We start from the raw sequence: 225339 nt of genomic DNA on the forward strand, positions 1-225339 counted from the left end.
CGTCTGCTCGCCCTTCATGCTGACGACGCCCACCATCGGCCTGGCGATCGCGGCGTCGTCGAGCCCCATCGCGCGCATGAACGCGCGGTGCGGGGCCCGGTCGAGGCCGTCTGTCGTGACTCGTGATCGCAACTTCTTCATACGTGCATCTTCTTCGTGCCTCGTCCCGGATTACCCGGGGACGCCGCGAGCACTGGTTCGGATCATCCGCCTGGCCGCCTATTGCAGCGGCGCGACGATCGTCGGATGCTTGAACTGCGCGACATCCAGTTTCGGCAGCATTCCGGTCTCAGCGTAGATGTCCAGCATCTTCTGGATCGCCGGGAAGTTCGGCGCCGCACCTGGATCACGGCCGAAATCGTTGTCCTTGAGCAGGTAGGTCTCGAGCACCGGGATGGGCGCCTTCAGCACTTCGTTGACGACCTTGAGAGTCTCCTCGCGGTTCGCCAGAGCCTTCTTCATGCCAGAGGTAATATCGCGGACATAGGCCTTGACCAATTCCGGGTTCTTGTCGACGAAATCGGCGCGGCAGGCTTCCAGGATGTGCACGATGTTCGGCATGGCCTGGGACAGCGAGAAGAGCTTCCTTGTACCGCCCTTTGCCTCCGCCCGCGCGGCGAACGGCTGGTTCATATTGACCGCATCGACGCGGCCCTGACGCAGCGCATCCTCGGACACGGCGAAGCCGACCTCGACCAGCTTGATATCCTTGGCTGGATCGACGCCATTCTGCTTCAGGAGCAGGTTGAACGGGCCTTGCGTGCCGCCGCCGATCACGGAGATGCCGACCGTCTTGCCCTTGAGATCAGCGATCGTCTTGATGGGCGAGTCATTCATGACGGCCCAGTAGACCGAGAAGCCACCGGGCTTCTCGAACACGTGCTGGGCTACGATGTAGGCCTTGAGATTGCCGCCGACCACACCATTGGCGAGCGACAGCGGCGCCTGCGTCGCGCAGTCCAGCGCGCCGGCTGCCAAGGCTTGCGTCATCGGCGCAGTGCCCTGGAATTGGGTCCATTCGATATTGTAGGCCTTGCCGATATTGGGGAATTCGGCCGGCCTGCGCATCATCCAGTACTTGGATTCCTCGGCCGGGATCGTCCAGCCGACGCGGATCGTCTGCTGCGCCCTTGACGGGCTTGCCCCGGCGCTCACCGCCGCCACCGCCCCCAAAGCCAGGATCCATCTCGAAACGGTTCGCATCGTGCCCACTCCGCTGCTCCGGCGCCGACAGGCGCCACCCAACCCCGACCAGGCCCAAATCTTTCATGGTTCAAACAATCAGGCAAGCCATGCAGCCCAGCGGTTTTGCCGTCCGATGCGCAATGTATGGTAAAGCGGCGTCGCGCTGCGACAGAAGGAGGCAACCTATGGCTGATGCGAGCAAGACAAACCCGCAAGACGTCGAGAGACTCGGCTATCTCGGCCTTGGCCTGATGGGAACGCCGATGACGCGACGCCTGCTCAAGGCCGGCTATCAGGTCAGTGTCTGGAACCGTTCGGAGGGCAAGGTGGCTCCGCTCGCCGAGGCCGGAGCCAGGCGCGCAGCCACGCCTCGTGATCTCCTGACGAACGTCGATATCGCCTTCATGTGTGTGACGGATGCCGCGGCCGTCGAGGAGGTGATCTTCGGGCCTGAGGGGCTGGCAGCGGCGCCCGGCGCAGGCAAGCTTGTCGTCGACTTCTCGTCGATACATCCCGACGCCGCGCGCGATCTGGCAAAGCGACTGAAAGCCGCCAATGGCGCCGGCTGGATCGATGCGCCGGTTTCCGGCGGAACGAAGGGCGCCGAGGAAGGCACCCTTGCGATCATGGCCGGCGGAGAAGCAGTCGAGATCGAGAGGGTACGCCCCTACGTGCTGGCCATGGCGCGCAGGTTCACCCACATGGGCCCGATCGGCGCCGGCCAGACCACGAAACTCTGCAATCAGGTGATCGTGGGATGCGCGATGGCCGTGCTGGCAGAGGCCACGCGCCTGGCCGTCAACGCGGGTATTGACGCCAATCGCCTGCCCGAAGCGCTCGCCGGCGGCTTCGCGGACTCGATCCCGCTTCAGCTTTTCGTGCCGAGAATGGTGCAAGGCATCCATTCGCCCCCGCTCGGTCACATTGCCACGATGCTCAAGGATCTCGATACGGTCGCCGACGTCGCGCAGGCGACATCGACGCCGGTGCCGATGGCCTCGCTAGCGGGGCAGCTTTTCAGGCTGGCCAAGGTCGCACGCGGCGCGGAAGCGGACGCGCTGGAGATTTACAAGCTTTCGGTGGCGGAGCGCTAAGCTATCGAGCGCGATCCGGGGCATGTCAAGGTGACGTCTTGCGCTCGTCATCTGCGAGGAAGCGGCCGAACGTCCCTCGCGCGAAGAGCAGCGGCTCCTTCGCACCGTAGGTATAGGCCTCGACCGCGCCGAGGAAGATCACGTGGTCGCCGCCATAGTAGCGATTCACGGAGCGGCATTGAAAATTCGCGACGCTCTCCGCAAGCACCGGCGCTCCGCCGAGGCCCGGCGTCCAGTCCACACCCGTGAACTTATCGTCCGACGACTTGGCAAATTTCGTCGCAAGCGCCTGTTGCGAAGCTCCAAGCACGTTGACAGTGAAATGGCTGGCATTCTGGAAGATGGTGAGACTCGAGGAATAGACGACCAGGCTCCACAGGACCAGCGGAGGGTTCAGCGATACGGAGGCGAACGAATTGCAAGTCAGTCCGTAGGGCTTGCCGTCAGGCGCTGCGGCCGTGATGATCGTCACGCCCGTTGCATAGGTTCCGAGCGCGTTGCGAAAGTCGCGAGGATCGATCGAAGAGCTGTCGCTCGCGAACTCGTTGGCGGGATCGGGAGCGCCGGGCTGCTGCGGCAGGTCATTCATCGGCCAGCCCTCACAGCGTGAGATTCTCGGACGGCAGGCCCAGCGCCACCCGTCCATAGTTCGTGCCTGCCGCATCGAAGTTGAATGCGAGATGCGAGTTGATCGCGTGCGCATCGCGGAATTGCCGCTGCAACACGCCGGTCGTGAACAGACCGCGCGCGCCACTCGCGGCAAACAGCATCGAGACCGCGTCCGTGCACAAATTCACCGAAAAAGATCCGTCGCGCCGATAACGGGTCTTGGTCGCCATGTCAGGGATGTGACCGCGCCGCGCTTCCTCCATGGCGTCGAGGCAGGCCGATCGCATGATCAGGCGCGCGGCGTCAATCTTCGCAGAGGCCTCCGCGATCTTGATCTGGGTGCTCTGGAAATCGCTGAGCTTGGCGCGATTGTAGGTCGAAATACGGTGACGTGCGACCTCCGTGTAATCGTCGAGGCAAGCCTGCGCATTCCCCAGCGCGACACCGGAGAGGACGTATGGGAACAGCGAGAACACGGGCAGCGCATATAGCGGATTTGGATTGACCGTGCTTCCCGGCGTCGGGCCGCCTGAGAGGTCACCGACGGCGACCGTCATGTGGTCAGCCACGAAGGCATCCCTGACCTCCACGTCGCAAGACCCCGTCCCGCGCAGTCCCGCGACATTCCAGGTGTCCAGCACCTTGTAATCGACCTTGGGCAGCAGAAAAATCCGATACTCGATACCGTCCGCCTCGTCGTCGGAGTAGACCACGCTTGCAAGCATGTTCCATTCGCAGGAGGCGACGCCGGAGGAGAACGGCCAGCTGCCGTGCAATTGGTATCCGCCCTCGACTCGCGTGGCGCGTCCGGCGGGAAAAATGAACGAGGATGCGATCAGCGCGTCCGGATCACGACCCCAGACCAGATCCTGCGCCCGCTGCTTGAACATGCCGAGCATCCAGTGATGGCTCGCCAGATTGGCGAGATTCCAGGCTACAGACGCATCCGCCTGTCCGAGCAGCTCAGCGCAGTCGACAAGAGCGACATAGTCAAGTTCGGCGCCGCCAATCCGTGCCGGTTGGAGCATCCGGAACAGGCCGGCTTCATGGAGATCCATCTCGGTTTCCGACGGAAGATGCCGCAACTCCTCCGTTCGCACCGCCCGCTCTCGTAGTCGCGGCAGGAGGGCCCGGGCTTTTGCGATCATTGCCGCATAGGCGCTTTCGCCGGCTTCCGGCCCGGTGGGCTGACCCATGCTCGGCGTTCGACGAGGCGCCATTCGTGTCCCTCACTTTCGCGTATTTATGCGGCCGGCCCTTCACCAAATCAAGCCAATGCGGCCCGCATCACAAAGCATCGATTCCCATGCCGCGCGATGCCTGTTGCCGGGGGATCGACCGCGCCTAGACCGGCGTCGAGGGCTTACCCGAGCCAAAGACGCCCTTTCGGGTAAACTCCGTGATCCGACACTCGTCATAACCGAGCATGCTGCGCAAGACGTCCTCGGTATGCTCGCCCAACAGAGGGGCCGCGACGGGATCGACCGCGCCCGTCAGGCTCATGGCAATCGGCGGCTCGATGTTCGGCACCCATTCCGCTGTACGGTGCGGAATGCGGCTCAAGCGATGTCGCTCGCGGGCCTCTGGCGCATTGAACCCCTCCTCGACCGTCCGGAGGTAACCGACCGGAATATTGGCCTGCTTCATCTTCGCCATCCAGTTCTCGAGCGTATCGCTGGCAAAGACCTCTGCAATGGCTGCGCGCAAAAGCTCCTTGTTCTCGGAACGAGCCTTGCGCGTGGCAAACTGCGGATCGGTGATGAGATCAGGCCGGTTCAGCACCTCGACCACCAGCCGGCGATACAGCCGATCGTTCGCGCAGGCCATGTAGAGCGGCCCATCGGAGGCCTCATAGACGCCGACGGTGGGAGACCCGCTCGGTGAATTGCCGAACCGGCCGGGGTTTTCGCCGTTGATGAGATACGCCATGCCGTAGAAGCCGGTCATCCCCATCGCAACGTCGAACAAGGCGACTTCAACGCGCTGCCCGCGGCCGAGCCGGTCCCGCGCCAACAGCGCCAGCAGGATGGCGTTACAGGCAGACATCCCCGTCGCTATGTCCACGATGGGTGGGCCGGTACGAACCGCCGGGCCGTCGGCAAATCCATTGAGCGACATGAAGCCGCTCTCGGCCTGCGTGATGGGATCGAAGCCGGGGCGCGAGGCGAACGGCCCGGAGCGCCCGTAGGCGGAGATCGAGCAATAGACCAGGCGGGGATTGAGCGGGGCGACAGCCTCATAGTCGAGCCCGAACTTCTTCATGACGCCGCTCGAGAAATTCTCCACGACCACATCCGCCTTGCGGATCAGATCCAGCGCGATCTCGCGGGCCTCCGGTACGGCAAGATCGAGCGCAATACCGCGCTTGTTGCGGTTCAGGCTGAGATAGGCGGCGCTTTCGCCGCCAATTTCTGCGTGCTCGTAGGCGCGGGTGTCGTCACCGCCATCGGGATTTTCGATCTTGATGACGTGCGCGCCAAAATCCGCGAGCGTCTGCGTGCAGGCCGGGCCGGCGACGACACGCGTGAAATCGATGACCAGCAGACCGTCGAGCGCACTCGGCCCTTCCGTCGCTCGCGACGAACGTTCCGGCAATTGAGGCTTGGTCGGCATCTCTAGCGCTCCCTTACATCGGCTTGTGGCCGCCGAATTTCCTGCAAGAGCAAACTTAAAGCCCGGCGCCGCCAACTTCGCAAGGGTCTCGCTCGCTCCGCCTGAAACGCAAAAACGGCCCGGCAGCTGCCGAGCTGCCGGGCCGTTAGTATTTGAGCGTATGGAGGCTGCGCGCATCTTGCGCAGCCACTCTCGTCTGAGAAAGTCACGTCAGTCTGAGAAGGTTACGTTCCGCATCACGGGAAACCACTCCTATTGCTCAACGCAGCCACTTTCGCCAGTAAAGCGTATGCGACCAGGCCCAGGGGGCTTCAGGCTCGTACAGCCGATAACCCGCATGGATGAAATTATTGGCAGATACCGGATTGTCCGTCGTATCCGAGACGATGCTGTCCCATCCGAGACGCCGCCCTCGCGCCTCGATCGCTCGCATCAGCCTGAGCTGAAGTCCCCGCCCCCAATGCCGCTGCAAGACCCCGACCCGGCAAAAATATCCGCTGTTTCGCGCATGCGTCGACGGCACGACGCCGGCGAAGGCCACCGCATCATCATCGTGGTAGGCGAGCCACCACGTACCCGATTCGAACTGCGGCAGGGACGCCCCGCCGAAGAATGTCAGCCGGTGTAGATCGCCGAGAATTTCGGCAGTCTCATCGTCGTCCGCATCGGCGATACGAATTCTGTACATGGAATACCTATTGGCGGGCGTAATCGGGAGTGAGTGACCTGCGATTCCGTTGCGCCGAGGCTCACTTGCCCAGCACGACCTTGACGCCGAGCCAGACCGCCCCCATCAGACCGGTCGCAATCTTGTCGCTGAAGAGCCTGAAGCCGTGACCAAGGCGCAGGCTCGCGATCTTGCCTTCGATCAGCCGCTTGGAGGATTGCGCCAGCGAACGCTGCGCCTCGCGGATGCAGACCGCGAGCGTGCCGCGCTCGGCCTGGCAGGTCTCGACCAGGAGCTCGCCGAAGAAATGCGATTTGCCCGAGCCGCGTCCGCCGTAAACCCCCTTGTAGCGCGCAGGCTTCAGCAGCGGCTCGAAGATCTTCGCCGTCGGAATTTTCAGAATGGACAATGGCTACGCTCGCTCGCCCTTAGGGCAGGCCAGTGCGCCTGCGCCACATCGCGGACCAGTCTTCGGTCGCGGCCCTATGAAAGAGCTAGGAGCAGCAAGCGAATCCCGGCCCTCGGCACCAAACGAAATCGAGACGACCTCAGATCGGGATATCCCGCATCTCAGGCTTTCGGACCGGCATCGCCCTCGACGGCGTCTTCCGGACGCACGATGACGCGCTCGACCCGGTGGATCAATTCCGGCGCGCTGTCTTCGCCGTTCTCGATCGGCTGCGCGGCCTTGCCCCATCCGCGATCGAGGATGGCGTTGGCTGCCGAGAGGCGCACGGCCGGCGTGGCTTCGTCGCTGCGCATGATGCCGACGAGAACCCTGAGAGCCGTCCTGGTGTGGCCGCGCGCCAGCGAGCGGATCTCGGTCAGGGTTCGTGCCCTCGACGTCTTCCTGGCCGCGGGCTGGGGGGACCGCTCGCTCGCGAGCCCGCATTCGACTTGCTCGTTCACGACAGCGTCTCCCACAGCACGATTGCGATCAGGCCCGCGACCGCGAGCGATAACAGATAGGCGGTCATCATCCCCTCCATGCGAAGAAAATGCGCGGCAGATCGCGCCAGGCGAGGCGCGATCGTTTCGGGCGCGAACCCTATCTCCGTGTCTTCCGGAGACCGCAGCGGCGGGGGCAGCGGGCCCTGCGCCGCGGGCCGGCACGTTCGCGCGTGCACGGCCAGCAATGGTTCGGACGGCGGCGCGCCGATCGGCGCTCCAGGTTTGACGAGTGCGTGGCCGTAATGCGCCGCCGCCGTCCGATTCTGAAATCGAGACGAAAAAACCCGCGGCGGATGTGCTCCGCGCGGGTGAACCAAACTCGTCTCGATGATGTCATTCTGCCGGTGTTTTGCCCGACGTGTCAAAGCCCCGTTGAAGTCAAAGCCCGTTGAAGTCAAAGCCCCGTTGAAATGAAACAGCCCGCCGCGGATATTCTCCGCGCGGGCTGAACCAAACTTCTTTCGATGATGTCATTCTGCCAGTGTTTTGCCCGACGAGTCAAACGAACTTACCGGCCCGGAGATCGTTAGCCGATCAGGAGGATCGGTTTGATGACATTCGAGAAGACCTCAGCAGAGACATCGCAAGAATTGCCTGGAGCCAAGCCGCGCATCGACAGGAAGCGCGAGACGCGAGAGGCGATCATCGAAGACGCCGGCGCGACAAAGGACGGGGATCGCGATCTCGTGCACGGCGATGGCGGCACCATCGACATTCCCGCCAAACCCGGCGATTTGTCGAAGGACGATTAGAGGATCGGTGCGCGGCGCGCACGTCGATGACGCCGGCCTCTCGCCCGAGGTCTCCGACATCCGTTCACGCGGCCGGGGCTTTGCGGGAACTTACCCGATGAGGGCTGCGTTGATAGCTTTGTCAGAAGGAACGTTCCGGCGATGAGCCACACTGTCCTGGTTGTTGACGACGATCCCGCCGTCCTCGACGTGCTCGTGGCCATGCTGGAAGATCTCGGTTGCAAACCGATCAGCGCCCAAAGCGGCCGGGATGCACTCGACCGGCTCGAGCAAAATCAGGACATCTCCATCCTCATCACGGATATCAACATGCCCGGCATGGATGGTCATGAACTGGCCGAGCTGGCCAAGCGCATCCGGCCGGAGTTGAAGATGCTGCAATTGTCGGGTCGCGAGCCCCGGCGCGGCGGCCTTCCCATGATCCGAAAGCCGTTTTCGTTCGAAGAGCTTGCCGACGTCATGCGGCGGACCACCGGCGTCTGCTGACCGTCCAATGCCGCAAAACAAAACCCGCCGCAGATTGCTCCGCGCGGGCTGAACCGACGTCTTTCGATGATGCCATCATGCCGGTGTTTTGCCCGACGTGTCAACGTGGCGAACGCGGAAGAGCAAGCCCCTCCTTCCAACTCGATATGTGGTGCGCAACGGGCTTGCTTCAAGTCCCCGCCTCTGCCGTAGAACCCCCGACCCAGGAAATATCCAAAGCAACCAGCCGAGGGGTCACGACATGCCTGTACTGCTTCCGACGTCCCGTTCACACCGCCGGCCACATGCGGCCGGCGCGGGCAACCAGATGCCGCTTCACCATGCCGTGGTGATCGCCGGCGGCGGCCCGACCGGACTGATGCTGGCCGCGGAGCTCGCGCTCGCCAAGATCGATGTCGCCATCCTCGAGCGGCGCGCGAGCCAGGATCTCGTCGGCACGCGCGCCGGCGGGTTGCATGCCCGCAGCATCGAGATCCTCGATCAGCGCGGCGTTGCCGATCGCTTCCTGTGCGAAGGACAGATCGTCCAGCTCGCGGGCTTTGCCTGGACGCGGCTCGACATCAGCGACCTCCCCACGAGGCACGCTTACGGGCTGGCGCTGCGGCAGAGCCACATCGAGCGCATCCTGGCGGACTGGGTCGAAGAGCTCGGAGTGCCGATCTATCGCAACGTCGAGTTCACGCGCTTCGAACAAGACGAAACCGGCATCGACGTGACGCTCGCCAGCGGCGCGACCTTGCGCGCAGACTATCTCGTCGGCTGCGACGGCGGTCGCAGCCTGGTGCGCAAGGCCGCCGGCATCGATTTCCCCGGCACCTCACCAACGCTGAACAACCTGATGGCCGAGGTCGAGATGCGCGAAGCGCCGGCATGGGGCCTGCGCCATGACGCGCTCGGCTTTCACGGCCTCAGCAAAGCCGAGAGCGGTCGCGTGCTGGTCGTCGTGACGGAAGCAACCCTCGCGCGCACCGGCGAGCCCTCCTTGCGCGATCTCAGCGATGCGCTCGTCGCAGTCTACGGCACCGACTTCGGTGTAAAGAATCCCGCCTGGATCTCCCGCTTCACCGATGCGGCACGGCAGGCCGCGACGTATCGCAAGGGGCGCGTGCTGCTCGCCGGCGATGCCGCGCATATCCATCACTCCGTCGGCGGGCAAGGCCTCAATTTGGGTGTGCAGGACGCCGTCAATCTCGGCTGGAAGCTGGCGCAGGTGGTCAAAGGCAGCTCGCCCGACAGCCTGCTCGACAGCTATCACGCCGAGCGCCATCCCGTCGGCGCGCGCGTGCTGAAGAACACCATGGCGCAGATCGCCCTGCTCCGACGCGGCGACGACGGCCGCAAGGCTGCGCGCGAGGTGATCTCCGACCTGCTCGCCATGGACGAGCCGCGCCAGCACGTCGGCGCGATGATGAGCGGGCTCGATATCGCTTACGATCTCGGCGAAGGCCACGCTTTGCTGGGGCGGCGCATGCCTGATCTCGATCTGACGGTCGAAGGACAAGCGCTAAGACTGTTCACGCTGCTGCACGGCGCGCGGGGCGTGCTGGTCAATTTCAGCAAGCGAGGCAACATCGACGCGGGACCGTGGGTCAACCGCGTTGATGTCGTCGATGCCGCATACGATGGCGTGTGGGAGCTTCCGGTCATCGGACGGGTCGCAGCGCCGGGGGCGGTGCTGGTGCGGCCTGACGGGCACGTGGGCTGGGTGGGAGATGTGAGCCAACAGGGTCTCAAGGATGCATTGATCCGCTGGTTTGGGCCGAGCCTGGCTTAAGGAAACGTGGACTTTCGACGCGGATGCATCGAATGTCCGCTTCTACCTCAACAGGAGCCTAAAGAGCGGACATCGTTGAGGTCGCCGAAGGGCCAGAAGCGGAAAAGCGGCAAATTGGCTCAGTTATCCGCGGGCCTCGTCGATCTTTTGTAGGATCGAACGAAAGCACCCCGCGATGCTGTTCCCGAAGACGCTCGCGATGGCGAGGCCAACGAACGCTCCGATGCCAAGGCCACCAAAGCCGAAAAATACGAGAAGAGTGACAATAAGCGCTTGAGCCCAATTAGCACTCGAAGAAGCCTGGAGGACAGCGAGAAAGAACAGCGATGGGATATTGGCGAAAATCGCGAGACCCCACGCCAACACTGGATGATTGCGAGCCAGAAGTGGAAATGCGAGAGCAGCAACCGGAAATGCAATTGCGTTGCAAACAATGATGTACCACATCGTCACTTCGGCCGCGCTTGTTGACACTTGGAATAGTGCGCCGCAATCGTAGTCACGAAGTAAATATTTCCCTTCGATTTCGAAGGCAATCCGTTCGGGGCGTTGTGGCTCGTATAACCGGGATTTGCTAACGCCGCACCAAGCCCAACCTGACAAACGTCTGCAACGGGTCACCAGCTGATATGCTCTGGTCCATAGAAGATGTCCCCTCGCCCCCCAGCAGCCGACATCGGCTGCCAAAAGCCCGGGGTATCCCGCGGGCTTTAAGCTTCAAAGTTGGGTACGCGGGTCAATACCCGAATATTCCGTCGATCATCGATTACGGGTGAGAACGCTTCGGCCGGCGAGTCGACCACAGCAGCGGGACTCTCAGGCTTGTAAGCAAGCGCCTCCGCGATCCAGCGCGGCCAGCGAGACAAATCCAAGTCCCTTGCCTCAGTGGGGACGGGGAAGCCCGCCCGAGCGACGGGTGATTTCGACATCATCGTAAAATCTCCTCCCGAGGCGAAATGGTCTGCGACATTCTGAGATCCCCCACGTTGTTAACCTGATTGGCAATCGCTTGAGGCTGGTTGGGATGCACGATGACGCGTTCGATCTTTTGCACAAATTCGACCGGGCCGGCGTCAGTGGCCAATTGCTGCACCGGCCTCCCCCAGCCTCGATCAAGAAGCTCTTTGGCGGCGGCCACGCGGGCAAACGCATTCGCCGTCTCTCGATTCATGATTGCCGCAAGTACGAGGAGCGCCGCTTCGGTCTTGTCTCTTGCTAGCGATTGGATATCCGACAACGTGGTAATTTTTGGATTTTCGCTGGGCACATGTTGAGGGACGGGAAGCCCGAACTCCGTCCGTCTTCTAAACTTAGTCATTCTGAAATCCTTTGAAACCAACTCAGTTCAAAACAAAAATGCCCGCGCGGATTGCTCCGCACGGGCTAACCAACCTTCTTTCGATCGTACTATTCTCCCGGTGTTTTGCCCGACCGAGTCAAACTCAAACGCGGTGCGCTTGCGTTGATTGCAAAGGGACAGGCCGGCCGCTGGTGAGCCTTTGACATAGCTCTTTTCCACAGCCACAGCGGGCGGTAGCGATCCACCCTCCCGAACCACTAGGGATCGACAATTTGCCAAGACCGCTGGCACATGGCCCTTATCTTTCGATGTCCACAAAGTCGCGCGAATACCTGTTCGGCACCCAGATCAAGATGTCCGCTGAGCGCGCCAAGGAGGCGCGCAAGGAAGCCGACAAACTGGCCTGCGAGGCGTGGAACTATCGTATGCTTGGCTATAAGGGTCCGGCACAGCCGTCGCCAACGATCGGAGATGCAATCAACGGCGGATACCTCTACCTGGAGGTCCGCTGTCTCGGCTGCGACACCAATCAATCTGTAGCGCTCGATATAATTCGTCGCTCCAAGACAACGCCCGTTCACGAACTCGAACGCTACATGCGCTGTAAGGACTGTTCGCAAGTGCGGGGCTATCCCTATAAACGAAGCAAGCTGGTCGCGCTGAGACCAACAAAGATTTCAGCTAATCACCCGCCCACCACCTGGTGGCCGGGCGAGCGCTAAAGGACCGTCTCCTTCATGTGCAATCTCTATTCGATCACCACCAATCAGGCTGCCATCGCCGAGCTCTTTCGCGTCGTTCGCCGCTACGAGGGTAATTTGCCGCCGATGCCCGGCGTGTTTCCGGACTATCCCGCGCCCGTCATACGCGACGCAGCCGGCGAGCGAGAATTGGCGATGATGCGCTGGGGCATGCCGCCACCGCCGCGTACCGGCGGCCCGCCTGTGACGAATATCCGCAACACCTCCTCGCCGCACTGGCGCACCTGGCTCAAGCCGGAGCATCGCTGCCTCGTGCCCGTCAACAGTTTTGCGGAATACGCGCCGGAGCCGAATCCAGAGACGAAGAAAAAAGACATCGTGTGGTTTGCGCTCGCGGAGTCGCGGCCGCTTTTCGCGTTCGCCGGTATCTGGACAACGTTCAACGGCGATCGCGGGACGAAGTCGAAACCTATTCCGGGGCCGCATCAGGTTTATGGATTTCTCACGACGACGCCAAACGCCGTCGTCGAGCCGATTCACCCTAAAGCCATGCCTGTCATCCTGACATCAGACGAAGAGCGGGACGTATGGTTGCGGGCGCCTTGGGACGAAGCTAAGGCGCTTCAGCGACCGCTATCAGATGAACAGCTTGGGATTGTTGCTCGAGGGACTGAGAAAGAAGATATTGCATCGAGACCAGTGTGACTCACGAAGGCATCCTTGAGATGATGCAGCCCGAGGACGGCGACGACCCGTACAAATGAAAGAGGCCGCCAACTGAGGCGGCCTTAATCCTTCGGAGGGGGCTCTAGCTTGCTAGCAAGCAGCAGCCATGCCGCAGCCGAGTTTTGGAGCCTAGTCTTTTGGCGGCCAATGTTGCGCTCAGCCTGCTCTAGTTGGTCGGCGGCCTTCTGTCTGCATTCGTCTGGTGTGAAATCCATGCCGCAACTAGATCGACTTCGGCGCGGCTTGTCTGGTCAAAACCGGACACCTATTCGGGAGGTCTTAGGCCAGGAGAGGTAAGCCACTCGCTCATGTGAGAGCCGGTCTCGGCTTGCCGGGCTCTGCGTAGGGTTTCTTCGCGTGCAGGTCCGTGGGGGAGGAGTTTGGCTTCCTCGCGAAGTCGTCGGGCTTCTTCAGCAAGGCGCTCTTCCAGGGACGTGGTTTGCTTGAATCGTCGGCGCTTCTGCATGGCGCTACCTCGGGTCCTAACCGTGGGGTTTGAACTTCCGATTCTTAATATGCCAATGAGCAGCCTTCAGTTCCGGATTGAATATTTCGAGCGAGGTCACTCCCAAAATCAAACTAGGCCACTGCGCTCGGAAACCGACCAGCACCTGCCCATCTTTTAGAACAAACCAAGAACCAGGCGAGCGCCTTCAACCAATTCCTGCACCTTGCGCTTCGCGCCTGAGCCGGCGCGCGGGCGCCGGCACCCAGCGCGTCGGCCGGCATCCGCGTCCCGTCCCTGCTCTTTCACAAGCGTTGCTTGAGACAAAGCCTTGAGACGACGCCCAGACGAGGTGTCGTTAAACGCCCTCCGGGGTCGGCCTTGATTCAAAGTGAACTCAGAAATCGTTCGCACTCAAATTGAGTAATTTGCCTAAAAGGCTCGGTCTCCCGCGCGAAATTTAATCTTCACACATATCAAAAGATACAGACTCCCGGCCGCGGCAGGTCTAGCCTTCATGTATCATTGCAAAGTGCGTCGCATCGGTGGGTGATGAGAACGCCAGTTGCGCTCGCGCTTTTCTGCAGCGAAGGGAGCACGCCATGATGAAGCGGCGTCGTTTCAAACAGAACACGACACTCAAAGAAAGACTCTTAGAGGAAGCCGAGCGCTGTCGCGAGGAAGCGCGCGCGCTCTCGCCGGGGCGCCGCCGCGAGATGCTGCTGCGCCGGGCGCGGCAGGACGAAACGGCCATGCAGATCGAGGCCTGGCTGCGCTCCCCCGGCCTGAGGGCGCCGACATGATGCAGCAATATCGCGCTTATCTCGTCGGGGAGGACGGCATCTTCCGCTCGGCCGAAGCGTTCGAGGCCCTGTCGGACGAGTCCGCCGTCAGCTTCGCGCAGCAGTTCACGAGGCACGGCAAGGTGGAGGTGTGGCAGCTCGGCCGCAAGATCGCCGTGCTCGATTCGGAGCGGTCTCCGCCACCACCGCCGCCCGCGCGATCCGGACCGATACTGACCCGTCAATGATCGCGTGAGTGCGATTGCGGCGCGAGGCTGTCGATCTCGACGCAGAACTTCACCTGCAAGACAGGCCCGCTGGTGTCGCGAACGTCGATCACCATCTGTTGCCTGCCGCCATTGGGCGCGGAAAACACGGCATCGCGCGCCATGTCGGCAACCGATTTGGCGGCTTCGGCCCGGGCGGCGCGCGGGCTCGACAATTCCAGCCCCTCCTCGTCCAGCGCAATTCCCTTGTCGTCGCGAAGATCGAAGTAATATCGGGGCATGTTCGTATCCTTTGCCATAATTAGGCGCGGGACGAGCAAAGGTTTCCCACGGGCGGAGAAATTCTGTTGGAGTCCAATGAGTTCCGGGAGCGCAGCGAAGGGATTGATCCGGCATGGCCTGAATTGCGCATGCCTGCGCAGCAGCTCCTACTCCTCCGCGAGCTTGTTCTCGATATAGGCATCCACCGTCTCGGCGAACGAGCGCTGCACGCCGACCGCGACATCGTGCTGGTCCAGCGCGTCGCGCTGGAGCACGCGCAGGCCGCGCCCGCGGGCGCTGAGCGGCGCCGTGTTCAGATACTGATCGATGGCGCCTTTGGCGAGCGGGATGGCCTTGGATCGCCCCTGGCGATCAGGAGCCTGAGCAGGCTCTGGCATTCGGCCAAACCTGGCATGGGCTCAGCCTCCTTAGCTGTGCTGCGATTTCGGCTTCGGCCGCTTCACCGGCTGGGTGTGGGTGCCGAACAGCGCCAGCAGGAACGCGACTTCTTCCTTCGAACCGATCTGGATCATGAGTTCTCTCCTCTTCGCTCCGTTGGTCGGAACCGGGCGCGAGGCAGTTCAGGACAATCGGGTTTCAGCTCTGTTTCAGCCGTGTTTCGTCGCGCCGAAACGGTGATGACCAGCCTGCCTGTGTGCACAATTGAACTTGAGCGCACCCGGTCGCGGCGGCCCTCCCCGCTTCGCTGTTCTTTAACCGCTGCGCCCTAACGTCCGCATGTTTGAGGGCTGCAGGAGTTTGACGAGATGGGCGTGAAGTGCGCGGGATGTGCCGACGGGACGGAACTGCCGTTCGCATTCAAGATGGCATTCCAGCCCATCGTCGATGTCACCGGGAACAGGATCTGGGGCTATGAAGCGCTGGTGCGCGGCCCGAACGGCGAGAGCGCCCACAGCGTGCTCAGCCAGCTCACCGACGATCAGCTCTACCGCTTCGACCAGGCCGCCCGCGTCATGGCGATCGAGACCGCCGGCAAGCTGTTCGCCGATCCGCGCGCCCGCCTCTCGATCAATTTCATGCCGAATGCGGTGTACGAGCCGCGCGCCTGCATCCAGAAATCGCTCGAGGCCGCGCGTCGCGCGAATTTTCCTCCGTCCAATCTGATGTTCGAATTCACCGAGAACGAGCGGATGAGCGATCCCGCGCATGTCGAAAACATCGTGCGCGCCTACAAGGCCCTCGGCTTCTGGACCGCGCTGGACGATTTCGACGCCGGTTATGCCGGCCTCGGCCTGCTCGCCCGGCTGCAGCCGAATCTCATCAAGATCGACATGGAGCTGCTGCGCGACATCCATCTCAGCCATGCCAGGCAGGTCATCGTATCGGGCGTGGCGGCCATGGCGCGCGAGCTCGACATCACGGTTTTGGCCGAGGGCGTCGAGAACGAGGCCGAACTCACGGTTCTCAGGGCCGCCGGCATCGCGCTGTTCCAGGGTTATCATTTTGCCAAGCCCGGCTTCATGTCGTTGCCGGCGGTGCGGGGATTTCAGCAGATCAACGTGTCGCTCGCCGGCTGAGGCAAGGCCGGCCCTTCCACGTTTTCCGTAAGAGCGATTCATAGCCAAAAGCCCGTGCGGATTGCGCCACGCGGGCCTCTCGCGCAGCGTTCCGCGACAGCTCGGCAATGTGGGTCTCCGAAGCCGATTGGACCTGTCTTCTCCGGACATCGAAATATTGCCGCTTATTCCCGGTCTGGCCCGAACCAAGTCGCGCCGCCTGCGTTGATGCGCACAACGGAGGCTTCGATGCTGGATTTGAGACTTGTGGCGACTTCGCTGGCTATGCTGATTGCACTGCTGTCCGTGGCACTGGCCGATCCCGCCAGGGAGCAGGTCCGGCCCGCGGTTCAAGGCGCCACTGACGCGCGCCCGATCCGCGTCATCCTTCCCGCACCCTGGGAGCCCGCCACGACGCAGGCCGAAGCACACTCGACGAAGTGACGTGCCGGCATGAAGGCAAGCTCGGAGGAAGACGGCCCTCTATTGCTTGCCGCGCTTCTGCGTAACAAGCTTCAAGCCGATCCCGTGCTGCCAGGCGCGCGCCCTCACGGCCGCCCGCTGCGATTGAGCTCGAGCGCAATCTCGTCGGGCCCCCGGCCGCTTCGGCCAAGGCCGCTCGTGGTCTTGCACCGTCCATTTCTTCAACAGCGGGTCGCGGGATTGCATGGTGGGAGTCGTCTCGCCTGCGCGGCGCGTTGGATTCGGCGCCCCCAATCAGCATCAGCCGCAGAGCGCCGCTAAACGGGACAAACCGGCAAACGTTCCTAAAACTGATCTCGATGCACGCGGCATTCGCGCAAGAAGCGCTGCGGCACTCGGAAGCTACGAACTCAAAGCAACCAATTCGAATCTCACTTGTTGTCGCCGGCACATTCACTGCCGGAGGACAAAAAATGCGACGTCTCACTCTACTTGCCACGACCATGTTGCTGCTCGCAGCGGTGCCCGCAAGCGCACAGTCTCAGCCTGCCCAGAGCGGGCCGGGCAACAACGCCGTCAACAGCGCGGACCAGAACAACTCGAACAAGCCTGTCGCCGGCCGCAACAGCTTCACCGAGGGCCAGGCGAAATCGAAGATCGAAGAGGCGGGATATTCCAATGTCTCCGGCCTGAAGAAGGATGACCAGGGCGTCTGGCGCGGCAAGGCCGACAAGGCCGGCACCAAGGCTGACGTCAGCCTGGACTTCCAGGGCAACGTCAATCCCGCCAAGTAACGCGCCAAGTAACGCGCCAAATAGCGCGCAAAGCAATCAGGAGACCTGACACATGACCACCACCATCTCTCGCCTTTACGACACTTACGCCGACGCCGAGAGCGCCGTAACCCGGCTCGAAGCCGCCGGCGTGCCGCATTCCGACATCAGCATCGTCGCCAACAACTCCGACAATTGGTATGGCTCGCGCTCCGGCAAGGTCGACCGCGATCGCGACGGCGTCGATGATCGTGCCGAAGGCGCCGGGACCGGAGCCGGTATCGGTGCGGGCCTCGGCGGCGCGGCCGGCCTGCTCGCGGGCCTCGGCCTGCTGGCGATCCCCGGTCTCGGACCGGTCGTCGCAGCGGGTTGGCTCGCCGCGGCCGCAGTCGGCGCAGCTGCCGGTGCGGCCACGGGCGGCATTGTCGGTGCCCTGACGGAAGCCGGCGTCTCCAAGGAAGAAGCCTCGCGTTACGCCGAGGGCGTTCGCCGCGGCGGCACGCTGGTGACCGCTCGGGTGCCCGACCAGGATCGCGCCCGTCTCGATGCTCTGTTGCACGAGCGCGCCGTGAACCTGCAGGAGCGCAGCGCGGCCTGGCAGAAGTCCGGCTGGAACGACTTCGATGCCGCGAGCCCGCCGCTTTCGCCGGAAGATATCGGCCGCGAGCGTCAGCTCTACGGCACGAGCGCGCGTCGCTAAGCGTTCTCGGATTGCACGACCAGGGCCCCGCGGTGCGGGGCCCTTTCTCATGGGCGAATGCGCCGTCAGCCGAGTGCCAAATCGTCCCGATGCTCTCATCGTCCGATGCCTTGCCCGGCGGATCAAAACTTTATCTCAAATGCAACATAGCGGATTTGGCGAAATGCAATCTCTTCGCGCCATGCTGGGACATGTGCTTGCGCGAATGCAATCGGGACAACGTCGGAGAAATCGCCCATGTACTACGTCGCCGCTGCATTGCTGGTGCTGTCGGGACTGTTCTATTCCGCGAGCCATCACGAGATCGGCTCGCTCGGCGTCACCATGTGCAGCTATGGTGGCGCATTCTGCGATAACCCGCTGATCGTCTTTTCCGGCGCGGCGCTGGCCGCCGCCTGGGGCATGTTCGTCAGCATCAAGTAGCGCGGCGGCGCAGGCTATCATCCCTGGCCCTCGACATCCCCGTCACCTGGCGCGGGCAAGCCTCACGGACCCCGGCGGTGAGCCGACGCAAACTCTGGGATGATCGCAATCTACTCCCGTTTTGCCCGACAGTCAAGCTGACTTAGGCTTAACCGAAATATTGGATCGCCCGCGCGGTGAGGAACTTTCGTTCCCTCGTCAGCATTTGCTATGAAAGTAGCCGCGCCCCGACGAGGTCCGCTCATGAGCGACAGCGCTCTCACGCCGACGAAATCCGCGCCGACGCTGTTGCAAAGGCTGGGGCCGGGACTGATCACGGGAGCTGCCGACGACGATCCCTCGGGCATCGCCACCTATTCGCAGGCCGGGGCGCAATTCGGCTACGGTCTGCTGTGGACCGTGTTTCTCACCACACCGTTCATGATCGCCATCCAGCTCGTCAGCGCCCAGATCGGCCGCGTCACCGGCAAGGGGCTCGCCGCCAACGTCATGCGGCTCGCGCCGCGCTGGGCGGTGCTGGGCCTCGTCGCCATGCTGGTTGCCGCGAACACGTTCAACATCGCCGCCGACATCGCCGCGATGGCCGAGGCGCTCTCGCTCGTGATCGGCGGGCTCAACCACGAGCACGCGCTGATCTTCGCGGCGGGCTCGACCCTGCTCCAGGTGTTCCTGCCCTATCGCCGCTATTCGCCGGTGCTGAAATTCCTCACCCTGGCGTTGTTCGCCTATGTCGCGACCGCCTTCACCGTCAAGATCCCGTGGAGTACGGCACTGCTCGCCGCGGTGTGGCCGAAGGCCAATGTCAGCACCGAGTATTTCATGATGGTGGTCGCCGTGCTCGGCACCACGATCAGCCCGTATCTGTTCTTCTGGCAGGCCTCGCAGGAGGTCGAGGAGATGAACCAGGGCCGGCGCGACAAGCCGCTCCGCGAGCTCAAGCGCGGCGGCAACCACGAACTCGACCGCATCAAGACCGACACCCTCGCCGGCATGCTGCTCTCCAACGGAATTGCCTTCTTCATCATCCTGACCACGGCTTCCGTGCTGCATGCGCATGGCATCACCAAGATCAATTCGGCGACGGAGGCGGCCGAAGCGCTGCGGCCGCTGGCCGGCGATTTCACCTTCGCTCTGTTCGCGCTCGGCATCATCGGCACGGGCCTGCTCGCGATCCCGGTGCTGGCGGGCTCGGCCGCCTATGGCGTCGCGGAGATCTTCGGCTGGCGGGCGACGCTGGAGGCCAAGCCCGACGAAGCGGTCGGCTTCTACACCATCATCGCCGCGGCAACCATCATCGGCTTCGGCCTCGGCTTCACCGGGATCGACTCCATCCACATGCTGGTGTGGAGCGCGGTGCTCAACGGTATCGTCGCCGTGCCCATCATGGCGATGATGATGCTGATCGTCTCGAGCCGCGCGATCATGGGCCGCTTCAGGGCCCGCTCATGGCTGATCGCGCTGGGCTGGCTCGGCACCGCGCTGATGGCGCTGGCCGTGCTCGCTCTGCTCGGCTCGTCGGTATTGGGCTGACGAAGCTACGGCGTCACGGGATTGACGGTCGGGGACGTCTTGGGCCCGGGCCGCGAGGGCTCGATCGGCGATCTCGGGCTGGTCGGGAGCACCGCGGCGCCGGCGGCCCGTGCCGCTTCTCCGGTCGTTGCATACATCGCAACATGGGCCGGCTGCGTCTTGGCGCGGTTCCATGGACCGTGGTCGACGATCAGCATGGCTGCAATCGTGACACCCGCCACGATGAGCGCGATCACGCCGGGGTGGCGTAGGGCGGTAGATATGGAGCTCGCGAAACGACCATTTGTCATCGAAGTATCCGCTATTTTCCCATCGCAGGTTAATTCAGAGCCGCCCCTCTCGGTTCCCCGCTCCCGTCAGGCGGGTCCAACAGTGCACAACCCGGACCCGCGTGGTCGCCCTCCCGCCCATGTTCAGTCAGGAGGATGCAAGGCTTCAAATCAGCCAGTCATGGGGCGCAGGTCCAACGCCGTGATGCGGATCGGTAATGCCGTGGCTGGCGGCGTGCTCGTCGAGTGAACCAGGAACAATCTCGGCGATCATCTGGGGGGTATCTCTCTGACCGGGGGTAACGTGGGGATTGCCATGCTCTTTGGACTCGACGACCGCGACGCGCGTGGAAGGAGCCACGTCGTCATCGAAGCGGAACACTGGTTCTTGATCTGCGCTTCCAAGCTTGAATGCCGCTTTCGCCGGCACAGCTTCCGATGGGTTTGCACCGGCATGTGCAGCCTGCTGCGCGTTGCCATGATCCGTGTTGCCGTGAGTTGCGACGCTCTCGCCTGGGTCCGCTGCTTTGGCTGATGTTGAGCTGGAATTCGTGTGTGCCGCGCTGCCGGATTCGGCCGTCCTCGCTGCTCCTGGCGAACCGTCCAAAGCCTGAGAATGGCCTTCTTTGCCATCACTGACGCCGTTGCCGGGTTTGGGCTCCGCCCCGGCCATCTCCACGGCCACCACCTTGATCGGGCCCCGCTCCGCAACCTTCTGTGAGTGGCCGTGCTCCGTCTGCCCGGGCGTTTCGGCGCTCTCGCCCGCTTCCGCTCCTTTGGCGGAAGCCGATTGGCTCGAGTTGCCGTGCGCGGCACCGCCTGGCTCTGCCGTCTTCGCTGCTCCTTGCATACTGTCCGGCGCCTGGGAATGGTGGTCATTGCCAAGACCGACGCCCTTGCCGGGTTTGGACTCAGTTTCGGCCTTTTCCGTCGCCTTTTCCGAACCTGGTTCCGGACTGTGCTCAGAGTTACTGTGGCCGGTCCTGTCGGCGGTGTTGAAGTCCGGCTGGACCATCTCGCTCTGCTTGGTCGACGCAGCCCCGGTATTCGGGTGAGTCGGCTCATTCTTCCAGGAGAGGTTTTCCACCGTCGGAGGCGACGCACCCTGACCAGGCGCGATTGATGATCCGTAAGCCGGCACACCGGACGCACCCGCATTCTCGTCTGCTGCATCCGCAGAATCGCTGCTGTAGGTGCCGGACTTGGCCGCCGTCCCGGAGCCGGTTCGAACGTGCGCGAATTGAAAGCTCAAGCCGTCATCGGCCGAAGCGCTCCAAACGCCGGCCTCCCCGAGCGGCTCCTCACTCGCGTGGCTGCTGCTCATACTGGAAGCCGTCTCATCGGTTGCGGACGCCAGGATCAGCGCCTGTTCGAGTTGCTCAAGGGTAACCGCGACAGCGGCGCCCCCCGATTGCTGAACGACATCCGACTCCGCAACGGAGACAATTCCCTGCATATGGATTTCGAGCAGGCCGCGGTCTCCGACATCGAGGATGTGGTCGGTTGGATTCACATAGACGATCGTTTGATTGCTTGCGGGGTCATAGATCCAGGCGAGGGTATGTGGCGGGATGGATTTGGCTGCCGCCGTCAGATGCAGCCAGGCGAGTGCCCCGAAAGCCGCAAGATTGAGCCGGCCCGGCCCGGATGCGTCATCCATGACGGAATCGGAAGAGGCAGACTTGGCGCCGGTCGGAGAGCGATCAACACCATTCTCGCCGTTACCCCCCAACAGCTGATCGCCGCTGTGTCCGCGCGGGCGGAGATCGTGACCCGGGTCCACTACGCCGACTAGTGTTTGGAGGTTGTGAGCCGCGGCGTCCGGGCCGTCTTCGCCCCGAACGCGCTCTTGCGCGATGTTGTTCGCAGTGGTCACCGAGGCAGAATGCGGACCGAAATCGTGTGAAAGGAAATGAGGTGCTGCGTTGTCTGCGGGATTGGCATCGACATGCGTGATCGCGGCCAGTTTGGTGGCATTGTCCCCGATGCCAGCCAGGAAGCTGTCGATGGAAGCCTGATCCAGTTCATGCGACTGCGCGGCGTGCTGGACATCGCTCAGTTCGTAGATCAATGCCCCGGCGAGAGCGGCGAAGGTGCCATAGGCACCGTGAATCGACATCGGATTGGAAGCAAGCCGCGGAAGGTGATCTTCCCCTGTACGGTCACCTCCGCTCAGAGCGTCATTGGTCCCTCGCAGCAAGAGCGCCGGCAGACTTGGCGTGCCCGATCCTGCCACGACATCCTTCCAGGGTTTCGAGCCCAGGAGTTGCTCCGCTGCGCGCAGCGCTTCCATTGCCGCGGACGGGCTCGCGGCTTGGCTTGCTTTGGCAAGCAGGTCCCTCTCCGTGAATGGTGGCGTGTCGCCGGATTTCGAGACGATGAGATGCTGGAGAATGGCTTTCTTGCAGACCTCATATTCGGCGTGCTCGCCTTTCTGACCGTGGCCATCATCATGCGCAAATATGTCGTTGGCTTCCGACGCCTTGAGCTCGTCCGCAATTGCGAATGCCAGAATGCCCAGCGCGAGCACGCTGAAACCAGAGGTGCGTTGCAGCAATGAGAGGGTCGCGAGCACCGTTCTATTGGTGATCTCGAGCTTCTGAAAGATATTATGCAGATGGACTTTGACCGTCCCTTGGGAAACGTCGAGCTGGCGAGCGATCTCCTTGTTCGACATGCCTTCCGAGACCAACCGAACGATCTGATGTTCCCGGGGCGTCAACAGCTCGAGCATCTTTTCGATCTTGCTGCCGCCACCCGCTTCCCTGCCGGCGGGCGAGAGATCGGAGGGCTCCAGCGAGACACCGCTTTTTCCCATCAGCCGCAGTGATTGCAGCATGGTGCCGGGAGCGGCATCTTTGGAAATTGCGCTGCAAGAGCCGGCAGCGATCGCTGCGGTCAGATCGTGATTGCCGCCGGCTTCGGTAAAGAACACCAGGCGCGTGGAAAGCTTCTCGACTTTCGCAATCGCCAGGATGTCGGATGCGGTCAGGTCCGGCAGGGTGTCGGCAATGAGTGCGACGTCGGGCGACAAACTCCTGATAGCTTCGAGGCAGCTTGTCCCGTCGCTGGCCGAGGCGACGATATCGAAATCCTGCTGTGTCCCGAGGACCGACTTCAGCCCCTGCAGGACGATCGGTTGCCGATCAACGATCGCAAGCCGGATGGGTTTGAGTATCCGGTGCTTGGCGGACGCGTCCAACATCGACTTTGCCTCGGCCCGGTCCTCTATGTCCTTCGGCATATGGCCGTGGCCGGGTGGCTTATTAAAATATGACGAGTGGATTTGGTTCCCTTGGCGGAAATCAGTTTGGACGGCAGCAAGTGACAAATAGCTCTTTTGACCCAATGGCCGTGGCCGTGGACTGGCTTGATGCCTGCCGCGCTGGCGATATCGAAGCGATCTTGGAGCTTCATGCAGACGATGCCGTAGTGCACTGCGGCTGCAGCGGCGTCCAGACGATCACCGGCCGCGAAGCCCTTCGTGCCTATTGGATCCAGCACCTCCAAAAATATCCCGCGGGCACGCTGGACGATCTCAACCCTTCAGACCGGGGAACCGTGATTTCGTACGTCACCAGTAAGGGCGTCATGAGCGCGAATTTGGCGTTTGACGCCGCCGGGAGGATCAAGGTTCTAGACTGCGGGCGCTTGCACTAGAGCGGCCCGGACCGGCCGTCCGCGGCGTGTCGGCAACTAATTCCCAAACGTCGTCCGCAAGGCGGTTACGATGACCGCCGAGATGAGAAACGAAATCGCGAGCAGCGTCCAACTCGGACTTGTGCTCCCGCGAACTACGCGCGCGACGAACATTTTAATGGTGGTCAACATTCGTCTCTGGGAAGCCGGCACAGGTAGGCTATCCCGAAGCTGGCGAGTTCTTCGGCATCACTCTCGCGCTCTTCCCTTCTCCTGAGCAAATGGCGTTCCAGCAGGCATCGCCGGTTGTCGAACAGGTCGACCTCGGGATGACGCGCCCGGTACACCGTCCACGCCGTTTCGGCGGCATTCTTCAAGACGGCGTCGTCCACGATGATGCTCTCCAGACACCTGTATCCATGCTGCCAACTCACGGCATCATCTATATTTCCACTTTTTCCCGATTAACTTTGGTCGAACGACCAGATCGTCCGCCAAGGCGCCGGCCGTGATGGCGGCCCCGCCGGATACGATGTGCCGCATCGACGGAGCGGCGGCTCCACCACGACCACCTCGTGGTACGGCAACGGCATCATCGCCATTGGCGAGCGCTCGCTCCACACCTCAAAGGCCGAGCTGCAATAAACGTGGCTTTTTCCTATGAGGCGAGACGTTTCGCTAAGTTCGCGGGGTCGGCTGTGACGGCGTAGCAGGTTGCTGCGGAGATGCAGCGGGCGACTTGGGCGGCTCTGCCGGAGCAACAGACTCGCCCCCGCCGTGGGGCACACAGGTGCCGACGTTGCTTAGCAGTCTTTTCGCCTCGAGCTCGCGCGCCTTCTTGTAGTCGCTACGCCGGTCGATTCTTGCAGCGGCCAGCCGGTCCCAGGCATCGAACGCATCGGAGTAATGCTGTCGCATTTGCGCCTCGGCGGACAGGCAGTCGCTGAACTTGTCGAAGACGAGATCGGTGTTGACGGGCGCGACGCCACCCACGAGGACCACGAGCATCCATTTCATGGTGTCCGCCTATTCACGTCTGCATTGGCAAAATGCGGCCGCGTCGCCGCTGGGGTTCCAGAAAAAAAGGCCCCAGCTCGCGGGTATATTGGGGGGCATTGGAGCTGGGGCCATGCGGGGTCCCCATTGGGGAAGGGCATCGGGAAAACTTGGCAATTGCGAGAATGTTCCCCCGCGCAGCTTAAAGTCTCGCGGAACTCTGAGAAAGCCCCCTTGCCGGCAGAGCTGCAGTCCGCCATCGATACGGCCCTGTCGCAACTGCCGGGTGACAAGCTGCGCCCCATCTAGCAGATGGGCGTTCGTAGCCTTCGTCAGCCGCCGCTTCACTCGCCCGGAGCGATCGCGTTGCTCGGTGTCGGCCGGTCGGTGATCTGCTGGCCGAACAGGCTGCCGATCAGCTCGACGGCGGTGCGCGCCGTCCGGCCACGCTCGTCCAGGAAGGGATTGAGCTCGACGATGTCGACCGATCCCACCACGCCGGAATCGTGCAGCAGCTCCATGATCAGGTGTGCTTCGCGATAGGTCGCGCCACCCGGCACCGTGGTGCCGACGCCCGGCGCCACGCTGGGATCGAGGAAATCGACGTCGAAACTGACATGCAGCACGCCGTTGCTGGCCTTCACCCGCTCGATGACGCGCCGGGTCAGGACGGCGACGCCGAACTCGTCGATCTGGCGCATGTCGACAACCCTGATCCGGCGGGCCCGCATCAGCTCTTTTTCGAGCTTGTCGATCGAACGCGCGCCGAATAGATCGAGCCTGCCAGGGGTGATCGAAGCGCGCGGATCGTCGCCGAGCAGGCCGTCCAGGCCGGGCTCGCCGCACAGAAACGCGGCCGACATGCCATGCATGTTCGCGGTAATCGTCGTCTCCGGCGTGTTGTAGTCGGCGTGGGCATCGAGCCAAAGCACGAACAGCTCGCGTCCCCGCTCCTGCCAATGGCGCGCCATGGCGTTGACCGATCCCATCGAGAGCGTGTGATCGCCGCCGAGGAAGATCGGCAGCGCGCCGGTTTGCGCGATCTCATGGCCTCGTTGGCTCAGAATGCGGGTCCAGCGCTGGATCTCGCGGTAGTGATTGGCCCTTTCCGGCGGCCTGTCGGTGAGGTCCCCGACTTCGGCCACGGAAAGATCGCCATAGTCGACGACCTCGAAATCCAGGCTTTCGAGCAATGTCGCAAGGCCCGCGGTACGCAGCGCCGCAGGGCCCATCAAGGTGCCGCGCTGCGACGCCCCCATGTCGATGGGAGCACCGAGTAAAGCGATGCGCCGGGCTCGATCCGTCATGGTTCGATCGGTCACGGCTGTCTCCTGACGTCAACGAGGTCGAGCCAGCCTAACAGAGATTCGCCCCCGTCGTTTCCCGGGCACAAACGCCTCATCCGACAACTCATTCGGAACAAAGGCCCGCGCGCTGAATTGCTCATCCAAGGCCGGCACCCGCCGTGGACTACGGGCGCCTCTCGCGAAGAGCAAAAGGTCGTCAGACCCGCTGTTCAAAACGAGCGCTCGCGCGGATAGCCAAAGGTGTCAGCCTCCATTCTCACGCTTGGAGATCGCGCTTGAGCACCGAGATACCGCAGTCAGATCACCAACCCGGCATGGCCGAGCGCGCCATCGATACAGCGGCGGACGTCTCCCGCACGATTGGTGAAGTGGCCGGAGGCCTGCATTCAGCAGTCGGTCGCCTGACTTCTGCCGTCGAGGAATCGCGGAAACCTGGTGGGACTCTCGCGACAGTCGCAGCCATCACGCGCGAAGCGCCGCTTGCCAGCCTGTTCGTCGCTTTCCTCTTCGGGGTCGCGGTCGCCCGGCGGCGATAGACAGCGAGGCCACCTGGCTCAGGCGGCACTGACCGCGTCGAGCTCCGGCGCCAGGAATTGCTTTTCAAACGCCTGCGCAGGCATCGGACGGCCGAAGAAATATCCCTGACCTTCTTCACATCCCATGCTGACCAGGAAGTCGGCGGTTGCACGATCCTCGATGCCTTCCGCCACCACGGTGAGACCGAGCTGCTTGCTGAGGCCGATGGTCGAACCGACGATCGCCGCGTCGTCGGAATTCGAGAGCAGACCGGACACGAACGACCGGTCGATCTTGAGCCCGTCGAGCGGAAACTTCTTCAGATAGCTCAGGCTCGCGTAACCAGTACCGAAATCGTCGAACAGGATGCGAACGCCGAGTTGCTGAATGCGCTTGAACATGTCGAGCACGCGGCCTTCGTCATTGAGCAGGATGTCTTCGGTCACCTCGATTTCGAGCAGCGACGGTGTAAGCCCCGTCAATTCCAGCAATGTCGCAACCGAATGCGCGAGATCGCCGGAGTGGAGCTGCGACGGCGACAGGTTGATCGCGACGCGCACGCCGCTTCCGGACAGCTCCCAGCCGCGCGCCTGACGGCAGGCGGTTTCCATCACCCAGTTCGCGATCCGCTCGGACAAGGCCGAGGTGTTGACCACCGGCATGAACTCTCCGGGCGAGACGTAGCCGCGCACGGGGTGCCGCCAACGGATGAGCGCTTCGGCGCCGACAAGGCTGCCGTCGGTCAGACGAACCTGGGGCTGGTAGAACAGCTCGAACTCGCCGCGATCCGCGGCGAGCGCCAACTCGCTCTCCAGCGTCAGCCGGCTCTCCAGTTCCTGCCTGATCGCAGCCTCGAAGATCACATGGCTGCCGCGGCGCGTCATCTTTGCCTTGCTCAGCGCCAGATGACCATTGCTGAGAAGTTCGTCGGCGCCCTGTCCGCCTTCGCCATAAACCGCGACGCCGATGCTGATCCTGACGCGATGCTGGCGCGTGCCCGTCGCGAGCGGCGTTTCGAATGCACGCGCGATCCGCTCGGCGAATTTCACGATCGGCTCACTGCCGTCTGCTGCTTCGCGCGCAATGGCGAATTCATCTCCGCCGAGCCGCGCGACGATCGCCCCATCTCCGGCCTGACCCTCCAGGCGAATGGCGACCGCCTGCAGCACGAGGTCTCCCGCCGAATGCCCCAGCATGTCGTTGATGCTCTGGAAGCCGTCGAGCCCGATGACGAGCAACGCGACCTCGCGAGGCTTTCGCTCCGCATTCGCTATCATGCCGACCAGGCGGGCGTGCAGCGTGTTGCGGTTGGCAAGGCCGGTCAGCGCGTCATGTTCGGCAAGATATTTGACGCGTTCGGCTTCGCGCTTGCGGACCGAGATGTCGCGCAGGATCGCGCCGTACTGGAAACCCTCCGTTCCCTGCCAGCCCGAAAAGCTCGCCTCGACGGGGAAGGTTTCACCATTCTTGCGCCGGCCCTCGAACTCGACGACGACCGCGCCGCCCGGAACCAGGAGCGCCTGGCGCGCGGCGTCATGCATGGACGGCCTTGCATCACCGTCCGCCGGCACGACGCACAGCGTTTCGAACGGACGGCCGATCATCTCCGCCGGCGCGTAGCCGAAGATCGCGCTCGCGCCGGGATTCCAGACCGTGATCCGATGATCCTCGTCGGTGCAGACGAGACCGTCACCAAGCGACATCGCGATGCGGTGAAAGCGGCTCTCGGCGATGCGTCCCAGGAGACCACGGAAATCGATCTCGTCCAGCGCAATCGCGGTCAGATAAGCGACGATCGCGATGTGGAACAGCGACGTGTCGATGACGAGGGACCATCTTGCCTGCACGAGGGCTGCGACGAGTTCGACAACCGCCCCGGCGGCGACCAGGACCGCGACGCGAATTCCCGGCGCGAGGCGGCGCCACGAATACATCATGAGCAGGCAGATCACGCCCAGGCCCAGGATCATGCCGATATCGGACGTCCAGCGCAGCATCCGATTCTGGAGGATCGATTCTGCGGCCAGCGCCTGGAGGACCGGCCCCGAGACGATCTTGCCGTTGGGAACACTGAAGCGGTCGCCGAGCTCGAGCGCAGTGGCGCCGACGATGATCTTCTTGCCTCTCAGCCTGTCGAGAGCAGCGGTATCGCCGCGCAGCACGTCGACATAGGAGACGCTGGGAATGGAGGCTGCACGAATGCTGAAATCGATCAGGAAGGGCGGCCGCCGGTTGGCGTCCTGCCCGGCCAGCACGACGGCCATCGACGGCATCACGGCATCGCCAAGCTTCTCGCCGAACGGATAGCGGCGAACGAGTCCGTCGGATTCGACTGCGACGTTGACGACCGCCGGCCACGACTGGTTGCTGAACGATTTCAGGGGACGGTTGATGTGGGCCGCACCGCCATTCGGCGTCGGCTGCTTGAAGGACGCCAGGATCGTCGAGCCGCCGGCTTCGCGAAGGGCCTGGACGAAGGCCTCGTCCGAAGCCGGATCCGAGGGTGTGCTGAAATCGACGTCGAAGGCGATATCCCCCGCTCCCGCCGCCACGAGCCTGTGCAACAGCTCCGCGTGGAGCCGGCGCCGCCAGGGCCACACCCCGATCCGATCGATGGACGGCGCGTCGATAGCCACCACGACGACATTGCCGCTGGCCGCACGCGATTGCCAGCTGAACCGTAGGTCGGTGAGCGCGTTGCGAAGCGCACCATGCCATCCCGTGGACAGCACGATCGCAAGCGCGATCGCGACGAGAATATGCGGCCGATAGCGTTTCACCCGATCCTCCCGCGCACCCGCTTCTGCAGGTGCGTCCCTCATCCCCTAGTAAACCGCCTCAGCGCCTGCCATAGGCGTGGCCATGGCCGTTGCTGCCGTTACCGCCGCCGTTCCCATTGCCGTTGCCGTTGTTGCCCCTGCCGTTGCCGGTGGCACCGTTATTGCCATTCCCGTTACCGTTGTTGCCGTTACCGCTATTGCCGTTGCCGTTGTTGCCGCCGGAGTTTCCGGGGCTGTCGCTGGATGCACCTGCTGCCGCTGCCGCGATCGCCGCACTCGCAGCCGATGCGCTGCTGCCAGCAGTTGCCGCACCGCTCGTCGTTGCCGCAGTCTGGACGGAGCTGTTGGATGCCGGGGCATTCGATTTGCCGTCGCTCCAGACCGTCTCAGAACCGGTGTTGGCGTTCGCGTTGCGCACCTGTCCGGGAGCAACCGCGCCGCGGGCGAGCCCATTGGTGACCTTGTGGACATTCAGCTTGACCTCGCCGAGCGAGCTTGAAATGCGCACGACGCCGGCCTTGGAAACATGACCTCCGGCCGCCTGATGCGATGCCTTCGGCACGCCTGCCGCCTTGGTCCCCTTGTCGATCGGACCGAGCGCATGGATCACATGGCCGCTCGCGGCATTGCGCGGCGCTGACAGGCCCGATTTCGGCACGGGGACACGCTCGATCGTCGAGGCGCGCGGCTTGCCGTGCTCGATCGGATTGAACGTGCCTGCACCGCTCAGGCTGAGACCGGGCTTGCCGCGCTCAAAGACCGTGGCCGCTTGCCCCGGCATGACCTGGGCGATCTGTCCCGTCTTGAAGTCGGAGACTTCGACCTGGCCGCGGAGCACGCCGACCTTGGTGCTGCCAGCTCCCACCGTGACGCTGAACTGCGTTCCTTTCACCACGGCGGCGAGATAGGGCGTCTCGACCTCGAAATGCTTGACGTTGCGCTTCTCGACCTCGAGCAGGATCGATCCCGCCTGCTGGATGATGGTGGTCGAAAGCCCATCCTTCTTCTCGGCCGGCAAGCCGACCACGGAGTTCGGAGAGATCAGAATGGTTTCCTCGCCGCGGACGAGCAGCACCCGGCCATTGCGTCCGGTGCGGATGGTATTGCCGGGCTTGAGCGTCGCTTCCTGGTTCAGCGACACCTGTTGCACGCCGTCGGTCGCGACCCATACTTCGCCGGTGGCCTTACTGACCGACCAGACGCCGTCCTCCGCGGCGAATGCACCGGAAGCCGTTCCCAGGGTCAGCGCCACCACGAAGGCCCACCGCATTCCAATTCTGCCAAGCATGACGATCCTCAGTCCGCGTTACAGCCGGATCTGAGGAGTATCCGAAATCACTCAAGAGAGGATTAGCGGCAAGCGGCCAGCCAAGAGGGTGCCTTAACCAATCATTGACCATAAAAAACTATGAAAAATCATGCGGCTAACGAAGCCTTACCGTTCCATCAGAGAATCTCCGTCAAACTACGGGGACAGGTTCGCTGCACGGGCTGAGAAGCGGCATGTCCTTACCACGTTGGTGTTGATGGCACCAATTTTTGCGGGTATTCCGCAGGCCTTCGCCCAACAGGCGAACCAGCCAGGCTTCGATCCGCGCCAGCCCGAGAAATATTTCGATAACCAAACCGAGCGGGAATCGCTGAGCCGGCCTCCGGTTCAGCTTCCGAGCGTCGGGCAACCGAACACCGGCGGGGATACCAAGCCGCAATTCGTGCTGCGCGGCGTCGCCGTCAGCGGCGCCCACGCTGTCTCCCAGGATCGTATCGCCACGGTCTATCAGCCCTATCTCGGCAAGCAGGTTTCGCAGGCGGATCTCGCTGCGATCGCCGGCGCGATCAGCGACCTCTACCGCGCCGACGGATTCCATCTGAGCCGGGCCATCGTGCCGCCGCAGAACATTGCCGATGGCCGCGTCCGGATCCAGGTGATCGAAGGCGCCATCGTGCAGGCCGAGCTGAAAGGCGACGGCGCCGAGCAGTTCGGCGTAAGGCCGATGCTTGGGCCGATTCTAGCCGAGCAGCCGTCGCGCCTGCCGACACTCGAACGTCAGCTCTTCCTCATCAACGGCAGGCCGGGCGTGCGGATCACCGATACCGCGCTGGAGGAGATCGGTGGTGCGACCGGCCGCTTCCGCCTCATCGTCTTCTTGAAGACCTGGCACGTCTTCTCCTCGTTCGGCTTGGACAATCTCGGATCGTCATCGGTCGGCCCGTGGCAGACCTATGCGACCGGCGCCTTCAACTCCTACCTCACGCCTGGAGACACGCTGGCAGTCAACCTGTCGACGATTGCCAACGACCCGCGCCAGCTCGGCTTCACCCGATTGTCCTACGACGCGCCGGTCGGCATCGACGGCCTGCGCCTCGGCGGGTCGGTGCTGTACAGCGCGGTCAGGCCGGGCGATGCCCGCCGCCTCGACAGCGACATCACCACGACCGAGGCGTTCGAGCTGCGGGTCAGCATCGTCCCGCTCCAGTCGCAATCCTCCACGCTCACGTTGACTGCGGCGACGACCTTCAGCAACGTGTCCGAGCACGACCGTTACGGTCCCTGGTACAACGACCATATCAGGACCGCGAGCCTGACCGCCGATTACCGGCTGCAGGATCGCTTCGGCGGCGCCAATCTTGCGACGCTGACCTACCGCCACGGCCTCGACATCTTCGGCGCCTCGCATTTCGACGACGACCTGTTGTCGCGCGACGGCGCCTCCTCCAACTTCTCGGTGCTGAACCTCTGGTTCACGCGCTACCAGACGCTCAGCGATGCCTGGTCGCTCAAGCTCTCCGCGGCGAGCCAGACGGCATTGCGGCCGCTGTTCACCTCGCAGCAATTCTATCTCGGCGGCGCGGCCTTCGGCCGGGGCTATGGCGCGGCCGAGATCAGCGGCGACAATGGCCTTGCCGGCTCGCTCGAACTGCGCTTCGACCAGAAGCTCAATTTCCGCTACTGGACCGGCTATCAGCTCTACGCCTTTGGCGACGCTGGCGCAGTCTGGAACGACGGTTACCACCTGAGCGACGGCCTGTCGCTGACGTCGGCCGGAGCCGGTGTGCGCTTCTTCATGCCAGACGATCTCCAGGCCGATCTCGCCGTGGCCGTGCCTCTGAGCTACCGGGCGCCGGACAACCAGCGCCGCAGCCCGCGCTTCCTGCTCACCCTGTCGAGCGCATTCCGGCTCTGCCCCGAACGCGGCAAGTCCGGCTGTCTCTAGTTGGCCTGCGGTTCGCGCGGCGGCGCGACATGCGGCCCTTTTGCGGCCTTGCTCACAGACTTGCCTAAATTTAATCCAGTAACCTGCTCACGGTCGCTCGATCCGGGAGTTACCAATGGCCATGTCTAGCGGAACGTGATTTGAGACGAGACGAATGAAGCGAGTTTTTGCAGTCCTGGCGTTTCTCTGCGTCCTCGGCGTCGGGGAATATTTCGTCGTCAGCCGGTTCGCGATCCGCCACGAAACTTTGGCCCTGTATGACGCGGCGCGGCAGCGGCCGATCTCAGTCGAGGTGGCGGTGCGGCGCGATTACGAGACCAAGGCCAATCTCGGCCTCTGGAAACTCCCGCTCGCCATCATCAGCAACGGCAACACCGTCAAGGCCACCGAATATTCCTTCCTCGCCAACGTGCTCGCCGCGCGCGGCTATATGGTTGCCAGCATTCAGCAGGACCTGCCGAGCGATCCGCCGTTGATGACCCATGTCGGTCAGCCATATGTCGGCCGGCGCGAGGTCTATATCCGCTGCGAAGCCAACATTCTTTTCGTGCTGGACAAGCTGAGGAGGCAGCAGGAGAACGTCGACTACGACCACATCACCCTCGTCGGCCATTCCAACGGCGGCGATGTCTCCATGTATGTGGCCCATCAACACCCGGAGCTGGTGTCGAAGGTGATCACGCTCGACAATCTGCGGGTACCTTTCGTGCTCAGCGACGGCCTGAAGATCCTGTCCTTCCGGTCGAAGGACCCGCATTTCGTGACCGATCCCGGCGTGCTGCCGACACCGGAAGAGGCCAAGGCGCGCGGTATCGACATCGTCCATACCGGCGCGCAGCACACGGAAATGAGCGATCGTGGGCCCAATGCGGTCAAGGAGAAGATTCAGGAGACGCTCGACCGCTTCCTGCGTGACAGCGCCAGCAGCGCGCTCGCGCCGGCCGATACAAAAAGCCCGATGATCATGAATCCGGGCGACTATTAGCCGGGAACGCCTTGCGGCAGATCAAGGCGGCTCCGAGGCACGAGGCTAAAAAAGGTGATATGGCCCCGGAGAGACACGTGTCGAACTATATCGAAAGTCTTGAAGCGAAAGGTCTCGATACGAGAAGTCTCGTTACAAAGAGCCTTGGCCTGCCCGCGGCGAGAATGCCGGCCTTCGCAAGGCATCTCTATCGTCCCGTCCGCAAGCTGCTGCGGTCGATCATCGGCCGCATTGATCTCTCGCAATTTCCGGGATCGTGCTGCGGATAGCATCGCGGTCGCCAACGAATTCATGAAGGTTGCTCTATGCGTCAGCATTTGAGACGAATTTACCTGCTGCTAGCCGTAACCTCGAGCTTCGGCACGTCGTCCGCTCTCGCAGCCGATCCCGATCACGGTGCCGACCTCGCCAAGCGCTGGTGCGCAAGCTGCCATGTCGTCGCGAACGGCCAGACCCAGGCGAGCGCCGACGTCCCCTCCTTTGTCTCCATTGCGCGCAGACCGGACTTCAGTCCGGAGAGGCTCGCCTTCTTCCTGCTCGATCCGCACCCGAAGATGCCGAATTTCCCCCTAAGCCGAACCGAAGCTGGCGACATCGCGGCCTACATCGCATCGCTGCGCTAAGGCGACTTCTTTAGGTTGAATCGATCCCTGCGGCTCGTTCACCGTTCGCGGGAGAGGGAGCGCACCTCCGTCATTGCGGCAATCGGGGCTCATCTCGTTACGACGCAGAACACGACGCTTGCCACAAATGCAAATCCCTGCCGGCGGTCCGACAGGGATCAGCAGAACGGATGACGGACGGCAACGAGGCCGTTCGGTGGCCCGTCATCGGTCTTGGGTGCGCACGCAGAGAATCAGGACTTCCCCTTGCCCGGCTGCATGAGACTGCCGGTCATCTGGCGCATGTGATCTCCGGCGCTGGTGAACTGGCTGCGCAGGAAGTCGGACTGGATTCGCATCGCTTCCTGGAGGTCGGTGGCATGAACCAGCTTGCGCGCATGCTCGAAGGCCGACTTCATGTTCTGTTCGGTGAAAACCAGCGCCTGCTTCGACACCTCCGTCCCCGCTCCTGGAACGGACGACATCGATTTGGTGGCGGCTTCGAAAAACATGCCGAATGCTTTTTCCGCCTGATCAATTGTCTTCTCGGCCAGGTCGCGCAGTTCGGCCGGAACTTCGAGCTTCGGTTCGATCATGGTCGCACTCCCTTCGTTTTCCCGATTGAATACCACACTTGCCGGATCGCCTTCCAGCGGCCAGGCTCGGGGACACCAGGTTTGGGGACGTCGCCGGCGGTCCGGCTCCGGCGCGGAAACGAACGGGAAAATGAAAGTGGAGGCGGAAAGCCGGCGCGCGGCCGGCTCAGGACAAGGGGTGCTCGGGAAGAGCCTCTTCGGTGGCGAGGTCTTCGACCAGCTTGATGACCTCGAAACGCTGTCGCGGCGCGAGCTTCAGAAACGCGCGGAGCAAGCGCAGGCTTTCGACGGTGCCGCTCGCGGGCGCACCGACCTTGAGGTGCAGTTCAGCCGCGAAATTGAGGTTTTTCATCTCGCACCTATTCACAAGCACCGGCTTCGTGAGCCACTCGAGAACCGAACGCCATAACAAGACGCCATAACAGGACACGCCATAACGTGCCCCCTGGCGACGAACTCCCGGCCGGGTGGCCCGGCGGGTTGGCACGCCGAACGATATGTCCAAACGGACGGCTCAACCAGAGGGTTGCAATTATGCCAAGGAACAACCCCTCCGGCAAGCCCGACAATGGCTGTAGCGATGCTTCGTCTGCATCGCACCACGGCAATTCCGGATAACAGGTATATCGACCGCCGTCACCCACCTGCGTCAAGAAGCGGCATCAATCACGCCCACAGTCCGGATCGCTGTCAATCGGGACAAACGTTTCTGCTTGTTTCCGACATGAACGGACATTGGCGACGAATTGGCGCTTCTCCAGCGCATACACGTAATTGTTGAGTCTCGCCCTGGCGGTTGTACCAGCACAAAACGAAGGTCGATCCGGCAGCCGATCTCCGACGTCCTGACCCCGGCGCGGCTGCCGCCTCGGGAATTCATCCGGGTTGGATATGCCTCCACCCGTGAACCGTTGTCCGTGACCGAACGACCAAGGCGTTGCGACACGGCCACGCAGACAACGGGCGCCTTGGCTGAAAACTCTTCGATTCGGGCGCGCCTCAGCACCAAAGGACGACGGCATGCTTTCTCGCTGCGATCTCATCAAGGGCGCCGCGGTCGCGCTTTTTACCCTTTCGATACAAGGCGCATGGGCGCAGGAGACCAGGATGAACCTGTTCAAGATCGTCACCATCAAGGACGAAATCGTCGTCGGGTTGTCGGCGGAGGAGCTTCAGGCGCTCGGCGGCAATGATGCGAGCGCGGTTGCGCACGCGCTGGCGCAAAAGGGCGATCTCACGGTCTGGCAATATAACGTACATCGCGGCCCGAACGGTGAGTTGCAGCAGGCGCCGACAGCCAGGATCGGGCTATTGGCCAACGCCTCGCTCCGCGTCGAGCCCTATACGACGCCTTATCAGATTGTGCCGCATCCGTGAGCGGCCGACTGGCACGCCCGCGGCACAGACCGCAGGCGTGCCGTTGTCATCTGCGCCGCCTTGCGTGCTGTGCCCCCGTTTCCGTCGCAAAGCCGTAGATCAGCGCCAGCCGGTCCAGGCACTCGCGAAAGCGTCGCGCGAAATAGTCGTTCCAGCGCTGCGTACGGACGGCACGACGCTGCCCGATCTGATCCATGGTCAGGCCCAGCACCAGCACGTCGTGCACCAGCGCCGCGCCGTCGGTCCCGAGTTCGCGCTCGATCTGGTTCAGCCGCAGCACCGCCTGGCGCTGGCTCTCGGTGACCGGCTCGCGCGTGCGCGCGCCATCGACATATTCGCGGGTCGGGTCCATCGCCTGGGGGCCCCGCTCCGCTCTCTCCCAATCGTTCTGGAAAGCGCGCCCGCCGAGGTATTGCGCCTCGTCGATTTGGTGGTGTGCGTGCAGCCGTCCCAGCGGATCGCCACGGATCGACCGGATCGCCACGATCTTCTCGCCGGCATCGAGCGCCAGCGGATTGTCGACCTCGACCTCCGCCACTTCGGCATTGAACGGCACGTCGCGGGACCGCCGGTCGTAGATCTGCGCCAATTTGTAGGACTTGTTGCGTCGGACGCGAGCCACCTGGATACTCCTTGCGAGATTGACCATGGAAAGACTGAGAGCTTAGGCCGCGACGACCAGCTTCAGCACGACGGGACCGGGGACACGGGCGGACGCAGCCCCGGAGCGACGCGTCAGGCCCGCATGCGGCGCGCAATAGCTGGAGCCCGGCTGGCGCGGATGGCCGCAGAAGGCGATCTCCTCCCCCTCCTTGTCGCCGCCATAGGAATAGCGGCAGTCGGCCGGCTCGAGTTCGACCAGCTGGATCAAGCGCGGCTGGACGCCGACGCAGCGCAGCTTCAGCGGCGCCGCGGGCTTCATTGCGGACTTCGGCGGCACGTTCAGGTTCGGTAGCACCGCGCGTCGCGGCGAAACCGGAGCCTCACCCGGCAAATATGGCGCGAGTGATGGGCTCACGATCCATTCCGGAATGACGAGCCCGAGCCGCTTGGCGCGGCCGATCACCGCATTGCGCGTGTAAGCCGTTCCAAACCTTGCGTTAATCTGCCTTCCGACCTCCGCATAAGACATGCCCTTGAGAAAATAGTCGCGAAGCGCGTCGGAGTGCTCCGACGGCCAATGGCCCGGTTCCATGCTGCTGTCCTGTGATGCGCCCCTCCGATCGCACGACCGGGGGCGACACAGACATTCCGGTATTCCGAAGCCTAAGTCAAGCGATAATTCTGATATTCATAATTGCAATAATTCCGAATTTCGGATTACAAGAGCGGGACGATGGGTAATCGAGGGAATCACCATGTTGGACGTTGCAATGATCGAGCGGGGCCTGGAGAAGACGGGCAAGAGCAAAGGCGGCCTCGCGGCGGCCATGGGCGTGCGACCCGGCGCGGTCTCGGAGATCCTGGGCGGCGAACGCCTGGTGAAGGCCTCGGAGATCGTTCCGATCATGGAATATCTCGAGCTCAATCTCGCGCCGATCATGGGCCGCGTCGGCGCCGGCGCTGTGATCGAGCCGGATTACGAGCAGGTCCCCCCGGAGGGTCTCGGCGATGTCGCGCTGCCCTTCCCGATCATGGAAGAGACCGTCGCCTTCGAGATCGTGGGCGATTCGATGCTGCCTAAATACGAGAGCGGCGACGTGATCGTGGCCTACAAGGACCAGCGCCATCCGCTGTCCTCCTTCTACGGCGAAGAGGCCGTGGTCCGGCTCAAGACCGGCGAGCGCTATTTGAAGACGATCGAGCGGGGAAAAAGCCCCTCCGTCGTCAATCTCACCAGCTTCAATGCCAAGCCGATCGTCGGCGTCAAACTCGAGTGGGTCGGTGAGATCTGCCTGTCCATGCCCAAAGGCCAGCTCGAGCGGATGCGCGCCAAGTCGGCGCGCCCCCGCAAGAAGGGCAAGTAAGGCTTCGCACGGCCAGCGGCTTCGATTTTTTAGAAATCGCCCTTGACTTGCTTCCGTTTTTCGGAAATAATCTGCCGCGTGCCCGCAACGGGGGCGCGGCAGAGTCGTTTTGATGCAGTATTTCGTCGTGATGATCGACTATGGACGGCGGGGCCGCGAGGCGGTCGTCGACCCTGAAATCACGAGGCGCGAGGTCATCTCCCGCATCGCCTCGGGCGAATACCGGAATGTCTCGTTCATCCACGAGATCGCCGGTAGTTCGATCGAGGACGTCACCGAGGCCATCCTGACCGAGGCCGCCCTGCCCCAGATCCCGCCAGAGGATATCGACCTGCAGGCAATTCGCCTCGATCACGCCCGCGATCTGCGCAAACACGAACGGACGTGAGGCAGGCCCGAAGTCCCGTTCCGATGGAATCGGAACGGGACTCCGGGTTCTTGTCTTGACGCGTTTTCTTTACGCGAACCGGTAGCCAATTCGCTCGAAAACGCTCTGGCGAGCCTGCGTCACCGTCCGGACGGACATCACACCAGGAGGACGGTCGATCCCGTGGTCTTGCGGGCGGCGAGATCGGCATGCGCCTTGGCAGCGTCCTTCAACGGATAGGTCTGGTGCACCTCGATCTTGACTGCGCCGGACTTGACGACGTCGAACAACTCGTTCGCCATCGCGACCAGATTTTCGCGCTTGGCGGCGTAGGTGAACAGCGTCGGCCGGGTGACGTAGAGCGAGCCTTTCTGCGCCAGCAGGCCGAGATTCAGCGGCTCGACCGCGCCGGAGGATTGGCCGAACAGCGCGGCAACGCCGAGCGGAGCGAGGCAATCCAGCGATTTCAGGAACGTGTCCTTGCCGACGGAATCGTAGACCACGGGGACCTTCTTGCCACCGGTAATCTCGTCGACCCGCTTCACGAAATCCTCGCGGGTGTAGATGATGACATGGTCGCAGCCGTGCGCCTTGGCAAGCTTGGCCTTCTCGTCGTTGCTGACGGTGCCGATCACGGTCGCACCGAGGTGCTTGGCCCACTGGCTCAGGATCAGACCGACCCCGCCCGCCGCCGCATGCAGCAGGATGGTATCGCCGGCCTTCACCCGATAGGTCTGCCGGATCAGATATTGCGTGGTGAGACCCTTCAGCATCATCGCCGCCGCGGTCCTGTCGTCGACGCCGTCAGGCAGCTTCAGCAGGCGGTCCGCAGGGATCACGCGCGCCTCGGAATAGGCACCGAGGGGCGAGGCGCCATAAGCGACACGATCGCCCGGCTTCAGATCGGACACACCGGGCCCGATTTCCTCGACGATCCCGGCCGCCTCGCTGCCGAGCCCGCTCGGCAGTTGCGCCGGATACAGGCCGGAGCGGTTGTAGATGTCGACGAAGTTGAGACCGACGGCGGTGTGGCGGATGCGTGCCTCGCCCGGGCCGGGCTTGCCGACGCTGACCTCCTCCCAGACCAGGACTTCCGGACCGCCAGTCTTGTGAAAACGAATGGCATGCGTCATGGGCGCTGCTCCCTTATCGTTGGTTGAGGATCCGAAAAAACCGGATTGGCCGCAGATAGGCATTCGGTCCGCCCGTTACAGTACAGGCACGTAACAAGAATGTCACAGCGCGCGACAAACGTCTCCCGTTCCATCTCCGTTCGAAAGAGTTGATGACGCGCCTGGAGCGACCGGCAGTAGCTTCTGCGCGGGGTTTGGTTGTCGCCTGCGAAGGAGACCGAGATGCCAGCTTATGTACAGCATCATCAGGACATCGAGATCGCGCCTGTGAATTGCCCGACATGCATGGGGTTCCTGCCGATGTATGTGCGCGAGGTCGAACCGCATTGGAGCCTCGCCAAGATCGACTTCGTCTATGAATGCGCCGATTGCGGCGCCGAGGTCAGACAGACGATCCGCAAGCCGGAGCTGCTGCGGCACTGATCCCGCGCAAATATCCGCGACGAGACGTATTTGCGTCGAACGGAAATAGCGCCGTCCGTGCGGGTCTGGTCCTTCCCAAACGAGGCTTGTTCTTTGCCGGGAACGCAGGCAGAACAAGCCTCAAGCAAGACCTTTGGGAGCGCCCTTTCGTGGCTGATCAGAAGGCCTCGACCTCGATCGAGGCAGTGCAGAGCGGCCTCGCCGCGCAGGGCTATATCGCGAGCCGGCAGATCGCGACCGCCGTTTATTTGTCGCAACAGATCGAGAAGCCGATCCTGGTCGAGGGCCCCGCGGGCGTCGGCAAGACCGAGCTTGCCAAGGCGATCGCCGCCTGGCGCGGCATGAAGATGATCCGTCTGCAATGCTACGAGGGTCTCGACGAGGCCAAGGCGCTCTACGAGTGGAAATACGCCAAGCAGCTTCTCTATACGCAGATCCTCAAGGACAAGCTCGGCGAAGTCCTGGGCGGCGCGCAGACGCTGGACGCCGCGCTCGAGCAGCTCCACGATTTCGGCGACGTGTTCTTCTCCAAGGAATTTGTCGAGCCGCGCCCCCTGCTCCAGGCGCTGGAGCAGCCCGGCGGCTGCGTGCTGCTGATCGACGAGATCGACAAGTCGGACGCCGAATTCGAATCGCTGCTGCTGGAGATCCTCTCCGATTTCCAGGTCACGATCCCCGAGCTAGGCACCGTCTCCGCGATCACGCCGCCGACCGTGATCCTCACCTCCAACAGCGAGCGCGATCTCGGCGATGCCCTGAAGCGGCGCTGCCTGCATCTGCATATCGGCTTCCCCGAGCAGCGGCTCGAGGAGCGCATCGTCGAGAGCCGGGTGCCCGGCATCTCGCAGGCGCTGCGCCGGCAGATGGTCGGCTTTATCCACGAAATCCGCTCGCTGGATCTGAAGAAGCTGCCCTCGGTCAGCGAGACCATCGATTGGGCTCGCGTGCTGGTGCTGCTCCAGGCCACGGAGCTCGACACCGAGATGGTCAAGGACACGCTCAACGTGCTCCTGAAATACGAAGCCGACATCGAGGCTGCATCGCCGCAGGTGACGACCTTCATTGCCAAGGCGGCACGGTCGAACGTCTTCGGTTGACGCCGATGCGCGAGAATCTCCATCGTTTCTTTCGGGCGGCTCGCGGCGCCGGCGTCCACGTTTCGCCCGCCGAAAGCATCGATGCGATGCGCGCGGTCGCGCAGGTCGGCATCTCCGACCGCGCCGTCCTGCGCGATGCACTGCTCCTGACCCTTGCCAAATCGCAGGACGAGAAGCTCGCGCTCGGCGACTGCTTCGACCTGTTCTTCAGCCAGCCGGAGCCGCGGCAGGATCAGACCGAAGCCAATAGCGAGGAGAACGCCTCGCAGGATCCGGATCAGTCGCCCTCCTCCGGCACAGCCAGCGAAGCGGACGAAAGCCAGCCTCCCGAGGGCTTGGGTCCGCTCGCGCAAATGCTGCTGTCGCAGGACCGCAACGCGATCGCAGCCGCCATCGCCAGCGGCTCCGGCGCGGCCTCTTTGTCAGATATCCGCTATTCCACCCAGCGCGGCATCTTTTCCAGCCGCATCCTCGATGCCATGGGTCTCCAGCGCCTGCGCGACGATCTCGACGTGCTGACCGCGACCAATCCGGCACTGGCGGAGCGTCTGCGCGCCGCGCTCGACGCGCTGCGCGAGGCCGTGCGCGATACCGTCTCGCAGGGGCTTGCGCTCTACGCCCGCGAGGAGGCCGAAAACCTCCGCAACGAGATCCTGCGCAACGCGCCGCTCGCGCGCATCGAGCGGCGCCAGGTCGCAGAGATGCGAGTCCTGATCCGCCAGATCGCGCGCCGCCTGCGCGAGCGCTACTCGAAACCGCGCAAGCGCCAGCGCCGCGGCCATCTCGATGTCCGTCGCACGCTCCGGCGCAACGCCGCCTGGGGCGGAATTCCCTTCCTCACCGCATGGAAGCGCAAGCATCGCGACCGGCCGAAGATCGTGGCGCTTTGCGACGTCTCCGGGTCGGTCGCGCAAGTCTCCGATTTCTTTCTGCTCCTGATCCACTCGCTGCACGAGGTGGTCGACGACGTCCGCTCCTTTGCCTTCTCCTCGCACATGATCGAGGTCAGCGAGATCCTGGAAAAGAAGTCGCCCGAAGAGGCGATGGCCGAGATCATGTCCAAGGTCGGCTTCGGTTCGTCCGACTACGGTTCTTCGCTGGTCGATTTCGAAAAGGACTTCATGAGCACGCTGACGCCGCGGACCACTGTGATCGTGCTCGGCGATTCCCGCAGCAACAATCTCGACCCGCGCGCCGACATCCTGCGCCGCATCTCCGAACGCTCGAAGCGACTGGTCTGGCTCAATCCCGAAGGACGGCTCGCCTGGGGCTTTGGTGATTCCGAGATGCCGCGCTACGCGACCTTCTGTACGGTCGTACGCCAATGCGCCACCGCGCAGCAGCTCGAGCGCGCGGTGTCCGACATCGTGGCGACTTATCAATAGACGCTCTCGGCGCGGCCAGCGTCAGTTTCGCGCAAGCTCCACTTGGCCGACGTTACACTCCCGAAAGTGATAGGCAATTTCGTCGAGCGCGCGCTGCTCCCATTCCTCGGCTTGCGCGAGCCAGAAAATCCGGCGATCAAAATCGCGCGCCGCACGCTCCCGGCACAGGGATTCCTGACTGCGAATTTCGACCAGCCTGTTCATGCACTCCACTCCTGCACCGTGAAGTCATTCCCCGGGAAACACAGTAACAGAGTCCTCGACCTTTCGCCTCACAATTTCTGTGCATATCGCGACGCAGAATGGGACAGCAGCGCTTCCCGTGCATCGCAGCAACTTGCTGTGCACATCAAACCGACATCATCAATATGTGATCGAAGCTCGGGACGATATTCGCAATCCAGCGATCTTTACTCTTGTGGCGCAATGGAGTGCGGCAATTCGTGAAGAGACGTTCTAAACAGCGCACCGAATTCCCGACTCATTGTCGTCGCATGGTCTTCACGCAGCGCCGCTAACAGAGGCGCGAATGGCACTATCGTTTGAGGCAGCATGAGCAACGACATCGACTTCGATCTTTCGCCGGACCAATGGGAGGCGCTGCGCACGCTTCGCAATCCGGTGTCGAGCGGTCGCCTCTCGAAGGCCTATCTCGTCGAAGGCCTCGTCGAACTCGGTCTTGTTGTCGTCAATGACGGCGTGCCTGCGATCACGCCGGCCGGTCGCAAGGTGCTCGTGCGCGGATCGTGCCGGCTGCTGGATCTCGTTGCCTGAGCGGCAGTTCACCGAGCGGATCAGTCGTTCCATTGGAGGAGCGGCGTTCCATACGCCCTCCTCCAGACCGACAGGAAGCGTGGAAACCAGGAATGGGCCACGGCGCCCTTGTAGGCCCAGGTGCGGTACTTCAGCCCCTGTTCCGAGATCAGCTCCTGATATCCGCCGTGGAGTTCGGTCGCGGTGCGAATGTCCTTCAATATCCCTTGCGCGCAGGCCCGGTAGTTGTCGCCGCCGGAGGCCTCGTCGTAGTCGAGCATCCGGTCCGCGAACTCGACGTTGAACGTCGGCCAGGACGAACGCCCCTGATAGGCGGGAGCCGCAATCTTGTGGATCAATTTGTTCCGGGGATTATCCGCGGACACCAGGAAGTGGAACGTAGAGGGTATGCGGAAGCGCGGCTCCGCGATGATCAGATCCGCCGTGGCCGCGAACAGCGCCCGCTCGCTGGCATCGTTCATATCCCAGAAACCGCGATGCACGCTGACGAAATCCAGCGCGACCGCGGACACCGGCGGGCCCTTCGGGCCATCCAGGGAATGCCTGATGTAGCCGTCTTTGCCGAACAGACGGAGCAGGTCCTTCTTGTACTGCGCGAGATCGCGTCCGAGCAGCCGCTTCAGCTCGTTCTCGTTGATGATGCCGAGCTGCACGCTCCACAGGAAGGTCGTGTAGACGCAGGCATTGGTGACAAACCGCCTGCGTTCCGCACGGGTATCCGTTGCAGCCGAGCGAGGGCCACGGGCATCACACAACAGATATTTGGTGCCGTCATCGTCGAACGGCTCGAGCTCGCTTGCGAGCTGCAGGATCGCACGCTTCAGGTCACCGCCATATTCCTCCTGCAGCAGCCGGCCCGCGTGCGCGCATTGTGCCATCGCCAGATAGGACGGCGCCCTCTGATCCGCCGAGATCATCTGCTGCAGGCCGGCGAGAATGCCGAGCAGCGTGTCCGAAGGCCGCGAGAAATAATTCACGCCGAGATACCGGCCGCGCCCGGCCGGGACGATGGTCGTCGTGACGACGTCGGCACGAACCGCCTCCAGCAACAAACGGACACTCTTGTCGAGCAGGTGCGCTCGCCGCACCGCGTCCTGCGCATCCATGACGGTCTCGGGGTCGAGCACATCAGGATAGAACCAGGCGAAGTCGCGGGGGTAATAGGCGGATGCGTGCGGCGCGCCCGTGACGAGGAAGGCCTCGGTCACCGAAAAGGCGCTGTCTATCGAGTGCCGGTAAAGGTCCTCGATCCCAGACAACGAATGGTGCGATTTTCTCAGGAATCGATCACCGAGAAAATTGACCGCCTGGAGGGCGTTGGCGAAGAAGGTCGCGGCAACGCCTTGGTAAAATCGGTTTCCGCGATCTGAGGGCAACGAGATATCGCTATTCATATGTGGCCAAGTGACTCCGGTGGTGCGGCCACCATCCGAAGCATGGCTGATTCGTATTTCCTCCAGATGACGTGCCGGCTTCCGGCCGGGGCTTATCCGACCCGCCCGGACTAGCCTCCCCGTGGCCTGAAATTCTCGATCACCCGCAGCAGCACCCGCGCACCGGCGTCGGCATCGGCGAGCTCCACATGCTCGTCCGGGTGGTGGCTGATGCCGCCGCGGCAGCGGACGAAGACCATCCCGACATCGGCGATGTCGATCATGGCCATGCCGTCGTGCCCTGCTCCGCTCGGAAGCTCGAACACGGGGAAGCCCTCCGCTCCGATCGCCTGCGCGATCTGCTCCTTGAGCCACGGCGCGCAAGGCGCGGTGCGGTTCTCGTGGGTGACGTCGAGCTGGAGGGCCAGGTGCCGGCGCGTAGCGATCGCCTCGATCTGGCGGACGATATCGGCGACCGCGCGCTTGCGGTGCATGTCGGTCGGCGCCCGCATGTCGATGGTGAAGGACACCTCGCCCGGAATGACATTGGTCGCGCCGGGCCGCGCCTGGATGTAGCCGACAGTGCCGACTAGCCCACTCTCGTCGGTGCGGCAAAACTGCTCGATCGCCCCGATGCATTCGGCCGCTCCCGTGAGCGCATCACGCCGAAGCGCCATCGGCACGGTACCGGCATGCCCGGCCATGCCGGTCAGCCGCGCGGCAAGCCGCGTGGCACCGGCAATCGCGGTGACGACGCCAACAGGCAGGTCCTGCGCTTCCAGCACCGGCCCCTGCTCGATGTGCAATTCGAGATAGGCAAGCAGCTCGCGCCGAGTCCGCGCGGCCGCTCCGATATGATCGGGGTCGAGGCCGAACTGCACGAGCGCGTCGCGCATCGACACACCGTCGCGGTCGCGCACATTCAAGACACTCTGATCGAAGGTGCCGGCCACCGCACGGCTGCCGAGCAAGGTCGAGGCGAAGCGCACGCCCTCCTCGTCGGCGAAGCCGATGATCTCGATCGCGAACGGCAGGCGTTTGCCGCGACGATTGAGATCGGCAACGCAGGCAACGGCCGTGATCACGCCTAACGGCCCGTCCCATTTGCCGGCGTCCCGTACGGTGTCGTAGTGCGAGCCGAGCATCAGGCAAGGCGCACCCGGCCGCTCGCCTTCGTAGCGACCGCAGACATTGCCGATCGCATCAAGATGCGCGCTCATGCCGGCATCGCGCATCCAGCTCAGGAGGAGGTCCGCCGCCTCGCGCAATTGCCTGGTGAGATAGATGCGGGTGAGGTTCTCGCTACTTTCCGAGATCGCAGCCAGATCGTTGATCCGACGCACGATCTCTTCGCCGAGCGATGTATCTTGAACGGCGTTGACGGCACCCATCTCGACGAGCTCTCTCTTCTCTGGACCGCGGCAGCGGCCGTCCTGGCGACAATCGGTAGAACTTCGGCGGCCAATCACGCACCGGCGCGGCTCAACACCGATAATTTCGTTCTTATCAGGGCCGGGACGGGCCGTATAATCAATATTTTCAATCAATTATCCCGAAATCCATTCAACGATCACGGGCGGCTGATGCAGAGGGTCCACTGCGAATTCGTGTATGAAAGGCGGACCAGCGAAGCCGATCTCGCCACGATCGTCTGGCGCATGGCGGCACCGACCGGGAGGATCAATGGACGGCGCATCGAAACGTGACGAGCAATTTCTGCGTTTGTCCTTCGCGGTCGCGCAGCGCTCCCTCACCCATGGCAACCACCCGTTCGGCTGCATCGTCGTCGGTGCGGACGGCAAGGTGCTGATCGAGACCGAGAACGGCTACATGCCGGATCATGACGGCACCGCGCATGCCGAACGTCTCGCAGCCAGCCAGGCCTGCCGCACACTCGGCCGCGAGGTGCTGGCAACAGCAACGCTCTATTCTTCGGCAGAGCCCTGCGCGATGTGCGCCGGCGCGATCTACTGGGCCGGCATCGGCCGCGTCGTCTACGGCCTCAGCGAGCATCGCCTGCGCGGCGTCACCGGCAACCATCCTGACAACCCGACCCTCGACCTGCCGTGCCGCGAGGTCTTTGCCAGCGGCCAGCGGCCGACCGAAATCGTTGGTCCGCTGCTCGAGGACGAAGCCGAAGCGCTGCACGACGGCGTGTGGACGAAGTAGGCGTTACCACAAGCTCGGATCCGTAGGATGGGCAAAGGCGCCCTTGCGCCGTGCCCACCATCGGACTGCTACGGAAGCAGAAGTAGTGGGCACGCGAAGCGTGCCCATCCTACAGACCGCCTAGCGTCAGGCAGCTAGAACTTCACGGTGATACCCGAGTAGAGCGAGGACTCCGTGCACGAACCGGTGCTCACCGTCCGGCCACCGACCGTTGTGGTACAGCCGACGGCAAGGTTGTGATCGAGACCGAACTTGTTCTGCCAGTAGCGGTAAGCCACCCAGACATCCACGAAATGGGAGTACTTGTCGCCCCAGGCGGCCTTCGAGGCATCGAAGGTCAGGCGGATCGGCTCCGAGTTCAACTCGACCGCCGTGTTGTAGACGCCGTTCGCCGGGCTGTAGGGAAGTGGTTCGGTGTCGGTGCCCTTCTTGCCATACCAGCCGGCGCGGCCGCTGATCGAGAAATACTGCATGTTTGCCGGCAGGAAGCCGAGATCCATGTAGTAATTGACCTCGACGGCCCAGGTCGGCTTGAACGAGGTGTTGCCGTCCGCAAGGCAGGTCACGCCGGGAACGCCCGGACCGAACAGTCCGCACTGGCTGAATGAGTTGTGATTGGCGAACTCCCAGTACACCAGCGGCGCGACGTTGATGTAACCCTTGTAGGGCAGATCGAACGCAAACTGCAGACCGCCGACGACGTCGCGCTTGGCGGCGCCGAAATATCTGTTCTCGGTATTGGCATCCATGCCGACCTCGAACGAGATGTTGTGAAGCGGCCCCGCGGTGAAGGCCTCGGTCTCGAACAGCTCATTCCAGCCGAACGTCGAGCGGAATAGCCCGTAGATCTCCGTTGCACCGGCGCACGTTGCCGGCGCGCCGAAGATCGTGCCCGCGTTGGTGCAGGGCCCGGCCGGGTCGTTGTGATCGGACTTGAACATCGAGATGGTGAAGAAGTTAGTGCCGTATGCCCAGGCGTCGAAATGCGTGAACGAGTAGACCTGCTTGGTGGTCTTGCTGTCGATCGACCCATCCGGCCGGAACGACCATGCACCGGGCTGCGAGGCGTCGAAGATGTACGAGAAGGTGACGCGGTTATCGATCACCAGGAAAAACGGAAGGTCCGACGCTTTCTTGGCAGCCTTGACCGGCAGATCCGCGGCCTGAGTCAGGCTTCCGGTGGCGAGCGTGGCAAGAGACAGCGCCGCAGCTGCAATTGCCCTGAGACGAAACGACATCCTGAATACCCCCAAGTTGGACACGTCGATGAACGGCCCTTGGGTGCGAGACTTGCGCCGATCTCCCGGAGGGAGAAGCCTCAACTTTTTTCAAGGCATGCTGCTTGTTTTGGCAAGGAGCGGCGTTCCTCCGTGAGATTTAGTCGTTTTCTTGCAGCGAAGTACGCGGCCGGCAAGGCCGGCTATTGCCGGACATTGCCGTTTGATTTCGCTCTTCTTTCATGTCGAGCGGCTGTTTGGAGTACGGACGGTCAGGAGCCAATGTCGCGTTGATCCGCGTTGCATAATCGCGATGGCGCAACTCTGCTCACTGCGACGTCAGGTCTGCATAGCAGGTTCCGATTTGGCTTGGACCGTCACCAATCTGCAACAAGCGCCGCGGGAGCCGCACCCAAGTGTTTGAGCAGGGTCTTACGTCCCGGCCAACGCGGGCGCGGTGCCTGCCGAAGCGTTGAGCAAGGGATGACGCATTTTCACACCTTACGCCGCGGGGCAAACTGGCCCACAATCGGATCATTTCTCCATGCAAGCGCACCAGCGAATGTTGGATTCGACACCTGACGGCCTGAATTCCGGCGAGCCGCCGCTGCTGCGGACGATCGGACTCACCAAACGCTATGGCGATTTCCTCGCCAACGATTCCATCGACATCGATATCCGGCCGAGCGAAATCCATGCGCTGCTCGGCGAGAACGGTGCCGGCAAGTCGACGCTGGTCAAGGCGATCTATGGGTTGATCCAGCCCAGCGCCGGCGAGATTCGCTGGCAGGGCCAGCCGGTCGTGCTGTCCGGTCCTTCCGAAGCACGCAGCCTCGGCATCGGCATGGTGTTCCAGCACTTCTCGCTGTTCGACAATCTCACCGTCGCCGAGAACGTCGCGCTCGGCCTCGACGGGAAAGAATCCTTCAAGGACACGTCGGCGCGACTGGAGCAGGTGTCGAAGCTATACGGCCTTCCGCTCGATCCCAGACGCGAGGTCTGGCAATTGTCGGTCGGCGAGCGCCAGCGCATCGAGATCGTCCGCGCGCTGATGCAGGATCCGAAATTCCTGATCCTGGACGAGCCCACCGCCGTCCTGACGCCGCAGGAAGCCGATCAGCTTTTCATCGTGCTGGAGCGGCTCAAGGCCGAAGGCCGCGCGATCCTCTATATCAGCCACAAGCTCGAGGAGGTGAAGCGGCTCTGCGACACCGCCACGATCCTGCGCGGCGGCAGGAAGGTCGAGACCTGCAATCCCCGGCGCGAGACCGCCGCTTCGCTGGCCCGCATGATGGTCGGCGGCGAGATCAAGGAGGTGAAGGCGGCATCCGGCCGGAAGACCACCGTCCCGCGGCTCGTCGTCAACGATCTCTCGCTCGTGCCAGCCGAGGCGCATGGCGTGCGGCTCGAGCACATCTCGTTCGAGCTGAAGGGCGGCGAGATCCTTGGCATCGCCGGCGTCGCGGGCAACGGGCAGGACGAATTGTTCGCCGCGCTATCCGGCGAGCGTCTCTCGAAGGATCCCGGCACGGTGGTGATCGAAGGCATTGCCGCCGGCCATCTCTCGATCACGCAGCGACGCAAGCTGGGAGCAGCCTTCGTTCCCGAAGAGCGGCTCGGCCACGGCACCGCGCCGCGTATGAGGCTGTCGGAGAACGCTCTGCTCACCGGGCACGCGGCCAGCGGCATGGTCCATCACGGCTTCATCGACACCGCCGCCACGCTGAAGACGGTGGACCGCGCGACCGAAACATTTGATGTTCGCAAGGCCAAGCGGGATCCCGAGGCTGCCAGCCTCTCCGGCGGCAATCTGCAGAAGTTCATCGTGGGACGCGAGATCCTGCGCAACCCCGCGGTGCTGGTGGTGAGCCAGCCGACCTGGGGCGTCGATGCCGGCGCCGCCGCCGTCATTCGCCAGGCGCTGCTCGATCTCGCAACCGCGGGCGCCGCCGTGCTCGTGACCAGCCAAGATCTGGACGAACTCGCTGAGATCGCCGACCGCATCGCCGTGATGTTCCACGGCAAGCTGTCGGTACCGCTCGCTACCCGCGAGGCCAGCCGCGAAAAGCTCGGCCTGCTCATGGGCGGCAGCAGCCTCGAGCCGAAGGAGGCCGCGCATGCAGCTGGTACTTGAGAAGCGCGCCGAACGCTCTGGCGCGATCGCGTTGGTCTCGCCGCTGATCGCAATCGGCCTCACCATCGTGACCATGGTCATCCTGTTCGCGATCCTCGGCAAGAATCCGCTGCTCGCACTGCATGCCTATTTCATCGCGCCCTTGACCGATGGCTATTCTCTGCAGGAGATCGCGGTCAAGGCGACGCCGCTGGTGATGATCGCGATCGGGCTGTCGCTCTGCTATCTCGCCAATGCCTGGAACATCGGCGCTGAGGGACAATTCCTGATCGGCGCGGTTGCCGGAAGCTGGATCGCGGTGAAGACGCAAGGCACCGACGCCGGCGCCTGGGTGCTGCCGGCCATGCTGGTGCTCGCCGCCGCGGCAGGTGCGCTCTATGCGCTGATCCCGGCGATCTGCAAGGTGAAGTTCGGCGCCAGCGAGATCCTGACCAGCCTGATGCTGGTCTATGTCGCCGACCTCTTCCTCGACTATCTCGTGCGCGGGCCCTGGCGCGACCCCAACGGCTTCAATTTCCCGACCACGGCCGAGTTCGATCCGGTGGCGACCGTTCCATTGCTGATCGAGGGCGGCCGGCTGCATCTCGGCTCGATCATCGCGCTTCTTGTCGTCGCCGCAGCCGCAATCCTGCTCGGGCGCACCATCAAGGGGTTCGAGATCCGCGTCGTCGGCGCAGCGCCCCGCGCGGCACGGTTCGGCGGCTTCAATGCCAACCACCTGATCATCCTGACCTTCGCGGTGTCAGGCGCGCTCGCAGGGCTTGCCGGCATCATCGAGGTGGCAGGACCCGTCGGGCATCTCCAACCCGGCATTTCTCCAGGCTACGGTTTTACTGCGATCATCGTCGCCTTCCTCGGCCGGCTGAACCCGCTTGGAATATTAATTGCAGGCCTTTTCCTTGCACTGACCTTTATCGGCGGCGAGCAGGCGCAGATCGCGATGAAGATTCCATTGGATGTCACCAAGGTCTTTCAGGGCATTCTTTTGTTCTACGTGCTCGCCTGCGATTCCCTGATCCTCTACCGCTTCAAGCTGAGCTTCCCGAACCGCCAGGTGGCCCGTGGAACTCATTGAAGCCATCGTCCTGGCCGTGCTCGCCGCGTCCACGCCGCTCCTGATCGCCGCGACCGGGGAGCTCGTGACCGAGCGCTCCGGCGTGCTCAATCTCGGCGTCGAGGGCATGATGATCGTTGGCGCGGCCTGCGGCTTTGCCGGCGCCTGGCTCACTGGATCGGTCTTCGTCGGCGCGCTGTTCGGCATCGTCGCGGGCACGATGATGTCGCTGATCTTCGCGCTGATGACGCTCGGGCTCGCCGTCAACCAGGTGGCAACGGGTCTCGCGCTGACCATCCTCGGCGTCGGACTGTCCGGACTGATCGGCGCCGGCTTCGTCGGCGAGCGCATCACGCCGGCAGTCCATCTTGCCATTCCCGGCCTTACCGACATCCCGCTGGTCGGGCGCGTGCTGTTCGGCGAGGATGGCTTCGTCTATGTCTCCATTGCCCTCGTCATTGGCGTCTGGTGGTTCCTATACCGCACGCGGGCGGGATTGATCCTGCGCGCCTGCGGCGACAATCACGTCTCCGCGCATGCGCTCGGCTATCCCGTGCTGCGCATCCGGACCTTCGCCGTGATGTTCGGCGGTGCCTGTGCAGGCCTTGCCGGCGCTTATCTGCCGCTCGCTTACACGCCGTTCTTCATTCCCGGCATGACCGCGGGCCGCGGCTGGATCGCGCTGGCGCTGGTGGTGTTCTCGTCCTGGCGGCCGGGCCGCCTCGTGATCGGCGCCTATCTCTTCGGCGCAGTGACGATCCTGCAGTTGCACGCGCAGGGCTGGGGCATCGGCATTCCCTCGCAATTCATGTCGGCGCTGCCTTATCTCGCGACCGTCATCGTGCTGGTCCTGCTCTCCCGCGCGCGCAGCGGCGGCTCGACCGCACCGGCCGCGCTCGGCACCGTGTTCGTGCCGGACCGCTGAATTTCATTTCCGCAACGGGCGCGATGGGGCGCGCGCGTTGCGAATCGTGACTTTCCCCTGATGTCTGGAGATCGATGATGAGGAAATCATTTCTTGCGCTGGCCACCGGGCTCTTGCTTGCCGGCAGCGTCAGTGCAGCCTCCGCCGCCGACAAGCTCAAGGTCGGCTTCATCTATCTGGGCCCGATCGGAGACCTCGGCTGGACCTATCAGCACGATCTCGCACGCCAGGCGCTGGTCAAGGAACTGGGCGACCAGATCGAGACCACCTATCTGGAGAACGTGCCCGAAGGCCCCGACGCCGAGCGCTCCATCGAGCAGCTCGTCCGCGCCGGCAACAAGCTGATCTTCACGACGTCGTTCGGTTACATGGATCCAACGCTGAAGGTCGCGAAAAAATATCCGAACGTGCATTTCGAGCACGCCACCGGCTACAAGCGCAATCCGAACATGTCGACCTACTCGGCCAAATGGTGGCAGGGCCGTTACGTTCAGGGCCTGATCGCGGCCAAGATGTCGAAGTCCGGCGTGCTCGGCTACATCGGCTCGTTCCCGATTCCGGAGGTCGTCTCCGGCATCAACGCGACGATGCTGGCGGCGCAAACCATCAACCCGAACATCAAGGTCAAGATCATCTGGGCCAACACCTGGTTCGACCCGGGCAAGGAGGCCGACGCCGCCAAGGCCCTGATCGACCAGGGCGCCGACGTGATCATGCAGCACACGGATTCGCCAGCCGCGATGCAGATCGCCAGCGAACGCGGCAAGCTCGCCTTCGGCCAGGACTCCGAGATGATCAAGTTCGGGCCCAAGACCCAGCTGACCTCGATCCTCGACACCTGGGGCCCCTATTACATCGAGCGGGTCAAGGCCGAGCTCGCCGGCACCTGGAAGTCGGAGGACAGCTGGGGCGGCCTCGACAGTCACATGTTCGCGATGGCGCCCTACACCAACATGCCTGACGACGTGAAAAAATTGGCTGAGGATGCCCAGGCCGCGATCATCGCGGGCAAGCTGCATCCGTTCAAGTGCCCGATCGTTGGGCAGGACGGCAAGACGGTCGAGTGCAAAGGCGGCGATCACCTCGACGACGGCCAGATTCTAGGTATGAATTTCTACGTGAAGGGCATCGACGACAAGCTGCCCGGCAAGTAGCACGCTTCTTGCTTTACCCAAATCACCTGCTCCTCCCGGAGGAGGTTCGGAGGGGGTGGCCAGAAGCACCCGGCACTTGTGGTCGCCCCCTCTTTCATCCCATCCGCATGGCCTGCGCCGCCGAACTGTGGCGACGGATGAGGCTCTCCACGTCGAGACCCGGGACGGCGCCATCGATCACGGCCCATCTTCCCGCCACCATCACCCGGTCGGCCCGATGGGCTCCGCACAGCACCAGTGCGGCCAAGGGGTCGCCATGGCCGGAGAAGCGCAGCTCGTCGAGCCTGAACAGCGCAAGGTCCGCAGCCTTGCCGACCGCGATCTCGCCGAGTTCCGGACGGCCGACGCAGGCCGCCGAGCCCTTGGTGGCCCAGCGCAGCGCATCCTTGTGGCTGACTTTCCCTACGCCGTAGCGCGCCCGTTGCAGCAGGAAGGCGGCACGGACCTCCTGCATCAGGTTCGAGCCGTCGTTCGAGGCCGAGCCATCGACACCAAGCCCGATGCCGACACCGGCCTCCTCCATCTCACAGACCGGGCAGCAGCCGGACGCCAGCAGCTGATTGCTGCACGCGCAATGGCTGATGCTCGTCTTCGCCTTACCGAGCCGCTTCATCTCGTCGGCGTTGAAAAATATGCCGTGGGCGAGCCAGGTTCGCGCGTCGAGCCAGCCGCATTGTTCGAGATAGTCGAGCGGACGACAGCCGTACATCTGCTGGCAGAATCTGTTTTCGTCTTCGGTCTCGGCGAGATGGGTGTGCAGGCGCACGTCGAGCTTGCCGGCGAGATCGGCGGTGGCGCGCATCAGCGACGTCGTCACCGAGAACGGCGAGCACGGCGCCAGCGCGATCTGCACCATCGCATCCGCACCGCGCTGATGATGCCTTGCCACCACGCGCGCGCTGTCGGCAAGGATCGTGTCCTCGTCCTGCACCACGCTGTCAGGCGGCAGACCGCCGTCGCGCTGCGACAGATTCATCGAACCGCGCGTGAGCAGCACCCGCACGCCGAGACGCTTCGCCACGGCGACCTCGATATCGACGGCGTCCTCGAGGCCCGCAGGGAAGACGTAATGATGGTCCGTCGTGGTGGTGCAGCCCGAGAGCAGCAATTCGGACATCGCCACGGTGACGCCGAGCTCGAGCGCCTCGGGCGTCAGCCTCGCCCACACCGGATAGAGCGCCTTGAGCCAGGGGAACAGCTCGCGATCCATCGCCGCCGGCAGCGCTCGCGTCAGCGTCTGGTAGAAGTGATGGTGGGTGTTGATCAGGCCCGGCAGCACGACGTGTTCGCTGGCATCGAACATTGCGGCGTCAGCGGTCGCAGGCGCGGCGCCGGCCGGCACCAGCTCGACGATCCGGCCATCCTTCACCACGATCCCGCGCGCGGCGCCATCGGCGAGGATGGCCAGCGGATCCCGGATCCAGATCGGCGTTGCATCGTTCATGATCCTGCTTCTCCCTTACATCCGCTGACAGACCTGCCGGGTAAAGGCCGGCCCGGTCACCTTCGCGCGACCACTTGTTTGTTGCGACTTGGCTCCGGTCTTGCAAGACTCATCTGCAAGACTCATCGGCACGATTCACCGGCGGAAGCTTTGGCGCAGCCATGGATTTGAATACCATAACGACAGTGGCCCATCCGCAAACACGGGCACAATTGCCGGCCTGGACGGCCGGCGATGCCTGGCTCGCAGGCGGGACCTGGCTGTTCTCGGAACCACAAGCGCACCTCGTACGGTTGATCGATCTCACCGATCTGAAATGGCCGGCGCTGACGATCAGCCAAAGCCATCTCTCCATCGCCGCCACTTGCACGGTCGCGCAACTCGACGGACTTGCCTGCCCGTCCGATTGGCTCGCCGCGCCGCTGATCAACCAATGCTGCCGCGCATTCCTTGCGTCCTTCAAGATCTGGAAGACCGCAACCATCGGCGGCAATCTCTGCATGTCGCTGCCGGCGGGACCGATGATCTCGCTGACCGCGGCGCTCGACGGCGTCTGCACCATCTGGAAAGCCGGCGGCGGCGAGCAGCGGATTCCCGTCGCTGAGTTTGTCACCGGCAACCAGCGCAACCGCTTGACGCCGGGCGACCTGCTCCGGCAGATCGATATTCCAATTGCCAAGCTGAAACGCCGCACGGCCTTCCGCCAAATCTCGCTCGCGCCGGTCGGCCGGTCGGCGGCCCTTCTGATCGGCAGACACGATGCCGATGGCCCGCTGACTCTGACGGTCACGGCCTCCACGGTGCGGCCGATCCAATTGTCGTTCGCCAAGCCGCCCGATGCGGGCGCGCTTCGCGATGCGATCATCCAGCAGATCACGGACGACCTGTACCACTCCGATATCCACGGCCAGCCGCTCTGGCGCAAGCACATGACGCTGCGGCTCGCCGAGGAAATTCGCCGCGAGCTCTTGGGGGCAATGCCGTCATGAGTTTCGAGGTCAACGGCAAGCCGTTTGCGCAGGAGCCGCGCGCAGGCCAGTGCCTGCGCACGTTCCTGCGCGAGCTCGGCCATTTCGGCGTGAAGAAAGGCTGCGACGCCGGCGACTGCGGCGCCTGCACCGTGCTGCTCGACGGCGAGCCGGTACACAGCTGCCTGATCCCGGCGTTCCGGGCCGAGGGACGCAGCGTGACCACGATCGAAGGTCTGGGCGGAGACCACGGCACGCATCCGATGCAGCAGGCCTTCCTCGATGCGCAGGGCTTTCAATGCGGCTTCTGCACCGCCGGCATGATCCTGACCTGCGCCTCGCTGAACCAGGCGCAGCGCACCGATCTCGGCGCGGCGCTGAAGGGCAATATCTGCCGCTGCACCGGCTATCGCGCGATCGAGGATGCATTGCTGGGCAAGACCAATGTCGAGGCCAGCGTCGAGGCCGGCGCTGCGTTCGGCCGCAGCCTGCCGGCACCCGCAGGCCCCGATATCGTGCGCGGCAATGCGCGCTACACCTTCGACACCGCCATCGATGGCCTGCTTCACGTCAAGCTGGTGCGTTCGCCTCATGCGCACGCCAGGATCGTCGCGATCGACAAGACGGATGCGCTGCGCGTTGCCGGCGTGCACGCGGTGCTGACGCATGAAGACGCACCTTCGATGCTGATCTCGACCGCGCGGCACGAGATGGACTGGATGGACCCCGAGGACACCCGCGTTCTCGACGACGTCGTCCGCTTCATCGGCCAGAGAGTTGCCGCAATCGTCGCCGAGAGCGAAGCCGCCGCCGAGGAGGCGTGCCGGCGGATCGAGGTCGACTATGAGATCCTGCCTGCGCTGATCGATCCGGAGCAGGCGATGTCGCCGGGTGCGCCCGTCATTCATCCCGACCGCACCACCGCGAACCGCATCGCCGACGCTCAGCGTAACCTCGCCGCGGAGACGCATGGCGAGTACGGCAATGTCGCTGCGGCGCTCGCAACGTCTGCCGTCACCTACGAGGGCACCTTCCACAGTCATCGCGTCCAGCACGCGGCGCTGGAGACCCATGGCGGCCTCGCCTGGCTCGATGAAGCGGGCGTGCTCAATGTCCGCACCTCGACCCAGGTGCCGTTCCTGACCCGGCGCGCGCTGGCGGATATCTTCGAGCTTGCTCCCGACAAGGTCCGCGTGTTCTGCGAGCGTGTCGGCGGCGGGTTTGGCGGCAAGCAGGAGATGTTCGTCGAGGACATCCTGGCGCTCGCTGCGCTCAAGACGGGACGTCCGGTGAAGCTGGAGCTCACCCGTGAGGAGCAATTCATCGCGACCTCGACGCGGCACCCGATGCGGGTCCACATCAAGGCCGGAGCGGATGCCGACGGCAAACTCACCGCGCTCCAGCTCGACGTGCTCTCCAACACCGGCGCCTACGGCAATCACGCCGGCCCGGTGATGTTCCATTCGCTGTCCGAGTCCATCGCCGTCTACAATTGCCCGAACAAGCGGGTCGACGGTTACGCCGTCTACACCAACACGGTGCCGGCGGGCGCGTTTCGCGGCTATGGCCTGCCGCAGACGCTGATCGCGATCGAGGCCGCGATCGACGAGCTGGGCAAGCAACTCGGCATCAACCCCTTCGAGATGCGCCGGCGCAACATCGTCAGGGACGGCGATCCCATGCTGTCGCCGCCGCCGTCCGAATTTCACGACGTGCTCTACGGCTCCTACGGGCTCGACCAGTGCCTCGACCTCGTCGAACGCGCGATGCAGGCTGATGGCCCGCAGCCGGACCTGTCGCCGGACTGGCTGATCGGCGACGGTGTCGCGCTGACCATGATCGACACCGTGCCGCCGGCGGGCCACCTCGCCGACGCGACGATCGCGCTTCGCAACGACGGAGGTTTCGATCTCACCGTCGGCACCGCTGAATTCGGCAACGGCACCAGTACCGTGCACCGGCAGATCGCCGCGACCACGCTGGCGACCACGGTCGACAGGATCCGCCTGCGCCAGTCCGACACGGCCCATGGCGGCCACGACACCGGAGCCTATGGCAGCGCGGGCATGTTCGTCGCCGGCAAGGCGACGCATGCGGCAGCCGTGCAGCTTGCGACCGAATTGAAGGCGGCCGCCGCCGGCGCGTGGCTGTGTGACGTCGGGAGTTGCGTGCTCGAGGACAATGCCGTCGTCAGCGGCGTCCGGCGCATGCCGTTTGCGGAGCTGGTGAAGCTCGCGCGCGAGCGCGGTCAGCCGTTCGCAGGCAGCGGCAACTCCGCGGGCACGCCGCGTTCGGTCGGCTTCAACGTCCAGGGTTTTCGTATCGCCGTGAACAAGGCCACCGGCGAGCTCAGGATACTCCGGAGCGTCCACGCCGCGGACGCTGGCGTCGTCGCCAATCCCATGCAGTGCCGCGGCCAGGTCGAAGGCGGCGTCGCGCAGGCACTCGGTGCTGCGCTCTACGAGGAGATGGTGATCGACGCCGAGGGGCGGGTCACCAACCCGAAATTCCGCGACTACCACCTGCCCTCCTTCGCCGACGTGCCGCGCACCGACGTGTTCTTCGCCGAGACGTCCGACACGATCGGGCCGCTAGGGGCGAAGTCGATGAGCGAGAGTCCGTACAATCCGGTCGCGGCCGCGCTCGGCAACGCGATCGCGAATGCCACCGGCATCCGCTTCACCGCGCCGCCGTTCAAGCCGGACCGGCTGTTTCCGGCGCTGCACGCGAAGTTCGCGGACTAGAGCATTTTCCAACCTGTCGGAATCGGTAGGGGATTCCCTTGCGAGGCAAATTGTGATTCACCCTGAGGGCTGGTGATGGAGGCCAGCCCCCATGGCTAAACCGCTGTCGCCGGACCTTCGCATTCGTATTATTCGGGCTGTGGAAGATGAAGGCATGAGCCGTCGGGGCGCCGCTGTTCGGTTCGGCGTGGCGCCCTCGACAGCGATCGAACTGGTTGGCGAGTGGCGAAGGACCGGCGCCTGTGAGGCGGGAACGCAGGGCGGAGACCGGCGTTCAGCTCGGATCGAGGGTCACGCTGCGGAGATCCTCTCCCTGGTCAAGGTTACGCCTGACATGACGCTGGCCGAGATCGCTGACCATCTCTTCAAAGTCCACGGCGAGCGTTTCGTGCCGAGCGTGATCTGGCGATTCTTCGATCGTCGCAACATCACGTTCAAAAAAAACATCGCACGCCAGCGAGCAGGATCGGCCGGACGTGGCCGCTGAACGCGCAGCGTGGAAGGCGTCTCAGCCTGAGATCGGCATCCATCGGTTGGTGTTCATCGACGAGACGGGGGCTTCGACCAAAATGGCGCGGCGCTACGGCCGTTCGCCGTACGGCCAGCGCTGTGTCGCCACGATCCCGCATGGTCATTGGAAGACGACGACCTTCGTCGGCGCGCTTAGAGCGACCGGTATGACCGCGCCGATGGTCCTCGACGGCCCCATGGATGGTCCGGCGTTCGAGGCTTACGTGACGCAAGTCCTGGTACCGACACTCAAGCCCGGCGACATCGTGGTGATGGACAATCTCGCAGCACACAAGCGGACCGAGATCGCCATCGCAATCGACGCGGCGGGCGCTCAGCTCCTCTATCTCCCGCCTTATTCGCCCGACCTCAATCCGATCGAAATGGCCTTCGCAAAGCTCAAAGCCGCCCTGCGAAAGGCCGCCGCCAGATCAATCCAGGCTTTGGACAATGCTATCGCCCTCACCACAGCCGCCTTCACCGCCCAAGAGTGCCTGAACTTCTTCGCCGCGGCAGGTTATGATCGCGCCTGATCAGAATCTGCTCTAGGTGCCGCGATAGGTCGAATAGCTCCAGGGCGTGACCAATAGCGGCACGTGGTAGTGCCCCTCCGGCTCGCTGACGGCGAAGCGCAGCGGGATCTCGTCGAGGAATGGCGGGTCCGTGAGCTGCACGTTGCGCTCGGCGTAGTACTTGGCAACGCTGAATTTGAGCTCGTAGCGGCCGATCGGAAGCGGACGACCACCGATCAACGGCTGATCGGTGCGACCGTCGGCGTTGGTGACTGCGCGCGCGATCACACGGCTCTCACCGAGGCTTGCGAGCTCAACGAGCTCAATCGGAATCCCTGGCGCCGGTTTGCCAATCTGATTGTCCAGCACATGGGTCGAGAGCCGGCCGTGCACCTTCAGCCTGTCGTCGGCCATGACGAGCTGATCCAGCCGCAGCGCGGAGATGCGGCCGATCTCCTCGATCGCACGCCGCGTCTCGGTCTTGGCGATATTGCGCAACCGGATCTCGAAATCGTGCAGCACGGAATCCCTGGTGTGACGCCGCACGCAAACGATATAGGGGAAGCCGAATTTTTCGCGGTAGGCGTTGTTGACGCGCTCGAATGCGGCGTATTCGGCCTCCGACAGCCGGTCGAGGCCGGCGCTGTTCTGCTCCTCGGTCGATTCCTCGGTGAGGCCCGCCGCACGCTGGGTCTTGTTGGCGAGATCGGGATGCGCCCGGAGCAGCGCCAGTTGCGCGTCGGGTTCGGCGCTCTGGATCGCCGCCATCAGCGCGGCGTGCAGCTGGTTGACGCCGGCGAACGGCCGCTTGCCGGCGAGCTGCTCGGCGATCCACGGGGAATATTCGACGACATTGGCGAGCACCGCGACGAAGTCGGCCTTGGCGGCGGCGTTGAGGTCAGACAGCGAAATTTGCGACATCGTGCCTCAACCGATCTCGAATGCGTTGGCGGCAAGATGCGCGTGCCTGGCGTGCCAGTGCTGCGCGATCTGCAGCCGCGTCGGCACCCAGACGCGCTCGTGCTTGCCGATGTAATCCAGGAAGCGCATCAGGCCCGCGGCGCGGCCGGGCCGGCCGGCGAGACGGCAGTGCAGGCCGACCGACATCATCTTCGGCGCGATCTCGCCTTCGGCGTAGAGCACGTCGAAGGCGTCCTTCAGATAGGTGAAGAACTGCTCGCCCTCGGCAAAGCCTTGCGGGTTGATGAAGCGCATGTCGTTGGCGTCAAGCGTGTAGGGAATGACGAGTTGCTTGCCACCCGCGCCCTTGACCCAATAGGGCAGATCGTCGGCATAGGAGTCGCAGAGATAGAGGAAGCCGCCCTCCTCCATCAGGAGGCGGTTGGTGTTGATCGAGGAGCGCCCGGTGTACCAGCCGAGCGGCCGCGATCCGGTGGCCTCGGTGTGGACGCGGATCGACTCGGCGATCTCGGCGCGCTCCTGCGCCTCGGTCATGTCCTTGTGCTCGATCCATTTCAGGCTGTGGCTGGCGATGTCCCAGCCCGCCTCCTTCATGGCGGCGACGATTTCGGGATTGCGCTTCAGCGCGGTGGCGACACCGAACACGGTGGTCGGCCAGTTGCGCGCGGTGAACATCCGCCACAACCGCCAGAAGCCGGCGCGCGAACCATATTCGAACATGGATTCGATGTTGGCGTGGCGCTGGCCGGACCAGGGCTGCGCGCCGAGCACGTCGGACAGGAACGCTTCCGAGGCGCGATCGCCGTGCAGGATGTTGTTCTCGCCGCCTTCCTCGAAATTGACCACGAACTGCACCGCGACCCGTGCATGGCCGGGCCACTCGGGATGCGGCGGGTTGCGGCCGTAACCGCGGAGATCGCGCGGGTAGCGTGCGTCAGCCACTCAGACTTCCTCGAAGCGGATCGGCAGCGCGCCCTTCCACAGCACGCTCTTGCCCAGCGTCGCCAGATTCTCCAGGCCCGAGGTCAGCGTGATGAAATGGTTGCCGGCGAGCTGGCCCATCTTGCTGGCGAAGTGCACGCCGCCATAGGCCAGCAGGATCTCGGTCTCGCTGATGCCGCCGGGATAGAGGATGATCTGGCCCGGCGCGGGATAGCTGGTGTGGTTCTCGTAGCCGACGCCGAAATCGAGATCGCCGAGCGGCATCCACACGCCCTCGCCGCTCCAGCGCACATGGATGATGTGGCTTTCGAACGGCAGTGCCTTGCGGAAGGCGGCGACGGTCTTGGGTGCCGCTTGCTCCTCGAAGCGGGCATCGAAGGTGAAATCGCCGGCACGGATAACGAGTTTGCTCATCTCATCTCTCTGGATCGGGGCCGGTGGCCCCACGGGTCATTTTCAAGCAAAGAGCATTCCCGACAGTTTCGCGCAAGTGGCGCGGACGCATCACCTGCGGTCGTAGGACCAGCCGAAAATGCCGCTCCGCCGCGTCTCCGGTTCTGGCTCGACGGCCGGCGGCGGTGCTTGCTTCAATTCCGCCTGCGGCGGCGGGGGCGGCGCCGGCAGGTTCTCGCATTTCATGGAGTAGACCAGCTTGCCGTCCGCGGTACGCCCGATCGGCGCGCAGGGATCGGGATGTCCGGCCGCGGTCTTCGGCGCCAACTTGACTTGCGCCGCCGCCGGCGAGGCCAGCAGCATCAGGACCAGCAGATATCTCGACATCGTTGTCGCCTGAAGCTCGATTGGCCCATTGAACCGGATTGCGGCGGCCAAGTCCATCGGCGCCAAAGGGCGAGCGTGCCGAATATTTAGCCGGCGTCCTTGCAGCTCAGGATGACGGGGATCGCCTTTTTCAACTTTCAGCGCATTCAACTTACAGACACGCCTTCGCGTTCTCGCGGCGCAATTCGCCCGAGCTTTGCCTGGTCTCGCCACCCTCTGATCCAAGAGGGCGCAGGGAAGGCCGGGTGCCGGCTGGCACCCGCGGTCCGCTGCGCGAAAGGCACGCGCAAAAAAGACCGCACAGCAGCATACAGGTGTCGCCGATCACTCGGCCTTCCCTGCGCGATGGCTGGACGGCTTATGCCGTGATCTCCCGGGAGCCGACCATTCCTTCTGGCCTCCCTCGCCGTTCGAATTGACGATGCCGTCCACCCGGTTGGGCTCGCGCACATCTTCGAACAGCTTGACCGTGGCAACGACGGCCAGGACCACACGGTTTTGCCGTACGCACGGCCCGCCATGTCGCCGCAGTATTCCCGGGCCCCGTCGACGAAGCCGGAAACTTACGAGCGAGACGGAGCCTAGCAGCGCCGTCGTCCGCACGCGGTTACGGACTCACAGGGACTACCCGCCCTGCCCGCACCTCTCGTGCCGACGCTGCCGCGTCCACCGCAACCCCGGCTCGCGAACATGACGACGACACGTCGCCCCTCTTGGGTGAGCCGGGATGAGCGACACATACGCCGAAACCGAATTTCGGTAAAGTGGAATATTTTCGCGCGCGTGGATTGACAGAAGCCGACACAGGCATAGTCCCGTAGCCCGGATGAGCGGAGCGACATCCGGGACAGTGTGAAATGCCGGGCGAGCCGTCCCGGATTACGCTTTCCGCCGTCGCTCTTCGAGCTATGGCGGACAAGTCGCTCCATCCGGGCTACGAGGGTATCGACCATCAAAAAGGGCGGCGCAAAGCACCGCCCTTATCTCGCCACCCGATCCGGGCTGCGTTGAAATGAACTGCTCAATAGGGCCCGTAGCGGTAACCCCGATCGTAATAGAACGGACTGCCGCCGCCGTAATAGCCCTGCCCGCCATAATAGCCGGAACCGCCATAGTAGGGACGCGGACCATAATAATAGCGGTTCTCGTAATAGTCGCGGCGCCGCTGCTCGGCGATCACCCCGCCGATGATACCCGCTGCGGCGCCCATGAAGGCGAGACCTGCGGCGTTCGACCCGCGCCGATAATAGTGCCGACGACGGGCCGCGCTGAAATCGGTGACGTCGGAAGAGCCCTGGCCCGCCGTGACGGGCTGCGCCGACACCGCCCCGAGGGACGCCGCAGCCGAGGGCGATGCGGAGGTTGCGACAAATGCCAGGCTTGCGAACGCGGCCAAGGCCATCTTGCGGCCGGCTCCGGAAATCATGGGTTTAACAGTCATTTTGATATTCCTGTCATCTTGCCGATGCTGTTGCCAAACGTAGGGATCTGCAAACCGGATTCAATGCGCAAACCGTCGAGATAGTTTCATGTTCGCGGCAATCCGCCACGCTTTGAACGATTATAACCAAACGGTCGTATCCCAGCTTGAACCATCGAACCTGAGCGGATAATGAACAGCCGCGCCGCTTTTCGGTCGCCGTAAGCGTTTTACGTGAACCAACGCATCAACCGACGCCGTCGGGATCGATGCCATTTGCAGGGTTCAACGTGATCGACGCGTCCTTTTCCAAGAGAAATCAGATGATTGTGGTTCGCAAATTGCCGGCGCGCTATGCGCCGATCGTGATGCCGTTCGTGCTGTCCATCCTCATGACGGCCGTGGTGTCGGTCATTTCGACGCTTCGGAGCTTAGGGGCGACGCCGGCGTTCCTCGCGACCTGGCCGGGCGCCTGGGCGCTGTCCTGGCTGGTCGCGTTTCCGACGCTGCTGGTGGTTCTGCCGATGGTGCAGCGGATCGTGACGCTCGTCGTCGCGGCCCCGCCTCAACCAGGCCGATAGAAGACGCCTACGACAACGCTCCCAACACCCCGCGCGTCGCCTTGTCGATCTCTTCGACATAGCGGCGGCGGGCAAAGGTCTCGGTGAGGAAGCCGACCACCTTGCGGCTGTCGGTGGAATCGACCACCGCCAGCATCTCGGCTTCGGCCTCGTCGAACACCGCCATCGCCGACTTCACGTTCATTTCCGGGATCAGCACGATGTCGATCAGGCGGGCGAGCTCGATCACCTGGATCTCGTCGGCGATGGTGTCGAGATCGCTGGAGAACAAATCGGGCAGCATGACGAGACCGACATATTCGTCGGAATTGTTGACGATGACAATACCGGGCCGCGATCCCAGCACGAACTCGCGGCGCACCGCGGCGATCGTCGTGGTCGAGGGCACCTTGCCGACGTCGGAGCGCATCAGCCGCTCGACGGTGAGATTGCGCAGCCAGCCTACGTCGTTGGCGCTGCGGATGGTCTCGCCGCGCAGATGCAGGCGCCAGGTCGAGAAGGAATGGCCGAACATGAAGCGGACGCAGATCGAGGTGACGATGCAGCCGGCGAGCACCACGGCGGTGACGTCGACGTTGCGGGTCATCTCGAGCACCAGGAACGACATGGTCAGGGGGCCGCCGACGATGGCGACACCGAGCGTCGCCATGCCCGTCAGCATCGCGACCAGCGGATCGATGGCGAAGTTCGGGCTGACCAGGAGCAGCACCGCGGCAAAGAATTTGCCGATCAGGCTGCCGACGAACAGCGATGCGAAGAACAGGCCGCCGCGGAAGCCCGAGGCGAGCGAGATCAGGCAGGCCGTCACCTTCAGGGCGATGATCAGCGCGATCAGGCCGATCGTCATGTCGTGAAACAGATCGAGCACCATGGCGCCATGGCCGGCCGCCAGCACCTGCGGGGTAATGATGGCAAAGCCGCCGACGATGAGACCCCCGGCCACCGGGCGGAGCCAGACCGGCAGCCAGGCGAACAGGCGCTCGAACATCGGCGAGGAGCGCATCACGGCGATGCCGACGCCGCTGGTGATGAGCGCAAGCCCGATCAGCGCCAGATATTGCTCGACGCCGACGGCGCTGACCTTGGGGATCTCCAGCGAGTATGGCGCGCCGCCGAGCCATTGCGCGGTCAAGGCGCCGGCGAGCGAGGCTGCCAGGATCGGGGCCGCGCTGCCGACCGAATAGACGCCGACGATCAACTCACAGGCATAGAAGGCGCCGGTGATCGGCGCGCCGAACGCCGCCGCGATCGCAGCCGCAGCGCCGCAGCCCACCATCAGGCGCAGATCGTTGCGGCGCAGATTGAAGAACTTGCCGAACAGCGAGGCGATCCCGGAGCCGATCTGGGTATAGCCCGCTTCGAGGCCGACCGAGGCGCCGCAGCCGTTGGAGATCAGCGTCTGGCTCGACACGATGACGCTGTCGCGCATCGACAGATTGCCGCCGCGCAGCGCGTTGGCCTCGATCGGGTCGACCGCGTTTGAAATCTTCATGCGGCGCCGCGACCACTCCATGATGCCGAGCAGAAGCCCGCCGAGCGCAGGCGCGATCAGCGCGGCCCAGGGGCTAACGCTCGCGTGAGCCGACAAATGGACGTCGACAGGAATCCCATAGATCACCACATGCGCAAACTGGGCGATGTGCGCCATCAGCGTGACCACCGCGCCCGCCAGCGTGCCGATCACCAGTGAAAGCGGGATCAGGTAGAATTCGTTGCTGCGCAACAGGGCGCGCAGCCGAACCATGGTGCGGCTGGATCCTTTGCGATCAGCGAAATGCCTGAGCCGTAGGAACACCGTGTGCCCGCCCTACCCTTCCGACAGGCCGTAGCCGGCCATGCGCTTGCGGACCCGCTCGATCTCGGCGCTGGCGAGCAGCGGCGGTTGTCCGATCTGGAGGCAGCCATGATATTGCCGCGCCAGCGTTTCGACCTCGACGGCGAGCCACATCGCCTTGTCCAGCGTCTTGCCGGTCGCGATCATGCCGTGATGGTCGAGCAGGCAGGCAAACCGCCCCTCCAGCGCCCGCACCGCATGTTCGGACAGCTCCACGGTCCCGAACGTCGCATAGGGCGCGCAGCGGATGCTGTCGCCGCCGGCCGCCGCGATCATGTAATGAACCGGCGGAATCTCCATGCCCATGATCGCCAGGATGGTGCAATAGGTCGGATGCGCATGCACGACGGCGTTGACGTCATCCCGCGACTTCAGGATGTCGCGATGGAAGCGCCATTCGCTCGACGGCTTCTGATCGGGCGCGTGTGCGCCGTCCATGGTCATGAAGACGATCTGGTCCGACGTCATGGCCTCATAGGGCACGCTGGTCGGCGTGACCAGGAGCCCGTCCACATGCCGGACGGAGATATTGCCCGAGGTGCCCTGGTTGATGCCGAGCGCGTTCATGCGCCGGCAGGCGTCGATGATGGCCTGTCTCTTGGCGGGCTCGTCCGCTGTCATCGACATCCCGATTTCCTGACGATCGTCTTGTTAGACCCGAAGTACGTCAAAGCAATGTGGCAGTGCAAGCGAAAGCGGCCCGGATCCGGTGCCACCTTGTCGCCACTCCTGCCAAATCACGAAATGGACGGCAAAATCAATGAATTCACGGATTGTCGCAGCCCTATGACAGGCTGGTCCGGACGGCCGCAATCCCGTTGATCACGAACTGCACGGAATAGGCCGCGAGCAGCATGCCGAGGACGCGCGAGAGCACGGCATTTCCGGTGCGCCCGAGGGTCTTGGCGATCAGCTGCGCCGAAACGAAACACAGCATGCAGAGCAGGCAGACCGAGAGGACGACCGCGATGATCACCGCGAGCCTCGCCCCATAGCCGGCATCGCCCGAAAGCGGCAGCGTGGTCGCAATCGCGCCGGGGCCGGCCGTCATGGGGATGGCCAGGGGAAACACCGCGACGTCGGAGGCGTGCTCGGATGTCGCCTTGTCGGCCTCGCGGGCCTCGCGATGCGGACGATCGCCGAAGATCATCTGGTAGGACACGCCGAACAGTAGCAGCCCGCCGGCGATCTGGAAGGCGGGGATGCCGATCCCGAGCTGGCGCAGCAGCCAGTTTCCGGCCAGCGCGATCACCACCAGGATCGAGGCGGCGATCAACGGCGCGCGCAACGCGACGGTCCGTTTGACCTTGTCGGGCATGCCGGTGGTCGCGGCCAGGAAGGCCGGCGCAAGGCCGACCGGATCGACCACCAGCAGCAGCGTGACGAAAGCGGACAGGGCGAAATCGAGCATGTGCCGGCAGGGTTCTCGGGAGCTGGAACGATGGCTTCCGCGCTGACTTAGCCCAGCAAAGCCGCTTTGGAAATCACGGGAGACGACAATGAGCGACAGTGGAATCGGAATGCTGCTCGGCCACCTCTCGACCAACCTGCTCTGGCTCTGGTTCATCGGCGCCTTCGTGCTCGGCGGGGTCCTCGTCTATGGCGTGATGAAGGCCGGCCGCCTCAGGCGCAGCGAGCGGGCGCAGCTCGATCGCAACACCGAGGCACGGCAGCGCCAGGAAGATCCGTACAAGCGCCCGACCTGAGCGTTCGCCCCCCGCGCCGGTTGCCGTTTGGAACTTTCGTTCATGAAGCGGCTTTGATCGCCTGAGGATTGAGGAGGGCGAGGCCTTCCCGTGTTACCTCATGAGGAGGACGTATGGCTAAAGCAAAGAAGCGCACGACCAAGAAGACCGCGACCCGCCGACCGCGTCAGGCGCCGAAGATGCTCAGCGACCTGTTTCACGAGACGCTGAAGGACATCTATTTCGCCGAGAACAAGATCATCAAGACCCTGCCGAAAATGGCAAAGGCCGCGAACTCCAAGGAGCTCGCAGCGGCCTTCAACAAGCACCTGCGCGAGACCCAGGGCCAGGTCAAGCGGCTCGACCAGATCTTCAAGATGCTGGGCAAGCCGGCGCGCGGCAAGCCCTGCGAGGCGATCAACGGCATCACGGACGAGGGCGCCGAGATCATGAAGGACTTCAAGGGGGCCCCGGCGCTCGATGCGGGCCTGCTCGCGGCCGCGCAGGCGGTCGAGCATTACGAGATCTCCCGCTATGGCACCTTGCGTACCTGGGCCGAGGAGCTCGGCATGCAGGACGCAGCAAGGCTGCTTCAGGCGACGCTGGACGAGGAAGAGGCGACCGACCATACGCTGACCGAGCTTGCGACGTCCGTGATCAACCTCGAAGCGGAACAAGAGTATCGCGACGCGGCCTGACCCGCGCCCGCGCCGATGACGGAACGCCGCGGCACCTGCCGCGGCGTTTGCTTTTGCGATCGCACGACGGCGCATGGCACGTCAGCGCCAGTGCACTGGATTTCCCGGGAACCAGCCCCATATGCAGGCTTTCCCACCCCTGAGCCCGCATCATGCAACCGAAGAATCCCCTCGACTGGATGCTGTCCGAAGCCCTGGACCAGCTGACGCGCGCCGACCGGCTGCGCCAGCAGTTCGGCCGTCAGGAAGCCTGCTGGGAGCCGCCGATCGACGTGCTCGAAACCGAGCATGAGCTGCTGATCCTGGTCGCGCTTCCCGGCGTCAATCCCGACAATGTCGAGACGGTCATTCATGACGGCGTGCTCGTCGTTTCCGGCCAGCGCACGCTTCCGCCGGAGCTTCGCAAGGCCCGCATCCACCGGCTCGAACTGCCGCAGGGCCGCTTCGAGCGTCGCATCGCGCTTCCCGTCGGCCGCTACGCCATCAGCCGCTTCGTGATGGACGGCTGCGTCGCGCTGCGTCTCGCCAAATCCTGAGGTCGATCATGGCCACCGAACAGATGAACAACGAACAGACCAATAACGACGTGAAGATCCCCGACGACGCGCTGATCATCATCCCCGTGCGCGAGATGGTGCTGTTCCCCGGCGCCATCGCGCCGATCGCGATCGCGCGGCCGAAGTCGGTTGCCGCCGCGCAGCAGGCGCTGCGCGAGCAGCGGCCGATCGGCATCGTCCTGCAGCGCAGTCCCGAGACCGAGGAGCCGGGCCCGGACGATCTCTATCGGGTCGCGACCATCGCCAACATCGTGCGCTACATCACCGCACCCGACGGCACCCATCACATCGTCTGCCAGGGCGTGCAGCGCGCGCGCATCCTCGACTTCCTGCCGGGCACGCCGTTCCCGGCCGCGCGGATCCAGCAGATCCCGGAGCCGACCACGACCTCGCCGGAGATCGAGGCGCGCGCGCTGAACCTGCAGCGCCAGGCGATCGAGGCGATCGAGCTGCTGCCGCAGGCACCGCCCGAGCTGGCCGCGATGTTCCAGGGCACCACTGCGCCCGGCGCGCTGGCGGATCTGGCGACCTCGTTCATGGACATCAAGCCGCAGGACAAGCAGGAGGTCCTGGAGACCATCGACCTCGCTTTGCGTGTCGAGAGGGTGTCGAAGCATCTGGCCGAGCGGCTGGAGGTGCTGCGCATCAGCAACGAAATCGGCCAGAAGACCCGCGCCAGCTTCGACGAGCGGCAGCGCGAGGCGATCCTGCGCGAGCAGATGGCGACCATCCAGCGCCAACTCGGCGAAGGCGACGGCAAGGCGGCCGAGGTCGCCGAGCTGACGGCTGCCATTGCCAAGGCCAACATGCCGCCCGAGGCGGACGCGCACGCCAAAAAGGAGCTGCGCCGCTACGAGCGCATGCCGGAGGCCGCTGGCGAAGCCGGCATGGTCCGCACGTACCTGGACTGGCTGATCGAGCTGCCCTGGGCGCTGCCCGAGGAGAAGCCGATCGACATCAAGGCGGCACGAGCCATCCTGGATGCCGATCATTTCGGCCTGGAGAAGATCAAGGGCCGGATCATCGAATATCTGGCGGTGCGGAAGCTGGCACCGCAGGGCAAGGCGCCGATCCTGTGCTTCGTCGGTCCGCCCGGCGTCGGCAAGACCTCGCTCGGCCAGTCCATCGCACGCGCGATGGATCGCCCCTTCGTGCGCGTCAGCCTGGGCGGCGTGCATGACGAGGCCGAGATCCGCGGTCACCGCCGCACCTATATCGGCGCCCTGCCGGGCAACATCATCCAGGGCATCAAGAAGGCCGGCAGCCGCAACTGCGTCATGATGCTGGACGAGATCGACAAGATGGGCCGTGGCGTGCAGGGCGATCCCTCGGCCGCCATGCTGGAGGTGCTCGACCCCGAGCAGAACGGGACGTTCCGGGACAATTACCTGGCCGTGCCCTTCGACCTCTCGCGCGTGGTCTTCATCGCGACCGCCAACATGCTGGACCAGATCCCGGGTCCGCTGCTGGATCGCATGGAGCTGATCAGCCTCGCCGGCTACACCGAAGAGGAGAAGCTGGAGATCGCGAAGCGCTATCTGGTGCGGCGGCAGCTCGAGGCCAACGGCCTCTCGGCCGAGCAGGCCGAGATCGAGCCGGAAGCGCTGAAGCTGGTGGTCAAGGGCTACACCCGCGAGGCGGGCGTGCGTAACCTCGAGCGCGAGATCGGCAAGCTGTTCCGGCATGCCGCGGTGCAGGTCGCCGAGGGCACGGCTGCCAAGGTCGTGGTGGGGGTGAAGGATATCGCCACCGTGCTCGGCCAGCCGCGCTTCGAGGGCGAGATCGCGCAGCGCACCAGCATTCCGGGCGTGGCCACCGGCCTTGCCTGGACGCCTGTCGGCGGCGACATCCTGTTCATCGAGGCCTCGCGCGTCCCGGGCCGGGGCGGCATGATCCTGACCGGTCAGCTCGGCGAGGTCATGCGCGAGAGCGTGCAGGCTGCGCTGACCCTGGTGAAGAGCAAGGCCACGCAGCTCGGCATCGATCAGTCGGTGTTCGAGAAGAGCGACATCCACGTTCACGTTCCGGCGGGCGCAACCCCGAAGGACGGACCGAGCGCGGGCGTTGCGATGTTCACGGCGCTGACGTCCCTGCTCACCAACCGCACGGTGCGCAGCGACACCGCCATGACCGGCGAGATCTCGCTGCGCGGCCTGGTGCTGCCGGTCGGCGGCATCAAGGAGAAGGTGGTGGCTGCGGCCGCTGCCGGCCTGAAGCGGGTGATGCTGCCGGCGCGCAACAAGCGGGACTATGACGACATCCCGAAGAGCGCGCGGGACAACCTCGAATTCATCTGGCTGGAGCGCGTCGACGAAGCCATCGCCGCCGCGCTCGAGCCGGTCGAAGCTCAAATCGGTGCAGCGGCGGAGTGAGTACGATGAAGAAACTGCTGGAAGACGCGAAGCGATCGCGGAAGACGCAGAAGCTGCGCCAATTGCTCGATCGTGCCATCGATCGGGTGCGCGATGCGCTCGCAGGGCCCGAACCGCGGCTTCAGCCGATCCCGGTCCGGGTGAAGCGCCGCAAGGGTTGAGCCCTCCGTCTCAGGCCCTCGCGGCTGCCCCAATCAAAAGGCCCCCTCCTACCCGAGGGGGCCTTTGCGTCGTTAGCCCACGGCGTCCTTGGCCGCCTTGACCGGGCGGGCGCGGACGATCTTGCGGGCCGGCTTGGCCTTGAACATCATTTCTTCACCCGTGAACGGGTTGGTGCCCTTGCGAGCCTTGGTCGCGGGCTTCTTGATGACCACGAACTTGGCGAAGCCCGGCACCAGGAATAGGCCGTTCTTCTTGAGCTCCTTGTGACCAACGTCGGTCAGCGTCTCCATGACGCTCTTGACGTCGCGCTTGGAAAGCTCGGTGGTGGTCGCAATCTTTTCGATCAGCTGCGATTTCGACATTTGGGTTGCCATCGTGTCTCCTCTGATTCGTGACGGCTGCATACTAGACCAACCGGCGAAGGCCTGTAGCCTTCTGCACAGTTTTGTCGCGGTTTTACGGGCATTTTTGGCCCTCTGTGGCAAAAAACCCTGCTTTTTAGCTACTTCCTGAGCGGGAGAAGCCTCGATCAGTGGATTTTGCCTTGTTTCAAAGGCCCGCACGCAACCTTGCTAAAACTGATTCGCGGCTTTCGACAAGCGACGAGGTGCTTCTTTGTGAGAAGTCGATCGTGATTCACCCTGAAAAATAAGGTCCGGAGCGCATGTCGCGGCCTTCCTCCCCGTAAAAACAGGGCGAAAGCGAAGGGGCGATTGGCTAGAGCATTTTCCAACCTGTCGGAATCGGTAGGGGATTCCCTTGCGAGGCAAATTGTGATTCACCCTGAGGGCTGGTGATGGAGGCCAGCCCCCATGGCTAAACCGCTGTCGCCGGACCTTCGCATTCGTATTATTCGGGCTGTGGAAGATGAAGGCATGAGCCGTCGGGGCGCCGCTGTTCGGTTCGGCGTGGCGCCCTCGACAGTGATCGAACTGGTTGGCGAGTGGCGAAGGACCGGCGCCTGTGAGGCGGGAACGCAGGGCGGAGACCGGCGTTCAGCTCGGATCGAGGGTCACGCTGCGGAGATCCTCTCCCTGGTCAAGGTTACGCCTGACATGACGCTGGCCGAGATCGCTGACCATCTCTTCAAAGTCCACGGCGAGCGTTTCGTGCCGAGCGTGATCTGGCGATTCTTCGATCGTCGCAACATCACGTTCAAAAAAAACATCGCACGCCAGCGAGCAGGATCGGCCGGACGTGGCCGCTGAACGCGCAGCGTGGAAGGCGTCTCAGCCTGAGATCGGCATCCATCGGTTGGTGTTCATCGACGAGACGGGGGCTTCGACCAAAATGGCGCGGCGCTACGGCCGTTCGCCGTACGGCCAGCGCTGTGTCGCAGCGCTTCCGCATGGTCATTGGAAGACGACGACATTCGTCGGCGCGCTTAGAGCGACCGGTATGACCGCGCCGATGGTCCTCGACGGCCCCATGGATGGTCCGGCGTTCGAGGCTTACGTGACGCAAGTCCTGGTACCGACACTCAAGCCCGGTGACATCGTGGTGATGGACAATCTCGCAGCACACAAGCGGACCGAGATCGCCATCGCAATCGACGCGGCGGGCGCTCAGCTCCTCTATCTCCCGCCTTATTCGCCCGACCTCAATCCGATCGAAATGGCCTTCGCAAAGCTCAAAGCCGCCCTGCGAAAGGCCGCCGCCAGATCAATCCAGGCTTTGGACAATGCTATCGCCCTCACCACAGCCGCCTTCACCGCCCAAGAGTGCCTGAACTTCTTCGCCGCGGCAGGTTATGATCGCGCCTGATCAGAATCTGCTCTAGATGCGCTCGATGATGATGGCCGGCGCCATGCCGCCTGCGGCGCACATGGTGACGAGACCACGCTTGAGATCGCGCCGTTCGAGTTCGTCGAGCACGGTGCCGATCAGGATCGAGCCGGTGGCACCGATGGGATGGCCGAGCGCGATCGAGCCGCCATTGACGTTGACCTTGGCGCGATCGAGCTCGAGGTCGCGGACATATTTTTCCGCCACCACCGCAAACGCCTCGTTGATCTCGAACAGGTCGATGTCGTCGACGGTCAGCCCCGCCTTCGCCAACACCTTGCGCGTGGCCGGCACCGGCGCGTTCAGCATCAGGGTCGGGGAGTCCCCCATGTTCGCCATCGCGACGACACGGGCGCGGGGCTTGAGGCCGTGCGCCCTGGCGTAGGCGGGCGAGGCCAGCAGAATCGCAGCGGCACCGTCGACGACGCCGGAGGAGTTGCCGGCGTGATGCATGAAGTCGATGTTCAGATCCGGATACTTCTGGAGGATGAGACCGCGATAGGTCGTGCCCTTGTCATCGATCGCATAGTCGGCGATTGCCGGGAATGCCGGCTTCAGAGCGCTCAGCCCCTCCATCGTGGTCTGCGGCCGCGGATATTCCTCGTGGTCGAGCGCAAGGCTGCCGTCCTCGCGATGCACGGGCACGAGGCTCTTGTCGAAGTGGCCGTTCGCGATCGCGTGCGCGGCGCGCTTCTGGCTCTCGAGCCCGAGCGCATCGACGTCCCGCCGCGTGATGCCTTCGAGCGTTGCGATCGCATCCGCGCAGACGCCCTGATGCGATTGCGGATGCCGCGCGCGCAGGCGCAGATTGCCGCTATCCATCATCATCGGACCGCTGCCGCCGCGGCGTCCTTCCATCGACATCATCTCGCAGCCGCCGGCGATGACGAGGTCTTCCGCGCCCGCCATGATCGAGGATGCCGCCATGTTGACGCTGGTGATGCCGCTTCCGCAGAAGCGGTCGAGCGTCACGGCGCTGGCGCGCACGTCGTAGCCGGCATCGAGCGCCGACATCCGGCCGAGATCGCCGCTTTGGGTCGCGACCTGCGCGCTGCAGCCCCAGACGATGTCGTCGACATCGGCCGTGTCGATGCCGGTACGCGTCGCGAGCGCCCGCAGCACGGTGGCGCCGAGCTGCTGCGGATGAATGTCGGAGAGTGCTCCCTTGCCGGCCTTGCCGACGCCGCGCGGGGTCCGGCAGGCATCGATGATCAGCGCGTCAGCCATTGGCGTTGTCCTCTTGTTGTGAGTTGTTGAGGACGGTTCTGAATAAGGCGGAGAGGAGAGTCAATGCGAGACGTTTACCGCTTCGCACCCGGATTTTCCGCTGCGCGGTTTGCGAGACCGGCTACGCCCCCGCCGCGTTCGTCGCGATCACGTTGCGGTAGAAACTGGCGCTGAGTTTGGGCGTACGCACCTGGGTGTCGAAATTGACGTGGTATAGCCCGAAGCGCTTGTTCAACCCGTACACCCACTCGAAATTGTCCATCAGGCTCCAGAGGAAATAGCCGCGCACTGGCACGCCCTCGCTGGTGGCGCGCTGCAGCTGGGCGAGATAGTTGCGCAGATACATGATGCGGTCGGTGTCGTAGATCTTGCCGTCCGGCGTGACGGCGTCGTCGCCGGAGGCGCCGTTCTCGCTGATGTAGATCGCGTCCGTCTTCCAGATCTTCGCCGCCAGCTTCGGCACCCAATAGAGTGTCTCCGGCCCGACGCGCAGCCAGTCCGAGTTCATGTGCGGGAACGATTTCGGGATCGGCAGCGGCATGAAGCCCGCGCCCTGGTCGGACGCCACCACATAATTCTGCGGCGCGTAGATGTTGAGGCCGAGAAAATCGACCGGCGAGGAGATGATCTTCAGCTCCGCATCGGTGAATTTCGGCGCGTTGGGCCCGGCGAATTTCAGGAAGGCGTCGGTGTAGCGGCCCGTCATGATGACGTTGAGATAGCCGGCATTCATCTCGCGCAGCGCGATCTCGGCGGCGCGAACGTTCTCCGGGGTGTCGATGGCGGGCGCGCAGGCATCGATGTTCTCGGCCGGCCCCACCCTGGTGCCGCGGCGGCCATGGGCCCGCACCGCCTGCACCGCGAGCCCGTGCGCGAGCGCGCTGTTGTGCCTGATCTGGTTGACCTCGACCTGCGGCAGCGTCAAGCCCGGCGCGTCGATGCCGATGCCGTAACCGAAATAGACGAAGCGGCCGCTCTCGTTCAGCGTGAACACGTTCTTGACGCGGTCGGTCAGATGCCGGGCGACGTAGGCGGCGTAGTCGCCGAAGATCTTGCAGGTCTCGGTCGAGCGCCAGCCGCCGAAGCGATCCTGCAGCGATTGCGGCAGGTCCCAGTGATAGAGCGTCAGCCACGGCTCGATGCCGTTCTTCAGGAGTTCGTCAATGAGCCGGTTGTAGAAGTCGAGTCCCTTCGGGTTCGGCTTGCCGTCGCCATCCGGAAACAGCCGCGGCCAGGCCACCGAGAAGCGATAGGCCTTGCAGCCGAGCGCCTTGATGAGCGCGATATCCTCCTTGTAGCGGTGATAGTGCTCATTGGCGCGGTCGCCGGTGGTACCGTCCTCGATCTTGCCGGGGATGCGCACGAACTTGTCCCAGATCGAGGCCCCTCGCCCGTCCTCGTTGACCGCGCCCTCGATCTGATAGGACGAGGTCGCCGTGCCCCAGACGAAGCCGGCCGGAAAGCCGCCGCCGGCGCGCGGCGGCGATGCTGGCCGCGCTTCTGCCGCGCCCAGCGAACCGGTCAAGCCGGCTGCAGACAGCCCCGCGAGTTTCGCGAACCGGCGGCGCGAGACCTTGTCCGACATCGATCCTTCTCCGCTTCCAAAATGTTGCGGACGCACAATGGCGAGTCCATGGCGGTTTGAGAAGCAAGCTTTGGAACAAGCCGGATACGGAATCGCGCGGCCGGGGGCGCGACATATGGATGCGGGCCAGCCCCGCGCCGGCCTCCGCGATCAGCGCGAGCGCTTCGGCAGCTTTGGCAGCTTGCCGGGATTGAACGCCGGGAACTGCTCGGTTCGTCCCGGTGCCGGCGGCTGCTGTTCGGTCAGGATGAGCGTGCCCTTGAGGATCATTCCGGGCACTTGTCGTGTCGTCGCGGTGTAAGTCGCGATCTTGCCGGGGCAGCTTCCCTCGATATCCAAAGTGAGGTCGTCATCCACGCCGAACACCGTTACACGTCCGTCGGTATGACGCTTCGCTGTTACGGTGGCGGTGAAGCGATCTCCATCGACCCGGCACGAGCCGTGATACGTCATCAGGCTGTCACGACCCCAGATCTGCCCGTCCGCGAGATGAACGATCCCGGTACCCTGGTCGAGCGGCGTCTCGTACCACGCCGCATATGTGCCGTCCTTCAGCATGGGAGCAGTCTCCCTTGGCCATTCCCGTGCGACAATCCGCATGAATAGCGCTAAGAAAGCGTTAATCGCGCGGCCCGTGCCAATCCGGCCTTTGCCTGCGCAGCTCGGCTTCAAGCTCTTCGACGATGCCGTGAAGCAGGCACGCGGCAAGCGGATCCGTCACCTCCCGCTCCAAATACCGATAACGCGCGATCTGGCACTCCTGCTCGGTCAATTGGCGCTCTGTCATCACACGGGCCCTCCGACGAACTGACGCTGAGAGCGCCGGGCAGTTGCATTAAAATTTTAAGATCATTTGACATGGTTTCCGGTTGGTGAAGCCAGCGCCGCACGGAACTTCGGCCGCGCCGGGCCACATCGTCCCGAGGGCGGCCTCTCCTCTAGGAGGGCAGACGAAGCCAGACGTCTCTGCTTGCCAGCGTGCCGTTCGGCGTGGCGATCTCCATGTCCACGACGTGCAGAGAGCCGGGCTCGTCTGCATAGATGTATTTGAGGTGCCACATCAGACCCAGGTCCGGCGAAATGACAAAATCGTCCAATCCGTCGGTGATATCCCGAACGGCCTCGCGGTGCGTCAAGGGCGCAGAAAACATCGCATCGATGAGGTCGGCGAGGCTCATGCCCTCGACGAGCAAAAGTCGCGCGATCTCGTCACCGTAGACGTGCCGAAGCGCTGTAACGATAGCAGCGACGGCGTCCGGATTCTTCAACGCCACAGCAAAGCGAGCCTCCGAAGCCATCATGCCGGAGGCGGAATATTCTGCAAGCTCAGCGTGCGCCATCGCGGAACAAGAGGCTCTGCCTCCGGCCGCGGCCGTTCCTAGAAGGTCACCCGCATCCCCGCGTAGAACGCGCGCGGCCTTGCCGGGCTCAGCGAGCGCGGGTCGGTGAAGTCGTTGCCGCCGTTGGTGAAGTTGGGCAAGGCCTCGCGGTCGAAGAACTGTCCGTAGGTGGCGTAGCGCCTGTCGAAGATGTTGTCGACGCGGCCGTAAAGCTGGATGTTCTTCGCCACCTGGTAGGAGGTGTGGAGGTTGAACACCGTGTAGGATGGCAACTTGGAATATTGGTTGGATTCGTCGCCGACGAAATACTGGCTGGAGACGAACAGCGCGTTGCCGCCGACCTTCCAGACGTCGGTCACGGCATAGTCGATGCCGACCTTGACGCGGTGACGCGGGATCGCGGGAAGCTGGTTGCCGGGCGAAACCTGGATGGTCTCTGTCACGGGATCCCTGAACGGGCTTTCGGAGCCGAGTTCGAACGCATCGAGGTAGCGCGCGTCGACGAAGGCGTAGCTTGCCTGGAACTGAAGCGTGGGAGACTTGATGCTGACCTCGGCCTCGAGCCCTTGACGCCTGGTCCGGCCGACATTGCTGAAATAGCCGAACCCGGTCCGCCCAATTGCGGGCACAGCGACGATGTCGTCGTAATTGGTCGCGCGGAACGCGCCGACCTTCCATCCGAGCGAGCCTATGTTCAGCTCCTTGGTGCCGCGGAAGCCGGCCTCGGCGGTCTTGGAAACCACCTGCTTCAGCGGCGGGTCCGAGACGAGGAAGGCCGCGATGAGACAAGGCCGGGCCGGATCAGCGCAGCCGAGCTCAAGCGGCGTCGGCACTCGGTTGGCCTCGGAGTAACCGGCATAGGCCGTCAGCTCCGGCGTGATCTTGTAGGTGCCGCCGATCACCGGATTGAAACGGGTGAACGTGTGGTCGCCGTTGAGGGCGGACCCGAGCTGGTCTTCCAGGCTGATGCGCGCCACGTTGAAGCGGCCGCCGCCGGTGACGGCGAAGGCATCGGTGACGTTGAACGTGTCCATCGCGTACAGGCCGTTGTACTGATTGACGGTCCGCAGCGAGACGGGGCCGGCCGCGGGATCGGCCGTCGGCGTCGGGCCGAGAAAGACGCCGCTGCCGCTCACGACGTAATTTTCTCCCATCGAGCCGATTTCGGCGGTCGCGTTGTAGCGGGTGACGCTGGCGTCGTAGCTCGTGCCCATCACGAAGCGGTTGTCGTGCCCGAACAGCTGATCGGTGTTGGTTGCCTGTCCCGACACGCCGAACGTGGTCGAACGGATCGAGCCCCGATCGATCTCGCCGAGGATGGTCCCCGGCGCAAAGGGATTGGCGAGCTGCACGCCGCCCGCGCCGTTCGCGGCCGTAGTGTCGTCGCCAAAGCACAGCAGCGCCGGATCCGCGCCGCATTCCTGCGCGTCCGTCGGATTGCCGTCGACGATCTTCTGCTCGAACCTGCGCACACGGGCGCTGCCTTCGAACGTCCAGGTCGGCGTCGCATCGACCTTTCCGGTCAGATTGAGATAGCCCACGCGATTGGAGGTGGTCTGAGGCGTGGTGTAGGTCGCGCCCCAATATTTGTCGAGCAGCTCGGCCGGAACGGTGGCGCTGGCGCCGAAATCGTTCTTGGCGACACCCATATTGGCGTGGAATTCGCTGTCGCCGGCCTTGTAGCCGACGTCGCCGTAGAAGCGCCGAACGGTCGATTGGGAGAAATTGCGGAAACCGTTGTCGCGCAGGCCTTCGAGCGCGGCGTAGACCGCGTAATTCTGATCGACCTGCTTGCCCCATTGCGCCGAGCCCTGGATGCGACCGAACGAACCGCCCATCACGTCGACCTCGGCGCCCTGATAGGTGAAGCCGTCCTTCATTTGCAGGTTGAGCGCGCCGCCTAGCGCGTTGAGGCCGAACGCCGGGTTGTTGGTCACCAGCGTTACCGACCTGATGGCGGCGGTCGGTATCAGGTCCCAGTTGACGGCATCCGAGAACGCTTCGTTGATGCGGACGCCGTTCTGATACACCGCAAGGCCCTGCGGCGTGCCCACCACGGGCGAAGCGACGAAGCCGCGGAATTCGACATCCGGCTGGAATGGATTGCCGGTGACCTCGGTGATGTTGACGCCGGCGATATTGTCGCGCAGCGCGTCGGTGACGTTCAGCGATCCGGTGCGCTTGATCTGGCTGGCATCGACGGCGTTGATCGCCGACGGCACTTTATCGACGTCGAGGCCGCGGCCCGTGCCCGGCGCGGTCGGGTAGACGTAAAGCCGCGTCTTCGGAGCGGCGGACGACGGCGCCCCTATGCGCGCAACCGGCCGCGTCGGCGCGGTACGCCTGGCCACCGACGGCGGTGGCGCCGCGACTTCGACCGGCGGCAGATTCTGGACGTTGGTCTCCTCGTCCTGCGCGGCCAAAGCGGGGCTTGCGAAAACCACCCCGGACACCAGACCTGATGACACCGAGGCCATCAACAAACGACGCCTGAACGAAAGAACCTTGCCCATCCCCGCCTTCCCATCCGTGACCACCGGCTGTTTTGATCTTCGCCGTTTTGGTTGAGACGAGTGTATGCGGCCGTCGCAATCCCGCCAGCCACAAAAGGTCGGGCATTATCCGCTCCCGATCTCCCGACCAAATCGGGAAGATTTCCCGATCATTTCGGGAGCGATCAGGCCACCGCCGTCGGAACCAGTGCCTCCACCGTCAATCCGCCATCGCCGGAGACGACGTTGAGCGTGCCGCCCAGCGCCAGGATCCGCTCCCGCATGCCGACGAGGCCGAAGCCGAGCTTCTGGTCCGGCTCCATGCCGCGGCCATTGTCGCTGACCCGCACCCGGGCACAGACGCGGCCGTCCTGCGCCGTCTGCTCCGCCGGCTCGATCACGACATTGACCGAGGTCGCGCCAGCGTGGCGGAACACGTTGGTGAGCGCCTCCTGCACGATGCGGTAGATGGTGAGGTCGGCGGTCTCGCCGGTTGCGCCCAGCGCGGGTGAGATCGACGTCTCGATCGCGACATCCGGATGCGATTCCCGCCACAGCCGCGACAGCGATTCCAGCGCCTGGCGCAGGCCGAGCTCAGCAAGGCCGACGGGGCGCAGGCGCTCCAGCACGCGGCGATTGAACTGCTGCAGCGCGTTGATCTGCTCCAGCATGGCGCTGCCGTGTTTTCGCACGGCCTCGGCGCTGGGAACGCGTCCGTCCGCCTGCTTCGCCAGCGCGCCGGCATGCGCCCGCAGCGAGAACAAATACGGCCCGAACTCGTCGTGGAGCTCGCGCGCGATCTCCTTGCGCTCGATGTCCTGGAGCGACACCGCGCGCTCGGCGAGGCGCCGCTTGTCCTCGACGGCCTCACCCAGCGTTGCGGCGAGGTGGTTGAGCTTGGTGCAGATCACCGCGAGCTCCGGCGCACCGCCCGGTGTGACACGGGCCTCGTAATGTCCGCCTTCCAGCTCCCCCATTGCCTCCGCCAGCGACTGCAGCGGCGCCAGCGCGCGGCCGACCACCTTCATCATCAAGAAGAACAGCGCCAGCGCGATCGCCGAGCCGACCTCGAGCTGGGTCACGATGCCGTCCCAGATCTCCGCGATCTCGTCATCGGGATGCGAGGTGATCAGGAGCGAGCCGGGCCTGCCGTGGATCGAGACCGGTACGCTCACCGCGGTCTGCTCGGGATGAACCAGGCTGACGAACCAGGCCGGCGGCCCGCGCGTGTCGGCGTCAGTATCAAGCCGGGGCGGCGTCTGCGGATTGCCTGCGGCATCCCGAAGCGTGATGCTGACATGGCGCAGACGGCTGAGATCGCGCGCGATCTGGTTCAGCCTGGCATCCGGATCGGGCGCCTCGTTGAGATCGGCAACGATCATCTCGATGAATTCGCGCGCGAGGCGGATCACGCTCTGGTCCTCGGCCTGCACCCGCGGACCTGCCTCCGCGACCTGGCGGCCGATATTGACCGCGAGCCCCAGCGCCAGCAGCAGCGCCAGCAAGAGGTTGATGCGCCCGCGCAAGGATAGATTTTGCCACATTGGTGTCGCCCGTGCCTCGCGATGCCTCGCCCGCCCCGGTCCGATGGCGTTGACAGGGACGAAGCGGCGGATATCTAATCGGAAGCGTACAGCAATCCCGGCCGGGCGCGAAACAGGCCGACGCTGTCACAAGGAAACGCCTATGCGCATTCTGATCGTCGACGATCATCCCATTGTCGCCTCCGGCTGCCGTGCCGTGCTGGCCGACGAGGGCGAGATCGAGATTTTGGAGGCCGCCGACGCCGAGGACGGCGAGTGCGTCTTCATCGTCGAACGCCCCGACCTCTGCATCATCGACATCAATTTGCCGACCGTGTCCGGCTTCGAGCTCGCCCGCCGCATCCTCGAGCGCGCGGCCGATGCCCGCATCATCATGTTCAGCATGAACGACGACCCGGCCTTTGCCGCGCGCGCGATCGAGTGCGGCGCCAAGGGCTACGTTTCCAAGACCGGCGACCCCGACGATCTCGTCGAGGCGATCCGCGCCGTCGGCGGCGGCGGCACGTATTTGCCGAGCGCGATCGCGCGCAGCATCGCCTTCGCAGGGCCGACGCTGGCGCAAAGCCCGCTGTCCAAGCTGAACCCGCGCGAAATGGAGATCCTGCGGCTGCTCAGCGCCGGAAAGAGCCTGTCCGAAATTGCCTGGCTGGTGCAGTCGTCCTACAAGACGGTCGCCAACACCTCGTCCATCATGCGCCAGAAGCTCGGGGTCAAGACCTCGGTCGAGCTGGTGCGGCTGGCGATCGACAGCGGCGTCGCCTGACGACGCCACGAATTCGGTCACACAAGCGTTGCAATATTGATGTGGTGAGATGCCACGGAGTGAAGGCATGACGATTCAGACTGTCTCGACCAACAAATCCTATGGCGGCGTGCAGGGCGTGTATCGCCATGCCAGCCAGGCGACGGGAACCGACATGGTGTTCTCGGTCTATGTTCCGCCGCATGCCGACGGCGCCAGGCTGCCCGTGGTCTGGTACCTGTCCGGCCTCACCTGCACCCATGCCAACGTCACCGAGAAGGGCGAATTCCGCAAGGCCTGCGCCGAGCTCGGCCTGATCTTCGTCGCGCCCGATACCTCACCACGTGGGCCCGACGTGCCGGGCGATGCCAACAACGCCTATGATTTCGGCCTCGGGGCCGGCTTCTATGTCGATGCGACCGAGGCGCCGTTCGCGCGCAATTATCGGATGTGGAGCTATGTGACCGACGAGTTGCCGAAGCTCGTGGCGGGAAATTTTCCCGTCGACGCCAAGCGGCAATCGGTGATGGGCCATTCGATGGGCGGCCACGGCGCGCTGACGGTGGCGCTGCGCAACCCGCACCGCTATCGCGCCGCGAGCGCGTTCGCGCCGATCGTGGCGCCCTCGCTCGTGCCCTGGGGCATCAAGGCGCTGACCGGCTATCTCGGGCCGAACAAGGACGCATGGCGCAGCCATGACACGGTGGCGCTGATCGAGGACGGCGCGAAGTTTTCCGGCTTCCTGGTCGACGTCGGCGAGGCCGACAATTTCCTGAAGGAGCAGCTGAAGCCGGAGCTGCTCGAAGCCGCCTGCAGCAAGGCGAACATCCCGCTGACGCTGCGGATGCAGCCGGGCTATGACCACAGCTATTATTTCATCTCGACCTTCATGGGCGATCATCTGCACTGGCATGCTGAGAAGCTGAAGGGGTGAGACCGCTCTCTCCTCCCCCTCTCCCCCGTTCGTAGGGGGAGAAGGTCGGGGTGAGGGGCTACATCCCCGAAAGCGGTGACAGTGGGACTCGCGGAAAGGCGAAGAACCTACTCCCGCCTGCCGTAATTCGGCGCCAACAGCCGGTTGCGGATCAGATAGCTCATCGTGCGGGTCCAGGCTTCATCCGTGTTGCCGCGCATGTCGGCGCTCGCCGCCATGATCATTTGGCCGGTCTTCACGTCACGCAAATAGACGTTGAGATTGATGATCAGGTTCGAGACCTTCTGCACCATGCCGGTGATCTCGAGGTCAGCGCCCAATTCGCCGGCAAGCTTGAGGTCGCAGCCGCCGCAGGCCTGCAAGTTCGCGTGACGGGCGGCATCCCTGACCGGCGCGATGTCGAGCATCTGGAACCTGCCGGACTCCTTCAATTCCTTGCGCAGTTGTTCGCTGATGAGCACGAGCCGCGCCTCTTCGGGCCTGGAGCCGTAAAACTCGCCCGGCAGGCTGGTATCGATCAGCTCGAAATCGAACACGGCGAGCTTGGGTGGATCGGCGCGCGCGACCGACGGCGTCAACAGCAAAGCGGCGATCACCATCAATGCTCGCATGATCGTGATGCCGCCGCGCGCGGGGACGAAATGCGGGGTTGCATGCCCTGACAAATTGGTCATGCTTGAAGCAGAGACAATTCTCCACCTGCGGTCAAGCCGGGGGGGATCGCTCGGAGGAAACATGATCCGATGGTTGGCCGGTCTGATCGGCTTTGCTCTTGCTGCGACGAGCGCGCTCGCGGCGGAGCCTGCCCTGATCGGCGTCGGCTATCTCGGCATCGCTGCGACCCGATCTACACTGTCGCTGGTCGAGCAGCCCGCGGAGAATGACGGCATCGCCGGCGCGCGGCTCGCGATCGAGGACAACAACACCACCGGGAAATTTTTGGACCAGCGGTTCGTGCTGGAAGAACGCCGCATCAGGGAAGGTGAGGACGTCGTCCAGGCCGCGAACGCGCTCGCGGAGAAGAACGGCTTCATCATCGCCGACCTGCCCGCCGATGCGCTGCTGAAAGTCTCGGACGCCCTGCGCGAGCGCGGCACGCTGCTGTTCAACGCAGGCGCGATCGACGAGCGGCTGCGCGAGGCCGATTGCCGCGCCAATGTGATCCACACCGCGCCGACGCGGGCGATGCTGGCGGATGCGCTCGGGCAATATCTCGTCTGGAAAAAGTGGTCGCGCTGGCTGCTCGTGGTCGGCTCGCATGACGAGGACAAGCTGTTTGCGGATGCGCTCCGGCGCACCGCCACACGGTTCGGCGCCAAGATCGTGCAGGAGCGCACTTTCGAGGACAAGGGCGGCGCACGCCGCACCGACAGCGGCGTGACGCTGATCCAGCGCCAGATGCCTGTGTTCACCCAGCAGGCGCCCGCCTACGACGTGCTGGTCGCTGCCGACGAGAGCGAGGTGTTCGGCGCCTACCTGCCCTATCGCACCTGGGATCCCCGGCCCGTCGCGGGCTCGGCAGGTCTCGTGCCGCGCAGCTGGGACGCATCGCAGGACCAATGGGGCGCGATCCAGATGCAGAACCGCTTCATGAAGCTGAATTCACGGCGCATGTCGGCGCTCGACATGCAGGCCTGGACCGCGGCCCGCATGATTGGAGAGGCCACCTCGCGCACCAATTCCGGCGACGTCAAGAAAGTGACTGATTTCATCAAGGGCCCGGACTTCTCGGTCGCCGCCTTCAAGGGCACGCGGCTGACCCTGCGTGACTGGAACCTGCAGCTGCGCCAGCCGATCCTGCTGGTCGACGGTCGCATGGTGGTGTCGGTCTCGCCGCAGGAAGGATTTCTGCACCAGGTCTCCGAGCTCGACACGCTCGGCTATGATCGTCCGGAGAGCAAATGCAAGCTGAAGTGAGCGATGTGAGATGAGTTCAAGCTGGCTCGACAACGACGCAGCGCCCCCTCCCCCGCTTGCGGGGGAGGGTTGGGGAGAGGGTATTTCCGCTCGCGAGAGCCCCCAAGAGGAAAGAGCCCTCTCCCGCATCGCATCTGACGATGCGATGCCACCTCCCCCGCAGGCGGGGGAGGTGGAGACCGCCCGCGGGCAGACATCACGCATGCTGGGAGCAGCGTCGCTGCTGACCCTTGCGCTCGCGGCCGCGCCAGCACACGCCTTCATCGCCTACGTCTCAAACGAGAAGAGCAACACGGTCTCCGTTATCGACACCGACAGCTGGACCGTGACCAAGACCATCAAGGTCGGCCAGCGCCCGCGCGGCATCGATTTCACGCGCGACGGCAAGTTCGTGATGGTCGCGGTCGGCGACGACGACACCGTCCAGATGATCGACGCCAAGACGCAAGCCGTGGTGGACAGCCTGCCCTCCGGACCGGACCCGGAACTGTTCGCCCAGGACGCCGCCGGCAAGATCCTCTACGTCGCCAACGAGAACGACAACACGGTGACCGTGATCGACCTCGAGAAGCGCGCCCGGCTCGGCGACATCCAGGTCGGCGTCGAGCCGGAGGGCATGACCATCAGCCCCGACGGCAAGACGCTGATCAACACGTCGGAAACGACCAACATGGCGCATTTCATCGACACCGCCTCGCGCCAGATCGTCGCCAACGTGCTGGTCGACGCGCGGCCGCGCTTTGCCGAGTTCAAGCACGATGCTTCCGAACTGTGGGTCTCCTCCGAGATCGGCGGCACCGTCTCGGTGATCGACCCGAAAAAGCACGAGGTGATCGGCAAGGTCACGTTCGAGATTCCGGGCCTGCGGAAAGAGGCGATCCAGCCGGTCGGCATCGGCATGACCAAGGACGACAAGACCGCCTTCGTCGCGCTCGGCCCCGCCAATCGCATCGCCGTGGTCGACGTGGCCTCGCGCAAGGTGACGAAATATCTGCTGGTGGGTCAGCGGGTCTGGCACATGGCGTTCACGCCAGACGAGAAATACCTGCTGACCACCAATGGCGTGTCGAACGACGTCTCCGTCATCGACGTCGCCGCGCAAAAGGTGATCAAGACCATTCAGGTGGGCGAACTGCCCTGGGGTATCGCGATCGCACCATGACCAGCCCTGCTCCGATTCCCGAACCACAGGAGGCGCCGAAGCCAGATACGGCCGCGGTGCCGGCGCTGTCGATCGACGGCGTCAGCCATGCCTATGGATCGCGGCGGGCGTTGATCGACGTCTCTTTCAACGTTCAGCCGGCGAGCTTCACCGCGCTACTCGGGCTCAACGGCGCGGGCAAGAGCACGCTGTTCTCGCTGATCACGCGCTTGTTCGGCATCCAGTCCGGCCGGGTCGGCATTTTCGGCCATGACGTCGGCAAGAGCCCCGGCGAGGCGCTGCGGCTGCTCGGGGTCGTGTTCCAGCCGCGCACGCTCGATCTCGACCTGTCGCTGACGCAGAACCTGCTTTATCACGCCGCGCTGCACGGCATCAGCCGGAGCGAGGCCTCCGCACGCAGCGCCGAGCTGCTTGGCCGCATCGGGCTCGCCGACCGCGCCGGCAGCAAGGTGCGCGATCTCTCGGGCGGCCAGATGCGGCGGCTGGAGATCGCGCGAGCGCTGTTGCACCGGCCGCGGCTGCTGTTGCTCGACGAACCCACCGTCGGCCTCGACGTCAAGGCGCGCGCCGACATCATCAGCCAGGTTCGCCGGCTCGTGACGGAGCAAGGCATCGGCGTGCTCTGGGCCACACATCTGTTCGACGAGATCATGCCCAGTGACGACCTCGTGGTGCTGCACCAGGGCAAGGTACTGGCGAAGGGGCCGATGAGCCGCGTCGTTACCGAAGCCGGCGCGCAGGACGTCAACACCGCCTTCATGCGCCTGACCGGCGCGCAGACCATGCCGGGAGGCGGCGCATGAGCAGCATGACCACGCGCGACGCCCCGCGCGGCTTCTCGGCCGGCGAGTACATAACCTGCCTCACCGGCATCGTCTGGCGCGAGGGCCTGCGGTTCCTGCATCAACGCGAGCGCTTCGTGTCGGCTCTGGTGCGGCCGCTGGTATGGTTGTTCATCTTCGCCGCCGGCTTCCGTCAGGTGCTCGGCATCTCCATCATCCCGCCCTACGAGACCTACATCCTCTACGAGGTCTATATCGCGCCCGGGCTGATGGCGATGATCCAGCTGTTCAACGGGATGCAGTCCTCGCTGTCGATGGTCTACGACCGCGAGATGGGCAACATGCGCACGCTGCTGGTGAGCCCGCTGCCGCGCGGCTTCCTGCTGTTCTGCAAGCTGCTGGCGGGCACCGCGGTGTCGCTGCTCCAGGTCTATGCATTCCTGCTGATCGCCTGGCTCTGGGACATTACCCCGCCATCCCAGGGCTATCTCACGGTGCTGCCGGCGCTGATCCTGTCCGGGCTGATGCTGGGCTCGCTCGGCATGCTGATCTCCTCCGGCATCAAGCAGCTCGAGAACTTCGCCGGCGTCATGAACTTCGTCATCTTCCCGATGTTCTTTGCTTCCTCCGCGCTCTACCCGCTGTGGCGGGTGCAGGAGGGAAGCCCTTATCTCTACTATCTCTGCGAGGCCAATCCCTTCACCCATGCGGTCGAGCTGATACGCTTTGCGCTCTATGGCCAAATCAACTGGATCTCGCTGGCGGTGGTCGCGGCATGCACAATCGTCTTCATGATCGGCGCGATTTGGGCCTATGATCCCTCGCGTGGGCTGGCGCGACGGGGGCCCGCAGGAGGCGAAGGATGAAGGTTCTGGCCATGGCTGTTGTGGCGCTGTCGGGCACGGCCGCCCACGCGGCCGATCCGCGCTACCCCAACTGGCCCTGCACGCAAGCCAAGGTGCCGGAGATTTCGCTCGCCGCCGTCTGGGCTGGTCCTGCGCTCGACGACGCCGAGACCAAGTGGAAGAACGATGCGAAGATCACCGCGCTGGTCGCGAAGCTGTCGGCGCGCAAGACGCCGATGGACGAGGCCGAGAAGTCGGTGAAAGACTTTTTGGCCGCCTCTTCCGCCGACAAGACCAACAACGCAAAGCTGCTGTTCGCCGGCCTCTTCGACACGCTCAATGCACAGCGCTCCCAGGTGATGAACGGGCTCGAGCGCGTCAGCCGCAAGCAGCGCGAGGCCGCCGACAAGATTCGCGAGGAGGCTATTCAGCTCCAGGCGCTGCAGGGCGCCACTCCGCGTGACGAGGCCAAGGTCGAGGCGCTCGGTAACGAGCTGATCTGGAAGACCCGCATTTTCGAGGACCGCAACAAGGTGGTGCGGTTCGTCTGCGAGGTTCCAACCACGATCGACCAGCGCCTGTTCGCGCTCGGCCGCGTGATTCAGCAGGAGATGGAATAGCGTCCGCCTCGCTTGCCGGTTACGGCAGGTTCCCGGATCGGCCCGTTAACCTTAGCCCTGCTATCTCCCGGAACCAAATCGAGCTAGGATGGCTTGTCGAAGTGAACTCCAGGACGTCGGGAGGCCTCGATGGGAACCACAAGATTCATCTGTGCGGGCGTTGCGGCCCTCAGCATGCTCGCAACCAGCGCTTTTGCCGACGACATGACCGGATTGGTCATGCGGATCGATCGGCTGAACGGCACGATCTCGATCCAGCAGACGCAAAAGGGCACGGTCGGCGGCAGCGCCGGCGGCGCCGGCGCGCTCCAGGAATACAAAACCAAGGACGCCGCGATGCTGGAGGCCGTTCACGCCGGCGACAAGGTGAACTATTCTGCCACCGACAACAACGGCACCGGCACGCTGACGAAGCTGCAGAAGCAGTAGGCGCTGCTTCGCCTCTCCCCGGCAGCGGGGCGAGGGAGCACACCTCAGTTTACTCGTCTACTGCTCGGGACGCGGCTCAGGCTGCGCCTCCTCGGTCGGAAGCTTCGCGCGCTCCCAGCCGTCGGTGCCGTCGGGGTACCAGGCGATGCTGGAGTAGCCGTATGTCAGCGCGCGCTTGGCGGCGTTCCAGGACATCCAGCAATCTGCGAGGCAATAGATCACCAGCAGCGCGGACTTGTCGCCACGTGAGGCCTGTGCGAGGCCGCGCTGGAGATAATCGTCCATCGCCGGCGGCAAGCTACCGTAACCGGTATCCGGCAACCAGATGCTGCCCGGAATGTTCTTGCGCGGCGCATCACGCCACACCGTGCCTGCCGGAAGATTCTTCGGCCTCGGCGGCCGCGGCAGCACGTCGACGAACGCACCGCTCCTGGCGCGCCAGATCGCTTCGGCTTCCACCGTATTGAGCACGCGCGCACCCGCCAGCGTCGCCGGCACCGGTGCGCGATAATTGTCGGCGCGATAACCCTCGGGCTCGAACGGCTCCTGCTGCTGCGCGAATGCCGGCACCGCCAACGCGGCAACGACGAGCGCCGCGGCAAGACGCCACCTCATGGCGACTTCTTGGCCGTCTCCGCGCCGAGCGGCTTGTTGTTCTCGTCGAGCAGCGGGACGCCGAAGTCGACCAGGATCTTGTTGATCTCGCCCTGGTTCTCCTGGATCAGCTTGTTGAGCTGTCGCTTCCAGTTCTGGTCGGCGGGACGCACACCCATGCCGATGCGATAGACCAGCTTCGGCCCCGTGGTTTCCTTCACCAGCGGTGTGACGTGAAGCGAGCCGACCTTCTTCGCGTAGTAGCCAGCCATCGGTCCCCACAGCACCCCGGCGTCGATCTTGCCGGCGGCGAGATCGTCGATCATGGCTTGGGCCGAATTGTCGTAGCGCGTGTCGATCATCAGCGGATAAGGCTTCGCGTCGCCCATCAGGCCGGCGATGGCCATGTTCGTCGCCGGCGGCGTGCCGGCGACGATGCCGACATGCTTGCCCTTCAACTTCGCGTCCTCGAGCGTGTCGACGTCCTCGAGCCCGCTGCCGGCCTTGGCGACCAGCGCATAGCTCGTGCGGTAATAGGGATTGGTGCCCTGCACGACGTCATCGCCCTGCGGAAAGCCCATGATGACGTCGCAGCGGTGCGCGCCCAGCGTCATCCGCACGAAGCCGGTGGCCTGCGGGAAGAAGACGTAGTCGAGTTTCTTCTTGAGCTTGTCGGCAAACAGCTCGGCCAGCTTGTTCTCCAACCCCTCGCCCTTTTCGTTCGAGAACGGCAGATTGCGGGGATCGGCGCAAACGCGTAGCACGTTCGGGTCGACCAGCTCGAACGAGAGGTCGCCGCTGTCATTGGTCTGCGCGACGACGCCATCGCCGAATGCACAGCACGCAACCAGGACCCACAGTGAAAACAACCAGCGACGATGTGGTCCGGCCTCCGTCATCCCGCTTCCTCCTCGTTTTGTTTGAATGCTATCCATGCAACGCATGACGCGCCAAGTTTCGCCAGACTCTGCTGGCTTTGCTTTGTTGCAGTGCAATGCAGCCAATCCTTTGAACTGAGGCGGAAAAGTGTCTCGCATCGCTCAAGTGATCGCAGCCTTGTCCCTGCTGGGGACGGTAACGCTAGCACGGGCCGGGGCGGCCGAATTGCCTGTGAGCGAAGTCGCAACCGGAATCTTCGTACACTCCGGGGCCATTGCCCTGATGACCCGCGAGAACGAGGGCGACATTGCCAATGTCGGTTTCATCGTGGGCGATGATGCCGTGGCCGTCATCGACACCGGCGGCAGCCTCCGCGAAGGCGAGGCCCTGCTGGCCGCCGTGCGGGCCCGCACCAATAAGCCGATCCGGTATGTCATCAACACTCACGGCCACCCCGACCACGTTTTCGGCAATGCCGCCTTCGCCACCGGCGGCACCAGCTTCGTCGGCCACAGCAAGCTGCCGCAGGCGCTGGCGACGCGCGGGCCTTACTATCTCGACAATTTCCGCCGCATCATGGGCGGCGAGTTGATTGATCCCGTGAAGATCATTGCCCCGACCCTCCTGGTCTCGGACACGATGACGCTCGATCTCGGATCGCGCCGTCTCGCGTTGCGCGCATGGCGGGCCGGGCACAGCGACAGCGATGTGACCGTGTACGACGAGACGACGAAAACCCTGTTCGCGGGCGACCTCGTCTTTCTCCGCCACATTCCGGTCATGGATGGCAGTATCCGCGGCTGGCTCACCACGTTGAAGGAATTGGAGACCATCCCGGCGCGACGCGTCGTTCCCGGTCACGGACCCGTGAGCGACTGGCCTGCCGCGCTGGCCGATGAGCGGCGTTACCTGTCAACGCTGCTGTCCGACGTGCGGGCGCTGAACAAGAACGGCGAGCCGATCCGGGCCGCCGCCGAGAAGGCGGCCGCGGAGGAGCGACCGCGCTGGGAGTTGTTCAGCGATTACAACGCCCGGAACGCAACTGCAGCATTTTCGGAAATTGAATGGGAGTAGCAGGCGCGCTACGATAGAAGCGAGAGATCAGCTTCGCTGACTACGAGATCAGCTTCGCTGACTCGGAGGATGATGACCATGACCAGATGGACACGCCACCTGCCCTTGATCGCCGCACTGCTCGGCATCGCCTTCGCCCTGCCGGCGCAGGCTGAAGAGGCTGACGATCCATGGCCGGGCCTGGTGCAGGACATCTTCAACAACCGTGCGATGAATGACGGCAGCGCCGTGATCGGCATCGAGATGCCGTATCGCGCAGAGGACGCGGCGATCGTGCCGGTGACCCTGCGCAGCAAGCTCTCGCCCGCGGATGGCCGCCGTATCCGTTCGATCACGCTCGTGATCGACCGCAACCCGGCGCCGATGGCGGCGAAGTTCGAGCTCGGCGCCGATGCCAATGTCACGGAGATCTCGACGCGCGTGCGTGTCAACAATTACACCGATGTGCACGCGGTGGCCGAGCTCAGCGACGGCCAGCTCTACGTCTCGAAAGTTTATGTCAAGGCCTCGGGCGGCTGCTCGGCGCCGGCAGGAAAGAACGCCGAGGAGGCGCAAAGCCGGCTCGGCAAGATGCGCTACAGGCAATTCGCGCGCGAGGAAGCGCAGGCGAGCCGCATCCGCGAAGCCCAGATCATGGTCGGCCATCCCAACAATTCCGGCCTGCAGATGGACCAGGTCACCCAGCTCTACATTCCCGCCTTCTTCGTCAACCAGCTGAAGCTGACGCAGGACGACAGCCTCGTGCTGTCGATGGAAGGCGGCATCTCGATCTCGGAAGATCCCAATCTGCGCTTCACCTACGTCTCCAACGGCGCCAAGCGTTTCCGCGCGGAAGCCAAGGATACGGATGGGCATGTGTTCCGCAATGAGTGGGATGTGGAGAAGCCGGGGACGTAGACTCGCGCGACTTGCGTTGAATCCCTCTCCCCCTTGTGGGAGAGGGTGGATCGCCGCGATAGCGGTGAGACGGGTGAGGGGTTTTCCTCAGATGAGTGCGCGGTGAGATACCCTCATCCGGCGCTTCGCGCCACCTTCTCCCACAGGGGAGAAGGAAGAAAGCGCTAAAAACACCTCACCTCGGCTTCCGCTTGCGCGCGGCGCAGATCATTCACGGCCGTATTCGCCTGCTCCGAGGTGCGGAACTGGACGCCGAGATTGCCGCGGACCTGGGACATGCTGAGCGCGGTCTCCGCGGTCACATAGCGCTCATAGGGCATGATCGAGGCCACCACGTCGATCGAGCAGGAACATTGCTCGATCGACTGCCGGCTCTCGCCATTCGCCTTCATGCAGCCATAGACGTACTCCGCGCGCGCCGACGTCGGGTAATCATTGGCCTCCTCGGCCCGCGCCACGCACGCGGTCGCCGCCAGCACCGTCAATGCGGCGACAATCGGTCGTAGCTGTCCGGCCAGTTTCATGCGCATCCTCCCGCGGGTTGCGAGCAAAGCTATGCTATGCGTATTGTCCTGAAAAGCACTCTGTCAGAGGAAACGGCTCACAAGGTGATGAGAGCACTTGGCGTGATAAGGGCACTTGGCCCAACATTGGCACTCGCGACGATGCTGGTGCTGACACTGGTCGCACCCGGCCGCGCCGCGGATACGATCCGCCTTGCGGTGCAGAAGACCGGAACATTCTCCTGGGAGCTGGCCGCGATCCGCGCCAACGGTCTCGACAAGGAGGCGGGCCTCTCGCTGGATGTCACCGAGCTCGCGAGCACCGAGGCCGGCAAGATCGCGCTGCGCGCCGGCAGTGCCGACATCATCCTGTCGGACTGGCTGTGGGTATCGCGCGAACGAGCTCTCGGCGCCAAGCTCACCTTCTATCCCTATTCCAGCGCGCTCGGCGCGGTGATGGTACCCGCATCCTCGCCGATCAAGACGCTCGCCGACCTCAAGGGGCGCAAGCTCGCGATCGCCGGTGGCGCAATCGACAAGAGCTGGCTGCTGCTCCAGGCGAACATGAAGCAGGACGGCATCGACCTGAAGTCGGAGGCGACCATCGTCTATGGCGCCCCGCCCCTGATCGCCGCCAAAGCGCTCGACGGCGAGATGGATGCAAGCCTCAATTTCTGGAATTTCTGTGCCCAGCTCGAGGCCAAGGGTTTTCGCCGCCTCGCCGGCATCGAGGACATTCTGCCGAAGCTCGGCGCCAAAGGCGCGGTCTCCGCGGTCGGCTACGTCTTCGACGAGAGCTGGGCGGCGAGCCACAAGGACGCGGTGGCGCGCTTCATCGCGATGACCCGCAAGGCCAAAGAGCTACTGGTGACCTCCGATGCAGCCTGGGACAAGATCGCGCCATTGACCGGCACGAGCGATGCCACCCTGCTCAAGACCTATCGCGACCGCTATCGAGACGGCATTCCACGCCGGAGCATCGACGACGAGGAGAAAGATGCGCGCGTGCTCTACCGCGTGCTGGCCGAGACCAGCGGCCGTGACCTCGTCGGCCCCGCGGCCGAGCTCGATCCCGGCACTTTCTATCACGCAGTCCCCGGAGATTGAGGTGCTGCGTCTTCTGTCGTTCGCCCTGTTTCTCGTGATCTGGTGGATTGCCGCGCTGTTCGTCGGCGGCGCGAAGCTGCCCTCACCGCCGGCCGTGCTAGAGGTCATGATCGCGGAGGCCTCATCGGGCGCGCTGTTCCTGCATCTTGGCGCCACGCTGGCGCGCGTGATCCTCGCCTTCGTGCTGGCGATGTCGCTCGGCAGCGCCATCGGCTATCTGATGGGACGGGTCAGGCTCGCGGACAAGCTCGGCGATCCCTGGCTGATCCTGCTGCTCAATCTGCCGGCGCTGGTCGTGATCGTGCTGGCCTATATCTGGGCTGGTCTCACCGAGGCCGCCGCGATCGCCGCGATCGCCATCAACAAGCTGCCGACCGCGGTCGTCACCTTGCGCGAGGGTACCCGCGCGCTCGATCGCTCGCTGGACGAGATGGCGAGCGTGTTCGCGATGCCGCGCTGGCGCGCGTTCCGCCATGTCGTGCTGCCGCAGCTTGCGCCCTATATCGCGGCCTCCGCCCGCTCCGGACTGTCGCTGGTGTGGAAGATCGTCTTGGTCGCCGAGCTGCTGGGACGGCCGAACGGCGTCGGCTTCGAGATCGGCGTCGCCTTCCAGCTGTTCGACACGCCGCGGCTGCTGGCCTATTCGCTGACATTCGCCGCGGTCGTGTTCGTGATCGAAACCTTGCTGGTGCAGCCGTTCGAAGCCCGCGCAACACGGTGGCGGCCCCGTGCGGCTTGAGGTCGAGATCACAGGCAAGACGTTCAGGAGTGTCGCGGGCGGGACCCACGAGGTGCTCGCCCCGCTCAAATTCGCGCTTCAATCCGGCGAGGTCGGCGTGCTGATCGGTCCGTCCGGCTGCGGCAAGAGCACGATGCTGCGCATCATCCTCGGGCTCGACGCAGATTTCAGGGGCCATGTCGCGCGTCCGCCGCAAGCGCGGATCGGCATGGTGTTCCAAGAGCCGCGGCTGTTGCCGTGGCGTTCGGTCGAGCAGAATGTGCGGCTGGCTGCGCCCGACGTGACCGATGCCAAGCTGTCCGAGCTGTTCAGGATTCTGGAGCTGGACGCGCATCGCAGCCACTTTCCCGGCGAGTTGTCGCTCGGCCTTGCCCGGCGCGTCGCGCTCGCCCGGGCTTTCGCAGTCGAGCCCGATCTGCTGGTGCTCGACGAACCCCTCGCTTCGCTCGACGACGCGCTCGCCGGCCGTTTGCGCGACGAGATCGCGGCGCTGGTGGCGAGCCGTCCGGTGATGACGCTGCTCGTCACCCACAGTCTCGATGACGCAGTTCGGCTCGGCGACCGCCTGTTCTTCTTGTCGCCGCGTCCCGCGCATATCGTGCAGGAAGTCCCGATCACCATCCCGCGCGCGATGCGCAGCGAAGCTGCGCTCAGTGGGATCAGGGCCGAGCTTGCGGCCTTGCAGCTTGAATCGAAATGAAAACTCGTGGTCAACTGGACCAATCTGTCGAGGGAGGTTCACCAATGCGGCGTACGCTGATTGCGATCGGCATCCTCTTGGTTGCGGTGCCGGGCGCGGCGCTGGCGCAGACCAAGGGCAAGGGCATAAGGCTCTGGAACCTGACGAGCGAGACGATCTCCGGCTTCCAGCTCTCACCCGCCGGCAAGACCGAGTGGGGCCCGAACCAGTGCTTGAACGACAAGGACAAGGAGGTCGACCACGACGAGCGGCTGCGCATCACCGGCGTCGAGCCGGGCCGTTACGATGCCAAGGTGAGCTATCCCAATGCGCGGCAGTGCGTCGTTCGCGACATCGAGATCAGGGCAGATGCGGTGTTCTCGATCGCCGACAAGGATCTGAAGGACTGCAGCAAATAGCGAGACGTCTTACGCCCTGTCGTTCGGGTGCGGATATTCGCAGCGCCACCGCACCGCCTGCCACTTCGGATGATCGCCGACCCATTGCGCGATATAGGGGGGCGCGGCCATCACGCATTGGCGGGGCGACCCCGCATAGTTGAAGATCAGGTGTTGCTCTTCGCAGGTCGCAGGCGAGAGCACCGCACACACGGTCACCACCAGGTCGATCGGGTTCATGCCGAGATCCTCTCACGGGAACAAATGGAGGTTAGCACAAGAAACTACGTCCCATGGAGAGGGAAGTTTCAATCCGGCGTGAGGAACAGAGCCACCTCTAGAAGTTGATGCCAAACACCATGCGGGCTTGGTGGCGCTCGAAATTGACGAGGTCGAGATTGCCGCCCGATCGGGCCGGGCGCCCCCAGGCTTGCATGCTCCAGCTCAGGGTCAGTCGCGAGCGCTCGGAGAGTTGGAAATAGGCGGTCGGGCCGACGAACAGGGCCTGACCCGAGAACTCCCCGAGCCCGATGCCCTCATATTGTCGGAAGTAGCGCAGCTCGCCGCCGAGCAGCATGTTGGGGCCCACGCGCACCAGGCCGGCAAAGGCCGCACCGATCGTCGAACTCTTCTCGGACTGCCCCGTCACCTCGAAGCGCGCCCATTCCGGCTGATAGATCAGGTTGAGCGCGCCGATGGCGAAGTTCGGGATGAGCTCGCGGTCGAACGCCACGGTGAAATCGGTGCCGTACATCCGCCCTTTCGCGCCGCTGGTCTCGTCGATGCGGTCGCCATGGAGGTCGGCGGCGACGGTGAGGCCGAACGGGGCGCGCTCGCGGTCGAGCAGGCGATAACGCAGGTCGAGCGAGGCGCCCTGGAAGTTGAGCTGGCGGCGGTCGTCGATATCAGGCACGCCGGTGATGTCGTGCAGCGAGGCGATGCCGCCGAGCTCGATGCGGAAGTTCGGCAGCGGCACGATCTCGATCTCGACCTCCTTCTCCAGAGCGCGATAGGTCCCGGCGCCTTTGCCGAATCGCCCCGTCGTCTGGCTCTGGAATTCGCGCTCGCCGGGATTGCCGACATCGCTACCGATCATGAAGCCGAAGATGTGCTCGGTATCGAAGCCCTCCTCGGCGTGCCCATGCGCCGGTGTCAGCGCGACCGCGCAGGCCATCACCATCAGACATCTGCGAGTCCTGCCGCGCATCCCCTGCCCCGATAGCGCACGCCGCTTTGATGCGCCAGCAGCGCTGACCGGGCATCAGCGTAACACACTGCCGCAAGAGCGAGGTCGAGATTTTGATGGAAGATGATTGAAGCCCGCGCAGGCGTGTCATCGTGTCGACGGCGAAGCACAGGGCACAACGATGCCCGGCTCGAGATCCGACACTGCCACGGCTTCGAGGGCGTTCACCGTCGAGGCCGCGGCAGGTCGTCAGTCTTACTTGCGCGCAGCGCAGGCGTACATGTTGATTTCCATGCCGACCGGCACTTCCACGATCTTCGGAGCTTTCCAAGCCATTCGGGGTCTCCCCAAGGTATTGAGCGCGACATCGCGCGGCGCAAAACCTAGGGCTGCCTCAGGTGCAGTTCAAGCCTCGATTCGGCTGCAAAGCGCGTCCGTGTCGATTCTTCGTGGCTGCATTTCTCTCTCGGACAAAACCAGTTCTCTCTTGGTCAAACACGCCCTGCGAGACACTGCCTTGTGCGATGCACCGCGCGTCGAATCGACACCAAACGCACCCGCGCTGTCAGCAACCTCTGTCGGCCGCTGCGGCGTTCGGCTTGGCCCCGTCGGCCCGCTGAGCCGCCGTCGGCTGGCTCTGCATCTGCCGCTGTGCATCCTCGGACGACGCCGGAGTTTCACCGCTTGCACGATTCATCGTGCTGGTCGGCGGATGCTGGCTGGTGTCGCTCGCTGAGCTGGACGCGTGCGATTGCGCCGAGCCTACGGTGACCGGACCAGAACCGGCATCCTTGTCAGTGCTGGCGCTCCCTGTGTTGCAAGGGCCGGCGACGGCCACGCCGGCGCTCAACGTCAAGATCGCGCAGGCGGCTAGAACGGAACGTTTCGTGTTCATCTGCATCTCCTCTTGTCCTGCCGCGCTGCCCCGACGCCGGGCAGGACATCGCGAAGAGAACAGGCCGAGCTGCCCGATGTTCCGAGTGCCGGAGCGGAAATGCTCGCAAACACCGCCGCGTCACGCCTGTTCCGCTCACCGCAACAATCGCACCAGGCTCCGGCCGGCACGCGAGCTCAGCTCCTTCGCATCCAGCGTTCCGTCCTTGTCGGGATTGGCTGCGTTGAAGCGCTGCTCGACCACGGACAGATATTCGTCGAGCGTCAGCGTCCCGTCGCGGTCTGGATCGGCGGCAGCGAGCTCTTTCGCCGACAACCGCCCGCGCAATTCGCGCGCGTCGAGCGTGCCGTCATGATCGGGATCGAGCTTTGCGAAGGTCGCGGCGGCCGCCTTCTTCACCTCGGCAAGATCGAGCGTGCCGTCATTGTCGGTGTCGAACAACTTGACCGCGTTGCCGGAGGCCGACCATGCCGGACCGGACAACAATGCAATGGTGAGCGCAAGCGCAACTGAGCGACGCGAAATCATCAAGACCTCCCAGATGAAGCGCCCGGTTTGGGCGCGATACTAGACATAAATCCGCAAGCGGCCCCCGGTTCAAGCCCGGAATTGCAACTTGCGCGCGCGACAACCCGGGAAGCCTGGCACGACCGCCGACCGGATTGCTTCGCGTCGCGGAATTTTTGCAGCGTCTCCACGCAAGTGGGACTGCACTGCCGTCAGGTTTCCGTAAGGTGACCGGCACCTGCGTTCAACGATCGACACGACTCTTACGACTTTCGTGTTGACGCGTTTTGGTTTCCGACGGAGTGTTGCTCCCGCAGCGTCAAAAGGCGCGCATATTGGGAGGAACGGATGAAACGCTTTGCGATGGCCGCGAGCCTCGTCATGCTTGCATCGACTTGTGCAAGCGCACAGACCACCGAGCAACTGGTCAAGGGCGGGACTGATACATCGAATGTTCTCAACTACGGGATGGGGTACAATCTGCAGCGCTTCTCGACGCTGAACCAGATCAACAAGGACAGCGTCAAGAACCTCGTCCCGGTCTGGAACTACTCCTTCAACGACGATCGCAGCGAGGAATCGCAGCCCATAGTCTATCAGGGCGTGATCTATGTGACCTCGCACAATGCGACCATGGCGGTCGACGCCAAAACCGGCAAGCAGATCTGGAAGAGCAAGGTCGAATATCCGGCCGAGACGCCCCGAATCGTCTGCTGCGGTATTATCAATCGCGGCGTCGCAATCCACGAAGGCAAATTGTTTCGTACGACGCTCGATGCCAACGTGATTGCGATTGACGCCAAGAACGGCAAGGAGCTGTGGCGTCAGAAGGCTGCCGACATCAAGGAAGGCTATTCGATGACGGTGGCCCCGCTGGTCGCCGATGGTGTCGTCATTACCGGTATCTCCGGCGCGGAATTCGGCACGCGCGGCTTCATCGACGGCTGGGATCCGGCGACGGGCAAGCATCTGTGGCGAACCCATTCGATCCCCTCCCCGGACGAGCCCGGCGGCGACACCTGGAAGGGCGATACCTGGAAGCTCGGCGGCGGCTCGACCTGGATCACGGGCTCTTACGATCCCGAGCTGAACACCGTGTATTGGGGCATCGGCAATCCCGGCCCGTTCAATTCGGCGGTGCGCCCCGGCGACAATCTCTACACCTGCTCCGTGCTGGCGATGGATCCCAAGACCGGCAAGATCAAGTGGCATTACCAGTTCTCGCCGAACAATCCGTTCGACTACGACGCCGTCGCCGAGATGGTGCTCGCGGATGTGAACGTCGAGGGCAAGCCGACCAAGGCGCTGATGAATGCCAACCGCAACGGCTTCTTCTACGTGCTCGACCGCACCAACGGAAAGCTGCTCGCGGCCAATCCTTACGTGAAGGTCAATTGGGCAACCGGCGTCGACATGAAGACCGGCAAGCCGATCGAGACCGACGTCGCCAAGGATGCGCGCGAGGGCAAGAAGGTCACGGTCTATCCGTCGATCCTCGGCGGCAAGAACTGGGAGCCGATGTCGTTCAACCCGCAGACCGGCCTCGCCTACGCCAACACGCTCAACTTCGGCGGCAAGTACAAGGCCGAGCCCGTCACCTTCAAGCAGGGTGAATGGTATCTCGGCATGGACCTGACCGATCCCTGGGAATTCGGGGACGGGCCGCGCGGTTACCTCAAGGCGATCGATCCCATGACCGGCAAGTCGAAATGGGAAGCACCGAGCGACATTCCACGCTTCTCGGGCGTGCTGTCGACCGCGGGCGGCGTCGTGTTCTCGGGCGCACTGACCGGCGAGTTCGAGGCCTTCGACGCCGACACCGGCAAGAAGCTCTGGCAGTTCCAGACCGGGTCCGGCATCGAGGGCCAGCCGGTGACCTGGCAGCAGGACGGCGTGCAATATGTCGCGGTGACATCGGGCTATGGCGGCGTCTACTCGCTGTTCTCGGGCGACGAGCGGCTTGCCAAAGTGCCGCCCGGCGGCTCGCTGTGGGTCTTTGCGGTCAAGCAGTAATCCACGGCATGATGCTGAGAAGGCTATCTCACAAGACGGCGGCGATCCTCGCCGCCGTCGCGGGGCTGACGGTCGCGCTTGCGGCGACCGTTCGCGCCGCGGACGACGCAACCGGCAATCCCATGCAGGCACAGATCGACCACGGCAAGTCGACCTATGCTTCGAAATGCTCGCACTGCCATGGCCCCAATCTGATGAACTCCGGCACCATCACGCCGGACCTGCGCGCCTTCCCCGACGACAAGACACGCTTCGTCACCACGGTGAAGAACGGCAAGAACAACAGGATGCCGCCATGGGGCGATATCCTCAATGACGAGGAGATCGGCTCTCTCTGGGCCTTCATCTCCAGCCGGAGGAAGCCATGAGGGGTCGTCGTGCCGCATGGAGCCTTGCGGCCCTGCTTTCGACAATGGCGTCGGTTGCTCTCGCAGCCGACGAGCCCCTGAAGATCTGCCTTGACGAGGACCGGCCGCCGCTCTCGATGCACCACCGCGGCAAGCCTGATGCCGGCTTCGACGTGCTGCTGGCTCAGGCGATCGCGGAGCGGCTCGGACGGAAGCTGGCGATCCAGTGGTTCGAGAGCAAGCTGGACGAGGATTCGAGCCCCCAGCTCGAGGCCAATGCGCTGCTCTCGGACGGACGCTGCTCGCTCGTCGGCGGTTACGCGCTGACGCAGGATTCGCTCGTCGTCCCCGGGATGAAGACGGCGCGCTTGCCCGATTTCGCCGGGGCCACACGCGACGATCGGCGGCGGCGCGTTGCACTCGGCGTGCTCGCGCCGAGCCAGCCTTACGTCTATTCGCCGATGACGGTCGTGCTCGGACCGAAGGCAAGCGGCCGCAAGATCAGCGACATCGGCGATCTCGCAGGGCTTCGTCTCGTCATCGATAGCGGCTCGCTCGGCGACGCCATCCTGATGAGCTTCGACAAGGGGCGGCTGATCGACAGCATCACCCATCTCGTCCCCGGCCGCGACGATCTGCTGGGCACGCTCCAGCGCGGCGAGCATGACGCGACGCTGATCGATCTTGCCCGCTTCGACGCCCATCGCGCCGCGCACCCGGACACGGCGATCACCGCGTCCGGCTATTATTATCCGATCGGCGCCAATCGCGGCTATGTCGGACTGGCCAGCGATGGCGCGCTGATCGACGCCATCAACAAGGCGCTGACGGGGCTCGCCGCTGAGGGCAAGATCGCCGAGTTCGGCAAGCAGGCCGGGCTCACCTATCTGCCGCCGCGCGAGCCTGCGATCCTGGGCGATGTCTGGATGAAGATCATCCAACGGTGAGGCTCTCGTGTCCCGGACGCGCTGCAACGCGCGAGCGTTGCTGCGCAGAGCCGGCAACTGTTATGTTGGCGTGGTTGTCAGGTACGGTTTTCTTTCGCGCATGATGGCGTTGATAACCGTTAGCAGCTTCCTGGCAACGGCAACGAGAGCGAGCTTGGCCGGTTTGCCGGCTAGTCGCAGTCTTTCATAGAAGGCCTTAAACGGATCGGCTCGTCGAACCGCATTGAGAGCCGCCATGTAAAGGGCATCGCGAACGCGTTTTCGACCGCCGGCGATCTTGCGTTTGCCGCGGAAGGCGCCGCTGTCGACGTTGAAGGGGGCAAGACCGGCCAGCGCCGCGATCTGCTTGGCTCCGACGCGTCCGAGTTCCGGCATCTTCGCGATGAGCTGCATGCAAGCCACCGGGCCCACACCAGGCACGGAGCGCATCAAGCGCGCATCGTCTGCAATCTCCGGCTCAGCTTTTGTCAGAGCCTTGATGTCGGCTTCGATCTCCGCAATCTCGCCGTCGAGGACCTCAATGAGACGGCTGATCCGCCCGGCCATGGCGCGGTCGTCGGCCTCGCTGCGCCGGTTCTTCTCCTGGGCGCGCATGAGAACCAGCTGATCTCGCCGTTTTGCAAGCCCTGCCAAGGCGTTGCGGGCAGGATTGGCGGCTGCCTGCTCGACTGCCGGCTGCATGACCCGGCCAAAAGCCGCCAGCATCCGTGCATCGATCGGGTCGGTTTTGGCAAGCTGGCCGCTGGCCCGAGCAAAATCGCGAGCTCGTGCCGGATTGATCCGCGCAAAGTGGACACCAGCTTGGCCCAGGGCCTCGCGAAGCTTGAGGTCGTAGGTGCCCGTGGCCTCGAAGACGACCAGCGTATCGCATCGCCAACGCGCCACCTGCTGTGTGATGGCCTGTGTCGCGTTGGCGATGCGCCTGGGCACGCCGTCGGCTTCATCAAAGATATCGAGATGCTTCTTGGAGACGTCGATTCCGACGTAACGGAGGGGTATGATCACGATGCCTGTCCCTGTGATGCGAGGTCTGTTGGCGCAGCCTCGTGCAACTGTTCAGGTTGGTAATGGAACGGGCGGGAGACCGAGCCGGCTCACGGCGTCAAGCGCCAAGGACCCAACGGCTTCCCGCCCAACCCCATCCTGACAGATCTTCAAGACACAGGGACCCATGCGGTATGGCTTGCGGTCGAGCATGGGCCCCGGCTCTGCAGCGCACCGCTAAGGAGCGCTGCGTTGCGTCCGGGGCACGAACGCCGTGCCACCGTGCCCCCACTCGGTCCGACGGAATGCGCCAATCTGTCTCGCCTGACACCCATGGCAGCGCCAGCCTGGTGCAGTACCTTGCCCGGAACCGGGAGGGAATCATGTCTACAAAAATCGATCGCCGCCACTTCATCGCCGCTGGAGCCGGCGCCTTCGCGATGCCCTTCGTTTCGCGCAACGCCTCCGCGCAGGGCGCTTGGCCCGCACGGCAGATTCGCATGATTTGCAGCTACCCCGCCGGCGGGCAAACCGACCTGCTCGCGCGCGCGTACGGCGAATTCATCTCCAAGCAGGTCGGCAAGACCGTCGTCGTCGAGAACAAGCCCGGCGCCTCCGGCGCGATCGGTACGGCGGAGGTGGCCCGCGCCGAGCCCGACGGCCACACCATGCTGTGCTCGATCTCGACCACCTACATCATGAACCGGGTGGTGATGAAGAATCCCGGCTACGACATGGACAAGGATTTGGCGCTGGTCAGCGTCATTCCCGGCGCCGGCCTTCTGCTGGTCGCGAACCCCAGGACCGGGGTCAAGACGCTGGAGGATTTCGTCGCGTTCGCACGCAAGAGCGGCAAGGTGAACTTCGGCACCTACAGCGCGGGTTCGGCCCCGCACATGACGGTCAACGAGCTCAACAAGCAGTATGGCCTGTCGATCGAGCCGATCCATTACCGCGGCGAGGCCCCGATGTGGACGGGGATGCTCGAAGGTACGCTGGATGCCGCAATGGGCAGCTACACTGCGGCGCAGTCGGTCCTGCAAAGCGACCGTGGCACCGTGTTCGCGGTGCATTCGAAGAAGGTCGACGCGATCCCTGCCATCAAGACCCTCCCGGAGCAGGGCGCGACCTCGAAATTCTTCACCGTGAGCGGCTTCTCCGGCTGGGCGGTGCCGAAGGCGACGCCGCAAGCGGTCGTCGACCGACTGGCGGAGCTGTGCGTGGCCGCCAACAACGATCCGAAGGTGAAGGAAGTGCTCACGACCTTCGTGCTCGAACCCGCCATCGGCTTCAAGGAGACCAATGCGCTGTACCAGCGCGAACTGCCGATCTGGATCGAGAGCGCGAAGTCACTCGGCCTAGAGCCGGCCTAGGCTCCGAGCCCGGAGCCGGCGCGCCGGTTGCCCCATCTCGCCCCGGAGTCCGACCAAAGCCTAGTGTCGGAAGCGCGTTTTCCCGCTATGATTGCGTGCCGCTGCGGACCAGAAGGGCCAATTGCATGACACCGGATGCAGTCGCTGTCGCCGTTATGATTATCCTGCTCTTTCCGATGGGCTATTTCACGCTGGCCTCGCCAGCCTTCCTGCTGGTGAGGCTCGATATTCAGCCCGTCGCCCAGTTGCTGCGCGGAATGTTCAACGCCCATTTTCTGGTGATGCGCGTCGCCGCCTTCATCGGGACCGCGGCACTCCTCTTGGACGGCCGCCTGCTTGCCGCGCTGGGCGTTGGCCTGCTCGCAGTGCTGGCGATCTGGGGACGCCGCTGGTTCATGCAAAGGGTCGACGATCAGCTCAGCGCGAGGGACGCTGGCGATGCCGATGCCCCGCGTCGGCTGCGGCGGCTGCATTGGAGCGGCATGCTGGCCAATGCGGTGCTGCTCGTCGCGCTCCTGGCCGGCATTCCCTACATCGCCACGTCCGCGTGAAATGTCGCCGCGACGGCGCGAACGGCCCGACCATCGCTGCCCAATGCCTGCGCTCGAAAGCGCCTAATGCTCGCCCGAACTCGCGGTGGCCTGCTGCGCCTTGTGGATCGAAGACGGCACCACGCCGAAATATTTCCTAAACACGCGGCTGAAATGCGATGAGCTGGAGAAGCCCCAGGAGAACGCGACGTCGGTGATGGTCTTGCCGGCGTGGGCCTCGAGTTCCTGGCGGCAGTTCTGCAGGCGGGCCTGCCAGATGTAGTCGCTCACTGTGGTGCCGCGTTCCGAGAACAGCATGTGCAGATAGCGCTTGGAGCAGCCGAGCTCGGTCGAGATCTGGTCGATGCACAGATCCGGATCGCGCAGGTGCTCGCGGATGAAGAACTGCGCGCGCACATACATCGCTTCGGGCCCGACACGGTCGAACATCGTGTCGGCTTCGCGCAGCGGCAGCAGCAGCAGGTCAATCAGCGAATCGGCGACGCCGACCGCGCTGTTTGCCGACAGCTTCGCCGCCTCGTCGAAGGTCGCATGAACGAAATCGTGGGCGATCCGCCCCGTCCCCGTCTTCGACGAGAGCTTGCAGGCCGGCATCCGCTGCGACGGGAACCCGCGGTCGCGCAGCAGCGCCTTGGGTACGATCACCACGTCATGGCGGGTGAAGGCGGGGCTGATGATCGAATGCGGGCAGGAGACGTCATAGGCGATGATGTCGCCCGGATTGATTTCGATGTGGCGGCCCTCCTGTTCGAAATAGGACACGCCGTAGGTCTGGAAGTGAATCTTGATGTACGGATGCTCGTTCGCCTTGGCGCGCGCCAGCGTGTGGGCGATGCGATGCTGACTCACTTCGATCTGGCAGAGCTTCAGGCGCGAGACGCTGGTGTAGTCGATGCGGCCCTCGAGCGAGGACGCCTCCAGCGGATCGACGTCGAAATGCCCGCACAGACTCGTCAGCCCGTCGATCCAGCTCTGGATCTGGCGCTTCGGCGTCAGTCCTGTCGTCGAGAGCGTGTGAATTGTGTCGGACATTAATTGAGCCACTGGTGTTACCCGGGATTCGACGCGAATCGCGACCAGTGCTGCGGAGCCCTGACCCTTGATTGCGTGACGTTTACCTCAAATTTGGGCGATCTTTGGAACGAGCGCCACCGTTCCCTTGCCACCCTTGAAAGTTAATCCTCCGCCTTAGTTGCAGCGCCGTCAAGGGGAACCTGAGCGTTGAGTGCGGTCGCGCAGTCGCACAGAAGCCGCTGAATTCGCTACTGCAAAATCAAAATGTTCGCATCCGTGCGCTGTCAAGCAAACCGGCTTCTCTCTTGGGCAAGTTTCCCGATGGCGAAGTCGTTACGGATTGCAGCAGGAACAATAAGAACGGGCCGCTCCTGCACGCGGACCCGTGGCTCTCATCGGGAGGAGAAAACACCACAGCATCGTTTCTGGTCCCAATCGCGACCGCCCTGCACGAGCAGACGCCGGACGAGACGCCCGGTGAATCATTTTCGCTTCGGAAACAATAAACGATACCAACGGAGGAATGACTATGCGCAAGGTGCTACTGGCGACCTTTCTTGGCTCCGCGGCGGCTCTCGCCGTCGGGGGCGCCTCAGCCAATGACGAGCTGCTCAAGATGTCGCAGAACCCGAAAGACTGGGTGATGCCCACGGGCGACTACGCCAATACCCGCTATTCCAAGCTGAACCAGATCAACGCACAAAACGTGGGCAAGCTCCAGGTGGCTTGGACCTTCTCGACCGGCGTGCTGCGCGGCCATGAAGGTGGCCCGCTGATCATCGGCAACATGATGTACGTCCACACGCCGTTCCCGAACAAGGTCTACGCCATTGACCTTTCGCAGGAGAACAAGATCGTCTGGAAGTACGAGCCGAAGCAGGATCCGAACGTCATTCCGGTGATGTGCTGCGATACGGTGAACCGTGGCCTCGCTTTCGGTGACGGCAAGATCTTCCTGCATCAGGCCGACACCACCCTCGTCGCGCTCGACGTCAAGACCGGTCAGGTTGCATGGACCGTCAAGAACGGCGACCCCAGCAAGGGCGAAACCGGTACGTCCGCGCCGATGGTCATCAAGGACAAGGTGCTGGTCGGCATCTCCGGCGGCGAGTTCGGCGTCCAGGCCCATATGTCCGCCTACGACATCAAGACCGGCAAGCTGGCATGGCGCGGCTATTCGGAAGGGCCGGACAACCAGCTCCTGGTCGATGCGGAGAAGACCACCGCGCTCGGCAAGCCGATCGGCAAGGACTCCAGCCTCAAGACCTGGCAAGGCGATCAGTGGAAGATCGGTGGCGGTGCCACCTGGGGCTGGATCTCCTACGATCCCGAACTGAACCTCGTCTATTACGGATCGGGCAATCCCTCGACCTGGAATCCGAAGCAGCGTCCCGGCGACAACAAATGGTCGATGACGATCTGGGCACGTAACCCGGATACCGGCATGGCCAAGTGGGTCTATCAGATGACGCCCCACGACGAGTGGGACTATGACGGCGTCAACGAGATGATCCTCTCGGACCAGTCGATCAACGGCCAGCCGCGCAAGCTGCTGACCCATTTCGACCGCAACGGCCTCGCCTACACGATGGACCGCGCCACTGGCGAACTGCTGGTCGCCGAAAAGTACGACCCGAAGGTGAACTGGACCTCCGGCGTCGACATGGACAAGAACTCGCCGACCTACGGCCGTCCGAAGGTGCTCGACGCAGCTTCGACCGACAAGGCGGGCGAGGACGTCAACGTGAAGGGCATCTGCCCGGCCGCGCTCGGCACCAAGGACGAGCAGCCGGCAGCCTACTCGCCGGACACGCAGCTGTTCTACGTTCCGACCAACCACGTCTGCATGGACTACGAGCCGTTCAAGGTGAGCTACACCGCGGGCCAGCCCTATGTGGGCGCGACGCTCTCGATGTATCCGCCTCCGGGTGAAACCCACATGGGCAATTTCATCGCCTGGGACGGCAAGACCGGCAAGATCGTCTGGTCGAACAAGGAGCAGTTCTCGGTCTGGTCGGGTGCGCTCGCGACCGCCGGCAACGTGGTGTTCTACGGCACGCTCGAAGGCTACCTGAAGGCGGTCGACGCCAAGACCGGCAAGGAGCTCTACAAGTTCAAGACTCCCTCCGGCATCATCGGCAACGTCACCACCTATGAGAACGCCGGCAAGCAGTATATCGCAGTGCTCTCCGGCGTCGGCGGCTGGGCCGGCATCGGTCTGGCGGCAGGCCTGACCGATCCGAACGCAGGTCTCGGCGCGGTCGGTGGCTACGCGGCTCTCAGCAACTACACGGCACTCGGCGGTACGCTGACCGTGTTCGCGCTGCCGAACTAGGCTCATCAGCATCGCTCCGGCGCGTGGAATCAACTCCACGCGCCGGCTCGTCTCCCCCTGATGCCTTCGAGGATGAATCTCTTGCGTAAAATCTGCTCTGTCATTGCTGCGATGATCTTGGTTGCGTCCGGAGGAATTGCGGTCGCGGACGGTCCGGGCGATCCGACCGCCGTGAAGAAGGAAGACGACGGAAAGTGGCTCGATAAGGACGGAATTCCGACCTACAAGATTTCGGCCGACGGTACCGTGGACTGGTTCACCTACTCCGGATACCGCCGCTATCACTCCGACTGCCACGTCTGCCACGGCCCCGACGGCATGGGCTCCACCTACGCGCCGGCGCTCAAGGATTCCGTGAAGACCATGAGCTATGGCGACTTTCTCGGCGTGGTCGCCTCCGGTCGCAAGAACGTCTCGACCGCGCAGGAGAACGTCATGCCGGCCTTCGGCGACAACCCGAACGTCGCCTGCTACATGGACGATCTCTACGTCTATCTGCGCGCCCGCTCCACCGAAGCGTGGGGCCGGCAGCGTCCCGCCAAGAAGGACGAGAAGAACGAGGTCTACACCAAGGCGGAAGACGCCTGCATGGGCCACAAGTGAACGTTACGAGGACTGCCGAGACTACTTCTGGGCATCCTGTGAGAATTTGAGGAGCTACCAATGAAGACACGTGCCGCCGTCGCTTTCGAAGCCAAGAAGCCGCTCGAAATCGTCGAACTCGACCTCGAGGGACCCAAGACCGGCGAGGTCCTGGTCGAGATCAAGGCGACGGGCATCTGCCATACCGACGCCTATACGCTCGACGGCTTCGACAGCGAGGGAATCTTCCCGTCGGTCCTGGGCCATGAGGGCGCCGGAATCATCCGCGAGATCGGCCCCGGCGTGACCTCGGTGAAGCCGGGCGACCACGTCATCCCGCTCTACACGCCGGAATGCCGGCAGTGCAAAAGCTGCCTCAGCCAGAAGACCAATCTCTGCACCGCGATCCGTGCGACGCAAGGCAAGGGCGTGATGCCCGACGGCACCAGCCGCTTTTCCTACAAGGGCAAGCCGGTCTACCATTACATGGGCTGCTCGACCTTCTCGAACTTCACCGTGCTGCCGGAGATCGCGGTCGCCAAGATCCGCGAGGACGCCCCCTTCGACAAGAGCTGCTACATCGGCTGCGGCGTCACCACCGGCGTCGGCGCCGTCGTCAACACCGCCAAGGTCGAGCCGGGCTCCAACGTCGTCGTGTTCGGCCTCGGCGGCATCGGCCTCAACGTGATCCAGGGCGCCAAGATGGCCGGCGCCGACAAGATCATCGGCGTCGACATCAACGACTCCAAGGAGGATTGGGGCCGCAGGTTCGGCATGACCGAGTTCGTCAACCCCAAGAAGATCACCGGCGACATCGTCCAGCACCTCGTCGGCCTCACCGACGGCGGCGCGGACTACACTTTCGATTGCACCGGCAACACCACGGTGATGCGCCAGGCACTGGAAGCCTGCCATCGCGGCTGGGGCACCTCGATCATCATCGGCGTTGCCGAATCCGGCAAGGAGATCGCCACCCGCCCGTTCCAGCTCGTCACCGGGCGCAACTGGCGCGGCACCGCCTTCGGCGGCGCGCGCGGCCGGACCGACGTGCCGAAGATCGTCGACTGGTACATGAACGGAAAGATCCAGATCGATCCGATGATCACCCACGTGCTCAAGCTCGAGGAGATCAACAAGGGATTTGACCTCATGCACGAGGGCAAATCCATCCGTTCAGTCGTCGTCTACTAGCTCGAAAGAGTCACCCCAAGGAGGATCGACCCATGACTGTTGCACTCCATCCCTCGATCGACAACGGCCTCAAACAAGGCAGCGGCAGCTTTGCCGGCGGCACGCTGGCCTGCAAATGCAAGGACCACCAGGTCAAGGTCGGCGTTAAGGGCGACGTCGCCCACAACCACGCCTGCGGTTGCACCAAGTGCTGGAAGCCGCAAGGCGCGACGTTCTCCGTCGTCGCCGTGGTGCCGCGCCAGAACGTCACCGTGCTCGAGAACGGCGACAAGCTCCAGATCGTCGATCCCTCCGCGGTGATCCAGCGCCACGCCTGCAAGGCCTGCGGCACCCACATGTTCGGCCGCATCGAGAACAAGAACCATCCGTTCTACGGCCTCGACTTCATCCATCCCGAGCTGTTCCAGGAGCAGGGTTCGCAGGCGCCGCAATTCGCCGCCTTCGTCTCCTCTGTGATCGAAGCGGGCGTGAAGCCGGAGCAGATGGCCGGCATCCGTTCGCGGCTGAAGGAGATCGGGCTCGAGCCCTATGATTGCCTGTCACCGGCGCTGATGGACGCGATAGCGACCCACGTCGCCAAAGCCAAAGCCGCCTGAGCAAGGCCGCCTGACAAAGCCGCCTGCGCAAGCGGTCGGACGTTCGCCATGCTCCCCATCGGCTCGCTGGCCTCGATCCAGCCCAGCGAGCCGGACGGGGCCTTGCCGCGGAGCGATCGCGGCGAGGCCGCCGCCTCTGCAAGTTACGCGTATGCGAGGGCGATTGGCTCCTCAGTCATTGGCTCCCTCAGTCATGGTCTCTGAATGACTGCGCAGCACCGCAACTTCCCTCTTGAAGTTCCCGGTCCCTGCGTTTCTCCCTCCCTCGACTGAGGCACCTTGCTTCGTCCGCGCAGTCTTCTGGCGGACGAAGCTTTTTTCAATCGCAACCTCTGTTTGCAAACACGCGGTCTACCCGGCGCGATGACGCGCCCTGCTTTTGACAAATCGTCGATGCAATCTTTTCCCGGTGAGAACACCCGGCTGTGAACGCCGGGCCGGCGCGATCTCTGCTACGGTCGCGCCGTCACGATGCCGCACGACGTTCAACAATCAAGAACAAAAACGGGAGGTATCGAGCACATCCAGACATCGCCATCGGCATTCCTGCCTCCCTCCGGGATTTGCCCGCGCGGGACGACGGCGGGATCTGGCGAGACGAGACATCAACCGTCGCCGACCAGCGTCGGCGAATTTTGAATTTTGGCATGCTTATGAAGAGCGAGGGACGATCATGATCAAGGTGAAGATCAACGGCCAGGAACAGAGCTGGGACGGCGACCCGGATCTCCCGCTACTCTGGTTCCTGCGTGACGAAGCCGGGCTCACCGGCACCAAGTTCGGCTGTGGCCAGGCCCTGTGCGGCAGTTGCACCGTCATCGTCGACAAGGAAGCGGTGCGCTCCTGCATCACATCGATCAACGACGTCGCCGGACGCGAGGTCACGACGATCGAGGGACTGCATCCGAACGGCGATCATCCGGTGCAGAAGGCCTGGCGCCAGGTCAATGTGCCCCAATGCGGCTTCTGCCAGGCCGGCCAGATCATGCAGGCCGCCGCGCTTCTGATGGACAATCCGAAGCCTTCGCATGACCAGATCCGCGAGGCGATGTCCGGCAACATCTGCCGCTGCGGCTGCTACCAGCGCATCGAGAACGCGGTCCATCTCGCATCGACGGGGGTGTGACATGAATTTCATCGACAATCCCGGCAAGCTCCATGTCTTCGAAAAAAATGGCTTCGAAAAGAACATCAAGATCGAGAAGGTCTCGCGCCGCAGCATCCTGAAGGGGCTCGGCATCACCGGCGGATTCGTACTGGCGGCACCCGTGATGTCGCGCCAGGCGTTTGCCTATGAGACCGGCGCGGGCAAAATGCCGCATGGCGTCGTGGTCGACCCGCGCGTGTTCGTCGCGGTCGGGCCCGACGGCATCGTCACCATCCTCGCCCACCGTTCCGAGATGGGCACAGGCGTCCGCACCAGCCTGCCGCTGATCGTGGCCGAGGAGATGGAAGCCGATTGGTCCAGGGTCAAGGTGAAGCAGGCCCATGGCGACGAGGTCAAGTTCGGCAACCAGGACACCGACGGCTCGCGCAGCACGCGGCATTATCTGCTTCCGATGCGCCAGATCGGCGCCTCCGCCCGCACCATGCTGGAGCAGGCCGCGGCGAAGCGCTGGGGTGTGCCGGCGACCGAAGTGAAGGCCGTCAATCACGAGGTCGTCCACAGCGCCAGCGGGCGCAAGCTCGGTTTCGGCGAACTCGCCGCGGATGCCGCCAAGGAATCGATGCCCAGCATCGAAGGCCTCAAGCTGAAGGATCCCAAGGATTTCCGCTACCTGGGCAAGGGCCAGGTCGGCATCGTCGATCTCCACGACATCACCACCGGCAAGGCGCTTTACGGCGCCGATGTGCGGTTGCCCGGCATGAAATATGCGGTGATCGCGCGTCCGCCGGTCACAGGCGGCAAGCTGGTTTCCTTCGATCCCGATGCGGCGCTGAAGGTTCCCGGCGTCGAGAAGGTGATGAAGGTTCAGGGCTGGCCGTGGCCCTCGAAGTTCCAGCCGCTCGGCGGCGTCGCGGTGATCGCCCGTAACACCGGCGCTGCGATCAAGGGCCGCGACGCCCTGAAGCTGACCTGGGACGATGGCGCCAACGGCAAATACGACTCGGTCGCCTATCGCAAGGAGCTCGAGGAGGCCTCGCGCAAGCCCGGCCTCGTCGTGCGCGCCGAGGGCGATGCCGACGCCGCGCTCAAGTCCGCCGACAAGGTCGTCGTCGGCGAATATTACCTGCCCCACCTCGCCCATGTCAGCATGGAGCCGCCGGTCGCGGTTGCCGACGTCAAGGGCGACAAGGCGGAGATCTGGGCGCCGGTGCAGAGCCCCGGCGGCACCCGCGAGGACGTCGCCAAGACGCTCGGTATCCCCGAGGGCAATGTCACTGTCAACGTGACGCTGCTCGGCGGCGGTTTCGGCCGCAAGTCGAAATGCGACTTCGCGCTCGAGGCCGCGCTGCTGTCGAAGGAGCTCGGTGCGCCCGTGAAGGTGCAGTGGACGCGCGAGGACGACGTGCACCACGACTTCCTGCACACCGTCTCGGTGGAGCGCATCGAGGCGGGCCTGGACAAAAGCGGCAAGGTGATCGCGTGGCGCCATCGCAGCGTCGCGCCGACCATCGCCTCGACCTTCGCTGCGGGCGCCAAGCACGCGGCGCCCTTCGAGCTTGGCATGGGACTCGTCGACATGCCGTTCGAAATCGCCAACATCTCCTGCGAGAACCCGGAGGCCGCGGCATTCACGCGCATCGGCTGGTTCCGCTCGGTCTCGAACATTCCGCGTGCGTTTGCGGTGCAATCGATGGTCGGCGAGATCGCAGCAGCAACCGGGCGCGACCAGAAGGAGACGCTGCTCGCGCTGATCGGCAGCCCGCGCATCGTCAAGCCCGCGGTGAAGGACATGTGGAACTACGGCGAGCCCCAGGACAGTTACCCGATCGACACCGCGCGCCTGCGCAAGGTGGTCGAACTGGTCGCCGAAAAGGGCGAATGGGGGCGGACGGTCGCCAAGGGCCATGGTCTCGGCATCGCCGTGCACCGCAGCTTCGTCAGCTACATCGCGACCATCGTCGAGGTGGCCGTCGACGAGAAGGGCAAGCTGAGTGTGCCGCGGGTCGACACCGCGATCGACTGCGGCACTTATGTCAACCCCGAGCGCATTGCCTCGCAGATCGAGGGCGCGGCGATCATGGGGCTGAGTCTTGCCAAATACGGCGCGATCACCTTCAAGGACGGCAAGGTGGAGCAAAAGAACTTCGACGACTTCCAGGTCATCAGGATGGACGAATCTCCCGTGGTGACCAACGTCTACATCGTGCCGCCCGGACCCGACACGCCGCCGAGCGGCGTGGGCGAGCCCGGCGTACCGCCGTTCGCACCCGCGCTGATGAACGCAATCTTCGCCGCGACGGGAAAACGCATCCGCAGCCTGCCGCTCGGCAAGCAATTGGAGGCGTGAGCCTAAACAACGGCGCGAGACGGAACACAAACGATCTCGCGCCGTTTCCATCGATCTGACAGGAGCAGATCGATGACAAACATCCCAAAGGCGCTCGCAGTCTCGTTGCTGTCGGGCGCCTTTCTTTCGACGGCCTCCGGCGCATTCGCCCAAGGCAACACCACGCCACCGTCCACCGCGACACGCCCCTCCGCGCCGGACCAGAACTCGCTGCCCAACGCCAACGCCCCGCCCGCCTCGACCACCCAGACCACCGGACAGCACAATCCCGATCCCAAGATTCAGGAGATGAACCAGAAGGAAAAGGACAAGGTGGACCGGCAGGGGAAGTAGTGGACGGGGCGCTTTTCCACGCGGCTGTTTCCGCGTGACGGCCGGGCTGTCCCGGCCATCCACGGTCTTTGCCGCGGCAGGAAGAACGTGGATGCCCGGGACAGGCCCGGGCATGACGAACTCGTGGTACGGGGCGTCGCCTTGCTACTAGCCACCCACACCAAATGCGGCGGACGTTGCCGTCCGCCGCATTCGCCACCCCCCTGCTGCTCCGCTTCTTTCGATCCGCCCGCGGAGCTATTTCTTGAGTGCGAAGACCCAGACGACGCCGCCTTGGGGCACATTGGCTTCGATGCCGATATTGTTGGTCACCAGCGCATCCTGGATGCGCTGCGCGTCCACGCCCCAGCCCGACTGGATTGCGATGTATTGCGTGCCGTCGATCTCGTAGGACACCGGCATGCCCACGATGCCGGAATTGGTCTTCTGCTCCCACAGGAGTTCGCCGGTCTTGGCATGGAAGGCTCGGAAGTTGCGGTCGTTGGTGCCGCCGACGAAGACGAGATCGCCCGCCGTCGCCGTCACCGAACCGAACAACTGCGACTTGGGGAAGTCGTGCTGCCACACCTTTTTGCCGGTGGCGGGATCCCAGGCCTGGAGCTCACCGAAATGATCGGCGCCCGGCTTCGTCTTCAGGCCGATGTCCTCAGGCTTGGTGCCGAGCCAGAGCTCACCCGGTTTGAGCGGGACCTTCTCGCCAGTGAATCCGCCGCAGAAATTCTCGTTGGCAGGCACGTAGACGAGGCCGGTCCTCTGGCTGTAGGCGGCCGACGGCCAATCTTTGCCGCCCCACAGCGACGGACAGAACTCGACGCGCTTGCCGATCACCGGCTTGTGCGCGGGGTCCACGATCGGCTTGCCGGTCTCGTCGATGCCCTTCCAGACGTCGGTATAGACGAATGGCCAACCGGCGACATAGTTGATCTTGGTCGGCGTCCGCTCCAGCACCCAGAAGATCGCGTCGCGCCCCGGATGGACCAGGCTCTTGATGGTGCGACCGTTCCGTTGCAGATCGATCAGCATCGGCGCCTCGACCTCATCCCAGTCCCAGGAATCGTTCTGGTGGTACTGGTGATAGGCCTTGATCTTGCCGGTGTCGGGATCGAGCGCGAGCACCGATGCGGTGTAGAGATTGTCGCCGGGATGGGTCTCGCCGGGCCATGGCGCGGCGTTGCCGACGCCCCAATAGATCGTCTTGGTCTCCTTGTCGTAATTGCCGGTCATCCAGGCCGATCCACCGCCGTTCTTCCAGTCGTCGCCCTGCCAAGTGTCGTGACCGGGCTCGCCTTCGCCGGGGATGGTGTAGGTCCGCCACAGCTCCTTGCCGTCCTTGGCATCATAGGCCACGATATAGCCGCGCACGCCGAACTCGCCGCCGGACCCGCCGACGATGACCTTGCCGTCGACGATCAACGGCATCAGCGTTAAATACTGGCCCTTCCTGTAGTCCTGCACCTTGGTATCCCACACCACTTTGCCGGTCTTGGCATCGAGCGCGACCACGTGATCGTCCGTGGTGGCGAGGTAGAGCTTGTCCTCCCACAGGCCTACGCCCCGGTTGGTCGGATGCAGCTGAAACAGATCGTCAGGGAGCTGCCGCTTGTAGCGCCAGTATTCGTCGCCGGTCTTCGCGTTCAGCGCGATCACCTGACCCATTGGGGTCGTCACGAACATCGCGCCATTGTTGACGATCGGCGGCGCCTGATGGCCTTCGACCACGCCGGTGGCGAAGGTCCAGACCGGCGTGAGGTTCTTCACGTTCGAGGTGTTGATCTGGTCGAGCGGACTGTAGCCCTGTCCGTCATAGGTGCGCCGGTAGAGCATCCAGTTTTTTGGCTCCGGATTCTCCAATCGTTGTGCGGTGACCGGAGAATAATTCTCGATCGGGCCGGACATCGCGGCAGTGGATGCAAGACACGTGAAGGCGACGAAGCCGGACAGTAACCATTGCTTCCTGATCATGGAAGTTTTCATGGACGTTCCCCTTTTTCATCCGTTTGAATTCTTTGTTGTGAATTCTTGTTGTGAATTCTTGTCGTTCGTCCCTCGTCCGCCCCTCGGCGGATGCGGCCTCTCGTGACGCGGGCATATCCCGCACCGTCCGTCATCCTGGCTGCACGCCACCTACCTTTCCGATGAAGTTGCCGGCGACGCTGAGTGAGCCGTCAGCCAGCGCCAGCGGCAGCGCCGCGAGCCGTCGCGGCGCCGGGCCGAACACGACCTGTGCGCCCGCACGAGGATCGTATTCGGAGTTGTGACACATGCACTTGAAGACCTCCTTGTCGCCGACATCGCTCTTGACCCAGGCGGTGACGGGACAGCCGGCATGCGAGCAGATCGCCGAATAGGCGATGATGCCGTCGACGGCACGCGCGCGCGTCTTGTCGTCGAGCTCGGCCGGATCGAGCCGGATGACCAGGATCTCGTTGAGACGAGAGGCGCTGCGCACCACAGATGTCTTGGGATCCTTCGGCCAGGCATGCACCGGCGGTCCGCCTGCCGGCAGATCGGCCGCGGTGATCAGCTTTCCCTCCTTGTCGCCTTCGGAGAAGACGAGCACATCGCCCTTCTGGGGCCGTTCGTCGGAGCCGGGCGGATCCTCGTCCGCGCGCGCATGCGCGGAACAACCGAGGCACGCGGTGGTGGCAAGTGCGCCGAGCAGGACCGTTCGCCGCGTCTGCTCGGCGCACATGTCGGCTTCGGGCTCCCCAGGGTTTTCGGACGATGAGGAATTCGTGGTGAAGGATGCGCGGGACATGTCCACAAGCTGGCGCTGGAACTCTGCCGAAAACAAGGCGAAGAATTGGCGCCGCAGTGCATCAATATGGCTTTGCTCGCGTTGATTGAACAACGACGAACGCGTTCAAGCGCGTTTTCGCAATTTCAACGTCGCGACGCGCGAGCGGCATGATGATTTTGCAGATCAGACCGATGATGTCGGAATTGGTGCAGCGCGCTATTCGTCGCGCAGCGCAAACGCAGCGCGAGGTCCCTGCATGTTCTGCAGGCAGCCGGTCGTCGTCAGGATCTGAGCACGTGGCGTGGCGCGGCGATCGAACCCGCGACGGTGGCCGATGCCATCTCGAAACTGTCGGCGATGCGCCGGGCCTTGTCGATGAACAGTGTGGCCGCCGGCGGCGGGCAAACCTCGCGCGCCGTCTGTTCGAACAGATCGAGCCAGCGGTCGAAATGATCGCCGGCCAGACCGAGCGGCATATGCGCCCGCATCGGCGAGCCATGATAGCGACCGCTCATCAGGACGACCGACGACCAGAAATCCCTGAGCTTGGCGAGATGCTCGTCCCAGTTCTTCACAATCGCGAACACGGGTCCCAGCAGCGCATCCTCGCGCACGCGCCCGTAGAAACGGGTGACGAGTTCGGAGATCATCTCTTCGGTGATCCCGGTACGCTCGATCGCATCCTGGGTCAGCAGGTTCCGCCGTGCGACCGCAACTTCGCGCTCGGCCTTCAGTCGATCCGACATGTCCTTTGTTTTCCGTTCCGTTGGTCCCGCGAGCCGCCCGTTCGACATTGTCGGACCAATTGCGAGCGGCGTCTTTGTCGCAGCGCAAATGCGGGATAAGGCGGCGGGCGCTTGGCGCCCGCCGCTGGCGACTTCATCAGGCGCCGTATGTGTAAAAGCCCTGCCCCGTCTTGCGGCCGAGATGGCCGGCATCGACCATTTCCCTGAGCAAGGGGGCCGGACGGTATTTAGGGTCGTTGAAGCCCTTGTAAAAGACCTCCATCACCGAAAGCATGGTGTCGAGCCCGACGAGATCGGCCAGAGCCAGCGGCCCGATCGGGTGGTTGCAACCGAGCTTCATACCGGCGTCGATCTCCTCCGCGGTCGCGATCCCTTCCTGGAGCGCGAAGATCGCCTCGTTGATCATCGGGCACAGGATGCGGTTGACGGCGAAGCCCGGGCTGTTCTTGGCGGTGATCGCCACCTTGCCGACGCGCTTGGCGAAATCGAGTGCCTTGGCGTGGGTATCGTCGGAAGTCTGCAGGCCGCGGATCAGTTCCAGCAGCGCCATCACCGGCACCGGGTTGAAGAAGTGCATGCCGATGAAACGGTCGGGACGATCGGTCGCCGCAGCGAGCTTCGTGATCGAGATCGACGAGGTGTTGGTCGCGAGCAGCGTGCGCGGCGACAGCGTGGCGCAGAGGTCCTTCAGGATCTTGACCTTGAGCTCCTCGTTCTCGGTTGCGGCCTCGATGACGAGATCGCAATCGGCAAGCCTGGCGCGGTCCGTCGTGCCGGTGATGCGCTTGAGCGCCGCGTCGCGGTCGGCCGCCGACATCTTCTCCTTCTTGACCAAGCGCTCGAGGCTGCCGCCGACGGTCGACAGCCCGCGGTTCACCGCCGCATCGGAAATATCGACCATCACGACCGAGAGCCCGGCCGCCGCGCAGATTTGGGCGATACCATTCCCCATGGTCCCTGCCCCGATGATGCCAACGGTCTGGATCATTGCCTCACATCCTTCATCCTTGCGGGCGAGCCGTCCCGGCCCTGCCCATTGTTCCTGCATCAGGCTCTGGCATCGCCGGCCGGCGCCCGCGACCTGATCCTGCCTCTTCCTTAAAGCATCCACGGCGGGAATAAAGCCGCCGTGGGTCGCGAAATGGCGCGATTTGGCCACCTGGCAGGCGGTCTGCGCCGAATTTGCGCCCGCGCCAGGCCCGGCGCCGCGCCGCGGGAGGACGGCCAAAGTCCCAGCACGCTTCGGGCCTCGATCTCCGCCGATCGGACGACGCGGCAGCCACATACCGTGTGGTGTAGTCGATGCGCAATGGCCAGCGCGAATGCGTCGCGACGCCCTTGTGCCATCGACCACATCGGCTTCGTACCTCACCTGTTAGCGTCGCCCACATGAAGAACCACATCAAGCCATCCATCATCCTCACCGCTCTGCTCGTCGCCACACAAGGCGTGGCGGCCGAAACCAGAGGCGCCGGCTCAACCTTCGTTTCGCCCGTGATGGCGAAATGGACCGACGCGTACAAGGCCGGGACCGGCAACGTCGTCAGCTATCAAGCAGTCGGCTCCGGCATCGGCCTCGGCCTGATCATGAAGGAAGCCGTCGATTTCGGCGCCAGCGACATGCCGCTCGCCCGGAAGGAGTTGGACAGGCTCGGCCCGATGCAATTCCCGATCGTGATCGGAGGCGTCGTGCCGGTGGTCAACATCGAGGGCATCAAGCCTGGCCAGATCCGCTTCACCGGGCAGGTGCTCGCCGACATCTACCTCGGCAAGCTCAAATTCTGGAACGATCCCGCTCTCGGCGCGATCAACCCCGACGTGAGATTGCCGAACACTGCGATCACGGTGGTTCATCGCATCGATGGCTCCGGCACGACGTTCAACTGGTCGAACTACCTCTCGAAGGTCAGCCCGCAATGGAAAGCCAGCATGGGCGAAGGCACCTCCGTCGAGTGGCCGCTCGGCCTCGGCGGCCGGGGCAATGACGGCGTCGCTTCGCTCGTCAGCCTCGTTCCCGGCACGATCGGCTATCTCGAATACACTTACGCGCTGCAACGGCTCGACCGGATTTCCTTCGGGATCGTGCAGAACAGCGCCGGCAATTATGTCGTGCCCGACGCGGCATCATTTCAGGCGGCGGCAACGAATGCGGACTGGAAGGCGGAGAAGGATTTCCACCTCGTGCTTACCAACGCGCCCGGCGAAGATGCCTACCCGATCACGGCGACGACGTTCGTGCTCATGCCGAAGGCTCCGAAATCACCGGAACGATCGGCGGCCGCCATCGACTTCATGCGCTGGCTGCTCGAGAACGGCAGGTCCCAGGCCGAAACGCTCAACTACGTCCCGCTGCCGCCCGCAATAATCGACCAGATCGAGCGCTATTGGCAGCAGAGCATCGACATGACCTCCACGGCTTCGGCATCGGCCACCGTCAAACGCTAAAGCGCCGGCGCTGCTGTGCAATACGATCGCCACCGGCGCAATCCTCGTCGTGCTGATCCTGATCTTCGCCCCGACGGTCACTTTCCGAATGAATCGCGTTTGCAAACTGTTCCTCCCGGGTATTCTGTGGTTATCAGCAAGACTCGCAGGAACCGGTCCGTGAAGCGACTTCGAAGACCCGATATCGACGATCAGGAGGCATTCCGTCCGGCGCCGAAGCGTCAGGCCGCATGAACGACTTCGCACGATCCATTGGCGCGGCGTTCTCCCTGATCGGCGAAGCCGACGCCGAGCTGCTCGGCATCGTCGGATTGTCGGTGCGCGTCAGCCTGACCGCGAGCGTCATTGCGTTACTGATCGGCGCACCGATCGGAGCCTTGCTTGCCATCATGCGTTTCCGCGGGCGTCAGGTCGTCATCGTGCTGACCAATGCGCTGCTCGGCCTTCCGCCGGTCGTGGTCGGGCTCGCGCTCTATCTTCTGCTGTCGCGGTCCGGCCCGCTCGGGGTGGCCGGACTGCTGTTCACGCCGGCCGCCATGGTGATCGCGCAGACGTTGCTCGCCACCCCGATCGTGGTGGCGCTGGTTCACCGGCCCGCGAGCCTGCTGTGGGCGGAATATGGCGACCTCGCACGGATCGACGGGCTGTCGGCCTTCCGCAGCGTGGCGCTGCTGTTCGCGCTCGGGCGCACCTCGCTGCTGACGGCCTTTCTCGCGGCGTTCGGGCGCGCCATCGCCGAGGTCGGCGCCATCATCATCGTCGGCGGCAATATCCGCGGCTTCACGCGGACGATGACGACCGCGATCGCGCTGGAGACCAGCAAGGGCGATCTGCCGCTGGCGCTCGGATTGGGGCTGATCCTGCTCGCGCTCAGCGTGGCGGTGTCGACCGTCGCCTTCGTGCTAGTGGGACGCGTTGGGGAAAAATAGCTGCTCGCCGCCGACCTTGTAGCCGGCGATCGCCTGCTGCCCCTTCGGCGAGACCAGCCAGTCGATGAAGGCCTGCCCGTCCTTCGCCTTCACGTTTGCATGCTTGGCCGGGTCGACCAGCATGACGCCGTACTGGTTGAACAGCCGCTTGTCGCCCTCGGTCAGGACGGCAAGCTCGCCGCGATTCTTGAAGGACAGCCAGGTGCCGCGGTCCGACAAAACATAAGCGTTCAACGACGACGCCATGTTCAGCGCCGGGCCCATGCCCTGGCCGATCTCGCGATACCAGCTGTCCTTGCCGGCGCCGGGATCGACGCCCGCCTCCTTCCACAGCCGGAGCTCGGCCGCGTGCGTGCCGGACTTGTCGCCGCGCGAGATGAACGGCGCCTTCGCGGCCGCGATCTTGCGCAGCGCATCGGTGACGTCCTTGCCGCCCGCGATCTTCGCCGGATCGCTCTTGGGACCGACGATGACGAAGTCGTTGTACATGACGTCGAAGCGCTTCACGCCCTGCCCTTCGGACATGAACTTGTCTTCGGCAACCCGGTCATGGACGAACACCACGTCGGCATCGCCACGCCGCCCGATATCGAGCGCCTGGCCGGTGCCCACCGCAACGACCTTCACGCTGATGCCCTCGTCCTTCGAGAACAAGGGCAGCAGATGGCCGAACAGGCCCGATTGTTCCGTGGAGGTGGTCGAGGCGACCGTGATGGTGCGGTCCTGCGCGAACGCGATGGTGGACCAAAGCAGAGCCGCTCCGATGGCGACTATTCTTTTCATGGCTCGTCCTTGCACCAGATGCGGGGTGCTCCAGACTAGCCCGAGAGAGCGACACGGGGAACCCTACATTCGGTGCAGATATGCACCGTCCGTCAACGACCGGGACAATCCCGCATCACGCGGCGGGCGCCCTGCGGCTCCAGCTCCTTCATCCACTCGATCTTCCAGGCCTGCCAAAGCTTGTCGTCGTCGATGACATACGCAAAGGACGTCGTCGAAAAGCCCTTGTCGTTGCGGACCGAGATCTCGCCGCAGGCCACTTCGATCGTGCGACCGTCCGGATCGGACGCGGGGCTGGTCCAGGAGATGTTGATCTCAGCATTGGGCGGGATGAGGTGAGCCGCGATTTTCGGCGTGAGATCGTCCGCAAGCGCCGGGGCACCGACGAACGCTGCGATGACCGCAGCCAGACAGATCTTGTGGATCACGTTTCCTCTCCTTCGCTTTCGAAGCAGAGCGTCACCATTCCGGCCGGGTTGGACCGTGGTCGCCGTCACATTGGCCGGCCGAGCCGTGGCTTTACGATGATCTTTGCTTCACGATGATCCTTCGGGCTCGCCGTCATGGCTGACGCTTCATCCCTCACCGCCGCACGCTGCAGATGTTCTGCAATTGATCTCCCCTGCATTGACAGGGGTGTAACGGCCGGGGCAGTTTTTCACATTGCTGGCGAATCAGCGATTGCCTCACGCCGAGTACCTCTTGGACAACTCCCAGTGCTTTCGAGACTGATATCGTTGCTGCGCCGCATTCCCGCGGTGAAATGGGCGTTCACCCGGCTTCGGCCCTTGCCGCATGGCGGCAGCATCGACGGTGCGGCGGACGTCGCGGAACAGCCTGTCATCGTCGCCGACGGCGCCGAAGCTTTTCCGGCCCTCGACACCGGCATCCGCACTGATCCACTGCGCAGCGACGCCGCGGTCGCCGAAGACGGCACTGCCCATCCCGTCATCGCGGAAACACCAGCTGATGTCGGCGGCAGCGACGATTCCCTGCAGAGGGCGCCGACGGAATTCCAGCCGGTCATCGTGACTGAGGTTCTAGCTTCGGACGAAGCGGCTGGCGAGACAGTCGGTAGTCCCAAGCCAGTCGATGGTCCTGAACCCGTCAAGGGCGATGATGCGCCTGTGGAGCTTTCGAAGACACTCGAGCCCGTCGCCACAGAAGCGGCCGCGACCATCGACGTCGCCGACGAGCCGGCCAAGGCGGACGAGCCCGTCATCAGCAGCGATCCATCTCCCGAGTTCGCGGGCGACGTTGAGCCTGATGTGGCGGAGCAGACCTCGTCCAATGTCGCGATCGCTTCCGTTGAGGTCGCTCCGGCTGACGCTCCCGCTCTCGTCGTTGCCGACGACCCCTCCACTGTTGCGGCCGTGGATGTCGGGCCCGTTGTAGACGACTCCCAGGTCACGCCTGCCGGTCGCGATGTCTCGGCGGAGCCTGTCGCCGAAGACAGCCCCGACAGCGATCCCACCTCCGGCGCAGCGATGGCCATCGAGCCAGCCGCGGCAGGCGATCCCGCCCCTGTCGTTGCGGAGGACTCTTCCGCCGACGCCGTCGTAGATACTCATGATGAGCCGGCTCCGGCTCTCGCGGCTCCAGTTGAAGGGATTCGCAGTGCGCCGAAACTTCGCGCGAAAGTCGCGGAACCTGCCGATCGCACCGCGCTGATCCGGCAGCGCTGGGCGGAAAGCGGAATCAGGATGTGGAATCCCTGCCTTCACGGTACCGGTGAAGCCACGCTGAACATCCAGGGCAGCGTCGGGCTGCTGCCGCCGGCGCCGGGCGAGACGATGCCGCGCTACGACAAGCTGGAGTTCAAGATACTCGGCGGACAGATCGTCTGCGAGGGCGTCATCGTCGAGGCCCCCGCGCAGGAGAGCCATCGCAACTTCACCCGGCTCGCCGAGCCAGGGAAGCTCGACCGAGTTCGCGAACCGGTGCGGGAACGCCAGGCCGCTCTCGCCTGATCCTTTCCGCGGCAAGCGCCATCGCGCCGTGCTAGGCTGAGGTTTCCCGAACATGGGAGATCGCATGCCTGCAAAGCTATCGCGACTGATCGTGATCGCCGCCTTCTGCGTCTCGCAGCCGGCCCTGGCTGCGGGCAAACGGCCACGTCATGCAGTCGCCGCCGCTCCCGCCACCGATCCAGCCGCACCCTATAAGGCGAATCGGCTCTCCTCCTCGCGCGGCGAGCCGATCCTCGACACGCCGGGCCAGACCACCGTGCTGACGCGCCAGGTCATCGACGACATGAAGGCGACCAGCCTGCGCGACGCCATGCGTTCGACCGCCGGCGTGACGATCGGGCGCTAGGCGATCCGGCTTTCAGCTGCCACGCCGCCATCGCCGAACGGCGCACCGAATCCGTTCGTCAAACCGGGTGAGATCGCGACCTATGCGACCGGCCTGCCTGAGGATTTCAACGAGCAGCTCTCACATCGGCGGTGCGGCAATACGTTGCGCTCTCTCACATGGTTAGCAGAACGTAGCTGCACCTATTGCGGGCGCTTGCAACCAAACTGCGGGCTTCTTCCGCGGCTTATGCTTAACGTGGCCTCGCCGGAGCACCAGACCGGAGCATCTGCGGGCGCACGCAACCTGCGACGAGGGGATCAATCTAACGCCCCCTTTACCCGAGCCGTGCAAGATCGCCCGCGTTTTTGAAGGTATCCAAGGCTCGTATTGCAATGCCTGTCGCCAGATTCAAATCTCATCTCGCCACTGTCGTGGATCTGTTCCGGGTCCCGGTCGACAATCCCGAACTGACCCGCGCGCAGTTCGATGCCTTCTCCAAGCAGATCCCGCTGCTCTACTTCATCCTGATCACCAACACGATCGCGGTCGCCTATACCTATGTTCCGCTGGCGCCCGCCTCGCTCAGCATGATCGTGCCGGGCATATTGATCGCGGTGGCGGGCTATCGGACCTTCTGGTGGCTGCGGCAGCGCCACGTCGTACGCAGCGATGCCGACATCCTCCGCAGTTTGCGTCTCACCAACTGGATCGCCGCGCCGATCGCGGCGGGCTTCACCGCCTGGTCGTTCGCGCTCTATCCCTACGGCGATCCCTTTGCCAAGAGCCAGGTCGCCTTCTACATGGCGGTGACCGTGATCGGCTGCATCTTCTCGCTGATGCATCTTCGTTCGTCCGCGCTGATCGTGACGCTGGTCGTCGACGTGCCCTATGTGGTGTTCTACTTCGCCACGGGCGAGCCGACGCTGGAGGCGATGGCTATCAACAATCTGCTGGTCACCGGCGCGATGGTGACGGTGCTCATCATCTACTACCGGGACTTCGCCGATCTCGTCGCCAGCCGTAAGTCGCTCCTGGCACAGCAGACGGCGACCCAGGCGCTCTCGGACGAGAATTTCCGCCTCGCCAATCTGGATTCCCTTACTGAGCTACCGAACCGCCGCCGTTTCTTCGCCGAGCTATCGAACGCCTTTGGCGACGCCGAGCGCAGAAAGGTTCGCGTCGCGGTCGGTATCATCGACCTCGACGGCTTCAAGCCGATCAACGACAATTACGGCCACAGCGTCGGCGACCGCGTCCTGATCGAGGCGGGCCGCCGCATCCGCGAGGTTTGCGAGGGCTTCGGGCTGCAACGCGTGGAATTCGCCCGTCTCGGCGGCGACGAGTTCGGCCTCGTCGTGTGCGGTGATCCCGACGACGCCGACCTGGCGCGGCTCGGCGAACGCATCGGCGCGCAGGTCAAGCTGCCCTACCAGCTCGACACCGCCCACACCGGCCTGTCCTGCTCGATCGGCTTTGCGTCGTATCCGGAGGCCGCGACGACGTCGGAAGCTCTCTATGAATGCGCCGACTACTCGCTCTATCACGCCAAGCGCCATCAGCGCGGAAGCACCGTGATCTTCTCGGGCGAGCTCGAGGCCGAGATCCGCAGCCGCGGCGTCATCGAAAACCTGCTGCGCACCTCCGATTTCGGCTCCGAGATGGAGCTGGTGTTCCAGCCGATCGTCGATGCCATGAGCGAGCACACTGCGGGTTTCGAAACGCTGGCGCGTTGGCACAGCCCCCGTCTCGGTTGGGTCTCCCCTGCCGACTTCATTCCCGCCGCCGAGCGCATCGGCCTGATCCGTCCCTTGACGCAGGCGCTCCTGACGCGCGCGCTGGCGACGGCCAAGACCTGGCCCGCCGACGTCCGCCTGTCGTTCAACCTGTCCGCTCACGACGTCTGTGCCGCCGAAGGCATCCTGCCGCTGATCTCCATCATCGAGAAGAGCGGTCTGTCGCCGCGCCGGATCGATTTCGAGATCACCGAGACCGCCGTCACGTTCGATTTCGTGCGTGCGGAGCAGTCGATCGCGACGCTGAAAGCGATGGGCTGCGGCATCTCGCTGGACGATTTCGGCACCGGCTATTCCTCGTTGAGCCACGTGCACCGGTTGCCGCTCGACAAGATCAAGGTCGACCGCAGTTTCGTCGCCGACGTCAACGAGAATCCGGTCAGTCACAAGATCTTGCCGCTCGACAAGATCAAGGTCGACCGCAGTTTCGTCGCCGACGTCAACGAGAATCCGGTCAGTCACAAGATCATCAAGTCGCTGACTGGCCTCTGCGACGACATGGAGATCGCCTGCGTCGTCGAGGGCGTGGAGACCCGCGCCCAGCTCGACACCTTGCGCCGGCTCGGCTGCGACTTCATCCAGGGATACTATTTCGCAAAGCCCATGTCGGCCGATGCGATAGGCGACTATCTCGCGAACGAGCGCCACCGCCTCGACAGCGCCAAGGTCGTGGCCTAGCGGACCGAGACGTCAGACCGCGCAATAGCGCTCCTGGATGTCCTTGTCCGCGAGCAGCGCCGCGGCGCTGCTTTGATGCACGACCTCGCCTTGGTCGATGATCACGGCGCGATCGGCCAGCCGCAGCGCCCATTCGACGTTCTGCTCGACCAGCAGCAGCGTCTTGCCCTCGTCGCGCAGGCGGCGGAACAGCACGCCCATCTCCTCGACGAGGACGGGCATGATGCCCTCCGAGGGTTCATCCAGCAGGATCATCCTGGGCTTGCCGATCAGCGCGCGCGCGATCGCCAGCATCTGCTGCTCGCCGCCGGAGAGCGTCACTCCCTCCTGGTCCAGCCGCTCCTTCAGGCGCGGGAAGGTCTCGGCGATCTCGTCGATGGCCGTGCGCTCGTCGATCTCGCTGCCGGCCGCGACCAGACCGAGCCGCAGGTTCTCGCGCACCGACAGCCCGGGAACGATGCGCCGCTCCTCGGGTACGTAAGCGAGGCCGAGGTGGAAGCGCTGATGGGCGCGCAATGGCAGGAGCTCCCTGCCCGCAAAGCGCACGCGGCCGGTCGCCTTCGGCATCAGGCCCATCATGGTTCGCAAGGTCGTGGTCTTGCCGGCGCCGTTGCGGCCGACGAGGGCAACCACCTCGCCCTCCTTCACGTGCAGCGAGATGCCGTGGAGGATGTGGCTCGCGCCATACCAGGCGTGGAGGTTTTCGATTTCGAGCAGCGCGGTCTCAGCCATAACCTTCACTCTGTCCGAGATAGACCCGGCGCACGTCCGGATTGCTCCTGATCTCGTCGGGCGCGCCGTCCGCGAGCAGGCGGCCATGGTGCAGCACCACGACGCGCTTGGACAGGCCCAGCACCATCTTCATCTTGTGCTCCACCAGAAGCACGGTGCGCTTGTCCGCAAGCCGCTCCAGCAGCGCGACCATGTCCTTGGTCTCCTCCGGACCCATGCCGGCTGTCGGCTCGTCGAGCAGCAGCAACTCCGGCTCGGAAACCAGCGCGATTGCGATCTCCAGCGCGCGCTGCTGGCCATGCGAGAGGAATTTTGCCAGATCGCCGCGCTTGCCGAGCAGGCCGACTGCGTCCAGCGCCGCATCCGCACGCGCATGCAATTCGGTCAGCCGGTCGCGGTTGCGCCAGATGTCGAAGCTCACGGTCAGCGCCTGGGCTGCGACGCGCACGTTCTCGTGCACGGACAGGTCAGGGAAGATGTTCGTGATCTGATAGGAGCGCGAAATGCCCTGATGCACGAAACGGTGCTGCGGCAGGCCGTTCAGCTCGCGCCCACGGAAATGCAGCTTGCCGGACGTCGGCGTCAACACACCGGAGAGGATGTTGAAGAATGTGCTCTTGCCGGCGCCGTTCGGCCCGATTATCGAGGTGAGCTGCCCCGCCGCGAAGGACAAGGTAATATCCTCGAGCGCGACGAAGCCGCCGAAGCGCTTGCCGATCCCTTCGGCGCGGAGCAGTTCGCCGCTCATCGCCGCGCCTTTCCGATGCCAAGCGTATCGAGCAGCGTGCCCCAGATGCCCTTGGGCAGGAACAGCACGAACAGCACGAAGATCGCGCCGACGAAGATCTGCCAATGCGGCGTCCACAGCGAGATGACGTCCTCCAGGATCAGGAAGCTCGCCGCGCCGACGAAAGGCCCGAAGAAGCTGCGGGCGCCGCCGAGCAGCACCATCATCACGATCATGCCCGAGGTCTGGTAGTGCAGGATGTCGAGCGGCACGATCGACAGGTGCAGCGCAAGCATGCAGCCGCCGAGCGAGGAGATCGCGCCCGACAGCATGAACACGACCAGCTTGCTGCGTTCGACGTCGTAGCCGCAGGCCCGCGCGCGCTGCTCGTTCTCGCGGATCGCCTCGATGACGGCTCCGAACGGCGAGTTCAGGATGCGCGACTGGAACCACATCGCCAGCGCCGCGAAGGCCATCAGCACGTAATATTTGTTGACGGGGTCGAGGAAATTAACCTGAAGGCCAAACAGGCTGATCCGGTCGACGGTGAAGCCGCGCAGGCCGTTCTCGCCGCCGGTGAAGGAGGAGGCCTGAAGCGCGACGTAATAGACCAGTTGCGCCAGAGCGAGCGTCACCATCGAGAAATAGATGCCGCGGGTGCGCGTCGAGATGATTCCGATCAGGGCTGCCAGGCAGGTGCTGAGGAACACGGCGAGCGCGACCGCGGCAAACCACGGCACGCCGTAGCGGCCGATCGCAATGCCGGTGAAGTAGGCGCCCGCACCGAAGAACGCGGCCTGGCCGAACGACAGCAGCCCGGTGTAGCCGAACAGCAGATTGTAGCCCATCACCACGACGCCGTAGATCAGGACGTTGACGGCCAGCGCCTTGGACGGCAGCAGCCAGGGCAATATCGCCAGCACGGCGATGGAGAGCAACACGCGGTGGTCGAGAAGCCGGCCGAGCCCGCCCGGCGCAGGCTTGGCGAGAGCCTCGCCGCTCGAAGGGTGCGTCACGCCGTCCTCCCTCTCACGCCGAACAGGCCTTGCGGGCGGATCAGCAGCACCACCGCCATCAGCGCGAACATCACGATGGTCGCCATTTCAGGCGCGAACAGCGCCACCAGGCTGATGGAAATGCCGACCATGAGGCCGGCCACGACCGCGCCGACGATCGAGCCGAGGCCGCCGATCACGGTCACGACAAAGGCCTCGGCCAGAACCAGCGAGCCCATCTCCGGATTGACGCTGCGCATCGGCCCGGCGAGCACGCCGCCGAGCGCGGCGAGCCCGACGCCGAGGCCGAAGATCGCGAGCCACACCCGGCCGATGTCGACGCCGAGCACCTGCATGATGGTGGGATCGCGCGCACCCGCACGCACGATCAAGCCGACACGGGTCTTCTCCAGCGTCAGCCAGAGCACCAGCAGCACCACCGCTACCAGCGCGATGACGAACAGGCGATAGCGCGGGAAGAAGCCGACGCCGAGATCCAGCACGCCGACCAGCTGCGGCGGGGTCGGAAACGGAATGCCGTCACTGCCGAACACGATGCGCACGCCCTCGACCAGGACGTAACTGAGGCCGAAGGTGAGCAGCAGCGGATCGTCGATCGAGCGGCCATAGAGCCTGCGGATCAACACGAACTCGATCAGCATGCCGAAGGCGCCGATCAGGATGGGCGCAAGCAGCAATCCCCACCAGAAGCTGCCGGTAAGCGAGGCCAGGTACAGCCCCGCATAGGCCCCGATCATGAACAGCGCGCCATGGGCGAAATTCACCACTCCGAGCATGCCGAAGACGATCGTCAGTCCAAGCGCAGTGATCACCAGGACCGCGCCAAGCGCGATCCCGGAGAGAAGCTGCATGATGATCAGCGACAGGTCCATCGTCTCAAGTCTTAGGTCGCGTGGCCGAGCTCGCTGCAGCTGCGCAGCATGTCGTCCGAGGCGGTGTCGTTGGCGAGAATGGCGAACAGGTCGTTGTCGCCCGCCATGGCGGACTTCTTCTTGGACTCCAGCACCAGCACCGACTGCACCGACTGATGGTCGCATTTGCGATAATGCTGCGGTCCCTTGGTCAGATCATATTGCAGCTTCTCCAGCGCATCGATCACCTTGTCTGTGTCGGTGCCGTCGGCGGTCTGCATCGCGGCCAACAACGATCCGACGCCGGAATAGCCGTAGGCACCGTAATCGGTCGGGATCGCGCCACCATTGGCGACCTTGAACGCCGTGTTGAACGCGGCTGCCGACTTGCTCTGCGCCTCCAGGCCCCAATAATAATTGGCACCGCCGACCACGCCCTCGAACACGTCGGGGCCAACCGCGAGGCGCTGGTTGTGCAGGATCACCGGCACGACGATCTTCATCTGCTGCTTGACGCCGAAATCCACCGCCTGCTTGATCGCATTGGCCTGATCGCGGCCGAAATTGGAGATGCACAGCACGTCGGGTCGCATCGACATCAGGCGCGGCATGAAGGTGGAATAATCGGCCGCACCGAACGGATGCAGGATCTCGCCGACATTGTCCGCGCCGATCGCGGCCTGCGCGCGCTTGAAGCCGCGGAGCATCTCGTGGCCATACGCATAGTCGGCGACGAGATGAGCGACCTTCATGCCCTTCTTCAGGGTCTGCCGCGCCACCGCAGCCGTCGTCATGTGCGGGTTCAGCGCCTCGTGGAAAGTGTACTTGCTGAAATCCTTGGCTTCGTTGATGGTATCGGACTGGCTGATCGACACGTAGATCACGCCACGAGCGCGGGTGACCTCGTTGACCGCGAGTTGCATGGCGCTGGAGAGCGCGCCGACCACGGCGTGAACCTTGTCCTTCTCGATCAGCTCGAGCGTCCGCGTCGCGGCCTCGCCGGCGTTGAGCTTGTCGTCCCGCACCAGCAGCTCGACCTTGCGGCCGCCGATGCCGCCCTTGTCGTTGACGAGCTTGACTGCGAGCTCGGCGCATTTGACCTGATCGCGCGCTTCCGCCGCGAACGGGCCGGTCAGCGGCGTCGGAAAGCCGATGCGGATCGTCTCGTCGGCGGCGCGGCCCAGACGAGGCATCGCGAGCAATGCAGCGCCTGCCGAGAGGCCGGCGAGCGCGGTGCGGCGGGTTATTTTCGGGGTCGAACCGGATTTGGGCATGATTTCCTCCAAGGTCTTTTTCAAGTGTGTTTTTCTAGAAACGCTTCAGGGCTGTCAGGACTTTCATCGGGGTGATCGGAATCGAATTGATCGCTGCACCGAACGGCGCGAGCGCGTCGTTGACGGCGTTGAGCACGCAGGCGGACGCCGCAGCCGTACCGGCCTCGCCGACCCCCTTGGCGCCGAGCTCGGTGTCGGCGGTCGGCGTCTCGACATGGGCGATGACGATGTCGGGCATCTCCATCGGCATCGGCACGAGATAGTCGGCGAGCGAGCCGTTCACGAGTTGGCCGGTGTCGCTGTAGCGGCATTCCTCGAACAGCGCCGCGCCCAGCCCCTGCACGATACCGCCGCGCAGTTGCTCGTCCACCAGCATCGGATTGATGACGCGGCCACAATCCTCGACAATGAAGTGCTTCAGGAGTTTGATGAGCCCGGTCTCGACGTCGACCTCCAGCGAGCAGCCCTGGATGCCGTTGGTAAAGGCGAACGGGTAGCCCTGCGGCGCGAAATGATGGCTCACGGTAAGCTGCGCCTGCGTCCCCGGCGGCAGCGTGTCGGAACGGAAATAGGCGATGCGCGCGATCTCGGAGATTGGCATCCGCTGGTTCCGCGTCGCCGCGTCCACTACCTGGCCATCGATGATATCGAGCGCCGATGGCTGCTCCTGCAGGATCAGTGCAGCGATCTCCAGGATGTTGCGCTTGAGCGCGCGCGTCGCCTGCAACGCGGTCTCGCCGCCGATGCCGGCGCCGCGGCAGGCCCAGGTCGCGCCACCATGCGGCGTCACCTCGGTATCGCCGGTGATGACCTTGACGTGTTCCTGCGCGAGGCCGAGTTGGTCGGCCACGATCTGGCTGATGATCGCCTCGGTGCCCTGCCCCTGCTCGGTGACCGAGATCAGGCAGCGCACCTCGCCTGACGGCGTCAGGCTGAGGATCGCGCCGTCCTGCGAGGAGATGCGGGCGCCGCCGACCCCGTAGAACGCCGGGCTCGGATTGGTGATCTCGACGAAGGCCGCAATGCCGATGCCGCGATGGATGCCGCGCTTGCGCAAGTCCGCCTGCTCCGCGCGCAAGCCGTCATAGTCCATCATCTCGTGCAGGCGCTTCAGGCACGCCTGATGCGACAGCGCCTCGAAGCGATAACCGGTGGGTGACGTCTGCGGATAGGCGTCGTCGGGGATGACGTTCTGCGCGCGGATGGCGAAGGGATCGAGGCCGAGCTTGGTGGCCGCCATGTCAACGAGACGCTCGGTCACCGCGCAGGCGATGGGATGGCCGACGGCGCGATACTGGCTGGTCTGCACCTTGTTCTGGAAGATCACCTCCAGCGTAGCGCGGTAGTTCTTGAAGCGATAGGGCGCGCCCATCAGGCGGATCACCTGATTGCCCTCGACCACGCTGGTGCGCGGATAGGTCGAGAACGCCCCGATCGCGGTCAGGTCCTCAACGTCCATCGCCAAAATCCCGCCCTTTGCGTCGAGCGCCATACGAGCACGGACGCGATGGTCGCGGGCGTGGATGTCGGAGACGAAAGACTCCATGCGATCGGCAACGTATTTCACGGGCCGGCCGAGCAGGATCGAGAGACCAACCACCGCCATGTCCTCGTGATAGACATGCAGCTTCATCCCGAACGAGCCGCCGATATCGGTCGCGATCACGCGGACGCGGGCTTCCGGGATGTTGTAGTGGCGCGAGTAGAGGTCCTGGAATTGATACGGCGTCTGGGTGCCGTGATGCACGGTGAGCGTACCCGCGGAAGGATCGTAGTCGGCGACGATGGCACGTGGCTCCAGCGTCACCGCGGTGTGGCGGCCGAAGGTGAATTCCTCCTCCACCACATGGGCCGCATGTGCAAAGGCATCGTCCACGGTGCCGTTGTCGAGCTGGCTGCGGAAACAGATGTTATTGACGCTGCCGGGGTTGACCAGCGGACCGCCGGCCTCGCGTGCGACGTCGAGGTCTACGACGACGGGAAGGTCCTCGTAATCGACTTCGATCAGCTCCAGCGCATCTTCGGCGATCGCCCTGCTCTCGGCGACGACGGCAACCACCGCCTGCCCGGCCCAGACCACGCGATCCACCGGCAACGGCCATTGCGGCGCGGAGGTCATGCCCTTGAAATGATCCAGCGTACCGGTCCACGGCGTGCATATCTTGGCGAGATCAGTACCGGTCGCAACGAGATGCACGCCTTCGATTGCGCGCGCCGGCTCGGTGTTGATCGAGACGATCTTTGCGTGCGCATGCGGACTGCGCAGGAAGGCGGCGTAGAGCATGCGCGGCAGACGGAGATCGCTGACATAGCGCCCCCGCCCGGCCAGCAACCGCTTGGCATTCGGCCGCGGCACGGAGCGTCCGATGTAGGAATTCGGGCGATCGAGCGAGGTCAGCGTCGCGGTCATGTTGCGCCTCCACTCGTACCGCGCGCTTTGGCCACCGCATCGATGGCGTCGACGATGGCCTCATAGCCGGTGCAGCGGCAATAATTGCCCGACAGCGCGTCGCGAATCTCCTCGCGACTCGGCTGCGCCACCTGCGAGAGCAGCTCGTGGGCGTTGACCAGCATGCCCGGCGTGCAAAAGCCGCATTGCAGCGCATTGCGGCGGTGGAATTCGACCTGGAGGTCAGCAATCGCGCCGCGCTCCGACAGGCCTTCGATGGTGTCGATGGTGGCGCCGTCGGCCTGCACCGCGAAGATCAGGCAGGAATGCACGGCGCGGCCGTCGAGCTGCACCAGGCAGGCACCGCAGGCGCCCATCTCGCAGCCGGCATGCGTGCCCGTCAGCTCGAGCCTGTCGCGCAGGCAGTCGACCAGCGTCTCCCGTGGCGCGACCTCCCAGGCGACCTTGCGGCCGTTGACGACCATGCGAATGCGCACCGTCTCGTCCGCCTCGTTCAGCAGGCTATCGTCGAAGCCGCTCATGCTCCCTCACCGAGACGTCCGAGCAGGCGGCCAAGCAATACGCGGGCGAGATGCAGCCGCATCGCGGGCGGCACCTCGTCGCTCTCGGGCGGCTCGAGATCGCCTTCGAGCGCGCCTTGCGCGGCGGCGATGCGCCCCGCATCCAGGCGCGAGCCGATCAAGGTCGCCTCAGCCCCCTTCACCCGTAGCGGCGTGTTGCCGACGGAGAAGAAGGAGATACGGATGTCGTCGATACGTGCGCCGGCAAAGGTCGCGAGCATACCGCAACCGACCAGCGCGTAATCCCCACGACGCCGCGCCAACTCGTCGAACGCAAAGCGCTGATCCGCCCTGAACAGCGGAACATGGATCGCCGTGATCAGCTCGCCCGGCTGTAGCGCCGTCTCGAACAGGTCGAGGAAGAAGTCGTCGGCCTTGACGCGGCGGCGGCCTGACGGCCCGGCGATCTCGATCTCGGCATCCAGCGCCAGGGTCATCGCAGGAAATTCGGAAGCAGGATCGGCCAGTGCGACGCTGCCGCCGAAGGTGCCGCGGTTGCGGATCGCGGGATGGGCCACGAACGGCGCCGCAGCATGCAGCAGCGGCGCGAACTCGGCGATCAACGGCTCGCTGAGCATCTCGCAATGGCGCGTCAGCGCACCGATGCGCAAATGCCCGCCTTCGCGCCTGACGCCGCGCAGCTCGTCGATATGGGTGATGTCGATCAGCAGCCGTGGCGCCTGCAGTCGCAGCGACAGCGCCGGCACCAGGCTCTGGCCGCCGGCGATGAAACGCGCGTCGTCCCCGGCGCGAGCGTGAGCATCCAGCGCCTGGTCGATCGTCGCAGCACGAAAATAGCTGAAAGCCCTCGCCTTCACTGCCGTTTCCTCGAGATCCATCGGCTCATCAGCCGGGATGCCAGATTTGTAACCATCTGGTCTCAAAATCCTGACACGACGCCAGGGGGCGGTCAACAGGAAATGACCATTTGGTCACAAAAGCACATTGGGTTATGAAGACAGCGGCAGGTTGATTCAGCGACGAGATGGCCCGAAAAGCGCAGAAAACGGCGAAGCAACCGGCCCGCAAGCGGACCGCGACAGGCAGCAAGTCCGCGCCGAAGCGTCGCAACATGCGCGCGGCCGACCGGGAGCGCGCGATCGTGGACGAGGCTGTCCGCTTCTTCGCCGAGCGCGGCTTCGAGGGCCAGACCCGCGAGCTCGCCAAGCGCATGGGCATCACGCATTCGGCGATCTATCGCCACTTCCCCAGCAAGGAAGCGCTGATCGAGCGGGTCTACCAGGAGGTCTATCTCAGCCGCTGGTCGCCGGATTGGGCTCCGATGATCCGCGATCGTTCATTGTCACTCGAAGCGAGGCTCACGCGGTTCTATCTCGACTATGTCGAGCGCGTGTTCGAGTACAATTGGGTGCGGATCTTCGTGTTCTCCGGCATGAAGTCGTTCGGCATCACCGGCCGCTATCTCGACATCGTTCGCCGCGAGATCATCGAGCCGGCGGCGGCCGAACTGCGCCACGAGCTCAGGCTGCCCAACGCGAAGGCGCATTCATTGAGCGAGCGCGAGACCGAGCTGTTCTGGGGGCTGCACGGCCGCATCTTCTATCTCGCGATCCGCAAGTTCATCTACGAGACGCCGATCCCGGCCGATCTCGACGCCATCGTCCGCGACGCCGTCCAGACCTTCATGGACGGCGCGAAGACGACGATGCCGAAGCTGCTCGTAAGCGGCTAGCTACTTCGAAAGGCTCGGCAGATCGAGGCCCTTGTCGCGGGCGCAGTCGATCGCCGTCTCGTAGCCGGCATCGGCATGACGCATGACGCCGCTGGCGGGATCGTTCCACAGCACGCGCTCGATCCGCTTGGCGGCCTCAGGCGTCCCGTCGGCGACGATCACCATCCCGGCATGCTGCGAATAGCCGATGCCGACGCCGCCGCCATGGTGCAGCGACACCCAGGTCGCGCCGCTGGCGCAATTGAGCAGCGCGTTGAGCAACGGCCAGTCGGACACCGCGTCCGAGCCGTCCTTCATCGCCTCGGTCTCGCGGTTGGGGCTCGCCACCGAGCCGCTGTCGAGATGGTCGCGCCCGATCACGATCGGCGCTTTCAATTCACCGCGCGCCACCATCTCGTTGAAGGCAAGGCCGAGCCGATCGCGATCGCCGAGCCCGACCCAGCAGATCCGCGCCGGCAGGCCCTGAAATTTGATGCGCGCCTTCGCCATGTCGAGCCAATTGTGCAGATGCTTGTCGTCGGGCATCAGCTCCTTGACCTTGGCGTCGGTCTTGAAGATGTCCTCGGGATCGCCCGAGAGCGCTGCCCAGCGGAACGGCCCGACGCCGCGGCAGAACAACGGCCGGATATAAGCAGGAACGAAGCCCGGGAAATCAAAGGCGTTCTTCAGGCCCATGTCCTGCGCCATCTGGCGGATGTTGTTGCCGTAGTCGAGCGTGGGGATTCCTTGCGCATGGAAATCCAGCATGGCCTGGACGTGCTCGACCATCGAGGTCTTGGAGGCACGCTCAACGGCTTTCGGATCGGAGCTACGCCTGGCCTCCCACTCGGCGAGCGTCCAGCCTTTCGGCAAGTAGCCGTTGATCGGATCATGCGCGCTGGTCTGGTCGGTGACGATGTCGGGCTTGACGCGACGGCGCACCAACTCCGGGAAGATCTCCGCGGCATTGCCGAGTAGGCCGACCGAGACGGCCTTCTTCGTCTTGGCAGCCTCTTCCATGATAGCGAGCGCTTCGTCGAGCGTCGCGGCCTGGCGGTCGAGATATCCGGTACGCAGGCGCATTTCGATGCGGCTCGGCTGGCATTCGACCGCGAGCATTGAAGCGCCGGCCATGGTCGCTGCCAGCGGCTGCGCGCCGCCCATGCCACCGAGGCCGGCCGTCAAAATCCATTTGCCGGCAAGGCTGCCGCCATAATGGCGACGGCCGACTTCGACGAAGGTCTCGTAGGTGCCCTGCACGATGCCCTGGCTGCCGATATAGATCCAGGAGCCCGCCGTCATCTGGCCGTACATCATCAGCCCCTTGCGATCGAGCTCGTTGAAATGATCGAGCGTCGCCCAATGCGGCACGATGTTGGAGTTCGCGATGAGAACGCGCGGTGCATCCGCATGAGTGCGGAACACGCCGACTGGCTTGCCGGACTGCACCAGTAGCGTCTCGTCGCCTTCGAGCTTGCGCAAGGCCGCAACGATCCGGTCGAAGCTCTCCCAGTCGCGCGCGGCGCGGCCGATGCCGCCATAGACCACGAGCTCGCTCGGGCGCTCCGCGACGTCGGGGTCGAGATTGTTCATCAGCATGCGCAGCGGCGCTTCGGTCAGCCAGCTCTTGGCGCTGATCTCGCTGCCACGGGGCGCGCGGATGGTGCGGTCATTGTCCAATCGGCGGTTCATGCGGGCACCCCTTCAGCTCAGTCTCGGAAACGGATCGATTGAAAGCTTGGCGAGCGTTGCGGCCGGCAGCGCATCAACCTCGATCAACGCGGCGGCTTTGGCGAGATCGCCGGCCATGTAACGGTCGGCCCCGAGCGTCGGCACCTGCTCGCGAAGCTTCGCGATGACGGCGACGAGCGGCGCGCTGGTCGCATGCGGTGCGCGCAATGTGATGCCTTGGGCTGCGACCAGAAGCTCGATGCCCAAAATGGCGGCGAGATTGTCGGCCATGTCGGACAGGCGCCGCGCAGCGTGCGCGGCCATCGAGACGTGGTCTTCCTGGTTGGCGCTGGTTGGCGTCGAATCGATCGAGCAGGCAGAAGCGCGCTGCTTGTTCTCGGCGTAGAGCGCGGCGGCCGTCACCTCGGCGATCATGAAGCCCGAGTTGATGCCGGGATCCGGCGTCAGGAACGGCGGCAGGCCAAAGTTCAGCGCGGGATCGACCAGCGTGGCAATGCGCCGCTCGCTGATTGCGCCGATCTCCGACAACGCCAGCGCGATCGCATCGGCGGCAAAGGCCACCGGCTCGGCGTGGAAGTTGCCGCCGGAGACGATCTCGCCGGTCTCGACCAGCACCAGCGGATTGTCGGTGACGGCGTTGGCCTCGACGATCAGCGTGCGCGCGGCCTGCGTGATCAGGTCGAGCGCGGCGCCTGCAACCTGCGGCTGGCAGCGCAGGCAATAGGGGTCCTGCACGCGCTCGTCGCCTTCGAGATGCGACAGGCGGATGTCGCTACCATCGAGCAGCGCCATCAGCGTTGCGGCCGCGGCGATCTGTCCGGGATGACCGCGCAAGGCCTGGATTTCGGGGCGGAATGGAGCAGTTGACGCCATCGCCGCGTCGACCGACAAGGCGCCGGTCACGAGTGCGGCACACGCCAGGCCGAATGCTCGGAGTACACCTGATACGGCGTAGGCGGTCGAAAATTGCGTGCCGTTGATCAACGCGAGCCCCTCCTTGGGGCCGAGTGTCAGTGGCGCGAGACCGGCGGCGGCGAGCGCATCGCTGCCGGACACGGTTGTCCCATCAACGAACGCCTGTCCCTCGCCGATCATCACGGCGGTCATGTGCGCGAGCGGCGCAAGATCTCCGGAGGCGCCGACCGAGCCCTGCTGCGGCACCAGAGGACAGATGCCTCGCACCAACATCTCTTGCAACTGCTCGATCACCTCGCGGCGTACGCCGGAGGCGCCGCGCCCGAGCGAGACAATCTTCAGCGCCATCATCAGCCGAACGATCGGCTCCGGCGTCGCCGGGCCGACGCCGCAGCAATGCGACACGATCAGATTGCGCTGGAGCAGCGCAGTCTGGTCGGGCGGAATTCGCTTCGAGGCCAGCTTTCCGAACCCGGTGTTGATGCCGTAGACGGGAGCGTCCGCCCGCGCGGCTTTCGCAACGATCGCCGCGGCAGCCTCGACCCGTGGCCAATATGATGGATCGAGGACGACAGGCGCGCCTTCAAGCACGCGTGCGAGATCGTCGAGGCTGACCGTTCCCGGCGTGACGACGATCGCTGCGCCTTGGCTCGTCACTGTCCCCTCCACACCCGGCGATGCAGCGGATTGAAGCCGATGCGGTAGACCAGTTCTGCGGGCCGCTCGATGTCCCAGATCGCGAGGTCGCACCATTTACCGGCTTCCAGCGTTCCGGTCTCACCGAGCACGCCCAGCGCTCGCGCGCCTTCACGGGTGATTCCGGCGAGGCACTCGACGACATTCATCCGGAACAGCGTCGCGCCCATGTTCATCGCGAGCAGCAGCGACGTCAGCGGCGAGCTGCCGGGATTGCAGTCGGTTGCGAGCGCCATGGGAACACCGTGCTTGCGGAACGCCTCGACCGGCGGCTTCTGCGTCTCGCGGATGAAGTAGAACGCGCCGGGCAGCAGCACGGCGACAGTGCCGGCCTTTGCCATCGCAGCGGCGCCGGCTTCGTCAGTATGCTCGAGATGATCGGCCGACAGCGCCGAGAATTTGGCGGCGAGCGCAGCACCGCCGAGGTTCGAGAGCTGATCGGCATGCAGCTTGACAGGCAGCCCGAGCCCCCGTGCCGTCTCGAATACGCGCGTCGTCTGCCCGGCCGAGAACGCGATGCCTTCCATGAAGGCGTCGACAGCATCGGCAAGTCCGGCCTTTGCGATGGCCGGCAGCATCTCGTTACAGACGAGATCGATGTAGCGATCCTTGTCGCCATCGGCCTCGGGCGGCAGCGCGTGCGCGCCGAGGAAGGAGGTGCGGATCGCGACCGGCCGCTGACGACTGATGCTGCGCGCGGCCGCGAGCTGCCGCATCTCCGTCTCGGTGTCGAGGCCGTAGCCGGATTTGATCTCGACCGTGGTTGCGCCCTCGCCGATCAAGGCATCCAACCGCGGCAGGGCGCTCGCGACGAGTTCGGCCTCGCTCGCCTTGCGCGTCGCGGCCACTGTGGAGACGATGCCGCCGCCGGCGCGTGCGATCTCTTCGTAGCTCGCGCCCTTCAGGCGCAGCTCGAATTCGTGCGCGCGGTTGCCGCCATAGACGAGATGCGTGTGGCAATCGACCAGGCCCGGCGTGATCCAGCGGCCCTCGCAGTCCGTTCGCTTGATCGCGTCGGCATCAACAGGAAAGTCCGTCGCCGCGCCTGCATAGACGATATGGCCGCCGCGCGCGGCGATCACGCCATGCTCGATCTCGCCGAGGTCGGGCCGATCGGCCCGCATCGTGGCGAGCCGGGCATTGTGCCAGATCCGGTCGAAGCGCTCTGCCATGCAACGGTCCCTTCGCGGATGTCCCTACGCCCTAGGATGCTTGACTTATATGTCTAGACATATAATCGTAAGGCTCTTCTGTCCAGCCGGCGTGTCATCAATCATGTCCCGACTGCATTTCGCCTCCGCGCTCCTGCCTTCGGGCTGGGCCAATGACGTGCAGGTGGTGATTACCGCCGGCGCGATCGCGGCGGTGACGGCGGGCGTGCAGCCAGCCACCAGCGACGAGCGCCACGCAATTGCGGTGCCGGGATTGGCGAGCCTGCACAGCCACGCCTTCCAGCGCGGCATGGCCGGCCTTGCCGAGTTGCGCGGCGACAGCACCGACACGTTCTGGACCTGGCGCGAGACGATGTATCGCTTCGCCCTCGCAATGACGCCCGATGACGTCGCCGCCGTTGCGACGCTGCTCTATGTCGAGATGCTGGAGCAGGGTTTTACCCGCGTCGGAGAATTCCACTACCTGCACCATGATCGCGACGGCGCGCCCTATGCCGATCCCGCCGAGATGGCCGCGCGGATCGCGCAGGCGGCCGAGGCCTCCGGCATTGCCCTGACATTGCTGCCGAGTTTTTATGCGCATGGCTCTTTCGGCGGCGCAGCGTCTCATGACGGCCAGCGCCGCTTCATCTGCTCGGTCGATCGGTTCGCTGAGCTCATGATCGCCTCGCGCAAGGCCATCAGCGCATTGCCCGGCGCCAATATCGGCATCGCGCCGCACAGTCTGCGCGCGGTGACGCCGGACGAGCTCGCAGCGATCATTCAGCTCGCGAATGGCGGACCGGTGCATATCCATGCCGCCGAGCAGGTGCAAGAAGTCGAGGACTGCCTCGCCTGGTCGGGGCGACGACCGGTGCAATGGCTGCTGGAGCATGCGCCCGTCGACCGGCGCTGGTGCATCATTCACGCGACACACACGACGGGTGAGGAAGTCGTCGCGTTCGCAAAGTCTGGCGCGGTCGCGGGTCTCTGCCCCATCACCGAAGCGAGCCTCGGCGACGGCATCTTCCCGGCGCGCGAATTTCTCGGCGCGGGCGGTACGTTCGGCGTCGGCACCGATTCCAACGTGCTGGTTGGCGTCGCCGACGAACTGCGCCAGCTCGAATATGGCCAGCGGCTGACGCATCGCGAGCGCAACGTACTCTCCAGCGGCGCGGGCCGTTCCACCGGTCGTACATTATTCGACCATGCTCTTGCGGGCGGCGCGCAAGCACTGGCCCAGCCGACGGTCGGTCTCGTCCCTGGCGCGCGGGCCGACATCGTCACGCTCGACACGGCGCATCCTTCGCTATCGGGGCGCGTCGGCGACGCAGCCATTGACGGCTGGATCTTTGCCGCGAGCAGTGGCGCGATCGATTGCGTCTGGTCCGGCGGCCACAAGGTGGTCGAAGCCGGGTACCACAGATTGCGCCAGACCGCGCGCGAGCGCTTCAACGCGGCGGTGCGGAGGCTCGTCGCATGAGCCTCGCCACCGACGCGGCCGACCAGCCGACGCTCTACAAGCGCATCCGCGACGACATTGAAAAACGCATCCTGACCGGCGAATGGCCGCCGGGCCACCGCATTCCGTTCGAGCACGAGTTGGTCGCGCGCTACGGCTGCTCGCGCATGACCGTGAACAAGGCGCTGTCTGAGCTCGCGCAGGCGGATTTGATCGAGCGGCGGCGGCGCGCCGGCTCGTTCGTGCGCCGGCCGCAGCATCAGTCTGCGGTGCTCAAGATCGCCGACATACGCGCCGAGATCACCGCGCTCGGGCGCGCTTACGGCTATGAGCTGATCCATCGCAGGCAGCGCACCGCGACCGCGGCCGATCGTGACCGTCTCGGCGTGCAGAAGGCCGGTAAGGTGGTCGCGATCACCTGCCGGCACAGCGCCGACAAGGTGCCGTTCGCCATCGAGGACAGGCTGATCGACCTCTCGTCGGTACCGGACGCCGCCACCGCGGATTTCTCGCGCGAGCCGCCAGGCTCCTGGCTGCTTCATCATGTCCCATGGACAGAAGCCGAGCACACGATCAGCGCCATCGTTGCGGACGAGCGCACGGCGGATGCACTGGCGATCGCCGTCGGCGCCCCCTGCCTCGTGATCGACCGCTACACCTGGCGCAGCGCGCGCACCATCACCGCCGTGCGCCTGCTCTATCCCGGTGACTCTCACCGCCTTGTCGCGCGATTCAAGGGAGGTTGAGAGGATATGTCGGCACAAATCGTGCAACGCTTCCGGCAACGGCTCGCAACGGCCGGCAGTGATCAACAGGACGTCAATCCAACGATCGGCAAGAGGACGACAATCATGCGTAGTTCGACAATTTTCGCGACAATCATTGCTTTCGCGGCCGCCACTCCCGTGCTCGCCGACGACGTCAAGGTCGGCGTCGGCATCTCCGGATGGACCGGCTTCGCGCCGCTCACGCTGGCGAAGGAAGCCGGCATCTTCAAGAAGAACGGCCTCGACGTCAGCATCAAGAAGATCCCGCAGAAGGACCGCCACCTCGCGATCGCGTCCGGCGACATCCAGTGCGCGGCGACCACGGTCGAGACCTGGATCTCCTGGAACGCCAATGGCGTTGCGACCAAGCAGATCTTCCAGCTCGACAAGAGCTATGGCGCCGACGGCATGGCCGTGCGCAACGACGTCGCCGCGATCAAGGACCTCAAGGGCAAGACCGTCGCCGCCTCCGCACCCGGCACCTCGCCGTATTTCGCGCTGGCCTGGATGCTCAAGAAGAACGGCCTCACGGTGAAGGACGTCACCGTCGTCAACCTCGAGCCGGCCGCCGCCGCGCAAGCCTTCGTCTCCGGGCAGAACGACGCCGCGATGACCTATGAGCCTTATCTGTCGACGGTGCGCGCCGCGCCCGACAAGGGCAAGATCATCGCGACCACGCTGGACTACCCGATGGTCATGGACACCTTCGGCTGCACGCCGAAATTCCTGACCGAGAATCCCAAGGCCGCCAAGGCGCTCGCCGACAGCTATTTCGAGGCGCTCGACATGATCGCCAAGGACCAGGCCAAGGCTTACGAGATCATGGGCGCCGACGTGAAGCAGAGCGGCGAGCAATTCGGCAACTCGGCAAAGTATCTGCGCTGGCAGGACAAGGCCGCCAACCAGAAATTCTTCGCGGGCGACTTCCTGACCTTCAACAAGGAGGCCGCCGAGCTCCTGCTCGAGATCGGCATCATCAAGGCCGCTCCGAAGGTCGAGGACCTCTTCGACGCCAGCTTCATCAAGTAACGCCTCGATAGCCGCCGGCTCCGTCTCGCGGCGGGGCCGGCAATCTCGTTCATCGCCCGGATAGATCGTTGATGCGCCCTCTGGATCCCGTGACATCGAAGCAGCGTGTGGCCTACGGCCTTGCGTTCTTCGTGGTGTTCGTTGCCCTCTGGTCATGGGCGACCTTCGGCGGCCATGTGTCGAAAGTGTTCCTCGCCAATCCGCTGACCATGGTGCAGGAAGGCGTCGATCTGATCGCCAAGCAGGGTTTCCTGTACGACATCGGCATGACCATCTGGCGCGTCGTAGGAGGCTTTACTCTCGCCGCCATCATCGCAGTGCCGATCGGAGTGCTGATGGGCGCCTACAAGCCCGTCGAAGCCTTCCTCGAACCGTTCGTCTCCTTCGCGCGATATCTGCCCGCCTCCGCTTTCATCCCGCTGCTGATCCTGTGGGCCGGCATCGGCGAACTGCAGAAGCTGCTCGTCATCTTCATCGGCTCGGTGTTCCAGGTCATCCTGATGATCGCCGTGACGGTCGGCTCGACGCGGCGCGATCTGGTCGAGGCGGCCTATACACTCGGCGCCAAGGACCGCGGCATCATCCGGCGTGTGCTGCTGCCCTCCTCCGCGCCCGAGATCGCGGAGATCCTGCGGCTGGTGCTGGGCTGGGCCTGGACCTATGTCATCGTTGCCGAGCTGATCGGCTCGTCCTCGGGCATCGGTCACATGATCACCGACAGCCAGGCGCTGCTCAACACCGGCCAGATCATCTTCGGCATCATCGTGATCGGGCTGATCGGGCTGCTCTCGGACTTCATGTTCAAGGCATTCAACGCCTGGCTGTTTCCGTGGAGGCTCGCATGACGATCCTCAAGGTCGAGCAGGTCTCGCGCACCTTCCCCGCGCGTCACGGCAACGCACCGACCAAGGCGCTGGAGCCGACCGATCTCGTCATCGGCAACAACGATTTCGTCACCATCCTCGGCCCATCCGGCTGCGGTAAGTCCACGCTGCTGCGCATCGTTGCCGGCCTCGACCGCCCGACCGGCGGACGCGTCACGCTCGACGGCCGCGAGGTGACGGGTCCGGGCGCCGATCGCGGCATGGTGTTCCAGTCCTACACGCTGTTCCCCTGGCTCACTGTGCGCGAGAATATCGCGTTCGGCCTGCGCGAGCGCGGCGTCTCCGAGGCGGACCGCCACAGAATCGCTGACGCCTTCATCCGCCAGGTCGGTTTGTCCGGCTTCGAGAACCATTGGCCCAAGCAGCTCTCCGGCGGCATGCAGCAGCGCACCGCGATCGCGCGCGCGCTCGCCAACGACCCCAAGATCCTGCTCCTCGACGAGCCCTTCGGTGCGCTCGACAACCAGACCCGCGCCTTGATGCAGGAGATGCTGCTGGGGATCTGGGAGCGCGACCAGAAGACCGTGCTGTTCGTGACCCACGACATCGAAGAAGCGATCTTCCTCGGCAGCCGCGTCATCGTCATGAGCGCGCGGCCCGGCCGCATCAAGGCCGAGATCGCAGTGGACCTGCCGCATCCGCGCTCCTACAAGATCAAGACCACGCCGGAATTCGTCCAGCTCAAGGAACGGCTGGTCGAGGAAATCCGTACCGAGGCGCTGAAGGTTACTGAGCATGCCTGACAATCGTCCCTCCGCCGACGGCGCGCGCGTTCTCGCCGACCTCCATGCGCTGCGCGCTTTTGGCGCCTACAAGACCGGCGTGCACAAGCCGACCTTCTCGGAGCCACACAAGCTCTCCCTGGAGTGGCTCGTGCAGAAGCTGCCAGAGGCCAATCTCTCCGCGGCTGTAGACGGCATCGGCAACGTCTTCGGCACCAGCGCGAAGTCCGGGCCGAAGCTTCTTGCCGGCTCGCATCTGGAGAGCCAGAATTATGCAGGCTGGCTCGATGGCCCGCTCGGCGTGGTCTACGCGCTCGAGGCCGCCCGCGTGCTCAATATCGATCCCTCCGTGAAGGGCGCCGTCGAAGTCGCTGCCTGGTGCGACGAGGAAGGTCATTTCGGCAGCTTCCTCGGCTCGCGCTCCTATGTCGGTCAGGTGACCGAAGCCGAGATCGACGCCGCGCGCGACCGCACCAGCGGCCGCACCATGCGCGACGCACTTGCTGACATGGGACTGGCAGGACGCCCGCGCGTCGGCGTCGAGCCGGGCCGCCACGTCGGATATCTCGAGGCGCATATCGAGCAGGGTGACACGCTCGAAAGCGGCCGCCTCGTGATCGGCGTCGTGACGTCCATCGTCGGTATCTGGCAATACCAGATCAACTTTGCCGGCGAGCAGAACCACGCCGGCACCACCCGCATGGCCGTGCGCAAGGATGCGGGGCTGGCGCTGGCCAAATTCTGCGTCGCGATCGACGAGCGTTTTCCGGCCGCGTGCGGTCCCCGCACAGTCTGGACCACCGGCCGCATCACGCTCGATCCGGGCGCGCCAAGCATCATTCCGGGCGGCGCCGAAATGCTGTTCCAAATCCGCGACGACGATCCGGCCGTCATTGCGAGATTAGAGCAAGAGCTGCGCACCATGGCGGACGAGGCCAGCACGCAAGGTCCCTGCACCGTCACCGTCGAGAAGCTGCGCACCGGCGCGCCCGCCATGATGAACCCGGGCTTTCAGGATGCGATCGAAGCCGCGAGTAAGGCGCTGGCCGGCGGACGGTCCGTTCGCATGCCCAGTGGCGCCGGCCACGACGCGCAGATGCTGGCAACCGTCATGCCCGCCGCCATGCTGTTCGTGCCGTCGATCGGCGGAATCAGCCATCACTGGACCGAGAACACCGCCGACGCCGATATCGTCACCGGCGCGGAGGTGTATGTCGACGCCTGCCGCCGCATTCTCGGGGGTTAGAACGACGTCCCTCCTCCGAATCTGAACTCCTGCACGACGTCGTATTTGCCCTTGGTGATCGGCACGGCGTAGTCGAAGCGCAGCGGCCCGAACGGCGAGGCCCAGATCAGGCCGACTCCGACCGACGATCGCACCGTGTTGCCGTCGTCATATTGCAGTCCGCAGGTCGGGCACGCCTTGGTGTTGACCTCACCCGTGGCCGACCACGAGGTCGGCCCCTGATAGCCCCACAGCGAGCCGGCATCGGCGTAGACTGCGCCCTTCAGGCCGACTTCCTTGGGCAGGAACCAGAACGGCATCTGCAATTCCGCGGACGCGCCCCAATATTTCGTGCCGCCGAGCGCATCGCCGCTGGCGCCGAGACTCCAGTAGCTGATGTCGCGCGGACCGATGCCGTTCGAGGCGAAGCCGCGCACCAGGTTCGGACCCATCTGGAAGTGATCCAGCATGCGCAAATCCTGGTTGCCGAGCTTGCTGAGGAGGCCGCCCTGGAGATGGATCACGCTGACGATCTCGGAGACGAGCGGCGTGTAATATTTGGTGTCCAGCACCGTCTTCAGATAGGTGACGTCGCCGCCGACCCCGGCGAAATCCTGCCGGAAGTCGACCAGCAATCCGTCCGTCGGGTTCTTGGTGTTGTCGAGCGTGTTGTAGCTCAGCGTGTAACCGAGCGCCGAGGTCCAGGTCGCGCCGTTCGCCAGCTCCTTCCGGACCGGCAGGCTCGATTCGCCGTCGCCGTAGCAGCCATAACCATAGACTCCCGAGCTCGTGGAATTGGTCGGGTCGACGCCGCCCAGGACGTTCTGGATGTAGGACGGCGTCGGGTTGAAGGCGAGCGAGCTATTGGACGCGTTGTTGTTGCAATTGTTGTAGGCGCTGGCGAGCGTGATGCTCTGCTGATAGAGCGAATAGCGGAGCTGAAGCGAGAGGTCCTCACGCAGGGCGAGCCCGATGCGCGGAGAGAAGCCGAGCGTGGTCACGCCGTAGCTCGTATAGCTGTTCGATTTCTGCTGCTTCCAATAGGTGTCGAATCCGAGCGCCATCCGGTAGTCGAGCAGATAGGGCTCGACGAAGGACAGCGATATTCCCCGTGAATACTGGCCGTAGCTCACCGAGGCCTTGCCATAGAGGCCGCGGCCGAGCAGGTTGCGCTCGGAGATCGAGACTTCGGCCAGCGCGCCGTCGCTGGTGGAATAGCCGCCGGAGATCGAGAAGTCGCCGGTCGATTTCTCTTCCATCTCGACGTTCAGGACCACGCGATCGCTGGAGGAGCCCGGCTCGGTGACGATCTTGACGCTCTTGAAGTAGTCGAGGTTCTTCAGTCGACGCTCGGCGCGGTCGACCAGGGCGCGGTTGTAGGCATCGCCTTCCGAGAGGTCGAATTCGCGCCGGATCACGTAGTCGCGCGTGCGCGTGTTGCCGCGCAAATTGATGCGCTCGAGATAGGTGCGCGGGCCTTCGTCGATGTTGAACACGACGGAGACGGTGTGCGCCTCGAAATTCCGGTCGCCGCCGGGACGGACCGCGGCAAAGGCATAGCCGCGGCGCGAGGCCTCGATCTGCATCTCCTCGACCGACTTCTCCACCAACTCGACGTTGTAGAGCGAGCCGGCACTGACGCGCGAATAGGCGCGGAGCGTACCCGTGTCGAAATTGGCAATGCTGGAGCGGAAGTCGACGGAGCCGATGCGATATTGTGCGCCTTCCTCGATCTTGAAGGTGACGAGGAAGCCCTTCTTCTCCGGATCGTATTCGGTGAGGGCAGCCACGACCTGGACGTCGGCGAAGCCGTTCTTGAGATAGAAGCGGCGGATCAGGTCGCGGTCGGCCTCGACGCGATCAGGGTCGTAGATGTCGTTGCTGCCGAGGAAGCTGAGCAGATTGCTCTCGTGCGTCTTGATGACGTCGCGCAGGCGTGCGGCCGAGAAGGCGCTGTTGCCGATGAACTCGACCGACTTCACCGCGGTCTTGGCGCCCTCCTCGACCGTGAAGACGAGATCGACACGGCTATTCGGCTGCTCGATGATCTCAGGGGTGACCCGCACGTCATAGCGACCCGAGCGCCGGTAGATCTCGGCGATGCGCAGCGTGTCGGATTGCACCAGCGCGCGCGAGAAGGTCCCGCGTGGCTTGGACTGGATTTCCGCCGAAAGCTGCTCATCCTTGATCTTCTTGTTACCCTCGAAGGCGATGCGGCCGATCACTGCATTTTCCACCACCGACACCACGATGCGGCCGCCGGACTGATTGATCTTCACGTCCTGGAACAAGCCGGTCGCGATCAGCGCCTTGAGCGCGTCATCGACGGCGGATTGATCGAGGCGTCCGCCCGAACCGGGCCTGAAATAGGAGCGGACCGTCTCGGCTTCCACCCGGCGATTGCCTTCGACTACGATCGTCTCCGCGACTTGCGCGGCCGCCGGTTGCGGCAACAGAGCAAACGGAAGCGAACTTGCAATCGATACAGCACTCATCGCCACAACGATCAGCCAGGCCCGCAAAGACGACATTCCACACCTCAACAGCACTTCGCATGCTCTGAAGACGGGAACGCTGTGGCCGCGGTGTGGCTTTGGGATTGCCGCATGTTTCTGCGCGTTGAATTTCGTGCGGTCGGTCGATTGCGCGCGCCGCATATGCGCATGGGCAGCGGCGGTCTCCGGGCCCTGCGCGGCCGCGGGTGGTCGACTTTGCAGCCTTCGCGCCATGGCGCGCCCGCGCGGATGTTCGACAACATTCCGTAACGCGTGAATTCTTTACAAGGTCCGGGACCGGTGCGAGAGGCGGCGCCATCAGGAACTTGCATGGGGTATTTACCGATGAGCGCGCGCGTCACGACCAGAGCGGCGCTGGCCGCCCTTCTTCTCTCGACTCTGAGCGCGCATGCCGCGACCACCGGCAAGCGCAATCGACAACCGGCGATACAAAGCGCCGTCTATGAATACGGCCCGCGCGGCCCCAACCGGTCCTATCAGTCCGGCCTGCATACGCGCATCTATGTCAGCAAGCGGTCGTGGCTGGACGGCGGCACCGAGGTCCTTCCGGGCGAGCGCAAGTTCACCGACTATGCCTTCCCGCCCAGCGCCTCGTTCGCACGCAGCAACAACAACCGGCCCCTCGACCGGCAGCCACTGAGCCCGGATTCGGACCTCGGTGGATTCGCGCAGAGGATACCGATTTCGTGGTAAGCGGAGTGTAGCGCAGCTTCTTCCACATCGTCATTGCAATGCGCCAGTGCAGTTCCCAGCAGCGGTGCCGTAGGGTGGGTAAAGGCGCACGGCGCCGTGCCCACGATCTCCCTCCATGAGCAACAAGGCGTGGGCACGCTTCCGCTTTGCCCACCCTACGAGATCCGGCTTGTGGCAGGCAGTTCGGCTTGCAGACACACCTTCTCGTTCTCGCGGCGCATTTCGCCCGAGCTTTGCTTCATCGCTCCACCCTCTGATCCAAGAGGGCACAGGGAAGGCCGGGTGCCGGCTGGCACCCGCGGTCCGCTGCGCGAAATGCACGCGCAAAAAAGACCGCACAGCAGCATACAGGTGTCGCCGATCACTCGGCCTTCCCTGCGCAGTGGCTGGACGGCTTATGCCGTGATCTCCCGGGAGCCGACCATTCCTTTTGGCCTCCCTCGCCCCGCGAATTTGGATGATGCAGTCTGCCCGGTTGGGCTCGCTCGCACCTTCGCAAGAGCTTGACCGTGGCAACGACGGCCAGGACCACACGGTTTTGCCGTACGCACGGCCCGCCATGTCGCCGCAGTATTCCCTGGCTCCGTCGACAGAGCCGGAAACTTACGAGCGAGACGAAGCCTAGCAGCGCCGTCGTCCGCACGCGGTTACGGACTCACAGGGACTACCCGCCCTGCCCGCACCTCTCATGCCGACGCTGCCGCGTCCACCGCAAGCCCGGCTCGCGAACATGACGACTTCACGTCGCCCCTCTTGGTGAGCCGGGATGGGCAACACATACGCCGAAACCGAATTTCGGTAAAGTGGAATATTCTTGCGCGCGTGGATTGACAGAGGCCGACACAGGCGCGGTGCCGAGATGTCCGGCAATACCTGTTTACATTCAGCAACATTCGGGCTGCTGAAAGGCCACGATCGCGCGGCTATTGGTTTCAGCCTGTTCCTGCCCCCTCCGGGGGGCCATGGGCGCCCTCCCGGGGCAAGGCCATATGGATCTCAGCCGATTTGATGCCGTCACACCCATTCGTCGCAATCCCCGTACCATCCGCAAAGGAGAATCATCATCCGACGACCACGCAGTCGCGCGCCGGAGCGGCTTGCCTCGCGCTGATGCTGGGCGGCCTGTTGACCGGCTGTGCGGTTGGTCCGGATTACGCCGGGCCGCCCAGGCTGGCCATGCCCGCGCACTGGAGCGCCAAATCGGCGTCCCGACGGCAGACCGGCACACTGGATCGCTGGTGGTTGCGCCTGCGCGATCCCCTGCTCAATCGGCTGATCGAACAAGCCGTCGAAGCCAATCCCGATGTCGCCAAAGCCAAGGCGGTCGTGCGCGAGGCGCGCGCAACGGTTCAACAAACCAGCGCCGGCCTGTTTCCTTCGGTCAGCGGCTCTGCCTCGGTAACCGACAACAAGACCAGCGCTGGCTCCGCCTCGGCCGTCGTCGACACTTCCCCCTACTCGCTTCACCAGGCAAGCTTCGACTCCAGCTGGGAGCTCGACCTGTTCGGCGGCACGCAGCGGAGCATCGAGGCGGCCGTGCGTGGCGCGCAGTCAGCCGAGGAAGATCTGCGCGACAGCCTGGTCACGCTGATCGGCGACGTCGCCGCCTATTATGTGGACGCACGCGGCTATCAGGCCCGGATTGCGCTGGCGCAGCGGACCTCGGTCTCGCAGCGCGACACCGAAAAGCTCACCCGCAGCAAATACGAGGCCGGCAGCGGCAACGCCGTCGATCTCGCCAAGGCGACCGCGCAGGCCGCCAGTACCGAGGCCAACGTTCCGACCTATCAGGCCGCGCTCGCGGCCGACATTCACCGGCTCGGCATCCTGCTCGGCCGTCCACCCGACGGCGTCGCTTCGCTGATGGCGCGGTCCGCGCCCGTGCCGGCACCGCGCATGCCGCTCCCCACCGGACTGCCTGCCGATCTCCTGATGAGCCGCCCGGATGTGGCCAGCGCCGAACGCAAGCTGGCCCAGGCGACCGCCAAGATCGGCGCGGCCGAGGCCGATCGCTATCCGGCGGTGTCGTTGACCGGCTCGGTCGGCACCTCGGCGCTACGCGCCGGCGATCTCGCGAAATATTCCAGCGTGAGCTGGTCGGTCGGCCCCTCGGTCACGGTGCCGGTATTCGACGCCGGCAAGCGCCTGGCCACCGTCAGGATCGCGGAGGCGCAGCGCGACCAGGCGTTTGCGACGTTCCATTCGACGCTGCTCACCGCGTTCGAAGACGTCGAGAACGCCCTGGTCTCGCTGTCGCGCGAACGCGTGCGTGCGACCAAGCTGACGGAAGCGGCCAAAAACTACCGCGAGGCCGCACGGCTGTCGCGATCGTTGTTCGAGACCGGCAGCGCTAGCTTCATCGACGTGCTGGACGCCGAACGGTCGCTGTACTCGGCCGAGGATTCGCTGATCCAGAGCAAGGTGTCGGCGGCCAAGGACTACATCGCGCTGGCAAAGGCGCTCGGCGGCGGCTGGTCCGATCCGGCCGACGTGTCGACGCCAATCATCGTGGACAGCAACACGGGACCTCACTTCCGGGAGATGCAGAAGTGACCGGGATCATCACCCCCAAGCGCCTGAAGATCGCCTCGGCAATCGTTGCCGTTGCGGCGACCGGAGTCGTCGCGGCCATGCGCTTTCCGGGCACGTCGAACAAGACGCAGTCCTACATCACGGCGCCGGTCACCGTCAGCGATCTGCGCGAGGAGGTGCTCGCGAGCGGCACGCTGAAGCCGGCGCGACTGACGGCGGTCGGCGCGCAGGTGTCGGGCCGGATCACCGCCCTCAACGTTCGCGTCGGCGATACGGTCAAGGCGGGCGACGTCATCGCCCAGATCGACCCCGTCACCAAGCAGAACGATCTGCGCAGCTCCGAGGCGTCGCTGAAAAACTACCGGGCGCAGAAGGTCGAGAAAGAGGCCGCGCTGGTGCTGGCCGAGGCGAACCTCGCACGCCAACAGGCGACATTGGCGCAGCGCGCGACCTCGCGCAGCGATTTCGACAGTGCGGATTCGACCGTGCGGCAGACCCGGGCCCAGATCGCCGCCCTCGAAGCCCTGATCGTGGGAGCGGAAGCCAGCGTCGAGACCGCGCGCGTGAACCTCGAATACACCCGCATCACCGCGCCGATCGACGGCACGGTCCTCGCCACGGTGGCGCAGGAAGGACAGACGGTCAACGCGGTGCAGTCCGCGCCGACCATCGTCGTGCTCGGCCAGCTCGAGACCATGACGGTGCGGGCGGAGATTTCCGAAACCGACATCGTCAAGGTCAAGCCGGGGCAATCGCTGTACTTCACCATCCTCGGCGACCAGGACCATCGCTACGAGGCCCGGCTGGAGCAGATCGAGCCGGCACCCGAGTCGATCAAGACCGACGCCAGCTTCTCCTCGACCACCACGTCCTCGTCCAGCTCGAGCTCGTCGAGCTCGACCAGCACGGCGATCTACTACATCGGCGTCTTCAACGTCCCCAACAAGGACTATGCGCTGCGGACCTACATGACCGCCGAGATTCACATCGTCACCGGCGAGGCGAAGCGCGTGAAGGTGATCCCCGCGCTGGCCGTGATGCGCAAATCCGACGGCCGCAGCACCGTCCGCACCCTCAGCGCGTCCGGTGACGTCAGCGAGCGCGAGGTCAAGACCGGCCTCAACGATCGCACCATCGTCGAGATCAAGTCCGGTCTCGACGAGGGCGAGCGGGTCGTCACCGGAGAGGCGAGCGAGCAGACCGCATCGCGCGCGCCGGGTAGCCCGCCCGGAGGTCTCTGACATGGCCGATCCGATCATCGCGCTGGAGAAGGTCCGGCGGGAATTCGCGACCGGAGACACCAGCGTGGTCGCGCTCGACGACATCTCGCTGAGCATCCAACCCGGCGAGATGGTCGCGATCATCGGCTCCTCCGGATCGGGCAAATCGACACTGCTCAACATCCTCGGCTGTCTCGACCGCCCGACATCCGGCACCTATCGCGTCGCCGGCAAGAACGTTTCAGAGCTCGATGCGGACCAACTGGCGGCGCTGCGCCGCGAGCATTTCGGCTTCATCTTCCAGCGCTATCATTTGCTCGGGGACCTCTCCGCAGCAGCCAATGTCGAGATTCCGGCCGTCTATGCCGGCATCAATGCGCGCGAGCGCCGCACGCGCGCGACCGAACTGCTCGAACGACTTGGCGTGGCGACCCGAAGCGGTCATCGCCCGAACCAGCTCTCCGGCGGCCAGCAGCAGCGCGTCTCGATCGCGCGAGCCCTGATCAACGGCGCCGAAGTGATTTTGGCGGACGAACCGACCGGCGCTCTCGACCGGCGCAGCGGCGAGGAAGTGCTCAAGATCCTCAAGGAGCTGCATCGCGAGGGACGCACGATCATCATCGTCACTCATGATGCCGATGTCGCCGCACGGGCCGAGCGCATCATCGAATTGCGGGACGGCAAGATCGCCTCCGATCGCCGCACTGAATCCGCAGCCACGACAGAACCGGCCGCCAGGGTTTCCCGATCCGCAAGGGATAGCGGTGTCGGCTGGTTCAGTACGATGGGGCGCTTGCATGAGGCATCGCGCATGGCGTTGGCCGCGATGGCCGCGCACCGGTTGCGTGCGTTCCTGACCATGCTCGGCATCATCATCGGCATCGCCGCGGTGTCGTCCGTTGTCGCGCTCGGCAACGCCTCCCAGCGCAAGGTGCTGTCCGATATCTCCAACCTCGGCACCAACACGATCGAGGTCTTTCCGGGCAAGGATTTTGGCGATGCGCGCGCCAGCAAGATCAAGACGCTGGTGCTGGACGACGCCCGCGCGCTGGACCGGCAGGACTTCATCGCCGGGGTCACACCGACGGTCTCGACCAGCACGACGGTTCGGTATCGCGGCAACGAGTCCAACGTGCTGGTGAACGGCGTCGGCGCGAGCTATTTCCAGGTCAAGGGCGCCAAGCTCGCGAAGGGCCGCCTGTTCGACGCCGACGCGATCCGCAATATCGAGCGCCAGGCCGTCATCGACGACAACACCCGCAAGACCTTCTTCGCCGACGACCAGACCGCGGGCGTCGGCCGCGTGATCTGGCTCGGCAAGGTGCCATGCCGCATCGTCGGCGTCATCGCCCAGCAGCAGGGCGGATTCGGCTCGAACCAGAACCTGTCGGTCTACCTGCCCTACACCACCGTGCAGGCCCAGTTCACGGGCGATCGTGCGCTGCGCAGCATCCTGCTGCGGATCAGCGACGAGATCTCGACCAATCTGGCGCAGGACGCGGTGACCACATTGCTGACGCAGCGGCACAACACGAGGGATTTCGTCATCCTCAACACCGACGATATCCGCCGCACCATCACCAGCACGACCCAGACGCTGGCGTTCCTGGTGGCGGCGATCGCGGTGATCTCGCTGGTGGTCGGCGGGATCGGCGTCATGAACATCATGCTGGTGTCCGTGTCCGAACGGATCGGCGAGATCGGGGTGCGCATGGCGGTCGGCGCCAGGCGCGGCGACATCCTCCAGCAGTTCCTGGTGGAGGCGACCCTGATCTCGTCCATCGGCGGCATCGCCGGCATTCTCGTCGCGATGCTGCTCGGCCTCGCCATCAACCTCGCCGTGCCCGGGTTCGAGGTCAGTTATTCGACGTTCTCGATCGGCGCGGCGTTCCTGACCTCGACCGGCATCGGGGTGGCCTTCGGCTTCTTCCCGGCCCGCCGCGCCGCGTTCCTCGACCCCGTGGTGGCGCTGAGCCGCGACTGACCCTAGGATTGACCATGACCACAGTGCTTCGGACGGGACATTCGTCCGCAAATCGACCGATGATCGGTGCCCCCGATGCGATTTCAATCATGACCGACGGCAGCCAGAATATCCTGATCGTCGAGGACGACCAGCCGACCCGCGACCTCATCTCGCGTTATCTGCGCGATCACCAGTTCTCGGTCGACGCCGTCGCGAACGGCAAGGAGATGGACCGCTATCTCTCGAAGGACCGGGTCGATCTGATCGTGCTCGACCTGATGCTGCCGGGTGAGGACGGCCTGAGCCTCTGCCGCCGCCTGCGGACGGACTCCACGACGCCGATCATCATCCTCACCGCCAAGGGCGAGGATCTCGACCGGATCCTCGGCCTCGAGATGGGCGCCGACGACTATCTGGCAAAGCCGTTCAACCCGCGCGAGCTGCTCGCCAGGATCAACGCGGTGCTGCGCCGGCGTTCGAGCGGCCTCGCAGCCGGCTCCGCCGCAGCGCGTCTCAGGTTCGAGGGCTGGACCATCGACCTTCGCCTGCGGGAATTGCGCGATCCGCAAGGCGCTCAGGTACCGCTGACCAGTGCCGAGTTCGATCTGCTGCAGGCCTTCTGCGAGCGGGCTGGCCGCGTTCTCACCCGCGACAACCTGCTGAGCATGACGCGCGGTCGTCCCGGAGCAAGCTTCGGCCGCAGCATCGACGTGCTGGTCAGCCGGCTGCGCCGCAAGCTCGACCGGACGGAAGGAACATCCGTGATCAAGACCGTCCGCATCGGCGGTTACGTCTTCACGCCGGTGGTGGAGGAAGCATGAGCCGCACCGCCGACATCGTCGCGCTCTTCAGCTTCCGGCGGATCAGCGGCCAGATCGCCGCCTTGATCCTGGGATCGCTGATCCTGATCCACGTCCTGATCGCCGGATATTTTCTGCTCAACCGGCCGATGCTGCTGACGGACAGGCCGCTCGAGCAGTTCGAGCTGATCGCGCGGATCATCGCCAATACGTCACAGGTGGAGCGCAGTCTCGTCCTGGAAAGCATCAGTCGAACCTTTCCGGGGCTGAAGCTCCAGTTGAAAGAAGGCGTTTCCGCCTCCACCGCGCCATTGCCGGAGCGGACGCCCCTGAACATCCCGACATCGCTGGGTGGCCGGGCCGATCTCATTCGCGGCTCTGCGCCGGAAGACAACCGCGTCTGGTTCTACCTCGCCAACGACGACGTGCTCGAGGCCACGATCGGATCACCGATGATGCCGGCCTTCGTCAGCGGCCTCTGGACCTCGACGCTGCTGTTCCTCGTGGCGAGCGTCACGCTGCTCGGCGTCTGGGCCGGCCGCGCGCTCTCCTCGCCGCTATCGGCCTTCGCGCGCGCGGCGGAGGATTTCAGCCTGAGCCGGTCCTCCGCGCCGCTGCCCGAAAACGGACCGGAGGAGATCAGGTCGGCGGCGAGGGCGCTGAACCGGATGCGCGATCGCATCACCACGCTGATGAACGACAGGACCCGCATGCTCGCGGCCATCAGCCATGATCTGCGCACGCCGATCACGCGTCTGCGGCTGCGTTCGGAATATATCGAGGATCCGGCGCAACGCACGCAGACCGTGCGCGACCTCGACCAGATGCAGTCGATGCTCGAATCGGTGCTGTCGCTCCTGCGCAGCGAAACCCCGGTCAAGCCGACGCTGGTGGACGTCGCGGCGCTGCTGCAAATGGTTTGCGACCAGTTTTCGGATTCCGGATTCGCCGTCACCTATTCCGGACCGGACCGGGCCGCCTTCATCCTGCGGCCCGACGAGATCATCCGCGCGGTCACCAACCTCATCGAGAACGCAACGCGCTTCGGAACCCGGATCGAGGTCGCGCTGTTGGCGGCCGGAGACCGGCTCGTCATCGACGTCTCCGACGACGGGCCGGGCATTCCCGAGGAAAGGAAGGCCGCGATGCTGGAGCCCTTCGTGCGCGGAGAAGAAGCCCGCACCCTCGACGAGAGGGCCGGATTCGGTCTCGGCCTTTCGATCGCGCAGACGATCGTGACCGCGCATGGCGGATCGCTTCAGCTGCTCGACAACGCGCCAAATGGCCTGCGCGCCCGCTTGCAACTCGCGCGGGCCGCACGTGACGATTTGGAAGCACTCCGGACATAAAGCCGCGGCATTTCCCGGGCTTGTCGATCGCCCCGCCTGCTTTCCCGGAGTTCCCATGTCTTCCGCCGACCGGCCTTCGACGCGCCTTGCGACCCGGCTTGCCTTCCTCGTCGCGGGCTTCGGCATCTCGTGCTGGGCGCCGCTGGTGCCGTTCGCGAAGACGCGGCTCGGCGTCGATGACGGCGTGCTCGGACTGTTGCTGCTCAGCCTCGGCATCGGCTCGGTCGTCGCGATGCTGGTGACCGGAATCGTGAGCGCGCGCTACGGCAGCAGGCCGATCATCATTGCGGGAGGGTTCGGTCTGGCGCTGGTCCTGCCCCTGCTCGCCATTGCGGCTTCGCCCGCAACGCTGGCGCTGGCGCTGTTCGCATTCGGCGCCGCGCTCGGCTCGATCGACGTCGCCATGAACATCCACGCCGTGGAGGTGGAGCGCGCCGCGCACCGCCCGCTGATGTCCGGCTTCCACGCGCTGTTCAGCATCGGGGGCTTTGCCGGATCCGCGCTGATGACGGCGCTGCTCTCGCTGCAATTCGGCACGCTCGCCTGCACCTTGATCTGCTCCGTCCTGATGCTGGTCGCGATGGTCGTGACCTCACCGCGCCTGCTTCGTTCCGTGCAGGTGCAGGAGGGCCCGCTGTTCGTGCTGCCGCACGGATCGGTGTTGCTGCTCGCGCTGCTCGGCGCCATCACCTTCCTGGTCGAAGGAGCGATGCTGGATTGGGGCGCCCTCCTCGTCATCGGCGCAGGTCTCGTCACCGAGGCGCACGGCGGCGCCGGCTATATCGTGTTCTCGATCGCGATGACTGCGGGCCGGCTCGGCGGCGACGCCGTCGTCGCGCGCATCGGCGACCGCGCGACGCTGCTGTGGGGCAGCCTCATCGCGATCGTCGGCTTCGTGGTCCTGCTGACGGCGTCCGTTGCGGCGGTCGCCATCGGGGGCTTCCTGCTGATCGGGCTCGGCGCGTCGAATCTCGTGCCGGTGCTGTTCCGCCGGGCGGCGCGGCAGACGGTGATGCCCACGGGGCTTGCGGTCGCGGCGATCACGACCGCAGGCTACGCGGGAATCCTCGTCGGCCCCGCCGGCGTCGGCTTCGTCGCACGTTTTGGCGGATTGCCCATGGCGTTCTGGCTGCTGGCTGCGCTGATGGGTCTGGTCGCGCTGTCGGCGCGTGTCGTCACTGCGGGTTCGCGTTAGGATTGCAGAAAGCCAACCCCTTCCATCTCCAGCATTATTCAAGCGGACCGAAGCCAAGCCCAAGCCATCTGCGCAGGTCTGCCAGCCATGCTGCTTTCGGCCAGTTTACTGGACGCCTCGTTCTGCTAGACCACAACAAGATACCTTTTTTTGACTCCCGTTGCGGGGGCAATGGCACGTGCCAGCTGATAATAACAACCAAGATTCGGCCATTTCATTCGGGCCATTTCGGCTGTTTCCCAAGTCCCGGCTCCTGGAGAAGGAAGGGGCGCCGCTTCACGTCGGCGGCCGCGCGCTCGATATTCTCATCCTGCTTGCCGAGCGTCCCGGCGAAGTCGTCGACAAGAGAGAGCTGGTCAAGCGCATCTGGGCCGAGGTGAATGTCGACGAGGGCAGCCTGCGCTTCCATATCGCGGCGTTGCGCAAGGTGCTCGGTGACACCGGCAAATCGGCCCGTTATGTCCTCAATGTGCCCGGCCGCGGCTATTGCTTCGTCGCCCCGTCCGCCCAAGCCGCCTCGCAGGCCGTACCGGCCGCCGCCGAAATCGTTCTCCCCCGCTCCCTGCCCGCCCAGCTTGCGAAGATGGTCGGACGCGAGGAGGTCATCGAGAAGATTTCGAACGGCCTGACGCTGTATCGCTTCATGACGCTGGTGGGTCCCGGCGGCATCGGCAAGACCGCCGTCGCCGTCACGGTCGGCCATCGGCGCTCGGCGGATTTCGGCGGCCGCGTCTTCTTCGTCGATTTCGGTCCGCTGCGGGACGCCAGCCATGTCCCAACCACCATCGCCGCCGTGCTCGGACTGACCGTCAACTCGGAGGATCCGACGCCGGCCATCCTGACATTTCTCAAGAGCGGACCGGCCCTGCTGATCTTCGACAGTTGCGAACACGTGCTGGACACGCTGGCGCCGATCGTGGAGCGCATCGTTCGCGAAGCACCGCAGCTTCGTGTTCTCGCCACCAGCCGCGAATCGTTCCGAAGCGAAGGCGAGCGGATCTTCCGGCTGTTTCCGCTGGATTGCCCGCCCGAGCGCGAGGACCTCGACGTCGCCGAGGTTCTCGCCTACCCCGCGGCCCAGCTCTTCGTCGAGCGCATCGCGCAGAGCTCCGGGCCGTTCCAGCTCAGCGCGGAAGAGGCGCCGCTCGTCGCGAGCATCTGCCGGCGCCTCGACGGCATTGCGCTTGCGATCGAACTCGCGGCGGGCCGTGTCAACGCCTATGGCATCGCCGGCACCGCCTCGCTGCTCGACAGCCGCTTCTCGCTGCAATGGCGCGGACGGCGCACGGCCGTCCCGCGGCACCAGACGCTCGCCGCCGCCCTCGACTGGAGCTACGACCTGCTGCCTCCGGCGGAAAGCGCCACCTTGCGACGATTGTCGGTGTTCGCAGGACCCTTCGCGCCGGAGGCGGCCGCCGCGGTCGCGTCCGGCGATGGCCTCAGCACCCTGGAGACGCTGGAGGCGATCGACAGCCTGGTCACCAAATCGCTGATCTCGTCATCCGGCTCGCGGGCGCTGCGCTATCGCCTGCTCGACACCACGCGCACCTACGCACTCGGGAAACTGAACGAGCTCGGCGAAAACAGGCAGTTCGCGCGGCGTCATGCCGAGCATTTTCGCGACCTCTTCGAACGCGCGGGGGCCGACACCTCGACGCCGCTTCCCGAATGGCTGAGCACCTACGGCGGGGAGCTCGACAATGTGCGCGCGGCGCTGGACTGGGCCTTCGCGCCCGACGGCGACGCGAGGCTCGGCATCGCGCTGACGGCGACCGCGGTCATCCTGTGGGTGCGTCTGTCGCTGTTCGCCGAATGCCGCGAGCGCTGCAGAACGGCACTTGCGGCGCTCGGAGACGGCGGCGACAACGACCGCATCCGCATGCAGCTGCTGTCGGCACTCGGCTGGTCGCTGATGTATGGCGAGGGCCGCGCGCGCGAAGCGCGCCCGATCCTCGAGACGACCCTCGAGCTGGCCGAGAGCCTCGACGACAAGGATTTCCGGCTGCGCGCACTCTGGGGCCTGTGCATCGACCAGTTCAACAACGGGCAGTTCGGCAAAGCCCGCGCGCTCGCCGACCGCTTTGCGAATGCCGCGGTGAATTCATCCGACAACACCGATCTCATGCTGAGCGACCGCCTGATGGCGGTCGCGCTGCATTATCTCGGAGACCAGAGCGAGGCGCGGCAGCGTATCGACCGGGTCAACGCCTCGCTGCATGTGCTGGTGGAGAAGCCGAAGATCTTCCCGCTCGATCTCAGGATATCGACGCAATATTTCCGCGCCCGTATCCTGTGGCTGCAGGGCCTCGCCGATCAGGCCCGGGCGCTCGCCGCCAACAACATCGAGGAAGGCCGCGCCAACGGCCATGCGCTGACCTTCTGCAGCGTGCTGGGGCAGGCCGCCTGCCCGATCGCATTCTGGTCCGGCGATTTCGATGCCGCCGAGCGCCACGGCGCCGAGTTGCTCGAACACACCGAGCGCAACGCGATCCGGCCGTGGGGCCTGTGGGCACGGGCCTTCAACGCAGCGGTCGTGGCCAGGCGCGGCGACATCGCCACCGGCCTGCCGCTCCTGCGCGAAGAGCTCAACCGCGCCGGCGATGCGCGTTTCCTGCCGCGCTTTCTGCCGCTGCTCGGCGAGCTCGCCGCGTGCTTCCTCGAGGCCGACCAAATCGACCGGGGCCTCGACGTGATCGAGGACGTGCTGACCCGCTGCAACGACCGGCAGGAGCGCTGGTATCTACCGGAGCTGCTCCGCATCAAGGGAGAATTATTGCTGAGGAGCGCGCGGCACGCGGAGCAGGCCGAGACGCACTTTCGCGAGGCGATGGGCATAGCCGTCGAGCAGGGGGCGCGCTTCTGGGAGCTTCGATGCGCGACGAGCCTCGCGCGGTCGATGAGCGCGGCCGGCCAGAGCGCGGAAGCTCGCGCGGTTCTCGACAAAGTCTGCGGGACGTTTGCCGAAGGCTTCGACATCGCCGACATGCGCATGGCCCGCGATCTGATGATGCCATCGCGGGCCTGACGGCTCCTAGCGTCCTGAGTTAGCCTCCCGCAGCCATCGCGCGGCGCGGCAGCTTCCAATCCGGCCGGATGAAGTGGCAGGTGTAGCCGTCCGGATAACGTTCGAGATAGTCCTGATGCTCGGGCTCGGCCTCCCAGAACTCGCCTGCGGGCGCGACCTCGGTCACCACCTTGCCCGGCCACAGGCCCGACGCCTCGACGTCGGCGATGGTGTCTTCGGCGATCCGCTTCTGCTCGTCGCTCGTATAGAAAATCGCAGAGCGATAGCTGGTGCCCCGATCGTTGCCCTGGCGATTGAGCGTGGAGGGATCGTGGATCTGGAAGAAGAATTCCAGCATGGTCCGGTAGCTGGTCCTGGCGGGATCGAACATGATTTCGATCGCCTCGGCGTGGCCTTCGTGGTTGCGGTAGGTCGCGTTCTTCACCGCACCGCCGGTGTAGCCGACGCGTGTGGAGATCACGCCTGGTTGCTTGCGGATCAGATCCTGCATGCCCCAGAAGCAGCCCCCGGCCAAAACTGCGCGTTCCATCGTCATTTGATGCTCCTTGGTTTCGTCGAGATGCTTACCTTTGCTCTGCAACTGCATGCAAGCGCGGGTCGTCCTTGTCGTCGTGATATTCGAGGCCCAGCGGCCCGATCGCGCTCACCTGCGTGACATACTCGCCGGACTTCGCCCAATGGAAATGCCAGGTCTCGCCGGGCAGCACGATAACACTGCCCGGCGGATAGGCGCTGACTTTATCGCCGTCAAAACTCTCGCCGAGCCCGATGTAGAACACCCCCGACATGACGGTGTAGATGCGGTCCTCGGGATGCTTGTGCGGCATTCAGCCTGATGCCGCCTGGCACCTTGACCCGGACCACATAAGGTCCGGGCGCGGCGGGATGTCCGACCATTACGGCCAACCGGGCGCCCGGGGGGAATGCCGGGAAGGGCTGCCATGCGATATCCTCGGGCAGAATCGCCCGGAACCTGTCTTCATCCGGTTGATGTTGACGAGGCAGATCTTGGCGCGACATGGCGCGACTCCTTCCCGTTCGCTCAGGCGAGCTTGGCGTCGAGCGTGATCTCGGCGTTGAGCACCTTCGACACCGGGCAGTTCTTCTCGGCTTCACCGGCGATCTTGGCAAAACCGGCCTCGTCGAGGTTCGGCACCTTGGCGCGCAAGGTGAGCGCCGATTTGGCGATCTTGAACCCCTTGCCTTCAGGCTCGAGCGTCACGGCGGCTTCGGTCGAGAGCTCGTCCGGCGTAAACCCTGCCATCTGAAGACCGAAGGCCAGCGCCATCGTGAAGCAGCCGGCATGGGCCGCCGCGATCAACTCCTCGGGATTGGTGCCCTTCTCGTTCTCGAAACGGGTCTTGAACGAATAAGGCGTGTCGGCGAGTACGCCGGAGTCACTCGAGAGCTGGCCGGTGCCGTCGCGGCCGGTGCCCTTCCATACTGCCTTTGCCTTGCGGATCATCTCAATTCTCCTCGTTTGTTTTTGCACACCGGCACTCTCTACCGATGGAAGGCGGCATCGGCGTGACCGCCCGCCGCCGCTCCAACCGGCCGAGCATCGCAACGGTTCCGTCAAATCCCGCTCCGATGACATCTGAACGGGGTTTGATTCTTGTTTTGACGCGTTTTCTTCACGCGAACCGGCATCCACTTCGCGCGAAAACGCTTTAGCTGCCGATCTGTCCGACGTGGAAGCCGAGCCGGTTCTCGACGTCTCCGGCGCGATGGAAGCCGCGCGCCATCAGCGCCTTGATGCGGGTCTGGCTCGCGGGGCGGCCGAGCGAGGCCAGGAACGCGTCCCACTCCGGCTTGATATCGACGTCCGGCGGCAGGCTTGCGACATCGACGAGACGCTTGGTCTCGGCGATCGCCTCCTTGTCGAACGACGCGATGCGCATGGCGAGCGCCTCGACGAAGCCATCGAGCTCGGCGTCCGGCAACGACCGGTTGACGTAACCGTAGCGTTCGGCGAGATCGCCATGGATGTCGTCGGCGCCGAGCAGCACTTCGAGCGCGCGGCCGCGGCCCATCAGGCGCGGCAGCCGCGCCATCGGCCCGCCACCGGGCACGAGGCCCGCCCCGACCTCCCATTGCGACAGGATCGCTTTCTCGCGGCTGGCAAAGCGCATGTCGCTCGCGAGCGCGAGCTCGCTGCCGACGCCTGTCGCTCGGCCCCGGATCGCGGCGATGGAGACGACCGGCGCGCGGCTGAGGCGCACCAGCGTGTCAGGCAGCGACTGCAGGCCGGTCGGCCCGGGCGGGACCTCGAGTGAATCCTCGAGCGGCGCGAGGAAGTCGTAATGCGTGATGAAGAAGCCTTCGACCGCGCTGTCGAACACGACGACCTTCACGTCCGGATCGGTTTCGATCGCCGTGACGACGTCATTGAGCAATGGAAGATGCCTCGGGCCAAAGATGTTCACCGGCGGCATATCGAAGGTGACGCGCCAATAGGTCGGAAGGCGGCGCTCGAGGCGGATGTCGCCGGTCGTGAAATTGCGTTCGGGACGGATCATGTGTTGCACTCCTGATGTATGGGTTCGCATCTCAGATCGATTGCCGCAGCGGACGGAACGCCGTCCGCACTTCCGCGGAGAACAGCGCCGGCTGCTCCCAGGCCGCGAAGTGTCCGCCCTTGTCGAGACGGTTGTAGTGGATCAGCTTGGGATAGGCCTTCTCGGTCCAGCTCCGCGGCGCGGCGTAGATCTCGTCGGGAAAGACGCTGACGGCGACCGGGATATTGACGTGCTTGGGCGCGAAGAACACCAGCTTGTTCTCCCAGTACAGCCGCGCTGACGACACCGCGGTGTTGGTGAGCCAGTAGAGCGTGATGTTGTCGACCACATCGTCGCGCGACAGCCCTTCCGTCCCGCCGTCGAACACGCGTGCGATCATCGCGGCGCTGCGCGCATCGTGATCGAGCATCCACGACGCGAGGCCCGCGGGCGAATCCACGAGACCGTTGAGCGTCTGCGGCCGGTTCGACATCTCGATCGCGTAGCCGAGGCCGTGCTTGTAGAAATCGTCGAGCTGGTCGTAGGCAAGGCGCTCCTCGGCCGAGAGGTTCGCCGGGCGCGTTCCGCCGGGTTGCAGCGCCCTGGCGATGTCGTCGGGGACGGTCGCGGGCATGTTGGTGTGGATGCCGAGCAATTCCGGCGGCGCGATCAGCGCCATCTGCTCGGTGACCGCGTTCCCCCAATCGCCACCTTGCGCGACATAGCGGTTGTAGCCGAGCCGCTTCATCAGCACGATCCAGGCGCGCGCGATGCGCTGGGGATCCCAGCCGAGCACCGTCGGCTTGCCCGAGAAGCCGTGGCCGGGGAGCGAGGGGATCACGAGGTCGAACGCGTCCGCGGCCTTGGCGCCATGCGCGGTCGGATCGGTCAGCGGACCGACGATCTTCATCTGCTCGATGATCGAGCCGGGCCAGCCATGCGTGACGATCATCGGCAGTGCATTCTCGTGCCGCGAGCGGACGTGAACGAAGTGAATGTCGACGCCGTCGATTTCGGTGACGAATTGCGGCAGGGCGTTCAGCCGCGCTTCCAGCTTGCGCCAGTCGTAGTCGCTCTGCCAGTAGCGCACGAGCTGTTGCACCGTCGTCAGCTGCACGCCCTGCGACTGATCGGTGACGATCTCGCGATCCGGCCAGCGCGTGGCAGCCAGGCGCCGGCGCAGGTCGAGCAGATCCTGCTCGGGCACGCTGATCTGGAAGGGGCGGATGGCGCCGCCTGCGGCAGCCTTGGCCGGATGCAGCGGCAACAGGCTCGACACGCTGGCGGCGACTGCGGTCATCGCGGCCTGGCTCAGCAATTGTCGGCGGTCGGGATTGAGGCTCTCGGATCGTTCTTGCGCGGTCATGTTGGATCTCCCTTGCTTTGGTCGGAGACGCTGACCGAATTAGAGATCAGCGTGTCCGTTGGTGTGCGGAGAGATTGACTGAGGGCCCGGCAATTTACGCGTTATGGATTGTTAGCCTGCGTTAGCCGTTGCGAGTCCGCGCACGGCAAGAGGGCGACGACATAGGCGCAATGCGACACGGCGCGCGATAATCATCGCGCGCCGTGTCGGCCAAGGTCGGGAGATATCTCACGCTGCAGCTCAAGTCGGCAGCGGCTGGCCGGCTTGCTCGCGGACGATGTAGTCGGCGTACCAATCCGCCCAGTTCTCGTCGTGTCCGCCGCTCCGCGTCTCATGCTCGCCATGCGCCAGCGCCGCGCGACGCAGCGCTGCGGCCAGATCCGTCGTTGAGGCAAATGTCGTTGTGTCGGGCGCGATGCGTCCCGGCAATCGTGTGGTGATTTCCTGGAACAGCCAGCCATTGCCGTCGGGGTCGCTGAACGCGGCGAATGAAGCATAGCTGCCGCGCTTCGGGTCAACACCGCCGACTCGAACGCTGCCGAACAGATATGGCTCGTCAGGTCCGGCGTGAACGTCGCCGGCACCGTGGAATGGCGCACTGACCTCGACGCCGCGGTCGAGCAGATCCTGTCGTGCCGCTTCGAGATCGGACACGGCCAGATACAGGCCTCGCGCCGAGCCGGGCACTGCGGCCGTGACGTTCCGGCCGAAGATCACCGAACAGGCCGAGCCCGGCGGCGTGAACTGGATCACGCGCCAGTCGTCGCCTGAGGCGAAGTCGGCGTCCAGCCGCCAGCCGAGTCGCGCATAGAACGCCTTGGCGCGGTCGACGTCGGCCACCGGGATCACGAGGACCTCGAGCTTTGAATCAACTCCGCGAGATTTCGAGGGCCTTGTTTCAGCTTCGCGATTGATCTCGATCACAGCCATGTCGAACTCCTTGTTTCAAGCCGCGGGTTCTCGGGATCGACACCCGCTCCGGACGTCAAGACTGTCGCGCAAAGGAGAGACCTTTGCCCGTCATGCAGTGTTGGGCTCCGCCAGCCGTTGTGAGGGGAGGGCAAAACTTCTCCAGCCGTCACGCCGCAGCGATCGGCAGCACGATGGTGACCCGCGTGCCGCCCTCCCCCGCCTCGCCCTGCAACCGAGCGTGGATGCTGCGAGCGAGCCCTTCGAGAATCCGGCTGCCGGTGCCCTGAAGCGGACCGGTGGCACCGATGCCGTTGTCGGCCACCGTGCAGAGCCAGGTGCCGTCGCGCCTGGCCAGGCCGATGCGGATCAACGCACCATTCTTGTTCGGGAAAGCATGCTTTGCCGCATTCGTCACCAGCTCCGTCAGCATCAGCGCGAGCCGATGACACTGCGCAGAAGGCAACAAGCCGCTTTCGATCGCAACCTCGCAGCGGATGCCCGCCGGCTCCAGCACGGCCTCGGAGATCGCTTTGCACAGGCCTTCGAAGAAGGCCGCTGCGGAGACCACCGGCAGATCGCCATGATCGGACAAGAGTTGATAGAGCCTGCCGAAGGCGACGATGCGCCGCTCGAGCCGGTCCACCGCCAGCGACACATCGCCCCTGCCCGCACGCGTGAAATCGCGACGGACCGACGCCCCCAGCAGCGTCAGCGTGTTCTTCATGCGATGGTGGGATTCCCGCAGCACGAGTTCCCAATCATGCGACTGCTCATCGAGACTGGCGACGAGTTGAGATCGAACGACATGGTCGTTCGGCCGAGCGTCGATAATGGACATCATGGCTTCCCCGTTGATAGGATCTAACTCGAGGGCCATACTGGATGCATCGCGCGTGTTTAGCCCGTTAGACGTTGCAAGATTCTGTTATGAAGGGCGGTGCAGGCACCCGGTCAGCGCCCGGTCGATCGCTGCCAATGGGACTGCTCAGCTGGCCCGGCCGTGCCCAAAATTGCTGCTTTTGGGTGAGATTGCCGGGATCGCTTCCATGCAATCGGCCGACGGTCACGCGATTTCGCCACTTTCGGCCGGTTTACTGGACAGCGCGTTCTGGTAGTTCAAATTGCGAACATCAGCCCTTTCACCGGATTACTCGCCCGTGCCAGACACCAACGAGCAGGATTCGGCCATTGCCTTCGGGCCCTTCCGCTTGTTCGCGAAATCGCGATTGCTTGAAAGGGACGGCGCACCGCATCATCTCGGCGGCCGCGCGCTCGATATCCTGATCTGTCTCGCTGAACGTGCCGGTGAGGTCGTGGACAAGCGAGAGTTGATCAAGCGTGTCTGGGCCGACGTCAACGTCGACGAGGGAAGCCTGCGCTTCCACATCACGACGCTTCGCAAGGCTTTGGACGACAAGGCCTTGGGCACTGCCGGCGAAGGTTCCCGCTATGTGATCAACGTCCCCGGCCGCGGCTATTGCTTCGCAGCCCCGTTGCTCCGGGCTGCGCCTTCGGAGAGCCGGGCCGGCCTGCCGGCCGCTTCGCCACGTTCGCTGCCCACACCGCTTGCCAAGATGATCGGGCGGGACGATGCGGTCGAGAAAATCTCCGCCGAGCTTGCCCAGCATCGCTTCGTCACAATCGTCGGCCCGGGCGGAATCGGCAAGACGTCGGTCGCGCTTGCCGTCGCGCATCGCGAGCTCGCGGCCTTCGATGACCAGGTGTGTTTCGTCGATTTCGGCGCACTGACGGATGTCCGGCTGGTTCCCGGCACGATTGCTTCCGCACTGGGCCTGACCGTCAATGCCGACGATCCCGTGCCGAGCCTGCTGACAGTCCTGCGCAGCCGGCGCATGCTGCTGGTGTTCGACAGCTGCGAGCATATCCTCGACGAACTCGCCCCTCTGGCCGAGCGCATGGTCCGCGAGGCGCCGCAGCTACATATTCTGGCCACCAGCCGCGAATCCCTTCGGACCGAAGGTGAGCGCGTCCACCGGCTGTTTCCCCTGGATTGCCCGCCGCAGCGTGAAGGCCTCGGCATCGCCGACATCCTTGCCTATCCCGCAAGCCAGCTCTTCGTGGAACGCATTGCCGAGAGCCTGAGCGAATTCGAGCTCACCGAGGAGGATGCGCCGCTCGTTGCCGAAATCTGCCGGCGCCTGGACGGCATTGCACTGGCCATCGAGCTCGCCGCCGGACGCGTCAACGCCTATGGCATTGCCGGAACCGCATCACTGCTGGACAGCCGCTTCTCGCTGCTGTGGCGAGGACGGCGCACGGCGATTCCGCGGCACCAGACCCTGAGCGCCGCGGTCGCCTGGAGCTACGATCTGCTGCCGCCGACCGAGAGCGCGACCCTGCGCGGCTTGTCGGTGTTCGTCGGGCCCTTCACGCTGGAAGCCGCGCTTGCGGTCGCATCCTGCCAGGGTGTCGACGAGCCCGAAGGCGTGGAAGCCATCTCGAACCTACTCTCCAAATCCCTGATCGCGACCTCGCCGGCGGAGCGGCGGCTGCGCTATCGCCTGCTCGACACCACCCGCGCCTTCATGGCGGACAAGCTCGTCGAGAAGGGGGAAGCGGACCGCGTCGCGCGTGCCCACGCCGAATATTTCCGCGACGTCCTGCACGACATTGCCCTCAAGTCCACGGGCATGCAGAGCGCGGGCGGCTTCCTTCCCTATGCCGACCATTTGCCCAATGTCAGGGCCGCGCTGACGTTCAGCTTTTCGGACCGCGGCGACCGGACGATCGGCGTGGATCTGGCGGCCTCGGCGGCCCAGTTCTTCCTCGAACTGACATTGCTGACGGAATGCTACCGATGGACCCAGCAGGCGCTGGCGTCCCTCGACACGCGCGCCGTCGACAGCCGCCAGGAGATGACCCTGCAGGCCGCGCTCGGCGTCTCCGTGATGTTCACGCAGGGCAATACGGAAGCGGTCCGGTCGGCCTTCACGCGCAGTCTCGAACTCGCCCGGCAGCTCGATGACCTGCACTGGCAGCTCTGGCTGCTGCGCGGATTGCACATCTACCTGACCAGGGTTGGAGATTTTCACGGCGCGCTCGACACCGGCGAACAGGGCGAGGGCGTTGCGCGCAAGCTGAATGATTCCGCGGCCGCGCTGAACGTGGATTGGATGCTCGGCGTCGCGCATCATCTGATCGGCAACCAGGACAAGGCGGTTCGGTTCTGCGAAAGCGCGATGGTGCACAATCCAGGCTCGCAACGGCTCAACATCGGCCATCTCGGTTATGACGACCGCATCGTCGCGCTGGTTGCGCTGGCGCGCGGGCTCTGGCTCACGGGCCGGCCCGAGCGAGCGGTCGAGGTGGCCAGATACACCGTTCGCGAGGCCGAGTTGCTCGAGCAGCCTCTCACCCTCGGCATCTCCCTGATCTGGACGATCTACGTGTTCCTCTGGGTCGGCGACTGGGCCGATGCCGAAATCCTGATCGATCGGCTGATCGATCATTCCGCACGGCACTTCCTCGGCCCCTATCACGCGGTCGGCATCGGCCAGAAGGGCGAGCTGCTGCTGCGCCGCGGCGACGCCGCGGCGGGCATCGAGCACCTTCGCCGCAGCCAGGCCACGTTGTATGCGACACGGCACCGCATCATGACGACGGTGTTTGCGACGGCGCTCGCGGAGGGTCTCGCCGCCCAGAACCAGCCCGACGAGGCCTTGCAGACGATCAACGAAGCGATCGCCCAGATTCCCGATCATGGCGAATCCTTCGACATGCCGGAGATGCTCAGGATCAAGGGTGACATCCTCGCCGGATCGGGCCACGCTGCAGAGGCGGAGAGGATCTTGCGCAAATCGCTCGATCTGTCCCGGCGTCAATCCGCGGTCGGCTGGGAGCTTCGCGGGGCGATCAGCCTTGGCCGCATCTGGGAGCGGGCCGGCCAGCCAGCTGACGTCCGCGCTTTGCTCACCCCCCTCGTTGCGCGCTACCAGGAGGGCTTGCAGACCCGCGATCTGATCGCTGCCAGGGAGCTGCTGAGCACCCTGAATTGAGAGTATCTTCAACGAGATACCGCCATGATGCCCGCTCGCAACTCCTAACAACTTCTAACACGCCAAGCCGCATGGGCCCCGCCATGGTGGAAACACTCACGGTGGATATGGCGGGACATGGCGCTTCTTGACGATGTAATCGATGCCAGCGGCGGAATGGCCCGCTGGAACAGCTTGAACCGGTTCACGCTCCACCTTTCCGTTGGCGGAACGCTGTTCTCCAGTGCCGGCCATGCCCGGGAATTCAAGGACGTGACCGCGGAAGGCTCGACCCGGACGCAATCGGTGCGCTTCACCGGCATCACCGGGGGTGAATACTCCGGCTCCTTTCAACCGGATGCGATCACGATCGAGAGCCTGGATGGTGACGTGTTGCGGTCCTGGCCTAACCCCAGCCTTGCATTTCCCGAGGTCGATCCGTCAGCGCTCGCTGATGAGCTGCACCTGATCTTCTTCTGCGGCGTCGCGATCTGGAGCTATGTGACGATTCCATTCCTGCTTGCCCATCCTGACGTCGTGATCGAGGAGCTGTCGCCCTGGCAGGAGAATGCCGAAACCTGGCGAAGGCTGCGGGCACAATTCCCGGCTCACCTGATGACGCTCGCGCCCGAGCAGGTCTTCTATTTCGACGAGAGCGCGCTGCAGCGGCGGACAGATCACGACCTCTTCGGGATGAAGGTCGCGCACTCCTCCTGGGCCCATGACAGATTCGGCGGCATCGTGGTGCCGACACTTCGGCGCGCGCAGACAGTGCGGCCCGATGGAACCGTGATTGCCAAGCCGGTGCTGATGGACGTCGAGATCTTCGACGCCGTCTTCGAATAGCGGCGACACGCCTGATACGGCCGCTCTCAACGCCTAACAATACATAACGAGCCAACAGTCCACTTTGAGCGCAGATTGGGTTTGCGAGCAACGAACGACGTGCTCGAACGAAACCCGGCCGACGCAGCCACGCGCGTGGAATGCGCCGCAGCACTTTCCGCAAACCCTCACGCTATGCGCAAAAGCAACGACATGAGCATTCCAGCCGCCCTCGCCCTCTCCGCCGCAATGGCCTGCGCCGTCGTACCGGCCTCGGCGCAGGAATTGCGATCGAGCCGGCGCTCGATCAGCTATCACACCGTCGATATCGGCGGTCTCAAGACCTTCTATCGCGAGGCCGGATCGCCCGACGCCCCGGCCGTGCTGCTGCTGCACGGCTTCCCGTCCTCGTCGCGGATGTGGGAGCCCTTGCTGAATGGCATTTCGACGATGCCACCTTCGAGCGAAGCGCGGCGGCCTTCGACAATCCGGACCACGTCGCGATCGTGATCCACAATTACCGCTGGCGCCTCGGCCTCGCCGAAGGCGAGGCGAAATACGACGCCTACGAGGCGCGGTTGGCGCAGGCCCCCGTGATCACCGTGCCCACCATCACCATGGAGGGCGACGCCAACGGGGCGCCGCATCCGGAGCCGTCCGCCTACGCCGCAAAATTCTCCGGGCGCTATTCGCACCGGACCATCAAGGGCGGAATCGGGCACAATCTGCCGCAGGAGGCGCCAAAGGCCTTCGCCGACGCGATCCTGGACGTGGCAACCGCGAGCTAGCATCACAATGGCGAAACCCGCACCAAGGGAGCGACCGGGGATGCGCCGGCTGTTTGCGACCCTCGCCCTGCTCGTCGTCGTCCTGCTCATGCTGATCCAGTTCGGTCCGGCATGGCTGCCCGGATAAGCCCTCCGGCTTGATCAGGCGGTGGGCGGGTTCAGCATGAGCCGTGCGGCTTTGAGATCGGCGGTCTCGAACCCCTCGGTGAACTGTGCATAGGTCCTGGCGAGCTGTTCGCGCGGATTTCCGACACTTTGCCGCTCGCGCAGCCGCGCGCGTGACATTTCGGTGCGCAGCCGCCAAGACAGCGCCCCCTGTCGCTCGGCGAGCTCCGCCGACGCGACGAGGCTTGCCTCGGCCGCGTCGAGGTTCCCACCCTGCGCCTCGAGCTCTCCGCGCAGACGGAGCAGTTCCGGCATGTCGAAGGCGCCGCCTTCCTGCTCGACGCGGTCGATGGTTTCGTGCAGGACCTGCGCGCCTTCCGCCAATCGCCCCGAAAACACCAGCCCCCGAGCCAGATCCGCGGCGAATGCCGACATATAGAGCTCGTAGCGATCCGCGTGCAGGCGCGGGAGCGCGCTCCGCAACAGGTCGATGCCGCCGGTTACCTCGCCATGGGCGATCAAGGTCCGCGCCCGAAACCCGGTCGCAACGGCTTCGTAGGGGACGAGCCCGTGCATGCTCGCATGCGTCGCCAGGCGAGCGCTCATGGTCTCGACGGCGGACCAGTCGCCAACCCAGCCGAACACCGAGGCGGACCAGCACAGCGCGATACAATGCATGACCACGTCGCGCGGCGCTGACGCGCCGACGAGCGGAAGGACGCATTCGAGCGCGCGATCGGGATAGCCGCGCAGCCACAACACGCGCGCGAGCGGAATCTGCGGCGTACGCGAATAGGCGAAATGTCCGGGTTGCGTGCCCCGCAGCGCGGCGTCGTCGCGCATGCCCTCGTCGAGATGAGCCTGCGCCTCGGCCTGGTCGCCGGCGAGGTGATAGGACACGCCGAGAAGCGCTTTGCTGCCGGCAATGCCCGCGGTATCGCCGATCAGGCGCGCAATCCGCTCGGCGTGACGCGCTGTCGGCACCAGATGCCGGTAGCCGCCGGTCCGGCGGTAGTACATGTTCAGCCGCGACAGCAGCCTGAACGTATTGGCGTGGTCGACGAGCGCTTGCGCGATCTCCAGCCCGCGCCTGAGTGCCGCTTCCGCCTGCTCGCTGTTGCGCTCGGTGAACATGAAGGCGTGGCCGAGCGTCGACTGAAGCTCGAGCTCCCATCGGCCGCCACGATCGGCGTCGTCGAGCATTGCGAGTGCGCGATCGGACCAGATGCGCGCCTCGTTCAGCAGATTGAGCTCGACAAACAGACCCATGCAACTGCCGGCAAGCGGCACGCGCAAATCCGCGCCGTCGTCATTGGCGTAGCTCCATGCCAGCGCCGCGCGGGCATCGGCGAGCAGACCCGCCCGCTGATGCGGGCGTGACAGCTGGCCGCCGCCGCCCTGCGCCGCCAGGCCGGCTTCGAGCGTGCGTTGGACATGACAAGCGTGACGGCGCGCGATGACGTTGGCCTCACCGACCTCCACCAGCTTCTGCATGGCATAGGCACGCGTCGCGTCCAGCAGTCGATAACGCCGCGATGCGCCGTCCGGCTGCGAGGACACCAGCGACTTGGCCACGAGTTGCTCCAGCGCGTCGACGACGCGATCCTCCGGCGTCTCCTCCTCGGCCGCCACCGCTATTGCGCCCTTCAGGGTGAAGTGACCTGCGAAGACGGCGAGCCGCTGGAACACGACGCGCTCGTTCTCGCCGATCAGGCCGAAACTCCAGTCGAGCGTGGCGCCAAGCGTCTGCTGCCGCGGCGGCGCCGTTCGCCGTCCGCGCCATTCGAGCTGCAGGCGGCTGTCGAGCAGCGCCGCCATCTCGCGCAGCCCGTAGAGACCGACGCGGGCGGCGGCGAGTTCGATCGCGAGCGCGATGCCATCGAGCTTGCCGCAGATCTGCACCAGGACTTCCGCATCCTCGTCGGTGAGGTCGTCGCGATGCCCCGCCGCATTGGCGCGATCGACGAACAGACGCGCAGCCGGATAGCCCAGCACCTCACCGGCGCTGAGGCGCGCGCCCTGCGGCGGGCCCGGCAGCGGGACGAGCTCGAAGATCTGCTCGCCGGCCACCAGCAGCGACTCGCGACTGGTGGCGAGGATGGCGACGCCGGGCGCCTCACGATAGATGTCCTCTGCGAGACGCGCGACAGCGTCGATGACGTGCTCACAGCTGTCGAGAACGAGAAGCAGCCGCCGCACGCGCAGGAAATTGACGATGCTGCCGCCCGGATCGTTGTGATGCACGACGAGGCCCAGCGCGGCGGCGACCGTGCTCGCCACCAGCGCGGCGTCCTTGAGCGGACCGAATTCGAGGAAATGGACGTTGCCCTCGAAGCTGTCGCACAGCTCATGCGCGAGCGCGACCGCGATGGTGGTCTTGCCGATACCGCCTGGCCCGCGCAGCGTGACGAAACGATCGCGGAGCAAACGCGGCGCCAGCTCGGCCACGATTTCGTCCCGCCCGATCATCCGGTCCAGACGATGCGGCAGAGACGGTGGCGGCGCCACTTTATCGGGCGGCAGCGACGCTGGTGCGGGCGGCTCTGCGCGTGTGCCACGCTGCACCGGCGCGACGAAGCAATAACCCCGGCTCGGGACGTTGGTGATGTAGCGAACACCGTCCTTGCCGTCGCCGAGCGCCTTGCGCAGCTCAGCGACATGAACCCGCAGGCTGATCTCCTCGACGGAGAGTCCGGACCACGCGTAGCTGATAATCTCGTTCTTGGGCACCACCTCGCCGGCACGGCTGACGAGCAGGCGCAGAATATCCATTGCGCGGCTGCCGAGCTTGACCGGCTCGCCGTCCTTCTGCAGCAGCCGCGACCGCAACGAAAACGGCCCGAACGAGACGGCATCGAGATCAGGGATCGTTCCGGCGCCGCCGCCGGGGTCATGTCCTGCCGAGAGGTCGGTCACATCTTTCTCATCATGACGACGGCTTCCTCGAAACGCGCAGGGACTATACCCGGCCCCAATGCGAGGTCCAGCGAAGGCCCTTCGCGGGTCTCACACCGGCACGTCGATCCCCCAAGCGATGCTCCGTGAGGGCCCCTCAAACAGGGTAGCCGGGCGAATATTCGACAAATTGGACCTAATCAAACGTCTGCGGCGGGCTGTCGCACCTGCGCACACGCACAAAATCTAACAACTCCTCATCACCACTAACGGGCGTCCTGGCCAGCTCCCGCCTATCCTCCGAGCATGGAGAGCACCGGGCTTGCGCGTTTGCCGGTCGTCGCAAGCAGCCACAGGACCAGGAGAAGACGAGCGATGTCGAACAATTTGCAAGCGGCAGATGCCTGGATCGATCTTCCCGCCGGCGCGCGGGATCGCGAGGTTCTTCGCCCGACTCAGGTGATCGCCCGGGAGAGCCGATGGCGTCAGATCGATCGCGCACCGGATGGCGCGACCGAGGACGTCACCATTTCGCGATGGGAGGACTCGCGGAGCAGCTCGTCGCACGAAACGACGACGCCGGACGACCGCTATTTCATCGGCATCGCCCTGAAGACCGCGCGCGCGAAGCTGACACGGGACCGCCAGATCATTTTCGACGGCACGATGCCTGCGGGGACGCTCTATGTCACCGCTCCGTCGAAGTCCCTCGGCGTGCAATTCCAGTCGCCATGCGCCTTCCTGCACGTCCACATCTCCGCGGATCATCTTCCGGCACATGTCGTTGCGACTGACGGGCTCAATGACCTCGTGCTGTTGCGCGATCCACTCGCCGCCGAGCTTGCCAAGGCGTTGATCGAGCAGAGCGACGCCGCTGACCGACGTTTTACGCAGTGCATCGGCCAGACCCTGGCGATGCATCTCACCCGGATGGAGTTGCCGCGCGTCCGGGTCAATGCCTTGCCGAAATGGCGACTGCGGCGTGTCGAGCAATATGTCGCAGATCATTTCCACCGATGCATCAGCCTGTCCGAACTCGCCAATGTCGCCGGCCTGTCCCGGATGCACTTTGCGGCGCAATTCCGCATCGCGACCGGTTACCGTCCCCGCGAATATCTGCTCAATTATCGGACCGAGCAGGCCAAGATGCTGCTTGCAACCACCGAGCGGCCATTGGCAGAGATCGCGCTTGCCGTGGGCTTCAGCACGCAGGCGCATTTCTCGACCGTGTTCAAGCGCATCAGCGGTGAATCGCCGGCACGCTGGCGCCTCGCCAGCAGGGATGAACGGCTCGAGGTCGAAGCGCCGCCGCGGCGGCGTCCTTCCCCGGAGGTCGGTTGGATCGCCAGCGCCGCGGCGTAGTGCCGCCTCAGGGGCACGAGAGGGCTACACCGGATCGAACGCGCGGATCGGCGGCAGATTGCCGGTGAACTTCTCCACCTCGACCACCGTCAGCTGCCCCGTGCAGCCTTGCGCGAACGACGAAGTCCCGACGTCGCGGGTGAGCACGTTCGGATTGCCGTGAACACACAGCGGCGCCTCCTCTTCGGGGTCCATCGGATCGTACCAGGCGCCGGTCGGAAGCTGGACCACGCCGGGCGCAATGCTGTCGGTGACGCGGACCGCGGCAAGGCACGCCCCGCGATCGTTGAACAGGCGGATGATGTCGCCGTCCCCGATGCCGCGCGCGTTCGCATCGACCGGGTTCATCCGCGCGACCTCGCGGCCGCGATGTTTCGCGCCAAGCGAATGGCCGCCGAAATCGAGCTGGCTGTGCAGGCGCGTCGCCGGCTGGTTGGCGACGAGGAAGCACGGCGCCCCCGGCCTGGGCGTGTCGGTCTTGTCGAGCCAGACCGGATGTCCCGGACAATCCGCATCGTTATGCCCCGCGATCTTGGCCGAAAATATCTCGATGCGCCCGCTTGGCGTCGGCAGCGCGTGATCGACGGGATCCTCACGGAAGCGGCGCAACCGGCCGCCATCATCGGGCTGCTGCGGCACGACCAGGCTGCCGCGCGCCCAGAACTCGTCGAAGCTTGGCGCTTCCAGTCCGCGCCTGGCGAGCGAGGCGCGTGTCGGCTCGTAGAGATGCTCCAACCACTGCCGCGACGTGCGGCCCTCGGTGAAGGGTTCGCGGGCGCCGAGACGCTCGGCGAGATCAGCGAAAATATCGTAGTCGTCGCGAGCAAGCCCGAACGGCTCGGCGACCTGATGCATGGCGACCATGAGAGGGTCGTTGCTGGAATAGCCGATGTCCTCGCGCTCGAGCGTCATCGTCGCGGGCAGCACGATGTCGGCATGACGGGCGGTGGCGGTCCAGGCGAGCTCGTGCACGACGAACGTATCGAGTTGGGCGAAGGCCTTGCGCAGGCGGTTGATGTCCTGATGATGATGGAAGGGATTGCCGCCGGCCCAGTAGACCATGCGGATGTCCGAATAGGTTCGCGTCTCGCCGTTGTAGCGATAGGTGCTGCCCGGCTTGAGCAGCATGTCGGCGATGCGCGCCACCGGAATGAAATCGGCGACGGCATTGCGGCCCTGTCCCAGCGTCGGCCCCGGCACGTCGTTGACGCGGCGGCCGTAGTAGGCGATCGCCCCGAGCGAATAGGCATAGCCGCCGCCGGGGAGGCCGATCTGGCCGAGCGTTGCCGCCAGCACCATGCCCATCCACACCGGCTGCTCGCCATGCTCGGCCCGCTGCAGCGAATGAGAGACGGTGATCAGTGCGCGCTTTCCGGCGAGCCGGCGCGCGAGCGTGCGGATCGTCTCGGCATCGACGCCCGAGATCGCGGCGGCCCATTCGGCATGCTTTGCCTGCCCGTCGCTCTCGCCGGTGAGGTAGCGCAGGAAGACGGACCACCCTTCCGTGTAGCGATCGAGGAAGGCCTGATCGTGCAGGCCTTCGCTGACAAGCGTGTGGACGAGGCCGAGCATCAAGGCGGTATCGGTGCTCGGCACGCAGGTCATCCACTCCGCACCGGCCTCGACGGGCAGGTCTTCACGAAGCGGGCTGACCAGGATGAACTCGCAGCCGCGCTTGCGGGCCGCTGCCATGGCGCCCCGCTCGACATGCTTGCTGATGGAGCCGCCGGCCACCATGGAGTTCTTCAGCGCCATGCCGCCGAACGCCAGCACGATGTCGGTGTGATCGGCGATCTGCTCCCAAGTGACGTTGCGCTTGGTGATGTCTTCATAGCCCGCGAGGATTTGCGGCAGCAGCACCGACGACGCGCCCGAGGAATAGGAATTGACCGAGCGCACATAGCCGCCCATCGCGGTGTTGAGGAAGCGATGCACCTGGCTCTGGGCGTGATGAAAGCGGCCGGCGCTCGACCAGCCATAGGAACCGCCGAACACGGCGCCGGGCCCGCGCGTGTCGCGGATGCGGCCGAGTTCGTCGCCGAGGAGGTCAAGGGCCTTCTCCCAGCTCACGGAGACGAATTCGTCGCGGCCACGGCGATCGTCGGGACCCGGCCCGCGCTCGAGCCAGCCGCGGCGGATCGCCGGCTGGGCAATGCGCGCCTGGTGGCGGAGCGCGCCAGGGAAATTATCGATGATGCCGTTCGGATCGGGATCGCCCGCATAGGCCCTGACCTCCAGCCCGGCCGCGCTCTGACGCGCGGAAAACACGCCCCAATGCGAGGTGTGCGGCTTGAAGCCATCCGAGAGGTCGAGACCGGGATCGGGGAAGCCAATCGTATCGTCCATCATCTGATCCTTGTTCCGGCATCGGCCTGCAATCAGGGTGGTAATATACCGATCCGATCCGGAATTCGTCGAGATCAGCGTTGACGGAAACGCTGGGCTGCCCCGCGCGAGGCCGGAAGCCGCTGCAGGGGCGTTCGCCCAAGCCCGATGGGGCGACTGCGCGGCGAGGAACGAAGGCCTCGCCCGTTTCATTGATACCGCAGGAGCAGCATGGGCAAGCTATTAATCAGCGTCGACGTGAGCCTGGCGATCATCATCGCCTTCGCGGTCTACGTGATCACGTTATGACGATGCGTGCCGGGCGGGCCGCATAGGCCCCACTGCGGCTCGGCCTCACTCACCTGCGCAGCAATCCACTAACAATTGCCAGATCCGCTGCGCCTCGCCTTTCGCGTGATCCTCCGGCGCCTTCTCGGCATTGGACCGGCCATATCCGGCGACGGCGCGCGCTTCACGCGGCACGATCCACCGCTCTGAGATCGGGTCGTACCATTTTCCGATGTTCATCCCAGTCACGGCGATCGACTCACAGATTTTCCGACGGTCCAGCGTTGCGCCTCCCGCGGCCCGATGCGAACCATTCGGCGGCGCGTCGCTCAATTTACCAATCGGCGCAGCATACGATCGTTCCATCCACGGCATCAGCCCGGCCGGGCCGGATGAAGCGTGCGCGGGTGCCGCTCGTGCAGCAGCCGCGCGAGCTCCTCGCGCTCGGTAGCGCGGCCCTTCATGGCGGTCTCGAACAGCGCTTCCTGGATATCGCGGGGCATATCGCCCCACACGTCCATCGCCGCGCGTCCGAGCAGACCCGCAAGATGATCAATTCCGTCGCTCATTCGGCTCTCCTGGTCTCACCACGGAATGGAACAGCTGTCGCCGTGGAGCGTTCCACTGCCATCATTGTCAAAGGAGTGGTCATTTATGGGTTTCTTCACCAAGGATATCAAAACGATGGAAGGCCTGCTGCTGCACGGGCTGCAGGACATCTACTACGCGGAGCAGCAGATCCTGAAGGCGCTGCCGAAGATGATCGACAAGGCGACCAACAGGGATCTCGTCACCGGGCTGAAAGCCCATCTGGACGAGACCAACAAGCAGGTCGAGCGGCTCGGCAAGGTGTTCGCGAAGCTCGGCAAGGAGCCCAGCGGCACGCAATGTCCTGCGATCGACGGCATCATCAAGGAGGCCGACGAGACCGCCGGAGAGATCGAGGACAAGGCCGTGCTCGACGCCGCGATCGTTGCCAACGCGCAGGCGGTGGAGCACTACGAGATGTGCCGCTACGGCACGCTGATCGCCTGGGCGGAAGAGCTGGGCCACGACGACATCGTGCGCTTCCTCACCACCAATTTGAACGAAGAGAAGGCCGCCAACACCAAGCTGAACACGGTGGCTCTTCGCAAGGGCGTCAACGCCAAGGCGTCCAACGCCGCCTGACGAGATGTGCGGGAGGGCAATCTGGGGTCTTTCCGCGGAGACATTCTGGATTGCCTCGTCGCCCGCGCATCAGTGCCGTAGCAACCATTAAGGTTCTCCCGATTTTCCGCAAGCATGACGCCGGGCTTGCAGCCGTCAAGGTGTGGCCTGGCGGGAGCGAGTTTGACGCGGGGCGTTCGCGACGGCCAACCTTGACGGCCGCGGCGCACGGCGTCGTCCAGGCGGAAGGTCGGGACGAAGAAACGGCCGCCTGATCGAACAAAGAAACGCGATCAGGTGGCGGGCAGCTTGGCAGTTTGAGGCGCTTCGGCGATCCACGGAGTTCCGCGGGCGACCACGGCGTTGATCGTGACGAGCAACTTTTTGGCGCAAGCGACCAGCGCGCATTTATGAGATTTTCCGGCGGCGATCAGCCTTGTATAGAGAGCCTTCATCTGCGGGTTCCATCGGGAGGATGCCGGAAGAGCCGCGTTGTAGAGCGCCCAACGCAGCCGCTCACGGCCACCTTTGATGTGACGGGCACCGGATCGTTCGCCGCTATCGTCGTCGTAAGGCGCCAGTCCACTGAGAGCTGAGGCCCGTTCGCGTGTGATGTTGCCGATCTCGGGCATCCTGATCAGGACGGCAGCCGCGGTCGGCAGACCGCAGCCGGCGACGCTGTAGATCAGATCGAGCCGTGCGGCGAGATCAGGATGCTTGCGGATCGCCGCCAGCAGCGCCTTGAACTCGGCTCGTTTGGACTTTGCCAACAGCGCGATCTGCGCCTTCCAAACCCCTTGAATCCGCTTGTCGCGGCAACTCTCGAGCCGGTTCTTCAGCCTTGCGATGTCTTCCGTGATCTGATCGATCATGGTCAGATGCTCGGCAAAGGGCTGCAACCGCGGATCCGGTGCAGGATGGATCGTCTTGACCGCGGCAGTGCACGTCGCGATCAGCGCCGCGTCGATCCTGTCGTTCTTAGCCAGCAGCAGACGGAACGTGGCATAGGCGCGGACCTGCTTCGGCTGAAACAGCACGACGACGAAACGCTTGCGCCGCAGCTCCGCAACGACCGCCTGCTCGTAGCCTCCACTTGCCTCGATCCCGACCCTCTTTACCTTGCGGCACTTCAACCACTCCACCAGCGCCTGGTGACCTCTTGCCGTGTTGTCGACCCGCAACTGCTCAGAGTTGCCATCGATCGCCACGTCGAGCTTGCGTTTGCCGGTATCGATCCCGGCACAGATCGTGTTACGCTTGGCCATCTTCCTCGACCCTCCCTTGTTATGCGAACCTGAAGTTCGTTCAACCATGCGGGTCCCGATGAAGTGCCGACCGCGATCTTGCTACGAAACGCAGCCCTCAAGGCTTCGGTGGGCATCGATCCGATCGATCGGCGGCCCAGCCAGGGTGGCCACCCGGGCTGGGCCATTCCTCACGGAACGGGGCCAATCCTATACCGATGCGCTAATACAAGGGTGGGCAAAGGCGCTCAAGCGCCGTGCCCACGATCTCCCTCTTTGAGCAACAAGGCGTGGGCACGCTTTCGCTTTGCCCACCCTACGAGATCCGGCTTGTGACAAGCAGCTCGCTTGCAGACATGCCTTCCCGTCCTCGCGGCGGATTTCGCCCGAGCTTTGCCTGGTCTCGCTACCCTCTGAATCCAAGAGGGCGCAGGGAAGGCCGGGTGCCGGCTGGCACCCACGGTCCGCTGCGCGAAAGGCACGCGCAAAAAAGACCGCACAGCAGCATACAGGTGTCGCCGATCACTCGGCCTTCCCTGCGCAGTGGCTGGACGGCTTATGCCGTGATCTCCCGGGAGCCGACCATTCCTTCTGGCCTCCCTCACCCCGCGAATTTAAACGATGCAGTCTGCCCGGTTGGGCTCGCTCGCACCTTCGCAAGAGCTTGACCGTGGCAACGACGGCCAGGACCACACGGTTTTGCCGTACGCACGGCCCGCCATGTCGCCGCAGTATTCCCTGGCTCCGTCGACAGAGCCGGAAACTTACGAGCGAGACGGAGCCTAGCAGCGCCGTCGTCCGCACGCGGTTACGGGCTCACAGGGACTACCCGCCCTGCCCGCACCTCTCATGCCGACGCTGCCGCGTCCACCGCAAGCCCGGCTCGCGAACATGACGACGACACGTCGCCCCTCTTGGGTGAGCCGGGATGGACGACACATACGCCGAAACCGAATTTCGGTAAAGTGGAATATTTTCGCGCGCGTGGATTGACAGCGGGCGACACAGGCAACGCTCCGCCGGGCGCCATGGTGCCTGTCTCCGTCGAGCATCACCAGCGCGGTGCGACCGCCTGTTGCATCGCGGAAGCATTTGCACCGCACCATTCGAAAATGAGACTGCCCGTCAAACCAAAGGAGGCGCCGACGCATGCACAGCGTCCGACTTCGGTTAGCTTTCCCATCAAAGCTGCGGGCCTTTCGAGAGCCACGCGGCGACAAAAGACGACACACAGGGAGGAGCACAATGTCGAAATGCAGTGTGGGACTGCTCGCGCTGAGCAGCTTGTTTCTTTCAACCGCGGCGTTCGCCCAGGAGAAGATCAAGGTGGGCGTAACCGCAACCCTCGAAGGCACCTACACGGTGCTCGGCGAGGACGGCATGCGCGGCCACCAGACGGCCCTCAACGTCCTGGGCAAGAAGGTCGGCGACAAGGAGCTCGAATTCATCGTCGCCTCGACCGACGCGACGCCGGACAGCGCGGTGCGCGCCGTGCGCAAGCTGATCGAGCAGGACAAGGTGCAGATCCTGCTCTCGCCGCTCTCCGGCGACGAGGGCATCGCGGTGAAGAATTTCGCGAAAACCCATCCCGAGCTGACCTTCATCAACGCCGCGTCCGGCGCGCAGGAAACGACCTATGTCGATCCCGCCCCGAACTTCTTCCGCTACAACATGGACGGCGCGCAGTGGCAGGTCGGCCTCGGCAAATACGCCTATGAGGAAAAGAAGTATCGCAAGATCGCGACCGTCGGCGAGGACTATTCCTTCATCTACACCCAGGTGTTCGGTCTCGTGCTCGAGTTCTGCGGCGCCGGCGGACAGGTCACCAACCGGCAATGGGTGCCGCTCGGCACCAAAGACTTCGCCTCGGTCATCGCGGCACTGCCCGACGACGTCGATGCGATCTATCTCGGGCTCGGCGGCGCCGACGCCGTCAACTTCCTCAACCAGTATCAGCAGGCCGGCGGCAAGGCGCATCTGATGGGCGGCTCGATCATGATCGACCAGACCATCCTGTCGTCGAAGGGCAACGCCAAGAACGCCCTGGTCGGCACCATCGCGGCGAGCGGCCAGGCCGACACCTGGGAGGATCCGGGCTGGCAGAAATTCGTGAAGGCCTATCAGGACGCCTTCCCGCCGAACAAGCGATTCCCGAGCCCGTCGCTGCTCGCCACCAACTATTACGGCTCGACCATGGCGCTGATCCTGGCGCTGCGTGCGGTCAATGGCGATCTCTCCAACAACCAGGCCAAGTACAAGGAAGCCCTCGCCAAGATCGAGATCGACGCGCCGAACGGCAAGATCAAGCTCGACGCCAATCGCCAGGCGATCGGCACCAACTTCGTCACCGAGGTGGTCGACGACGGCAAGGGCGCGTTGTTCAGCAAGGTCGTGAAGGTGATCCCGAACGTCAACCAGACGCTCGGCTACGACCCGGCCGTCTTCTCCAAGATCGGGTTGCCGAGCCGCACCGTGCCGGAATGTAAGAAGTACTGACGCATACTCCTGCGATGCACAACCCGGGGAGCGACTCGCTGACGCGGTCGCTCTCCGCTCTTGCAATCTCGCCGGCGTTGTTGAACGCTGACCGAAAAGACAAGAACATTCGGGAGGGGAAGGCATGAGCCGTGCGCTCGCCGTCTTCCATGGCCGGTTTGGCCGGGCGACGGTTTATCAGTTGAACCGCCCTTTCAATATCCACGCCCATCGTGAAGGTCATCTGATCTTCCATGTCGGCGGCATGCCCGCATGCATCGACGTCTCCGACGGACACCACGATCTCAACGAGACGTCCGTGGTCGCGGTCAATCCGTGGGAGCCGCACAATTTCCTACCCGCGGATCTCGACGGCGGCGCGATCTTCTTCGTGCTCTATGTCAACGCCGAATGGTTTGCGCCCGATGCATCCGGCACCCACCGGATGCGTTTCGGCCGCACCCAGTTCCGGCGCACGCCGGCGCTGGACAAGCATATCAGGCGGACCGCCGCGCTCGTGTGCGGCGCACCATCGCTCTCCAGCCTGGATTCCGAGCTGCGGCGGCTGATCGACGTCTGCTACGACGAAAGCTGGCAGCAGGCCGAGATCGCGCGTGATCCTCGCGCAAACGGCTCCGTCACCGATTTTCGCGTGCGCAAGTGCATCAAGATGATGTCGGAAAGCCCCGGCGCCGAGATCGAACTCGATGCAATCGCGCGGGAATCCGGCCTGTCGCGGCCGCATTTCTACCGGTTGTTTCGCGTCCAGACCGGCGTGACGCCGAACCTCTATCTCAACACGCTGATCATGGAACAGGCGCTCGAAGCGCTGGTGGCGAGCGAGGCGCCGATCGCCGATATCGGCTTCGATCTCGGCTTCTCCTCCCAGAGCGGCTTCACCCGCTTCTTCGCTGCCAATGTCGGGATGGCGCCGACCGATTATCGTCGCGCAGCCAAGATTTTGCGCGCCTGAGCTGCGCGAAAAGATACTCACGATCAAACGTCGCCCTCGCAGCCCCGCTAGGATGCGGGCAACGCGATCCCGGAAGAGGGTCGCGACCGACGGGAGGACGTACGTCCATGGCAGGGCTCGCAGCCGACGACGGCTTGCATCCCTCCTCTTCGCGCATGCGGGGAGGCGGTTGGGGTGTGCCCGCGCCTTCGCGACGTCTCCCCGCGTGCGGGGGGAAAATCGCAGAAGATCTCTTGGAACGGCCCGAGCAAGCGCCTCGTCCTTCGAGACGACCGCTCCGCGGTCTCCTCAGGATGAGGCTGATCGGCATCGGACCTGCTGCCGCATGCTCCGGCCTCATCCTGAGGAGCCCGTCAATGCGGGCGTCTCGAAGGATGGGCCGCGGAGACGCCGTTCCCGATATGCGGTTCTCCCCCCGCAAGCGGGGCGAGGTGAAGCCATGAGCCGCTTTGTCGAACGCCATCCGGCCTGGGCGCTGATCTCGATCATCGCCATCGCCGTCGGGCTCTGGCTGGTCTTCGCGATCTGGCCGCCGGGCCTCGAAGAGGCCATCGGCCGCAAGCGCGTCTTCCTCAACGCGGTCTTCAACGGCATCACGCTCGGAGGCCTCTACTTCCTCGTCGCGAGTGGCTTCACGCTGATCTTCGGCCTGATGCGCAACGTCAACCTCGCGCACGGCTCGCTCTATCTGTTCGGCGGCTATGTCGGCTACGCCATCAGCACGGCAACCGGCTCGTGGGTGCTCGGCTTCATCGTCGCCTTCATCCTCACCGCCATGGTCGGCGTCCTGCTCCAGTTGATCGTGTTCCGCCGGATGGAGGGACAGGATCTCAGGCAGACCATGGTGACGATCGGGCTTTCGATCGTGTTCGCCGACCTCATGCTGTGGGCCTGCGGCGGCGACTTCTACCAGATCCAGACACCGAACTGGCTGATCGGCCCCATGGAGCTGCCGCTGGTCACGGCGATCAAGTCCTCGGGCGAACCGGTCTATCTCAGATATCCCATGGTCCGGCTCGTGATCTTCGCCGCTTCCGTGGTCATCGGCGTTGCGATGTGGCTTGTTCTCAATCGCACCCGGGTCGGCATGATCGTCCGTGCCGGCGTCGACGATCGCGATATCCTCGCGGCGACCGGGGTGCGCATCCAGCTCGTCTTCGTGGCGGTGTTTGCGTTCGGCGCGGGACTTGCCGGCATCGCCGGCGTCGTCGGCGGCACCTTCCAATCCCTGTCGCCGGGCGAGGACATCCGCTTCCTGCTCGCCTCCCTCGTCGTCGTGATCGTGGGCGGCATGGGCTCGATCCCCGGCGCGGCGCTCGGCGCGCTGATCATCGGCCTCGCCGAGCAGCTCGGCTCGGTCTACATCCCCACCTATGCCATCGTCGTGACCTTCCTGATCATGGTGCTGGTGCTGGCGATCCGGCCGCAAGGCCTGTTGGCGAGGCGCTGAGATGTCGCTCGCTCACGATAGCCGCATCACCGTACGGCCCGCCGCGCTGGCGCAGCGCCCGGCGCGCATATGGCCTGAGATCAACCATCCCGCGGCCTGGATCGTCGCGGTCATTCTCCTGATCATGCCGCTGATCGCCAACGGCTTCTTCCTGATCGAGATCTTCGCTTCCACCTTGATCCTCGGCACCATGGCGCTGAGCCTGATGTTCCTCGCCGGCTATGGCGGCATGGTCAGCCTGATGCAGCTCACCATCGCGGGCTTCTCGGCCTACATGGTCGCCGTGTTCGGTGTCAGCGGCAACGCCAATATCAGTCTTGGTTGGCCGTGGTGGCTCGCGGTTCCCATGGCGCTGGCGCTGGCGACCGCCTTCGGCACGCTCGGCGGCGCGCTCGCGGTACGCACCGAAGGCATCTACACCATCATGATCACGCTGGCGATCGGCGCTGCCTTCTACTATTTCACCAACCAGAACTGGGCGATCTTCAACGGCCATACCGGCATCAACACCGTGGCCACGCCGCACTTCTGGGGCGTGAACTGGCGCGCTGACATTCCCTTCTATTACATCGTGCTCGCGGTCGCAGCGCTCTGCTATTTCGCCGTCGAATATCTCTCGCGCGCCCCGTTCGGACTCGCGCTGCAGGGTGTGCGCGACAATCCCAGGCGCATGGCGGCGCTGGGCTTCAACGTCAATGCGCATCGCGTCGCAGCCTATGCCGTCGCCTCCTTCATCGCGGCGCTCGCCGGCGTCCTCCAGGTCTGGAACTACCGCCAGATATCGCCAGGCTCCGTCAGCGTCGGCGCCTGCATCGACGTGCTGATCATCGCCGTCGTCGGCGGCATCACGCGCCCGATCGGTCCCTTCATCGGCGCGCTGATCTTCGTGCTGCTGCGCACCTTCGCGCTCGATTTCCTGGTCAGGATCGGCCTCGACGGCAACCGATTCCGGCTTTTGATCGGACTCGGCTTCCTCGCCATCGTGTTCTGGTCCTCGGACGGCGTCATCGGGCTGTGGCAGCGCTGGCGCCAGCGCCGCGGCGCCGACCGATCCGGTGGAGGGCGTCGCCATGGATAGCGTCGCCCAGCGCCTCTCGGCCGTCGGCGCCGGCGCCGCGCTGGAGCTGCGCGGCGTGACGCGGCTGTTCGGCGCGCTCGCCGCGCTCACCGACGTCACCATCACCGTGCGTCCCGGCGAACGCCGCGCCGTGCTCGGCTCCAACGGCGCCGGCAAGACCACGCTGTTCAACTGCATCACCGGCGACTTCCCGCCCTCCTCCGGCACGATCCGCTTCTTCGGCGAGGACGTCACGCATTTCCCGCCCTATGAACGCATCCGCCGCGGGCTGCGCCGGACCTACCAGATCTCCGCGCTGTTCCCCGGCCTCACCGTGCAGGACAATGTCTATCTCGCCTGCCGCGGCGTCTCGCGCGGTCGCTTCTCGTTCCTGCGTCCGGGACAGAACGATGCCCTGATGCACGCAGCCGACAATCTGGTCCAGGCCGTGCATCTGTCCGCCGTGAAGGACCAGCGCGTCGCCGAACTCGCGCACGGCCAGCAGCGCCAGCTCGAGATCGCGCTCGCACTCGCCGGCGCGCCCCGCTTCGTGCTGTTCGACGAGCCGGCCGCGGGCCTGTCGCCGACCGAGCGTGCCGAGCTGATCGAGATCCTGACCTCGCTGCCGGCGCATATCGGCTACATCATCATCGAGCACGACATGGACGTGGCGCTGCGCGTCGTCGAGAGCGTCACGATGATGCACAACGGCCGCGTCTTCAAGGAAGGCGTGCCGCAGGAGATCCAGTCGGATCCGGAAGTGCAGGAGCTTTATCTCGGAGGCGGCCATGAATGAGTCCCGCCGCTCCGCGGCCGCACTCGAGGTCCGCGGGCTCGACGTCCATTACGGTCACTCGCACGCCCTGCAAGGCGTCGACCTCACGCTGGAGAGCGGCGTGTTCTCCGTCGTCGGCCGCAACGGCATGGGCAAGACCACGCTGTGCAAGGCGATCATGGGGCTGGTCGCGGTGAGCGGCGGCTCGATCCGCGTGCGCGGCGAGGACATCACGCGGCGGCCTTCCGCCCAGATCGCCCGGCTCGGCGTCGGCTATGTGCCGCAGGGACGCCGCCTGTGGCGTTCGCTCAGCGTCGACGAGCATTTGCGGCTGGCCGGCGGGCTGCGGTCCGGCGCCTGGACCGTCGAGCGCATCTACGACACCTTCCCGCGCCTTGCCGAGCGCAAAGACCATGGCGGCGGCCAGCTCTCCGGCGGCGAGCAGCAGATGCTGGCGATCTCGCGCGCGCTTCTCACCAATCCACAGCTGCTCGTCATGGACGAGCCGACCGAAGGCCTCGCTCCCGTCATCGTGGCGCAAGTCGAGGAGATGCTGCTGCGGCTCGGCGAGGACGGCGACATGTCCGTGCTCGTGATCGAGCAGAATATCGGCGTCGCCACCGCGGTCTCGCGCAACGTCGCGATCATGGTCAACGGCCGCATCAACCGCATCATCGATTCCGCGCGGCTCGCCGCCGACCGCGAGCTGCAGCAGCGCCTGCTCGGTGTCGGCCTCCACGCCGAACTAGAGCCGGATCTCGACATCCCTGCATCCGGCCCGGAGGCCAAACCGGTGCCGGCGCCGCGCCGCGACGGACCGGTCCGCATCTACATCTCCAACCCGACGCTTCCGACGCGGTGGTCGCAACCGGTGCCGATCGCCCGCATCGAGGCTGCAGCGCGCACGCTCTCGACCCAGGTTGCGCGGCTCGACGACACCGCGCGGCGCAAGCGCGAACCGGCGGCGGCGCAGACCGCCGGGCCGCCCGTCGTGCTGGTGGTCGGCACGCTCGACACCAAAGGTCTTGAGCTGCGCTTCATCCGCGACATCATCGCGGAAACCGGCCTGCGCACGCGGCTGGTCGACGTCTCGACCAGCGGCAAGCATTCCAGCTGCGATGTCTCCGCGCAGGAGATCGCACTGAACCACGGCCGCGGCGGCTCCGCCGTATTCGGCCCCGACCGCGGCGCGGCCGTGACGGCGATGGCCGATGCCTTTGCCGGCTGGCTGCGGCGCCAGGGCAATGTCGCCGGCGTGATCTCAGCCGGCGGCTCCGGCGCGACCTCGCTGGTTGCCCCCGGCATGCGCGCGCTTCCCGTCGGCGTGCCCAAGCTGATCGTCTCCTCGGTCGCTTCCGGCGATGTCGGGCCCTATGTCGGCCCCGCCGACATCACCATGATGCACTCCGTCACCGACGTGCAGGGGCTGAACTCGATCTCGCGCGCGGTGCTGGCCAACGGCGCCCATGCGCTCGCCGGCATGGTCAAGGCGCGACTCGATCAGCGCGCGACCCGCCCAGCTGCAGCCCTGCCTTCCGTCGGCATCACCATGTTCGGCGTGACGACGCCGGCGGTGCAGAAGATCGCCGCCGATTTGCGCGACGATTTCGAATGCCTGGTCTTCCATGCCACCGGCGTCGGCGGACGCTCCATGGAGAAACTCGTCGAGTCCGGCCAGCTCGCGGGCGTCATCGACCTCACCACGACGGAGGTCTGCGATCTCCTGATGGGCGGCGTGTTTCCCGCAACCGACGACCGCCTCGGTGCGATCATCCGCACGCGCGTCCCCTATATCGGCTCGGTCGGCGCGCTCGACATGGTCAATTTCGGCGCGCCCGACACCATTCCCGAGCGCTACCGCGGCCGCAAATTCCACGTCCACAATCCGCAGGTGACGTTGATGCGGACGACCGTGGAAGAGAACGAGCGGATCGGCCGCTGGATTGGCGAACGACTCAATCAGATGGATGGCCCGGTGCGCTTCTTTCTCCCCGAGGGCGGCGTCTCCGCGCTCGATGCCCGCGGCCAGCCGTTCTGGGACCCCGATGCGGACGCCGCGCTGTTCCGCGCGCTAGAGCGGACCGTGCGGCAGACCGGTCATCGCCAGCTCATTCGCACGCCGAAGAACATCAACGATCCCGACTTCGCCGCCGCCATCGTCAGTGCGTTCCGAACCCTGTTCGGGCGACCCGGCGCGCGGCGGAGACTAGCGAGGTGACCGATGGCCAGGTTTGAACGCGCAGCACTGCTGAAGAGGTTCCGCGAGATGGCGAAGCGCGGCGAGCCGATCGTCGGCGGCGGGGCCGGCACCGGGCTGTCAGCCAAATGCGAGGAGGCCGGCGGCGTCGATCTCATCGTGATCTACAATTCCGGCCGCTACCGCATGGCCGGCCGCGGCTCGCTCGCCGGCCTGATGGCCTACGGCGACGCCAATGCCATCGTGCTGGAAATGGCCGGCGAAGTGCTGCCCGTGGTCACGAGGACGCCGGTGCTCGCGGGCGTCAACGGCACCGATCCGTTCCGCGACATGGACGTCTTCCTCGACCAGCTGAAGGCGCTCGGATTCGCCGGCGTGCAGAATTTTCCGACCGTCGGCCTGATCGACGGCACGTTCCGCGCCAATCTCGAAGAGACCGGCATGTCCTATGCGCTCGAGATCGACATGATCGCCAAGGCGCACGACAAGGACATGCTGACGACGCCCTATGTGTTCAGCGAGAAGGAGGCCGCCGCGATGGCGATCGCCGGCGCCGACATCGTCGTCTGTCACATGGGGCTGACGACCGGCGGCTCGATCGGCGCGCAGACGGCACCGAAGCTCGAGGACTGTCCCGCCCGGATCGACACCTGGGCTTCCGCTGCGCTCAGCGTCAATCCTGAGATCCTGGTGCTGGCGCATGGCGGCCCGATCGCGGATCCCGCCGACGCCGATTTCATCATGAAGAACACCCGCCATTGCCACGGCTTCTACGGCGCCTCCTCGATGGAGCGGCTGCCGGTGGAACGGGCGCTGACGGAACAGGTGCGTCAATTCAAGGCGATCGGCGCGCGATAACGCCGAAGGTACGAGGGAGGAATAGATGTCGGGCAATCTGGTCGGTGAATTGATCCTCTGGCTGATCGTCGCGATCGTCGTGATCGTGGTCGGCGTCTACATCGTGAATTGGCTCTATCACCGCTCCTCCAAGGAGACCTCGTTCGTCCGCACCGGTTTCCTCGGCGAACGCGTGGTGATCAATGGCGGCGCCTTCGTGATGCCGTTCATCCACGATTACACGCCGGTCAACATGAACGTGCTGCCGATGGGCATCGTGCGGTCCAAGCAGGACGCCGTGATCACCCGCGACCGCATGCGCGTCGACATCGAGGCCGACTTCTATGTCCGCGTGCAGGCGACCCGCGAGGCCGTGTCGATCGCAGCCGCCACGCTCGGCCGCCGCACCATGGAGCCCGAGCAGCTCCACGCCCTCCTCGCCGGCAAGTTCATCTCGGCAATCCGCTCGGTTGCTTCCGAAATGACGCTGGAGCAGATGCACGAGCAGCGTGGCGAGTATGTCGCCCGCCTCAAGGCCAACGCGACGGAGGCCCTCGCCCAGAACGGCCTTGAGCTGGAATCGGTCGCCATCACCGATCTCGACCAGACCGATCTCGAATTCTTCAACCCCTCGAACCGGTTCGACGCCGAAGGCCTGACCCAGCTGATGCAGGACATCGAGGCCAAGCGGAAGCTGCGCAACGACATCGAGCAGGACTCGATGATCAGGATCCGCACCCGCAATCTGGAGGCCGAACGGCAAGCTCTGGAGATCGAGCGCGAGAGCGAGACCGCGCGGCTGGAGCAGGAACGCGACATCGAGATGCGCCGCGCGCTCCAGCGCACGGAAGTCGCCCGCGAGCGCGCGCTGCGCGAGACCGAGGCAGAACAGGCGCAGATCTCCGCGCGTGAGACCATCGAGCGCGCCCGCATCGCCAATGACCAGGCGATCGCGGAGGCCCGCATCGCCTCCGAGCGCGAGACCCGCCAGAAGGAGATCGAGCGGACCCGCACCATCGAGGAAAAGGAGCTGCTGGCACGCGAGGAGATCGAGAAGACCCGGATCGCCAACCAGCGTTCGATCGACACCACGCGGATCGCCTCCGAGCGCGAGGTCCGCCAGCGCGAGATCGAGCGGATGCGCACGGTCGAGGAAGCCGAGATCGCTGCGCGCGAAGCGATCGAAAAGGCCAGGATCCAGCAGGATCGCGTCATCACCGACGCCCGCATCGCCAACGAGGAGGAGACGCGTCGCCGCGAGATCGAGCGCACCCGCGCCGTTGACGAGGCCGAGATCGCCGCGCGCGAGGCGACCGAGAAGGCCCGCATCGCCCAGACGCTGATCGTCAATGTCGAGCGTATCTCCTCGGACGAAAGGACCCGCGCGCTGGAGATCCAGCAGGTGCGCACCATCCAGGAAGCCGAGATCGAGGCGCAGCGCGCGGTCGAGGCCGCCCGCATCGCCCGCGAGCGGACACTCTCCGCGGAGCGCATCGCCGCCGAGCAGAACACGCGGCAGCTGGAGATCGAGCGCAACCAGGCGCTCGACGTCGCCGGCATCGCCGCGCGCGAGACCACGGAGGCCTCACGCATTGCCCAGGAGGAGCGCGTGCGCTCGCTGGAAATCGCCCGCAACCGCGCCGTCGAGGAAGCCGACATCGCCTCCCGCGAGGCGATCGAGGCAGCCCGCATCGCCCAGGAGAAGGCGGTTGCGGCCGAGCGCATCCAGGCCGAGCGCGACACCCGCTCGCTCGAAATCGAGCGCACCGGCGTGCTGGAGGCAGCCGAGTTGAAGCGGCGCGACGCCATCGAGCGCCAACGCATCACGGTCGATCTGGCGCTGGAGGCCGAACGGATCAATTCCTCGAAGAAGCGCGAGGTGCTCAATATCGAGCAGAAGAAGGCGATCGAGATCGCCGACGAGGACCGCGTCATCGCGCTGTCGACCAAGAAGTCCGAGCGGATCGATGCCGACCGCCAGGTCCGGCAGGCCGAAATCGTGGCGCGCAAGGAGGTCGAGACCACTGACGTCTCGCGCGAGCAGGCGCTGGAAGCGGCTCGCATCGAGCGGCGCCGCTCGATCGAGCAACTCGAGGTCGCCCGCGTTCAATCCTTGCAAGAGGCCGAGATCGCCTCGCGCGAGGAGGTCGAACGCGCACGGATTGCATCCGATCGGGGCCTCGACGAAGCCCGCGTCGGCCGCGAGCGCGAGCTGCGCAAGCTCGAGGTCAATCGCGAGAAGGAGGTCGAGACCGTCCTGATGGAGAAGGCCATCGCCATTCATCTGAAGTCCCTGGAAGAGTCCGCCGCCAAGGCGTCGGCCGAGGAAGCCCGGATGCGCGCGACGGAAGCCACCGAGCGTGTCGTCACCGCGCGAGAGAGCGAGATCGCCAAGCGGCGCAAGACGATCGAGGTGTTGCTGGCGGAGAAGCAGGCGGAGGAGACCCGCATCGCGGCCGAGGCCGAGCGCGTGCGCGCGACCGTCGAAGCCGAGGCGCAGCGGATGCTCAACGAAGCCGAGAACGTGCTGACCGATCAAGCCCGCTACTCGCTGTTCCGCCGCAAGCTGCTCGACCGGATCGAGGGCATCGTGCGCGAGAGCGTCAAGCCGATGGAGAAGATCGAGGGCATCCGCATCCTCCAAGTCGACGGCCTCAACGGCAATGGCAATAGTGGCAATGGCGGCCGCAGCGCCACCGACGAGGTCATCGATTCCGCCCTGCGCTATCGCGTTCAGGCGCCGTTGATCGACTCGATCCTCGCCGACATCGGCGTCGAAGGCGGCAGCCTCTCCAAAATGCCGGGCCTGATCCGCGAGGCCCGCGACATGCAAGGCATCAAGGAAGCCGCGCGCAAGGGCGGCGGGGGCGGAGGTGGCGGCGAGAAGCCGGCGGCCTCACCAGCCCCCTCGGCCGAAGGTGGCGAACCGCCGGCCGATCGCGGGCCGCGGAAGAAGAGCTGAGGTCGCGCCATGGCTCGCGTTTACGTCTCCACCGTCGTCAATGCCCGCAACGACCGCGTCTGGGCGCGGGTCCGCGATTTCAACGGCCTGCCGAACTGGCATCCGGCGATCGCCGAAAGCCGTATCGAGGGCGGCGAGCCCTCGGACAAGATCGGTTGTGTGCGAGATTTTCGCCTGCGCAACGGCGATCGCATCCGCGAAAAGCTGCTTGGCCTCTCCGACTACGACATGTTCTGCACCTATTCGATCCTGGAATCCCCGATGGGTGTCGAGAACTACGTCGCAACCCTGCGGCTGACCCCCGTCACCGACGGCGATCAGACCTTCATGGAATGGACCGCGGAGTTCGACTGCGCGCCGGAGCGGGAGACCGAGCTCGTCAGCAATATCGGCGGCGGCGTTTTCCAGGGCGGGTTCGATGCGCTCAAGCGCGTGTTCGGAGGCTAGCCGTGCCGCATGTCGTCAAGAGCACGATCCTGGATGCACCGACCGATGCGGTGTGGACCGTGCTGCGCGATTTCAACGGGCACGATCGTTGGCACCCGGTTGTCGCGACGTCCTCGATCGAGCGCGCGCAGTCCTCCGACAGGATCGGCTGCATCAGGCGGTTCAAGCTCAACGACGGCTCCGAGCTGCGCGAACAGTTGCTGGCGCTGTCGGATCTCGAACAGTCCTTCAGCTATTGCCTGCTCGATACGCCGATGCCGATGTTCAACTACGTCGCCCATGTCCGACTGCTGCCGGTCACCGACGGCGACCGCACCTTCTGGCAATGGGAGTCCCGCTTCACCACCAAGCCGGAAGATCGCGACCGCATCACGCTTATGGTCGCCGAAGACATTTACCAGGCCGGGTTCGAGGCGATCCGCCGCCATCTGAAGGAGGCCGCATAATCATGGCCGTGACAGTGAAGACGTTTGCAAGCGCAAGCGAAGCGGCCGGGGCGCTGTCCTCGGACCGCAGCGCGCGCTATCTCGGCGGCGGCACGCTGGTGATGCGCGCGCTGAACGAGGGCGATGTGGCGGTCGCGACCGTCATCCGCGCCCAGGACCAGGCGCTGACCAGGATCGACGCCTCCGGCCCGCGCGTCACGCTCGGCGCCGGCGTTACCTTCGCGCGCGTCCTTGCCGAGCGCGACCTCGCCTTCCTGCACGCGCCCGCCCGCTCGATCGGCGGTCCCGCCGTCCGCAACATGGGCACGGTCGGCGGCAATCTCTTCGCACCCAGTCCCTATGGTGATTTCACCGTCGCGCTGCTGGCACTCGATGCGACCGTCGCGGGCGCGGGCGGCTTTGGGTCACGCGACATCCCGATCGAGGAGTTCTTGCAGGCGCGCGACCGGCAGGCGGGAACCTTGGTGGTGTCGGTCTCCTGCACCCGGCCGGCGAGCAGCGAAGCGTTCCGCTATCGCAAGATCGCCCGCATCAAGCCGAAGGGCGGCTCGGTCGTCACGCTGGCGGCGCATCTGCCGATCAGTGGCGGACGAATTGCAGGCGCCCGGATCGCGCTGGGATCGATGGCGCCGACCCAGATCCGTGCCCGTGCCGCCGAGCGTGCGCTGGAGGGCCGTTCGCTGGATGCCACGACCATTGCGGCGGCCGCATCCGCTGCAGCCGAAGGAACATCGCCATCCGACAACGCGCTCGGCAGCGCCTGGTATCGCCGCGAGATCGTCGGCGTCCACCTGCGGCGCCTGCTGTCGGGACAGGAATAGGGCCCATGTCCAAGATCCCCCTGCAATTTCGTCACAACGGCCGCGACGTCGCGATTTTCGTCGATGGCGGCACCAATCTGCTGGTCGCGCTCCGCGAGCTGATCGGCGACATGACGCCGAAATTCGGCTGCGGCCAGGGCGGCTGCGGCACCTGCAGCGTGCTGATCGACGGCGAGCTTCATCTCTCCTGCCTGACGCTGGCGGAGACCGTGGGCGGCCGTTCGATCGAGACGCTCGACGGCATGAAGCAGGGCCCGAATTTGCACCCGCTGCAGCGCGCCTTCGCCGACCATTTCGCGGCCCAGTGCGGCTATTGCACGCCGGGAATGCTGATGGCGGCAAAGGCGCTGCTCGACCGCAATCCCTCGCCGAGCCGCGACGAAGTCGTCGAGGCCATCTCCGGCAATATCTGCCGCTGCACCGGCTACGAGCCGATCATCAACGCCATCCTGGCTGCCGCCGGCGGCCGGGTCAGCGCCTGAGGTCAAACATGCTGGAACTTCGCAAGGACATCTTCGCCGACGAGCGCGACGATAATCTCAATGAAATCGGCAAGGGCACCCAGCGCCAGGACATGCTCGGCCATGTCACGGGGACGTCGAGCTATTTCAACGACCACAAGCTGCAGGGCATGCTGCACCTGAAGGTCGTGCGCTCGACACAGGCGCATGCAAGGATCCGCCGCATCGATACGGCCGAGGCCGAACGTTCGGCCGGCGTGCGACGCGTCATTCGCGGCACCGACGTGCCGGTCAATCTCAACACCTTGCTCAGCCTGATCAACTTCGGCAAGGACGACGAGCCGTCGCTCGCGGTCGACAAGGTCCGCTACAAGGGCGAGCCGATCCTCGCGATCGTTGCCGACAGCGAGCGCGAAGCGTTCGAGGCGATCGCGAAGGTCAAGGTCGATTACGAACCCCTGCCGACCGTATTCGACGTCGAGGATGCGCTGAAGCCCGGTGCGCCCGTGGTCAACGAGACCTATCCGAAGAACGCGTTCATCTATCACGACGCCTACGACCATCAGCGCCTGCGCTTCGGCGATGCCGATGCGGCGCTCGCGAGCGCCGATCACGTGCTGGAGCAGCGCTACCAGATGTCGCCGATCGAACACGCGCCGACCGAGACCAACGGCGCCATTGCGGCGCCCGACACCAACGGCCGTTACGTCGTCTACACCTCGACCCAGGCACTGTTCTTCTCGGTCGACACTTGCGCCAAGATCCTGGACGTGCCCTCCAACACCTTCCACTTCATCGGCGGCACCGTCGGCGGCGGCTTCGGCGGCAAGGTCGACACCTTGACCGAGCCGCTCGCCATCCTCGGCGCGATGCTGACGGGACGCCCCGTGCGCTACGTGTTCGGACGCGAGGAGGAGATGCAGTATGGGCCGCCGCGCGGCGCCGAACGCATCTACATCAAGGACGGCGTGATGCGCGACGGCCGCATCGTCGCCCGCAAGATCCACGCTTATTTCGACAGCGGCGCCTATACGCGGCTGTCGAGCTACGCCGCGGTGAAGTGCGCGGCACATCTGCCGGGCCCCTACACCATCCCGAACGTCTATGGCGACGTCTACTGCGTCTTCACCAACCGCACGCCCGCGACCGCCATGCGCGGCTTCGGCGTCACCGCGATGGATTTTGCAATCGAATGCCAGACGGACAAGCTCGCGAACCTCGTCGGCATGGACCCGATGGAGTTTCGCATTCTCAACGCCTATCGCGACGGCGACATGAAGGCGCACCGGCGCGAGGCCAAGAACACCGCACTGATCGAATGCGTTCAGGTCGCGGCCGAAAAGGCCAAATGGCCGATCCGCGACGAGTTCAAGCGCGCTTCCTCGCGCAAGGACGGCGGCGGCAGCCGCGCGGCGATTCCGCCGACGCCAACGGATCCGCGCGCGCGTCCGGCTGCGCCTGCGCAGCAACGCACGAGCTATGACCGCGCGACGGTGACCGCAACGCGGGAACCGCCGCGTGATCCGCCCCCACCGACACCGCCGCCTCCGCCGCCGCGTCCGGCCGCGCCATCCCACGGTGCGACGCGGTTCTCATCGGTGTTCGGCACCAGGAGACGCTGACATGACCCGGCATCGCGGACGCGGCATGGCGTCGATCAACTATCCCATCGGCATGAACCTTGGCGGCGATCCAAGCCAGGCCCTGGTTCACTCCAATCCCAGCGGCAAGTTCACGGTGGCGCTGTCGTCGATCGACTTGGGCCAGGGCATGAAATCGGTGACGCGGCAGATCTGCGCCGAGACGCTGGGAGTGCCGGTCGAGGACGTCTATGTCGACACGGCGGATTCCGACACCGGCCCGCATTGCATGGGCTCGTTCGCCTCGCGCGGAACGCATCGCGTCGGCAATGCCGTGATGGCCGCGGCTCGCGAAGCGCGCGGCGTGATGATGGAGGCTGCAGCCGAGGAGCTCGAAGTCAACGCTGCCGATCTCGAAACCGACGGCCGCGGCAACATCCATGTCAAGGGCGCACCGCATCGCTCGATCTCGACCAAGGACGTCGCGATTGCCGCGCAGTTCAAGCAGGGAAAGACCATCTCCGGCCGCGGCATCTTCCTCGTTCCCCTCTCCAACGTCGATCCGGAGACCGGCGAGATGTCGCCGGCGACCTGTTACGCCCATGCCTGCCTGGTCGCCGAGGTCGATGTCGACGACGAGACCGGCGAGGTCGCGATGGTGCGGATGGATTCGGCCTACGAGCTCGGCCGCGCGCTGAACCCACGTCTGGTCGAGCAGCAGCTGGTCGGCGGCGCCTGGATGGGCGTCAGCCACGCGCTTTACGAGACGACCGAGCCGCACTATCCCGAACTCGCGCACGGCCCGCGCGACTTCGTCGAATATCTGATGCCAGGTCCGGGCGACATCTGCCCGCACGACATCGCGGTGCTGGAACGCCCCGCCCCCGATGGTCCGTTCGGCGCCAAAGGTCCCGGCGAGATGTGCGCCAACCCGGTGCTGCCGGCCGTCGCCAATGCGATCTTCAACGCCGTCGGCGTGCGCATCGACGACCTGCCGATCACGCCCGAAAAGGTGCTTCGCGCAATCAAGGCCCAGGGCGGCGCGCGGCCGCAGGCGCGGCGCTAGAGGATCGACCGTGGCAGTTCGCAGCAACATCGTCGGCATCGACAGCCCGGAGGCCTTGGAGAAGGCGCTGCGCGCGGCTTATTACCTCGCCGACGAGGGCCTTGCGACATCAGCCTATCTCGGCCTCGCGCTCGGCAAGCCCCTGCTGCTCGAAGGCGCGCCGGGCGTCGGCAAGACGGAGGCGGCGAAAGCGATCGCTGCCGTGCTCGGCCGGCGCCTGATCCGCCTGCAATGCTACGAGGGCATCGACGCCTCTGCCGCACTCTATGAGTGGAACTACCCGCGCCAGATGCTGGCGATCCGCCAGGCCGGCGACGAGAGCATCGACATCTATGGCGAGACCTTCCTGATCGAGCGTCCCATGCTCGCCACGCTCCGCGCGCCCGACTCCACCGTGCTGCTGATCGACGAAATCGACCGCGCCGATCAGGAGTTCGAGGCCTTCCTGCTGGAATTCCTCTCCGACTTCCAGATCTCGATTCCCGAGCGCGGCACGGTGCGCGCCGCCGAACGCCCCGTGGTCGTGCTGACATCGAACCGGACGCGCGATCTGCACGAGGCCTTGCGACGTCGCTGCGTCTATCACTGGATCGACTATCCGACCGCGGAGCGCGAGGCGCGGATCATCATGATGCGCGCCTCCAGCGTCGCCGAGGCCACCGCCCGCGCCGTCGTCGCGGCCGTCGAGAGATTGCGGCGCGAGCCCCTGAGCAAGGCGCCCGGCATTGCCGAGGCCGTCGACTGGGCGGAGGCGGCGACGCTGCTGCATAACGGCGGCGCGCGCTGGCCGGATGCGTTCAAGCGCTCGATCGGGGTGGCGCTGAAGGACGAAGAGGATCTGCATTTCATCTCGCCGCGGCTCGATGCCATGCTCGCGGAGGTGACCGCATGAACACCGAGCCGCAGCTCCCGCGCGCCGCGCGCATCTTCGTCGCCTTCGTCCCGCTGCTGCGCGCGAACGGCTTTGCCGTCGCGCCGGAACAGACGACGACGTTCATGGCCGCAATCGAGCTGCTCGGCCCGCGCAGCATTGAGCACATCAGGCAAGCCGCACTGGCCACACTGGCTCCCCCGCCCGAACGTCGCGCGACCTTCGACCGGCTGTTCGACCTGCATTTCCGCGGCAGCGAGGCCATCGAGCGCACCCCGGACGGCGAAGACGACGAGACCGTCCGGCTTCAGGAGGAAGGCCGCGGTGATGAGGAACCGCTTCTCTCCGATGAGGCCAACGAGTCCGGTCTCACCGCGACCCGAAGCGAGGCGCTGGTCGAGCGCCGTTTTGGGGCGACATCGAGCACGGATGCATTGCGCCGCCTGGCACGGGAGGCGCCGCGGCGGTTGCCTCGGCGGCGCGGCCATCGCCGCATGCGCGCCCGACGCGGCCCGTTTGCCGATCTCCGCCGCACCTTGCGCGACTCTGTCCGCAGCGACGGCGAGATCCTGCGGCTCGGCCACATGAAGCGGCGCCAGCGCCCGCGCAAGATGCTGCTGCTGATCGACGTTTCGGGATCGATGAAGAGCCGCACCGAAGAGAACTTGAGGCTCGCGCATGCGCTGGTGCAGGCGGCCCCCAATGTCGAGGTGTTCACCTTCGGCACGCGGCTGACCCGCATCACCCGCCCGCTGCGGCTGAAGCGCCGCGAGCAGGCCATGAACGCCGCCGCGCATCTGGTCAGCGACTGGGACGGCGGCACCCGCATCGGCGACGCACTTCAAGCTTTCCTCGCCGTGCCCCGCTTCGGCGGCTACGCGCGCGGCGCCGCTGTGGTGATCGTCTCCGACGGACTCGAGCGCGGCGAGACCGACGCACTTCGCGACGCCGTCGCGAAGCTGTCGCGGCGGGCCTGGCGCCTGAGCTGGCTGACGCCGCTGGCGACGAGCGCTGGTTTCCGCCCGCAGACCGAAGCGCTCGTCACGATCGAGCGCTTCGTCGATGACCTCGTGGACGGCGGTTCGAGCGCATCGATCGTCGCCCATATTCTGGCGTTGGGACGAAGGAGAGCGGCGTGACCGGCATTGTCGACGGCCATCATCATATCTGGCGGCAGGCCGACCTGCCCTGGCTGACCGGTCCCATGCAGCCCCGCATCTTCGGCCCGTATGAGCCGATCCGGCGCGACTATCCGATCCAGGAATATCTCGATGACCTCGAGGGCACCGGCGTCACGCGATCGGTCTATGTGCAGACCAACTGGGCCAACGACCGTTTCGAGGACGAGGCCGCATGGGTGCAGCAGACTGCCGACGAACACGGCTGGCCGCACGCGATCGTCGCCTATTCCGACTTCTCCGTGGACGACGTCCGCCCGCAGCTCGATCGCCTGAAGCGCTACCCACTTGTGCGCGGCGTGCGTATGCAGCTGCACTGGCACGAGAACCCGCTCTACCGCTTTGCGGCCCGGGCGGATCTCTGCGCCGATCCGATGATCCGTCGCAACGTCGCGCGTCTCGCCGACTACGGCTGGAGCTTTGACCTGCAGGTGTTCGCTCCGCAGATGCCGGACGCCGCAACGCTGGCCGAGGCCTGCCCCGACGTGACCTTCATCCTCCAGCATGCCGGCATGCTGGAGGATCTCTCGCCTTCCGGCCGCCCCACGTGGCGCAGCGGGATGGCCCGGCTTGCGGCCTGTCCGAACGTCGTCTCGAAACTGTCCGGGCTCGGCACCTTCATCCATCGCAACGATCCCGCGCACATCGCCGCCGTCCTCACCGACACCGTCGCGATCTTCGGCGCCGAGCGCTGCCTGTTCGGCTCCAACTTCCCGATCGAGAAATTGTGGACCAGCTATCGCGAGCTCGTGGGCGCCTTTCGCACGGCGGCCGCGCCCTTCAGCGCGGAGCAGCAGGACGCCATCTTCAGGACGACCGCGACGCGCGTCTACCGGATTTGACAGACAGAAACAGATGAGGGAGGGCAACGAATGGCGTTGGAGATCAAGATCCTGGACTATGGCGATATCGAACTGGAATCGAGCTTTCTGGTGCTCGGCCGCGACTGCGGCCGCACCCGCCGCGTCCTCACCCTCGGCTTCCTGATCCTCGGGGGGAAATATCCGGTCGTGGTCGACACCGGCTACCGCTCCAACCAGATCATGGAGACTCTGGGCATGCGCGGGCTGCAATACCACGAGAACATGATCGAGAACCAGCTCGCGCGCCACGGCGTGCGCATGGGCGACGTCCGCTTCGTCTGCCACACCCATCTGCACATCGACCATGCCGGCAAGGACGATCTGTTCCCGATGAACACGACCGTCGTGCTCAACCGCAAGGAGCTCGAATATTCAGTCTCCGGCCTGATGCATCCGCAATATCCGGCGCCCGACATCAAGCACCTGATCGACCGCCTGCACACCAAGAGCGCGCTGCGCTTCCTCGACCTCGAGATCACCGGCCCGATCGAGCTGATGCCCGGGGTCTATTGCGACGCTGCCAACGCGCACACCGAGGGCTCGATGAACGTCATCGTCGAGACCGCCGACGGCATCGCCACCATCTGCGGCGACGTGATCTACGATTTCAACGACCAGATCGTGACGCCCTTCAACGAGATCAACGATTGGGAGCCGCGCACGACGGGCAACCATGGCACCAGCAAGCGCGCCGAGAAGGCCTCGATCAAGAAGCTGCTGAGCAATTCGCGCTACCTGCTGCCGGTGCACGACCGCCCCGCCAAGATCGAAGGCGGCAACGTCGTCGGGCGCCTGCACGATCAGGTCCCCGGACCGATCGTGCAGTCCTTGCCCGCACGCAACTGGTTCCCGGCCTGAGATGATCGGAGGGATCGACCGATGACGCACGTCACCTTGCGAAGCGAATTCGAAACCCTGGTGGACCCCTACGCGCCGGTCGCGCAGGTCGGCACCGGCTTCGACTTCACGGAGGGGCCGATCTGGCATCCGGTCGATCACTATCTGCTGTTCTCGGACATGCCGGGCGACGTACGCCGTCGCTGGGACGCGCGGCGCGGTGTGGCCGAGGTCAAGCGTCCCTCGAACAAGTGCAACGGCATGACCTATGATGCCGAGCTCAATCTGATCGTCTGCGAGCACGCGACATCGTCGCTGATCCGCGAACGGCCGGACGGGCGGCGCGAGGTGCTGGCTTCGCATTTCCAGGGTCAGGAGCTGAACAGCCCGAACGACGTCTGCGTGCACTCCTCCGGCGCGATCTATTTCTCGGACCCTTGGTACGGCCGCATGCCGGTCTACGGCGTCGAGCGGCCGCGCCAGCTCGGCTTCCAGGGCGTTTATCGTCTCGTGCCCGGCAGCGAACCGAAGCTCGTGGTCGAGCGAAATTTGTTCGACCAGCCGAACGGGCTGTGCTTCTCACCGGACGAGACGCTGCTCTATGTCAACGACACCGTGCAGGCGCTGATCCGCGTCTTCGACGTCAACGCCGACGGCTCGCTGTCGAATGCGCGGGTGTTCGCAAGCGGCATCCGCTCCGAGCTGGAGGCCGGCCTGCCCGACGGCATGAAATGCGACCAGCATGGCAATGTCTGGGTCACCGCGCCCGGCGGCGTCTGGGTCTATTCGCCGCGCGGCGAGCTGCTCGGCAAGGTCCGCGTGCCCGAGATGGTCGCCAACCTCGCCTGGGGCGGACCGGATTTCCGCACGCTGTACCTGACCTCGACGCGTTCGGTCTACGCCATTCCGACCAAGGTCGGCCCGCGGCATGAGCCTTATATGAGCGGCCGGAGAAGCGGCGGCGGCCAGGCGGCAAGCGCCTCGCCGGCGGCGCCGATCCTCGCCGATGGCGACATGCGGCTCGATCCGCAGCGCTGTGCCATGATCATCCAGGACCTCCAGAACGACGTCATCATGGATGGCGGCGCCTTCGCCGAGTCCGGCGCGCCGGGACATGCGAAGCAGCAGCACGTCGTCGAGAATGTCCGCCGCCTCGCGGAGACCGCGCGGGCCCGCGGCGTCGCCATCATCCACGTCTGGTTCGTGGTCGAGCCGGGCGCGCCCGGCGTGACGCTGAACGCGCCGCTTTTTGAGGGTCTCGTCGACAGCAAAGCGATGGTGCGCGGCAGCTGGGGCGCGGCGCCCGTTTCCGGCCTCGAACCGCGGCCAGGCGATTTCGTCGTCGAGAAGATGCGGATGAGCGCGTGGGAAGGCACGCGGCTCGAGACAATCCTCAAGGCGACCGGGCGCGACATGATCATCAACACCGGTGCCTGGACCAACATGTCGGTCGAGCACACCGCCCGCACCGGGGCCGACAAGGGTTACTTCATGATCGTGCCCGAAGATTGCTGCTCGACCATGAACGCGGAGTGGCACAATGCCTCGATCAACTTCGCCATGCAGAACGTCGCGATCGTCACGAGGGCAGACGCCGTCATCAACGCGCTGAGATGAGCGGTGGCAAAGCTCCTGCACCTCTCCTGCTCACCGCGCGCCGACTCCGAGTCGACCGCCGGCGCGCGCGTCTTTCTTGACGGCTTTCGCCAGGCCCGGCCCGACTGGGACCTCGATGTCATGGACCTCTGGCGGGAGCGGATGCCGGAATTCTCTGGCCCCATCGTCGAGGCCAAATATGCCCGGCTGAACGGACAAGCCTTCAACGACGCGCAGCGCGACAGCTTTGCCGAGGCGGAGCGCATGGCGCTGCGGTTCTCGTTGGCCGATCGCGTGCTGATCTCGACGCCGATGTGGAACTTCGGCATTCCCTACAAGCTCAAGCAGTGGTTCGACATCATCGTGCAGCCCGGGCTAACGTTCCGGTTCGACCCCTCGCAGGGCTATCTGCCGCTGCTCAAGGACCGGCCGACGCTGGTGATTCTCGCCAGCGGCAGCGACTTTGCCACCGGCATGAACCGCGGCCGCATCGACATGGCGACGCCTTACCTGCGCGACATCCTCCGCTTCATCGGCATCGACAATGTCCGTTTCGTGCCGATCGGGCCAACCACGGGACCGCAGCAGCCGATCGAGGCCGCGCGGGACAGGGCCCATCGACGTCTGGCCGCAATGGCCACGAATTTTTGAGCAATTGGCAACGCCGGCCCCCGTCTAGGGAGGCCCGATTTGTGCTGAGGCTTGCGCATCCCCTGGTCGGGCTTGGCGATAGACGTGCCCCGGCTCCGCCCACAGGAATGCGGCGACCGCAGCAGGATTGATTCACCGCAAGAGCACGGAGCGTGGTCCTGATATTCAGGCTTCCAATCAGCAAGGAATGGTCGGATGACGCTGAAGAATTGGTGCGCGGTTCTGGTGATTTCGGCGGGCGCGGTCTCATCCGCGATCGCCCAATCCGACTTCCCGCCCTCCGCGAACAGCAAGCAAGAAGCGCCTCGCCTCGTCGAGGTCATGAGCATGGCCCAACTTCAGCATCTCAAGTTGTGGCATGCAGGCAAGGCGGGAAACTGGGACCTCGCCGCGTATGAATTGCGCCAATTGACCAACAGCTTGGCCGAAGCCGCCATTTTCTACCCGGCAATTCCGATTAGCAACGTGACCACGATGAAGGAGCCGCTGCTCTCGATCGCGGACGCGATCGCGACGGGAGACAATCGCAAGTTCGCCGTTTCCATGCGCGGGCTGACCGACGGCTGCAACGCCTGTCACACTTCAATGGGACGCGGCTTCATTGCGATCTCCGTTCCGACCGGCGGGCAACCGCCCGCCAATCAGATCTTTTCGCCATCCGGAAGCGGCAGGAAGAAATGATGCGGCCGGGCCGAATGATCGCGGTCCCGGCTCTCGTGGCGGCGGGCCAATGATCAGGTGGCGTCTGGATAAATTCGCTCGCGGTGGACTTCCCGGCCGCTCTCATCGATGACGATGACCTGCAGGTCGGGATGGCCTTTCGGCTTCTCTCTGCGCACCTTATCGGCGAGATTCTTGCTGTGCACGATGGCGGCACCATCGCTCACCAGTTCCAGTCCGGACCTGTCCCGGGCGGGTACACCGTCCTTCACGTCGAAATAATATGTGGGCATGAACTCCTTCCCGCGTCTTCACGCGGCTCGTTTGACGCCATCATCCCGGGAAAAAGGAGCTGCCGAGGGTGGGGTGGCCCGCGGCGACCGGAAAATCAAATCATAATGGGACAGACGGGTCGAAATCTTGACCCGGATCAAATCCGGGACAATCAGGCAGGTCTCAAAGGACCCCATTCTTTGCGTAGGGCAATCTTTGCGTAGGGCAATCGCATATTTCAGCGATTTTCGCCATCCTTCGAGACGCCCGCCGCTGGCGGGCCTCAGGACGAGGACCGAGTGCGCGGCACGTCAAGCTGCCAGCGCCGTCATGCGGCGACCGGCTTGCTTCCTTCGGAGCGCTTACCTCGCAACGGCGCAAACTGCTCGGATGTCAGGGTCTCATTTGCGATCAACAGTTCGGCGCCGGCATCGAGATCTGCCCGCCGGTGCTGGAGGATCTCCCGGGCGCGGCGGCCTCCCTCCTCGATCAGGTTACGTACGGCGAGATCTATCTCGCGGCCGGTTGCCTCCGCGGCCGCAACGATCTTGTCCTGCGCCGCCACGAGAAAGGCCTGCGGCTTCGACGCATAGGTGCGTTGCCCCACCGTCTCGTCCATACCGTACTTGGTCACCATTTCGATCGCGACTTCGGTCGCACGTTGAAGGTCATCGGCTGCACCGGTCGAGATCGCTCCGTCGAAGATCAGATGCTCCGACGCGCGCCCTCCCATCAGCACAGCGATGCGGTTCTTCAGTTCCTCGACCGTCAGCAGGAACCTGTCTTCGGTCGGACGCTGAATGGTGTATCCGAGCGCGCCGATTCCGCGCGGGACGATGGACACCTTCTGCACGGGATCGACGCCGGGCAGGCTGGCCGCAACGAGGGCATGACCCATCTCGTGATACGCAACCCTGCGCCGTTCGCCCTTGCTGAGTACCCTGCTCTTCTTCTCGATGCCGGCGACGATCCGCTCGATCGCCGTGACGAAATCGTCGAACGTGACCTCCTCGGCGCTCCGTCTGGTCGCCGCGATCGCGGCTTCGTTGATGAGGTTTGCGAGGTCGGCCCCGGTGAAGCCGGTCGTGAGACCAGCCACCTTGTCGAGATCGACGTCTTTGCTGGTGTGAATCTTGGGGGCGTGCACCTTCAGGATCGCAACGCGCCCGATCTTGTCCGGCCGGTCAACCAGCACCTGCCGGTCGAAACGGCCTGCGCGCAGCAGCGCCGGATCCAGGACCTCGGGCCGGTTGGTGGCCGCCAGCAGAATGACGCCGGCGCTCGGGTCGAAGCCGTCGAGCTCGGACAGGAGCTGATTGAGGGTCTGCTCCTTCTCGTCGTAGCCGCCGAACGATTGCGGCCCGCGGCTGCGTCCCAGCGCATCGAGCTCATCGACGAAGATGATGCATGGGGCCGCCTTGCGGGCCTGCTCGAACAGATCCCGAACCCGGGCAGCGCCGACACCGACGAACATCTCCACGAATTCCGAGCCCGAGATCGAGAAGAACGGGACGCCGGCTTCTCCCGCGACCGCGCGGGCCAGCAGGGTCTTTCCCGTCCCCGGCGGTCCGACGAGCAGGATGCCCTTGGGAACATGCGCTCCCAGGCGACCATAGCTCTTGGGATCCCTGAGGAACGACACCACCTCCTGCAGCTCGAACTTCGCCTCGTCCACCCCGGCGACATCGGCGAAGGTGACCTTGATGTCCTTCTCGACGTAGACCTTTGCGCGGGACTTGCCGATCGACATCAGCCCGCCCAGGCCCTGGGCGCCACCGATCCCGCGGCCCATCCAGAACCAGATCAGGAAGAAGGCGATGACCGGGAAGATCCAGGACAACAATGTCTGCAACGCTCCACCACCGGGAACGCCGGTAACGCTCACGCCCTTCGCCGCGAGCTTTTCGGCCAAGGCCATATCGACCCGGGCGGTGACGAAAGCGGATTTGCCGCCCGGAAGCGGCTCTTTCAATTTCCCCTGGATCGTATCCGAGCCGACGGACACTTCCGTGATCTTGTCCTGGGCGAGCAACTGCTCGAACTGGCTGTAGGGAATGGTTTCGGTCGAACTATACATAGCAAGGCCGAACTGCAGCATGACGAGCAGCAAGCCACCCGCCAAAATGGCAGCCATCGCGAGGCCCGGCTTCCGTGAACCTTGATCGGACTCCAACCTGCTTCTCCCATCGCCATCAGCTGCAGCTTGACTGGTAATGAGGAACGGCGGGTCTCCGCTTGATTCAGCTCAACACCGCCGACCGTGGCGGCGCATGGCGGTCCGGATAGGCGTCCGCGGAGGCCGGTGCGTTTTGCCCGGCCATCGCACGCCCTCCGATTGTGTCGGCGTCAATGCGACATCAGCAGGCAGGTCGGAGCCTGCTGCAACAGGCTCTGCGTCATGCCGCCGAAAATCCATTCTCCCAGTCGGCTATGTCCATACCCGCCGGCTACGACGAGGTCGGCACCGACGTCGGCGGCCAGCCGAACGAGATAGCCTGCGTCGGGTTCCGCCGTATGCACGCGCACCTCGTGCTGGCAATTGACGCCGTGCCGCTGAAGATACCTGGCAACGTCTCGCACCCGATCACGCGCGGAATCCTGTTCGCTCGACGTGCAGATTTCGGCGATCGTGACTTGCGAAGCCCGCGTCAGAAACGGCAGTGCATCGCGAACGGCCAGTCGCGCCTCCCGGGCATCTTTCCATCCGACCACGATCCGATCACCCGACAATGTGGTGACGCCGTCCGGCACCGCAAGGATCGGACGGCCCAGCCGCAACATGGCTCCGGCCGCATCGAGGTAGTGAGTGGATTTGGCCTTCAGCTGGCTGCGCCGCACCACGACAAGGTCCGCCGCCCTGGACTGCTCGACCAAGAATTCCGTCGGAAAGCCAATCGCCCAACGCCATTCCACCTTTTCGCTCGGCAGGCGAACGATGCGCCTGAACCATGCCTCCTTGGCCGAAAGAGTTGCGCGCATCCGCTCGAGATCGTCGGCGGTCGTCTGCTCGATGATCACGCCTTCGGCGACGAACGGAGGCTCTGTTGCGATGGCCGAGACGCCGAGCAGGGCTGCCCCAAAGCTGTTCGCGACGCCTTCGGCGACGGCAATCTGCCCTTCGTCCTGCTGCTGGGAATCGACGTAGACCATGACGCTGGCAAGAGACATAGCGTTGCTCCTTTGCTCGGATCATCCCTTTATCTCGCGTTTCCCGGCTATCCCGTTGACGCAAATCAAGCGGTCCTGCGGACGGTCAGTTACTGACGTCCAGTCAAGCCAGGAATCGCTTCTCTTCAGATGACCGATTCATCCGTCGACATTTCAGGTAATCTGCGCCGCCGGCTCGGCCTTCCCTTGCTGGTCCTCTACGGGACCGGCATCACGATCGGCGCGGGTATCTATGTTCTGATCGGCGCCGTGGCCGGGCACGCCGGCGCATATTCCGTATGGTCGTTCCTGCTGGCAGCCTTGGTCATGGGGCTCACGGTGGCATCCTACGCGGAGATGGCGACGAGGTATCCGGTGAGCGCCGGTGAAGCAGCCTATGTACGAGCTGCGTTCAATTCCCGGCTGCTCTCGACGATCGTCGGGCTCCTGACATTGTGTACCGGTGTGGTCGCAGCCGGCGCAGTCACTCTGGGGAGTGTCGGCTATATCAGGCAATTCGTCGATCTACCCCCGCCAGTCATCGTCGTCGCGGTCGTCATGTCGCTGGGAGCGATCGCGGCCTGGGGGATTCTTGAATCCGTCGTGTTGGCCGGTGTGTTCACGGTCATCGAAGCCGGAGGGCTCGCATGGATCATCCTCGCAGCCATTTGGCATATGCCGTCGTTCCCCTCGGCGCTCGTTGCCTTTCCTCCGATGAACGCAGCAGCGCTCTCGGGAATTGCCTATGCGTCCCTGCTCGCGTTCTTTGCCTTTGTCGGATTCGAGGACTTGGCGAACGTGGTTGAAGAGGCCAGGGTTCCGCACAGGGACATTCCGCGCGCCATGGTTCTCACCCTCCTGATAACATCAGTCCTCTACATTCTCATCGCTGCGATATCGATTACAGCCGTGCCGACCGATCGCCTGACCGCCTCGCCTGCTCCGCTCAGCCTGGTATTCCGCACCGTAACGGGCATGGAGCCCGTGCCGCTCAACGTGATCGCCGTCGTCGCAACGCTGAACACCGTCCTCGCCCAAATGACCATGGCCGCGCGCGTCATTTACGGAATGTCGCGGCAAGGCGACCTGCCGCGCCTGCTATCTCGTGTCCACGCGAGCACCGGCACACCTGTGATTGCGACCGGCCTGGTCATGCTTTCCGTGATCGCCCTCGCGCTCGCATTTCCGATCGAACGACTGGCCACCGGCACCTCGGTCGCCACGCTGGCGACGTTTGCGATGGTCAACCTGTCGCTGCTCTGCATTCGCGCGCGCCATGTCCATTCGGTCGAACGGCACGTTCGGATCCCGATCTGGGTGCCGATCCTGGGGTTCTTGACATGTCTGACCATGATCGGGGTTGCGATCGCTTAGGGACCGCACTTCCCGGCCAAGGAGCGGGCTCTGTGCGGTCTTTCGCGAACAACGGATTGGGATCATCAAATGACGAACGATACCGTCGCTAGCTGTAGAAGATACCTCCGTCCACGTTAAGGGCTTGGCCGGTTACAAACGCTGAATCATCGGACGCGAAAAACGCCACGGGCCCGACGACGTCTTCCGGCTGCCCGAGCCTGTGCAGGTCCGTGACCTTTTCGAAATAGGCGACCCGCTCGGGATCGCGAAGATTGTTCATCCCCATCTCCGTCATGATGATGCCCGGGCATACGGCATTGACCGTGATGCCGAAGCCTCCGAACTCCATGGACGAAACCCGGGTGAAGCCGACCACGGCCGACTTCGACGCGGCGTAGTGGGACTGTCCCGGACCGCCCGTTCGGGCCGCGAGCGAGGCGATGTTGACGATCCGTCCGTATTTGCGTTCCTTCATGTGCGGCACCAAGGCCTGGGTCATCTGGAACACGCCGCGCGTGTTGACGGCGAACGTCTGATCCCAGGTTTCGGTGGTCAATTCCTCGATGGTCGCCAGCCTGAGTATTCCCGCATTGTTGACGAGGACGTCGACGTGCCCGAGATCCCGGACCGCTTCAGCCACGGCGCGCCTGCAATCGGCGGCGTTGCTGACGTCGCCCAGCACCGGGATGCAGCGGCGGCCAAGCTCCTTGACCTCGGAAACGGTCTCGAGGAGGACCTTCTCCTGCGCTGCGATGTCGGTCAGCGCGAGATCGTAGCCTCGCCTCGCAAGACCAAGCGCTATCGCGCGACCAATTCCACGGCTTGCTCCGGTCACGATCGCATGTCGGGCCATGTTGCGTTCTCCCCTGTCGTTCGGATGAATGTTTCTTGATGGTGTGGATGGATCAGACGCGAGCCGGCTTGCGGACCGGGAGGCTGTTCATGGCCTTCACGGTCTCTTCGAACGACACGAGATTGGCGCCCGAGCCCAGCCCCGTCGCGACAATCGCGGCCGTCGCGGTCGCGAGCCTGGCGCAGTCGAGCAAGTCCCAGTCGCGCGCGAGACCGGCGATGAAACCGCCCGTGTAGGAATCGCCGCATCCCGAGGTGTCGCGAACCGCAACCTCGAACGCCGGCACCGTGAACTGACGTCCGTCACGCGTCATCACGAAAGAGCCATCGGCACCGAGAGAGATGGCGCAGGCCCCCGCTCCCCTCTCGATGAAGAACCGCGCACACGCGGCGGGATCGTCGGTTCCGACCATGGCACTGGTCTCGTCGATGCTCGGCATGAAGAAGTCGACGTAAGGCAGCAACGGTTCGACCAGCGCCAGCGTTTCGCCTCGCGCCTGGATCAGATCAAGCGTCGTCGTGCAGCCGGCCGCTTTCGCGTCCCGCAGCAAGGCAACGGATGGCGCGCCGTCCATCGCGAGCAGGGAGCCGACCCCGCCGAGATGCAGAATCTTGCTCCGGCAAGCGGCCATTTGCGCTTCGGGCGCGATTCGCCAGCGGGCAGAAGCCCCCCTTGCGTGCATGACCGGACGCGAGCCGTCGGGCCGGATCGGCAGGATCGTGGCCGAGGTCGGACTGCCGGCCATCCGCTCCATGAGGGAAATATCGATGCCTTCGCGCTCCAGCGCGTTCAGCATCCAGTCTGCCTTCTCGTCGGAGCCGACGGCGCCAACCGCGAGCGCCTTCAGACCGAGACGCGCGCAAGGCACAACCGTTCCGCCGGCCGTGCCTGCCACCGCGAGCCGGATTTCTTCGATCAGCAAGCGTCCGCCACCGGGCGGAATCTCGGTGACCGGGACCCCCAGAATATCCAGAATATACGTGCCGCAGACGCTGACGTCGTGAGTGTTTGCCATGAGTTCTCGCAGGAAAGTGGTTTGAGCGGGATTCATCTAGCTCGGTTGCAGGGGAATCTTGAGCGCGCCGTCGTTGTCGCGCAGGCCGTACTGCCCCCACCGCTTCAGGATGCTGTCGATCTCCTCGTCCGGCAGCAGCGGAGGAGAGCCAAGCTGAAGACAACCGTGATATTGCTTGGCAAGCACCTCCACCTCCACCGCGAGCCACATCGCCTTGCGCAGGTTGGGACCTGTGGCGATCAGCCCGTGATGGGCGAGCAGGCAGGCGCGTCGATAGCGAAGCGCGTCAAGGGCCGCCTGCGACAGTTCGGCCGTGCCGTATTGGGCGTAGGGTGCGCAGGGGATGTCGTTGCCGCCGGCGGCAGCGATCATGTAGTGAATCGCGGGGATCGCGCGATTCATGATCGCGATGATGGTGCAGAAGATCGGATGCGCGTGAACGACGGCGCCGACCTCCGGCTTCGATCTCAGGATGTCGAGGTGAAAACGCCATTCCGTCGACGGAACGTTGCCGGCCGACGCGGCCCATGAACCATCCCACTTCATGGCCACGATGTCTTCCGGCTTCATGCGGTCGTATGGAAGACCGGACGGCGTGAGCAGCATGCCGTCGTCGGTTCGGACGCTGATGTTTCCGGACGTCCCCTGGTTGATGCCTTGTGCCGCCATCTCGCGGCACGCGTCGATGACGGACTGACGAAGCTCGAGCTCTGTTTCGCGACTGGTCATGTGCTGTTCCGACTCTCGTTCATGTCGTTGCTCCAAGCTGAACCTGGCGGTCGACCAGCAGCCACGTGGTTCGTGCGACCGCCAACACGTCCTGTTCCGAGCTCAACAAAGCGCTCTCGGCAAAGAGCTTGCGGCCCTCCCGCCCGGTCGGCCAGGCCGTCACCACGCAACGATCGCCGGGGCGTGGCCGGCGCTCGATCCGCGCCGCCATGCGTCCGAGCAGGGCCGTCTCGTTTCCGTTCAAGCCCAGATGACGGGCGCCCACGCTGCAATAGCCGGTGGGACAATCGAGGGCGGCCCAGACGAATTCGGGCGCGACGTAGCCGTCGTCGCGGGACAGGCTGCCATGAGGTATCCAGGACGCCGCGAACACCACGGGCTTGCCCGGGACTGCGCCCGCCTGCAGCGGACCTGCGAAGATCCGGAGACCGTCGCCATGGACACGCGCGGGGCCGCAGACAAAGCAAGCCGGAAGGTCGTGGGTCTGCTCGTCGTAGGGGGTTCTGCGGACCGCCTCTTCGGCGGCTTCGTAGCTCACTTTGGGAACGTCCAACACATCGATGCCCGTTACATGCGCCGTCGCGAGCAGCTTGTCGTTCTCGCGCAGCTCGATGGTGCCATCAGATGCGGTCAGGACGTCGAGCGGTCGCTCCAGCGGTGGCGGCGCGCGTAACGTGACTTCGGCGTCTCCGGCGACGTGCCTTGCGAGACATCCGCATACATAGCCTCCGTTGCCGGAGTTCGGCGGTCCCCGGAAGCGTCTGTCGATGACAAGCGATACCATTGCGGTCTTCGTCCGAGGCGTTCAGCGGCCCATCGCAAAGAATTCGTCGTTCGGACGCATGCTGGTGACGTTGGCGAGGCGGTTCGACATCCCGAAAAATGCAGCGATGGCCGCGATGTCCCAGACGTCCTCCTCCGTGAATCCGTGTCCCTTGAGATCCCGTACGTCGACATCGTCGACCTCATAGGCGCGCGCCGAGACCTTCATTGCGAAATCGAGCATCGCCCTTTGCCGCGCGGTGATATCGGCCTTGCGATAGTTGACGGCGACCTGGTCTGCGATCTGCGGGTTCTTCGCCCGCACGCGCAGGATCGCGCCGTGTGCGACGACGCAATACTGGCATTGATTGGCGCTGCTGGTCGCCACCACGATCATCTCGCGCTCGGCCTTGGTGATCGGCCCGGGCTTGTCCATCAGCGCGTCGTGATAGGCGAAGAACGCCCGAAACTCGTCCGGGCGATGCGCGAGCGTCAGGAAGACGTTGGGCACGAAGCCGGACTTCTCCTGAACCGCCTCGATCCGCGAGCGGATATCCGCAGGCAGGGTCGCGACGTCGGGGACGGGAAAGCGGCTGATGGCGGGTGCAGACATGTTGCAAGCTCCTGTTAGACTGCCGCGAGCGCGACGAGCGTTTCCTGATAGGCCTCGAACGCATCGCGCCGATCGGCGGCGTAGGGCTCGACCCGCACGAGGCAGGTGTGGGCCGAACAGCCCTGGCCGAATTGAGACGTGCCGATGTCGAGCGTGAGCACGTTCGGATTGCCGGCAACCTCGAGGCCGCTATTGCCGGTCGGCGTGAACCATGCGCCGGTCGGGAGCACCAGCACGCTCCGGCGAACCTTGTCGGTGACCTCGGCCGTCGCCAGGCACTCCCCGCGGCCGTTCCAGATACGGATCGTCTGACCATCGGCGATGCCGAGAGCATCCGCGTCGTCGGGATGCAGGTGAGCCCGTTCACGGCCGTTGCGCTTCGTGGCCCTGCTCGATGCGCCGGTTTCGAGCTGGCTGTGAAGACGGCCCGCCGGCTGGTGCGAGATGAGGTGCATCTGGCCGGCATCGGCGGCGTTGCCGAGCCATTCAGCCGGCTCGATCCACGCCGGATGCGAGCGACAATCGGCATAGTCCAGCCTGGCCAGAGTCGCGCTGCCAAGCACGATCTTTCCACTTTCGGTCCTCAGCGCATGGGCCTCCGGCTCGTTGCGGAAGTCGGCAAGGAACGTCTGCTCGGCCTTGACCGGGCAGCGAGCATAGCCGGCTTCCCAGAACGCATCGAAATCAGGCATCGTGAAATCGAAGCGCTTCGAAGCGTCGCTGCGGCACTCTTCGTAGAGATGCCGGACCCAACCCATCTCGTCCCGGCCCTCGTTGAAGCGATCGGCCACTCCGAGCTTGCCTGCAATGGCGTTGAAGATATCGAAGTCGGAGCGGGATTCGCCGAGCGGCTCGATTGCCTGCTTCATCGCCAGGATGAAGTCGGAACGCCTGTTGCCGGCAAGATCGTTGCGCTCGATCGACGTGGTCGCCGGCAGCACGATGTCCGCGCGCTGAGCTGTCGCCGTGAACATCGGATCCTGCACGATGATCGTCTCGGGCCTCGTCCAGGCGTCCGACAGGCGATTGAGATCCTGATGATGGTGGTAAGGATTGCCGCCCGCCCAATAGACCAGCCTCGTATCCGGATAGGTGCGGAGCTCGCCTTCATAGCTGAATGGCCGGCCGGGATTGAGCAGCATGTCGGTGATCCGCGCCACCGGGATGAAGCTGTCGATCGGTCTGGTCAGCTGTGAGATGGCCGGAGACCGGGCCAGGTTGAGCGGCGCTCCCACGCCCCCCAGGGAGCCGTAGCCGTAGCCGACGCCGCCCCCCGGCAATCCGATCTGGCCGGCAACCGACGCGAGTCCGAGCGCCGCCCAAAACGGCTGCTCGCCATGATGGGCGCGCTGCAGGCTCCAGCTCACGGTCAGCATGCTGCGCGTGTCGACCAGGCGACTTGCGAGCCCGGCGACCTTCTCCGCATCGAGGCCGCAGATGCCCGCAGCCCAAACCGCCTCCTTGCGGACGCCATCCGCCTCGCCTTCGAGATAGCGAAGCAGGCGATCCGCGCCGCTGGTGCAGCGCGCCAGGAAATCCCTGTCGTGCCGGCCCGCCTTCACGATCTCGCCGGCAAGGCCGAGCATCAGCGCAGTGTCGGTGTTCGGGCGGATCGGCCACCATTCGGCGTTGACCCAGTCTGGCAGATCGTCCTTCAGCGGCGAGACATGAATCACCTTGACGCCGCGCGCGACGATTTTCCTGAGATAGGTTTCAAGTCGGTGGCTGCCGATTCCGCCGGCCTCGTTCTGCGCGGTTCGAGGCGAGAGCGCGCCGAACACCACCAGCGTTTCGGTGTGCTGCGCGATGGTGTCGAGCGTGTTCGCGCGGCCGCCGCATGCATCGTCGCTGCCCAGCGTGTGCCGCAGGATCACGGGGCCTGCCGCGATCGAATAGGTGTCGACATGCCTGGTGAAGCCGCCAACCAGGTTGAGCATGCGCTTCAGAAGCGACGAGGCGTGGTGCAGGCGGCCCGAGTTGGTCCAACCGTAGGAGCCGGCGAATATCGACGCATTGCCGAAGGTGCCGGCGACGCGGCGCACTTCATCCGCCACCAGCGTCGTTGCCTCGTCCCAGCTGACCGGCACGAACTTCTCCCGGCCGCGGCCCCGGCGATCGCTCTTCTCACGCTTGTCCAGCCAGCCGGAACGGACCATCGGTCGCAGAACGCGACGCGCCGGGTTCGCCCATTCGGCGACAGAATGGATGATCGGGGAAGGAGCCGGATCGTGCTCGAACGGCTCGACGCCCACGATGCGATTATCCTCGACGAGGATCGTATACGCACCCCAATGGCTGCAGTGCGGGACCCGCTTGACCTCGCTCATGCGTCAACCGTCCCAAGCTCGCGCCGCATCTGCGCGGCGAATTCGGGATAGGTCTCGGCGAGTTCGTCGAACACGCGGCTGCGGAGCAGGTCGAGTGTCGCTCGATCAGGCAGCGCGGTCTGCCGCGGCTCGGCGTCATGGGCGAACCGAAAACCGGTCGCCTCCTTGATCTCCGCGAGATCATGCCCGGGATGGACGCTCTCCAGCTCGAAGCCCGGCCGCGTCTTGTCGAAGCGGAAGAGGCCTTTGCCGGTCAGCAGGGCGATAGGACCGCCGCTCCGGAAAACCCCGTCCGGACTGACACCCGGCGCACTGATGAAGTCCACCTTCTCGACGAAAACACGCGGCGTATGCTCCTCCCGAAACAGAATGACGCGCGGTACGACGAAATAGAGATAGGCCGACCCGAACGAACCGGGCCAGCGCACGCTGGATCGCGGATAATCTCCGGCGCCGACGAGGTTCACGTTGCCGAAGCCGTCGATCTGGCCACCGCCGAGGAAGAACGCATCGATCCGGCCCTGCCCCGCGCAATCGAACAGTTCCGCCGAACCGTTGGTGAAGAAATTGTGCTCGACGGAGCCGAGAATGGAGATGCGTGGACCGACGGCACCCTCCGCCTCCTTCATTGCACGCAGCAGCATCGCGCCGGCGGCGGGAATCGGAGACGAGGCGCCGACCGCGACATGCCTGACGCCATCGAGCAGCCGTGCGATCGTGCAGATCAGCACTTCGCGAGGGAGGACCTCGGCCATCACGCGGGCTCCATCTGCGCCTGGGCCATATAGGCGGAGAAGCCGTCGGCCGTCCGCGCGGCTTTCGCGTAGCGTGCGATCTCCGCGCTGTCTGTCGGATACTCGCCCCACAGGCCATAGGGCCACGCCCCCTTCGGGGCCAGGGCGACCGCCGTGACGTAGAGCGCGGGCAGCACGCCGGCAGCGCTCATCTCGTCCGCAAGCAGATTCTCCTCGACGATGCGCTCCACCGTGACGAGCGCGATCCGCGAGGCGTAGGCCATCGCGGCAAGCTCGCGGCGCCGTCCGATCCAGACATTGCCGAAGCGATCGGCCATCGGCACGTGGAAGATCGTGACGTCGGGCTTGATGGCGGGAATCAGCACGATCGGATCGCCTCCGTCCGCCATCGGATTGTCGACGACGCGCCAATCGTCGCGATAGCGAAGCAGATCCGTTCCGATCAACCCCCGGAGCGGCATGAAGGGACTGCCCTTCTGCGCCGCCATCAGGCCCGCGTGGATGGCAGGGCACGTCGCGTCCTTGAGTCGAACCGCGCCTTCCTTGACGGCGGCGTTGAAGCGGGGCGCTCCGCCCGCTTCGCCGAGCGAGACGGCGCTGGTCTCCACCGTGCGGACCAGACCCGCGCCGACGAGCTGGTCGACTTGCAATCCGCCGGTCGGCACGCACACGAGATCGAGATCGCCCGCGCCATGCTCGATGATCGGCCGCGTCATGGCCATGGAGACGCCGGCGTAATCGACCGGCAGCGCCACGCGCATGCCCGGCTCGATGTGCTTCGCCATTGCGCGAGGCTCGCTCAACACCATCATCCTCCCTGCGAATGTTCTATATTGTAGAACGGTATTCCAAATAAATGTTAGACGGATTTAAACGCGACTGTCAATCTGACTTCACCGGATAGGCCTTTGTTTGCAGGGAATGTCACCTGCGCAGGCGATCGCGGCGCGCGCGGCTGCGTCGCGGTTGAACGGCGCGACTTGACAAGTGCGCGCGCTACGCCAACAATAATTGGAATAGCGTTCTACAATATAGAACATGTGGGAGGAGAAGAATGGGTGAGCCCGCGGCTCTGCGCACAACGCGCTCCGGCGACGTAGGCGCTCGGACCTCGCCGAGCGGCCTCCCGCGGGAGCGCGGCACCATCGGATCAAGCATCGCCGTCCGCGACGCCGTGAAGCGATACGGCAGCTTTCATGCGGTCGACCGGATCAGCATCGACATCGAGCCGGGTGAATTCATCACGCTCCTCGGCCCTTCCGGCAGCGGCAAGACGACGCTGCTCAACCTCGTAGCGGGATTCCAGAGCCTCGACAGCGGCGAGATCCTCGTCGACGGCAAGCCCGTCCACAACGTGCCCACGCACAAGCGCGGCTTCGGCATGGTCTTCCAGAGCTACGCGCTGTTTCCCAACATGACGGTCAGCCAGAACGTCGCGTTTCCGCTTCGCATGGCGGGCGTCGACCGGGCAACCACGGACCGACGCGTCGCCGAGACGCTGGAAATCATGCGCCTGACGGAGCATGCGACGAAGTCCCCCTCGCAGATGTCGGGCGGGCAGCAACAGCGCGTCGCGATCGCCCGCGCCATCGTCAGGAGGCCGAGGGTCGTGCTGATGGACGAACCGCTCAGCGCCCTCGACAGGCGGTTGCGCGAGTCGATCCAGATCGAGATTCGCGACCTGCACCGGACCATCGGCAGCACGATCCTGTTCGTCACCCATGACCAGGGCGAAGCCCTGACCATGAGCGACCGCATCGCCGTGCTCAACGCAGGCAAGATCGTCCAGATCGGCCGCCCGCTGGACATCTATCGACATCCAACGGATCGCTTCGTCGCCTCGTTCGTCGGCGAGAGCAACCTGATCGAAGCGGAGATTCTGCAGAAGCGCGGATCGACGCTGACGATGAAGAACCGCGCGGGATACGTGTTCAGCGCCGAAAGCCGCGACACGATCGACGTCGGGCGCGCAACCGTGCTGGTGCGTCCCGAACGCATTGCCGTATCGAACGAGCCGACTGCGAATTCCACGCCCGTCAGCGTCACGTCTGCGATCTTCCTCGGCGAGATCCTGCGGATCGAGGCGCACATGGAGGGCGGAGAGCCGCTCCTGATCAGGTGCACCGACATGGCGGACCGGCCCCTGCCCTCCGTCGGAGATCGTCTGCATGTGAGCTGGGGCGCAGCGGATTGCTGGGTGCTTGCATGAGCTCGGCATCGATCGGCGTCCAGGCGGACCGTCCTGCGGAGCTTGATCTCGTCAGGAGGCTGAAGGATCCGGCGCTGCTGCTGCTGCCGGCGCTTGCCTTCCTGGCCTTCATCTATCTCCTCCCGCTGATCGATCTGATCCGTATCAGCGTCAGCGGTCCGTCGTGGTCGTCGTATTTCGCGCGGGTGTTCGCGATACCGCTCTATTGGGATTCGCTCGTCCGCACGATGCAGATCTCGGTGACGGTCGCGGGCCTGTGCCTGCTGTTCGGATATCCGACTGCGCTGCTCATTCATCGTAGTCGCGGCATTGCCCAGGTCCTGATCGCGACCGCGATCGTTCTGCCCTATTTCATCGCCATCCTGATCCGGACCTACGCCTGGATGGTCCTGCTCGGCCGCAACGGGCCGGTCAACAAGCTGCTGGTCTCGATCGGCATATTGAGCGAGCCGGTGCAGCTTCTGTTCAACCGCGGCACGGTGCTGCTCGGCATGACCGCGGTGCTTCTGCCGCTGATGGTGCTGACGATCTATTCCAGCGTGGCGCGCCTCGACCAAAGCCTGACGCGCGCGGCGCTGGCCAGCGGCGCCGGGCCTCTTGCGGCGTTCTGGCGCGTGCTGCTTCCGCTGACCTTGCCCGGGATGGGCGCCGGCTTCCTGCTGGTCTTCGTCGCCGCGATCGGCTTCTTCATTACGCCGACCCTGCTCGGGGGACCCGGTGACCAGATGTTCGCCATGCATATCACCCAGCAGGCGGACTCGGTCACGTCGGAGGGATTCCTGCAGGCCTTGGGCGTGGTGCTGCTGACGATCACGCTGGCGGTGGTCGCGGTGGCCGGACGTTTCCTCGGCTTCGAGTTCATCTGGGGCGGCCGCAAGCTGACGGAGGCCTCGCCGAGAGCCACAGATCGCCACGCTGGCGACGTCGGCCGCCGCAGCTTCGGCGCCTCGGTTGCCGATTTCATCGGTTGGCCGCTCCTGCGGCTGTTCGGGCGGCTGCCGGCGAGCTGCGGGACCTGGACCGTGCGCCTCATGGGCGGCCTGGTCATTGCCATTCTCATCCTGCCGATCATCGTGGTGATGATCATCTCCTTCAGCAGCGCGAGCTATCTGACCTTCCCGCCGCCGGGCTTTTCATTGCGCTGGTATGAGCAGTTCTTCTCCGATTCGAACTGGATGCGGGCGTTCTGGACATCCCTGGTCGTCGCGGCGATGTCGGCCGCCATCGCGATCGCGCTGGGCGCCTCGGCGGCCCTCGGCATCGTCAGGAGCAACATTCGCGGCAAATCAGCCATCATGCTGCTTCTCGTGAGTCCGATCATCGTTCCCCCGGTCGTGCTCGGCCTGTCGCTCTACAGCCTGTTCCTGCGTTTCGATCTCGTCGGCTCCGTGTTCGGCCTTGCCGCCGCGCATGCGATCGGCGGCCTTCCCCTCGTCGTGGTGATCCTGTCCGCCTCGCTTCAAGGCGTCGATACCAGGCTCGAGCAGGCAGCGGCCGTCCACGGCGCGTCCTCGCTGACAGTGTTCCGCCTGGTGACGCTGCCGGCCATCATGCCGGGCCTTGCCGCGGCGACGTTCTTCGCCTTCCTGCATTCGTTCGACGAGCTGGTGTTGACGCTGTTCCTGTCGAGCGCGGAGCTGAAGACGCTTCCGCTCATGTTGTGGGGCGACGTCAACTATCGGCTCAACCCGGTGTTGGCCGTGGTCTCGACGCTGGAGGTGCTGCTGGTGGTCGCAGGGCTCGCCCTTGCACGCCCCGTTCTCGCGACGTCGCGGAAGGCGACGTCACAATGATCGATTTCAACTGGAGGAAAGAGAAAATGCTGGGAATGAAACGCTGGCGGCTATCGGCTTCCGTATTGGCCTCGGCCCTGTTCGTCGCGACGGGAACGGGTCTGGCTCAAGCGCAGAGCAACGTCGTGATCATGCAGGATCCGGGCGGCGGGTATGGCGATGCATTGCGCAAGGTCATGTACGACCCGTTCGAGAAGGAGACCGGCATCAAGGTCGTCACCGTCCAGGAAGCCCGTAGCGGCCCGCGCATCAAGGCTCAGGCCGAAGCCGGCAAGGCGCAATGGGACCTGACGTTCATCTTCGACCAGGAGACGAAGCTGCTCGGCGACTGCTGCCTGGCCGATATCGACTATTCCAAGCTGTCGGACGGGGCGAAACAGACGCTGGCGGCGATGCCGGACAATTTGAAGCGCAAGAAGGGCGTGGCCTTGCAGGTGATCGGCGTCGGCCTCGTCTACAACAAGGACAAGTTCAAGGGCGAAAACGTACCGACGAGCTGGGCCGACTTCTGGGACGTGAAGAAATTCCCCGGCCGGCGTTGCATGCCGGCCTGGCCGCGTTTCGTGTTCGAAGCGGCGCTGATGGCCGATGGCGTGGAGAAGAGCAAGCTCTACCCGATCGACATGGAGCGGGCGCTGAAGAAGGTCAAGGAGATCAAGCCGCACATCGCCAAATGGTGGACGACGTCCGCACAGCCGCCGCAACTCCTGCTCGACGGCGAGGCCGACATGTGCATGGCCTACACCGGCTCGATGAGCAAGCTCGCCCTGGAGGGCGCGCCGATCGACCTGACCTTCAACCAGGGCTTCGTTTACTACGACTTCTTCTCGATACCCAAGGGGGCGCCGAACTACGACAACGCGCTGAAACTGCTGTCCTGGCGGCTCGAGCCCAAGCGCGCGGCGCAGCTGACCTCGACCTTCCCGGTCGCCCTCCCCTCCCGGGTCGTGTTCGAGGCGGCGACGGACAAGAAGCTCGCCCGCTACTGGGCCAACAACCCGGACAACATCTCGAAGGCAATCGAGTGGAGCCCGGATTACTGGGGCGGACCTTCGCCGGCCGGAAACTCTACCAACGAAGAATACGGGCAGGAGAAGCTCAACGCCTTGCTGGCTCAATAGGCAGGCTGATCCGCAGATGTCCCCGATCCGCTGGGATCGGGGACACCCGAGCCCCGGGACTATGGCAGACCGCCCGGCCATGCTAGATCGGACGAAAGATCATTCTATTTCGGCAGGCGGATGGATAAGGCTTTTATCAAGGGACTGCGTCTGCTGGAAACGCTTGCTCTGAGCGAGCAACCTCGCGGGGTCACGGACCTCGCGAGCGAGTTGAAACTCACCAAGAGCAACGTGCATCGGCTGCTTATGACGTTGCAGTCCCAAGGCTATGTGCGTCAAATCCCCCCGCACAGCATGTATGAGCTCACGACCAAGATCTGGGCGCTGGGCAGCCACGTCATCCACCGGATGGACCTCATCAACGTCGCGCGACCGGCGATGACGAAACTCGCCGAAATCACCGGCGAAACCATTCATCTTTCGGTGCTCGAGGACACCGAAGTCGTCTACGTCGACAAGATCGAAAGCGCTCACCATATTCGCGCCCACACCAGCGTGGGTATGCGTGCCCCCGCCTTCACCATGGCGACGGGAAAGGCGATGCTCGCACATATGCCGGATGACTACCTCGAACGGTTCCGGCCGCATCTCCGGCGGTACACCGAAGCGACGCGAACGACGATCAAGGAGCTGCGCGAAGACATCGAGCTGGCGCGCGCGCAGGGTTACTCCTCCGTGCTGCATGGCGAGTGGCGCGAGGGCATCGCGGCCTGCGCTTGCGCGATCCTCGGCCGCTCCGGCGAACTCGTCGGAGCGATCGGCATGTCCGGCCCCGACAGCCGCATCAAGCGCAAGCAGATCAAGGAATATTCAGTTCACGTGATGGAGGCAGCCCGAACCATCGGCGCCGCCCTTGGCTATTCCAGGCCGGCGGCATACCCCGCCGTCAAAAGCCAATCGTCGGATCCTGCGCCTTCACATCAATCACGACGCGCCCCTTGATCTTGCCGTCGCCGGATTCACCACCCCCGGTACCGCAATGCGGCCAGCTCTTCGAGAAGGGCTACGGTGGTCGTCAGGCTCTGGCTCGGCGGAGTCATCAGACTGGCCACCTGCCGCGCCCGAGCTGCACAGCCTGGCTCCAGAACGGTCCGCAGGTCATGGCGAAGGGTCGCTCGCGTCGTTGCGGAGAAACGACGCGAGGTGCCGACACCCAGGCGTCTGATCTGTGTCGCCCAAACCGGCTGGTCGGCGCCGACCCAGAGCACAAGAGTTGGAACGCCGGAGCGCACGCTGGCGGCCGTGGTGCCGGCGCCGCCATGGTGAACAGCGGCGCGGCATCGCGCCAGGACCGCGGCGTGATTGACCGAAGGCACGACCATGACGTCCAGCGTGGCGGCCGTGCGTTCAAGCGGCATAGCTCCCGAACAGATCAGGGCACGCTCTCCGAGTTCCCGGCATGCATTTGCGATCATCGCAACGGTCTCGGCCGGCCTGTCGACCGGCATGCTGCCGAACCCGAAATAAATTGGCGGCCGGCCAGCGGCGATCCAGGAATTCACGGAATCATCGAAGTCGGTGGCGGATTGCAGGGTCAGTGTGCCGACCAGCGGCCTCTTCCAGCCCCATTGCGCCTCGAGCCCGGGGAAGAACACCTTGTCATAGGCTTGAATCTCCAGCACGCCGGATTCGACCATACGGCGCACGGCACGAATTCTGGAGTGCGGAAGCCCCAGGGCTCGGCGTTGCGCGTCATAGGCCGGCCGCAACAGGCGCCAGTGCGACCACTCGGCGACCGACCACAAGGGTTCGACCAGACTCAGGGGTAATCGAACCGGCAGGATGCGGTTGTTCGCCCGAACGGGGAAGTAATGAAGGGTGGCGAACGGCACCCCATGGGCCTCTGCAACGTTGGCGGCCAGTTCCTGATAGGTCGTACCGCTCAGAATCATATCGGCGCCGGTCGCCAGCCTGGTCAGGGTCGCGCTCATGTCCGCCCAGCCGTCGGCGAGGTACTCTCGCGCCTGCCTCAGCACCTTGACCGGATTACGCAACTTGAACCAGTCGTGAAAAACCTCCGCCTCGAGCTGGCGCTGGGAATCGGGGCCGTAACAATCCACCGAGCATAGACCGGCCGATCTAGCGAACCCGACGAGATTGGGAGGCACGGCCATCCTGACGTCGTGACCGCGGCGCTGCAGCTCACGTGCAACCACAGCCGCAGGCTCGATGTCTCCTCGTGTCCCGTGGACTGCGATGGCAAACTTGATGGTCCCGCTCCGGTTTTCGCGGAGCCGAGTATGGCGGTCGCGCGGCGCGGGTGCCATCGGCTATGTTTAACACCCTGAGAAGATTTGGAGAGTACGAACTGATGGATGTCAAGCGCGGCGCTTTCTGCTAATTGACAGTGGTCAAGCGCATGGCTTACGGCTTTCTCGATTAGACATTTTCTTCAAAGTCTGCGCTGTTTTGTTCGAAAGTCCATGATCAGACCATGACTTTGCCCCAGGCCCTGAGCGACGGCGCACCCGACGCCTCCGATCTGTCCGCCCTTGCCATCGACCGTAGCGCTGGCTCGCGGCGCCGCAGGCAATCCCGCCGCCTCCTGGGACGGGTCTTTCTCGTCGCGCTGCTCGTCGGCATCGCCGGCGCGATCTGGGTGTGGCGGCGGCATACGCAGATCGTCGTCGAAACGGCGGTCGTCTACTCCGTCTATCCGTCGCAGGCGCTGACGCTGCTGAACGCGACAGGGTACGTCGTCGCGCAACGCAAGGCGTCCGTCGCTTCGAAGGCGACCGGCCGTCTCGAATGGCTCGGTGTGCTCGAAGGCAGCAAGGTGCACGAGGGTGAGCTGATCGCCCGGATCGAGAGCAGCGACACGGCGGCGGTGCG

At 64.6% G+C, this 225339-nt stretch carries 218 protein-coding genes and 2 pseudogenes (2 of these 220 running past the window's edge); 121 read left to right on the forward strand and 99 right to left on the reverse strand.

What is annotated here, in order from left to right; all coding sequences use genetic code 11:
• A protein-coding gene (ilvD, locus tag IVB24_RS29560; protein ID WP_247770044.1) for a dihydroxy-acid dehydratase crosses the window boundary here: on the reverse strand, positions 1-141 show its 5' portion. The gene continues 1554 nt to the left of window position 1, outside the view; only the first 141 of its 1695 coding nucleotides appear in the window; it begins with the start codon at positions 139-141; the stop codon falls past the left edge of the window.
• 78 nt (positions 142-219) lie between these two features.
• Positions 220-1203, reverse strand: a complete 984-nt coding sequence (locus IVB24_RS29565) for an ABC transporter substrate-binding protein (protein ID WP_247770046.1) — start codon at positions 1201-1203, stop codon at positions 220-222.
• 167 nt (positions 1204-1370) lie between these two features.
• Here IVB24_RS29565 and IVB24_RS29570 point away from each other — a divergent pair, with 167 nt between their 5' ends.
• Positions 1371-2279 carry an NAD(P)-dependent oxidoreductase gene (locus tag IVB24_RS29570; RefSeq protein ID WP_247770048.1) on the forward strand — a complete coding sequence of 303 codons (909 nt, stop codon included), beginning with the start codon at positions 1371-1373 and terminating at the stop codon, positions 2277-2279.
• A 25-nt stretch (positions 2280-2304) separates the two neighbouring features.
• Here the strand turns inward: IVB24_RS29570 and IVB24_RS29575 are convergent, their stop codons facing one another.
• The 7 genes from IVB24_RS29575 to IVB24_RS29605 form a co-directional block, all read right to left on the reverse strand.
• Positions 2305-2868 (reverse strand): flavin reductase family protein, encoded by a 564-nt coding sequence (locus IVB24_RS29575; protein ID WP_247770049.1) that lies wholly within the window; start codon positions 2866-2868, stop codon positions 2305-2307.
• A 10-nt stretch (positions 2869-2878) separates the two neighbouring features.
• Complete coding sequence (locus IVB24_RS29580) at positions 2879-4108, reverse strand: acyl-CoA dehydrogenase family protein (RefSeq protein ID WP_247770051.1); 1230 nt, start codon at positions 4106-4108, stop codon at positions 2879-2881.
• Positions 4109-4232: 124 nt separating this feature from the next.
• Positions 4233-5501 carry a CoA transferase gene (locus IVB24_RS29585; RefSeq protein ID WP_247770053.1) on the reverse strand — a complete coding sequence of 423 codons (1269 nt, stop codon included), beginning with the start codon at positions 5499-5501 and terminating at the stop codon, positions 4233-4235.
• A 259-nt stretch (positions 5502-5760) separates the two neighbouring features.
• The gene (locus tag IVB24_RS29590) at positions 5761-6189 is read right to left on the reverse strand and encodes a GNAT family N-acetyltransferase (protein WP_247770055.1); all 429 of its coding nucleotides are present in this window, start codon (positions 6187-6189) and stop codon (positions 5761-5763) included.
• A 61-nt stretch (positions 6190-6250) separates the two neighbouring features.
• Positions 6251-6577 carry a phage terminase large subunit gene (locus tag IVB24_RS29595; RefSeq protein ID WP_247770057.1) on the reverse strand — a complete coding sequence of 109 codons (327 nt, stop codon included), beginning with the start codon at positions 6575-6577 and terminating at the stop codon, positions 6251-6253.
• Positions 6578-6738: 161 nt separating this feature from the next.
• On the reverse strand, positions 6739-7077 hold the full coding sequence (locus IVB24_RS29600) for a hypothetical protein (protein ID WP_247770058.1): 339 nt from the start codon (positions 7075-7077) through the stop codon (positions 6739-6741).
• Positions 7074-7517, reverse strand: a complete 444-nt coding sequence (locus IVB24_RS29605; RefSeq protein ID WP_247770060.1) for a hypothetical protein — start codon at positions 7515-7517, stop codon at positions 7074-7076. Before IVB24_RS29605 ends, IVB24_RS29600 begins: the two co-directional genes overlap by 4 nt.
• Positions 7518-7670: 153 nt before the next feature.
• Here IVB24_RS29605 and IVB24_RS29610 point away from each other — a divergent pair, with 153 nt between their 5' ends.
• The 3 genes from IVB24_RS29610 (at position 7671) to IVB24_RS29620 (ending at position 10131) form a co-directional block, all read left to right on the forward strand.
• Positions 7671-7871: a hypothetical protein gene (locus IVB24_RS29610; RefSeq protein WP_247770062.1), complete on the forward strand. Its 201-nt coding sequence runs from the start codon at positions 7671-7673 to the stop codon at positions 7869-7871.
• A gap of 141 nt (positions 7872-8012) precedes the next feature.
• Positions 8013-8357, forward strand: a complete 345-nt coding sequence (locus IVB24_RS29615) for a response regulator (RefSeq protein ID WP_094972620.1) — start codon at positions 8013-8015, stop codon at positions 8355-8357.
• Between the two features lie 241 nt (positions 8358-8598).
• Positions 8599-10131 carry an FAD-dependent monooxygenase gene (locus IVB24_RS29620; RefSeq protein WP_247770064.1) on the forward strand — a complete coding sequence of 511 codons (1533 nt, stop codon included), beginning with the start codon at positions 8599-8601 and terminating at the stop codon, positions 10129-10131.
• Between the two features lie 123 nt (positions 10132-10254).
• On the opposite strand, the gene IVB24_RS29625 is transcribed toward IVB24_RS29620, so the two are convergent.
• Positions 10255-10578 carry a hypothetical protein gene (locus IVB24_RS29625; protein WP_247770066.1) on the reverse strand — a complete coding sequence of 108 codons (324 nt, stop codon included), beginning with the start codon at positions 10576-10578 and terminating at the stop codon, positions 10255-10257.
• Between the two features lie 481 nt (positions 10579-11059).
• Positions 11060-11449 carry a hypothetical protein gene (locus IVB24_RS29630; protein ID WP_247770068.1) on the reverse strand — a complete coding sequence of 130 codons (390 nt, stop codon included), beginning with the start codon at positions 11447-11449 and terminating at the stop codon, positions 11060-11062.
• Positions 11450-11739: 290 nt separating this feature from the next.
• Here IVB24_RS29630 and IVB24_RS29635 point away from each other — a divergent pair, with 290 nt between their 5' ends.
• The gene (locus IVB24_RS29635; RefSeq protein WP_247774190.1) at positions 11740-12153 is read left to right on the forward strand and encodes a hypothetical protein; all 414 of its coding nucleotides are present in this window, start codon (positions 11740-11742) and stop codon (positions 12151-12153) included.
• A gap of 15 nt (positions 12154-12168) precedes the next feature.
• Complete coding sequence (locus IVB24_RS29640) at positions 12169-12837, forward strand: SOS response-associated peptidase (RefSeq protein WP_247770070.1); 669 nt, start codon at positions 12169-12171, stop codon at positions 12835-12837.
• Positions 12838-13123: 286 nt separating this feature from the next.
• Here the strand turns inward: IVB24_RS29640 and IVB24_RS29645 are convergent, their stop codons facing one another.
• Positions 13124-13324, reverse strand: a complete 201-nt coding sequence (locus tag IVB24_RS29645; RefSeq protein WP_247770072.1) for a hypothetical protein — start codon at positions 13322-13324, stop codon at positions 13124-13126.
• Positions 13325-13905: 581 nt separating this feature from the next.
• Between IVB24_RS29645 and IVB24_RS29650 the strand changes: the two genes are divergently transcribed.
• Positions 13906-14106 (forward strand): hypothetical protein, encoded by a 201-nt coding sequence (locus IVB24_RS29650; RefSeq protein ID WP_247770074.1) that lies wholly within the window; start codon positions 13906-13908, stop codon positions 14104-14106.
• Positions 14103-14333: a hypothetical protein gene (locus IVB24_RS29655; RefSeq protein ID WP_247770083.1), complete on the forward strand. Its 231-nt coding sequence runs from the start codon at positions 14103-14105 to the stop codon at positions 14331-14333. The genes IVB24_RS29650 and IVB24_RS29655 overlap by 4 nt, the downstream gene beginning before the upstream one ends.
• Here IVB24_RS29655 and IVB24_RS29660 read toward each other — a convergent pair.
• The gene (locus tag IVB24_RS29660) at positions 14327-14593 is read right to left on the reverse strand and encodes a hypothetical protein (RefSeq protein ID WP_140480623.1); all 267 of its coding nucleotides are present in this window, start codon (positions 14591-14593) and stop codon (positions 14327-14329) included. The two genes, IVB24_RS29655 and IVB24_RS29660, sit on opposite strands and share 7 nt — an antisense overlap.
• A 147-nt stretch (positions 14594-14740) precedes the next feature.
• A complete protein-coding gene (locus tag IVB24_RS29665) occupies positions 14741-14971 on the reverse strand; it encodes a hypothetical protein (protein WP_247770085.1) in 231 nt (76 codons plus the stop codon).
• A 369-nt stretch (positions 14972-15340) separates the two neighbouring features.
• Here IVB24_RS29665 and IVB24_RS29670 point away from each other — a divergent pair, with 369 nt between their 5' ends.
• The 6 genes from IVB24_RS29670 (at position 15341) to IVB24_RS29695 (ending at position 19939) form a co-directional block, all read left to right on the forward strand.
• A complete protein-coding gene (locus IVB24_RS29670) occupies positions 15341-16111 on the forward strand; it encodes an EAL domain-containing protein (protein ID WP_247770087.1) in 771 nt (256 codons plus the stop codon).
• Positions 16112-16339: 228 nt separating this feature from the next.
• Positions 16340-16534 carry a hypothetical protein gene (locus tag IVB24_RS29675; RefSeq protein WP_148667338.1) on the forward strand — a complete coding sequence of 65 codons (195 nt, stop codon included), beginning with the start codon at positions 16340-16342 and terminating at the stop codon, positions 16532-16534.
• Positions 16535-16986: 452 nt separating this feature from the next.
• The gene (locus tag IVB24_RS29680; protein WP_094972632.1) at positions 16987-17307 is read left to right on the forward strand and encodes a PepSY domain-containing protein; all 321 of its coding nucleotides are present in this window, start codon (positions 16987-16989) and stop codon (positions 17305-17307) included.
• Positions 17308-17359: 52 nt separating this feature from the next.
• Positions 17360-17986: a general stress protein gene (locus tag IVB24_RS29685; RefSeq protein WP_247770089.1), complete on the forward strand. Its 627-nt coding sequence runs from the start codon at positions 17360-17362 to the stop codon at positions 17984-17986.
• 237 nt (positions 17987-18223) lie between these two features.
• Positions 18224-18409: a hypothetical protein gene (locus IVB24_RS29690; RefSeq protein WP_166468591.1), complete on the forward strand. Its 186-nt coding sequence runs from the start codon at positions 18224-18226 to the stop codon at positions 18407-18409.
• A gap of 243 nt (positions 18410-18652) precedes the next feature.
• Positions 18653-19939, forward strand: coding sequence for a divalent metal cation transporter (locus tag IVB24_RS29695; protein WP_247770091.1), 1287 nt, complete (start codon positions 18653-18655; stop codon positions 19937-19939).
• 5 nt (positions 19940-19944) lie between these two features.
• Here the strand turns inward: IVB24_RS29695 and IVB24_RS29700 are convergent, their stop codons facing one another.
• The gene (locus tag IVB24_RS29700) at positions 19945-20229 is read right to left on the reverse strand and encodes a hypothetical protein (protein WP_140480626.1); all 285 of its coding nucleotides are present in this window, start codon (positions 20227-20229) and stop codon (positions 19945-19947) included.
• A 145-nt stretch (positions 20230-20374) separates the two neighbouring features.
• A complete protein-coding gene (locus tag IVB24_RS29705) occupies positions 20375-23539 on the reverse strand; it encodes a LuxR C-terminal-related transcriptional regulator (protein WP_247770092.1) in 3165 nt (1054 codons plus the stop codon).
• Here IVB24_RS29705 and IVB24_RS29710 point away from each other — a divergent pair.
• Positions 23533-23868 (forward strand): nuclear transport factor 2 family protein, encoded by a 336-nt coding sequence (locus IVB24_RS29710; protein WP_247770094.1) that lies wholly within the window; start codon positions 23533-23535, stop codon positions 23866-23868. The genes IVB24_RS29705 and IVB24_RS29710 overlap by 7 nt on opposite strands.
• 164 nt (positions 23869-24032) lie before the next feature.
• Here the strand turns inward: IVB24_RS29710 and IVB24_RS29715 are convergent, their stop codons facing one another.
• From IVB24_RS29715 to rocF, 3 genes are all read right to left on the reverse strand, one after another.
• Positions 24033-24239 (reverse strand): hypothetical protein, encoded by a 207-nt coding sequence (locus IVB24_RS29715; RefSeq protein WP_247770096.1) that lies wholly within the window; start codon positions 24237-24239, stop codon positions 24033-24035.
• A gap of 286 nt (positions 24240-24525) precedes the next feature.
• The gene (locus IVB24_RS29720; protein WP_140480628.1) at positions 24526-24864 is read right to left on the reverse strand and encodes a hypothetical protein; all 339 of its coding nucleotides are present in this window, start codon (positions 24862-24864) and stop codon (positions 24526-24528) included.
• A gap of 323 nt (positions 24865-25187) precedes the next feature.
• Positions 25188-26165: an arginase gene (gene rocF, locus IVB24_RS29725; protein ID WP_247770103.1), complete on the reverse strand. Its 978-nt coding sequence runs from the start codon at positions 26163-26165 to the stop codon at positions 25188-25190.
• 260 nt (positions 26166-26425) lie between these two features.
• Between rocF and IVB24_RS29730 the strand changes: the two genes are divergently transcribed.
• Entirely contained in the window at positions 26426-26686 is a 261-nt protein-coding gene (locus tag IVB24_RS29730) for a hypothetical protein (RefSeq protein ID WP_247770105.1), read from the forward strand.
• Between the two features lie 18 nt (positions 26687-26704).
• On the opposite strand, the gene IVB24_RS29735 is transcribed toward IVB24_RS29730, so the two are convergent.
• Positions 26705-29446, reverse strand: a complete 2742-nt coding sequence (locus tag IVB24_RS29735) for an EAL domain-containing protein (protein ID WP_247770106.1) — start codon at positions 29444-29446, stop codon at positions 26705-26707.
• A 58-nt stretch (positions 29447-29504) separates the two neighbouring features.
• The gene (locus IVB24_RS29740) at positions 29505-30734 is read right to left on the reverse strand and encodes a FecR family protein (protein ID WP_247770107.1); all 1230 of its coding nucleotides are present in this window, start codon (positions 30732-30734) and stop codon (positions 29505-29507) included.
• A gap of 130 nt (positions 30735-30864) precedes the next feature.
• On the opposite strand from IVB24_RS29740, the gene IVB24_RS29745 reads away from it, so the two are divergent.
• The 3 genes from IVB24_RS29745 to IVB24_RS29755 all read left to right on the forward strand — a co-directional run bounded on the left by IVB24_RS29745 (position 30865) and on the right by IVB24_RS29755 (position 34269).
• Positions 30865-32661: a POTRA domain-containing protein gene (locus IVB24_RS29745; protein WP_247770108.1), complete on the forward strand. Its 1797-nt coding sequence runs from the start codon at positions 30865-30867 to the stop codon at positions 32659-32661.
• Between the two features lie 154 nt (positions 32662-32815).
• Positions 32816-33646 (forward strand): alpha/beta fold hydrolase, encoded by an 831-nt coding sequence (locus IVB24_RS29750; RefSeq protein WP_140480634.1) that lies wholly within the window; start codon positions 32816-32818, stop codon positions 33644-33646.
• Positions 33647-33951: 305 nt separating this feature from the next.
• Positions 33952-34269, forward strand: coding sequence for a cytochrome c (locus IVB24_RS29755; protein WP_247770109.1), 318 nt, complete (start codon positions 33952-33954; stop codon positions 34267-34269).
• Positions 34270-34502: 233 nt separating this feature from the next.
• Here IVB24_RS29755 and IVB24_RS29760 read toward each other — a convergent pair whose 3' ends face one another.
• Positions 34503-34844 carry a phasin gene (locus tag IVB24_RS29760; RefSeq protein WP_094972645.1) on the reverse strand — a complete coding sequence of 114 codons (342 nt, stop codon included), beginning with the start codon at positions 34842-34844 and terminating at the stop codon, positions 34503-34505.
• A 166-nt stretch (positions 34845-35010) separates the two neighbouring features.
• The gene (locus tag IVB24_RS29765; RefSeq protein WP_094972646.1) at positions 35011-35196 is read right to left on the reverse strand and encodes a hypothetical protein; all 186 of its coding nucleotides are present in this window, start codon (positions 35194-35196) and stop codon (positions 35011-35013) included.
• A 668-nt stretch (positions 35197-35864) separates the two neighbouring features.
• On the opposite strand from IVB24_RS29765, the gene IVB24_RS29770 reads away from it, so the two are divergent.
• Positions 35865-36221, forward strand: coding sequence for a hypothetical protein (locus IVB24_RS29770; protein WP_094972647.1), 357 nt, complete (start codon positions 35865-35867; stop codon positions 36219-36221).
• A 46-nt stretch (positions 36222-36267) separates the two neighbouring features.
• Here IVB24_RS29770 and IVB24_RS29775 read toward each other — a convergent pair whose 3' ends face one another.
• Positions 36268-36843: a hypothetical protein gene (locus IVB24_RS29775; protein WP_140480637.1), complete on the reverse strand. Its 576-nt coding sequence runs from the start codon at positions 36841-36843 to the stop codon at positions 36268-36270.
• Between the two features lie 42 nt (positions 36844-36885).
• Positions 36886-37416, reverse strand: a complete 531-nt coding sequence (locus IVB24_RS29780) for a GcrA family cell cycle regulator (RefSeq protein ID WP_247770110.1) — start codon at positions 37414-37416, stop codon at positions 36886-36888.
• A 163-nt stretch (positions 37417-37579) separates the two neighbouring features.
• On the opposite strand from IVB24_RS29780, the gene IVB24_RS29785 reads away from it, so the two are divergent.
• A complete protein-coding gene (locus IVB24_RS29785) occupies positions 37580-38188 on the forward strand; it encodes a S24 family peptidase (RefSeq protein WP_094972649.1) in 609 nt (202 codons plus the stop codon).
• A gap of 112 nt (positions 38189-38300) precedes the next feature.
• Positions 38301-38576 carry a hypothetical protein gene (locus tag IVB24_RS29790; RefSeq protein ID WP_094972650.1) on the forward strand — a complete coding sequence of 92 codons (276 nt, stop codon included), beginning with the start codon at positions 38301-38303 and terminating at the stop codon, positions 38574-38576.
• 137 nt (positions 38577-38713) lie between these two features.
• Here the strand turns inward: IVB24_RS29790 and IVB24_RS29795 are convergent, their stop codons facing one another.
• Positions 38714-39688, reverse strand: a complete 975-nt coding sequence (locus tag IVB24_RS29795; RefSeq protein WP_094972651.1) for a quinone oxidoreductase — start codon at positions 39686-39688, stop codon at positions 38714-38716.
• 222 nt (positions 39689-39910) lie between these two features.
• On the opposite strand from IVB24_RS29795, the gene IVB24_RS29800 reads away from it, so the two are divergent.
• From IVB24_RS29800 to IVB24_RS29810, 3 genes are all read left to right on the forward strand, one after another.
• On the forward strand, positions 39911-40111 hold the full coding sequence (locus IVB24_RS29800) for a hypothetical protein (RefSeq protein WP_018319162.1): 201 nt from the start codon (positions 39911-39913) through the stop codon (positions 40109-40111).
• 149 nt (positions 40112-40260) lie between these two features.
• Positions 40261-41208, forward strand: coding sequence for a MoxR family ATPase (locus IVB24_RS29805; RefSeq protein ID WP_247770111.1), 948 nt, complete (start codon positions 40261-40263; stop codon positions 41206-41208).
• Positions 41209-41213: 5 nt separating this feature from the next.
• Entirely contained in the window at positions 41214-42593 is a 1380-nt protein-coding gene (locus IVB24_RS29810) for a VWA domain-containing protein (protein ID WP_247770112.1), read from the forward strand.
• Positions 42594-42614: 21 nt separating this feature from the next.
• Here IVB24_RS29810 and IVB24_RS29815 read toward each other — a convergent pair whose 3' ends face one another.
• The gene (locus IVB24_RS29815; protein WP_140480641.1) at positions 42615-42797 is read right to left on the reverse strand and encodes a hypothetical protein; all 183 of its coding nucleotides are present in this window, start codon (positions 42795-42797) and stop codon (positions 42615-42617) included.
• 348 nt (positions 42798-43145) lie between these two features.
• Here IVB24_RS29815 and IVB24_RS29820 point away from each other — a divergent pair, with 348 nt between their 5' ends.
• Entirely contained in the window at positions 43146-43367 is a 222-nt protein-coding gene (locus tag IVB24_RS29820; RefSeq protein ID WP_247770113.1) for a hypothetical protein, read from the forward strand.
• A gap of 20 nt (positions 43368-43387) precedes the next feature.
• Here IVB24_RS29820 and IVB24_RS29825 read toward each other — a convergent pair whose 3' ends face one another.
• Together IVB24_RS29825 and IVB24_RS29830 are read right to left on the reverse strand one after the other, a co-directional pair.
• Entirely contained in the window at positions 43388-44761 is a 1374-nt protein-coding gene (locus tag IVB24_RS29825) for a hypothetical protein (protein WP_247770114.1), read from the reverse strand.
• A gap of 110 nt (positions 44762-44871) precedes the next feature.
• Positions 44872-46131: an allantoate amidohydrolase gene (locus IVB24_RS29830; protein ID WP_247770115.1), complete on the reverse strand. Its 1260-nt coding sequence runs from the start codon at positions 46129-46131 to the stop codon at positions 44872-44874.
• Between IVB24_RS29830 and IVB24_RS29835 the strand changes: the two genes are divergently transcribed.
• A complete protein-coding gene (locus IVB24_RS29835) occupies positions 46108-46446 on the forward strand; it encodes a hypothetical protein (protein ID WP_247770116.1) in 339 nt (112 codons plus the stop codon). The two genes, IVB24_RS29830 and IVB24_RS29835, sit on opposite strands and share 24 nt — an antisense overlap.
• Positions 46424-46909 carry a nucleoside deaminase gene (locus IVB24_RS29840; RefSeq protein ID WP_247770117.1) on the forward strand — a complete coding sequence of 162 codons (486 nt, stop codon included), beginning with the start codon at positions 46424-46426 and terminating at the stop codon, positions 46907-46909. The genes IVB24_RS29835 and IVB24_RS29840 overlap by 23 nt, the downstream gene beginning before the upstream one ends.
• A 134-nt stretch (positions 46910-47043) precedes the next feature.
• Here IVB24_RS29840 and IVB24_RS29845 read toward each other — a convergent pair whose 3' ends face one another.
• On the reverse strand, positions 47044-48147 hold the full coding sequence (locus tag IVB24_RS29845; RefSeq protein ID WP_247770118.1) for a hypothetical protein: 1104 nt from the start codon (positions 48145-48147) through the stop codon (positions 47044-47046).
• Positions 48148-48688: 541 nt separating this feature from the next.
• Here IVB24_RS29845 and IVB24_RS29850 point away from each other — a divergent pair.
• From IVB24_RS29850 to IVB24_RS29865, 4 genes are all read left to right on the forward strand, one after another.
• Positions 48689-50260, forward strand: a complete 1572-nt coding sequence (locus IVB24_RS29850) for an ABC transporter ATP-binding protein (RefSeq protein WP_247770119.1) — start codon at positions 48689-48691, stop codon at positions 50258-50260.
• Positions 50244-51335, forward strand: coding sequence for an ABC transporter permease (locus IVB24_RS29855; RefSeq protein WP_247770120.1), 1092 nt, complete (start codon positions 50244-50246; stop codon positions 51333-51335). The genes IVB24_RS29850 and IVB24_RS29855 overlap by 17 nt, the downstream gene beginning before the upstream one ends.
• Complete coding sequence (locus IVB24_RS29860; RefSeq protein ID WP_094972659.1) at positions 51322-52239, forward strand: ABC transporter permease; 918 nt, start codon at positions 51322-51324, stop codon at positions 52237-52239. The genes IVB24_RS29855 and IVB24_RS29860 overlap by 14 nt, the downstream gene beginning before the upstream one ends.
• Before the next feature lie 77 nt (positions 52240-52316).
• Positions 52317-53393: a BMP family ABC transporter substrate-binding protein gene (locus IVB24_RS29865; RefSeq protein ID WP_247774191.1), complete on the forward strand. Its 1077-nt coding sequence runs from the start codon at positions 52317-52319 to the stop codon at positions 53391-53393.
• Positions 53394-53487: 94 nt separating this feature from the next.
• Here IVB24_RS29865 and IVB24_RS29870 read toward each other — a convergent pair whose 3' ends face one another.
• Complete coding sequence (locus IVB24_RS29870; protein WP_247770121.1) at positions 53488-54837, reverse strand: 8-oxoguanine deaminase; 1350 nt, start codon at positions 54835-54837, stop codon at positions 53488-53490.
• Between the two features lie 161 nt (positions 54838-54998).
• Here IVB24_RS29870 and IVB24_RS29875 point away from each other — a divergent pair, with 161 nt between their 5' ends.
• The 3 genes from IVB24_RS29875 to IVB24_RS29885 all read left to right on the forward strand — a co-directional run bounded on the left by IVB24_RS29875 (position 54999) and on the right by IVB24_RS29885 (position 59592).
• Entirely contained in the window at positions 54999-55826 is an 828-nt protein-coding gene (locus IVB24_RS29875) for an FAD binding domain-containing protein (RefSeq protein WP_247770122.1), read from the forward strand.
• Entirely contained in the window at positions 55823-58549 is a 2727-nt protein-coding gene (locus tag IVB24_RS29880; RefSeq protein WP_247770123.1) for a molybdopterin cofactor-binding domain-containing protein, read from the forward strand. The genes IVB24_RS29875 and IVB24_RS29880 overlap by 4 nt, the downstream gene beginning before the upstream one ends.
• A 91-nt stretch (positions 58550-58640) precedes the next feature.
• A protein-coding gene (locus IVB24_RS29885; RefSeq protein WP_247769573.1) for an IS630 family transposase occupies positions 58641-59592 on the forward strand; the annotation gives its coding sequence in 2 pieces (ribosomal slippage) (positions 58641-58981 and positions 58980-59592; 954 coding nt in all).
• A 12-nt stretch (positions 59593-59604) separates the two neighbouring features.
• Here IVB24_RS29885 and uraD read toward each other — a convergent pair.
• The 5 genes from uraD to IVB24_RS29910 all read right to left on the reverse strand — a co-directional run bounded on the left by uraD (position 59605) and on the right by IVB24_RS29910 (position 63655).
• Positions 59605-60492, reverse strand: a complete 888-nt coding sequence (uraD, locus tag IVB24_RS29890) for a 2-oxo-4-hydroxy-4-carboxy-5-ureidoimidazoline decarboxylase (RefSeq protein ID WP_247770124.1) — start codon at positions 60490-60492, stop codon at positions 59605-59607.
• 6 nt (positions 60493-60498) lie between these two features.
• On the reverse strand, positions 60499-61434 hold the full coding sequence (gene puuE, locus IVB24_RS29895) for an allantoinase PuuE (protein WP_247770125.1): 936 nt from the start codon (positions 61432-61434) through the stop codon (positions 60499-60501).
• Entirely contained in the window at positions 61435-61848 is a 414-nt protein-coding gene (locus IVB24_RS29900) for a DUF3830 family protein (protein WP_036045261.1), read from the reverse strand.
• 90 nt (positions 61849-61938) lie between these two features.
• Positions 61939-62214, reverse strand: coding sequence for a hypothetical protein (locus tag IVB24_RS29905; protein WP_247770126.1), 276 nt, complete (start codon positions 62212-62214; stop codon positions 61939-61941).
• A gap of 1021 nt (positions 62215-63235) precedes the next feature.
• The gene (locus IVB24_RS29910) at positions 63236-63655 is read right to left on the reverse strand and encodes a hypothetical protein (RefSeq protein WP_247770127.1); all 420 of its coding nucleotides are present in this window, start codon (positions 63653-63655) and stop codon (positions 63236-63238) included.
• A gap of 302 nt (positions 63656-63957) precedes the next feature.
• Here IVB24_RS29910 and IVB24_RS29915 point away from each other — a divergent pair, with 302 nt between their 5' ends.
• Entirely contained in the window at positions 63958-64215 is a 258-nt protein-coding gene (locus tag IVB24_RS29915) for a DUF2798 domain-containing protein (protein WP_247770128.1), read from the forward strand.
• Between the two features lie 7 nt (positions 64216-64222).
• Here IVB24_RS29915 and IVB24_RS29920 read toward each other — a convergent pair whose 3' ends face one another.
• From IVB24_RS29920 to IVB24_RS29930, 3 genes are all read right to left on the reverse strand, one after another.
• A complete protein-coding gene (locus IVB24_RS29920) occupies positions 64223-66010 on the reverse strand; it encodes a chloride channel protein (protein ID WP_094971790.1) in 1788 nt (595 codons plus the stop codon).
• Between the two features lie 12 nt (positions 66011-66022).
• Positions 66023-66676 carry a class II aldolase/adducin family protein gene (locus IVB24_RS29925; protein ID WP_247770129.1) on the reverse strand — a complete coding sequence of 218 codons (654 nt, stop codon included), beginning with the start codon at positions 66674-66676 and terminating at the stop codon, positions 66023-66025.
• Positions 66677-66833: 157 nt separating this feature from the next.
• Positions 66834-67460, reverse strand: a complete 627-nt coding sequence (locus tag IVB24_RS29930) for a MarC family protein (RefSeq protein ID WP_247770130.1) — start codon at positions 67458-67460, stop codon at positions 66834-66836.
• Positions 67461-67548: 88 nt separating this feature from the next.
• Here IVB24_RS29930 and IVB24_RS29935 point away from each other — a divergent pair, with 88 nt between their 5' ends.
• From IVB24_RS29935 to IVB24_RS29955, 5 genes are all read left to right on the forward strand, one after another.
• Entirely contained in the window at positions 67549-67755 is a 207-nt protein-coding gene (locus IVB24_RS29935) for a hypothetical protein (protein WP_247770131.1), read from the forward strand.
• 113 nt (positions 67756-67868) lie between these two features.
• On the forward strand, positions 67869-68432 hold the full coding sequence (locus IVB24_RS29940; RefSeq protein WP_094971793.1) for a DUF892 family protein: 564 nt from the start codon (positions 67869-67871) through the stop codon (positions 68430-68432).
• 152 nt (positions 68433-68584) lie between these two features.
• A complete protein-coding gene (locus IVB24_RS29945; protein ID WP_094891270.1) occupies positions 68585-68968 on the forward strand; it encodes an Hsp20/alpha crystallin family protein in 384 nt (127 codons plus the stop codon).
• Positions 68969-68976: 8 nt separating this feature from the next.
• On the forward strand, positions 68977-71361 hold the full coding sequence (lon, locus tag IVB24_RS29950; protein ID WP_247770132.1) for an endopeptidase La: 2385 nt from the start codon (positions 68977-68979) through the stop codon (positions 71359-71361).
• 5 nt (positions 71362-71366) lie between these two features.
• Positions 71367-71522 carry a hypothetical protein gene (locus IVB24_RS29955; protein WP_162848670.1) on the forward strand — a complete coding sequence of 52 codons (156 nt, stop codon included), beginning with the start codon at positions 71367-71369 and terminating at the stop codon, positions 71520-71522.
• A gap of 72 nt (positions 71523-71594) precedes the next feature.
• Here IVB24_RS29955 and IVB24_RS29960 read toward each other — a convergent pair whose 3' ends face one another.
• Positions 71595-71897, reverse strand: a complete 303-nt coding sequence (locus IVB24_RS29960) for an HU family DNA-binding protein (protein WP_007601427.1) — start codon at positions 71895-71897, stop codon at positions 71595-71597.
• A 438-nt stretch (positions 71898-72335) separates the two neighbouring features.
• Here IVB24_RS29960 and IVB24_RS29965 point away from each other — a divergent pair.
• Positions 72336-73287, forward strand: a protein-coding gene (locus tag IVB24_RS29965; RefSeq protein ID WP_247769420.1) for an IS630 family transposase whose coding sequence is annotated in 2 segments (ribosomal slippage) — positions 72336-72676 and positions 72675-73287 — 954 coding nt in all. Because the reading frame shifts where the segments join, the coding sequence is not laid out codon by codon here.
• Positions 73288-73299: 12 nt separating this feature from the next.
• Here the strand turns inward: IVB24_RS29965 and IVB24_RS29970 are convergent.
• The 7 genes from IVB24_RS29970 to IVB24_RS30000 all read right to left on the reverse strand — a co-directional run bounded on the left by IVB24_RS29970 (position 73300) and on the right by IVB24_RS30000 (position 81496).
• Entirely contained in the window at positions 73300-74535 is a 1236-nt protein-coding gene (locus IVB24_RS29970; protein WP_247770133.1) for an acetyl-CoA C-acetyltransferase, read from the reverse strand.
• A 121-nt stretch (positions 74536-74656) separates the two neighbouring features.
• Positions 74657-76120 (reverse strand): GH1 family beta-glucosidase, encoded by a 1464-nt coding sequence (locus IVB24_RS29975; protein WP_247770134.1) that lies wholly within the window; start codon positions 76118-76120, stop codon positions 74657-74659.
• A 150-nt stretch (positions 76121-76270) separates the two neighbouring features.
• On the reverse strand, positions 76271-76678 hold the full coding sequence (locus IVB24_RS29980) for a hypothetical protein (RefSeq protein WP_247770135.1): 408 nt from the start codon (positions 76676-76678) through the stop codon (positions 76271-76273).
• Between the two features lie 61 nt (positions 76679-76739).
• Complete coding sequence (locus IVB24_RS29985; protein ID WP_162308317.1) at positions 76740-76892, reverse strand: hypothetical protein; 153 nt, start codon at positions 76890-76892, stop codon at positions 76740-76742.
• Between the two features lie 166 nt (positions 76893-77058).
• The gene (locus tag IVB24_RS29990) at positions 77059-77421 is read right to left on the reverse strand and encodes a hypothetical protein (protein ID WP_094971798.1); all 363 of its coding nucleotides are present in this window, start codon (positions 77419-77421) and stop codon (positions 77059-77061) included.
• Between the two features lie 77 nt (positions 77422-77498).
• Positions 77499-79973 (reverse strand): TonB-dependent receptor, encoded by a 2475-nt coding sequence (locus tag IVB24_RS29995; RefSeq protein WP_247770136.1) that lies wholly within the window; start codon positions 79971-79973, stop codon positions 77499-77501.
• 164 nt (positions 79974-80137) lie between these two features.
• Positions 80138-81496 (reverse strand): histidine kinase, encoded by a 1359-nt coding sequence (locus IVB24_RS30000; protein ID WP_247770137.1) that lies wholly within the window; start codon positions 81494-81496, stop codon positions 80138-80140.
• Positions 81497-81638: 142 nt separating this feature from the next.
• Here IVB24_RS30000 and IVB24_RS30005 point away from each other — a divergent pair, with 142 nt between their 5' ends.
• Both IVB24_RS30005 and fghA read left to right on the forward strand, forming a co-directional pair.
• Positions 81639-82259: a response regulator transcription factor gene (locus IVB24_RS30005; RefSeq protein ID WP_094971803.1), complete on the forward strand. Its 621-nt coding sequence runs from the start codon at positions 81639-81641 to the stop codon at positions 82257-82259.
• Positions 82260-82326: 67 nt separating this feature from the next.
• Complete coding sequence (gene fghA, locus IVB24_RS30010; protein WP_247770138.1) at positions 82327-83172, forward strand: S-formylglutathione hydrolase; 846 nt, start codon at positions 82327-82329, stop codon at positions 83170-83172.
• Between the two features lie 107 nt (positions 83173-83279).
• On the opposite strand, the gene IVB24_RS30015 is transcribed toward fghA, so the two are convergent.
• Positions 83280-83846, reverse strand: coding sequence for a DUF3280 domain-containing protein (locus IVB24_RS30015; protein ID WP_247770139.1), 567 nt, complete (start codon positions 83844-83846; stop codon positions 83280-83282).
• 61 nt (positions 83847-83907) lie between these two features.
• Between IVB24_RS30015 and IVB24_RS30020 the strand changes: the two genes are divergently transcribed.
• The 6 genes from IVB24_RS30020 (at position 83908) to IVB24_RS30045 (ending at position 88927) form a co-directional block, all read left to right on the forward strand.
• Positions 83908-85089 (forward strand): ABC transporter substrate-binding protein, encoded by a 1182-nt coding sequence (locus IVB24_RS30020; RefSeq protein ID WP_247770140.1) that lies wholly within the window; start codon positions 83908-83910, stop codon positions 85087-85089.
• A 202-nt stretch (positions 85090-85291) separates the two neighbouring features.
• Positions 85292-86251, forward strand: a complete 960-nt coding sequence (locus IVB24_RS30025; RefSeq protein WP_247770141.1) for a YVTN family beta-propeller repeat protein — start codon at positions 85292-85294, stop codon at positions 86249-86251.
• Positions 86248-87054 (forward strand): ABC transporter ATP-binding protein, encoded by an 807-nt coding sequence (locus IVB24_RS30030; RefSeq protein ID WP_247770142.1) that lies wholly within the window; start codon positions 86248-86250, stop codon positions 87052-87054. Before IVB24_RS30025 ends, IVB24_RS30030 begins: the two co-directional genes overlap by 4 nt.
• Positions 87051-87899, forward strand: a complete 849-nt coding sequence (locus tag IVB24_RS30035) for an ABC transporter permease (RefSeq protein ID WP_247770143.1) — start codon at positions 87051-87053, stop codon at positions 87897-87899. The genes IVB24_RS30030 and IVB24_RS30035 overlap by 4 nt, the downstream gene beginning before the upstream one ends.
• Complete coding sequence (locus IVB24_RS30040) at positions 87896-88498, forward strand: hypothetical protein (protein WP_247770144.1); 603 nt, start codon at positions 87896-87898, stop codon at positions 88496-88498. Before IVB24_RS30035 ends, IVB24_RS30040 begins: the two co-directional genes overlap by 4 nt.
• A gap of 129 nt (positions 88499-88627) precedes the next feature.
• The gene (locus IVB24_RS30045; RefSeq protein WP_247770145.1) at positions 88628-88927 is read left to right on the forward strand and encodes a copper-binding protein; all 300 of its coding nucleotides are present in this window, start codon (positions 88628-88630) and stop codon (positions 88925-88927) included.
• Positions 88928-88984: 57 nt separating this feature from the next.
• On the opposite strand, the gene IVB24_RS30050 is transcribed toward IVB24_RS30045, so the two are convergent.
• Together IVB24_RS30050 and IVB24_RS30055 are read right to left on the reverse strand one after the other, a co-directional pair.
• Positions 88985-89542, reverse strand: coding sequence for a PQQ-dependent catabolism-associated CXXCW motif protein (locus IVB24_RS30050; protein WP_247770146.1), 558 nt, complete (start codon positions 89540-89542; stop codon positions 88985-88987).
• Complete coding sequence (locus tag IVB24_RS30055; protein WP_247770147.1) at positions 89539-90420, reverse strand: substrate-binding domain-containing protein; 882 nt, start codon at positions 90418-90420, stop codon at positions 89539-89541. Before IVB24_RS30055 ends, IVB24_RS30050 begins: the two co-directional genes overlap by 4 nt.
• Positions 90421-90547: 127 nt before the next feature.
• On the opposite strand from IVB24_RS30055, the gene IVB24_RS30060 reads away from it, so the two are divergent.
• Positions 90548-91474, forward strand: a complete 927-nt coding sequence (locus IVB24_RS30060) for a quinoprotein relay system zinc metallohydrolase 2 (RefSeq protein WP_247770148.1) — start codon at positions 90548-90550, stop codon at positions 91472-91474.
• 78 nt (positions 91475-91552) lie between these two features.
• Positions 91553-92371 (forward strand): quinoprotein dehydrogenase-associated SoxYZ-like carrier, encoded by an 819-nt coding sequence (locus tag IVB24_RS30065; RefSeq protein ID WP_247770149.1) that lies wholly within the window; start codon positions 91553-91555, stop codon positions 92369-92371.
• A 164-nt stretch (positions 92372-92535) separates the two neighbouring features.
• Here the strand turns inward: IVB24_RS30065 and IVB24_RS30070 are convergent, their stop codons facing one another.
• Positions 92536-92895 carry a hypothetical protein gene (locus tag IVB24_RS30070; RefSeq protein ID WP_094971868.1) on the reverse strand — a complete coding sequence of 120 codons (360 nt, stop codon included), beginning with the start codon at positions 92893-92895 and terminating at the stop codon, positions 92536-92538.
• A gap of 87 nt (positions 92896-92982) precedes the next feature.
• Between IVB24_RS30070 and IVB24_RS30075 the strand changes: the two genes are divergently transcribed.
• The 4 genes from IVB24_RS30075 to IVB24_RS30090 are packed head-to-tail and all read left to right on the forward strand — an operon-like array spanning position 92983 to position 95818.
• Complete coding sequence (locus IVB24_RS30075) at positions 92983-93981, forward strand: ABC transporter substrate-binding protein (RefSeq protein ID WP_247774192.1); 999 nt, start codon at positions 92983-92985, stop codon at positions 93979-93981.
• A 1-nt stretch (position 93982) separates the two neighbouring features.
• Positions 93983-94720, forward strand: coding sequence for an ABC transporter permease subunit (locus IVB24_RS30080; RefSeq protein WP_094971816.1), 738 nt, complete (start codon positions 93983-93985; stop codon positions 94718-94720).
• Complete coding sequence (locus IVB24_RS30085) at positions 94710-95420, forward strand: ABC transporter ATP-binding protein (RefSeq protein ID WP_094971817.1); 711 nt, start codon at positions 94710-94712, stop codon at positions 95418-95420. The genes IVB24_RS30080 and IVB24_RS30085 overlap by 11 nt, the downstream gene beginning before the upstream one ends.
• A 44-nt stretch (positions 95421-95464) precedes the next feature.
• Positions 95465-95818 (forward strand): hypothetical protein, encoded by a 354-nt coding sequence (locus tag IVB24_RS30090; RefSeq protein ID WP_166468548.1) that lies wholly within the window; start codon positions 95465-95467, stop codon positions 95816-95818.
• Positions 95819-95827: 9 nt separating this feature from the next.
• Here IVB24_RS30090 and IVB24_RS30095 read toward each other — a convergent pair whose 3' ends face one another.
• The 4 genes from IVB24_RS30095 to IVB24_RS30110 all read right to left on the reverse strand — a co-directional run bounded on the left by IVB24_RS30095 (position 95828) and on the right by IVB24_RS30110 (position 98406).
• Entirely contained in the window at positions 95828-96037 is a 210-nt protein-coding gene (locus IVB24_RS30095) for a hypothetical protein (protein WP_094971819.1), read from the reverse strand.
• 97 nt (positions 96038-96134) lie between these two features.
• Positions 96135-96977, reverse strand: coding sequence for a hypothetical protein (locus tag IVB24_RS30100; RefSeq protein ID WP_247770150.1), 843 nt, complete (start codon positions 96975-96977; stop codon positions 96135-96137).
• Positions 96978-97238: 261 nt separating this feature from the next.
• Complete coding sequence (pqqA, locus tag IVB24_RS30105; protein ID WP_012029362.1) at positions 97239-97319, reverse strand: pyrroloquinoline quinone precursor peptide PqqA; 81 nt, start codon at positions 97317-97319, stop codon at positions 97239-97241.
• Positions 97320-98013: 694 nt separating this feature from the next.
• Positions 98014-98406: an EF-hand domain-containing protein gene (locus IVB24_RS30110; RefSeq protein WP_162308672.1), complete on the reverse strand. Its 393-nt coding sequence runs from the start codon at positions 98404-98406 to the stop codon at positions 98014-98016.
• 327 nt (positions 98407-98733) lie between these two features.
• Here IVB24_RS30110 and IVB24_RS30115 point away from each other — a divergent pair, with 327 nt between their 5' ends.
• Genes IVB24_RS30115 through IVB24_RS30125 form a run of 3 tightly spaced genes read left to right on the forward strand, consistent with a single transcriptional unit; the run spans position 98734 to position 101692 of the window.
• On the forward strand, positions 98734-100398 hold the full coding sequence (locus tag IVB24_RS30115; protein WP_094971822.1) for a methanol/ethanol family PQQ-dependent dehydrogenase: 1665 nt from the start codon (positions 98734-98736) through the stop codon (positions 100396-100398).
• An 11-nt stretch (positions 100399-100409) separates the two neighbouring features.
• A complete protein-coding gene (locus tag IVB24_RS30120) occupies positions 100410-100766 on the forward strand; it encodes a cytochrome c (RefSeq protein WP_106953026.1) in 357 nt (118 codons plus the stop codon).
• Positions 100763-101692, forward strand: a complete 930-nt coding sequence (locus IVB24_RS30125; RefSeq protein ID WP_247770151.1) for a transporter substrate-binding domain-containing protein — start codon at positions 100763-100765, stop codon at positions 101690-101692. Before IVB24_RS30120 ends, IVB24_RS30125 begins: the two co-directional genes overlap by 4 nt.
• 60 nt (positions 101693-101752) lie before the next feature.
• On the opposite strand, the gene IVB24_RS30130 is transcribed toward IVB24_RS30125, so the two are convergent.
• Positions 101753-102697: a transposase gene (locus IVB24_RS30130; RefSeq protein WP_247770152.1), complete on the reverse strand. Its 945-nt coding sequence runs from the start codon at positions 102695-102697 to the stop codon at positions 101753-101755.
• A gap of 362 nt (positions 102698-103059) precedes the next feature.
• Here IVB24_RS30130 and IVB24_RS30135 point away from each other — a divergent pair, with 362 nt between their 5' ends.
• Complete coding sequence (locus tag IVB24_RS30135) at positions 103060-104049, forward strand: tripartite tricarboxylate transporter substrate binding protein (RefSeq protein WP_140480680.1); 990 nt, start codon at positions 103060-103062, stop codon at positions 104047-104049.
• 125 nt (positions 104050-104174) lie between these two features.
• Complete coding sequence (locus IVB24_RS30140) at positions 104175-104600, forward strand: hypothetical protein (RefSeq protein ID WP_166468544.1); 426 nt, start codon at positions 104175-104177, stop codon at positions 104598-104600.
• 63 nt (positions 104601-104663) lie between these two features.
• Here IVB24_RS30140 and IVB24_RS30145 read toward each other — a convergent pair whose 3' ends face one another.
• Positions 104664-105632 carry a helix-turn-helix domain-containing protein gene (locus IVB24_RS30145; protein WP_166468543.1) on the reverse strand — a complete coding sequence of 323 codons (969 nt, stop codon included), beginning with the start codon at positions 105630-105632 and terminating at the stop codon, positions 104664-104666.
• A 511-nt stretch (positions 105633-106143) separates the two neighbouring features.
• On the opposite strand from IVB24_RS30145, the gene xoxF5 reads away from it, so the two are divergent.
• From xoxF5 to IVB24_RS30180, 7 genes are all read left to right on the forward strand, one after another.
• Positions 106144-107949 carry a lanthanide-dependent methanol dehydrogenase XoxF5 gene (gene xoxF5, locus IVB24_RS30150; protein WP_094971830.1) on the forward strand — a complete coding sequence of 602 codons (1806 nt, stop codon included), beginning with the start codon at positions 106144-106146 and terminating at the stop codon, positions 107947-107949.
• Positions 107950-108060: 111 nt separating this feature from the next.
• Positions 108061-108552, forward strand: coding sequence for a c-type cytochrome, methanol metabolism-related (locus IVB24_RS30155; RefSeq protein ID WP_094971831.1), 492 nt, complete (start codon positions 108061-108063; stop codon positions 108550-108552).
• A gap of 60 nt (positions 108553-108612) precedes the next feature.
• On the forward strand, positions 108613-109722 hold the full coding sequence (locus IVB24_RS30160) for an S-(hydroxymethyl)glutathione dehydrogenase/class III alcohol dehydrogenase (protein WP_094971832.1): 1110 nt from the start codon (positions 108613-108615) through the stop codon (positions 109720-109722).
• A 32-nt stretch (positions 109723-109754) separates the two neighbouring features.
• Complete coding sequence (gene gfa, locus IVB24_RS30165; RefSeq protein ID WP_094971833.1) at positions 109755-110318, forward strand: S-(hydroxymethyl)glutathione synthase; 564 nt, start codon at positions 109755-109757, stop codon at positions 110316-110318.
• Between the two features lie 673 nt (positions 110319-110991).
• Positions 110992-111444 carry a (2Fe-2S)-binding protein gene (locus IVB24_RS30170; RefSeq protein WP_094891237.1) on the forward strand — a complete coding sequence of 151 codons (453 nt, stop codon included), beginning with the start codon at positions 110992-110994 and terminating at the stop codon, positions 111442-111444.
• Position 111445: 1 nt separating this feature from the next.
• The gene (locus tag IVB24_RS30175; RefSeq protein ID WP_094971834.1) at positions 111446-113773 is read left to right on the forward strand and encodes a molybdopterin cofactor-binding domain-containing protein; all 2328 of its coding nucleotides are present in this window, start codon (positions 111446-111448) and stop codon (positions 113771-113773) included.
• A 72-nt stretch (positions 113774-113845) separates the two neighbouring features.
• Positions 113846-114106: a hypothetical protein gene (locus IVB24_RS30180; RefSeq protein ID WP_094971835.1), complete on the forward strand. Its 261-nt coding sequence runs from the start codon at positions 113846-113848 to the stop codon at positions 114104-114106.
• 237 nt (positions 114107-114343) lie between these two features.
• Here the strand turns inward: IVB24_RS30180 and IVB24_RS30185 are convergent, their stop codons facing one another.
• The 4 genes from IVB24_RS30185 to IVB24_RS30200 all read right to left on the reverse strand — a co-directional run bounded on the left by IVB24_RS30185 (position 114344) and on the right by IVB24_RS30200 (position 118640).
• On the reverse strand, positions 114344-116068 hold the full coding sequence (locus tag IVB24_RS30185) for a methanol/ethanol family PQQ-dependent dehydrogenase (protein WP_247774193.1): 1725 nt from the start codon (positions 116066-116068) through the stop codon (positions 114344-114346).
• Positions 116069-116210: 142 nt separating this feature from the next.
• Positions 116211-116864, reverse strand: a complete 654-nt coding sequence (locus IVB24_RS30190; protein ID WP_094971837.1) for a Rieske 2Fe-2S domain-containing protein — start codon at positions 116862-116864, stop codon at positions 116211-116213.
• A 263-nt stretch (positions 116865-117127) separates the two neighbouring features.
• Positions 117128-117592: a group III truncated hemoglobin gene (locus tag IVB24_RS30195; RefSeq protein WP_247770153.1), complete on the reverse strand. Its 465-nt coding sequence runs from the start codon at positions 117590-117592 to the stop codon at positions 117128-117130.
• A 136-nt stretch (positions 117593-117728) separates the two neighbouring features.
• Positions 117729-118640 (reverse strand): 3-hydroxybutyryl-CoA dehydrogenase, encoded by a 912-nt coding sequence (locus tag IVB24_RS30200; RefSeq protein ID WP_346771342.1) that lies wholly within the window; start codon positions 118638-118640, stop codon positions 117729-117731.
• A gap of 341 nt (positions 118641-118981) precedes the next feature.
• On the opposite strand from IVB24_RS30200, the gene pstS reads away from it, so the two are divergent.
• Together pstS and IVB24_RS30210 are read left to right on the forward strand one after the other, a co-directional pair.
• Positions 118982-120037, forward strand: a complete 1056-nt coding sequence (pstS, locus tag IVB24_RS30205; protein WP_247770155.1) for a phosphate ABC transporter substrate-binding protein PstS — start codon at positions 118982-118984, stop codon at positions 120035-120037.
• Between the two features lie 230 nt (positions 120038-120267).
• The gene (locus tag IVB24_RS30210; RefSeq protein WP_094971841.1) at positions 120268-120966 is read left to right on the forward strand and encodes an ABC transporter permease; all 699 of its coding nucleotides are present in this window, start codon (positions 120268-120270) and stop codon (positions 120964-120966) included.
• Here the strand turns inward: IVB24_RS30210 and IVB24_RS30215 are convergent.
• A complete protein-coding gene (locus tag IVB24_RS30215; RefSeq protein WP_247770156.1) occupies positions 120940-121749 on the reverse strand; it encodes a substrate-binding domain-containing protein in 810 nt (269 codons plus the stop codon). The two genes, IVB24_RS30210 and IVB24_RS30215, sit on opposite strands and share 27 nt — an antisense overlap.
• 92 nt (positions 121750-121841) lie before the next feature.
• Positions 121842-122177: a hypothetical protein gene (locus tag IVB24_RS30220; RefSeq protein WP_247770157.1), complete on the reverse strand. Its 336-nt coding sequence runs from the start codon at positions 122175-122177 to the stop codon at positions 121842-121844.
• Positions 122178-122486: 309 nt separating this feature from the next.
• Here IVB24_RS30220 and IVB24_RS30225 point away from each other — a divergent pair, with 309 nt between their 5' ends.
• The 3 genes from IVB24_RS30225 to IVB24_RS30235 all read left to right on the forward strand — a co-directional run bounded on the left by IVB24_RS30225 (position 122487) and on the right by IVB24_RS30235 (position 126518).
• Entirely contained in the window at positions 122487-123719 is a 1233-nt protein-coding gene (locus IVB24_RS30225; protein WP_247774194.1) for a hypothetical protein, read from the forward strand.
• Between the two features lie 64 nt (positions 123720-123783).
• Positions 123784-124065 (forward strand): TonB-dependent receptor plug domain-containing protein, encoded by a 282-nt coding sequence (locus IVB24_RS30230; RefSeq protein WP_247770158.1) that lies wholly within the window; start codon positions 123784-123786, stop codon positions 124063-124065.
• A 374-nt stretch (positions 124066-124439) separates the two neighbouring features.
• Positions 124440-126518, forward strand: a complete 2079-nt coding sequence (locus IVB24_RS30235) for an EAL domain-containing protein (RefSeq protein ID WP_247770159.1) — start codon at positions 124440-124442, stop codon at positions 126516-126518.
• A gap of 12 nt (positions 126519-126530) precedes the next feature.
• Here IVB24_RS30235 and IVB24_RS30240 read toward each other — a convergent pair whose 3' ends face one another.
• The 8 genes from IVB24_RS30240 to IVB24_RS30275 are packed head-to-tail and all read right to left on the reverse strand — an operon-like array spanning position 126531 to position 134906.
• Positions 126531-127250 (reverse strand): ABC transporter ATP-binding protein, encoded by a 720-nt coding sequence (locus tag IVB24_RS30240; protein ID WP_094971847.1) that lies wholly within the window; start codon positions 127248-127250, stop codon positions 126531-126533.
• The gene (locus IVB24_RS30245) at positions 127243-127998 is read right to left on the reverse strand and encodes an ABC transporter ATP-binding protein (RefSeq protein ID WP_094971848.1); all 756 of its coding nucleotides are present in this window, start codon (positions 127996-127998) and stop codon (positions 127243-127245) included. Before IVB24_RS30245 ends, IVB24_RS30240 begins: the two co-directional genes overlap by 8 nt.
• Positions 127995-128993 carry a branched-chain amino acid ABC transporter permease gene (locus IVB24_RS30250; protein ID WP_094971849.1) on the reverse strand — a complete coding sequence of 333 codons (999 nt, stop codon included), beginning with the start codon at positions 128991-128993 and terminating at the stop codon, positions 127995-127997. Before IVB24_RS30250 ends, IVB24_RS30245 begins: the two co-directional genes overlap by 4 nt.
• A complete protein-coding gene (locus IVB24_RS30255; RefSeq protein ID WP_247770160.1) occupies positions 128990-129865 on the reverse strand; it encodes a branched-chain amino acid ABC transporter permease in 876 nt (291 codons plus the stop codon). The genes IVB24_RS30250 and IVB24_RS30255 overlap by 4 nt, the downstream gene beginning before the upstream one ends.
• An 11-nt stretch (positions 129866-129876) precedes the next feature.
• Positions 129877-131118 carry an ABC transporter substrate-binding protein gene (locus IVB24_RS30260; protein WP_247770161.1) on the reverse strand — a complete coding sequence of 414 codons (1242 nt, stop codon included), beginning with the start codon at positions 131116-131118 and terminating at the stop codon, positions 129877-129879.
• Positions 131119-131152: 34 nt separating this feature from the next.
• Complete coding sequence (locus tag IVB24_RS30265; protein WP_247770162.1) at positions 131153-133528, reverse strand: xanthine dehydrogenase family protein molybdopterin-binding subunit; 2376 nt, start codon at positions 133526-133528, stop codon at positions 131153-131155.
• Positions 133525-134049 (reverse strand): (2Fe-2S)-binding protein, encoded by a 525-nt coding sequence (locus tag IVB24_RS30270; RefSeq protein ID WP_276578214.1) that lies wholly within the window; start codon positions 134047-134049, stop codon positions 133525-133527. The genes IVB24_RS30265 and IVB24_RS30270 overlap by 4 nt, the downstream gene beginning before the upstream one ends.
• The gene (locus tag IVB24_RS30275; RefSeq protein ID WP_247774196.1) at positions 134046-134906 is read right to left on the reverse strand and encodes a xanthine dehydrogenase family protein subunit M; all 861 of its coding nucleotides are present in this window, start codon (positions 134904-134906) and stop codon (positions 134046-134048) included. The genes IVB24_RS30270 and IVB24_RS30275 overlap by 4 nt, the downstream gene beginning before the upstream one ends.
• Positions 134907-135160: 254 nt before the next feature.
• Between IVB24_RS30275 and IVB24_RS30280 the strand changes: the two genes are divergently transcribed.
• Positions 135161-135781 carry a TetR/AcrR family transcriptional regulator gene (locus IVB24_RS30280; RefSeq protein ID WP_247774197.1) on the forward strand — a complete coding sequence of 207 codons (621 nt, stop codon included), beginning with the start codon at positions 135161-135163 and terminating at the stop codon, positions 135779-135781.
• Here the strand turns inward: IVB24_RS30280 and hutU are convergent, their stop codons facing one another.
• The 3 genes from hutU to hutI are packed head-to-tail and all read right to left on the reverse strand — an operon-like array spanning position 135782 to position 140235.
• Positions 135782-137452: a urocanate hydratase gene (hutU, locus tag IVB24_RS30285; protein WP_247770163.1), complete on the reverse strand. Its 1671-nt coding sequence runs from the start codon at positions 137450-137452 to the stop codon at positions 135782-135784. It lies immediately after the preceding gene.
• Positions 137453-137464: 12 nt separating this feature from the next.
• A complete protein-coding gene (gene hutH / locus IVB24_RS30290) occupies positions 137465-139024 on the reverse strand; it encodes a histidine ammonia-lyase (RefSeq protein WP_247770164.1) in 1560 nt (519 codons plus the stop codon).
• On the reverse strand, positions 139021-140235 hold the full coding sequence (gene hutI / locus IVB24_RS30295) for an imidazolonepropionase (protein ID WP_247770165.1): 1215 nt from the start codon (positions 140233-140235) through the stop codon (positions 139021-139023). The genes hutH and hutI overlap by 4 nt, the downstream gene beginning before the upstream one ends.
• A 103-nt stretch (positions 140236-140338) precedes the next feature.
• Between hutI and IVB24_RS30300 the strand changes: the two genes are divergently transcribed.
• From IVB24_RS30300 to IVB24_RS30325, 6 genes are all read left to right on the forward strand, one after another.
• Positions 140339-141697: a formimidoylglutamate deiminase gene (locus IVB24_RS30300; protein WP_247774198.1), complete on the forward strand. Its 1359-nt coding sequence runs from the start codon at positions 140339-140341 to the stop codon at positions 141695-141697.
• Positions 141694-142422, forward strand: coding sequence for a histidine utilization repressor (gene hutC, locus IVB24_RS30305; protein ID WP_247770166.1), 729 nt, complete (start codon positions 141694-141696; stop codon positions 142420-142422). Before IVB24_RS30300 ends, hutC begins: the two co-directional genes overlap by 4 nt.
• Before the next feature lie 105 nt (positions 142423-142527).
• Positions 142528-143472, forward strand: a complete 945-nt coding sequence (locus IVB24_RS30310; RefSeq protein ID WP_247770167.1) for an ABC transporter substrate-binding protein — start codon at positions 142528-142530, stop codon at positions 143470-143472.
• Between the two features lie 71 nt (positions 143473-143543).
• Positions 143544-144317 (forward strand): ABC transporter permease, encoded by a 774-nt coding sequence (locus IVB24_RS30315; RefSeq protein ID WP_247774199.1) that lies wholly within the window; start codon positions 143544-143546, stop codon positions 144315-144317.
• Entirely contained in the window at positions 144314-145099 is a 786-nt protein-coding gene (locus IVB24_RS30320; RefSeq protein WP_162406694.1) for an ABC transporter ATP-binding protein, read from the forward strand. Before IVB24_RS30315 ends, IVB24_RS30320 begins: the two co-directional genes overlap by 4 nt.
• Positions 145092-146324: a Zn-dependent hydrolase gene (locus IVB24_RS30325; RefSeq protein WP_247770168.1), complete on the forward strand. Its 1233-nt coding sequence runs from the start codon at positions 145092-145094 to the stop codon at positions 146322-146324. Before IVB24_RS30320 ends, IVB24_RS30325 begins: the two co-directional genes overlap by 8 nt.
• Here the strand turns inward: IVB24_RS30325 and bamA are convergent.
• Complete coding sequence (gene bamA, locus IVB24_RS30330; RefSeq protein ID WP_247770169.1) at positions 146321-148834, reverse strand: outer membrane protein assembly factor BamA; 2514 nt, start codon at positions 148832-148834, stop codon at positions 146321-146323. The two genes, IVB24_RS30325 and bamA, sit on opposite strands and share 4 nt — an antisense overlap.
• Before the next feature lie 309 nt (positions 148835-149143).
• Here bamA and IVB24_RS30335 point away from each other — a divergent pair, with 309 nt between their 5' ends.
• The 8 genes from IVB24_RS30335 (at position 149144) to IVB24_RS30370 (ending at position 161599) form a co-directional block, all read left to right on the forward strand.
• Complete coding sequence (locus IVB24_RS30335; protein ID WP_247770170.1) at positions 149144-149512, forward strand: hypothetical protein; 369 nt, start codon at positions 149144-149146, stop codon at positions 149510-149512.
• A gap of 1110 nt (positions 149513-150622) precedes the next feature.
• Positions 150623-152065 carry an efflux transporter outer membrane subunit gene (locus IVB24_RS30340; protein ID WP_247774200.1) on the forward strand — a complete coding sequence of 481 codons (1443 nt, stop codon included), beginning with the start codon at positions 150623-150625 and terminating at the stop codon, positions 152063-152065.
• A complete protein-coding gene (locus tag IVB24_RS30345; RefSeq protein ID WP_247770171.1) occupies positions 152062-153285 on the forward strand; it encodes an efflux RND transporter periplasmic adaptor subunit in 1224 nt (407 codons plus the stop codon). The genes IVB24_RS30340 and IVB24_RS30345 overlap by 4 nt, the downstream gene beginning before the upstream one ends.
• A gap of 1 nt (position 153286) precedes the next feature.
• Positions 153287-155248, forward strand: a complete 1962-nt coding sequence (locus tag IVB24_RS30350) for a MacB family efflux pump subunit (protein WP_140480710.1) — start codon at positions 153287-153289, stop codon at positions 155246-155248.
• A gap of 89 nt (positions 155249-155337) precedes the next feature.
• Positions 155338-156051 carry a response regulator gene (locus tag IVB24_RS30355; RefSeq protein ID WP_247770172.1) on the forward strand — a complete coding sequence of 238 codons (714 nt, stop codon included), beginning with the start codon at positions 155338-155340 and terminating at the stop codon, positions 156049-156051.
• Positions 156048-157379, forward strand: a complete 1332-nt coding sequence (locus IVB24_RS30360; protein ID WP_247770173.1) for an ATP-binding protein — start codon at positions 156048-156050, stop codon at positions 157377-157379. The genes IVB24_RS30355 and IVB24_RS30360 overlap by 4 nt, the downstream gene beginning before the upstream one ends.
• Positions 157380-157434: 55 nt before the next feature.
• Positions 157435-158574: an MFS transporter gene (locus IVB24_RS30365; protein ID WP_247770174.1), complete on the forward strand. Its 1140-nt coding sequence runs from the start codon at positions 157435-157437 to the stop codon at positions 158572-158574.
• 178 nt (positions 158575-158752) lie between these two features.
• Entirely contained in the window at positions 158753-161599 is a 2847-nt protein-coding gene (locus IVB24_RS30370; protein WP_247770175.1) for a winged helix-turn-helix domain-containing protein, read from the forward strand.
• Between the two features lie 19 nt (positions 161600-161618).
• Here IVB24_RS30370 and msrA read toward each other — a convergent pair whose 3' ends face one another.
• From msrA to IVB24_RS30405, 7 genes are all read right to left on the reverse strand, one after another.
• Entirely contained in the window at positions 161619-162134 is a 516-nt protein-coding gene (gene msrA, locus IVB24_RS30375; protein WP_094974168.1) for a peptide-methionine (S)-S-oxide reductase MsrA, read from the reverse strand.
• Positions 162135-162162: 28 nt separating this feature from the next.
• Positions 162163-162426 carry a cupin domain-containing protein gene (locus IVB24_RS30380; RefSeq protein ID WP_247770176.1) on the reverse strand — a complete coding sequence of 88 codons (264 nt, stop codon included), beginning with the start codon at positions 162424-162426 and terminating at the stop codon, positions 162163-162165.
• 215 nt (positions 162427-162641) lie between these two features.
• Complete coding sequence (locus tag IVB24_RS30385) at positions 162642-163064, reverse strand: OsmC family protein (protein ID WP_247770177.1); 423 nt, start codon at positions 163062-163064, stop codon at positions 162642-162644.
• Between the two features lie 205 nt (positions 163065-163269).
• Entirely contained in the window at positions 163270-164118 is an 849-nt protein-coding gene (locus tag IVB24_RS30390) for an enoyl-CoA hydratase/isomerase family protein (RefSeq protein ID WP_247770178.1), read from the reverse strand.
• A gap of 31 nt (positions 164119-164149) precedes the next feature.
• Positions 164150-165463: an epoxide hydrolase family protein gene (locus IVB24_RS30395; protein WP_247770179.1), complete on the reverse strand. Its 1314-nt coding sequence runs from the start codon at positions 165461-165463 to the stop codon at positions 164150-164152.
• Between the two features lie 240 nt (positions 165464-165703).
• Positions 165704-166393: a VOC family protein gene (locus tag IVB24_RS30400; RefSeq protein WP_247770180.1), complete on the reverse strand. Its 690-nt coding sequence runs from the start codon at positions 166391-166393 to the stop codon at positions 165704-165706.
• A gap of 148 nt (positions 166394-166541) precedes the next feature.
• A complete protein-coding gene (locus IVB24_RS30405) occupies positions 166542-167213 on the reverse strand; it encodes a sensor histidine kinase (RefSeq protein WP_247774201.1) in 672 nt (223 codons plus the stop codon).
• A gap of 319 nt (positions 167214-167532) precedes the next feature.
• Between IVB24_RS30405 and IVB24_RS30410 the strand changes: the two genes are divergently transcribed.
• From IVB24_RS30410 to IVB24_RS30425, 4 genes and pseudogenes are all read left to right on the forward strand, one after another.
• The gene (locus tag IVB24_RS30410; RefSeq protein WP_247770181.1) at positions 167533-170391 is read left to right on the forward strand and encodes a winged helix-turn-helix domain-containing protein; all 2859 of its coding nucleotides are present in this window, start codon (positions 167533-167535) and stop codon (positions 170389-170391) included.
• A gap of 117 nt (positions 170392-170508) precedes the next feature.
• Positions 170509-171216: a hypothetical protein gene (locus tag IVB24_RS30415; protein ID WP_247770182.1), complete on the forward strand. Its 708-nt coding sequence runs from the start codon at positions 170509-170511 to the stop codon at positions 171214-171216.
• A gap of 192 nt (positions 171217-171408) precedes the next feature.
• Positions 171409-171630 (forward strand): annotated as a pseudogene (locus tag IVB24_RS30420) (alpha/beta hydrolase); the annotation flags it as partial.
• Positions 171630-171983, forward strand: a pseudogene (locus IVB24_RS30425) (alpha/beta hydrolase); the annotation flags it as partial. The pseudogenes IVB24_RS30420 and IVB24_RS30425, both read left to right, overlap by 1 nt.
• 141 nt (positions 171984-172124) lie before the next feature.
• Here IVB24_RS30425 and IVB24_RS30430 read toward each other — a convergent pair.
• Positions 172125-175004: a winged helix-turn-helix domain-containing protein gene (locus IVB24_RS30430; RefSeq protein WP_247770183.1), complete on the reverse strand. Its 2880-nt coding sequence runs from the start codon at positions 175002-175004 to the stop codon at positions 172125-172127.
• 354 nt (positions 175005-175358) lie between these two features.
• On the opposite strand from IVB24_RS30430, the gene IVB24_RS30435 reads away from it, so the two are divergent.
• Entirely contained in the window at positions 175359-176345 is a 987-nt protein-coding gene (locus IVB24_RS30435) for an AraC family transcriptional regulator (protein ID WP_247770184.1), read from the forward strand.
• A 24-nt stretch (positions 176346-176369) separates the two neighbouring features.
• Here the strand turns inward: IVB24_RS30435 and IVB24_RS30440 are convergent, their stop codons facing one another.
• From IVB24_RS30440 to IVB24_RS30450, 3 genes are all read right to left on the reverse strand, one after another.
• Positions 176370-178691 (reverse strand): molybdopterin guanine dinucleotide-containing S/N-oxide reductase, encoded by a 2322-nt coding sequence (locus tag IVB24_RS30440; RefSeq protein ID WP_247774202.1) that lies wholly within the window; start codon positions 178689-178691, stop codon positions 176370-176372.
• A gap of 333 nt (positions 178692-179024) precedes the next feature.
• On the reverse strand, positions 179025-179324 hold the full coding sequence (locus IVB24_RS30445; protein WP_247770185.1) for a hypothetical protein: 300 nt from the start codon (positions 179322-179324) through the stop codon (positions 179025-179027).
• A gap of 8 nt (positions 179325-179332) precedes the next feature.
• Positions 179333-179527: a hypothetical protein gene (locus tag IVB24_RS30450; protein ID WP_094974141.1), complete on the reverse strand. Its 195-nt coding sequence runs from the start codon at positions 179525-179527 to the stop codon at positions 179333-179335.
• 85 nt (positions 179528-179612) lie between these two features.
• Between IVB24_RS30450 and IVB24_RS30455 the strand changes: the two genes are divergently transcribed.
• Entirely contained in the window at positions 179613-180128 is a 516-nt protein-coding gene (locus IVB24_RS30455; protein ID WP_247770186.1) for a ferritin-like domain-containing protein, read from the forward strand.
• A 272-nt stretch (positions 180129-180400) separates the two neighbouring features.
• Here IVB24_RS30455 and IVB24_RS30460 read toward each other — a convergent pair whose 3' ends face one another.
• On the reverse strand, positions 180401-181372 hold the full coding sequence (locus IVB24_RS30460; RefSeq protein ID WP_247769734.1) for an IS110 family transposase: 972 nt from the start codon (positions 181370-181372) through the stop codon (positions 180401-180403).
• 1224 nt (positions 181373-182596) lie between these two features.
• On the opposite strand from IVB24_RS30460, the gene IVB24_RS30465 reads away from it, so the two are divergent.
• The 21 genes from IVB24_RS30465 to IVB24_RS30565 all read left to right on the forward strand — a co-directional run bounded on the left by IVB24_RS30465 (position 182597) and on the right by IVB24_RS30565 (position 205575).
• Positions 182597-183847, forward strand: a complete 1251-nt coding sequence (locus tag IVB24_RS30465; RefSeq protein ID WP_140480724.1) for an ABC transporter substrate-binding protein — start codon at positions 182597-182599, stop codon at positions 183845-183847.
• A gap of 124 nt (positions 183848-183971) precedes the next feature.
• Entirely contained in the window at positions 183972-184799 is an 828-nt protein-coding gene (locus tag IVB24_RS30470; protein WP_094974139.1) for an AraC family transcriptional regulator, read from the forward strand.
• A 439-nt stretch (positions 184800-185238) separates the two neighbouring features.
• Entirely contained in the window at positions 185239-186249 is a 1011-nt protein-coding gene (locus IVB24_RS30475; protein WP_094974138.1) for a branched-chain amino acid ABC transporter permease, read from the forward strand.
• A 1-nt stretch (position 186250) separates the two neighbouring features.
• A complete protein-coding gene (locus tag IVB24_RS30480; protein WP_247770187.1) occupies positions 186251-187327 on the forward strand; it encodes a branched-chain amino acid ABC transporter permease in 1077 nt (358 codons plus the stop codon).
• Complete coding sequence (locus IVB24_RS30485) at positions 187320-188102, forward strand: ABC transporter ATP-binding protein (protein ID WP_094974163.1); 783 nt, start codon at positions 187320-187322, stop codon at positions 188100-188102. The genes IVB24_RS30480 and IVB24_RS30485 overlap by 8 nt, the downstream gene beginning before the upstream one ends.
• Complete coding sequence (locus tag IVB24_RS30490) at positions 188095-190299, forward strand: ABC transporter permease (RefSeq protein WP_247770188.1); 2205 nt, start codon at positions 188095-188097, stop codon at positions 190297-190299. Before IVB24_RS30485 ends, IVB24_RS30490 begins: the two co-directional genes overlap by 8 nt.
• A 3-nt stretch (positions 190300-190302) precedes the next feature.
• Positions 190303-191136 carry a phosphoenolpyruvate hydrolase family protein gene (locus IVB24_RS30495; protein WP_247770189.1) on the forward strand — a complete coding sequence of 278 codons (834 nt, stop codon included), beginning with the start codon at positions 190303-190305 and terminating at the stop codon, positions 191134-191136.
• 25 nt (positions 191137-191161) lie between these two features.
• The gene (locus tag IVB24_RS30500; RefSeq protein WP_247770190.1) at positions 191162-194077 is read left to right on the forward strand and encodes a flotillin family protein; all 2916 of its coding nucleotides are present in this window, start codon (positions 191162-191164) and stop codon (positions 194075-194077) included.
• Between the two features lie 9 nt (positions 194078-194086).
• Complete coding sequence (locus IVB24_RS30505; RefSeq protein ID WP_018643039.1) at positions 194087-194524, forward strand: SRPBCC family protein; 438 nt, start codon at positions 194087-194089, stop codon at positions 194522-194524.
• A gap of 2 nt (positions 194525-194526) precedes the next feature.
• The gene (locus IVB24_RS30510) at positions 194527-194970 is read left to right on the forward strand and encodes an SRPBCC family protein (RefSeq protein ID WP_166475815.1); all 444 of its coding nucleotides are present in this window, start codon (positions 194527-194529) and stop codon (positions 194968-194970) included.
• 2 nt (positions 194971-194972) lie between these two features.
• The gene (locus IVB24_RS30515; RefSeq protein ID WP_247770191.1) at positions 194973-195791 is read left to right on the forward strand and encodes an FAD binding domain-containing protein; all 819 of its coding nucleotides are present in this window, start codon (positions 194973-194975) and stop codon (positions 195789-195791) included.
• Positions 195792-195796: 5 nt separating this feature from the next.
• Entirely contained in the window at positions 195797-196273 is a 477-nt protein-coding gene (locus IVB24_RS30520) for a (2Fe-2S)-binding protein (RefSeq protein WP_094974130.1), read from the forward strand.
• Between the two features lie 8 nt (positions 196274-196281).
• A complete protein-coding gene (locus tag IVB24_RS30525; protein ID WP_247770192.1) occupies positions 196282-197874 on the forward strand; it encodes a molybdopterin cofactor-binding domain-containing protein in 1593 nt (530 codons plus the stop codon).
• Position 197875: 1 nt separating this feature from the next.
• On the forward strand, positions 197876-198898 hold the full coding sequence (locus IVB24_RS30530; protein ID WP_247770193.1) for a molybdopterin cofactor-binding domain-containing protein: 1023 nt from the start codon (positions 197876-197878) through the stop codon (positions 198896-198898).
• Between the two features lie 10 nt (positions 198899-198908).
• Positions 198909-199790, forward strand: a complete 882-nt coding sequence (locus IVB24_RS30535) for a MoxR family ATPase (RefSeq protein ID WP_140480732.1) — start codon at positions 198909-198911, stop codon at positions 199788-199790.
• Complete coding sequence (locus tag IVB24_RS30540; RefSeq protein WP_247770194.1) at positions 199787-200908, forward strand: VWA domain-containing protein; 1122 nt, start codon at positions 199787-199789, stop codon at positions 200906-200908. Before IVB24_RS30535 ends, IVB24_RS30540 begins: the two co-directional genes overlap by 4 nt.
• Complete coding sequence (locus tag IVB24_RS30545) at positions 200905-201789, forward strand: amidohydrolase family protein (protein ID WP_247770195.1); 885 nt, start codon at positions 200905-200907, stop codon at positions 201787-201789. The genes IVB24_RS30540 and IVB24_RS30545 overlap by 4 nt, the downstream gene beginning before the upstream one ends.
• A 30-nt stretch (positions 201790-201819) precedes the next feature.
• On the forward strand, positions 201820-202668 hold the full coding sequence (locus tag IVB24_RS30550; RefSeq protein WP_094891173.1) for an N-acyl homoserine lactonase family protein: 849 nt from the start codon (positions 201820-201822) through the stop codon (positions 202666-202668).
• Positions 202669-202689: 21 nt separating this feature from the next.
• Positions 202690-204264, forward strand: a complete 1575-nt coding sequence (locus IVB24_RS30555) for an isochorismatase family protein (RefSeq protein ID WP_247770196.1) — start codon at positions 202690-202692, stop codon at positions 204262-204264.
• A 3-nt stretch (positions 204265-204267) separates the two neighbouring features.
• Complete coding sequence (locus tag IVB24_RS30560; RefSeq protein WP_094974123.1) at positions 204268-204894, forward strand: NAD(P)H-dependent oxidoreductase; 627 nt, start codon at positions 204268-204270, stop codon at positions 204892-204894.
• Between the two features lie 195 nt (positions 204895-205089).
• Positions 205090-205575 carry a hypothetical protein gene (locus IVB24_RS30565; protein WP_247770197.1) on the forward strand — a complete coding sequence of 162 codons (486 nt, stop codon included), beginning with the start codon at positions 205090-205092 and terminating at the stop codon, positions 205573-205575.
• Positions 205576-205628: 53 nt separating this feature from the next.
• Here IVB24_RS30565 and IVB24_RS30570 read toward each other — a convergent pair whose 3' ends face one another.
• From IVB24_RS30570 to IVB24_RS30580, 3 genes are all read right to left on the reverse strand, one after another.
• Positions 205629-205847 carry a hypothetical protein gene (locus IVB24_RS30570; protein WP_247770198.1) on the reverse strand — a complete coding sequence of 73 codons (219 nt, stop codon included), beginning with the start codon at positions 205845-205847 and terminating at the stop codon, positions 205629-205631.
• Between the two features lie 308 nt (positions 205848-206155).
• Positions 206156-207961, reverse strand: coding sequence for an ATP-dependent zinc metalloprotease FtsH (gene ftsH / locus IVB24_RS30575; protein WP_244607451.1), 1806 nt, complete (start codon positions 207959-207961; stop codon positions 206156-206158).
• 212 nt (positions 207962-208173) lie between these two features.
• The gene (locus tag IVB24_RS30580; protein ID WP_247770199.1) at positions 208174-208995 is read right to left on the reverse strand and encodes a universal stress protein; all 822 of its coding nucleotides are present in this window, start codon (positions 208993-208995) and stop codon (positions 208174-208176) included.
• A 129-nt stretch (positions 208996-209124) separates the two neighbouring features.
• On the opposite strand from IVB24_RS30580, the gene IVB24_RS30585 reads away from it, so the two are divergent.
• Positions 209125-210348: an amino acid permease gene (locus tag IVB24_RS30585; RefSeq protein ID WP_166468493.1), complete on the forward strand. Its 1224-nt coding sequence runs from the start codon at positions 209125-209127 to the stop codon at positions 210346-210348.
• An 88-nt stretch (positions 210349-210436) separates the two neighbouring features.
• Here the strand turns inward: IVB24_RS30585 and IVB24_RS30590 are convergent, their stop codons facing one another.
• From IVB24_RS30590 to IVB24_RS30625, 8 genes are read right to left on the reverse strand one after another with little or no spacing between them, the layout of a single operon-like run.
• Complete coding sequence (locus IVB24_RS30590) at positions 210437-211183, reverse strand: SDR family NAD(P)-dependent oxidoreductase (protein ID WP_166468492.1); 747 nt, start codon at positions 211181-211183, stop codon at positions 210437-210439.
• Positions 211184-211235: 52 nt separating this feature from the next.
• A complete protein-coding gene (locus IVB24_RS30595; protein ID WP_094974116.1) occupies positions 211236-212198 on the reverse strand; it encodes a sugar kinase in 963 nt (320 codons plus the stop codon).
• A 36-nt stretch (positions 212199-212234) separates the two neighbouring features.
• Entirely contained in the window at positions 212235-212927 is a 693-nt protein-coding gene (locus tag IVB24_RS30600; protein ID WP_094974115.1) for an L-fuculose-phosphate aldolase, read from the reverse strand.
• Positions 212928-212946: 19 nt separating this feature from the next.
• Positions 212947-213711 (reverse strand): hypothetical protein, encoded by a 765-nt coding sequence (locus IVB24_RS30605; protein WP_247770200.1) that lies wholly within the window; start codon positions 213709-213711, stop codon positions 212947-212949.
• 21 nt (positions 213712-213732) lie between these two features.
• Positions 213733-214302 (reverse strand): peroxidase-related enzyme, encoded by a 570-nt coding sequence (locus tag IVB24_RS30610; protein ID WP_094974113.1) that lies wholly within the window; start codon positions 214300-214302, stop codon positions 213733-213735.
• A gap of 14 nt (positions 214303-214316) precedes the next feature.
• Positions 214317-216629 (reverse strand): molybdopterin-dependent oxidoreductase, encoded by a 2313-nt coding sequence (locus tag IVB24_RS30615; protein ID WP_247770201.1) that lies wholly within the window; start codon positions 216627-216629, stop codon positions 214317-214319.
• The gene (locus tag IVB24_RS30620; protein WP_094974111.1) at positions 216626-217384 is read right to left on the reverse strand and encodes a CoA transferase; all 759 of its coding nucleotides are present in this window, start codon (positions 217382-217384) and stop codon (positions 216626-216628) included. The genes IVB24_RS30615 and IVB24_RS30620 overlap by 4 nt, the downstream gene beginning before the upstream one ends.
• Entirely contained in the window at positions 217384-218193 is an 810-nt protein-coding gene (locus IVB24_RS30625) for a CoA transferase (RefSeq protein WP_247774203.1), read from the reverse strand. The genes IVB24_RS30620 and IVB24_RS30625 overlap by 1 nt, the downstream gene beginning before the upstream one ends.
• A 245-nt stretch (positions 218194-218438) precedes the next feature.
• Between IVB24_RS30625 and IVB24_RS30630 the strand changes: the two genes are divergently transcribed.
• From IVB24_RS30630 to IVB24_RS30645, 4 genes are all read left to right on the forward strand, one after another.
• Positions 218439-219593: an ABC transporter ATP-binding protein gene (locus tag IVB24_RS30630; protein ID WP_094974110.1), complete on the forward strand. Its 1155-nt coding sequence runs from the start codon at positions 218439-218441 to the stop codon at positions 219591-219593.
• Positions 219590-221386, forward strand: a complete 1797-nt coding sequence (locus IVB24_RS30635) for an ABC transporter permease subunit (protein WP_247770202.1) — start codon at positions 219590-219592, stop codon at positions 221384-221386. Before IVB24_RS30630 ends, IVB24_RS30635 begins: the two co-directional genes overlap by 4 nt.
• 26 nt (positions 221387-221412) lie before the next feature.
• Positions 221413-222507: an extracellular solute-binding protein gene (locus IVB24_RS30640; RefSeq protein WP_247770203.1), complete on the forward strand. Its 1095-nt coding sequence runs from the start codon at positions 221413-221415 to the stop codon at positions 222505-222507.
• Between the two features lie 120 nt (positions 222508-222627).
• Positions 222628-223449, forward strand: a complete 822-nt coding sequence (locus IVB24_RS30645; RefSeq protein WP_247770204.1) for an IclR family transcriptional regulator — start codon at positions 222628-222630, stop codon at positions 223447-223449.
• 17 nt (positions 223450-223466) lie between these two features.
• On the opposite strand, the gene IVB24_RS30650 is transcribed toward IVB24_RS30645, so the two are convergent.
• Positions 223467-224774 carry a glycosyltransferase gene (locus IVB24_RS30650; RefSeq protein ID WP_247770205.1) on the reverse strand — a complete coding sequence of 436 codons (1308 nt, stop codon included), beginning with the start codon at positions 224772-224774 and terminating at the stop codon, positions 223467-223469.
• A gap of 167 nt (positions 224775-224941) precedes the next feature.
• On the opposite strand from IVB24_RS30650, the gene IVB24_RS30655 reads away from it, so the two are divergent.
• A protein-coding gene (locus IVB24_RS30655; RefSeq protein WP_247770206.1) for an efflux RND transporter periplasmic adaptor subunit crosses the window boundary here: on the forward strand, positions 224942-225339 show its beginning. 850 nt of this gene lie beyond the right edge of the window; only the first 398 of its 1248 coding nucleotides appear in the window; its start codon is at positions 224942-224944; the stop codon falls past the right edge of the window.

Origin of the sequence: Bradyrhizobium sp. 192 (genome assembly GCF_023100965.1) — a bacterium.
In the GTDB taxonomy this organism is placed as follows: domain Bacteria; phylum Pseudomonadota; class Alphaproteobacteria; order Rhizobiales; family Xanthobacteraceae; genus Bradyrhizobium; species Bradyrhizobium symbiodeficiens.

What these genes read in the sequence shown, in the direction of transcription:
- IVB24_RS30170 (WP_094891237.1), top strand. Translation starts at nt 110,992, where the DNA reads ATGATCAAGGTGAAGATCAACGGCCAGGAACAGAGCTGGGACGGCGAC.
- IVB24_RS29580 (WP_247770051.1), bottom strand. Translation starts at nt 4,108, where the DNA reads ATGGCGCCTCGTCGAACGCCGAGCATGGGTCAGCCCACCGGGCCGGAA.
- IVB24_RS29665 (WP_247770085.1), bottom strand. Translation starts at nt 14,971, where the DNA reads ATGCCAGAGCCTGCTCAGGCTCCTGATCGCCAGGGGCGATCCAAGGCC.
- IVB24_RS30615 (WP_247770201.1), bottom strand. Translation starts at nt 216,629, where the DNA reads ATGAGCGAGGTCAAGCGGGTCCCGCACTGCAGCCATTGGGGTGCGTAT.
- IVB24_RS29800 (WP_018319162.1), top strand. Translation starts at nt 39,911, where the DNA reads ATGCCAGCTTATGTACAGCATCATCAGGACATCGAGATCGCGCCTGTG.
- IVB24_RS30240 (WP_094971847.1), bottom strand. Translation starts at nt 127,250, where the DNA reads ATGGCTGAGACCGCGCTGCTCGAAATCGAAAACCTCCACGCCTGGTAT.
- hutI (WP_247770165.1), bottom strand. Translation starts at nt 140,235, where the DNA reads ATGGCAGAGCGCTTCGACCGGATCTGGCACAATGCCCGGCTCGCCACG.
- IVB24_RS29785 (WP_094972649.1), top strand. Translation starts at nt 37,580, where the DNA reads ATGTTGGACGTTGCAATGATCGAGCGGGGCCTGGAGAAGACGGGCAAG.
- IVB24_RS30475 (WP_094974138.1), top strand. Translation starts at nt 185,239, where the DNA reads ATGAGCCGCTTTGTCGAACGCCATCCGGCCTGGGCGCTGATCTCGATC.
- IVB24_RS30350 (WP_140480710.1), top strand. Translation starts at nt 153,287, where the DNA reads ATGGCCGATCCGATCATCGCGCTGGAGAAGGTCCGGCGGGAATTCGCG.
- IVB24_RS30520 (WP_094974130.1), top strand. Translation starts at nt 195,797, where the DNA reads ATGTCCAAGATCCCCCTGCAATTTCGTCACAACGGCCGCGACGTCGCG.
- IVB24_RS30040 (WP_247770144.1), top strand. Translation starts at nt 87,896, where the DNA reads ATGAAGGTTCTGGCCATGGCTGTTGTGGCGCTGTCGGGCACGGCCGCC.
- IVB24_RS29590 (WP_247770055.1), bottom strand. Translation starts at nt 6,189, where the DNA reads ATGTACAGAATTCGTATCGCCGATGCGGACGACGATGAGACTGCCGAA.
- IVB24_RS30625 (WP_247774203.1), bottom strand. Translation starts at nt 218,193, where the DNA reads ATGGTGTTGAGCGAGCCTCGCGCAATGGCGAAGCACATCGAGCCGGGC.
- IVB24_RS29695 (WP_247770091.1), top strand. Translation starts at nt 18,653, where the DNA reads ATGAGCGACAGCGCTCTCACGCCGACGAAATCCGCGCCGACGCTGTTG.
- IVB24_RS30470 (WP_094974139.1), top strand. Translation starts at nt 183,972, where the DNA reads ATGAGCCGTGCGCTCGCCGTCTTCCATGGCCGGTTTGGCCGGGCGACG.
- IVB24_RS30185 (WP_247774193.1), bottom strand. Translation starts at nt 116,068, where the DNA reads ATGATCAGGAAGCAATGGTTACTGTCCGGCTTCGTCGCCTTCACGTGT.
- IVB24_RS30635 (WP_247770202.1), top strand. Translation starts at nt 219,590, where the DNA reads ATGAGCTCGGCATCGATCGGCGTCCAGGCGGACCGTCCTGCGGAGCTT.
- IVB24_RS30550 (WP_094891173.1), top strand. Translation starts at nt 201,820, where the DNA reads ATGGCGTTGGAGATCAAGATCCTGGACTATGGCGATATCGAACTGGAA.
- IVB24_RS29565 (WP_247770046.1), bottom strand. Translation starts at nt 1,203, where the DNA reads ATGCGAACCGTTTCGAGATGGATCCTGGCTTTGGGGGCGGTGGCGGCG.
- lon (WP_247770132.1), top strand. Translation starts at nt 68,977, where the DNA reads ATGGCCACCGAACAGATGAACAACGAACAGACCAATAACGACGTGAAG.
- IVB24_RS30505 (WP_018643039.1), top strand. Translation starts at nt 194,087, where the DNA reads ATGGCTCGCGTTTACGTCTCCACCGTCGTCAATGCCCGCAACGACCGC.
- IVB24_RS29925 (WP_247770129.1), bottom strand. Translation starts at nt 66,676, where the DNA reads ATGTCGATGACAGCGGACGAGCCCGCCAAGAGACAGGCCATCATCGAC.
- IVB24_RS29675 (WP_148667338.1), top strand. Translation starts at nt 16,340, where the DNA reads ATGCTGGATTTGAGACTTGTGGCGACTTCGCTGGCTATGCTGATTGCA.
- IVB24_RS29850 (WP_247770119.1), top strand. Translation starts at nt 48,689, where the DNA reads ATGTTGGATTCGACACCTGACGGCCTGAATTCCGGCGAGCCGCCGCTG.
- IVB24_RS29830 (WP_247770115.1), bottom strand. Translation starts at nt 46,131, where the DNA reads ATGGGTGCCGTCAACGCCGTTCAAGATACATCGCTCGGCGAAGAGATC.
- IVB24_RS29745 (WP_247770108.1), top strand. Translation starts at nt 30,865, where the DNA reads ATGCGGCTAACGAAGCCTTACCGTTCCATCAGAGAATCTCCGTCAAAC.
- IVB24_RS30140 (WP_166468544.1), top strand. Translation starts at nt 104,175, where the DNA reads ATGACACCGGATGCAGTCGCTGTCGCCGTTATGATTATCCTGCTCTTT.
- IVB24_RS29700 (WP_140480626.1), bottom strand. Translation starts at nt 20,229, where the DNA reads ATGACAAATGGTCGTTTCGCGAGCTCCATATCTACCGCCCTACGCCAC.
- IVB24_RS29875 (WP_247770122.1), top strand. Translation starts at nt 54,999, where the DNA reads ATGGATTTGAATACCATAACGACAGTGGCCCATCCGCAAACACGGGCA.
- IVB24_RS29655 (WP_247770083.1), top strand. Translation starts at nt 14,103, where the DNA reads ATGATGCAGCAATATCGCGCTTATCTCGTCGGGGAGGACGGCATCTTC.
- IVB24_RS29765 (WP_094972646.1), bottom strand. Translation starts at nt 35,196, where the DNA reads ATGAAAAACCTCAATTTCGCGGCTGAACTGCACCTCAAGGTCGGTGCG.
- IVB24_RS30515 (WP_247770191.1), top strand. Translation starts at nt 194,973, where the DNA reads ATGGCCGTGACAGTGAAGACGTTTGCAAGCGCAAGCGAAGCGGCCGGG.
- IVB24_RS30255 (WP_247770160.1), bottom strand. Translation starts at nt 129,865, where the DNA reads ATGGACCTGTCGCTGATCATCATGCAGCTTCTCTCCGGGATCGCGCTT.
- IVB24_RS30565 (WP_247770197.1), top strand. Translation starts at nt 205,090, where the DNA reads ATGACGCTGAAGAATTGGTGCGCGGTTCTGGTGATTTCGGCGGGCGCG.
- IVB24_RS29660 (WP_140480623.1), bottom strand. Translation starts at nt 14,593, where the DNA reads ATGCCCCGATATTACTTCGATCTTCGCGACGACAAGGGAATTGCGCTG.
- IVB24_RS29610 (WP_247770062.1), top strand. Translation starts at nt 7,671, where the DNA reads ATGACATTCGAGAAGACCTCAGCAGAGACATCGCAAGAATTGCCTGGA.
- IVB24_RS29940 (WP_094971793.1), top strand. Translation starts at nt 67,869, where the DNA reads ATGGCTAAAGCAAAGAAGCGCACGACCAAGAAGACCGCGACCCGCCGA.
- IVB24_RS30215 (WP_247770156.1), bottom strand. Translation starts at nt 121,749, where the DNA reads ATGAAAAGAATAGTCGCCATCGGAGCGGCTCTGCTTTGGTCCACCATC.
- IVB24_RS29760 (WP_094972645.1), bottom strand. Translation starts at nt 34,844, where the DNA reads ATGATCGAACCGAAGCTCGAAGTTCCGGCCGAACTGCGCGACCTGGCC.
- IVB24_RS30065 (WP_247770149.1), top strand. Translation starts at nt 91,553, where the DNA reads ATGACCAGATGGACACGCCACCTGCCCTTGATCGCCGCACTGCTCGGC.
- IVB24_RS30315 (WP_247774199.1), top strand. Translation starts at nt 143,544, where the DNA reads ATGCGCCCTCTGGATCCCGTGACATCGAAGCAGCGTGTGGCCTACGGC.
- gfa (WP_094971833.1), top strand. Translation starts at nt 109,755, where the DNA reads ATGACTGTTGCACTCCATCCCTCGATCGACAACGGCCTCAAACAAGGC.
- IVB24_RS30265 (WP_247770162.1), bottom strand. Translation starts at nt 133,528, where the DNA reads ATGACCGCGACGCTGACCTCGCTCGATCGCCCGAATTCCTACATCGGA.
- IVB24_RS30585 (WP_166468493.1), top strand. Translation starts at nt 209,125, where the DNA reads ATGACCGATTCATCCGTCGACATTTCAGGTAATCTGCGCCGCCGGCTC.
- IVB24_RS29910 (WP_247770127.1), bottom strand. Translation starts at nt 63,655, where the DNA reads ATGACTGTTAAACCCATGATTTCCGGAGCCGGCCGCAAGATGGCCTTG.
- IVB24_RS29615 (WP_094972620.1), top strand. Translation starts at nt 8,013, where the DNA reads ATGAGCCACACTGTCCTGGTTGTTGACGACGATCCCGCCGTCCTCGAC.
- IVB24_RS29905 (WP_247770126.1), bottom strand. Translation starts at nt 62,214, where the DNA reads ATGTCGAGATATCTGCTGGTCCTGATGCTGCTGGCCTCGCCGGCGGCG.
- IVB24_RS30090 (WP_166468548.1), top strand. Translation starts at nt 95,465, where the DNA reads ATGCGGCGTACGCTGATTGCGATCGGCATCCTCTTGGTTGCGGTGCCG.
- IVB24_RS30125 (WP_247770151.1), top strand. Translation starts at nt 100,763, where the DNA reads ATGAGGGGTCGTCGTGCCGCATGGAGCCTTGCGGCCCTGCTTTCGACA.
- IVB24_RS30270 (WP_276578214.1), bottom strand. Translation starts at nt 134,049, where the DNA reads ATGAGCGGCTTCGACGATAGCCTGCTGAACGAGGCGGACGAGACGGTG.
- IVB24_RS30235 (WP_247770159.1), top strand. Translation starts at nt 124,440, where the DNA reads ATGCCTGTCGCCAGATTCAAATCTCATCTCGCCACTGTCGTGGATCTG.
- IVB24_RS29915 (WP_247770128.1), top strand. Translation starts at nt 63,958, where the DNA reads ATGATTGTGGTTCGCAAATTGCCGGCGCGCTATGCGCCGATCGTGATG.
- IVB24_RS29740 (WP_247770107.1), bottom strand. Translation starts at nt 30,734, where the DNA reads ATGCTTGGCAGAATTGGAATGCGGTGGGCCTTCGTGGTGGCGCTGACC.
- IVB24_RS30190 (WP_094971837.1), bottom strand. Translation starts at nt 116,864, where the DNA reads ATGTCCCGCGCATCCTTCACCACGAATTCCTCATCGTCCGAAAACCCT.
- IVB24_RS30320 (WP_162406694.1), top strand. Translation starts at nt 144,314, where the DNA reads ATGACGATCCTCAAGGTCGAGCAGGTCTCGCGCACCTTCCCCGCGCGT.
- IVB24_RS30180 (WP_094971835.1), top strand. Translation starts at nt 113,846, where the DNA reads ATGACAAACATCCCAAAGGCGCTCGCAGTCTCGTTGCTGTCGGGCGCC.
- IVB24_RS30570 (WP_247770198.1), bottom strand. Translation starts at nt 205,847, where the DNA reads ATGCCCACATATTATTTCGACGTGAAGGACGGTGTACCCGCCCGGGAC.
- IVB24_RS29840 (WP_247770117.1), top strand. Translation starts at nt 46,424, where the DNA reads ATGGACGGCGCATCGAAACGTGACGAGCAATTTCTGCGTTTGTCCTTC.
- IVB24_RS29815 (WP_140480641.1), bottom strand. Translation starts at nt 42,797, where the DNA reads ATGAACAGGCTGGTCGAAATTCGCAGTCAGGAATCCCTGTGCCGGGAG.
- IVB24_RS30445 (WP_247770185.1), bottom strand. Translation starts at nt 179,324, where the DNA reads ATGGAACGATCGTATGCTGCGCCGATTGGTAAATTGAGCGACGCGCCG.
- IVB24_RS29640 (WP_247770070.1), top strand. Translation starts at nt 12,169, where the DNA reads ATGTGCAATCTCTATTCGATCACCACCAATCAGGCTGCCATCGCCGAG.
- IVB24_RS29750 (WP_140480634.1), top strand. Translation starts at nt 32,816, where the DNA reads ATGAAGCGAGTTTTTGCAGTCCTGGCGTTTCTCTGCGTCCTCGGCGTC.
- IVB24_RS30645 (WP_247770204.1), top strand. Translation starts at nt 222,628, where the DNA reads ATGGATAAGGCTTTTATCAAGGGACTGCGTCTGCTGGAAACGCTTGCT.
- IVB24_RS30555 (WP_247770196.1), top strand. Translation starts at nt 202,690, where the DNA reads ATGACGCACGTCACCTTGCGAAGCGAATTCGAAACCCTGGTGGACCCC.
- IVB24_RS29575 (WP_247770049.1), bottom strand. Translation starts at nt 2,868, where the DNA reads ATGAATGACCTGCCGCAGCAGCCCGGCGCTCCCGATCCCGCCAACGAG.
- IVB24_RS30595 (WP_094974116.1), bottom strand. Translation starts at nt 212,198, where the DNA reads ATGGCAAACACTCACGACGTCAGCGTCTGCGGCACGTATATTCTGGAT.
- IVB24_RS30435 (WP_247770184.1), top strand. Translation starts at nt 175,359, where the DNA reads ATGTCGAACAATTTGCAAGCGGCAGATGCCTGGATCGATCTTCCCGCC.
- IVB24_RS30365 (WP_247770174.1), top strand. Translation starts at nt 157,435, where the DNA reads ATGTCTTCCGCCGACCGGCCTTCGACGCGCCTTGCGACCCGGCTTGCC.
- IVB24_RS29790 (WP_094972650.1), top strand. Translation starts at nt 38,301, where the DNA reads ATGCAGTATTTCGTCGTGATGATCGACTATGGACGGCGGGGCCGCGAG.
- IVB24_RS30465 (WP_140480724.1), top strand. Translation starts at nt 182,597, where the DNA reads ATGTCGAAATGCAGTGTGGGACTGCTCGCGCTGAGCAGCTTGTTTCTT.
- IVB24_RS30600 (WP_094974115.1), bottom strand. Translation starts at nt 212,927, where the DNA reads ATGACCAGTCGCGAAACAGAGCTCGAGCTTCGTCAGTCCGTCATCGAC.
- IVB24_RS30075 (WP_247774192.1), top strand. Translation starts at nt 92,983, where the DNA reads ATGAGAGCACTTGGCGTGATAAGGGCACTTGGCCCAACATTGGCACTC.
- IVB24_RS30405 (WP_247774201.1), bottom strand. Translation starts at nt 167,213, where the DNA reads ATGTCCATTATCGACGCTCGGCCGAACGACCATGTCGTTCGATCTCAA.
- IVB24_RS30070 (WP_094971868.1), bottom strand. Translation starts at nt 92,895, where the DNA reads ATGAAACTGGCCGGACAGCTACGACCGATTGTCGCCGCATTGACGGTG.
- IVB24_RS29825 (WP_247770114.1), bottom strand. Translation starts at nt 44,761, where the DNA reads ATGAATAGCGATATCTCGTTGCCCTCAGATCGCGGAAACCGATTTTAC.
- IVB24_RS30015 (WP_247770139.1), bottom strand. Translation starts at nt 83,846, where the DNA reads ATGACCAATTTGTCAGGGCATGCAACCCCGCATTTCGTCCCCGCGCGC.
- hutU (WP_247770163.1), bottom strand. Translation starts at nt 137,452, where the DNA reads ATGAACCGCCGATTGGACAATGACCGCACCATCCGCGCGCCCCGTGGC.
- IVB24_RS29770 (WP_094972647.1), top strand. Translation starts at nt 35,865, where the DNA reads ATGCTTTCTCGCTGCGATCTCATCAAGGGCGCCGCGGTCGCGCTTTTT.
- IVB24_RS29650 (WP_247770074.1), top strand. Translation starts at nt 13,906, where the DNA reads ATGATGAAGCGGCGTCGTTTCAAACAGAACACGACACTCAAAGAAAGA.
- IVB24_RS29870 (WP_247770121.1), bottom strand. Translation starts at nt 54,837, where the DNA reads ATGAACGATGCAACGCCGATCTGGATCCGGGATCCGCTGGCCATCCTC.
- IVB24_RS30035 (WP_247770143.1), top strand. Translation starts at nt 87,051, where the DNA reads ATGAGCAGCATGACCACGCGCGACGCCCCGCGCGGCTTCTCGGCCGGC.
- bamA (WP_247770169.1), bottom strand. Translation starts at nt 148,834, where the DNA reads ATGTCGTCTTTGCGGGCCTGGCTGATCGTTGTGGCGATGAGTGCTGTA.
- IVB24_RS29625 (WP_247770066.1), bottom strand. Translation starts at nt 10,578, where the DNA reads ATGTGGTACATCATTGTTTGCAACGCAATTGCATTTCCGGTTGCTGCT.
- IVB24_RS30030 (WP_247770142.1), top strand. Translation starts at nt 86,248, where the DNA reads ATGACCAGCCCTGCTCCGATTCCCGAACCACAGGAGGCGCCGAAGCCA.
- pstS (WP_247770155.1), top strand. Translation starts at nt 118,982, where the DNA reads ATGAAGAACCACATCAAGCCATCCATCATCCTCACCGCTCTGCTCGTC.
- IVB24_RS29845 (WP_247770118.1), bottom strand. Translation starts at nt 48,147, where the DNA reads ATGTCGTTTCGTCTCAGGGCAATTGCAGCTGCGGCGCTGTCTCTTGCC.
- IVB24_RS30110 (WP_162308672.1), bottom strand. Translation starts at nt 98,406, where the DNA reads ATGATTTCGCGTCGCTCAGTTGCGCTTGCGCTCACCATTGCATTGTTG.
- IVB24_RS30260 (WP_247770161.1), bottom strand. Translation starts at nt 131,118, where the DNA reads ATGCCCAAATCCGGTTCGACCCCGAAAATAACCCGCCGCACCGCGCTC.
- IVB24_RS30355 (WP_247770172.1), top strand. Translation starts at nt 155,338, where the DNA reads ATGACCGACGGCAGCCAGAATATCCTGATCGTCGAGGACGACCAGCCG.
- IVB24_RS30135 (WP_140480680.1), top strand. Translation starts at nt 103,060, where the DNA reads ATGTCTACAAAAATCGATCGCCGCCACTTCATCGCCGCTGGAGCCGGC.
- IVB24_RS30450 (WP_094974141.1), bottom strand. Translation starts at nt 179,527, where the DNA reads ATGAGCGACGGAATTGATCATCTTGCGGGTCTGCTCGGACGCGCGGCG.
- IVB24_RS29880 (WP_247770123.1), top strand. Translation starts at nt 55,823, where the DNA reads ATGAGTTTCGAGGTCAACGGCAAGCCGTTTGCGCAGGAGCCGCGCGCA.
- IVB24_RS30380 (WP_247770176.1), bottom strand. Translation starts at nt 162,426, where the DNA reads ATGCCGCACAAGCATCCCGAGGACCGCATCTACACCGTCATGTCGGGG.
- IVB24_RS29635 (WP_247774190.1), top strand. Translation starts at nt 11,740, where the DNA reads ATGTCCACAAAGTCGCGCGAATACCTGTTCGGCACCCAGATCAAGATG.
- IVB24_RS29780 (WP_247770110.1), bottom strand. Translation starts at nt 37,416, where the DNA reads ATGGAACCGGGCCATTGGCCGTCGGAGCACTCCGACGCGCTTCGCGAC.
- IVB24_RS30100 (WP_247770150.1), bottom strand. Translation starts at nt 96,977, where the DNA reads ATGGTGATGGCCTGCGCGGTCGCGCTGACACCGGCGCATGGGCACGCC.
- IVB24_RS30500 (WP_247770190.1), top strand. Translation starts at nt 191,162, where the DNA reads ATGTCGGGCAATCTGGTCGGTGAATTGATCCTCTGGCTGATCGTCGCG.
- IVB24_RS30485 (WP_094974163.1), top strand. Translation starts at nt 187,320, where the DNA reads ATGGATAGCGTCGCCCAGCGCCTCTCGGCCGTCGGCGCCGGCGCCGCG.
- IVB24_RS30335 (WP_247770170.1), top strand. Translation starts at nt 149,144, where the DNA reads ATGAGCGCGCGCGTCACGACCAGAGCGGCGCTGGCCGCCCTTCTTCTC.
- IVB24_RS29755 (WP_247770109.1), top strand. Translation starts at nt 33,952, where the DNA reads ATGCGTCAGCATTTGAGACGAATTTACCTGCTGCTAGCCGTAACCTCG.
- ftsH (WP_244607451.1), bottom strand. Translation starts at nt 207,961, where the DNA reads ATGGCTGCCATTTTGGCGGGTGGCTTGCTGCTCGTCATGCTGCAGTTC.
- IVB24_RS30160 (WP_094971832.1), top strand. Translation starts at nt 108,613, where the DNA reads ATGAAGACACGTGCCGCCGTCGCTTTCGAAGCCAAGAAGCCGCTCGAA.
- IVB24_RS30400 (WP_247770180.1), bottom strand. Translation starts at nt 166,393, where the DNA reads ATGGCTGTGATCGAGATCAATCGCGAAGCTGAAACAAGGCCCTCGAAA.
- msrA (WP_094974168.1), bottom strand. Translation starts at nt 162,134, where the DNA reads ATGACGATGGAACGCGCAGTTTTGGCCGGGGGCTGCTTCTGGGGCATG.
- IVB24_RS29900 (WP_036045261.1), bottom strand. Translation starts at nt 61,848, where the DNA reads ATGAGCAAACTCGTTATCCGTGCCGGCGATTTCACCTTCGATGCCCGC.
- IVB24_RS30145 (WP_166468543.1), bottom strand. Translation starts at nt 105,632, where the DNA reads ATGTCCGACACAATTCACACGCTCTCGACGACAGGACTGACGCCGAAG.
- IVB24_RS29970 (WP_247770133.1), bottom strand. Translation starts at nt 74,535, where the DNA reads ATGGCTGACGCGCTGATCATCGATGCCTGCCGGACCCCGCGCGGCGTC.
- IVB24_RS30300 (WP_247774198.1), top strand. Translation starts at nt 140,339, where the DNA reads ATGTCCCGACTGCATTTCGCCTCCGCGCTCCTGCCTTCGGGCTGGGCC.
- IVB24_RS30540 (WP_247770194.1), top strand. Translation starts at nt 199,787, where the DNA reads ATGAACACCGAGCCGCAGCTCCCGCGCGCCGCGCGCATCTTCGTCGCC.
- fghA (WP_247770138.1), top strand. Translation starts at nt 82,327, where the DNA reads ATGACGATTCAGACTGTCTCGACCAACAAATCCTATGGCGGCGTGCAG.
- IVB24_RS29685 (WP_247770089.1), top strand. Translation starts at nt 17,360, where the DNA reads ATGACCACCACCATCTCTCGCCTTTACGACACTTACGCCGACGCCGAG.
- IVB24_RS29630 (WP_247770068.1), bottom strand. Translation starts at nt 11,449, where the DNA reads ATGACTAAGTTTAGAAGACGGACGGAGTTCGGGCTTCCCGTCCCTCAA.
- IVB24_RS29680 (WP_094972632.1), top strand. Translation starts at nt 16,987, where the DNA reads ATGCGACGTCTCACTCTACTTGCCACGACCATGTTGCTGCTCGCAGCG.
- IVB24_RS30325 (WP_247770168.1), top strand. Translation starts at nt 145,092, where the DNA reads ATGCCTGACAATCGTCCCTCCGCCGACGGCGCGCGCGTTCTCGCCGAC.
- IVB24_RS30480 (WP_247770187.1), top strand. Translation starts at nt 186,251, where the DNA reads ATGTCGCTCGCTCACGATAGCCGCATCACCGTACGGCCCGCCGCGCTG.
- IVB24_RS30440 (WP_247774202.1), bottom strand. Translation starts at nt 178,691, where the DNA reads ATGGACGATACGATTGGCTTCCCCGATCCCGGTCTCGACCTCTCGGAT.
- IVB24_RS30175 (WP_094971834.1), top strand. Translation starts at nt 111,446, where the DNA reads ATGAATTTCATCGACAATCCCGGCAAGCTCCATGTCTTCGAAAAAAAT.
- IVB24_RS30580 (WP_247770199.1), bottom strand. Translation starts at nt 208,995, where the DNA reads ATGTCTCTTGCCAGCGTCATGGTCTACGTCGATTCCCAGCAGCAGGAC.
- IVB24_RS29795 (WP_094972651.1), bottom strand. Translation starts at nt 39,688, where the DNA reads ATGACGCATGCCATTCGTTTTCACAAGACTGGCGGTCCGGAAGTCCTG.
- IVB24_RS30020 (WP_247770140.1), top strand. Translation starts at nt 83,908, where the DNA reads ATGATCCGATGGTTGGCCGGTCTGATCGGCTTTGCTCTTGCTGCGACG.
- IVB24_RS30200 (WP_346771342.1), bottom strand. Translation starts at nt 118,640, where the DNA reads ATGCAGGAACAATGGGCAGGGCCGGGACGGCTCGCCCGCAAGGATGAA.
- IVB24_RS30210 (WP_094971841.1), top strand. Translation starts at nt 120,268, where the DNA reads ATGAACGACTTCGCACGATCCATTGGCGCGGCGTTCTCCCTGATCGGC.
- IVB24_RS30385 (WP_247770177.1), bottom strand. Translation starts at nt 163,064, where the DNA reads ATGATCCGCAAGGCAAAGGCAGTATGGAAGGGCACCGGCCGCGACGGC.
- IVB24_RS30605 (WP_247770200.1), bottom strand. Translation starts at nt 213,711, where the DNA reads ATGGTATCGCTTGTCATCGACAGACGCTTCCGGGGACCGCCGAACTCC.
- IVB24_RS29995 (WP_247770136.1), bottom strand. Translation starts at nt 79,973, where the DNA reads ATGGGCAAGGTTCTTTCGTTCAGGCGTCGTTTGTTGATGGCCTCGGTG.
- IVB24_RS30055 (WP_247770147.1), bottom strand. Translation starts at nt 90,420, where the DNA reads ATGACGGAGGCCGGACCACATCGTCGCTGGTTGTTTTCACTGTGGGTC.
- IVB24_RS30360 (WP_247770173.1), top strand. Translation starts at nt 156,048, where the DNA reads ATGAGCCGCACCGCCGACATCGTCGCGCTCTTCAGCTTCCGGCGGATC.
- IVB24_RS30025 (WP_247770141.1), top strand. Translation starts at nt 85,292, where the DNA reads ATGCTGGGAGCAGCGTCGCTGCTGACCCTTGCGCTCGCGGCCGCGCCA.
- IVB24_RS30155 (WP_094971831.1), top strand. Translation starts at nt 108,061, where the DNA reads ATGATCTTGGTTGCGTCCGGAGGAATTGCGGTCGCGGACGGTCCGGGC.
- IVB24_RS29855 (WP_247770120.1), top strand. Translation starts at nt 50,244, where the DNA reads ATGCAGCTGGTACTTGAGAAGCGCGCCGAACGCTCTGGCGCGATCGCG.
- IVB24_RS30230 (WP_247770158.1), top strand. Translation starts at nt 123,784, where the DNA reads ATGCCTGCAAAGCTATCGCGACTGATCGTGATCGCCGCCTTCTGCGTC.
- IVB24_RS30050 (WP_247770146.1), bottom strand. Translation starts at nt 89,542, where the DNA reads ATGAGGTGGCGTCTTGCCGCGGCGCTCGTCGTTGCCGCGTTGGCGGTG.
- IVB24_RS30495 (WP_247770189.1), top strand. Translation starts at nt 190,303, where the DNA reads ATGGCCAGGTTTGAACGCGCAGCACTGCTGAAGAGGTTCCGCGAGATG.
- IVB24_RS29980 (WP_247770135.1), bottom strand. Translation starts at nt 76,678, where the DNA reads ATGCTGAAGGACGGCACATATGCGGCGTGGTACGAGACGCCGCTCGAC.
- IVB24_RS30280 (WP_247774197.1), top strand. Translation starts at nt 135,161, where the DNA reads ATGCGCGCGGCCGACCGGGAGCGCGCGATCGTGGACGAGGCTGTCCGC.
- IVB24_RS29670 (WP_247770087.1), top strand. Translation starts at nt 15,341, where the DNA reads ATGGGCGTGAAGTGCGCGGGATGTGCCGACGGGACGGAACTGCCGTTC.
- pqqA (WP_012029362.1), bottom strand. Translation starts at nt 97,319, where the DNA reads ATGGCTTGGAAAGCTCCGAAGATCGTGGAAGTGCCGGTCGGCATGGAA.
- IVB24_RS30455 (WP_247770186.1), top strand. Translation starts at nt 179,613, where the DNA reads ATGGGTTTCTTCACCAAGGATATCAAAACGATGGAAGGCCTGCTGCTG.
- IVB24_RS30120 (WP_106953026.1), top strand. Translation starts at nt 100,410, where the DNA reads ATGCTGAGAAGGCTATCTCACAAGACGGCGGCGATCCTCGCCGCCGTC.
- IVB24_RS29720 (WP_140480628.1), bottom strand. Translation starts at nt 24,864, where the DNA reads ATGAAATGGATGCTCGTGGTCCTCGTGGGTGGCGTCGCGCCCGTCAAC.
- IVB24_RS29945 (WP_094891270.1), top strand. Translation starts at nt 68,585, where the DNA reads ATGCAACCGAAGAATCCCCTCGACTGGATGCTGTCCGAAGCCCTGGAC.
- IVB24_RS30195 (WP_247770153.1), bottom strand. Translation starts at nt 117,592, where the DNA reads ATGTCGGATCGACTGAAGGCCGAGCGCGAAGTTGCGGTCGCACGGCGG.
- IVB24_RS29810 (WP_247770112.1), top strand. Translation starts at nt 41,214, where the DNA reads ATGCGCGAGAATCTCCATCGTTTCTTTCGGGCGGCTCGCGGCGCCGGC.
- IVB24_RS30390 (WP_247770178.1), bottom strand. Translation starts at nt 164,118, where the DNA reads ATGATCCGTCCCGAACGCAATTTCACGACCGGCGACATCCGCCTCGAG.
- IVB24_RS30620 (WP_094974111.1), bottom strand. Translation starts at nt 217,384, where the DNA reads ATGGCCGAGGTCCTCCCTCGCGAAGTGCTGATCTGCACGATCGCACGG.
- IVB24_RS30005 (WP_094971803.1), top strand. Translation starts at nt 81,639, where the DNA reads ATGCGCATTCTGATCGTCGACGATCATCCCATTGTCGCCTCCGGCTGC.
- xoxF5 (WP_094971830.1), top strand. Translation starts at nt 106,144, where the DNA reads ATGCGCAAGGTGCTACTGGCGACCTTTCTTGGCTCCGCGGCGGCTCTC.
- hutC (WP_247770166.1), top strand. Translation starts at nt 141,694, where the DNA reads ATGAGCCTCGCCACCGACGCGGCCGACCAGCCGACGCTCTACAAGCGC.
- IVB24_RS30640 (WP_247770203.1), top strand. Translation starts at nt 221,413, where the DNA reads ATGCTGGGAATGAAACGCTGGCGGCTATCGGCTTCCGTATTGGCCTCG.
- IVB24_RS29820 (WP_247770113.1), top strand. Translation starts at nt 43,146, where the DNA reads ATGAGCAACGACATCGACTTCGATCTTTCGCCGGACCAATGGGAGGCG.
- IVB24_RS30115 (WP_094971822.1), top strand. Translation starts at nt 98,734, where the DNA reads ATGAAACGCTTTGCGATGGCCGCGAGCCTCGTCATGCTTGCATCGACT.
- IVB24_RS29620 (WP_247770064.1), top strand. Translation starts at nt 8,599, where the DNA reads ATGCCTGTACTGCTTCCGACGTCCCGTTCACACCGCCGGCCACATGCG.
- IVB24_RS29865 (WP_247774191.1), top strand. Translation starts at nt 52,317, where the DNA reads ATGAGGAAATCATTTCTTGCGCTGGCCACCGGGCTCTTGCTTGCCGGC.
- IVB24_RS29990 (WP_094971798.1), bottom strand. Translation starts at nt 77,421, where the DNA reads ATGATGGCTTCGGAGGCTCGCTTTGCTGTGGCGTTGAAGAATCCGGAC.
- IVB24_RS30525 (WP_247770192.1), top strand. Translation starts at nt 196,282, where the DNA reads ATGCTGGAACTTCGCAAGGACATCTTCGCCGACGAGCGCGACGATAAT.
- IVB24_RS29585 (WP_247770053.1), bottom strand. Translation starts at nt 5,501, where the DNA reads ATGCCGACCAAGCCTCAATTGCCGGAACGTTCGTCGCGAGCGACGGAA.
- IVB24_RS29645 (WP_247770072.1), bottom strand. Translation starts at nt 13,324, where the DNA reads ATGCAGAAGCGCCGACGATTCAAGCAAACCACGTCCCTGGAAGAGCGC.
- uraD (WP_247770124.1), bottom strand. Translation starts at nt 60,492, where the DNA reads ATGTCGCAAATTTCGCTGTCTGACCTCAACGCCGCCGCCAAGGCCGAC.
- IVB24_RS29690 (WP_166468591.1), top strand. Translation starts at nt 18,224, where the DNA reads ATGTACTACGTCGCCGCTGCATTGCTGGTGCTGTCGGGACTGTTCTAT.
- IVB24_RS30045 (WP_247770145.1), top strand. Translation starts at nt 88,628, where the DNA reads ATGGGAACCACAAGATTCATCTGTGCGGGCGTTGCGGCCCTCAGCATG.
- IVB24_RS30650 (WP_247770205.1), bottom strand. Translation starts at nt 224,774, where the DNA reads ATGGCACCCGCGCCGCGCGACCGCCATACTCGGCTCCGCGAAAACCGG.
- IVB24_RS29935 (WP_247770131.1), top strand. Translation starts at nt 67,549, where the DNA reads ATGAGCGACAGTGGAATCGGAATGCTGCTCGGCCACCTCTCGACCAAC.
- IVB24_RS30000 (WP_247770137.1), bottom strand. Translation starts at nt 81,496, where the DNA reads ATGTGGCAAAATCTATCCTTGCGCGGGCGCATCAACCTCTTGCTGGCG.
- IVB24_RS30610 (WP_094974113.1), bottom strand. Translation starts at nt 214,302, where the DNA reads ATGTCTGCACCCGCCATCAGCCGCTTTCCCGTCCCCGACGTCGCGACC.
- IVB24_RS30630 (WP_094974110.1), top strand. Translation starts at nt 218,439, where the DNA reads ATGGGTGAGCCCGCGGCTCTGCGCACAACGCGCTCCGGCGACGTAGGC.
- IVB24_RS30590 (WP_166468492.1), bottom strand. Translation starts at nt 211,183, where the DNA reads ATGGCCCGACATGCGATCGTGACCGGAGCAAGCCGTGGAATTGGTCGC.
- IVB24_RS29975 (WP_247770134.1), bottom strand. Translation starts at nt 76,120, where the DNA reads ATGTCGGACAAGGTCTCGCGCCGCCGGTTCGCGAAACTCGCGGGGCTG.
- IVB24_RS30395 (WP_247770179.1), bottom strand. Translation starts at nt 165,463, where the DNA reads ATGACCGCGCAAGAACGATCCGAGAGCCTCAATCCCGACCGCCGACAA.
- IVB24_RS29570 (WP_247770048.1), top strand. Translation starts at nt 1,371, where the DNA reads ATGGCTGATGCGAGCAAGACAAACCCGCAAGACGTCGAGAGACTCGGC.
- IVB24_RS30490 (WP_247770188.1), top strand. Translation starts at nt 188,095, where the DNA reads ATGAATGAGTCCCGCCGCTCCGCGGCCGCACTCGAGGTCCGCGGGCTC.
- IVB24_RS30245 (WP_094971848.1), bottom strand. Translation starts at nt 127,998, where the DNA reads ATGAGCGGCGAACTGCTCCGCGCCGAAGGGATCGGCAAGCGCTTCGGC.
- IVB24_RS30095 (WP_094971819.1), bottom strand. Translation starts at nt 96,037, where the DNA reads ATGAACCCGATCGACCTGGTGGTGACCGTGTGTGCGGTGCTCTCGCCT.
- IVB24_RS30530 (WP_247770193.1), top strand. Translation starts at nt 197,876, where the DNA reads ATGACCCGGCATCGCGGACGCGGCATGGCGTCGATCAACTATCCCATC.
- IVB24_RS29930 (WP_247770130.1), bottom strand. Translation starts at nt 67,460, where the DNA reads ATGCTCGATTTCGCCCTGTCCGCTTTCGTCACGCTGCTGCTGGTGGTC.
- IVB24_RS30340 (WP_247774200.1), top strand. Translation starts at nt 150,623, where the DNA reads ATGCTGGGCGGCCTGTTGACCGGCTGTGCGGTTGGTCCGGATTACGCC.
- IVB24_RS30310 (WP_247770167.1), top strand. Translation starts at nt 142,528, where the DNA reads ATGCGTAGTTCGACAATTTTCGCGACAATCATTGCTTTCGCGGCCGCC.
- IVB24_RS29960 (WP_007601427.1), bottom strand. Translation starts at nt 71,897, where the DNA reads ATGGCAACCCAAATGTCGAAATCGCAGCTGATCGAAAAGATTGCGACC.
- IVB24_RS30415 (WP_247770182.1), top strand. Translation starts at nt 170,509, where the DNA reads ATGGCGCTTCTTGACGATGTAATCGATGCCAGCGGCGGAATGGCCCGC.
- IVB24_RS29955 (WP_162848670.1), top strand. Translation starts at nt 71,367, where the DNA reads ATGAAGAAACTGCTGGAAGACGCGAAGCGATCGCGGAAGACGCAGAAG.
- IVB24_RS30460 (WP_247769734.1), bottom strand. Translation starts at nt 181,372, where the DNA reads ATGGCCAAGCGTAACACGATCTGTGCCGGGATCGATACCGGCAAACGC.